Raw genomic sequence first — 227,023 nt, 5'->3', positions numbered from 1 at the left:
TGTCGTGGTGGCGGGTGTCGAGGCAGCAGGAGCTGTTGTGGAGGAAGCTGCACCGGTATCGGCCGGAGCCGGGACGGGTTTCTGATCCGATGCCGCTGCCTCTTGCGTTGCAGCCGGCTTGCCTGCCTCTGGCTGGGCGGTGGCCGCGGTGCCGCCGACCTGCGTCACGCGGCCATCGGTGTAGGGCTTATAGGGATTGTGCGATGCCAGATAATTGGCAACGACGCCTTCCAGATCGGGGCCGAAGTCATAGGCATTCTTGCCATTCTTTGCGAAGACCACGTAACCGTCCCCGCCAGCGCGCATGTAATTGTTGCTGACGACGCCATAGGTCTTGTTAGGGTCTAGCGGCACGAACTCCGTGCCTTCCTGCACCGTGATGGAGACGATGCGGTCGCCGGGCGGCTTTGATTTGTCAAAGGTATATTTGAGACCAGCGACCTGCGGGAAACGGCCGGCGCCGTCGTCGATCTGGCTGAGGCCGTTCTCCAGTGCTGCCTTCACATCGGCACCCGTCAACTGGAAGGTGGCGACCGTATTCTGGAACGGCAGCACGGTCAGCACGTCGCCCATCGTGACGTCGCCGGCGCCGATCGAGGCGCGCAGGCCGCCGCCGTTCTGGATGGCGATGGAGATGCCCTGGTTTTTCGTACGGTCGAGCATGGCATCGGCGACGAGATTGCCCATGGAGCATTCCTGAACGCGGCAAATCTCGCGTGCGCCCTCGATCGGGGCCTGCGAAGCGCCAATGACCTTCTGGCGCAGTTCCTCGATCGGCTTGGCCATTTCCTGGACGCGGGCGGCAATGGTCGGGTCCGGTTTGATCGAAGAATCGAGCAGGATCGGATCGCCCTTGGCTTCCTTGACGACTCCGTTGTCATCGAAGGTAATGACGACGTCGCCGAGATACTTGCTGTAGGAAGCGGCCTGGACGACCGGGACCTTATAGCCCGCCGGGTTGTCGACCATGGTCGGATAGGGGCCGGCCGCTTTCGGATCGGTATTCGACAGCAGCGTGTGCGAATGACCGCCGACGACGACATCGACGCCGGCGATCCTGGCGATCTGGGCAACATCGCGCGGATAGCCGACATGGGTGAGCGCGATGATCTTGTTGACGCCCTGCGCCTTCAGTGCATCCACTTCGGCACTGATGGCAGCCGCATCGTCGGTGATCTTGATATGCGGGCCAGGCGAGGAGAGTTCGGGCGTCTCGGTCGTGACCGCGCCGACGATACCGATTTTCTGGCCGCCGATATCGAGCACGATCGATTTCTTGATGCGGTCGCCGATTTTCGACTGCTCGTCCACGACAAGATTGGCGGTGACGACCGGGAATTGCGCCTTGTCGAGGAAAGCGGCAAGCGGGCCTTCGCCATCATCGAATTCGTGGTTGCCCACGGTCATGGCGTCGAGCTTCATAGCGTTGAGAAATTCGACCTCGGCAGCCCCCTTGTAGGTCGTGTAAAACAGTGAGCCCTGGAAATTGTCGCCGGCATCGAGCAACAGGACATTTTGGCCGGCGAGTGCGGCGCGACGCTGGTCGATTGCGGTCTTCAGCCGTGCTGCCCCGCCGAAGCATTCATTCTTGCTTTCTTCCGCAGTGGAGCAGGTCGCGTCGAACTTGTTGATCGATTCCACGCGCGAATGGAAATCGTTGAAGTGCAGAATGTTGAGCTGGTAATCCGCGAAGGCGGTGCTGGCGCTGAGCGCCAAGGCCGCGGCGGCCAAAAGACCCATACCGAAGGGCTTCGTCATCTCTTTCTCCTGTTGCTCACCATATCCGGCCCGCCCATGTCCCGCGGCGGTACCCCCGTGTCGAATCTTTCCATCGCGGCGGAAAGAGCGCAAGCAAAAGCTGTTGGGTTTATTAGGATTTTGCAAATTTGCCTGAAAGAAGTCGCTGCGTCAGGCGCAGGCCTCAATGGAGGCAGTACCATGGGACTCTCGCACGGCGGCGACGAGATTCCAGCCGATGGTAAGAGTGACGAGCAGGCAGCAAAGTGCTGCGACGCGATGAAGGCGCCGGCGCCGATCGCGGTAAAGCAGGATCGTGCCGATGGCATAGATCAGCAAGGCAGGCAGGGCGATGATGAAGACGCTCATCGGTCCGTCGCAATCGAGCGCCGCGATTCCTTGTGCTTTATAGCTGTTGGCAGGCAAAGCCGCCGCCAGGATGGCGAGCGGCAAGGAGGCGATGAGAACGAGATAGAGCGCCATTCTACGCATGGCTTTCATCCGTCCGCAGAGCCTGTTTCAGCCCCTATCGACGATTGAGCGAAAACTGCTTCCCGGCATCGGAGGTGCAGTTGAGCTGAGAAGGGTTGATCAGGGCGCAGTTGATCTTGGACTGCGTCTTGCGCACCAGCGACGTCATGTTGATTTCGATCAGGCTGGGGGAAACGGTACTATAGGTGCCCGAAGCCAGAACCGTGTTGCTGTCGGTGGTGTGCGTGGTGAAGGTGCCGGCCTGGAAGGTCGAAATGAGGCCGTTCGCATCGCTCCAGTTGCCTTCTACCCCTGTCTGCGGCTGGACGCTGGCGTGCATGGCCGGCGGAGACCTCGATCCGCCGAAATCGACGCAGGCGGACAACGCTGCGGCGGCGGCAAGAAGGGCAATGCTGGTTCTGATCTTCATAAATATCTCCCGCGATTGAAGGCGGACTAATGTCATATTGGTTGCGGGAACCATGGCGTGGCCATCTGGCGAAAGCAAGGCTCCAGAACCCGTCACTTCGATTTATCCAACAAACGTAACAAAAATGCCCGCACGACCTGTGCGGGCATTCGAATTTCTGACTGTTCGGATGATCTGTCGATCAGCGAACCAGGATGTTCCTGAACTGCCAAGGATCCTTGGTGTCGATGTCTTCCGGGAACAGGCCCGGGCGGCCGTCAAGCGGCGTCCAGTCGGTGTAGTGGCCTTCAACCGGGCCGAGATATGGCAACTGCACTTCGAGGCAGCGCTTGTAGTCGATCTCGTCCGCTTCGACGATGCCGGCGGTCGGATTTTCGAGCGCCCAGACCATGCCGGCGAGCACTGCGGAGGTTACCTGCAGGCCGGTTGCGTTCTGGTATGGAGCGATGCGGCGGGTCTCTTCGAGAGACAGACGCGAACCGTACCAATAGGCGTTCTTGTCGTGGCCATAGAGCAGTACGCCGAGTTCGTCGATGCCGTCTTCCAGTTCGTCTTCATCGAGGACGTGGTGAACCGGCTGCGGCGTGCCGCCATTGCCGAACATCTCGTGCAGCGAAAGCACGGCATCGTTGGCCGGATGGTAGGCGTAGTGGCAGGTCGGGCGGAAGGTGACGTCGCCGTCCTTGTCGCGCACGGTAAAATAGTCGGCGATCGAGATCGACTCATTGTGGGTGACCAGGAAGCCGTATTGCGGACCCGGGGTTGGGCACCAGGTACGGACGCGGGTGTTAGCGCCCGGCTGTTCCAGGTAGATGGCGGCTTGGCAGCCCTTCTTGTGCTTCTTGGCGTTCTTCGGCATCCACTCTTCGTGCGTGCCCCAGCCGAGTTCGGCCGGCTGCATGCCTTCAGAGATGAAACCTTCGACCGACCAGGTGTTCCAGAAGACGTTCAGCGGCTTCGGATGCTTGGTGCGCTGCGTGTCGCGCTCGGCAATGTGGACGCCCTTGACGCCGACCTTTTTCATCAGCTTGGCCCAGCCTTCGCGGTCATGCTGATCCGGCTCTTCGAACTTGACGCCGATGTCATTGGCGAGATTGACGAGTGCCTGCTTGACGAACCAGGACACCATGCCCGGGTTTGCACCGCAGGTGGAGACCGCCGTCGCACCGCCGGGATTCTTTGCCTTCTCCTTGCGCATGGTTTCGCGCAGAGCGTAGTTGGTGCGGTCGGCATTCTTCATGTTCTTGTCGAAATAGAAGCCAAGCCAAGGTTCGACGACGGTGTCGATGTAGAGCACGTCGAGCTTGCGGCAAAGCTTGACCAGGTCGAGCGAGCCGGTATCGACCGAGAGGTTGACGCAGAAGCCCTGGCCACCGCCTTCCGTCAGGAGCGGCTTCAGGAGGTCTTTGTAGTTGTCCTTGGTGACATATTCCTGGATATGACGGACGCCGTGCTTCTCGAGGATCGCCAGGTGCTCGGCGTCCATCTGCGGGTCGATGACGACCATCCGGCTCTTGTCGAATTTGAAATGGCGCTCGATCAGGGGCAGGGTGCCGCGGCCGATGGAGCCAAAGCCGATCATCACGATCGGACCGGTAATTTCGGCATATACCGGATAGTTCTGTTCCGTCATTCTTTTCTCCTTCGAAAGGCAGGACGCCGTTCGGTCGCTGAAATTCAATCAGTGTTTGCGCGAAAATGCGAGGTGAACGGCTCTAACCATAAATTCATGTCACAATAAAGAGCCGTCCTGGCTTATCGGGTAAATGTCAATCCGGTGACGCAACTTCCGCAAGCGCTCGCAATTGCCTCACCAACTCTGCTTTCTGATGGGTGAGGCCCTTATAGGCCGTCTGCTGTTCATCCAAAGCATCCAATTGTGCGGCAAAGCTCGATGCCAGTTCCGGGGCCTTGGGATGGCCGGCGATCGCCGCGATCGGGTCGACATAGACGCGGATGGTGAAGAGGATATCGCCGGATACCGGCAGCTTGCGTAGCGTTTGGCGCTCGACGCGGGCAAAGCTGGTTTCGAGCGTGGGAGCCGTGCTGGCCGGCGGTCGCCTGTGCTTCGAAGTCGGGAGGGACAATTCGTTTGTCGTGCTCACCGACCAGTTCATCCGCTCGACGGGCTGCGTCACCTGCAGATTGTCGAAGATGCGGTTGATGAGAACGGCATTGCGGGTGCCCTCGCTGAAACCGGGCACGTCGGCATGAATCGCCTGCATCGGCCGGCCGAATTTTTCCTGGAGCGACCAGGAGGAGGGGAAGGCGACATGGCCGGCGACGAGATGCCAGCCATTCTCCTTGCGCCGCATGATGACGAGATCGTCGGCGACGAGCGAACCGGCTTTCAGAAGCGGCGGTAGGTAGGGATCGGCGAGATCGATCGCGTGACCGGCGGCGGAGACGATATCGCCTTGACGACGATAGATCGCGGGATGCTGTTCGCAGAGATAAGCGCTCAGAAGATCAAGGCATTCCTGCTGCGCATTCTCCGATCCGTCTTCGGAAACGAAAATATCGTCGCGATGATCGCGAAGAAGCTCTCGCTTTTCATCGAGGTAGCGCCTGAGGTCGGCGTCCGGCTCGATCCATCTTGCCGGATCGAGCGGCAAGAGACCAATGGTGAAGGGCTTTGCGGAGCCGTCATAGGGTGTGTAGGTCAACAAGGTCATGGATGGAGCCTACTGAGTCAACGTTCCCTGATGGAAGAGCATCCGCCAGCGCTCGACCGCTTCCAGCCGCCAGATCGAACTGCGGAGCGTCCTGACGTCACGTCCATCCGGATAGTGGAGGGTTGCACGATAGGTCACGAGCGCGAGCGTATCGGAGAGCATTTTTAATTCAAAACCGGTCAGTACCCGTGAAATGCCGTCGGGCTCGCCCTCGGTGAGCCGATCGACGATGTCGCCAAACGTATAGAGCATGCCTGAACTGCCGATCTCGCGAAACTCGGCGGACAACAGTTCCTCCAGCGCCGGTCTCGATGCACGCACCGCCGGATCGAAAAGCCGTTCTTCCAATTGTTTCAGATGTTGACTGAGATCATCCATCGCGGCGACGCCCTCCCGGTTTTCAATCAGGCTTTCAGCGCCTCCAAACCTTCCACGACGGTCGTCAGAGCGATTTCCGTCACTTCATAGGCGGCGACGCCGTGGATGGTGAAGGGATCGGCTGCGACATAGGCTTCCAGTTCATCACGGTCGCCCAGGGCAAAGATGATGCCGCCAGTGCGCGGCACCTTGCGGCCGGACGCGAGGAACCAGCCCTTCGCATAACCTTCCTTCACCCAGGCCATATGCGGCTCCATGTGCTCGTCGGCTTCGTCATTGCCCTTGAGATAGGTCAGGGAGAGGATGAACATTGCGTCAATTCCGTATGAGTTGTGCGCAGATCAGTCCGCGCAGGGAGTTTCCGACATAAAGCTCACCTTTTTCCAGATCGTCCAGCCTTATCCGGCCGACGCGGGCTTTGCGTTGGCAAATGAGTTCGGTGCGCAACACACCGGCAAGCAGGCCGGAAGAGATGGGCGGCGTTCGCAATGGACCGGAACCCTCGTCGAGGAATACAGAGGTAATAGTGCCCTCGCAGACCTCATCCCTTTCATTGAGCAACAGCACTTCGTCGGCCTCCGCCGGCGAATATTCGGCGCGGGCAGCCTCATAGACGGACCGGCGAGTGGTTTTGACGCGCAGCAGCGTGTCGGCGGAATCAAGACGGGTTCCGGCGATGCGGACGCGCCAGGTGGCGTCGGGTGCAAGGGGCGTGAAGGCGGCGGTCGTGACTTCCGTCCGTCCGGCGCGATCGAATGTCAGACGGACCCGCAATGGAGCGTTCGCGCCGGCGACGGCCGCATCCAGTTTCGTTAGCGCATCCTTCGGTGCGGGAAAACCCAATCGGCGGGCGGAACGCTGGAGGCGGGCAAGATGCAGGCGCAGGCGCAGGAAGCCCGTCTGCGGCTCATAACGCAGCGTCTCGATCAGCGAAAAGTCCTCTAGCGCCGGATCCATCGGTCCCCCACGGCGAAGCGTGCCTTCAGCAGGCATTCTTCATATTCCGCCTCCGCCGTCGAATCGAAAACGATGCCGCCGCCGACATTGAAGACGGCGCGGCCGTCGTCGAACAGCGTGATGGTGCGGATCGCCACGGAAAAACGCATAGCGCCGCTCGGCGCAATCATACCGATCGCCCCGCAATAGGCGTCACGCGGGCCGACTTCGAGGTCGTGCAGAATTTCCATCGCCCGAATTTTCGGCGCGCCGGTGATCGAGCCGCAGGGGAAGAGTGCCGCGAAGATATCGCGAATGGTCATATTGGGGCGCAGCTTCGCCTGCACATGGCTGACCATCTGGTGCACGGTAGGATAGGTCTCGATCTCGAAGAGTTTCGGCACGTCGAGCGTGCCGACCTCGGTGATGCGCGAGATATCGTTGCGTAGGAGGTCGACGATCATGCGGTTCTCGGCCTGCGTCTTCTCGTCGGCAAGCATGGCGCTGATGATCTCGGCATCCTCGGCGTCGTTGGCGCCGCGCTTGGCCGTGCCCTTCATCGGATGCGTCTCGATCCAGCCGTCGTCGTCGGTGCGGAAGAAGAGTTCGGGCGAGCGCGACAGGATGACCGGGCCGCCGAGATCGACCAGCGCTCCATACTTCACCGGCTGGAGCTCGATCAGCGACCAGAAGGCGGCGCGGGCGTCGCCGTTCCAACGGGCCGTGATGGGCATGGTGAGGTTTGCCTGATAGCAGTCGCCCTGGCGCAAATGCCAATGCAGCCGGTCGAATCTCTCTTTATATATGGAGGGGTTCCACGCGGCCGTGGCGTCGGTCAGAAACGCCTCGTTTTCAAGGCGTTGCAATGGCTGGGCGAGGGGGTGGCCGTCCGCCGCCGGAGCGTCGAAGACGCCGAATGAGAGCAGCGGCGTCTCGCGGTTCTCCTCAGCGAAAGGGGCAAGCTTTTCCTCGAAGAGGTGACCGGCCTCATAGGCCATATAGCCCGCCAGCCATTTTCCGTCCTCCTTCGCCTTTTGCATCCGGTCAAGGGCATCGAAGAATTCCGCACGTGTTTGAGCCGTGATGATCTCCGCCGGCTCGGCAAAGAGCATCACCTGTCCTGTGCTGTCGTCCCGGAAGAGGACGTAGGGTTGGGTATCGGCCATGTTTCGGCCTGTATAGCTTTCTTGTTGTGTCGATTGTCAGGCGCCTTCGTATTTGGCGCACCTATGTGCCTGGCCCTCACCCTAACCCTCTCCCGCGAGCGGGGTGAGGGGACCAGTTCTCTATCCGCCGTACCGCTCGTGTCCAGACGATCAGCGAGCGATTTGCGCAGGATAGCTCCCTCTCCCCGCATGAGCGGGGAGAGGGCTGGGGTGAGGGGCCAGGCACGAAGGCGCCATAACGACGAACATGCCTGACTTGCTCATCTTCCGAACAAACAGGAAGACTTAGTTTCTATCTAGCGCCTCCAGCTCATCGATAAGCCCTTCGATCATCGACAGTCCCTTACTCCAGAACGACGGATCGGTGGCGTCGAGGCCGAAGGGCTTCAGGAGTTCGGAGTGATGCTTGGTGCCGCCGGCCTTCAGCAGCTCGAAATATTTCTCCTGAAAGCCCTGCTCGGCATTCTGATAGACGGCATAGAGCGAATTCACCAGGCAGTCGCCGAAGGCATAGGCGTAGACATAGAAGGGCGAGTGGATGAAGTGGGGGATATAGGCCCAATAGGTCTCATAGCCCTCGGAAATCTTGATCGCCGGTCCGAGGCTTTCCGATTGGACTGAGAGCCACAGCTCGCCGATATCGTCCGCTGTCAGCTCGCCGTTCTTGCGGGCGGTGTGCACCTTGCGTTCGAATTCGTAGAAGGCGATCTGGCGGACGACCGTGTTGATCATGTCCTCGACCTTCTGGGCGAGCATCGCCTTGCGCTCGCGCTTGTCTGTGATCTTGTCGAGCAAGGCGCGGAAGGTCAGCATTTCGCCGAAGACGGAGGCCGTTTCAGCCAGCGTCAGCGGCGTCTGGCACATCAGCGCGCCCTGGCCGCCGGCAAGCACCTGATGCACACCATGGCCGAGCTCGTGTGCTAGGGTCATGACATCGCGCGGCTTGCCCATATAGTTGACGAGCACATAGGGATGCGCCGACGGAACGGTCGGATGCGCGAAGGCGCCTGGCGCCTTGCCGGGGCGCACAGGTGCGTCGATCCATTCCTCGTCGAAGAATCGCTTGGCGATCGCGGCCATTTCCGGAGCGAAATTGTCATAGGCGGAAAGAACGGTCTGCTTCGCTTCGGTCCAGGGGATCAGCGCATTCGAGGTCTCGGGGAGTGGCGCATTGCGGTCCCAGAAATTCATCTGCTCCATGCCGAGCCACTTGGCCTTCATCGTGTAATAGCGATGTGACAGGCGAGGATAGGCGTCGCGCACGGCGGCAGCCAATGCATCGACCACCTCGCGTTCGACGCGGTTGGCCAGATGCCGGCTGTCGGCGATGTCCTCGAAGCCGCGCCAGCGGTCGGCGATGTCCTTATCCTTGGCAAGCGTATTGGTGATCAGCGTGAAGATGCGCAAATTGGCCTTGAAGGTCTCGGCGAGAGCCATTGCCGCCTTGCGGCGCACCTCGGGGTCTTTCTCCTGCAGCATGTTCAAGGCGACTTCCAGCGGCAGCTTCTCGCCGTCTACCTCGAAGCGCAGCTCCGCCATCGTCTCGTCGAACAGGCGATTGAAAGCGGCGGCGCTGGTCATGGATTTTTCCAGGAATAGCTGCTCCAGCTTGTCGTCGAGCTGGTAGGGCTTGTCCTTGCGCAGGTCGACGATCCAGGGGCGGTAGTGGCCGGCGGCCGGGTCGTTCACCATGCAGGCATCCATCGCGGCATCGTCGATGCGATTAAGCTCCAGCGGAAAGAACAGCAGATGGGCGGAATAGTCGGTCAGCCGCGCCTGCACGTCGCCATAGAGCTTGCCGTTGGCCGGATCGCTGGTGTTGGAGAAATAGGTGAGGCCGCCGAAGGAGCCGAGGCGGCCCATGATATCATCCAGCGCCTCATATTCCTTGAGCGCGGCACCGATGCCTGCCTCGCCGGTCTTGGTGGCAGCGTCGGCAAGCTTGCCTTTCCACTTTTCCTCGAAGGCGATCGCCGCCTTTCCGGCCTTCTCCATGTCACTGACGAAGGCCGTGGAGGTGGCGGAAGGATAGAGGTCGCTGAGCTTCCAGGCGGGCAGGTCGCCGAGCGCGGGATTGGTCGCGGCGGCCGTCGGGCCGGCGGAAAAATTAAGGGATGAATGGAGCGAGGTCGGGCTCATGGGCGGTATTTCCTCTGCTTTTCTTTGCGGAACAGTCCGGTCTCTCCGTGTCTATTCGGCTGAAAAGGCGACGGCAAGGGCGGATTTCCCTGGAGCGCTGTCTATTCATTTGAACGCACAGAGATGGCGCTAGTCTTTTGAATCTAGGGCATCTTATCCGCTTGCAGGTGATCGCGCCTGAAAGCCGGATACTCTGGGATCGACAACGGAATTCATAGACGACGTTACATTCGTCATAATGATTAAAATACGATGCTTTGGCAAAACTTCGTGTTCAAGCCTTTCTGCGAAGGTCCTCATCAGGTTTCGCATGAAGTGAGGCACCAATGACCGTATTTAATAGCGCCAAGGGGGGCGCGCAGATTCTCGTTGTTGAGGATGATCCGATTCAACGGCGTCTGCTGAAAAACGCTATCGAGCGGCACGGACACGTTGCTCATCTGGCGGAGAATGGCCGTTTCGGCCTTGAGATGCTGAAGCGCAACAGCGAGCAGATCAATGTGATCGTGCTCGACCTCATGATGCCGGAGATGAACGGCATCGAGTTTCTGAGTGCGCTGAGCGATATGGGCACCGATCTGCCGGTCATCGTGCAGACGGGGCAGGGCGGTATCGAGACCGTGGTGCAGGCCATGCGGGCCGGCGCTTTCGATTTCGTCGTCAAGCCGGTATCGCCGGAACGGATAGCGGCTTCAATCGCCAATGCGCTGAAGCTCGATCAACGTGAGGCGCGGGCTCGCGCCGGACGCAGATCGCGGACGAGCACGATCAGCTTCGACGACATCGTCTCGGCGAGCCCGGCGATGATGCGGGTGATCGATCTTGCCCAGCGCGCCGCGCAATCGAACATCCCCGTGGTGCTCGAAGGCGAATCCGGCGTCGGCAAGGAGCTGGTGGCGCGTGCTATCCAGGCCGGCAGCGACCGCGCTGGCAAGCCGTTCGTGACGGTCAATTGCGGTGCCATTCCGCACAATCTTGTCGAGAGTATTCTCTTCGGCCACGAGAAGGGCGCCTTCACCGGCGCTGCCGAGCGGCATGTCGGCAAGTTCATGGAGGCCGATGGCGGCACGCTGTTCCTCGATGAAGTCGGCGATCTGCCGCTGGAGGTGCAGGTCAAGCTCCTGCGCGCCGTGCAGCAGGGTGAGATCGAGACGGTCGGCGCACGCGTTGCCCAGAAGGTCAATGTCCGGCTGATTTCGGCGACCAACAAGGATCTGATCGAGGAGGTAAAGGCCGGCCGGTTCCGTGAAGACCTCTACTATCGCCTCAACGTCTTCCCGATCACCATGCCGGCGCTGCGTCGCCGTAAGGAAGACATTCCATACCTCGCACGCGCCTTCGCCGATCGATTTGCGCTCGAACAGAAGCTCGGTCATTCGCTTTCGATCAGTCCTGGTGCCCTGGCATTGCTGACGGCCTATGACTGGCCGGGCAATATCCGCCAGCTCGAAAACGCGGTCTTCCGCGCTGTCGTGCTGTCGGAGGGTTCGGAGCTGGTGGAAGCCGACTTCCCGCAGATTGCGGCACAGTTGCCTGGCTATTTCACCGCCGAGCATCCGACCTTAGTTGTGGATAATTCCGAGGCTTTCAGCAGCGGTATGGACCCCGACGAAAGATTTGAACGCGGCATGCGTGTCATTTCCTCCGATGCGGCTACAACTCCGCCGCTTTCGATCGTCGACACATCATCTGCTCCTCAATCGGATAATGTCATCGCCAGCACGGACCCGTTCGGCGACGTCAGAAAGCTCGCAGATGTTGAGGAAGAGCTTATTCGATTCGCTCTCAAATTCTATCGAGGACAAATGAGTCAAGTGGCAAGGAAGCTCGGAATCGGGCGGTCGACTCTCTATCGCAAGTTGAAAGACTATGGGATAGACCCGGATGACCCGCAGAAACATGCGGCCTGAGCGTATATTAACGTTTAGGCAAGCATATTTTGTTACCTGTCGTAAAGCACTTGTTAGTGCATCGTTCACCATGTATGAAGAGGGCGACCATGTGTGGCATTTTTGCCATCGTGTCACCGCAATTGACAGCCATTTGGAACACGATGCGACATTGTCTGTCGGACGGGGATCGAATTGCCGAATCTGAGTGGAAATACCAAGCCTAATAGCTTGAGCAGGCTTTTTGCGTGCTCGGAGATATTGCGTAAGGTGGCCAAGGTCGTAGCCGTTGGTCTGCTTGCGATGGCCGTTTCCACTCCGGTTTTCGTTGGCTCCCCCTCCCAGGCAGGCGGCGAAACCCGCAGCCTCAAGATCTACTACGTCCATACAGGCGAAAAGGCAGTCATCACCTACAAGCGCAATGGAAAGTTCGATCCGGACGGTCTGGAGAAACTGAACCGCATCCTGCGCGACTGGCGTAAAAACCAGCCGACCAAGATGAACCCGCGCTTGTTTGACCTGATCTGGGAAGTCTACCGCGAAAGCGGTTCGCATGAATTCATCTATGTCGTCTGCGGCTTCCGCTCGCCGGGAACCAACGAGATGCTGCGCACGCGTTCGGCCCATACGGGTGTCGCGAAGAAGAGCCAGCATATGCTCGGCAACGCGATGGATTTCTATATTCCCGATGTCAAGCTCACCAAGCTGCGCGAGATCGGCATGAAGCTGCAGGTTGGCGGCGTCGGCTATTATCCGACGTCCGGTTCGCCCTTCGTGCATATGGACGTCGGCGGCGTGCGCGCCTGGCCGCGCATGGATCGCCAGGATCTCGTCCGTCTCTTCCCCGATGGCAAGACGATGCATATTCCGGCTGATGGTCGGCCGTTGCCGGGCTATCAGGAGGCGGTTGCCGACTACAAGCGCCGCATGTCTTCCGACGATATCCAGATCGCCAGCGCTTCGCATGCGCGTCGCGGCTTCTTCGCCAGACTGTTTGGCGGCGGCGGCGCGGATGAGGAAGAGGACAATGCGGATGAAGGTGCGCCGACGACGGCAGCGCCGGCCACCCTTGTTGCCAGCAAGAAGACCGACCAGGCTCCCGCAACCGCGGATGACGGCGACGACAGCCAACCGGCTACGCAGGTTGCCAGCATAAACGCGCCTGTTCCACAGGTTCGTCCAGCCTTCGGCAACCAGCCGGCGGGCAGCGAAGTGGCTTCGGCTCTGCTGTCGCAGCCGCATAACGCCGCTCAGGATGCGCTTACCGCGGCCATGCCGGATGCAAACGGCCAGCAGGACCAGCAATATGCGGATCTTCGTGACTATCGCGTTCCCGTGCCGGCACTACTTGACCGTCGCTCGCCCGGTGATGCCGAGCTAGCCTCCGCCGAGTCGGACGCGAAGGATCAGACCGCCGACGTGCCGGTTCCGGCCGAGCGTCCGGAAGTGGCTGAAAGCCTGCTCGCCTCCGCCGATGCCGATCCGGATGCGATCGATGATGCGGCCGACGAAGGCACGCTGTCGCCGTCGATCGTGGCGGCTCTCGAACAGCATCGCGTCGATCAAGCGGATGCGAATGCCGGCGTTCCGGTCAATGTGGCTGCTAACAATGCCGCATCCAAGGACGAGATACCGCCGAAGAGTGTTGCGGATGCCACGCCGCCGGACGAGAACAATACCGCTGCCGATAATGACGCCGTCCGGGCTATTGCAGCGGTCTCGCCGCAGAAGCGGCCGGGACAGCCGATGCCGATGCAGGTTGCCGCACTTGCGCCGACTTCCAACAAAATCAAGGTCAACAGCGGCCGCTTCAACGACAGCTTCGAACCGGCGCGGTCGCAGGAGAGTCCGATTGCTGCCGGGATGGCGACCAAGGGTGGCCGGCCGAACAAGCAGGATGCCGCAGTGGCCGATGCAGGTCGCGCGACGGTGACCACCGAGCCGAAGCTGACCGAGAAGATGATCTCGCAGTGGGCGATCACCAATGCCCGCGTCGAGATCGTCAACCGCCCGGTCAAGGCTCCGCGCTTCGTCAGCCCGACGCTGCGCGCTCAGCCGACCGCCGTCTATACCGACGGCTTCAAGGTGCAGACCGCGTCGATCGACCCGGAACGCTTCAGCGGTACGGCCGTGAACTTCCTGCAAGTGAAGAAGTTCAATTCGGTCGAATAGCTGACTGCCGCCATTCCCAAAAGAAAACCGTCGACGCGGTCAGTTCCGCTTCGACGGTTTCAACTATTCATCTCATCTAGGTTCGAACGGAGCTGAACGCTGTTCCGAGTTCAGCCGAAAACGCTTTTTGGCATGCTCCCATGCAGCCAAGTGGCGGGCTTTGTCGAGCCGAAGACTCTCATCAGAGCACCAGGCTTTTATTGTACGATGGTGTCGCCGATGCCCTTGGATAGGGTTCGGGCGGAGAGCGCCCATATTTACGCCAGCCGAAAATCCGACGAAAACTGTCCGCCACGAACCACATCCTGCGGAGCCTTAGAATGGATCGTATCGACGCAATGAGGGTTTTCGTCACGGCGGTCGACGAGGGCAGCCTTGCCGGGGCGGCGCGCAAGCTGAAGCGATCGCCGACTGCGATCAGCAGGGCGCTCAGCTCGCTGGAGGCCCATGTCGGGGTCGAGCTGCTGCATCGGACGACCCGCACGCTCAAGCTGAGCGAGGCCGGTCAACGCTATGTGGCTGCATGCCGGCGGGTGCTCATCGAGCTGGAAGAGGCCGATATGGTAGCCGGAGGCGAGCGGTCGTCGCCGCAAGGCACCCTGACCATTTCGGCGCCGCCAATCCTGGGCGAAGAGGTTCTACGTCCCATTCTGGATGATTTCCTCGAGCTCCATCCGAGCGTCTCCGTTCGATTTCTGATGCTGGATCGGTTCGTCAACCTCGTCGACGAGGGCGTCGATCTTGCGCTTCGCATCGGCAACTTGACGGATTCCTCTCATATCTCGACCCGGATCGGCGGCGACGTCAGGCGCGTCGTGGTCGCATCCCCCCGCTATCTTTCTGGCAATCCCGATATCGTCGAGCCGTCCGATCTCGCCAAACATCAGATCGTGGCGTTCAGCAATTTCGGCCTCGAGTCCTGGAGCTTCACGCCGGCGAAAGGATCGCCAATACCGAGAACAGTGCATTTCACGCCTCGGTACATCGTGAACAGCGTGCGCGCCGCTGCAGCATCGGCCGCAGCGGGTATCGGTTTGACGCGGCTTTATTCTTATCACGTCGCGGAATATGTCCGGGACGGGCGGCTGAAGATCGTGCTTGCCGATGCCGAGCATCCCGCGCTTCCAGTTCACTTGCTCGCGCCACAGGGCCGCATGTCCGTGCCAAAGGTGCGTGCCTTCGTCGATTATGCCGTCCCTCGTCTGCGCGTCGAGCTCAGTCGTATAGCGACGGAGGCAGGCTCCTTGGCCTGATTATGCCGATATGCGGATGATTGTCTGCCAAAGGCCGACAATTCTCCCGAATGATGGATGCATCTAAATCAATAGCACCAACGCCGACGGCGTCGGGCGGCCCCGAAACCTCCGGCCGCTGCACTTGAAAGGATGCACATCATGAGCAGTCAACAAAAAGTTGCCATCATCACCGGAGCATCGCAGGGGATCGGCGAAGCGCTAGTTCGAGCCTATCGTGATCGCAACTATCGTGTCGTTGCGACCTCGCGGTCGATCAAGGCCAGCTCCGACGCAGGCGTACATGCTGTGGCCGGCGATATCGCCGATCCGGAAACCGCGGAACGCGTGGTGCGCGAGGCATTGGAGCACTTCGGCCGCATCGATACGCTGGTCAACAATGCCGGCGTCTTCCTTGCCAAGCCGTTCATCGAGTTCACGCAGCAGGACTTCGACCACAATATGAGCGTGAACGTCGCCGGTTTCTTCCACATCACCCAGCGGGTTGCTGCTGAAATGCTGAAGCAAGGCTCCGGCCACGTCGTCAATATTACGACGAGCCTGGTCAATCAGCCGATTGCCGGCGTACCGGCAGCGCTCGCCTCTTTGACCAAGGGCGGCCTCAACTCGGTCACCCAGGGACTGGCGATAGAATTCGCGAAAACCGGCGTTCGGGTGAATGCCGTATCGCCGGGGATCATCAAGACGCCGATGAATTCGCCGGAAACGCATGAGGCGCTTTCAGGTCTGCATCCCGTCGGCCGGATGGGTGAGATCCGCGACATCGTCGATGCCGTGCTTTATCTCGAGACGGCAAATTTCGTAACGGGTGAAATCCTCCACGTCGACGGCGGCCAGAACGCCGGACGCTGGTAGACCGCAACGCTGAAGCGGAGAGGCGCGATCACCTCTGGTGCCGCCGCCTGGTAGTTCCCGAATCCAAGTCTTGAAAGGAGACTGTCATGCCGATCGTTACCGTACAGGTTACCCGTGAAGGAACGACTCCCGACCGCAACTCGGTCACGGCAGAAGAGAAGGCTGCCATCATCGCCGGCGTCAGCCAGGTGTTGCTCGATGTACTGAACAAGCCTCTGGAATCCACCTACGTCGTGATCGAGGAGGTGGATCTGGACAATTGGGGCTGGGGTGGCCTTCCGACGGTGCAATATCGAAAGCAGCGCGCCGCAGCGGCAAAAACCTGAGCGGCAGGCCTCCGTCGCTGACGGCAACCACTGTTGAGATGGCGGGCGATGCTCTCTGCGTCGTCGCTCACAGAACACTTGCCAGGGTTTGGTCATCATCGTAGCTTTGGGCGCCAAATCTGTTCGCAGCCGCATAATTACGCATTGTCCCAAGCATCTATCGCTGTCGACGTATGGAACCGACGCGCTTATTGCATGCTTTCGCACGCCGACAGACAGATATCCGGTAAATCTAAATCAGGAGTACTGCTGATGAGCAAGATATTGATTGTGCTGACCTCCCATGACCAGCTTGGCAATACAGGAAGAAAGACCGGCTTTTGGCTGGAAGAGTTCGCGGCCCCTTATTACGTCTTCAAAGACGCCGGGGCGCAGATCACGGTCGCATCCCCCAAGGGTGGGCAGCCACCGATCGATCCGAAGAGCGATGAGCCCGAAAATCAAACGCCGGCTATGACACGTTTCAAGTCCGACAAGGCCGCCCAAGCTGTGTTGGCGGACACCGTCAAGCTCGCGACCGTCAACGCTGCCGACTTCGACACGGTCTTTTATCCCGGCGGCCACGGCCCCATGTGGGATCTGGCGGAAGACAGGAAATCCATTTCCCTGATCGAGGATTTTTATAATTCGGGTAAGCCGGTTGCCGCCGTGTGCCACGCACCTGGAGTTCTCCGTCATGTGCAATATCAGGGGCAACCCTTGGTCAAAGGCAAGCGCGTCACAGGGTTTACGAATAGCGAGGAGGAGGCAGTCCATTTGACCTCCGTTGTTCCTTTCCTCGTGGAAGATGAGCTGAAACGCCTTGGCGGCACATACGAGAAGGTTGCTGACTGGCAAAGCTTTGCCATCACGGACGGCCGATTGGTAACTGGCCAAAACCCGGCATCCTCCACGGCTGCCGCCCAGGCGCTGTTGAAGCTGCTTTGACGACGGACTGAACCAACGATGTGACCCGGAAGGGTTCGGCTTTTCACGGAAACGTGCCGAACCCTTTTGTCGTTCAATTGCTGAACTTGGATCGCAAAATCAGTCGCTGGGATCGGGATGCCTGGCGAGTCTCAGATCGACAAGGCCGCGATTTCCGTCTTTGTTGCCGGTTGCGGCGACAGCGTTGAATATCCGCTCGGCATCATCGTACATTTTGAGATTGAGATAGCAGTAGCCACGCAGAACCATCAGATCGATGCGTTCCTGCTGCAGTTGCGCCCGTTGATCGAGATAGATCAGGGTTTCCTGATAGCGTTTGGCCGAGAATGAGGTCAGCGCGCGATCGGCCAGGATGGCGACCTGCAACTCGGCGGCACGCTGGCGGCTGAGAGGAGCCTTGGCCGCAGCAACAGCCGCATTGTTCGCAAGCCCCGCGCGCAGGTAGGCGAGGCTTTGCCCGTAGGCTGCGTCTTCGCGCGCCTTGCCGGGAGGGCCGTTCAAAGCGACTTCGAAGGCTTCGATCGCTTCCATAGGACGGTTGAGGTCCATGAGGCACCAACCGCGGGAGACAGCTTCCGCGGGATTGAGGCGCTGGGCGCTGATCGTCGTGGAGCAACCCCGCGCTTCGCGCGGGCCTCGCCGAACCGTCGCAACTTGTGTCTGAGGCTCGCTATATCCCAAACGTGCAGTGGTGCGCTGCCGCGTGCCGACATTGGCCTCGGCTGGCGCCGGTGAGGTCGTGAGTGGTGGCAAGCTGGTCGGAGCCACCACCGTTTGCGGTATCGCCTGATTTGGCGAAGGCAGCGGTGCAGCGCCGATCTGGGCTTGAGGCGTGACCTCGCCGAGCCTGGCGATACGCTCCGAACGACCCGCCCATAGCCGTTGAATTTCAGCGACGCCCTGCCGGTCATTCAACTGATTGCGGGTGATGACCAGGCCGTAGGCGGAGGGTTCATCGTCAGGTTTCCAGCGCAACGCCGTTTCGAACCAGCGGGCTGCAGTTTGCGGCTGGTTTAGCGAGCGGGCATACCAGCCGAATTCCTGAGCGGTCGGCACGTATTTTTGCTCGATGACTTCGGCTGCCATACGGCCGAGCACGTCTTCGCTGAGACTGACTGGCGGCTGCAGCGCCATCACATTGGCTGTGGCAGCAAGATAGGTTGCCGTCGCATCCTTGGACTCGTTACGCCACCTGTACATGACATCCTCAGCTTCCTGAGCCTTGTGATCGGCGATCAGGATCAGGGCCAACCCCTGCGAGGCGGAAGCGGAATCGTCCTTGCTACGGGCTGCGCGGAACCACTTTTCCGCTTGGTCGTGGTTCTCACGGCGCAGATTATACCAGCCAAGGAGCAAGGCATCAGACGCGAGACCCTGGGTCTCCGCCGCGTGTTCGACTTGAGACAGATACTCCGGTGCGACCGACAGTTTCGGATCATCATTGCCCTCGGCGACGAAGCGCCGTGCAAGGTCTGTGCGGATGCTGTCGAATTCCCGGCCGCCATTGCCGTCGGCTTTCTCCAGGGCAAGAAGATCTTGCATGGGTTGGTAGGACAGCAGCGCCGACGCCTTTTGTACGGTTGCGAGCCTCTCCTGGGGATTGACGCAATTCTTCAGGATGTAGACGTAAGCATCCTCGCCGCGGGCCGTGCGATTGGTCCTGATGAAGGCCTCCGCGACCCGCCACAGAATGTCGATATCACTGCAGGTGAGCAGACTCGGCGTGTTGGCGCCGATGTCGACCACGGTTGCATATTGTTTGAGATCGGATGCGTTGACCAGACGCGCGCGCGCTTCGGCAACATCGAGACGTTCCAGCAGGTCGGCAGGCGGTTGCCATGCGGTTTCCGCCGCCTGGCGATCCGCGATGGCCTTGCGCAGTTCGGCGTAGCGGCCTTCGGAATAGAGCTGCCACATGGCTTCGAGCTGCTTGTCGCTGTTTTGCGGGACGGCCAGCGGATCGGCGGGGGGGACCCAATCCGGATAAAGTGCTTGAAGGCGGGAAATTTCGGCCTGAAGTCTGGCCTTATCGCCACGGCTTGCGAAATAGCGAAGTGCGCTCTCGTCGACTTTCGGCGGCGGTGCGGGCTGCGGCGTGGTCGATTGAGGCGCTGCCTGGGCGACGGCGTCCGATGTGTCCGGCGCCGCCTGGGCAGTGGCTGGAGTGTCTGACGTCGCTTGGACGGCGGCCGGTGTGGTGTCTGATAGAACTGCGGAAGGTGCCGCCGCTTGGATGCGGTCGGCGACGGTTTTCATGTCAACCGGTGGCGAGTTGAAGGCTACATCGACTGGCTTGATGCTTCCTGTCTGGGTGATCTGGTTTTGCGCGGCCAGTCCCAATCCCTCTTCGAGGTTGTCACGGTTTTTCATCGCGATGATAAGCCCTGCCACCGCGACTGCCACCGAAACCGTAAGTAGGGAGGATTTTATAAACACTCCGGATGTTTCTCCTCAACGAAAGCCAGGCCCAACAATTGAAGGGTCGACGGATAGTAGAGTGACGGCGCGAATTGCCGAACCGAAGCGGGCAGCTTCGCCCCGCTTGTTACACACGCCACAACATCGTTAACAATTCTATAACCTGGGTCCGTAAGTGGCTGTTTTGGCTTGCCGGTTTCCAGATCGATCGTGGCCGGCTCATCGCCTTCGACCGTCATACCCGCCTGCAGCCGCGTCAACAGCGCCTTGTCGGAAATTCCCGCCCGCGCGAGGTAAAGCGGGATGCGAATCGCATTGTAACCGAATTCGGCGTCGAAACCTTCAGCCGGTCTAGGCTTGCTACGCAGGCTCACCCAGTCCGCCGGCAATTTTCGTGGTCCCAACTGCGTCGACCGCAGCAGGGCCAGGCCGTCATCCGTCAGCTTTTGCCATTCATCGGAAGGCGCCAGCAGCGCCATGACGGGAATGGCTTCATAGACCCAGTAGGAGGGATTGACGACGGGGCCGTCTTCCCGTTCAGCGGCTCCATAGCCTTTGATACCAGGGAGCAGCAGCGTCTGTCCGCCGGCGTGAATGATGGCATGCGAAAGCAGCGCGTGCGCTATCGTCACCGCCGCCTCCAAATAGTCTTTCTTGTTCCATGCCGATCCCGCCAGCGCCAGGGCGTAAGCGATCAGCATGTCGCCATCGGAAGCATTGTTCGTATCCGTCACATGCGGAGTGACAGCCGGGTCCCATTTCCAGGCGGCGAGACCATCGTCGCGCAGCAGCAGCTCGGTTCGCGTGAAATACCATATCTGTTCGAAATCGGCGGGGCTGTTCGAAAGATAAGCGAGCAACAGACCATAGCCCTGTCCTTCGCTGTGGCTGATATTGTCATTTCCATTGTCGACGATGCGGCCGCTGGTATCGAGGAATTTCGCCTTGTAGGCAGCCCAGGCCTCAGGCGCGATTGCAGCGTGTTGCGCAGCAACTGGCTGGCACATCGTCGTAAGCGCGACGCCACCGGCAATGAGCATGGTGCGCCAGCGCCTCATGCGCGCCTGCCGATCTTCGCGAGAATTCCCGACGTCGCAACGCCGATCAGCAGGAAGAGGATGACGAGCAGGAATGCATAGGACAGAATGTTGGTCGAAAGCCAGTTTGCCGCAATCAGACGGTAGTTGGTGATCGACCAGGGTTGCGTCATGACGAAGTCGAAGCGGCTGACGGGGACCGTGTCGACCTTTCCGGTCTTGCTGGAATAGACGGTGATATGACCGGCAATCTTCGGCCAATCGACCTGGGATGTCATGGCTTCGGTCCCGGCTCGAAGGTCCTTTGCCGAGGGCGCGGTGACGATCGTCCAGGAGGAATCGCCTGTGGCGCTCGCTCCCTGAGCGATCATGAAGCTGTTGACATTCGAGGGCGTGAAGACGTGCTCCGCACCGGGCATGAACTGCAGCGAACTCAGCGAGATATCGAAATTACGGCGCATCCAATCCTGGAATCGCGATATCTGCTGCTGCAGCATGCCGCCGCCAATTCTCGAGCGCCACTCGTCGAATGTGACTGCGGTTTCCGGTTGGCCACCTTGCCCTGATGTGACGGGGCGCCAGGATGCCTGGCTGGTGGTCGCGATGTTCATCTGCGACAGGGTGGTCGTCGGCATCTCCGAAATCGAGCCTATGAAGATCGCGTCGCGGTTTCCGACGCCGCTCGGGGAGGCGATAAGATCCACATCGATGGGATGCCCGCCGACGACTGCCATCTGTCCCAGCAATGTTGCCGTTGCAGATAAGGTGTCGGTATCGGTACGGTCGATGAAGAGGGCCGCCGGCACGAGGCCACGGTTATATGGGTAGCTCGTGCCTGCCAGTGCTGCGAGGTTCGGACGTTGGGCGACCCTGGCGAAGTCCGGCATATGAAATTGGCTCGTATCGAACAGTGCGAAACGAGGCGTTGTGATGGAGGTCGTGCCGGGCATGCACGCCTGGTCTTCGTTGGTCTGCAACATCGCTTCCAGCGTCACGGTGTTGAGACCGGGTTTGAAGTGACGCATCGTCACGCGGATGGGCAGGTGCCTGAAAATGCCGCCACCGGTCGCGGTAATCGGCTTCGTCGTGGCAATGCTGCCATTGACATAGACGTCGATATGGCTCCCCGGCAGAACGTTTCTCGCATAGGCGGCATCAAGAAGGATGGTCGCCTCGCCATAGGCGTTGGCATAGAAGTCCGAGGGGATTGCCACATTGAAGCTGGTATGGAAGCGCCGCCCCGAAAATTCCGTCGTGTTGATACCCAATTGCGAGAATGAAAGGCTCGTATCCGAAAACAGGAATGGCGCGTCGGGCGCCGTCCAGCGCTGGGTTACCAGGATATCGCGACGGACGGTCGGGTCTCTGTCGGTCGGCGAGACGATGGTATCGATTGCACCGGAAACCGCCTGCCAGGATGGCCCGCTGACGAGAAGGATCGTGGAGCCCGTGCGCGGATCCTTGACGAAGGTTGCCAATGCGGCGGTTTGTGCTGCCGCGGGTGCCGAAAACAATGGTTGCAGCTCGGCCGGTGTCCCGACGAGTACCGTCATCTTTCCGGGACCGGGTGGGGGTAACGAGTCCGTACTGAAAGAGAAGGTTTCGTTCGGCATTCCGCTCAATAGCGAAAGGCCTTGAGCCAGCCGCAGCAGCGGTTTTGTGGTGCCCGGTTGCGCCAGAGCCGGCACGACGAGGTTGAATTCGGTCTTGCCGGCACCATCGACACCGATTGCTCGGATCGCATCCGTGCTCGACAGTCTTTGTGCAGCCTGCTCGCCGAAGCTGAGATAGGTCTTTGCCGGATCGATGTCGGACCAAAGTTCGTAGGTCGACTGGATGTTGCAATCGGTGCGATGGCGCTGTGTCGCTTCGAACGTCACCAGATTGGCACCCGGCTGCAGCAGGCCGCGCGGGATGTCGAAGCTTATCGAAGAGGCATTGTCCGGCGAGCCGATCTGCTGCTGGCCAATTGGGCGGTTGTTGAGAAAGATGGTCAGTTGCGAAGCCTCGGGGGCAACGACGACCGCATTCTGATAGGCGAAATTGAACTTGGCAGGGGCGGCGGCCTGTTCGGGCGTGAGGTAGATCGACCAGGATTTCCGATCATATTCACCTTCCAGCCGAAAGTTTGCGAAGGGCACCACATATCGCCGGAAGTCAGCGGCCGCGGGCGTTGCGGCCGCCTGTTTTACGGCTGGAATGGTTTGCGCCGGTACGACGGGCGTGGCCGCTTGCGGCACGACTGCCTGCGGCGTGCTTGTTTGGGGGGCGGCCGGTTGCGGGGTCACTGCTTGCGGAGCGGCCACCTTGGGAGTCGTCACCTGCGGCGTGGTCGTTTGCGGCGCAGTTGCCCGCGGAATCACTGTTTCCGGCACGATCGGCTTTGCACCTTTCGGCCGTTCGCCGGACATGTCGAAGGGCGCCGTCTGGGCGTGGACGATCGTGGCGCCAAGCAGGAAAATCAGCGCTGAAAGGACGCTTTTCATCAATTGCCAGCCTTTGCGCCTTGCTGCTCCGCCTCGCCTTCGGATCGCATGCTTCGGAAAAGATAAAGCAGACCGCGGCTTGTCTGATAAAGCGACAGGCCCAGAAACCAGATCGTCCCGCGAATGATGCCGGGATTGCGACGGCGCGCCACCTGGAACTGCGTCCATTGATCGGAGTTTGCAAACACCAGATCGGCAATCAGGCGATGATCCAGGGCACCTTTCGGAACATATTGGCAGCCGATTGTCGTTATCTCACCGGTTCGCTGAACGTTGCGGACGATGACTGGCAGCGTTTCCATTTCTGCGCCGCTATAGGGCTGAAAACGGAGCACTCCCTCCGTGCCCGCGATGACCGGATCAAGCTCCTTGTTGAAGACGTTCAGCCGTGCGCCGTGAACGGAAACGTCTTCGATCGAGGCGGAATACCATTTGCCGTTGACGCCGAATTCGCTGCGACGATTGACCCTGACGCGGCGCGAGGAGGATCGCTCGCCACGCTCCGAGACAACGCCAAGGGCACAGCCGGACAAGATCAGGTTGATCATATTCCAGCCGCCGACGACCAGCGTCACGTCTGCCTTATAGGGTTCGGCATAGATGCGGTATATTGTTACCGCAACCGCGATGATCTGCACGGCGAAAATCACGAAGAAAGGACGACTGATTTCCGAGAGGCGGCTGGTCGAGATCGATTCATCCTTGGCCGTGACCTTGAAAGTCGGCTTTCGGGGATTGAGCATGACCGAGACGACGGCGGGCAGCAAATGCACCGTCTGAACATATTCATAGAGTTCCGAAATCCACGGCCAGCGGAAGGAACCGTAGAGATAGTTCTGCATCATGAGGTTCACGAGCATATAGGCAAGCGTATAGGCCAGGAATTCGCCACCCGACGCCGTGAAGATTTCGAGATCGAAGAAAAGATAGAAGAGGGGCGCGAACAGGAAAATCGTGCGCGGAAAGGGAAAGAGCCAGAAGAGCGTGGAGGACATGTAGCAAAGACGTTGCGGCAGCGAGAGGCCGCGCTTCAGCAGCGGGAAGCGGAAGCGAAGGATTTGCATCATACCCTGCGCCCAGCGGCTGCGCTGGCCGATGAAGCTCGCAAAGGTCGCGGGCTGCAAACCGGCAATAAGCGGCTTGTCGACATAGATGCTGTTCCAGCCGCTGCCATGAAGGGCCAATGCCGTTTCGCAGTCTTCGGTGATGCTGATCCCGCTGAAGCCGTTTTGGGATTCCAGCGCAGCGCGGCTCAATACAGCCGCCGAACCGCAAAAGAAGGCCGCATTCCACTTGTCCAGGCCACGCTGAATGATGCCGTAGAACATCTCGTTCTCGCTCGGCATGTTGTCGAAAGTCCGCAGATTGCGCTCCAGCGGATCGGGATTGATGAAGAAATGTGGTGTCTGGACGAGAAAGAGCTTCGGATCGTCCTCGAAATAACCGACGGTTTCGAGCAGGAAATCGCGGGCCGGCGCATGGTCGGCATCGAAAACGGCGATCAGGTCGCCTTTCGAATGCTTCAAACCATTGTTGAGATTGCCGGCCTTGGCATGCTCGTTGCGATCACGGGTCAGATATTCGACATCGAGATCTTCGCAAAGCTGTTTGAGTTCGTCGTGGCGCGCCATTGCTGTCTGCGCTTCCAAAAGCTTGGTGGAATTGCGCTTCTGCAAAGTGCCGCCGTCGTCGAGCAGCCAAACCTTGAGCTTGTCGGCCGGATAGTCCATCGCCTTGGCGGACGCGAGTGTGTTGGCGAGAAGCTTCGTGTCTTCGTTATAGGACGGAACGAAAACGTCGACGGATGGATATTGCTGCACCTTCGATGCGCAGCCGACGCGCGGGGGCAAGGGCGTCGCAACAATGAAAAGGCTGAGCATCAGCATGGCGACGTTGTAGGTTTCTGCAAGATAGAGCAGCAGGCCAGGAATGAAGTTTTCCGGCTGATTGATGGGCGGGAGCGTGTTGGTCGTGCGCCAGTAGACGTAGCGCAAGACGATCGATGTACCGAAAGCGAGCGCGATCAGCCGCCATGTTCCTTGCGCCTTAAGGACCTTGATGACAGCCATGAAGGTAACGACCGCGGTGCTCGCGATGAGCTGCGTCTGTAGATTGACCGGCAAGGTGATCAGGACGATTCCGCACAGCGAAACCACCATCCACATCAAAATGCTTCGCGCTGTTTGCATCGACGTCCCTTTAATGGCGCTGAGCCGAGCGCCTGTCGGCGCTTCCAGGTTATTTCATTATCTCCGGCAGGCAGCGGTCGTGGCCGCGTCGCCGATACAGTCTGGCGACGGTACGATCGTACCGCTGGGGGCCGTCATCCTTGGCTGAACCTGCCCCGGTATCGGTGCCGGCACGGTTGTGACACCTGTCTGGGGCACACTGCCTTGCGGATCGGGCAATGGCACGCGAGGACCGACTACCTGAGGTACAGCCACGGTGGCAGCGGCTGGCGGCTGGACCGTGGTCTGGCGCCTGACAATTGCGGGGCGAACGACAACGGGGCGCGGTTCGTAGCCGATGGGCGTCCCTCCATTGCGGTAGCCGCCTGGGTCCGGATAAATCGGATCGCCAGGGTGACCGAGCAAAGTTTCGGCTCCTCGCGGGGCACCGTAGGGGTTCAAGGCCTCACCTTCGAAACCGCCGGCGATCGTGTAGCCGTAGACGGTGCTCAGAAGTTGCCGCTCGTTTGCTTGCGCATCGCAGAGCCGGAGCCTGACCTGGACCATGCTGAAATTGCGCTGTTCCACCGGCACGGAACGACCTGCGCGGATTTGCTGCCAGGCATAAATGCAGGTGTCGCCCGCCCGGCTCTGACCCGAGGCATAACCGAAGGGGCCGTAGATGTTTTGCACGAAGGTTGCGGAGCGAGCGAGCCGAACGCCTGGTATCGTCGCCGCCATCTCACTGGCGATCGCACCGTCACTGATCATTTTATAAGGTGTGCTGCCCAGTCCCGGGTTCGAGCCAGTCACGCCGAGAAACTGTACCTTGAGGAAGTTCTGACCGGCAACGGACGATGAGGTGGAGAGCGAAATCGTCTGCTCCACATCGTCCTTGTGCTGGCGTTCGACCACGCTGACGATGGCAGGGCCGCCGGGCGGCGGGAATGCCAGTGCTTTCTCATTGGGGAGTGTTTCTGCACCAGCCGATTGCCGTACCCCGCCCGTTGTCGTGCAACTGGTCGCCAAACCGGCCAATGTTACGAGCGCTGCTATTTTGACTAAGTGCATCTTTGGGATCGCGGCAATCGTTTATCGTTATATTCATGGGCAAATTACGCGACGCATTTTGAAATCAAGCCCCGGGCATCGATATTTAGCATAAACGCAATTATGGTTAACTAACAATTAACAGCGATAGAAATAGGCAAATCCGGAAACCGGAAACGACGGTTTCCCCCCTTGTTTCCGGCGTTCATCGAACTATTGCCCAAGCTGATCGACTCTAGGTGGTTTTTCGTCCTGCAATCTCACAATTTATCGATTACTCGACATGTCGTTCCGATGACCGGCGCCGTTGGAGTGAGGCGGTCCGGTCGGAGCCAATCGATTATCAAATGGGAAAGTTTGCTCCTCGAGCGGCCGGCGCATTTCCGCCGAGGCGTGCGGTGAGCACGGTAGCGAGAGAACGTGGCTGCGAGGAAAATAGAGGATTCGAAGTTTCGCGGGGAGGTACGAAGCCTGGGCGTTATCGAACTGGCAAGAAGGTGTCAGGCGGCCTTTTGGAGTGACGGCCGCCCGAAGGGGTGACTATTCCATTCCGAGTGCGGCCATGTAGGTCTGAAGGATGGATTCTTCCTCGAGACGCTCATTGGCGTCCTTCTTGCGCAGCCGGATGATCGTCTTCATAGCCTTGGTGTCGTAGCCACGGCCTTTCGCTTCCCCGAACACATCCTTGATATCGTCTGCGATCGTCTGCTTTTCTTCTTCCAGCCGCTCGATGCGCTCGATGAACTGGCGGAGTTCCGCCGCCGCTACGTTGACGTCGCCAGTCGTGGCCACTTCTTCCATGTGTCATATCCTCTCTTGCGGCCTTGAGGCCTGAATTCGATGGGCCGTTGACCTGCCGTGAATGAAGCGCGAGGTCAAGTCGTCTCGATGGAAGTGGCCCTATTCCTTCGGCCTGTTCCGCTCAAAAGCGGCTTTTTGCACAGCGGAAGCCTCCGTTTGGTGCAGATTTTTCCAGTCCTCGTAGGGCATGCCGTAGACCATTTCGCGCGATTCGTCCTTGGTCACCGGCAGGCCCGCTTCTTCGGCCGCCTCGCGATACCAATTGGACAGACAGTTGCGGCAGAAACCGGCGAGGTTCATCAGGTCGATGTTCTGAACGTCGCTGCGTTCGCGCAGATGCGCGACAAGGCGACGGAAGGCGGCTGCCTCCAGCTCGGTCTGCTGTTCCTTGGTGAGCTCGGTCATCTCTATCTCCTCAAGCCTCGTCATACGGGCCGGTGCGCGACGGATAGCGCTTGTATTCGTGCAGCGCCGGGTCGTCGTTCATCGCTGAAAAGATCGGTGCCAGCCGCTCGGCCCATTCGCTGATGCCGGCCTCGTCGCCGATCAGATCCTGACGGACTTCCAGCAGCGCATGCGGAATGCCCTTGACCATGCAATGGCGGTACATGGTGTCGTTTCTCAGCGCCCCGTCATAGGGTTCGTTGTCGCCTACAACGAGATTGGTGTCGGCGCCGAGCTTTGCAAGAAGCGGCAGCACGGCGCGCTCGTCGCTGTCCCAAAGCACGCTTGCATGCCATGGGCGGGGGACGCCCTTCCAGGCCGGGGTGAAGGAGTGCAGCGACAGCACCAGCGGCGCCTTGCCCGTCGCCTCCGCGACCGATGCGATCGTTTCAGCCACAGCGCGGTGATAGGGCCGATGGAAAGCTTCGATGCGGTAATTCCACTCTTCCTCGGTGATCGGATGATTGCCTGGGATGATCGCCCCATCGGAAATCTTCATGATCAGGGTCGGGTCGTCTTCGCCGCGGTTCGGATCGATCAGCAGGCGGGAAAAGCCGCCCAGCACGGAGGGAACGCCGAGCCGCGCCGAAAGCTGGCGGCAAAGACCCTCTATGCCGATGTCATAGGCGATATGCCGCGAAAAGGCAGTTTCCGGCAGGCCGAGCCGCCCATAGCGTTCGGGGAGGTGCCGCATTGCATGATCCCCGAGGATGACCATGCCTTTGTCACGATTGCCGGATACGATCTCAAAAGATGTGAAGTCATTCATGTGGATTGTCGATTACCGCATTTTCTGCCCGTTGTTTGATTGCATGGGCGGGCGGAAGGTGCAAGGCTTGGCCTCTTCATCGGCGAGGTGCGGGCCTTAAGGGCGCCGCTACCATCCCGTGAAGAAAATATAATCGATTAGAGTTGCGTTGACATTCGTTGGATGGCAGCGCAAGAAGACGCAACAACGAATAACCGGGAGCCCATTGGAAGCCGTGTCCAGCCAAGTCGCGCCAAGTTTCGTTACGCGGTCAGGGCCGCTTGCCCGATTCGCATTTTTCATCCTTGCCGCCGCCGCGCCGTTTTTCTTCATGCCAAATGCAGCTCATGCCGATTTTCGCGTCTGCAACGGTACGCAGAATCTGGTGGGTGTGGCGATCGGCTATCGTGCGAAGGAAGGCTGGGTGACCGAGGGATGGTGGCAGGTTCCGGCCACCACTTGCGCCACTTTGATCGAAGGGCCGCTTCAGTCCCGCTATTATTACCTCTACGCAGAAGACGCAGCTCGCGGCGGCCGCTGGACGGGCGATATCGAAATGTGCGTGGCGGAAAATGAATTCAAAATCCCAGGCGTGAAAGATTGCTACGCGCGCGGTTACCAGAAAATGGGATTCAAGGAATACGACACGGGACGTCAGGCGAGTTGGATGGTTCAGCTCTCCGATACCCCGGGCAGCCAAGAAAGCCAGAATTGATGAAACGCAACCGAAAAGTCAAAATCCTAGCGACGCTCGGCCCGGCTTCCTCCGAAGAGGAGATGATCCAGAAGCTGCATGAGGCTGGTGCCGACCTGTTCCGCATCAACATGAGCCATGCCAGCCATGACCTGATGCGGACGCTCATCCAGCGCATCCGCGCAGTCGAGGCCCGCTGTGGTCGTCCGATCGGCATTCTCGCCGACTTGCAGGGTCCCAAGCTGCGTGTCGGTAAGTTTGCCCAGGGCAAGGTCGATCTCAAGCCCGGCCAGACCTTCACGCTCGACAACAGCGATACGCCCGGCGACAATACCCGTGTGTTCCTGCCGCATCCGGAAATCCTGGAGTCGGTCCAACCCGGCCATCGGCTGTTGATCGACGACGGCAAGCTCGCGCTTCGCGCTGAAAAGTGCGACGGCAAGAGCATTGTCACGACCGTCATTTCCGGCACGAAGATTTCCGACCGCAAGGGCGTCAGCCTGCCGGATACGCTGCTTGGCGTCGGCGCGCTGACCGACAAGGATCGTACCGACCTCGACGCCGTGCTCGCCACCAATGAAGTCGACTGGGTGGCGCTCTCCTTCATCCAGCGTCCGGAAGACCTGTCTGAAGTCCGCAAGATTTCGCGTGGCCGCGTCGGTCTGATGTCGAAGATCGAGAAGCCGCAGGCCGTCGAGCGCATCGAGGAAATCATCGAGCTTTCCGACGCGCTGATGGTCGCCCGCGGCGATCTTGGCGTCGAGATGCCGCTCGAAGCCGTTCCCGGCATCCAGAAGCAGTTGATTCGTGCCTGCCGCCGTTCCGGTAAGCCGGTCGTTGTCGCTACGCAGATGCTGGAATCGATGATCTCGGCGCCGGTTCCGACCCGTGCTGAAGTCTCCGACGTCGCGACCGCCGTTTTCGAGGGCGCTGACGCCGTCATGCTGTCGGCTGAGTCCGCTTCGGGCGACTATCCGGTCGAGGCTGTGTCGACAATGGCTTCGATCGCCAGCACAATCGAGCGCGAGCCGCACTATCCGGGCATCATCTACGCCCAGCGCGCGCAGCCGGAATCAACCGGCGCCGACGCCATCTCGCTCGCTGCCCGTCAGATTGCCGAGACGCTGAAGCTCGCCGCTATCGTCTGCTACACCTCGTCTGGCACGACCGGCCTGCGCGCCTCGCGTGAGCGCCCGCAGGTTCCGATCCTGGCGCTGTCGCCGATCATCCAGACGGCACGCCGCCTGTCGGTGGTCTGGGGCATGCACTGTGTCGTCACCCATGACGCCACGGACCTTGACGATATGGTCAACAATGCCTGCCGCATCGTCGCAGAAGAAGGCTTCGGCAAGCCCGGTGACCGCATCATCATCTCGGCCGGCGTGCCGCTCGGCACTCCCGGAGCGACCAACATGCTCCGTATCGCCTATATCGGCTCGGATGGCCAATCCGGCGTGTAATCGCCGGGTTTTAACTGATATCGAAGCCCGCTGCCTGAGAAAGGCGGCGGGCTTTTTGCGTTATCAGGGAGCAACCACGGCCGTTCCAACCCTCGTGTTGAAAAAGATAGCCCGACTACCGCCGTGAAATTGGCGGCGAATAACGCTGCCCAAAACCGCCTTTATCTGAGATAATTACCTGGGTAGGGTTGCGTCCGCGGCTTGTTCAGTCGCGGGAACGGTCTCGAATTGATATCCCATTGAAGCATTTGATCCTGCCCCGTCGGCAGCGATGAGCCTGCTGTCGGCAAGCATTTCGCGAACATTGTCATTGTTCAGCAAACGCGAGCCAGGAGCACTTCACATGGTTACGTGGAAACCCGATCCAAGCTTTTATCCGTCACCGCGCATGGCCATGAAGGCCGCCCCGGAGACGCTTGCCTATGTCGTCGCCTTCGATCCGACACGCGCAGTTCCCGACGAGCTCGCGGTCGTCGATGTCGATCCCAAATCCGCCTCTTACGGTCAGATCGTCACCTCCGTCGCGATGCCCAATGTCGGTGACGAGCTGCATCATTTCGGCTGGAACGCCTGTTCATCTTGCCTTTGCCCGAATGCGCCGCATCCGCATGCGGAGCGCCGCTATCTGGTCGTGCCGGGATTGAGGTCCTCGCGCATCCATATCATCGACACCAAGCCCGATGGTCGGAAGCCATCGATCGTCAAGGTCATCGAACCCGGGGAAGTCGCCGAGCGGGCCGGATATTCCAGGCCTCATACCATTCATTGCGGACCGGAAGGGATCTACGTCGCGGCCCTTGGTAATGCCGAGGGGAAGGGGCCGGGCGGCGTGTTCCTCATGGATCACGAGACGTTCGATGTGCGCGGTCAATGGGAAATGGATCGTGGACCGCAACAGCTTTCCTATGACGTCTGGTGGCACCTTGGTCACGACACGCTCGTGACCAGCGAGTGGGGCACGCCGGATACCTTCGAAAATGGCCTGATCCCGGAAGTCCTGCTCGGCGCGAAATATGGCCGCCGTCTGCATTTCTGGGACCTGCACAAGCGCAAGCATCTGCAGACGATCGATTTCGGCGATAAGTATCAACTCGTGTTCGAACTCAGACCGGCGCATGACCCGACCAAGGCCTATGGTTTTGTCAATTGCGTGCTCAGCCTCGAGGATCTCTCCTCATCGATATGGGTCTGGCACCGTGACGGTGAAAAGTGGGCGGTGACAAAGGTGATCGACATTCCGGCGGAGCCTGCCGATCCGGAGCAGTTGCCGCCGATGCTCAAGGGTTTCAAAGCCGTGCCGCCGCTCGTCACCGACATCGATCTTTCGATGGATGACAGATTTCTCTACGTCGCCTGCTGGGGAACCGGCGACCTGCATCAGTACGATGTGTCCGATCCGTTCAAGCCCAAGCTGACGGGTAAGGTCCGGATCGGTGGCATTATTTCACGCGCTTCGCACCCGGGAGCGAAGAATGGCGCGCTGAATGGCGGTCCGCAAATGGTCGAGATCAGCCGCGACGGTCGCCGCGTCTATTTTACCAACTCGCTTTATGGCGCGATCGATGAGCAGTTCTATCCCGACGGACTTTCCGGCTGGATGGTGAAGCTTGATGCGGGAGAGGAGGGCGGCATTGCCTTCGACGAGAAATTCTTCGTCGAATGGCCGAAGTCGCATCGTCCGCATCAGGTCCGCTTAGAGGGTGGAGACTGTTCGTCGGATTCCTATTGTTATCCGTGAGCGAAGATTAGCCGGGCGAGGTGCCCCATGAACGAACTCTGGCCCTGGGTGCTGCTGGCGGGATTGGGAGCCTTTCATGGTCTCAATCCCGCGATGGGATGGTTGTTTGCCGTGGCGCTCGGCGTTCACCGGCAGAGTTCCGCCGCCGTGGTCAAGGCGGTCCCTGCTATCGCCCTTGGCCACGTCGCGTCCATCGCATTGGTCGCCGGCGCCGTCGTTGCCGTCGGTCTTTTCGTGGATCAGGGCGTTGTGCGCTTGGTCACCGGGGTCGGCCTCGTCGCTTGGGCTTTCTGGCATCATTTCTTCGGACACCGGCACCGCGTTCGCATCGGCATGCGCACCGGGCTTGCAGGCCTTGTGCTCTGGTCATTCCTGATGGCGACGGCTCACGGTGCGGGGCTCATGCTCCTGCCGGCCTTGATGCCGCTCTGTCTAACGGGATCGCCATTGCATGGCATCGGCGGGGACGCGTCCGCGACGATCACGATCACGATCGCGGCGGTCGGCGTCCATACATTTGCGATGTTGGCGGTCACAAGTCTCGTTGCCCTGGCGGTCTATCGCTGGGTCGGGCTCGAAATATTGCGCAGCGCCTGGATCAATGTGGATCTCGTTTGGACGCTGGTTCTGCTTGGCACCGGTACTGTGCTGCTGATCGTGTAGAAAAGGCGATGAAGATCTCGATCGGTCTCTGTGGTGATGAGGTCGAGGAGAGTGCGGCATACTCAATATTTATGACGAGCACAGGGATACCAAAAGCACATGCTTGCCAAGCATAGCGGTGCATGCAAGTTTCCGACAACCATGGGGAGGAAATCATGCACATTGCCACGCTGCTTGCTTTTGCCACCGTCTCCTTCATCGGCATCGCGACGCCGGGGCCGACTGTTCTGTTGGCTCTGACCAACGGTTCGCGTTACGGCGTGCGCCGTGCGCTCGCCGGCATGATTGGTGCCGTGCTGTCGGACTTCGTGCTGATCGGCGCGGTTGCCATCGGGCTTGGCGCGTTGCTGGCGGCCTCGGAATTCTGGTTTTCCTTGCTGAAATGGGCGGGCGCTGCCTATCTCGCTTTTCTCGGGATCATGATGCTGCGTTCCAAGGGAACGATCGACGGCATGCTCAAGGCCAATGCCGGGCAGGGGAAGGGCACGCTGTTGTCCATCGGGATGAAGAGCTTCATGGTCGCGGTGACCAATCCCAAGGGCTATCTGTTCTTCTCGGCCTTTTTGCCGCAGTTCATCGATCCGGCCGCGCCGCAGATGCCGCAGTACGCCGTCCTCGCGCTGCTCTTCGCCTCGCTCGATTTCGCGATCATGTTCGGCTATGCCGCGTTCGGCTCGCAGGCGGTGCGTTTCCTCAAGACGGAAGGCACGAAATGGCTGGAACGCGCCTGCGGCGGCGCACTCCTGGCTTTGGCCGGTTCGCTGGCACTTTATCGTCGCGCGGCGAGTTAAACGTTAGTGATGGCGCAGCGCCGTCTCGAAAACGTCCATATCGACATTACCGCCTGAGGTGACCGCGATGACCGTGTCGCCGTCGATCTCCTTGCCATGGAAGAGGGCCGCCGCCAGCGCTACGGCGCCGCCGGGCTCGACGACGATCTTGAGGCGGGTGAAGGCGAGCGCCATGGCGTCCAGCGCTTCCTCATCGGTTACGACGAGGCCGGGGCTGCAGAGGCGCTTCAGGATTGGAAAGGTGATGTTGCCGGGTTGTGGCGTGATGATGGCGTCGCAGATCGAGCCCTGCAGGGCAGCGTTGCGTTCAATCTTGCCGGAGGCGAGAGAGCGTGTCGTGTCGTCAAAGTTCTTGGGTTCGCAGGGGCGGACCTTGAAGCCGGGGGCGCGGGATTCCAGTGCGAGCGCGATTCCCGAAGTGAGCCCGCCGCCGCCGCAGGGGACGAGCACGGTTGTGGCATTGATGCCCTCTTCTGCTGCCTGTTCAGCGATTTCCAGCCCGGTCGTTCCCTGGCCGGCGATGACAAGCGGCTCGTCGAAAGGCTTGATCAGCGTCAGGCCGCGTTCCCTGGAGAGCCGCGCACCGATCTCGTCACGATCCTCCTTGATGCGGTCATAAAGCACGACTTCGGCACCGAAGGCGCGGGTATTGGCGATCTTCAGCTTCGGCGCATCCGTCGGCATGACGATGACGGCGGGCACGCCGTGCAGTTGCGCGGCGAGTGCCACGCCCTGGGCGTGATTGCCGGAGGAAAAGGCGATGACACCTCTCGCGCGCACGGAGGGCTCCAGCCCCGAAACCGCCGACCAGCCGCCACGAAACTTGAAGGAGCCGGTATGCTGCAGGCATTCCGCTTTCACGAACAGCCGCCGCCCGGCGATCTCATCGAGGAAAGGAGAGGAGAGAAGTGGCGTTCGCCGGGCGCGGCCGTCGAGGCGGTCGCGAGCGGCTTCAATCATTGCAATATCGACCATGGAGGGAACACTCTTCTGCTGCGGAAAGGCTGTTCAATCCATAAAACGCTGCGGTCCTCTTTAAAACAACGACTTTGTCCCGGTGACACTTCAACCAACGTCCGACAAAGAAAGGTGGCCGACATCGTAGATCTGGACACCGGGCCTCAAAACGTCTTTTGGCAGATCGGCAAGCAGACGGAAACGCACCCGCGTCCAACTGGTCGGTTCGAAGGCGGCGACGGAAGCAAGCGCTTCGCCGCGCGCGACTTCGCCAGTCGCGTCATCGCTTTCGCGCTGACGAATCTCGGCAAGCGGCGCATAGGGCCCCGTTTGAAAGATCTCGCGGATGGCGAACCGGGCATTTTGAATATCCGGCGAGATATCGGCGCGCCAGACGATCCAGGTCTTCACCTGCGGCCGGCCAAAACTCTCCGTTACCCCGGCAAAGCCGGGACCGCAGATGAAGTTGCTCAACCCCTCATCCTTGTCCCAAACATAGAAGGGCGAATAGAGATTCTCGCGGCTTCCCGTCCTGGCATCGCCTTTCCGGGCGGAGAGATAGGCCTTGAACTTCAGACCGGGAAAATTGTCGAGCATGGGCCCCTTGTCGCGGATGCGACGGTCGAGGATCGCCATGTCGTAGTCGGCAGGCAGGGTGAAGCTGTATTGCATGGCAATCATGGTCAATCCTCCAGCCAGGTCACGGCGGCGCCGTTCTGTTGAGCCTGGATGCTGATATAGGCGAAAGTGCTGTCCGGCGTTGCGCCATGTCGGTGACGCTCGCCGGGTGCGAAGATTATGCAGTCGCCGGCGCGCAGTTCCTCGGCCGGTTCGTTGTCACGCTGCGCAAGGCCTACACCCGATAGAACATAGAGGATTTGCCCGTGTGGATGGGTGTGCCAGCGTGTCATCGTGCCGGGTTCGAGCGTACAGCGCATGGCTGTGAGCCCGCCGTCCTCGTTGTCCTGAACCAGCATCTCCACCCAGAAGGGCCTGTTAGCGATGCCTTCCGGCGAACGCTGGATGGCGGTGCCGGCGCGATGGATTGGCAACGGCTGTCGAATGCTTGTCCGGTTCATCGTTGTCAGGCCTGTTCGATCATTTGCGCGATCCCGTCCGAGAAGGACCAGTCCTCGCGCGTCGTCGTGACGATATTGATCATGACATCTTCGGGCCGCAGGCCCGGCGCATCCGCAAGCAGGGCGACGAGGCGGCGATAGAAGGCCTTCTTGACTTCCGTCGAGCGCGGCTTGCCGATCGTGATTTGGAAGAAGACGTAGTTGTCCGAGCGTGGGCCGCCGAGATAGGTGCGGTCGAAGATCAGCTCGTTCGGCTCCAACTGATGAATCTCCTGGAAGCGATCGGTGGGCGGCACGTCGAAGGTCTCGACCATGGCGCGGTGGAAATTATCCGAAAGCGCCTGCAAATATTCCGGCGACTTGCCGCGGAGAAGGGAAATACGAGTGAATGGCATGGGGTGCTCCTGTCATCGGGTCTACTTGACGAGCACACCATGCCACGGGATAATAGTTCGGAAAATCAGATAATATTTGACTTATAATCCCGAAAATATGGATAGTTGATCATGCGGAAAGTTATCTTCGACCTCGACGTCCTGCGCAGCTTCGTGACAGGCATGGAGCTTGGCAGCTTCGCCAAGGCGGCAGAACGGCTCGGGCGTTCGACGTCCGCGATCAGCGCGCAGCTCAAGAAACTGGAGGAACAGGCGGGTACGCCGATCTTCCGCAAGGCCGGGCGCGGGCTGGCGCTTACGGAGGCCGGCGAGACCATGCTCGGCTATGCGCGGCGGCTGCTGGATCTCAACGACGAGGCGGCGACTGCGATCCATGGTGCCGATCTGGAAGGCTGGGTTCGGCTCGGCTTGCAGGAGGATTTCGGCGAGACGCTGTTGCCGGAGGTACTAGGCCGCTTTGCCCGCGCGCATCCGAAGGTGCGGATCGAGGCGCGTGTGGTGCGAAATGCAGAGCTCATCGAGCGCGTGACGTCCGGCAAGCTCGACCTGGCGCTTGCCTGGAGCGACGGCTTTCGCACGACCCATACCGATCGGATCGCCGAAGTGCCGATGTGCTGGGTCGGGCCGGCGCATGGTGCCACCCAATGGCATGCCGATGGCGGCGAGCCGCTGCCGCTTGCATCATTGGAGGCGCCCTGCCTGCTGCGGTCGATCGCGACCAAGGTGCTGGACCATGCCGGCATCGGCTGGCGCATTTCCTTCGTCAGCCCCAGTCTTGGTGGGCTCTGGGCTGCGACGGCGGCGGGGTTGGGCGTGACGGTGCGCACGCCGCTGGGTCTGCCGGTTAAGGTGCGGCCCATGGCACCAGGGGAAGCCGGCCTCCCGCCGCTGCCGAAGCTCGACCTCTTGCTGCATCGCGCCGAAGCGGAAGCGAACGCGGCGACGGAACGGCTGGCTTCGATCATGCTGCAAGCCGTGCGGCAAACGGTGGATGCCACGCCGCAGGGGCGGGTGTTTGCCGATGCGCCGAACTACGAACTGGTGACTGCCTGAGTGGCGGTGGCTTCGGCCGGCAATGTAGTCTTCGGGCGGGCGAGGCGGGCTTCCGCTTCCTGAGCGAATGCCTGGAGATCGCGTGACTGGCCGGCGAGATGCTCCATTGCCGCGATGGCCACGTCGGTCGCGACATAGTCCGGCTTGTGGCCGAGATGACGGATGGTAACAAGTTCGGCGCCGGCGATGTCGCGCGCCAAGCCGCGCGAATGCAGCTCTTCCATGACGATATCGTCGCTGTCGCCGGTGATGATGACGGTCGGCGGCGTGATCTCGCGGTAGCGCGGTGCTTCGGCGACGACATAGGCTAAGAGATTGGCAACGTCGGCTGCATTATTGATAAAAGCTCTTGGCCGTAACACCAGCTCCGGTGCGGTTTTCACCACGTAATCGGCAGGGCGCTGATTGGGGTGGAAGACGCTGAGCGTGCTGCTTTCGACACGCTGCAGACCGACCGGCATCACCACCAGATGGGCGAAGAGCCAGCCGAAGACCGGCATGGCGGCAAGCGTATAGTACCAGTCGATTCCGCCCGGCCACGGATGAGTCGCCGGCGCAAGGAAGAGCAGGCCGGTTGTCTTGTCGGGATGACGCATGCCGAAGGCTGCGGCGATGGCGCCGCCGAAGGAATGGCCGACGATGATGGCGCTCTCGATACCGCGTTTCTCCATCAATCTTGCGATCGCGTCGGCCTGACCGGAGGGCAGGGCATTTTCCGGGCCGCCACGTTCGGAATAACCGTGGCCGGGCCGATCGATGAACAGCATTTCCGCCCGGCCGGCGAGCGGGTCGGCAAAGGCTTCGAACTGGTCGCGCAGATTGCCGCTGGCGCCGTGAATGAAGATCAGCGGCGGCAGGTCGGCGGTGACCGGGCACGCCAGATGCAGGGCGTTCATGCGGAATTCGCCGATATCGGTCAGTTCGCCGATATTGGGATAAGTCTGTTCGATCGCGCGCGTCTTATAGGCCGAAAAGCAGGCCGCGGCGGCAGGAATTAGAACAAGGGCACAAAGCAGAATATCGATCATTGCGGTATAAAGTAGATAATGGGAACTATCGGTCTATGCGACTTTCACGATCGCTCATGTGTTGTAGATATGCCCTTTGTTGAGAAATCCTAGACCATTCCGTTTCAGGCGGAGCGACCGTCAGCGAATAGATGCTCTAAAGCTCGTCGCGATCTTTCAGATTCGCTCCCACACTTTAGCTCCTTGTTTGTGCATGTCGTTTTCGCAAAACCGCCGCACACTTTTGCGCGACATGCATTAGGTTCGGCTACCGGCGATCTTTTCGGAGAGGGTATTAAACTGCTCCTGGGCGGCGCGATTCGCCGGATAGATTTCAAGGAAGCGTGCCCAAGCCTTCAGCGTTAGCTCGTCATTGCCGGTTTCGCTCAAGATCGCGGCCATGCCGGCGAGCGCGCCGAAGTGGCGCGGCTCTATCCGCAGCACCTGATTGATGTCTTCCATCGACTTGCGATAGTCACCGATGGCGTAATTCAGCGTCGCGCGGCGGTTCCAGCCCTCGGCGTAGTCCGGCTTCAGCGAGATCACCTGGTCGAGGAAATCCATGGCGGCGGCATTGCGCTTTTCCTGGATGGCCTTATCCGCCCATTGCATCAGGAGATTGATGGTGGCGCTGCCGGAATCGCTCCATTCCATGCGAATCTGATCGGCGATGAGGCTCGCCTGATCGGGATTGCGCTGGCGCTTCAAAGCGATGAAGAGATTATCGATCTGCTGCTTCGAGGAGAGCGTGCCGGAGGCGGCGTTCGGATCTTTTTTCTCGACGATATCAGAATCGTCCGCCATGGCGATATGCGGTGTGGCGGCGGTCAGGGCGAGGAGAATCGGCAGTGCCAGATATGACGAAGCAAAAATGCGCATGGCGGGCATAGTAGCCCGCCAATGTCGAAGATCAAAATAATTTTGATGTGATCATCTCAAGCGACCGCGAACGGTCCGCCCGGCCCGTGGCCAGGCGCCACGCAAAATCAGCCCTGACGAGCCTTGTAGCGCGGGTTCAGCTTGTTGATGATGTAAATGCGGCCCTTACGGCGGACCAGACGGTTGTCACGGTGACGCGCCTTGAGCGACTTGAGCGAATTCTTGATCTTCATTTTTCTGATCCGCGATGTTTGAGGGGGAATGTCACATTCGCCCGGTATCTTTAACAATCAAAAGCGCGCTCACGGCGCGCTCTTTAGGGTGGGCAGCAAATACCCCGTCGCCTTAGCCCTGTCAACCACGTCAGGGGTTTTTTCCCTGCGCTGTTAGCGACGAAGCTGTGTAATATGCCCCATTTTGCGGCCGGGACGCGACTTTGTCTTGCCGTAGAGATGCACCAGCACGTCGTCCTGGCTCAGCCAATCAGGAACCGAAAGGATATCGTCGCCGATCAGATTCTGCATCACGCAGTCGGAATGGCGTGCTGGATTGCCGAGCGGTAGGCCGGCGACGGCGCGGATATGCTGCTCGAATTGCGAGACGACGCAGGCGGCTTCCGTCCAGTGCCCGGAATTGTGAACGCGCGGCGCCATTTCATTGGCAATCAGGCTGCCGTCGGCGAGGACGAAGAACTCGATGCCGATGACGCCGACATAGCCGAGCGCGGCCAATACCTTTTCCGCCGCCACGCGTGCCGCTGCCGCCGTCTCGGCGGAGATGCTGGCGGGGAGGGTGGAGGTGTGGAGAATACCGTTGCGATGGATATTTTCCGCCGGATCGTAGCAGGCGATGGTGCCGTCCAAGCCGCGGGCGGCAATGATGGAGATCTCCCGCTCGAACGCCACGAAGCTTTCGAGAATCAGCGGAACGCCGCCGAGCGCGGCAAAGCCGCCTTCAGCGCTGTCGGCCGACGAGCGATAGACGCGCTGGCCCTTTCCGTCATAGCCGAGGCGCCGGGTCTTGAGTACGCCCTGGCCGCCGAAGTCGGCAAGCGCCGTTTCGAGATCGGTCTGGCTGTCGACGGCGTGAAAACGAGCGGTCGGAATGCCGCAATCGTTGATGAAGCGCTTTTCGGTCAGCCTGTCCTGTGCCATCTCCAGCGCCATTGGCGGCGGGTAGACGGCAATATCCTTGGCGAGCCTTTCGGCGGCGACGACCGGCACGTTTTCAAATTCGTAGGTGACGACGTCGCAGCGCTTCGCTAGTTCGGCGAGAGGGGCCCGATCGTCATAGGCGGCTACGATCTGCTCGTTCGCTACCTGCGCGGCGGGACAATCAGCTTCCGGCTCCAGGATGATCGTGCGGAAGTTCAGGCGAGCCGCCGCCATGGCCAGCATGCGGCCGAGCTGGCCGCCGCCGATAATGCCAATCGTTTTCGCGGTCATAGGTCGTCCATCGGATATTCAGCAACGGCAGCGCTCTGCCGGGCGCGCCATTCGTCCAGCCGTTCAGCGATATCCTCATCACTGAGCGCCAGTACGGCGGCAGCAAGAAGGGCGGCATTGATCGCGCCGGCCTTGCCGATCGCCAATGTGCCGACGGGAATGCCTGCCGGCATCTGCACGATGGAAAGAAGACTGTCCTGGCCGGACAAGGCGCGTGACTGCACCGGTACGCCGAAGACCGGCAGCGGCGTCATCGAGGCGGCCATGCCCGGAAGGTGGGCGGCGCCACCAGCACCGGCGATGATGACCTTAAAGCCTTCGTCGCGTGCGCCCTTGGCGAAGTTCACCAGCCGATCCGGCGTACGATGTGCGGAGATAATGCGCGCGTCGTAAGTGATTTCCAGCGCTTCCAGCGTGTCTGCGGCGTTCTTCATGGTTTCCCAGTCGGACTGGCTGCCCATGATGATGGCGACGGGTGGTCTTTCTGTCATCATCGTCGCGTCTTGCTCCTCAGGCGATAATGTCGGGAATGATCTGGTCTTCCAGCTTGGTGAGCTTGTCCTTGATGACGAGCTTCTTCTTTTTCATGCGCTGGATGCGAAGCGCATCGCAGCCCGTCTGGATCATGGCGTCGATCGCGGCGTCATAGTCTTCATGTTCCTGGCGCAACCGCGCCACGATCAGCCTGATTTCCGCCTGTTCCTGATCGGCCATGCTCATGTCCCCAATGCCCTGCGGACCCGTGTTCGTTCCGCCTCGTGAATCCCGCAAGCTCCTATCACCAAATGATGGTAACGGGAAGTTATCCCTCATCACGAATTTGCCGCTCATAGGCCACGTTTTCGCCTTCGACAAGGGTTCGATATTATGGCACACTGGTAGGGTTGACACCTAGAGCCTTGGCGATGGATGGCCAGGGATCGTAAGAGGAAGGAAGGGTCATATGACTGTTCAAGCTCATCTTGAATCGCTCGAAAAGAAACATGTCGCTCTCGAGGAGGAGCTGCATTCTGCACTGACATCTCCCTCTATCAATGATACTGAAATAGCCGATATCAAGCGCAGGAAGCTGCGCCTCAAAGACGAAATCCAACGTCTGCGATCGTCAGTTCACTGACGCAACGTCTTCCAGAGACGGAAGCCACCGGTCGTGGCAAGGAAGACAGGCGGGCCGAAAGGCCCTGAAACAATTCCCTTGTAAGAGACGGTGACTGCTCCCAGTCGATACGGATGCGCCAACTTCAAAACGTGAGGAGTGGGAGTTGGCGCAACTTTCCTGAGAAAGATCGGGAAATTGCTACAGAGCGCGCCAGAGAGCCGATCTCAGGCCCAGAACTGATCCAGCCACAAATTGAGCTTGTCGAAACCGCGGCTGTTGACCGCGTAGATGCGTTTCGTCCCTTCGGTGGTGACGGAAACGAGATTGCTGTCGAGCAGTGCCTTGAGATGCTGCGACACCGCCGGCCTGCTGATCGGCAAGCCCTGCGCCAGTTCGTTGACCGTTTTGGGTGCGCGGCGCAACTCTTCCAGCAGGTAACGCCGGTTCGGATCCGCGATGGCTGCGAAGGGGTCCATGGTCGACATGGGCCGAAAGCTACGTCAAACGCCCAAGAGCGGCAAGCTAATTGTGCGCCGCAATGATGATTGTGCCGGCGGCTCTAACATTATTGCGGTGAGGAACGGCTCCCGGGCCTCTGCAACGTGAAATAGCGCTCGTGGATGTCGGGTGCTTTCAACGCGCTGCCCCTTGTCAGACCGCCCCAACGGATTTACTCACAAATATAGAACCGGGTGCGCTATTCCCAGCGATCGAACCCATAAATATGGAAACCCGCATGACCGTGCCCGAAGACCGCTGCCGCCTCGTTCTCATCGTTCCCGATATCGCCGATATCGAAGAGCAGGCGAAGGCGGTGGCCGATGCGCTGAGGGGCGGGGATGTGGCGTCGGTCATCATCCCGCAATATGGGCTCGACGACAGCACCTTTCAGAAGCATGCGGAAAAGCTGGTGCCGGTGGTACAGGCGGCAGGCGCAGCCGCATTGATTGCCGGAGACAGCCGTGTCGCAGGCCGCGCCAAGGCCGACGGGTTGCACATTACCGGTAATCTTGCCGAGCTCACCGAGGCGGTCGAGAAATTCGTACCGAAGCTCATCGTCGGCGGCGGCAATGCCACGGACAGGCACAATGCGCTGGAAATCGGCGAGCTGCGTCCCGACTACATCTTCTTCGGCAAGCTCGATGGCGACATCAAGCCGGAGGCGCACCCGAAAAACCTGGCGCTCGGCGAATGGTGGGCATCGATGATCGAGATTCCCTGCATCATCATGGGCGGCACCGATCCGAAATCGGCGCTTGAGGTGGCTTTGACGGGCGCCGAATTCGTGGCGCTGCGCGGGGCCGTTTTTGCAGACCCCTCGGCGGCCCCGTCCATCGTTGCGGAAGTGAATGCGCTTCTGGACGAAAAAGCGCCACGGTTTGAAGATTGATAGCAATCCATGTCGCTCACGCCCCGATTCAGTCACCGGTTTTTCCTTGCTGCGCTCGCCGTTGGGCTGACGGCGTTGCCGCCGATTGTGGTGGCGCAATCGAACAATAGCGACACGTCGCTGCCGGGCATCACAACACAGCCGGACAAGGGCGCTCGGCCGACCGACAGCGGACAATCCGACGATGCCGCGCCGTCGGATGAGGCTGCTGCGCCCGACGATAGCGCGCCGCCGCCGCCCGGCGACAGCGTGATGACGCGGCCATTGGACGCCGCCGCCGGCACTTTCAAGACCGAGAAGATCGGTCCCGGCGCTGAGCCGAAGACGGACGATGCCATCAAGCCCTCCCAAGGTGTTGGCGTCTTTGACCGTATGGGCGCGAAGCTGCCCGACCTGCCGCCGGAAAAGGCCTTCACCGGCAAGGTCGACGAAGCCTATGGCGCCTTCCAGCGGGGGTATTACCTGACCGCGTTTCAGAAAGCCCTGCCGCGTGCGCAGCTCGGCGATCCCGCAGCGCAGACCCTGATTGCCGAATTGATGTCGCAGGGTCTCGGCGTCAAGCGCGACACCAAGGATGCTGCCTTCTGGTACGGCAAGGCAGCCGAGGGCGGCGATTCGACTTCGATGTTCAAATACGCGTTGCTCCTGATGGAAGGACGCGATCTGCCGCGCGACGAGAAGAAGGCGGACGAGTGGATGAAGAAGGCGGCCGATGCCGGCCAGCCGTCCGCCGAATTCAACTGGGCGCAGAGCCTGACGGCAGACAATCCCGGCATCAAAGGGCTGCAGATGGCTCTTCCATATTATGAGAAGGCGGCGCAGCAGGGCATTGCCGATGCGCAATATGCTGTCTCTCAGCTCTATCAAAATCTGCCCGACCTGCCCGAGGAAAAGAAGTCGCAGGCGCGTGAATGGCTGTCGCGCGCGGCCAATGCAGGCTTCGACACCGCACAGCTCGACATGGGCATTTGGCTGATCAACGGTATCGGCGGCAAGCAGGATCTGGAGAACGGTTTCAACTGGATGCGGGTTGCCGCCTATCGCGGCAATGTCGTAGCGCAGAACAAGCTGGCGCATCTCTATATCAACGCGCTCGGCACGAAGCAGGATCCGGTTGCCGCTGCGACCTGGTATGTCATCTCGCGCCGCGCCGGCCTCAAAGATCCGGAGCTCGAGGATTTTTACCAGGGCATCGAGGACTATCAGCAGAAGGCCGCGATCGACGCCGCGAACAAGTTTCGCAGGGTGCAGTAACGCTTAGAGCGCCAGCGTTCATTTGAACGCATGGCGCTCTACGGAATTCCAATTCTGTTAGAACAGAGCGTCGGCGAAAAGATCTTCGTCGTCAGCCTTGGCCGGCGCTGCGGCAGCCTGTGCGGTGCTGGCGTCCATGGCGATGATATCGCGATGGACGTCGCGCTCCTGCGCCATCGTGTAGGTCTTGAAGATGCGGGCGCTGAGCGGCGCGATGATTTCCTCCAAATCGCTGACATCGGCCATATCTCTGCCGGCCATGTCTTCGAGCGTATCGGCGCAATTTGCCAGGATCTCGCCGAGGTCGCGCTGGAAGTCGAGCTTGCCGATCGACAGCATGATCTTGTTGGCCACTTCGCGGCCATGCGCCGAGAGCGTTTCCAGTTCGCCATCCATGATATTGGCGGCGCCACGGATGGCGTCGACGGCCGAAATCAGCCTCTCGTCGAGACTATAGTCAGAGGCTTCCTGGCCGGAGGCGACGTGGCCGGCTGCCGTTTCGAGTGACGCGAGCCCGGAGACGATCGCGTCGGCGGATTCATCGAGTTTTGCCGCGAAGATGCGCAGTTCGGCGGTGACGACGTTGATCGAACGGCCTTCCTCGCCCATGCGGCTGCAGCGCAGATTGGTGTTGAGCGCCATGTAGTGAATATCGGTCTTGACGGCGCGGATGGTCTCGATGCGGTGCAACAGGTTCGAGGCCGTGCCGAGTGTCGACTGGCTGATGCCATCGGCCTGAACGCGGGCGGTTTCGACCTGTTTGACGATCGTGTGGGCGGCGGAGACGCTCTGTTCCAGTGCACGCAGCACATTGGCATCGCTGTTTCCGTCCTCGGGCTTCATGGCGTCGCGCAGTTTCAGGATTTCCTGCGTGTCGTGGCTGAAGCTGGCAATCGTCTTGACGACACTGCCCGACTCCCTCTGGAAATCCGTGACCATGTCGCGCATCTGCGCCGCCGTCAGGTGATGGATGACATTTTCAAGCCGCTGGTAGGCATCGGCATCGAGCTTGTGGCCCTCGTCGCTTGCGAGAAATTCTCCGAGAAAGGCGAAGGCGCTTTGTACATGCTCGATACGCTGGCGGGTGACGTCGCCGATCTGCAGAGCCGAAAGGGTGGTTGCGACCTTGCTTTGCACGCCGCGGGCGATGGCGCCAACCTCGGCGGCGATCACCGCGAGTTCCTTGCGGTGCGCAGCGATGGTGCGGGCATCCTTTTCGAGTGCTGCGACCACTTGCGGAACGTTGCGGTCATAGGCTTTCGCGGTGGTGGTGCCAAAGGTCATGGCGACCTTCAGGTCGCGTTCGAGGGCGCCGAGCTGCTGGGCGAAGGTGTTGACTTCAGTGGTGCCGGAGTGAATGCGCTCCAGAATCTCCTCGGCAAAACCGGCAAATTCGGCAATGCCCGCACCGGTGATCTTCACCGTGACGGCGAAGGTACGCAGGTAACGCATAGTCTCCTGCATATCGGTGACATGCGAGTGCAGCTTGGCGCCGGCCTCGGCGAGAACGGTGAAATTCTCCTGGCGCCTGGCTTCGAGGCCGGGCAGGTCCGACAGACCGCTCATCGTCTGCACTAGATCGGCGGTGGTGTCGCTGGCGCCATCGCTGTCGAGCGCCTTGGTCAACCGGTCGAGAGATGACAGGAGCTGGTTCAGGACCTCCATGACCGACAGGAGAACAGCGCCACCGTCGAGAAAACGTTTCTCTACCTCGGTACGCGCCGCCTCCAGGGTGCGGCTGACATCCATGGCCCGCGGGACTCCCCGGGGGCGATCGATGCGGCGTGCCAGAGCTGTTCCATTTTTCATGTTTGTCCCTTTACTTGGAGAAAGGCTCGTTTGACTCAACTCTTAAATGTGGGATGGAAAATTCCGGTAAATTCTCCGGACTCGTAGACGTTGCACCCCGGGCTTTCCCCAGCAGGGTTAAGATTCACTCACCGGAAAGTCGGTGTTTTGATCTTTTCGATTTAACTGCCTGAATCCCAATCATATTTCTCATCGTAAAGATTGAGCGGTCATTTATATCAGGTGAAAATTCACAGCCCCTGAAATCTCGAATTATACAACCTGTGTTTACTCCCTCTTAAGGCTGACATGAGATTCAATAGTTATCGCTTAAGTATTCGTTTGGTAGCGGGGCCAGATTTGAAATGGATGACAAATATTCTGAATCTATTTCCCTGCCTGATATCTTGAGCATCAGGAACATTTCCGAAATCTATCAAAGTATGACTGTGAAGTTTCGGGACAGCAAAACGCTTGTCCTCGAAGTTGCCGAGGATGCGGAAGCTGATTTGAGCTTCGTGCAATTGGTCGACTCGGCTCGGGCCGAGGCGAAGGCTTCCGGCAAAACACTTCGTCTTTCTTCTCCGGCTACCGGTTCTGTTTTGAAAGTCTTGCAGAGGGGCGGATTCGTCGAAGCCTTTACGGCGGAGGACGCGCAATTCTGGCTCCATAAAGAGGTACATTCATGAGTGCGAAGATTCTGACTGTCGACGATTCCGCCAGCATCCGTCTGACGACCAAGGTGACGCTGACGAATGCCGGTTACGAGGTCACCGAGGCGGAGAACGGTGCCGAGGGCCTGGACAAGGCCAAGGCCGGGCAATTCGATCTCATCGTGACCGACCTCAACATGCCCGTCATGGACGGACTGACCATGATCGAGGAGCTGCGCAAGCTGCCGGCTCACATGGGCGTTCCGATCATCTTCCTGACGACGGAATCCGATGCCGATCTCAAGGCGCGCGCCAAGGCCGCCGGCGCCACCGGCTGGCTGACCAAGCCTTTCGATCCGGAAAATCTCGTCAAGATCACCAAGAAAGTGCTGGGCAGATGAACTCGCTCGATCCAATTGCTGTCTTCCGTACCGAGGCTGCAGAATGCCTGGAGCAAATCGAGGCAGGCCTTTTGGATCTCACGCATCAGCTTGACGACAAGGCTTTGATCGACGCCGTGTTCCGCGGCCTTCATACGCTGAAGGGCTCGGGCTCCATGTTCGGCTTCGATGCGCTCGCAGCCTTCACCCATCATTGCGAAACCGCCTTCGATCGCGTCCGCAAGGGCCAGGCGCCGGCAACGGCCGAGCTCGTCGCTGCCGTTCTCGACGCGCAGGACCATATGCGCGCCCTCGTCGACGATCCCAATCGCAATCACGACGCCACCAGCCAACGTCTTCTGGCGCAGTTGCATGCAGCCGTCGGCGGCGCCGCCGACGCTGCAAAGCCGGTTCAGCCGGTCGCCGCGATTGCGCCTGTCGTTGCCGTCTCGAAGCGAAAGACCTGGCGTATTCGCTTCAGTCTGCCGCAGAACGCGATGATCAACGGCACCAATCCGCTGGGGTTGCTGGACGAGCTGCGCGATCTCGGCGAATGCCGCATCCTCGCCAATACATCGGCCATTCCGCCGCTGAGCGCGCTGGTGCCGACGGAATTGTATCTCTCCTGGGATGTCACTGTTACGACCGAGCAGCCGCGGTCCGCCATCGACGATGTCTTCATCTTCGTGATGGACGACATGCAGCTCGATGTCGAGGAAATCGATGGCAGTGCAGTTGCTGCAACGCCGGATGAGCCCGCCGTTTCGGCTGACTCGCAGGCGGTTGTTGCTCCCGCCGCGCCGGCCGTTGCCGAGATTGTCCCGATCAAACGAGAAGCCGCGGCAACGGCACCACCCGCTTCCGACCAACGGCAAGCGAAGGCTGCCGAAAGCGTTCGTGTTCCGGCCGAGCGCCTCGATGAACTCATGGATCGTGTCGGCGAACTGGTCATCGCGCAATCGCGCCTCAGCCAATTGGCGAGTGCCAGTGCCGATATCGGGCTGAGGTCGGTGTCGGAAGAGATCGAACGCCTGTCCGGCGAACTGCGCGACACGATGATGGTGCTGCGCATGGTGCCGGTCGCGAGCCTCTTCAACCGTTTCCGCCGCCTGGTGCATGATCTGGCGCGCGAGACCGGCAAGGTCATCGAACTCGTCACCGAAGGTGAGACGACGGAGGTCGACAAGACCGTCATCGAGCGGCTTGCCGATCCGCTGGTGCATCTGGTGCGCAATTCCATCGACCATGGTCTTGAACCACCGGAAGAGCGTCTTGCTGCCGGCAAGGCGAAAGCTGGAACCATTACATTGTCGGCCCGGCAATCGGGTGGCGAAGTCATCATCTCGATCAAGGATGACGGCCGCGGCATCAATCGCGAACGTGTCCGGGCCAAGGCGGAATCGTCCGGGCTGATCCAGCCAGGTCAGCAGCTCAGCGATGCCGAGCTTCTGCAGCTCATCTTCGCGCCCGGTTTTTCGACGGCGGCGCAGATCACCAATCTTTCCGGCCGCGGCGTCGGCATGGATGTGGTGAAGCAGACAGTAGAAGCGCTGCGGGGCACCATCGATATCGTCAGCCAGCCGGGACAGGGGTCCGATGTCTCGCTGCGCATTCCGCTGACGCTCGCCATCATCGACGGCCTGCTGGTGCGCGTCGGCGCCGGGCGCTATGTCATTCCGCTGTCGGCGGTCGAGGAATGCCTGGAATTGTCGCTGGAAGAGGATTTGCGTTCGCGCGGCCGTAGCTTCATTTCGCTGCGCGACAGCCTGGTGCCTTTCCTGCGGTTGCGGGACGTATTCCGCACCGGCACCAAGCCGGACGTGCATCAGAAGGTCGTTGTCATCTCGACCGGCACCGAGCGGGTCGGCCTCGTTGTCGACCAGATCATCGGCGACCACCAGACGGTGATCAAATCCATGTCGAAGCTGCACAATGACGTCGCCCACTTCTCCGGGGCGACGATCCTCGGCGACGGCAGCGTCGCCCTCATTCTCGATGTCGTGCATCTGGTCGCAGCAGGCCAGCAACAGGAGGCGCATCTGCGTGCAGCGGGATGAGCGGAAAAGCCATGAAATCCGACAATCTCTGGAATGGCACTCATTGGAATGAAAACGGCGAGGTCGAAGTTCTGACCTTCGATCTTGCCGGTGAAACCTTCGCCCTCGAGGCGGTCATGGTTCAGGAAATCCTGGACATTCTGCCGGAAACCGCCGTTCCCGGCAGCCAGCCCTTCGTGGGCAGCGTCATCAATTTTCGCGGCAAGGTGATCCCCCTTGCCGATCTCCGCCTCGCTTTCGGCATGGAAGCGGCGGAAGCGACTATCGATAGCCGTATCATCGTTATCGAACTTGACCTGCAGGATGAACCCACGCTCGTGGGTCTGCGGACCGACAGGGTGAATGAAGTCACCACACTTGCAAAAGCTTCCAGCGAAGCACCGCCTAGCGTGGGGATGCGTTGGCGTCCCGACTACATCAACTGCCTGGTCAAGCGCGGAGGGGAATTCATCATTCTCCCCAATCTGCAGGCGATTTTTTCTGCCCGGCAAAACAAGGCGCTTTCCGCCTGACCATTGCTGTGGCCGAATTTTCGAGGGAATCAAGACGATGCGTCTAACGATCAAAGCCAAGCTGGTGGGGGCGTTTGCCTTCATCATCCTCATGTTGATAGGCACGGCCGGCTACGGCATCATGAGCCTCAGCGCTTTCAACGACACCATCAGCAATGTGCTCGAAGGCCCCGTGGAGCGACTGGAGTTGACGCAGCAGGTCAACATCTCCCAGCTCCAAGTCATTCGTCAGCAGAAGAACCTTCTTGCGGCCCACAATGACGACGAAGCCAAGGCGGCGCTCGCTGCCGGCGACGTCGCACGCAAGCAGCTTGCTGACACCTTGGCCGCCGTGGACAAGGTCGCGACCGAAGAAAGCCGTGCTCATTGGGATTCCGTCGAAGCCACCGCGGCGAAGTTCATCCAGGCCGACGATCAGATTCGCCAACTGCTGAAGGCAGGCGACAAGGAAGGCGCAAGCACCGTCTCCGTTACCGATGCCCGCAGGGCCGCCAACGAGATCGACAAGGCACTCGACGCTCTGCTCGTCATCGAAAAGCAGAAAATGAAGGAAGCGGATGACGGCGCCGACGTGCAATATGCCGGCACCCGTCTGACGATGCTCGTTGCCGCCGGTGTGGCGCTGCTGATCGCCGCTGTGACCGCTTATTGGATCGCGAACACGATCAGCAAGGGTCTCGCCCGCGCCAACACCGTCGTTCGCGAGGTTTCCGAGGGTGATCTGACGAAGACGGTAGAGATCACCAATCAGGACGAAATCGGCGAATTGCTGGGCAACGTCAATGTCATGATCGAACGTCTGCGTGGCGTCGTTGCCGATGCGCTGGGTGCGGCTGACAATGTCTCCTCGGGCAGCCAGCAGCTTTCGGCAAGCTCGGAGCAGGTGTCGCAGGGCGCGACCGAACAGGCGGCGTCCGCCGAAGAAGCTTCGGCTTCGATGGAGCAGATGGCGGCCAACATCAAGCAGAATGCCGATAATGCCGCGCAGACGGAGAAGATCGCGCGTCAGTCGGCCAAGGATGCGGAAGCAAGCGGCGATGCCGTGACCCGCGCCGTCAGCGCCATGCGTACCATCGCTGAGAAGATCGGCATTGTGCAGGAGATCGCCCGCCAGACTGATTTGCTTGCTCTGAACGCGGCTGTGGAAGCGGCCCGTGCCGGCGAACACGGCAAGGGCTTTGCGGTCGTCGCCTCGGAAGTGCGCAAGCTTGCCGAGCGCAGCCAATCGGCGGCTGCCGAGATCAGCTCGATGTCGAGCGATACCGTCAAGGCGGCCGCCGAGGCCGGCGATATGCTTGGCCGTCTGGTGCCGGACATCCGCAAGACGGCCGAACTCGTCTCCGAGATCAGTGCTGCCTGCCGTGAGCAGGATATTGGTGCGGCCCAGATCAACGAGGCGATCCAGCAGCTCGACAAGGTGACGCAGCAGAATGCCGGCGCTTCGGAAGAAATGTCGGCCACTTCGGAAGAGTTGGCCGCCCAAGCTGAAGAGCTGCAGGCCTCTATCGCCTTCTTCAAGGTCGATACCGCAGGCAGCAAAGTCTCGGCCAGGAAGTTACCCGCCAAGGCGGCGGCAAACAAGGCTGTTGCGCCGCTCGCCAACCGCCGCGTCACGTCGGCTGTTCCGGCGCAGACCGTCGCCGCCCAGCAGGCTCGCGCCAAGGGCTTTGCTCTCGATCTTTCCATGGGCGGCCCGGATGCCGGTGACGAGGATTTTCGCGAAAGCGCCTGAGCGCTTCTTCGATGACTTCTGCCGGGACCTTCGTGGTCCCGGCGTTCTGATATCCCCAACGTGTGTATGCGTTGGCGTCGTGGTTCCTGAGATGTCCGGTGACGGGGAAGTGAATGGATCGCTTTCCCTGGTTCGAAGGCTCTCTTTATCGGTACGACGCTGTCAAACGGTGACGCCGTTCCGCAATACCCATTTTGCCTCTTTGTTTTCGGGGATAGGACAATGCGTTTCTCCATCAAACTGAAATTAGGTCTCGCCTTCGGCACAATGACGCTGCTTTTGATCGGCATCGCGGTCTATGGCAGCATCAGTCTTGGTCACCTCAATGATGCCAGCAACGGAATGACGGCGGGTCCTGTCAAACAGTTGCAAACAGCGCTCGACGCCAACATCGCCGCCGTGGAAGCCATTCGGGCGCAGAAAGATGCGCTGATTGCCAATGGCGATGCGGAAACTGCCTTCTACAAGGAATCCAGCACCTATCTCGATACCATGTCCTCTCAAGCTCAGGATGGGCTTGCTATCGCGACAGTGGAAGGCAAACCCCTCTGGGAGAAGCTGATATCGCTTGGCCAGACCTTCCGCCAGCGTTCCACCGAGCTGCAGGCGCTTGAAGCCAAGGGCGATCACGCCGGCGCCGAGGCGCTTTCGGACGGCGAACTGACCGACCTCAGCAAACAGATGACCGGCGCGATCAACAGTCTCGTCGACATTCAGAAAAAGGTGCTGGCGGCCACGGACGCGGCCGGCGATCAGCTTTATGAAGACACGCTGATGATCCTGGCTGCCGTTTCCGCCGTGGCGTTGATCATCGCATTGAGCGCCGCCTTCTGGATTACGCTCGGGATCAATCGCGGCCTGGGCAAGGTGTCTGACATCGCCAAGGCCGTGGCGACCGGCGACCTCAATCAGAAGGTCGAGGTCAAGACGAATGACGAGATCAAGGATCTGATCGATACCGTCAATGTCATGACCTCGAACCTGCGCGCCACCGCCGCTGTGGCGGATCGCATCGCGATGGGCGATCTCTCCGTTGCCGTGAAGCCGCTCTCCGACAAGGATGTTCTCGGCCTGGCGATGCAGAGCATGGTCGCCAACCTGCGCGTCACATCCGATATCGCCACGAAGATTTCCGACGGCGATCTGACGGTCACGCCGAAGCCACTTTCCGACAAGGATGTTCTTGGCTTGGCGCTGGAGCAGATGGTCGAACGTCTGCGTGGCGTCGTTGCCGATGCGCTGGGTGCGGCTGACAATGTCTCCTCGGGCAGCCAGCAGCTTTCGGCAAGCTCGGAGCAGGTGTCGCAGGGCGCGACCGAGCAGGCGGCTTCGGCTGAAGAAGCTTCGGCTTCGATGGAGCAGATGGCGGCCAACATCAAGCAGAATGCCGATAATGCCGCGCAGACGGAGAAGATCGCGCGTCAGTCGGCCAAGGATGCGGAAGCAAGCGGCGATGCCGTGACCCGCGCCGTCAGCGCCATGCGTACCATCGCTGAGAAGATCGGCATTGTGCAGGAGATCGCCCGCCAGACTGATTTGCTTGCCTTGAACGCGGCTGTGGAAGCGGCCCGTGCCGGCGAACACGGCAAGGGCTTTGCGGTCGTCGCCTCGGAAGTGCGCAAGCTTGCCGAGCGCAGCCAATCGGCGGCTGCCGAGATCAGCTCGATGTCGAGCGATACCGTCAAGGCGGCCGCCGAGGCCGGCGATATGCTTGGCCGTCTGGTGCCGGACATCCGCAAGACGGCCGAACTCGTCTCCGAGATCAGTGCTGCCTGCCGTGAGCAGGATATTGGTGCGGCCCAGATCAACGAGGCGATCCAGCAGCTCGACAAGGTGACGCAGCAGAATGCCGGCGCTTCGGAAGAAATGTCGGCCACTTCGGAAGAGTTGGCCGCCCAAGCTGAAGAGCTGCAGGCCTCCATCGCCTTCTTCAAGGTCGATACATCGTCCAATCGCACAAGCCGGACGGTCGCGGCCAAGGCGACCGGCAGGGTGCCGGCAGCGAACGTTCGTCAGCCGAGAGCGGCGAAGCCCACCACGGTTCAGGCGCAACAGGCACGTCTCAAGGGGTTTGCTCTCGATCTCTCCATGGGCGGCCCGGACGATGACGACCTCGAATTCAAGGAAAGTGCATGACCATGGCTACACCCGCTTTGGAAGCGCAATTCGTCACCTTCAGCCTCGGCGAGGAAGTCTTCGCCGTGCCTGTCGAAGTCGTCCGCGAAATCCTGGATTATGCCGAGGCTTTCAAGATTCCGAACGGGCCGGATTACCTGCTCGGCCTGCGCGATGTGCGCGGGCAGGGCGTTCCGACCATAGATCTCCGTCTGAAGCTTGGCCTCTCCAAGACCGTGCCGACCCCGCATACCCGCGTGCTGGTGCTGGATATTCCGATCGAAGCCAAGGTGCTGACGCTCGGCCTCGTCGCCGACCGCGTCTTCGAAGTCACCCCCTTCCGGCGGGACCAGATCGAAGCGGCGCCGGATATCGGCGTGCGCTGGCGTTCCGACTACATCGCCGGCGTCGTGCGCCGGGAGAATGGCTTCGTCGTCATCGTCGATCTCGCCCGCTTGCTGTCGCGGGAAGACACCGTCGCGCTCGATCCGCATCGCGCCGGTCATGCTGCATAGGAATTCGTCAGGGAGTGGATGGATGGGAATGGCCGCAGTTCAGGAGAGCCAAATCATCGGTGACCGCATCAGCACGCGGAATTTCGAGAAGCTGGCGCGTTTCATCTATGACTATAGCGGCATCAAGATGCCGTCGACGAAACTGACGATGCTGGAGGGGCGGTTGCGGCGGCGCCTGCGCGCGACCAGCATTGCATCATTCGACGAGTATTGCGATTTCCTGTTCAATCATGGCGGCCTTGAACAGGAAACGGTCTATCTCATCGATGCGGTAACGACCAATAAGACTGATTTCTTCCGTGAAGCCAAGCATTTCGAATTCATGCAGACTATGGCTTTGCCGATGCTGATGCGCGCCGGCCATCGCCGCCTGCGCGCATGGAGTGCCGCCTGCTCGACTGGGGCTGAGCCCTATTCGATGGCGATGGTGATGGAGGAATTTTCCGCGAGCGAAGGCGGCATCGATTATGCGATCCTGGCGACGGATCTCAGCACCGACGTGCTGCAATCGGCCAGGAGCGGCATCTACACTGATGATATGGTGTTGCCCGTTCCGGCCGAGTTGAAGCGCAAATACGTCATGGCCGCGAAAGTCCCGGACAGGCGGGAGGTGCGCATCACGCCGCGGCTGCGCTCGAAAATCGGCTTTGGCCGGATGAACCTGATGGACGAGAAATATCAGGTGGGCGATGCCATACACATCATCTTCTGCCGCAACGTCCTCATCTATTTCGACAAGCAGACGCAAGCCGGCGTTCTTTCGCGCCTCTGCGATTGTCTGGTGCCTGGCGGCTACATGTTCATCGGCCACTCGGAATCGATTACCGGCTTTGACTTACCGCTGAAACAGGTTTCCAACACGGTCTTTCAGCGAATCTAGGGCAGGTCAGCATGCCGAAGAAAATCCGCGTTCTGATCGTCGACGACTCCGCCAGCGTACGCCAGACGCTTGCGGCACTTTTATCTGACGATCCCGAGCTCGAGGTCATGGGGGTAGCGACCGATCCCTTCATGGCCGCCCGGAAGATCCAGGAGGAGGTACCCGATGTCATCACGCTGGATGTCGAGATGCCGCGCATGGATGGCATCACGTTCCTGCGCAAGCTGATGTCGCAGCGGCCGATCCCCGTCGTCATGTGCTCGTCGCTGACGGAGGCGGGTTCGGAGACGTTGCTGCAGGCCTTGGAAGCCGGTGCGGTGGATATCATCCAGAAGCCGCGGATCGGCGCGGCCGATTATCTGGCCGAGGAGGCGATGCGCATCCGTGAGGTGGTCAGGAGTGCATCCCATGCCAGGATGCCGAATGTCCGGCGCTTCGAAGCACGCTCAGCTTCCGCTTCGGGACCGGCCAGGAAGCTGACGGCCGACGCCATGCTGCCGCCGCCGACCGGCCGCGCCATGGCGAAGACGACGGAAATGGTCGTCTGCGTCGGCGCTTCGACAGGCGGCACCGAAGCATTGCGCGAGATGCTGGAGGCGCTGCCCGCCAATGCGCCGGGCATGGTCATCGTCCAGCACATGCCGGAAAAGTTTACCGCCGCCTTCGCCAAGCGGCTGAACAGCCTCTGTGAAGTGGAAGTCAAGGAAGCGGTCGATGGCGATCCGGTTCTGCGCGGCCATGTGCTGATCGCCCCCGGCGACAATCATATGCTGCTGGAACGGCAGGGTGCGCGTTACCATGTCGCTGTCAAAAAGGGGCCGCTGGTTTCGCGCCACCGGCCCTCCGTCGATGTCCTCTTCCGCTCGGCGGCGCGGGCGGCCGGATCGAATGCCATGGGTATCATCATGACCGGCATGGGCGACGACGGCGCGCGCGGCATGTTCGAGATGAAGCAGGCCGGCGCCTATACCGTTGCCCAGGACGAGGCGACCTCCGTCGTTTTCGGCATGCAGAAGGAAGCGATCGCCCGTGGCGGCGTCGATCGCGTCGTACCGCTGGAGCAGATCGCCCGTGAGATCCTGATGGCGCAGCAGAAGTTTTAGAGCCTCTTATCCGCTTATACGTGTTGGCATGGTGTGATGGTTTTTGGCCGAGGCGGCCATGTCACGACGCCGGCCTGATGAGAAAACCAGGCCTTCCGCCTCGCTGTACTTGAAATTCCCCCGATTTTGTGGTCTTGAGGCCGCCAATCTTTATCGCGCTGCCGATCCCGCTCCGCCGGGGCCTGTTTTCGGGTCCGGTCAGTGCCTTCTATATTACCCAAGGAAGCCCGATGGCCCGTTCAGCTCTTCTCAATGTCATGGTTCAGGCTGCCCTCAAGGCAGGCAAGTCGCTCAGCCGCGATTTCGGTGAAGTGCAGAACCTGCAGGTTTCGGTGAAGGGGCCGGGCGATTTCGTCAGCCAGGCCGATCTCAAAGCGCAGAAGATCATTCACGACGAGCTGCTGAAAGCGCGGCCGACCTATGGCTTCCTCGGCGAAGAGAGCGAAGAGATCAAGGGCACCGACGGCGCGCATCGCTGGATCGTCGATCCCCTCGACGGCACAACCAACTTCCTGCACGGCATTCCGATGTTCTCCATCTCGATCGCGCTGGAGCGCAATGGCGAGATCGTCGGAGGCGTCGTCTTCAATCCGGCGACGGACGAGCTCTACACTGCCGAGCGCGGCGGTGGCGCCTTCCTCAACGACCGCCGCCTGCGCGTCGCCTCGCGCCGCGTGCTTTCGGATTGCGTCATTGGCTGCGGCGTTCCGCATCTCGGCCGCGGCAACCACGGCAAGTTCCTGGTCGAGCTGCGCCATGTGATGGGTGAAGTCGCCGGCATCCGCCGCCTCGGTTCGGCAGCGCTCGATCTCGCCTATGTCGCCGCCGGCCGCTTCGACGGCTTCTGGGAAATGGGCCTGTCGCCGTGGGATATGGCAGCCGGTATCCTGCTGGTGCGTGAAGCTGGCGGTTTCGTCCTGGATTTCGACGGCGGCACCGATATGCTCGGCACCGGCTCGATCATCTGCGGTAACGAGCATATTCAAAAGGCGCTGGCCGAGGTCGTCAAGCGGCCTATCCCGACGAAATAAGGATCGCTTCCCGGCAATTGCCTGCGGCAAAACAGGCTGTTGCCAACGGATTGTTTTGTGTTTTCCGTCTCTTCAATTCGGCGCAATGTTGCTCTAGTCTCCGGGGCGGAGAATGCGGAGGCGAAGCGTGCGATGGAAAATGTGAATCTGGGGGATCTGGGGTCGACCGACAATGTGTCGGGCAATTACACCTACAAGCTCTCCAGCCCGATGGCCTTCTTTTGGACGATGATCCTTTTCCTGGTCATTGTCGGTTTTATCGTGGCGATCCTGTTTCGCCAGGCTCAAGTCGCCTTCCTGCATAATCCAGGCCTCAACGGATTGATCCTCGGCGTGCTGGCCGTCGGTATTCTGCTGGTCTTCAATCACGTCCTGATGCTCAGGCCGGAAGTTCGCTGGTTCAACCATTTCCGCGCCGTCGGCAATGCTGCCGACAAGGTCGGTCGCAATCCCAGGCTTCTGGCGCCCATGCGGGCGCTGATCGGCAACCGGCGCGGCATGCAATTGTCGACGGCGACACTGCGCTCGATCCTCGATTCCATCGCCACCCGCCTTGACGAGTCGCGCGACACGTCGCGCTATCTTATCGGCCTGCTCGTCTTCCTCGGCCTGCTCGGCACCTTCTGGGGCCTGATCGGTACGATCGGCTCGATCAACGATGTTATCCAGAGCCTTGATGTCGGCTCCGGCGACACCGGTGACATTCTCGGCGCGCTGAAGACCGGCCTTTCCGGCCCGCTGGTCGGCATGGGCACGGCATTTTCTTCCTCGCTGCTCGGCCTTTCCGGCTCGCTGATTCTCGGGTTTCTCGACCTTCAGGCCGGCCGCGCGCAGAACCGCTTCTACACCGAACTGGAAAACTGGCTTTCTTCCGTCACCGATGTCGGCTCGGATATCTCTCCGGTGATCGAAGGTGCCAACGGTGCATCCTCCGAGGATGTGCGTGCGCTTTCGGAATATCTGCGCAAGATCGCGGAAGAAGGTGGCGGCGGCCAGCGTTCGGTGACGGCCATGGCGAACCTCGCCGAGGGCATCCAGGGCCTGGTCAAAAACATGCGCAACGAGCAGCAGATGCTGCGCGACTGGATCGAAGCGCAGCAGGAAGAGGCGAAATCGATGCGCCGCACGCTTGATCGCCTCGCCGATCGCATCAGCCACACCGAGAAGACCGGGAGCAAGTAAGTCATGGCGCTCGCGCGAAACAGTCGCCACAAGAGAACGGTCGATTATTGGCCAGGCTTCGTCGATGCGCTCTCCACGCTGCTGATGGCGATCATGTTCCTGCTGACGGTATTCGTCGTCGGTCAGTTCATCCTGAGCCGTGAGATTTCCGGCCGCGACGAGGTGCTGAATCGCCTCAATAGCCAGATCAACGAATTGACGCAGGCATTGGCGCTCGAAAAGAGCGGCAAGCAGGATCTGGAGGATTCCGTCGCCAATCTGCAAGCGTCGCTTTCGGCGGTAGAGGGCGACCGCTCGCGTCTGCAGGCGCTGCTCGACGCCGGCTCCGGCAACAGTCAGGCGGCGCAACAGCGGGTTGGCACGCTGACGCAGCAGCTTGACGAGCAGAAGCAGGCGAGTGCCCGCGCGCTGAGCCAGGTCGATCTTCTCAACCAGCAGATCGCTGCACTGCGCAGCCAGATCGCCGCCGTCGAGGCCGCGTTGCAGGCATCGGAGCAGAAGGATCAGACGTCGCAGGTGAAGATCGCCGATCTTGGACGGCGGCTGAATGTGGCGCTGGCGCAGCGCGTGCAGGAGCTGAACCGTTATCGTTCCGACTTCTTCGGGCGCTTGCGCGAAATTCTCTCCGACCGCGACAATATCCGTATCGTCGGCGACCGCTTCGTCTTCCAGTCGGAAGTGCTGTTCCCTTCGGGTGCGGCGGATCTCAATCCGGACGGTCAGGCGGAGATGGCCAAGCTTGCTGCCGCATTGATCGACCTTTCCAAGGAAATTCCGCCCGAGATCAACTGGGTGCTGCGTGTCGACGGCCATACCGACAATGTGCCGCTCTCGGGCAGCGGCCGCTATCCTGACAACTGGGCTCTGTCGTCGGCGCGCGCCATCGCCGTCGTCAAGTTCCTGATTGCCCACGGCGTTCCCGCGGATCGGCTTGTGGCCGCCGGCTTCGGAGAGTTCCAGCCGATCGCTCCGGGTGATACGCCGGAAGCCCGCGCCACCAACCGCCGTATCGAGTTGAAGCTGACGGAGAAATAATCGTCAGTTTCGGTCGGCCTGAATGGTATCGAGGCGCGCCTGCAAGAATTCGCGGACGGCGGAACTGTTGCTAAGCCCGATCGCAGTGCGATAGGCCGTAACGGCGCTTTCCGTTTCTCCGGTTTCCGCAAGCAGATGGGCGCGGACGGCCCAATAGGGTTGGTAGCTGAGGATATCGCGCTCAGCCAACTGGTTCAGCTTGTGCAATCCGGCCGCAGCCCCCTGTGCCCGTCCGATAACAGCGGCCTGGCTGACGCGAGCGCCGACGGTGGGTTTCATCAGCACGAGTGCGTCATAGAGCTTTGCGAGCGCCGTCCAGTCAGTGACACCGGAGCGTCGGCGTTCAGAATGAACGGATTGGATGGCCGCCTGGCATTGGAATGGGCCGAAGCGATCGAAGGCCCCTGCCTGCCACAGCAGGCTATCGGCTTCGGCCATCATGATGGCGTTCCACCGCGCAGTGTCCTGATCTGCGAGTGGCACATAGCGGCCATCCGCATCCCGGCGAGCGGTACGGCGGGCTTCGCAGTAAAGCATCAGGGACAACAAGCCTGTCACCTCTGGCTCTTGTGGCATGGTGGCGAGCAGGGCGCGGCCAAGCCAGATGGCTTCGTCTGCCAGGGAGTTGCGCTTGTCATCTTCGCCATCGAGCCCATCCCAGCCGAGGCCATAGGCGGCATAGATCGCCGAAAGGACGCTCGTCAGCCGTTCCGGCAGCGCGGAGCGGTCGGGGACGCTCAAGGGAATATGGGCCTCGCGGATTTTGGTCTTTGCCCGAACCAGCCTCTGGCTCATCGTTTCCGGTGAGACGATGAAGGCTTGCGCCATGGTCCTGGCGTCTATGCCGAGAACCGTTTGCAGCATCAACGGCGTATGGACGGACCGGTCGATCGCCGGATGGGTGCAGGTAAACAGCAGCTTCAGCCGCTCGTCGGGGAAGGTGGGGCCATCCGCATTCATGCGCTCCTCCGCTTCCTCGAAAGCCAGGGCGATCGTATCGCGGGCGGCGGCCTTGACGTTTGCATGCCTGGCGGCGCCAAAAAGATTGCGTCGTGCCGCGACCAACAGCCAGGCCTCAGGATTGTCGGGAATGCCGCGTGCCGGCCAAGTGCGAAGTGCGGCTGCAAGTGCTTCGGACAGCGCATCCTCCGCCGCCGGCACATCGCCAGAGCGCGCTGCGAGGAAAGCGATCAACTTGCCGTAGGATTGGCGCGCCACCCGTTCGGTGGCGCGTCCAACGTCATGGTTCATGGCCATCTCACATTTTCAGGCGCGGCCGTACTTCGACGGATCCCTGCTGAGAGATCGGCACGCGCCCGGCCCATTCCAAAGCGGCGTCGAGATTCGGAACATCGATCAGATAGAAGCCGCCGAGCTGCTCCTTACCTTCCGGGAAGGGACCGTCCTGCACATCGTGGTCTTCGCCGCGGCGGCGCACGACCGTTGCGGTTTCCGGCTGGGTCAATCCGGCACCGCCGGTCATGATGCCGGCCTGGATAAGCGCCTGGGTATAGGCGATCCAGCCATTCTTGTAGGCGGGATCCTCGCGCCGCTTAAAATCCTCGGCCGATTCACGGATGATCAACGCATATTCCATGGGGAAACTCCTGCTGGCTGTGTTGGCGGTAAGCCGGACTGGACGCTGCATCTAAGGAGCAAATGCTAAAATGTGCAACGCCGCCGGCGAAACGGCTTCATGCCCGTTTCAATACCATGAGCCGCGAGCGAGGCCGATTTCGACAGACCGGAGCAGATTTTCCGAAATTTTTTTGATGGGCAAACGAAAACGGCCGGTGCGCCCGAAGGCGACCGGCCGTGGAAGGCTATAGTGCTCGACGCGAAGTCTTAGGCAGTGGTCTGGTCGTCGATAGCGGCAGCGCCGACATGGGACTTGATCGATTCAATGGCGTGGAGGGCCGAAGCCTTCGCCTTGTAGCCTTCGGAGGCAAACATGGTTTCGCCGTTCGAGGCCTTGAACCGGAAGCGGAATTCGCCAGCCTTGTCCTTGTAGACTTCAAATTTATACATGGTTCCCGTCTCCTAGAATCGCGTCAGCGCGAGATAACGCCAAAAATCTAGCGCAACTTTAAAGCTATTTCCACCTGTTGTATTCAGCTTGCTTGATCCCTCGTCATTTGACGGCAAGCATGCGGTCCTCGATGCCGGCGTCGAATTGCAGCCGCGCCAGTTTGGCGTAGATGCCGCCATGATGGATCAGGCTTTGATGCGTGCCTTCTTCGACGATGCGGCCCTGATCGAGCACCAGGATGCGGTCGGCCTTCAGAACCGTTGCCAGGCGATGGGCGATGACGAGGGTGGTGCGCGTTTCCATCAGGCCATCGAGTGCCTTCTGCACCAGCGTTTCGCTCTCTGCGTCGAGTGCCGATGTCGCTTCGTCGAGCAGCAGGATCGGCGCATTCTTCAGGATGGCGCGGGCAATGGCGATGCGCTGGCGCTGGCCGCCGGAAAGGGTAATGCCGCGCTCGCCGACGTTCGTGTCGTAACCTTTGTCCAGCCGCGAGATGAACTCATCCGCCTGAGCGGCGATCGCTGCGGCGCGGACCTCGTCGCGGGAGGCTTCGGGGCGGCCGAAGGCAATGTTGTCATGGATAGAGGCGGCGAAAATGGTCGTGTCCTGCGGCACGATGGCGATGCGGTCACGCAGGGCATCGGGCAAGACGCGACGGGCGTCGATGCCGTCGATGGCGACGCTACCCTGTTGCGGATCATAGAAGCGCAGCAGCAGCGAGAAGACCGTGCTCTTGCCGGCACCGGAAGGGCCGACGATCGCCACGGTCTCGCCCGGCTTGACGGAAAGCGAGAGGCCATGCAGCGCCGATTTGCCCGGCCGCGACGGATAGGAGAAATGTACGTCGGAGAATTCCACGCGGCCCTGCGGCGGCTGGGGCAGGAGCAGCGGATCGGCGGGGACGGCGATCGGCGAGACTTCAGCCAGAAGTTCGCCCAAGCGATCAGCCGCGCCCGCGGCTTGTGACAGCTCGCCCCAGACTTCCGACAGCGAGCCGAGCGACGTGCCGGCGATCACGGAGTAGAGGAGGAACTGGCCAAGCGTTCCCGCCGACATCGTTCCGGCCAGAACATTCTGCGCGCCGACCCAAAGCACGGCAACGATGCTGCCGAAGACCATGGTGATGGCAAAGCCGGTCAGCAGCGAGCGGGATTTGATCGCAGCACGCGCCGCCTGATAGGCATCCTCGACCGCGGCGCCATAGCGCTGCGCTGCCGCCGCCTCGCCGTTAAAGGCCTGGATGGTGCGGCTGGCGGCGATGGTTTCGTTCGCATAGGCGGATGCATTGGCGAGCGTATCCTGTGCGGCGCGCGAGCGCTTGCGCACGGAGCGACCGAAGCTGACGAGTGGCAGCACGATGACCGGAATGGCAATCAGCACGATGCTCGATAGCTTCGGGCTGGTGACGATCATCATGCCCACGGCGCCAAGACAGAGAATGAGATTGCGCAGCGCCACCGAAGCCGTTGCGCCGACAGCAGACTTGATCTGCGTCGTGTCGGCCGTCAGCCGCGAGACGATCTCGCCGGATTGATTGACATCGAAGAAGGAGGGCGACAGCCGCGTCACATGATCGAAGACTTCGCGGCGCATATCAGAGACGATGCGCTCACCAATGGTAATGACAAAATAATAGCGCAGCGCGCTTGCGATCGCGAGGATGACGGCCATAGCCATCATCGCGGCGAAATAGCTGTCGATGAGACCGCGATCGGACTGATCGAAGCCATGGTCGATCATGCGCCGCACGGCAAGCGGCAAAGCGAGGGAGGTGACGGCAGCAACGGTCAGGGCGATCAGCGCGCCCAGCACCATGCCGCGATAGCGCCTGAGATAGGGTGCCAGGCGGCTAAGCGGCCGAATGGATCTGCGTTTTTTCTCGTCTGCCTGGGCCGTCTCTGACAAGTCGTCTCCAATCCCCATATCAGCAAGGGACTTCGCTCTTTCGCCCCTTGTTATCCTTGCTGCCTTCATGTATAGGCACGCCATCTTAATTGGAAGCCGTGGCCTCAATCGGACTGCGGCTTCATTTATTCAATCGGTTCGGTTGCCGCAATGGCTTGCGACAAATGGACCCTGGCATGACAGGAAGATTGTTATGAAGGCCAACATCCATCCCGACTACCACACGATCAAGGTGGTCATGACCGACGGCACCGAATACGAAACCCGCTCGACCTGGGGTTCGGAAGGCGCTGTCATGAACCTCGAAATCGACAGCAAGTCTCACCCGGCCTGGACCGGCGGCAACCAGCAGCTCATGGACCGCGGCGGCCGCGTTTCCAAGTTCAACAAGCGTTTCGGCGGCCTCGGCATCTAATCGCTTCGAGATTTGGTATTTTGAAAGAGCCCGGTTTTGCCGGGCTTTTTTGTTGTCTTGTCAGGCCCATCGCTGCCATTCGTCTTCCGACCAAACAAAATAAAACCGGCTGTGCAGAACACGACCGGTTTATTCGTCAGCCATAGGCTACTGAATTCAGGTATTTCCAAATGCCGTCTGCAGCAGGCTGAGCTGCGCTTTGACGCTGTTCTGGTTGTCCGGAACGATCGGAGCTTCCGTCGGGCGATAGATCTCGCGGTCGAGCAGGGCGACGCGATTCTGAAGGCGCAAGGAGCGCTCGACGAGGTCACGGAAGGCTTCCGGAAGGTCGTTCCAGCCGGGTGCGTTGCGGTCGACGTTGAAGCCGTCGAGACGGACCTTGTTCTTTTCAGCCAGCACCTGATCCCGCGACATTTCACCGTTGTTGACGGCGCGCTGCAGCAGCAGCCACGAGGCCATCTGCATGAGGCGGGTGGTCAGGCGCATGGATTCAGCCGCATAAAGCACGGAGGCCATGCGCGGAAGAACCTTGGAAGCGGCACGGCCCTGACCGTCGAGGTAAGCCGCGGTTTCTTCAACCAGCGCCATGCCTTCGGAATAAAGCATCCTGAACTGCGCCGACGAAGCTGCATGGCCAGCAAAGCTGATGGTATTCAAACCAAGTTCCGACATCGAAATAATCCCTGCTTCACGCAACACTTTTGTTCAGGAAAATCCGCTCAAGTTCAGAAGAACTCTCGGGTCCGCTCTTATGACTTCAAGATGGTGGTTTTAACTGAAATTCGCAAGGCGATTCTTAAGAAAGGGTTAATCTCCACAGTTTCGTCGGGCGCGCTGCGTCGAGGCGAAAAAGAAGAGCCGCAAAAGCGGCTCTCAAGGTAAAACAGGGAGAAAAATCAGACCAATTCGCCAAGTGGAGGAACTGTCTGAGTCCAGAGCAAATCTGGATGGTCATAGTAATATGTCGTAAAGCTTAATATTCCGTTGAACATGTCTCAATCTGTACTTCGATCGCACAAATCTGCGCTGATGCAGGCTTACGAGCGGAACAGGTTTTCGGCGGCCTGACGGCCGGACGCCTTGGTGGCGATCTCGGCTTCCAGCCGGGCGATCTCCGCCTGCATCAGTGCGACGCGCGCCCTGAGCTCGTCGACGGAGAGCAGCGACAAATCGCTGCCGATTTCGTGCGCGGACGGCTTCTTCGGGCGGTCATCATCGAAAATGCTCATCTGTCTCCTCCTTCTTGCCGTCGCCTTGTCACCCCGGCGGCTCATGTGCCGTAGTTTACCGTCATATCTTCCTTTTTCGAAGCCTCGCTGCGCGCCAGCGACATGCTTTCCGGCGTGATCATCTGCGCATTCGCCGAAGGCATCGTGGTGTAGGCGTCGCGATCGCTGGCGGGCTTGGCGGCGCGCATGCGGCTGCGGAAGATCGCGTAGGTCGTGATCAGCACATGGGCGACAGCGGTGACGAAGAACAGCGAGTAAGGGCCGATGGCGGACATGACGGGACCGCCGAGCGTCGGGCCGATGATCGTGCCGATACCGTAGAGCAGCAACAGGCCGCCGGAGACCTTCACGAAATCCTCAGGTGCGGCGAAGTCGTTGGCATGGGCGACGGTGATCGGATAGAGCGTGTTGGCGACGGCGCCATAGATGACCACCATGCCGATCAGGAAAAGAGGACCGGTCGGCTGCAACAGGAAAAGCAGCAGCCCGTCGATGGCTGCAATCGCGGCCATACCAGCCAGCACGTAGCGGCGGTCGATGCGATCGGAAAGACGGCCTGCCGGAAACTGCATCACGGCGCCGGCAAAGATGGTCGAGCTCATCATCAGTGCGATATTACCATCCGAGAGACCGGCATTGGCGCCGAAGACGGCGCCGAGCGTACCGTAGGCACCATTGGCGATGCCGACCAGCAGGATGCCGATGGAGGCGACAGGCGAATTGCGATAGAGCGCCTTCAGATCCAGGCTGACGGCTTTCAGCGGCTGCGGCGAAGCGGCTGTCGAGAGCGTCGTCGGCAGCATGGCGACGCAATAGCAGATGCCGCAGAACATGAAGAGGATCGGCGTGTGAATATCCTCGAAGGGGATCATCATCTGGCCGGCGACGGCGCCGATCAACGTGATGCCGATATAAAGCGAGAAGATGGCGCCGCGGCTTTCATTGGTGGCGCGTTCGTTGAGCCAGCTTTCGATGATCATCGAGGTGCCGGCTGTGCAGAAGCCGGTAACGGCGCGCAGCAACACCCACCAGGTGGCGTCGACGATGATGCCGGTCAGCAGCGCGATGATGGCAATGACGGCGATGAAACCGGAAAAGGCGCGGACATGGCCGATGCGCCGGACCAGTTTCGGCGCCGTCAGGCAGCCGAGCACGAAGCCGGTCGCCCAGGTCGTGCCGAGCAGGCCGAGTGTCGTCGTGGCGTAACCCTCGGCTGTGCCGCGCACCGGCAGAAGCAGGCTGTGCAGGCCATTGCCGGTGAATAGGAAGAGCGTACCGAAAAGCAGGGCAAGAACGGGTAAAATATTTCTCTTCATGTTCCCACTTTCATGCGGTTCCGCTTAAAGAACCGATAAGGCAGGACAAAGCCCTGCCAGTTTTCGCTATTGATTGTGCCCCGGATTGCCGTTATCGGCGTGTAGAAACAGTCTGTTGGCGCGGAAAAATGTCCGTCCTATGACGAATAGAGCATGATCGTGAAAACTGCGCAGTGGTTTTCGAAAAAGCCATGCTCACTCTTGCGCAAACGGGGAAAAATACCGTGACAAAAGTGATCGCGGTGCTGCTGTTGCTGGCCATGGCGGTGCAAATCATCAAGCCGCTGGGCCTTCCCGGCCTCAAACGGCGTGCCGATTTCTGGAAGATCGCCGTGATTGCCTTCGCAATCTGGACGATCGCTTTGGTCATCAACGAGACATTTTAACGCATGAGCTTGAAGGCGGGGCGTCGACGGCTAGTGCATGTCGCGCAAAAGTGTGCGGCGGTTTTGCGAAAACGACATGCACAAACAAGGAGCTAAAGCGTGGGAGCGAATCTGAAAGATCGCGACGAGCTTTAGAATGTGACTTCGCCGCGCATGACGCTGACACAGTCGCCAGAGATGAAGACGTCGGCGACGGAGCCGGCGGATTTCCTGACATCGAGGTTAATCAGGCTGCGCCGGCCCATTTCCACGCCCTGTTCGATGGTGATCTGCACTTCCGCGTCGGCTTTAGGCAGCAACGAGGTGAGATAGGCGCCGAGTGCGGCGGAGGCGCTGCCGGTTGCCGGATCTTCGAGAACACCATCCAGCGGCGCGAACATGCGGGCGCGGATATGCTGGGGTTTTTCGGCCGAGCGCGTATAGAGGAACAGCGAAAAATCGGTCTTCTCGTCCTCATGGCGGGCGGCCGCTTCCGCGAAAACGGCGGCGTTCGGGCGGGCCTTGCCGAGGGTTTCGAGACCATCCACTTCGGCGAAGGCGAAGAGCAGCCCGACGGAGGCGAATGTCGGGCCATGCGTCGTGTGACGGATGGATGCGGGATCGAGCTGAACGCAGCGAGCAACGAGATCGCCGGCGATGGCGCTGCCGACTTGCAACGCGCCGGGCGCCCGTATCTTCGCGCCGCTTACCTCATTGCCATTGCGCAGCAGTTCCACATCCACCAGCCCGGCTTTCTCTTCGAAGAGAAGCCTGTCACCCGGCGTCTTTCCGAATATCTCCGTTTGCCGCCCGAGCACGAAAGCCGTCCCGACATTCGGATGGCCAGCAAAGGGGATTTCCTTGGTTGGCGTGAAGATGCGGACACGCGCCGTATTGTCGGGATTCTCTGGCGGAAGAACGAAGGTCACTTCGGAATAATTGACCTCCGTCGCGATCTTCTGCAACGCCTCGTCGCTCAAACCGCGCGCATCCGGGATAACGGCGAGCGGGTTGCCGGCGAAGCGTTCGGAGGTGAAGACATCGGTGGTGACATAGGCGACGGCGTTCATAGGCTGCTCCCGAGCTACGGCAGAACTGCAGGGATTTAGCCGCTGTTTGACTGAGCACGAAAGCGGGAACTTGTGCCGGTGACAACTTCGCGACCGGCTTTCTTTCCGGGGTTGCCCCTCACCCTAGCTCTCTCCCCGTTTTGACGGGGAGAGGGGACGACCTCGGATTTATGTCTGTACCATTGCCGGGATGGAAGGCTGTGGGCGCGTCTATCCCCTTCTCCCCGCGGGCGGGGAGAAGGTGGCCGATAGGCCGGATGAGGGGCTTTTCGGGCATATGGACAACATTGGTAAAGACAAAAAGCCCCATCGCATCGCGATAGGGGCTTCTCGTCAACGCGTTACGTCAGATCAGGCAGCCTTTTCGCTGTCCTTGGTCCAGCTACCCTTAGCGGCGAGATAGTTCATCTCGGCGCGGTGGGTGAAGGCGCGCTGGCCGGCGGCGACGTTTTCCGGCTTGCCGCCCCAGGCCTTCAGCGAGGCGTCCTGCAGGGCGCGGCCGTAGGAGAAGGTGACGTGCCAAGGCAGGTCGTAGCCGTTGATGGCGGAGAGATGCGCGGTTGCTTCTTCCGGCGACTGGCCGCCGGAGAGGAAGGCGATGCCGGGGACGGCGGAGGGAACGGTTTCCTTCAGAACCCTGACGGTGGCCTCGGCGACCTGTTCGACCGATGCCTTGCGTGCCTTCTTGCCGTCGATGACCATGCTCGGCTTCAGGATCATGCCTTCGAGTTTGATGCGGGCTTCGGCGAGTTCCTGGAAGACGATCTGCAGCGTCCAGCGGGTGATTTCCTCGCTACGGGCGAGATCGTGCGTGCCGGGTTCGCCGTCCATCAGGACTTCCGGCTCGACGATCGGCACGATCTTCGCCTGCTGGCAGAGAGCGGCGTAGCGGGCCAGCGCATGGGCATTGGCCCTGACCGAGCCGTAGGTCGGCAGGGCGTCGGAAACGGCGATCACGCCACGCCATTTGGCGAAGCGGGCACCGGCATCGTAGTATTTCGCCAGGCGGTCACCGAGACCGTCGAGGCCTTCGGTGATGGTTTCGCCCGGGAAGCCGGCCATCGGCTTGGCGCCGGTGTCGACCTTGATGCCGGGAATGCTGTCGGCAGCGCGGATGATGTCGACGAAAGGCGTGCCGTCGGCAGCCTTCTGGAAGAGGGTTTCCTCATAGAGGATGACACCGGAGATATACTTCTTCATCGCCTCGTCAGAGCGGAAGAGCATTTCGCGGTAGTCGCGCCGGCTCTCTTCGGTGGAAGCGAGAGCGATCGTGTCGAGACGTTTCTTGATCGTGGCGGTGGATTCGTCAGCCGCCAGCAGGCCTTTGCCACCGGCCACCATCTTTACGGCAATGTCTTCAAGTCGTTCGCTCATTTTCGTTCTCCAAGGCGTTTTCAGTCAGCGACGGGTCATATAAGTCGGCGATAACAGAAGTGAATATAGAGGGAAATGGGCAGCTAAATTATTGAAACGATTGAAATGATTTCAACCGTTTGAAAGTTTGGACTATCACTTTAGCATCCTGTGGAAAGCTGCGAAAGTCCGGCTCGCAGCTCTCCTTTTTCGTATGAAATACGGCTGTTTATTTTTCGGTATGGAGAACAGCGACGCCCGGCAGGACCTTGCCTTCCATCCATTCGAGGAAGGCGCCGCCCGCCGTCGAGACATAGGTGAAATCGTCGGCAACGCCGGCATGGTTCAGAGCGGAGACGGTATCGCCGCCGCCGGCAACCGAGGTCAGCTTGCCGGCCTTGGTGCATTCGGCGGCATATTTGGCGGCCGCGACCGTAGCAGCGTCGAAGGGCGTGATTTCGAAGGCGCCGAGCGGGCCGTTCCAGACCAGCGTCGTTGCGCGCGCGATCCAGGCGTTGACGGCTTCGACCGATTTCGGGCCGACATCGAGGACCATGGCATCGGCCGGAATGGCGTCGATCGAAACGACTTCATTGTCCGCGCCTGCCTTGAATTCGCGGGCGATGACGCCGTCTTCCGGCAGCACGATGGCGCAGCCCGACGTGGCGGCTTCGATCATGATCTGCTTGGCAGTCTCGGCCAGATCATGCTCGCACAGCGACTTGCCGACATTGGTGCCGCGGGCGGCGAGGAAGGTGTTGGCCATGCCGCCGCCGATCACCAGCGCGTCGACCTTCTTCACCAGGTTCATCAGCAGGTCGATCTTGGTCGAGACCTTGGCGCCGCCGACAATGGCGACGACCGGCCGGGCCGGGTTGCCGAGGCCTTTTTCCAGCGCTTCCAGCTCAGCCTGCATGGTGCGGCCAGCATAGGCGGGGAGGTGATTTGCAAGGCCCTCGGTCGAGGAATGGGCGCGATGAGCGGCGGAAAAGGCGTCGTTGACGTAGATATCGCCGTTGGCAGCCAGCTTTTCCGTAAAAGCAGCGTCGTTTTTCTCTTCTTCCTTATGGAAGCGGGTGTTTTCGAGCAGTAGAATATCGCCAGCGTTCATCTTGGCGATGGCGTCGGCCGCCGGAGCGCCGATGCAATCGGATGCGAAGAGAACGGCGTGATCGAGCACTTTTTCGACTGCGGGGATGATCAGGGAAAGCGACAGATCCGGCGACGGGCCATCCTTCGGGCGGCCGAAATGGGCAAGCAGGATGACCTTGGCGCCCTTTTTGGACAATTCCAGAATGGTCGGTGCCACGCGCTCGATACGGGTTGCATCGGTGACTTTGCCGTCCTTGACCGGCACATTGAGGTCGACGCGCACGAGCACGCGCTTGCCGGTGATGTCGGTGAGATTGTCGAGGGTTTTGAAGGCTGCCATGAGGAGGATCCAATGCTGTTGGTACCGCGAAGTGCGCCGACCATACTACGGATGATGCGAGACGCAAGGCGTTCAGGCGTCGTTTTTGCCGGTATTGGAATCGGTTGAAACCACCTCTTCGGCGTGTTCGCGGCGCCGGCGCAGGAAGCCGCGAATACCATTCAAAATATCGTGGAGATTGATGAAAATCGGCAGGATCGTCGGCGGTTCCAGCGCTTCCAGCGACATGCCGACCGACTGGATATGGTCATTCTCATCGAGATCGCGGACGATGAGGATAATCTCGCCCAGACGGACACGATCGGCGTAATCGGCCTTGCCGCCGAGGCGCTGACGCATAAGCTCGGCGATGGTCAGCCCCTTTTCCGCTTCGCTCAGAAGCCCTGGTCCATAGGCCGCGTCGAGATCGGCGGCAGGGCGCAGCGGCGAGATCGAGAAGGCGCCGAAGAAATCGGCATCATCCGGATCGACCGGCGCGCGGCTGGCGAACAGGCGGTCGAGAAGGCGCGAATAGCTGGGTGAGATGAAGAGATAGACGAGATCGTTCTCGCGCAGGCGCCCGGCATATTGATAGCGCATCGACTTGCCGTCCCGCACGACGAGCGACGGCATGGCCCAGCGCGGAATGCGTTCGCCGCGCAGAACCGGACTATCCTTGACGACGCGATAGGAAAGCAGCTCATGATTGACCGTGCCCGGGAGGTCGACCTCGACTTTGTCGACTGCGCCCATGCGCGGCGGCACGATGAGGCCGAGCCGACGCGCCATCGGTTTGATCGTCCAGCCTTGAACCAGCAGCGACACCAGCACGACGATGAAGGCGACATTGAAATAGGTGTGGCCGCCCTCGAGATTGCCGAGGATCGGCATGATGGCGAGCAGGATGGAGACGGCGCCGCGCAGGCCCACCCAGGCGACGAACCCCGTCTCCCGTTGCGTGTAGTCGAAAGGCAGCAGACAGAGCCAGACGGCGACCGGCCGGGCGATGAAGATCAGGAACAGCGCCAGCGCCACCGCGGGGAGGGCGATTGCCGGAAATTGCGATGGCGTGGCGAGCAGCCCGAGGACGAGGAACATGATGATTTGCGCCAGCCAGGTCAGGCCATCCTGAAAGCGCTTGATGCTGGCCGAAGCCGGCATCTTGCGGTTTCCGGCGTAAATGCCGGCCACGTAGACGGCGAGAAAGCCGCTGCCGCCGACGGCGCCGGTAAAGGAGAAGACGAGAAGGGCGAGCGCCAGCACGAAGATTGGCGTCAGGCCGCGGTCGGTCTCCAGATGGCTGACGATCAGCACGATCATCATGCCGCCGAGCAAGCCGAGGATGACGCCAAGACCCATCTGCTGGAGGAAGGTGGCGAGCATGACGAGATTGAGGCCGTGATAGCCTTCGCCGCTTGCCAGCAGTTCGACCAGCGCCAGCGTCAGGAAGATCGCCATCGGATCATTGGTGCCGGATTCGACTTCCAGCGTCGATCGCACCTTGTCGCGGATGTTGATGCCGCCGATGCGCAGCAGGAAGAAAACGGCGGCCGCATCCGTCGAAGCCACGATCGAGCCGAGAAGCAGGCCCTGCAGCCAGGTAAAGCCAAGGAGCCAGGTGGCAGCGAGGCCGAAGAGTGCCGCCGTGACAAGAACGCCGGTAGACGCCAGAGCCATGGCCGGCGCGGCTGCCAGTTTGAAGGCCTGGATGGGCGTGCCGTATCCGGAATCAAAGAGGATGATGGCCAGCGCAAGCGAGCCGAGAATATACGCAAGATAGTTGTTGCTGAATTCGATGCCGAGTCCGTCCGTGCCGGCCATCAAGCCGATCATCAGAAAAAGCAGCAGCAACGGTGCGCCGAAACGGAAGGCAAGCAGGCTCGAGAAGGCCGCCAACAGAATTAGGACCGTGCTCACCAGCACGACGACGTAAAATGCCTCCACTCCTTTTTCCCCTTTCCCGCGCGCCCTTGGCCGGGTCGAAGCCCGAAACGTTCGCAATTCTCCCCACTCACTATGCCGCCGCACGCTTAAAATTAGTACATGCAAATATTATTCGGAGAAGGCGCTGGATCGATGCCCGCTCCGACGATTGCGACTTCATGATGTGATGCGTTTCACCAGAACAGTGAAACGGTCCGGAACGTCTTGGGAGAATTCCTGTGAAAAATTTATTTGTAAATCTGGACCATAGCAGGGCAGGGAGAGGGAAGATTCAAGATGTTTTTAGATGATGGAATAATTTACATCGATATCGACTGATGGTATGAATTCCATCATGGAAGCAAAGCTAATCCAGAAGACAAGGCGCCAACTCCGTGAGGGAGCATTCTTCGAAATTGTGATCTGGCAAGTGCCAATTCCTCTGCGCGGTAGCCTCCACACGATAAAATACCGTTTAGCGCTGGTCGTCGAAGGTACGTGTGTGTTGCGCTATGATAACGAGGCCGGCAAGGGCGACCACAAGCATGTGGGTGATACTGAGGTGTCATATCACTTCGAGAATGTCGACAAACTGCTCGCCGATTTCATGCAGGACGTGAAAGGATGGTTCGATGACAACGCTTAAAGTCAGAATAGAGACGTTGGAAGAAACATTGAGCCGTGCGGCAGAGGCGTGGAAATCTGTGGAGTCCGGACAGGAGACGGCGGCGGATGAGAGCCTTGCCTTTGCTTCATGGGATCTGATGCACCGCGTCCTCGCGCCCAAACGCCTTGAAATCCTGCGCGTCATGAGTGGGCAAGGGGCGATTAGCATGCGCGAGGTAGCGCGTCGTGTGGACAGAGATTTCAAAGGCGTCCATGCCGATGTTGAGCTTTTGCTGCGCAACGGTGTGATTGACAGAACAGACGATGGCATCGTCTTTCCCTATGATCGGATACATGTCGAGTTCGATATTGAGGCCGCAGCTTGATCGGCCGCATCAAACATCCACACGCTTGAAATAGCTCGGATAGTCGATCACCAGGCCATCCGCATCGACCGGCAGGTCGACGGTGAAAGCTCTGTCTTCGGCGGCGTAGCGATAGAGTTTTTCCGGCGTGATGCAGGTGTAGCGCTGGCCATCGCGCACCGGCACGAAGCTGTCGGACGGGATATAGAGCATGGCTAGCTTTGCCGTTCCAGCTTCGGGCGTCAGCTCAAGCCGGCGGATCGGCAGGCTGTTGGTGAAGGGGGAGCCATAGAGATCGATATCGATGCAGCTGTCGAATTGCGGCAGGGCAACGCCCTCTTCGGTGTGCCAATGTCCTTTGCCGTCGGAAAGCAGGGCGAGGCGCCGGCCATCGGTGGTTTCGATCGAGAAGGAGAGAACGGTCCAGTCGGCTGCGCAATCGATGCGGTAGAAGACGCCATAGGGCGAACCTCCGCGGCCGCCGATGATGGTGCCACAGGCGCGAATGGCTGCGCCGGTGGCCGCGTCGATGGGAGCGATCGTCAGATGCTCCAGCCCGTCTCCTTCCATGGGACGCCAGCGGACTGTCGTCGGAAGGAGAGGGCGGAAGGCCATGATCAGATCAGCTTGGCAAAAGCGACGGCCGTGTCGGACATGCGGCTGGAGAAGCCCCATTCGTTGTCGTACCAGGACAGGACGCGCACGAAGTTGCCTTCCATGACCTTGGTCTGGTCGGTCGCGAAGATCGACGAGTGGCTGTCATGGTTGAAGTCGCGGGAAACCAGCGGCTCGTCGGTGTAGCCGAGGATGCCCTTCAGCTTGCCGTTTGATGCAGCCTTGATGGCTTCGTTGATTTCGCCGACCGTCGTTGCCTTCTTGGACACGAACTTGAAGTCGACAACCGAGACGTTCGGGGTCGGAACGCGGATCGACGTGCCGTCGAGCTTGCCCTTCAGGTGCGGCAGAACGAGACCAACCGCCTTTGCGGCGCCCGTCGAGGTCGGGATCATGGACAGGGCCGCGGCGCGGGCGCGGTACAGGTCCTTGTGCATGGTGTCGAGCGTCGGCTGGTCGCCGGTGTAGGAGTGGATGGTCGTCATGAAGCCGTGGTCGATGCCGACGGCGTCGTCGAGAACCTTGACCACCGGCACCAGGCAGTTCGTGGTGCAGGACGCATTGGAGATGACCAGGTGCTCCTTGGTGAGCTGGTCGTGGTTGACGCCGAAAACGACGGTTAGGTCGGCGCCGTCAGCAGGAGCCGAAACGATGACGCGCTTGGCACCGGCCGTCAGATGAGCGGCGGCCTTGTCGCGGGCCGTGAAGATGCCCGTGCATTCCATGGCGATGTCGACGCCGAGGTCCTTATGCGGCAGGGTTGCCGGATCCTTGATCGCGGTGACCTTGATCGGCTTGCCGCCGCCAACGATGATGGTGTCGCCTTCGACCTTCACTTCGGCAGGGAACTTGCCGTGGATGGAATCGTAACGCAGCAGATGGGCATTGGTCTCGACCGGGCCGAGGTCGTTGATGGCAACGACTTCGATGTCAGTGCGGCCGGATTCGACGATCGCGCGCAGAACGTTACGGCCGATGCGGCCGAAACCGTTGATGGCAACTTTTACAGTCATAGTGTGTTCACTCCCGTTCACTCAGGGTATTTCTATTGAAATGGAGAGCGCCTTTCGACGCCCTCAGGAAAGCTTTGCCTCGGCGGCGGCGACAACCGCTTCCGTGGTGATGCCGAAATGCTTGTAAACGTCCTTGTAGGGCGCGGAAGCGCCAAAGCTCTTCATGCCGATAAAGGTACCTTCCGGACCGATGAATGCGTCCCAGCCTTCGCGAACGGCAGCTTCGACGGCGATCTTGACCGGCGAGTTGCCGAGCACTTCCTGGCGATAGGCGTCCGGCTGCTCGAAGAAGAGTTCCGTGCAGGGAACGGAAACGACGCGGGTGGAAATACCCTTGCCTTCCAGCGCTGTGCGGGCGGCGACGGCGATTTCGACTTCGGAACCCGAAGCGAAGATCGTCACCTTGGCATCGGCCTTGCCGACGAGCGTGTAGGCGCCCTGTTCGCAGAGGTTCTTCTCGCTGTATTCGGTGCGCGCAGCGAGCAGGTTCTGGCGGGTCAGCGCGAGGCCGGACGGACGATTCTGCGTCTTGATCGCGAGCTGCCAGCATTCCGCCGTCTCAGTGGCATCAGCCGGACGGAACAGCAGGAAGTTCGGAATGGCGCGCAGGCCGGCGATCTGTTCGACGGGCTGGTGGGTCGGGCCGTCTTCGCCGACGCCGATCGAGTCATGCGTCAGAACGTGGATGGCACGAATGCCCATCAGCGCGGCGAGACGCAGCGGCGGACGGCAATAGTCCGAGAAGATGAGGAAGCCGCCGGAGTAAGGGATCAGGCCGCCATGCAGCGCGATGCCGTTCATGGCGGAGGCCATGCCGTGCTCGCGAATGCCCCAGTGGACGTAACGGCCGGAGAAATCGGTCGGGGTGATCGACTTCATCTGGCTGGTCTTGGTGTTGTTCGACGGCGTCAGGTCGGCGGAACCGCCGAGTGTTTCCGGCAGGAAGCCGTTGATGACTTCGAGCGCGTCTTCCGATGCCTTGCGGGTTGCGAGCGTCGGCTTGGTTTCGGCGAGCTTCTTCTTGTAGTCGCTGATGGCGGCATCGAAGCCAGCGGGCAGCTCGCCGGTAAAGCGGCGGTTGAATTCGGCCTTCTTGCCGGCCTCCGCGTTCGCGACGCGGCCTTCCCAGGCGATCCGGGTCTCGACAGACCGCTCGCCGGTAGCGCGCCATTCGGTGAGGAGGTCGTCGGGAATGACGAAAGCGTCATAGGGCCAGTTCAGCGCAACGCGGGTGGCTGCGATTTCCTCGGCGCCGAGCGGCGAGCCGTGAACCTTGTGGGTGCCCTGCTTGTTCGGAGCGCCGAAGCCGATGATCGTCTTGCAGGCGATCAGCGTCGGGCGGTCGGACTGGTGAGCGGCCTCGATAGCTGCGCCGATGGCGGCCTGATCATGGCCGTCGACTTCGATCGTGTTCCAGTGAACGGCCTTGAAGCGGGCGACCTGATCGGTCGAATCCGAAAGCGAAACAGCGCCGTCGATGGTGATGGAGTTGTTGTCCCAGAAGAGGATGAGCTTGTTCAGCTTCAGGTGGCCGGCGAGCGCAATCGCTTCATGGCTGATACCTTCCATCAGGCAGCCGTCGCCGCACATGACATAGGTATGGTGATCCATGAGATCGGCGCCGAATTCTTCACGCAGCTTGCGCTCGGCGATCGCCATGCCGACCGAGTTGGCAATGCCCTGGCCAAGCGGACCGGTGGTGGTTTCGATACCGGTGGCATGACCATATTCCGGATGGCCGGCGGTCTTGGAACCTAGCTGACGGAATTGCTTGAGGTCTTCGACCGACATGTCCGGATAGCCGGTCAAGTACAGCAGCGAATAGAGCAGCATGGAGCCATGGCCGGCCGAAAGCACGAAGCGGTCACGGTTCGGCCAGTGCGGATGCTTCGGGTCGAAGCGCAGATATTTGCTAAAGAGAACAGTGGCGACATCCGCCATCCCCATCGGTAGACCGGGGTGACCGGAATTGGCCTTCTCGACAGCATCCATGGCAAGGAAACGGATCGCATTCGCCATCCGGTCGTGTTGTTCGCGAGAGATCATGGTTTTTCCGCAGGGTTCCGGGTTCGGGGGATGGCCACACGCTTGGGAGGCTGGGCCACCGGTTGAAAGGCGGCCGAAACGGAGAAGTCTTTACAAACTCCGTTTTCACTACTGCCTCAGGCGGCTGAGACATAGCAGTTAGGGCGAGCAAGTCAATAAATCCACGGGCCGATCAGGGGGTGGTGCGGCAATTTTTCGACATTTGCCCGTCGGCTTATACAAAAGACGACATGGGCAAGACAAAGCCCGCCTAAGTCATAAAGGAGACCTTCATCCACAGATTAGGCCCCCTGCCGCATGGCGGCCTTTATTGACGTTCAGTTGCTGAGTTGAATATTGTTGCGAAATCAGTCGAGTGGCCGGATATTTTGATTCGGGCCTTGCACGGGGAATCGAGAGGCATGACACCCTCAGGCAAAACGGTGGATGTGGCGCTCGCTCAGTTGCGCCAGGCGCTTTCGACTTTGGAAGGCGCCGTCGACGGGCGGTTTGAACGTGAACGCGCGCAAAGCGATGTCGAAGGCGAAGTTCGCCGGGTGCATGCGGATCGCTCGCGGCTCGCGCAGGAACTCGACCAGGCCGAGTTCCGGGCGAACCGGCTCGAAGAAGTCAATCGCGAAGTCTCGCGCCGGCTTGTGACGGCGATGGAAACCATAAGAGCCGTGCTCGACCGCTGATCCCTTGGGACGCAGCCGTCGCGATCCGCGGCAATGATCGGAAAGTCTGATGGCGCAGGTAACGGTAACGATCGACGGCAAGGCCTATCGCATGGCCTGCGAAGAAGGGCAGGAAGAGCATCTGACGGATCTCGCCACCCGCTTCGACCGCTATGTCATGCATCTGAAGAGCCAGTTCGGCGAGATCGGCGATCTGCGTGTCACCGTCATGGCCGGCATCATGATCATGGACGAGGTGGCGGAATTGACGCGCCGTGTCTCGGCGCTGGAAGCCGAACTCGAAAACCTGCGCAGCAACCGTGACACCGTGCTTGCGGCCAATGCCCGCAGCGAGGAGACGCTCGCGACCGTCATCGACGAAGTGACGATGCGCATTCGCGGCATCACCGAGAAACTGGCGGTTCGTCCGAGTGCCGAGCCGAACTGAGGCTTTCCTTTATTTACAGGGATTGCGTCGTGGCACCCTCTGGTACAAGGCGAGAATTGTCTTTATATAGGATTTGCGGTCTGCGCTTCCCGACAGGAACCACAATCCCTGGGGCCATACTCGATCCAAAGGGAGCTGTCCCTGACCAGGCCCGTGGGCCTGGACACACGGTGCCCACCTACGTTTGTAGGCGCCCAGGATCGTAAACATCCATCGGTCGTCGTGGATCGCTCTTTCTTTCTCGACCTTAAAGAACAGGCAGCGCCGCAGGGTTCTTGTTGCCCCGCTGACGCCGCTCCTCCCCTTAACGTTTCGCTCCGAGATAGGCGCCGCGCTCGAATTCAGAGCGGTTGGCCGCGCTGCGCAGGCGCAGCAGGTCCTTACGGGCGATGAGGCCGACAAGGACGCCGGTCCGCTCATCGACGACGGGAACGCGGCCGGTATCGGCATGGATCATGATATCGGCGACGCGGCCAACCGTGTCTTCGGGATGAGCGACCGGAATGGATGTATCCGAGATCAGATCATAGAGTGTCTGGCCGGCGAGATCGGGTTGGCCCTGCCATCTCAAGGCATCGGCGCGAGAGATCATGCCGACTAGACGCCCGTCGGTCTCGACGACGGGATAAAAGCGATGGGCATCCGGCTGCTCCGTCAACTGCTTTAGTGCCTCTGCCGCCTGCATCGCGGCGGGAAGCGTATCCACCTTCGCAATCATGATGTCGGCAGCGCGGGTCAGTTCGAACGGATCTATGCCGTATTCGCGCGTGATGTGCTGGCCGCGGCGCGCGATCTTTTCCGTCAGGATCGAGCGCTTCAACAGCAACACGGTGACCGCGTAAGCTGCGACCGTGGCGGCAAGCAGCGGCACGAGCGCATGCATGTCGCCGGTCAATTCGATGGCGAAGAAGGTGCCGGTCAGCGGCGCGCGCATCGTGCCGCCCATCATCGCGGCCATGCCGAGCAGCGCCCAAAAGCCGGGATCTCCGGGCAGGACGAGGCCGATAAGCCAACCGAGCGTGCCGCCGAGGATGAGAAGCGGCGCAAGCACGCCGCCCGACGTTCCCGACGACAAGGCGACCAGCCAGATACCGGCCTTGACCAAGAGAATGGCAACTACGGCAATCGCGACGACATGGTCGTTCAGCAGATCGGAGATGATGTCATAGCCGACGCCGAGCGCGCGCGGCTCGATCAGCCCGCCGAGACCGACGACGAGGCCGCCGAGTGCGGGCCACCACATCCAATGGATAGGCAGTTTCTCGAAGGCGTCTTCGATGCGGTAGAGCAGCGTCGTCAAAAGGCCGGATTGCAGGCCGGAGACAATGCCGAGGCCGGCGGCCAGCAGGATGCCCCACCAGCTTAGCTGCATGTCGAAATGGGCCGGAAAGAGCGGGCCGCTGCCAATGAGCAGGGGCCGCCAGGCGATGGAGACACAGGATGCGATTACCACCGGGATGAAGCTGCGCGGCTTCCATTCGAACAGCAGCAGTTCGACAGCCAGCATGACGGCGGCGATGGGCGAGCCGAAGATTGCGGTCATGCCGGCGGCGGCGCCCGCGACCAGCAGCGTCTTGCGCTCGGCAGCGCTCAGATGAAAGAACTGGGCGAACAGCGAGCCGATGGCGCCGCCGGTCATGATGATCGGCCCTTCCGCGCCGAACGGGCCGCCCGTGCCGATCGAGATGGCGGAAGAGAGTGGCTTCAGCACGGCCACTTTCGGCGACATGCGGCTGCCGCCGATCAGGATCGCCTCGATCGCTTCCGGAATGCCGTGGCCGCGGATCTTTTCCGAGCCGTAGCGCGCCATCAGGCCGATGACGAGGCCACCGATGATGGGCGCGGCCACCATCCAGGGGGAGCGGGCGACGGTGCCGAGCGACAGCGGTTCGACGCTGATCTTGAACAGCCAGACGGCGTTGGTGACAAGCGCGATGAGGTTGATCAGCACCCAGGCCGAGAGAGCGCCGCCGGTGCCCACGACCAGCGCCATGGCCGCAAGCACCAGGACGCGCTTGTCCGTCGTGAAATCCCCATTGTCTTTCCGCGAAGCGCCACCCGAGAAATCATGGGCGGGCCGATGATGTACGTTGATATCCTGCATGGAATGCTTTCTGTGCTAAAGCGCGGCGGCAAATTGGCCGAAACTGCAATGGCAATTATATCGTAATGCGATATAAATCAACGGCTGAAAACAGAATGTATTTGTGAGGAAGATGGAAGTGGCGCGGGATTTGGATGAAACGCTATCGCAGGCGGATTACGAGGCTCTGGCGACACTGCGCTACACGCTCCGCAAATTCATGGATTTCAGCACCTCCGCTGCCCATCAGGAGGGACTGCCGCCGCAGCAGCATCAGGCGCTTCTGGCGATTAAGGGCAACCCAGAGAACGAGACGATGACCATCGGCATGTTGGCGGAACGGCTGCTGATCGCACCCCATACGGCGACCGAATTGGTCGGCCGGCTGATCGATGCCGGCTATGTCACCCGCCATCCCGATCCCGCCGACAAGCGCCGGCAAACGCTGCGGCTGACGGAAAAATCCGAAGAGATCCTGCGTCGGCTGACGGCCATCCATCTGCGGGAAATCCGGGACATGGCGCCGGAACTCATCGATATCCTGACGCATCTGCAGGCGGATGTCGGCGGCAAATGAAGAAGCCATTGCCGTGGATGATCGGCAACGGCGCGCTCGCGGTTATTGACCGAGACGGATGCCGCCGTCGCAGATCAGCGTGTGGCCGCTGGTGAAGCCGTTGCTGATCAGGAAGGCGATGGCTTCGGCGATCTCCCGCGGGCGCCCGACACGTCCAACCGGCGTACGTGCGGCGAAGCCGGCAAAGGCTGGCGCCTTCTGTTCTTCGCCGAGGAAATCCCACCACGGCGTGTCAACGACGCCGGGCGAGACGCAGTTCACCCGGATCGGCTTGAGTTCGACGGCAAGAACTGGCGCAAGGGCGGCGATTGCGGCGTTGACGGCTGCAAGCCCTGCTGTTCCCGGTAAGGCCGCCTGGGCTGAGACGGCGGAGACGAAGGTGATGCTGCCTTCCTTTGAGAGATAGGGAAGACAAGCCTGAGCGCAGGCAAAATGCGCCATCGTCTTCTGCTCGAAACCCTTCTTGAGATCGGCAAGGTCGACGGTTGCGAAGGGGCCACCGCCATTGCCGCCGCCGAGTGCCAGGACGAGATGATCGAAAGGCCCGATCGTCTGGAAAATTCCGGCAAGACCAGTGACGTCGGCGGCGTCCATGACGATCGTCGCGACATCGCCCGAGAGGTTTTGCGCTGCCCGAAGCTTTGCCTCGTCGCGACCTGTAATGGTCACCCGATATCCTTTTTCGAGAAGATGGGCGGCGGTCGCAAGGCCGATGCCGGATGAGCCGCCAATGATGACGGCGTGTTGGGATGACATGGTTCGTCTCCTTGTTGGATGATTGATGGCGGAGATGTCGGGGTCGCTCAGGCGAGACCGGTGAGGTCGTAGCTGAGGGCGCGCGGCCGTTTGCGTGCTGTCGCGTCATAGGCCTGGGCGTTGGCGCGGGAGGGGCGCTGCCCGTCGTAATAGAGGCCGGTGCGTCCTTCGAGGTTGGAGGCTGCTGCCAAGTTGAGAATGGCGTTGGCGCCTTGGTCGACTGTGCTCAAGGGTGTCACGCCTGCCTGGCGCACCATGGTCGTGTCCATGTAAGTCGCGGGGTGCAGGCAATTAACGGTGACGCCGGTGCCTGCCAGTTCCTCGGCGAGATCGAACGTGAACATGATCTGCGCCAGCTTGCTCTGGCAATAGGCGCGCACGCCGCTATAGCCACGCGTCAGCATGACATCGGAGAAGTCGATCGGCTGCTGGCCAGCCGAGGAAACGTTGACGATGCGGGCCGAGCTGCTCGCCTTCAACAGCGGCAGCAGGCTGCGCGTCAGCAGGAAGCCGGCAAGATAGTTCACCGCAAAGCGCAACTCGTGCCCGTCACGGCTGACCTGGCGCCCGGCATTGCCGCTGCTGGTGCCGACACCGGCATTGTTGATCAGAATGTCGAGGCGATCATGGTCGCGCTTGATCGCGTCTGCGAGGACACGGACCTCGTCGAGCGATGAAAGATCGGCGGGATAAAAGGCGGCTTTTCCGCCCGCATTATGAATATTGGAAAGCAGGCTCTCGCCGCGCGCCTTATCGCGTCCATGCACCAGCACCATAGCGCCCGATACAGCAAGCCTTTCGGCAACCCGGCGGCCGACGCCGTCTGTCGAGCCGGTGATCAGGATCGTCTTGCCGCTCATGTCCATCGCAATCACCTCCATTTCATCCATGCAGTGATATTTGGCAGTTTGCGAAAGCGGCAAACAGTTCCGGTTTTATCCTAGTATTCATCCTGCTATGATGAGCCATGACCATCAATCAAAACCAGACCGTTCTCGAAGCTAAACGCCGTGAGTTCGGCGCTTTTCTTCGATCTCGCCGGGAGAAGCTGACGCCGGCAAGCGTGGGTCTGCCGGATGGATTTCGCCGGCGGACGCCGGGGTTGCGACGCGAGGAAGTGGCGCTTCTCGCAGGCGTCGGAGCCACCTGGTACACCTGGCTGGAGCAGGGGCGGGATGTGCGTGCTTCGGCGGAAGTGCTGTCGGCGCTTGCCGATGCATTGCGGCTGGACCCTGCGGAACGACGGCATCTCTTCACCTTAAGCGATCGGCCGTCGGCGGAAATTCCTTCGCGCGGGCCGGAAGAGGTGCCGGAATCCCTGCGGCGGATGCTTGCGAGCCTCACCGGCCAACCCGCCTATGTCCTCGGCCGGCGCTGGGATGTGCTTGCCTGGAATTCGGCGGCGGTGGCTCTTTTCGGCGATTACGGCGCGTTGCAAGGCGATGCGCGCAATAGCGTCCATCGGGTATTTACCGATCCTGCGCACCGCGAGCTGTTGGTCGATTGGGAGATCGTGGCGGCAAATTCGCTCGCCATGTTCCGCGCTGACAGCGCGCGCTACGCAGGCGATCCCGACTTCGAACGGCTGATCGCTACGTTGACGCAGACAAGCCCGGAATTTCGCGCCTGGTGGCCGAAACAGGAAGTGCTGCGGCCGCTCGCAGGCTACAAGCGCTTGCGCCATCCGCAGGGCGGGCTGATGACGTTCGAATATACGGCACTTGCCGTCATCGACCGGCCGGATATGAAGCTGGTCGTCTATACGCCGCTGGATGAGGACGGAACCGGCGAGAAGCTGAAGACACTCCTGGGTCGGAACGCAAAAAGCTGATCGCGCGGCGCGCCAGCGCATAAGGCCCCTGTAACCTCAGCCTTCAAGATCGCTTTTCAGCCGGTCAAGGATCGATAATGCGTGGCCGGCATAGGCGCTGATCCACCGGTCGTGAATCTGCTTGATCGGCAGGCTGTTGAGATGATTCCAGCGCTCACGACCCTCCTTCTTGGCAATTACCAAATCAGCCTCTTCCAGCACCTTCAGATGCTGCATCACCGTGCAGCGGTCCATATCCGCAAAAGTCTCGCAGAGCATGCCGGTCGTCCTCGGTGCCTCCTTGAGCATGTCGAGGATTTCGCGCCTACGGCGGTGCGCCAGGGCTTTGAAAATGAGGTCGCTGTCCGATTCGCTTGACATGTTATGTTTTTATAACATAATGACCTTGATCGCAATGGAGATGAGCACAGCGGAGGAAAACCATGACGTTGAATGTTCGTATTTCGGGACGCATCGGCCGCAAGGTGGATGAGGTCTTCGATGCAGTTGTCAATCCGAAGAAGCTTTCGAGCTATTTCACCACCGTCGGCGGCGCCAGCGCGCCGCTCGTGGCAGGAACGACCGTGATCTGGTGGAAAAACGCGCCGGTCGAGGTCAGCGAGGTGAAGCCCGACCGACGGATCGTCTTTCACTGGGAAGGCGGCACCGGCGAAGACGGAGCGCGCTACAGGACCAAGGTGGAGATGACGTTCGAACCGCTGGAGGATGGCGGTACCCTGGTGACGATCGAGGAATCCGGCTGGCGCGAGGACGCAGCCGGGCGGCGCGGCACCTATTTGAATTGCGAGGGCTGGACGCAGATGCTTTGCTGCATGAAGGCTTTCGTCGAGTACGACATCAATCTGCGCGAGGGATTCTTCCTGAGCGAAATGCGCGGCGAGCCTGCGGAGGCGCCGGATCGATGAGGCAACAGGCAGCGCTCATACGCTGCTCACCGTTCACCGTCTCAACCGCGCAAGCTTCCCGGCGGCGCGTTGCCGCCGAGAAGACCAGTGCAAGCGCTTACCCCCGGTGCCAAGCGTGCAAACTCTGCGTCAGCCTGCGCGCCATGGATAGTTGTCGAGGCGACCGCGTCGGTCGCGCTTCCAGCCGAATAAAGCACATAACCGGCCACCAAACCGATGAATATCGCCAAAGATTGGAGCGGGTCGACAAGCTCGAGCTGCGCTCGGGAACGCAACGTGTGCCGGATTTGGAAGATACGATCGTCAAAAAGATGCATCGGCAGGTGTGACTAGCTGGAATTTCCTGATAGAGAGCTGCGTTGATTGCAGGTCACACTGTTCACTTTTCTGTGTGGATAAGCTCAAAATCCGGGTGAATGACAAATTCCTTTAAATAATAACAGATTCATTGCTGGCGGAACGGGTCCTGCGCCAAAATTGCCCAAATTCAGAATGATGGGAGCGCTCGAGAAAAAGAGCCCGTCGTAAGAAGTGCAGGCGGTAACACGAAGATGCAGACTACCGTTACTGCATATCCGAGCAAACGGGACCGGCGAAAGCCAATTCAAACAGGTAGAGCATGTCGACCCCAATCGATCTGGAAAAAGCCGATGAGGAACTGGAAGCGCGCGGTGGCATAAGCGGATTCTTGAACCGCAATCGCACGCTGATCGTCGCTATCCTCACCGTTGCCGTCTTCGGTATCGCCGCCTATGCGATCTTCGATCTGACGAACGAAGTGCGCTATGACGATGTGGTGCATGCGCTGGCGACGACGAAAGTCTCGTCCATCCTGCTTGCCCTGTTCTTTACGGGTCTCAGCTTCTTTTCGCTGATCTTCTATGATCAGAACGCGCTGGAATATATCGGCAAACGGCTGTCGTTCCCGCATGTGGCACTGACCTCCTTCAGCGCCTATGCCGTCGGCAACACCGCCGGCTTCGGTGCGCTCAGCGCCGGCGCCATCCGCTATCGCGCCTATACCCGGCTCGGTCTGGCCCCGGACGACATTACCCGTGTCATCGCTTTCGTGACGCTTGCCTTCGGCCTTGGGCTTGCCGCCGTCGGTGCCATCGCGCTGATGATCATCGCCGATGAGATCGGCCCGCTGATCAACGTCGACGGCCTGTGGCTGCGTCTGATCGCCGGTGCTATTCTCGCAGCGCTGGCCATAGTGATCATCGTGGGCCGCAATGGCCGCGAGGTTCGGATCGGGCCGATCGCCATCCGACTGCCGGATTCGCTGACCTGGTCGCGCCAATTCCTGGTGACCGCGGTCGACATCGCCGCGTCGGCCTCCGTGCTCTACGTCTTGCTGCCGGATTCGGCCATCGGCTGGCCCGGCTTCTTCGCGATCTACGCCATCGCTGTCGGCCTCGGCGTGCTCAGCCACGTTCCGGCCGGTTTCGGCGTTTTCGAGACGATCATCATCGCGTGGCTCGGCAGCTCCGTGAACGCTGACGCCGTTCTCGGTTCTCTGGTTCTCTACCGCGTCATCTACAACGTCATCCCGCTGGCGATCGCGATCCTTGCGGTTTCGGCGGCGGAGCTGCGTCGTTTCGTCGACCACCCGGCCGCTTCCAGCATGCGGCGTATCGGCGGTCGGCTGATGCCGCAGTTGCTGTCGACCTTCGCGCTTCTGCTGGGCATGATGCTGGTGTTTTCGAGCGTGACGCCGACGCCGGACAGGAACCTCGAATTTCTTTCCAGCTTTCTGCCGCTGTCGCTCGTCGAAAGCGCGCACTTTATCTCCAGCCTTCTCGGCCTGGCGATGATCGTTGCTGCCCGCGGCCTCGGCCAGCGTCTCGATGGCGCCTGGTGGGTTTCGATCATCTCGGCGGTCTTTGCGCTGCTGTTCTCGCTGCTGAAGGCCATCGCGGTGGTCGAGGCTGCGCTTCTCGCCTTCCTCGTTTTCGGCCTCGTCGTCAGCCGCCGGTTGTTCACACGCCCGGCTTCGCTGCTCAACCAAGCTTTGACGGGCGGATGGTTGACGGCAATCGCCGTGATCTGCATCGGCGCCGTTGTCATCCTGTTTTTCGTCTATCGCGACGTGGATTACAGCAACCAGCTCTGGTGGCAGTTCGAATTTACCGAAGAGGCGCCGCGCGGGCTTCGTGCCGTGCTCGGCATCTCCATCGTGTCATCTGCGATCGCGATCTTTAGCCTGTTGCGGCCGGCTACCGCGCGCCTGGAGCCGGTTTCCGACCATGCCGTCGAACGAGCCGTTGAAATCGTGCGCAAGCAAGGCGTCGCCGACGCCAATCTCGTGCGCATGAGCGATAAAAGCATCATGTTCTCCGAAAAGGGCGATGCTTTCATCATGTATGGCAAGCAGGGCCGTTCGTGGATCGCGCTGTTCGATCCGATCGGGCCTCGGCACGCGCTGCCGGAGCTTGTCTGGCGCTTCGTCGAAGCTGCCCGTTCGGCCGGCTGTCGTTCGGTGTTCTATCAGATATCGCCGACACTTTTGTCCTATTGCGCCGATGCCGGTTTGCGTGCTTTCAAGCTCGGCGAGCTGGCGGTGGTCAATCTCGCGAATTTCGAGCTGAAGGGCGGCAAATGGGCCAATCTTCGCCAGACGGCGAGCCGTGCCGTGCGTGATGGACTAGAATTTGCCGTTATCGAGCCGCAGCATGTGCCCGATGTCATCGATCAGCTTGCCGAAGTTTCGGAATCATGGCTTGCCGATCACAACGCCAAGGAAAAGGGTTTTTCGCTTGGCGCTTTCGATCCCGACTATGTCGTGTCGCAGCCGGTAGGCGTGTTGAAGAAGGATGGTAAGATCGTTGCTTTCGCAAACATCCTGATGACGGAGACCAAAGAAGAGGGCTCCGTCGATCTGATGCGCTTTTCGCCCGATGCGCCGAAGGGGTCGATGGATTTTTTGTTCGTGCAGATTCTCGAGTATCTGAAGGAGCAGGGCTTCCAGCGCTTTAACCTCGGCATGGCGCCGCTATCGGGCATGTCGAGGCGGGAATCGGCGCCGGTTTGGGACAGGGTCGGCGGAACTGTCTTCGAACACGGCGAACGCTACTACAATTTCAAAGGGCTTCGTGCCTTCAAATCCAAATTTCATCCCGAATGGCAGCCACGTTACCTAGCCGTTTCGGGAGGTGTCAGTCCAATGATCGCGTTGATGGATGCCACATTCCTCATCGGGGGCGGACTTAAGGGGGTCGTGAGGAAATGATCTTGAAATACGCAATGTCATTCGCTTTCGCATTCATGTTGACAACGGGCCTACTGGCATCAGGCGCGGCGAAAGCGGACGAGGACGGCACCAAATACGATCTCGGCATGATCTCCCCGCCGCATATCATGCGTCCGCAGGGTAAGGTGACGAGCGAGGTCGTTCTGATCTCCGACGCCAGCGGCTGGGGCGACAAGGAAAAGGGCGTTGCCGACAAGCTCGTCGCCAATGGTACCCTGGTCATCGGTATCGACTATCCGTCCTTCCTGGCGTCGCTCAACAAGTATGACGTCAGCCAGAATGACGGCTGTATCTACATGGTCTCCGATCTGGAGTCGCTGAGCCAGCAGGTGCAGCGCTCCCTTGCCGACAGCACCTATGAATTGCCTGTCATCGCCGGTGTCGGCGCCGGCGGCGCCATGGCGATGACCATCGCCGCCCAGACCCCCGACGCCACCGTGGCCGGCACGCTTGCTGTCGATCCGACCTTCGGCATCGCGCTGAAGCAGGAGCTTTGCACGCCGGCCGAAAAGAAGACCGATGGCGACATGGTGTCCTTCGGCCTGCAAGACGGCGCGCTGCCAAACCCGATTCTTGCCACCTTCACCTCGAAGGCTCCCAAGGATGGACGCGATCATGTCGAGGAGATCCAGAAGGAGCATCCAGACGTCAAGGTCACTGATTCCGACCAGGATGACGCCTATGCGGCGCTGAGCGACGGGCTGGTGGATCTGATGAAGACGATCGACAGTGAAAAGTCGCCGCTCGGCCTGCCGGTCGATGTCATGAACACCAAGCCGACGGAAGACACGCTGGCGATCGTCTATTCCGGGGATGGCGGCTGGCGCGATATCGATAAAGAGGTCGGCAGCTATCTGCAGGACCAGGGCATCCCCGTCGTTGGTGTCGATTCACTGCACTACTTCTGGTCGGAGCGCGATCCGCAGCAGACGGCCGACGATCTCGCCCGCATGATCCAGTACTACACCAAGCGCTTCAAGGTGAAGCATGTGGTGCTGATCGGCTATTCCTTCGGCGCCGACGTGCTGCCGGCGAGCTACAACCGCCTGAAGCAGGCGGATAAGGACAAGATCGTGCAGATGTCGCTGCTGTCGCTGTCGCGCAAAGTCGACTATGTGATCTCGGTCATGGGCTGGCTCGGCGCCGAGAGCGAAGGCAAAGGCGGCGATCCCCTCGCCGATCTCAAGTCTATCAATCCGAAGACGGTTCAATGCATCTACGGCAAGGATGACGACGAGGACGTCGCCTGCCCTTCGCTAAAGGGCACGGGCGCCGAAGTCATCGCCATGGATGGTGGCCACCATTTCGATGACGACTACGAGGCGCTGGCCAATCATATCATCGACGGTCTGAAGAGCCGGCTCGGCGAATAATATAGCGCTATGCGCGGCGGTCTGCTCCGTCGCGCATCCTGCCGCGATGATGGATATGCCAGAGCTCGGTGAGCCGGCGTTTTCCCACCTGCCATCCAGCATTCATTTGCTTCTTGCCGCCGCTGTCGGTAGTCGGAGCAGAGATATCGTGAGTGAGCCCTGGCTCGCCGACTGATCCCGCCAAACCGAAAGGGACTAACCTTGTCCGCCGCACCGTCTTTCGCCTTTGACAAAAGCTATTCCGGATTCCTGTTCGACATGGATGGCACGATCATCAATTCGATCGCTGCCGCCGAGCGTGTCTGGGGGGATTGGGCGCGCGGCAAGGGGCTGGATGTTGAGGCGTTCATGCCGACCATGCACGGTGCGCGCGGCGTCGATACGATCGGCCGGCTCAACCTGCCGGGCGTCGATCCGGTAGCGGAGTCGATGTTGATCATGGAAGCGGAAATCGCCGACGTGGAAGGCGTGGTGCCTCTGCCGGGTGCCATCGAATTCCTAGCCTCGCTGCCGCCGGAGCGCTGGGCGATCGTCACTTCCTCGCCACATCGGCTTGCCCTGGCGCGCCTTGCCGCCGCCGGCATCCCGGTTCCACGCTTCATCGTCACCGCCGAAGACGTCAAGATCGGCAAGCCCGATCCGCAATGCTACATTCTCGGCGCTGAGCGCCTCGGTCTGCGACCGTCCGATTGCCTGGTTTTCGAAGACGTGATGGCCGGCATCAGGGCGGGCGAATCCGCTGGCGCCGACGTCATGGTGATTACGGCGACGCATTCCCATCCGGTCGATACCAATCATCCGACGCTGCTGAACTATGAGAATGTTCGAGCGCATGTCGATGGAGATGGCGGGATTTCGGTGATGCGCCGGGACGGTTGACGTCCGACTGGCGAGCATGCAATCACCGCATGTCGCGTTCACGCATTGCAATGGGCCGCCAGCTCATTATGTTTTCGTGATATTGTCGAAATCCACGAAAGCCCGATGACCCCCAAAGAGCTGAAAACCCTATATCGCACCGAGCGCCTGGCAGCGCGTGATGCCATTTCTCCCGATGAGCGTATCGAAAAGGGGCTGGCGATGCTCGCGCATGCCGGCGATGCGATCGAGTTTCAACCCGGAGAGATCATATCCGGCTTCCTGCCGATCCGATCCGAAGTGGATATACGGCCGCTGATGGCGCGGCTGCGCGAGCGGGGTGCAAGGCTCTGCGTGCCGGTCATCCTCGACAAACGCACCATCGTTTTTCGCGAACTCGTTGCGGGTGCGCCGCTCGTTTCCAGCGGCTTTGGCACAGCAGGGCCGGGGCCAGAGGCTGCGGTGTTGGACCCGCATATTATGCTGGTGCCGCTTTCGGCTTTCGACAATACCGGCCATCGTATTGGCTACGGCGCGGGCTATTACGACCGCGCCATCGATCGATTGCAGCAAAAAGGGCTGAATCCACGGTTGATCGGCATTGCATTCGATTGCCAAGAAGTGCCATCAGTACCGGCTGAGCCGCATGATGTCCGCCTGGACGCGATTTTGACCGAGAGCGGACTCAATTTCGTCTCCGTAGAGATTGGATAGGAAATGCGGCTGCTATTTTTAGGTGACATGGTCGGCAAGACCGGACGGGTTGCGGTTTGGGATCGCCTGCCGGGCCTCATCTCCGATCTGAAGCTCGACTTCGTCATCGTCAATGGCGAGAACGCCGCCGGCGGCTTCGGCATCACTGAGGACATTTTTCTGGAAACGATCAATGCCGGCGCCGATGTGGTGACGACGGGCAATCACGTCTGGGATCAGAAGGAAGCGGTGGTGTTCTGCGAGCGCCATGATCAGTTCCTGCGCCCCGCCAATTATCCTGCCGGCACACCCGGTCGTGGTTCCGGCATCTATTATGCCCGCAATGGCGCCCGCGTACTCGTTGCCAATATCATGGGCCGCGTCTTCATGCATCCGGAACTGGACGATCCGTTCAAGTCGGCGGAAGCGATCCTCGATGCCTGCCCGCTGAAGGAGCAGGCGGACGCCATCGTGTTCGATTTCCATGCCGAAGCGACCAGCGAAAAGCAGTGTTTCGGCCATTTCGTCGATGGCCGCGCCAGCTTCGTCGTCGGCACGCACACGCATGTGCCGACTGCCGACGCGCAGATCCTGAACGGCGGCACCGCCTACATGTCGGATGCCGGCATGTGCGGCGATTACGATTCGTCGCTTGGCATGGAAAAGGAAGAGCCGCTCAACCGTTTCATTTCGAAGATGCCGAAGGGTCGTTTCGAGGCCGCTTCCGGCCCGGCCACCATCTGCGGCGTCGGTGTCGAGATATCGGATGCGACGGGGCTTGCCGAAAAGATCGCGCCTCTCAGGATTGGACCGCGCCTGGCCGAGACCATTCCGGAATTCTGGCGTTAGCCCAGCCGCTGACCGCCCGGCGGCGATGACGCGATTGTGAGCAATCCGATCGGGATTGCCGCTGGACGTACCTCAGGCCATGCCGCATCCTTCGCCCTCTGTGGAGCTGAAAGGGTGGCATGATGCTGCGATTTCCCGTCTTCGCTGTGATCTTCCTGCTCACTGTGGCAGGTTGCAGTGTCGCAGACGCCCAGGAGAGACCTTCCCGCCCACATGTCAGCCAATGTCAGGCCGTCGCGCAGTCGCTGCCGCAGGCGACATTTGCCAGCTTTACCGGTTCAGCCCCGACGCCGGCCAACGATTCCGTCGGCGGCGATGTAAAAATCACTTTCCTCGGTCATGCCACTCTCTTCATCGAGACTCCCGGCGGCGTGTCGATCGCGACTGATTTCAGCGGCGTCTTCCCACCGCCCCATACGCCTGATGTCGTTACGATGAACAAGGCGCATCCGAGCCATTACACGCTGACGCCGGACCCGGCGATCAAATATGTGCTGCACGGCTGGAGCGATACGCCCGGCGAGCCGGCGAAGATCAATTTGACCGTCGGCGATACGCTGATCCGCAATGTGGTGACCGATATCCGCTCCCTGTCGGGAGGCGTCGAGGCGAACGGCAATTCGATCTTCATCTTCGAAGTGGCGGGCCTTTGCATTGGCCATCTTGGCCACCTGCATTTCGAGCTCAACGACAAGCAATATGCCGAGATCGGCCGGCTCGATGTCGTCATGGTGCCGGTCGATGGCGGCCTTACCATGGGCGCGGATAGCATGAGCCGGGTGGTGAAGCGGCTGCGTTCGTCGCTCATTCTGCCCATGCATCGCTGGGGACCGCCGATACAGCAATTCCTGACGATGTTCGGTCCGGATTTCGACGTAGCCTATGCGCCGACCGCAAGCACCACGATTTCGCTGAAAACGCTGCCGCGAAAGCCGCTGATTTACGTGCTGAAGGGGCTTTGAGCCGATCAGCACGATGCCCGGGCGGCCCTCTCCCTCCGCCCGGGCACACCTTCGAAGGATATCGCTGCCGGGCGCCCTGTCGGGGGCGTCATCGCGGGCTTTTTGCTTGAATGAAAGCCACTTCGCTCTTATAAGGCGGCCCATTCCCAACAAAAGACGTGAACAGGGGTGCCATGGCTGGCCATTCACAGTTTAAAAACATCATGCATCGCAAGGGCCGTCAGGACTCCGTGCGTTCGAAAATGTTCTCCAAGCTGGCGCGTGAAATCACTGTCGCCGCCAAAACGGGTCTGCCTGATCCGAGCATGAACGCAAGTTTGCGCCTGGCGATCCAGAACGCCAAGGCGCAGTCGATGCCGAAGGACAATATCGATCGCGCCATCAAGAAAGCCTCCGGCGCGGACACCGAGAATTACGATGCGGTCCGTTATGAGGGCTACGGCCCGGGCGGCACGGCGATCATCGTCGAGGCTCTGACCGACAATCGCAACCGCACCGCGTCGAACGTCCGTTCGATCTTCACCAAGGCTGGCGGCGCGCTCGGCGAAACTGGTTCCGTCTCCTTCTCCTTCGACCATGTCGGCGAAATCACCTACAAGCCCGAGGTCGGCGATGCCGATAAGGTGATGGAAGCCGCCATCGAAGCCGGCGCCGACGATGTCGAGAGCGACGAAGAAGGCCACACCATCATCTGCGGTTTCGAAGCGATGAACGAAGTCGCCAAGGCGCTCGAAGCGACGCTTGGCGAAGCCGAAACCGTCAAGGCGATCTGGCGTGCCCAGAACAATGTGCCGGTCGACGAAGAAAAGGCACAGTCGCTGATGAAGCTCATCGACAGCCTGGAAGATGATGACGACGTGCAGAACGTCTACTCGAACTTCGAAGTCTCCGACGAGATTCTGGCCAAGCTTTCGGCCTAATTTCTTCTGCCAAAAAAATAGACCCCATTCTCACAAGGCTTTGCCTAACGGAGAATGGGGTCTTTTGTTTTTCAGGCCGCCTTTTTGAACGACGGCAATTGCGCGAATAGTTCCACCGATCTCAGCCGCGCCTCGATGTCGTGGATCGGCATCGAGATGATCACTTCGTCCGCTTCCGTATCCTTGATGAACTGAGAAAGCTTGGCTTCCGCCGTCGCGGGTGAGCCGACGACGGCATAGCGCAGCGTGTGCTCGACGTTCAGCTTTTCCATCGGCGTCCAGAAATCATCCATGTCCTTGCGGGGACGGGGGAAGGGGCCACGGACATTGCGGCGCAGGTTGACGAATTGCTGCTGTGCCGAGGTGAAGTGATATTGCGCTTCTTCATCCGTATCCGCGGCCGAACCCATCACGCCGACCATCACATAGGGCTTGTCGAGCGTTGCCGATGGCGTGAAACGGTCGCGATAGATGGCGACTGCGTCGAGCAGCGCTTCCGGCGCAAAATGCGAGGCGAAGGCATAGGGCAGACCGAGCATGGCGGCGAGATGGGCGCTGTAGAGGCTTGAACCGAGCAGCCAGATGGGCACCTTGGCACCGTTGCCGGGCACGGCAAGGATCGATTGGTTCTCGTCGGCCGGGCTGAATAGGTGCTGCAGCTCGACAATATCGTTGGGAAAGCTCTGAGCGCCGGCATCGAGATTGCGGCGCAGTGCCTGCGCGGTGCGCATATCCGTGCCCGGCGCGCGGCCGAGGCCGAGATCGACGCGGCCCGGGAACAGGGCTTCCAGCGTGCCGAATTGCTCCGCGATTACCAGCGGAGAATGGTTCGGCAGCATGACGCCGCCCGAGCCGATGCGGATACGCGAAGTCGCTGCTCCGACATGGCCGATCACGACCGCGGTCGCGGCGCTGGCGATGCCTGGCATGCCGTGATGCTCGGCCAGCCAGAACCTGGTGTAGCCAAGCGCTTCCGCCTTCTGCGCCATGCGCTTCGAGCTCTCGAAGGATTGGCTGACGGTGCTGCCCTCGGCAACGGGCGAAAGATCGAGAATGGAAAAGGGGACCATGGCAAGAAACCTGCGTGGTGAAAGGGGAGGAGCAATTCTCTCCATGTAGGAGCGCGGACACTCCATTCCAAACCCCGCCCTGCAATTTCGTCATCGTGATTTCAGAACTACAGAAAGGCGATAGCGTCGGGAGTTTGTTTTTGTTTTGTTCACATTTTGCTGGCACATCTGCTGCTCCAAAGATAGGTTAACGCATGCAGAACATGATTCGAATCATCGGCATCGATCCCGGCCTGCGCCGTACCGGCTGGGGCATTATCGACACATTGGGCAATTCCCTGCGTTTCGTTGCCTCGGGAACAGTGACATCGGATGGCGAGATGGATCTCGCGTCGCGCCTATGCCAGCTTCATGACGGGCTTGCCGATATCGTCCACAGCTACAAGCCGGATGAAGCCGCCGTCGAACAGACCTTCGTCAATAAGGACGCGGTGGCGACGCTCAAGCTCGGTCAGGCGCGCGGGATCGCCATGTTGGTGCCGGCGCGCGCCGGACTGCAGGTTGCGGAATATGCGCCGAACGCCGTCAAGAAGGCGGTGATTGGCGTGGGGCATGGCGAGAAGCAGCAGATCCATATGATGCTGAAGATCTTGATGCCGAAAGTAGAGTTCAAGGGAAACGACGCCGCCGACGCGCTGGCCATCGCCATCTGCCATGCCCACAATCGCGGTGCCAGCCGGATGCGTCAGGCGGCACTGGCGGGGTAGTTTGTTTTCGTTACCGCTCCTACTTTCCTTCACTTGACCTCATCTCCCCGAAACCCATCCCTGACGGACATCATTCATGATCGGCAAGTTGAAAGGCACAATCGAAGAGATCGGCGAGGACTATGCGCTCGTGGATGTACATGGTGTCTGCTACGTCGCCTATTGCTCGGCGCGCACGCTGTCGAAGCTTGGCTCCGTGGGGGAAGCCTGCGTTCTCTTCATCGAAACCTATGTCCGCGAGGACCAGATTCGCCTTTTCGGGTTTACGTCGGTGTTGGAGCGGGAGTGGTTCAATCTTCTGCAGACCGTGCAGGGCATTGGCGCGAAGGTGGCGCTGGCGCTGTTGTCGACGCTGACGCCGGCGGAGCTTGCCAACGCGATCGCGCTGCAGGATCGCAGCGCCGTGTCCCGTGCGCCGGGTGTCGGGCCGAAGGTGGCAATGCGCATCGTCACTGAGTTGAAGAACAAGGCGCCGGCTTTTGCGGGCGAGGCGATCAATATCGGCCTCAAGCAGGAATTGGGTGAGGGCGTCGCTTCCGCTCCGGTCGCCGATGCCGTTTCCGCGCTTACCAATCTCGGTTACTCCCGCGATCAGGCCGCGAACGCAGTCGCGGCCGCGATGAAGTCGGCGGGCGAGGGGGCAGATAGTGCCAAGCTGATCAGGCTGGGATTGAAGGAACTGTCCCGGTAATTCCTTTCTTTCCTGAATATTCCTTGCTAAGATAAAAATGTAAGGAGACGAGCCATGACCATTTACGATGCTACGGTAACCTCCAAAGGGCAAACCACGATCCCGGTCGAGATTCGCGAGAAGCTGAAACTCAAACCCGGCGATAAAATCCGCTTCATCATGCATGGCGACAAGATCTACCTACGCGCCAAGAACAAGAAGGCTGCGGATTTGGCTGGCCTTCTGCACGATCCCAACCGGCCGCCCTTGTCACTTGAGGATATCGACGAGGCAATCGGCGAATATCTTGAGGAAAAGGATCAGAGAATAAAAGATGATTGGCATCGACACCAACGTTCTACTTAGATTTATCTTGGCAGACGATCCCGCTCAGCTCGAGGTTGCGAGGCGCTTCATCAATCAGCGTTCAATGGCCGATCCGGCGTTCATTTCCTTGCTCGTTTTCGCGGAGGTTTGCTGGGTGCTCCGGCGAAGATATAAATACGGCAATGAGGTGATTGCCGCGGCCTTTCGTCAATTGCTGGCGGCGGAAGAACTGATCTTCGAAGATGAATACTACATTGATGAACTTATAGCGGACGATGCACCGTTGAATTTCGATCTGTCGGATCATGTTGTGGCCCATATTGCAGCTCGTAATGGCTGCGCCAAAACCGTAACCTTCGATGAAAAAGCCGCGAAACGCATACCCGGAATGGAATTTCTGACATGAGCGAAGCCGCACGCCTGATATCGCCGGAAAAGCGGGGCGAAGACCTGGATGTGACGCTGAGGCCGCAGTCGCTGGACGAGTTCACCGGCCAGGCGGAGGCGCGTGCCAATCTCAAGGTGTTCATCGAGGCGGCGAAGGGGCGAGGAGAGGCGCTGGATCACGTCTTGTTCGTCGGTCCACCCGGTCTCGGCAAGACGACACTGGCGCAGATCATGGCGAAGGAGCTTGGCGTCAATTTCCGCTCGACGTCCGGTCCGGTTATCGCCAAGGCCGGCGATCTTGCGGCACTTCTGACCAATCTCGAAGAGCGCGATGTGCTCTTCATCGATGAAATCCATCGCCTCAACCCGGCCGTGGAAGAAATCCTCTATCCGGCCATGGAGGATTTCCAGCTTGACTTGATTATCGGCGAAGGCCCGGCGGCGCGGTCGGTGAAGATCGACCTCGCCAAATTCACGCTGGTTGCCGCTACCACCCGTCTCGGCCTGTTGACGACGCCGCTGCGTGACCGTTTCGGCATTCCGGTTCGCCTGAGCTTCTATACCGTCGAGGAGTTGGAGCTGATCGTGCGGCGCGGGGCGCGGCTAATGGGGCTCGGCATGACTGAAGAAGGCGCGCGCGAGATTGCCCGGCGCGCCCGCGGCACGCCGCGCATCGCCGGCCGCCTGCTGCGCCGAGTGCGTGATTTTGCCGAAGTGGCGAAGGCCGAGGCTGTGACCCGTGAGATCGCCGATGAGGCATTGACCCGGCTGCTGGTCGACAATGTCGGTTTCGATCAGCTCGACAAGCGCTATCTCAACATGATCGCGGTGAATTTCGGCGGCGGCCCGGTCGGTATCGAAACCATCGCCGCAGGCCTCTCCGAACCGCGTGATGCGATTGAGGATATCATCGAGCCCTATATGATTCAGCAGGGCTTCATTCAACGCACGCCGCGCGGCCGCGTGCTGACGGCGATCGCTTGGCGGCATCTCGGGATGCAGCCGCCGAAGGACCTGGAGGCAGCGCAGTTCAGGCTGTTCCAGGAGGAAGGCGAGTGATTGGCCGACGCGGGTTTCTGAAGCTTTTCGGCAGTAGTATCGTCGGGTTGCTGACACTCGGTGGCTATGCTTTCGGATACGAGCCCGTGGTGCGTTTGAGCACAACCCGTTACCAGTTGACTCCCCCAGCCTGGACGCCGGGGCTGAAGCTAAGGATCGTGGCGCTTGCCGATTTTCATGCGTGCAGGCCGTGGATGACGGCCGATCGCATCGCATCCATCTGCGCCCGCGCCAACGATCTCGGTGGCGATATCATCGTTCTCCTGGGCGATTACACATCGGGAACAGATTTCGTAACTGGCCATGTCGATCATGGCGTATGGGCGGCGGAGCTTGCAGCCCTGAAGGCGCCGCTCGGCGTTCACGCGATCGTCGGCAATCATGACTGGTGGCACGATGCTACTGCGCAGAAGAACGGCCATGGCCCGACATTCAGTCACAAGGCGTTGGTCGATGTCGGAATTCCGGTTTATTCCAATCGATCGGTTCGCTTGGAAAAGGATGGACATGGCTTTTGGCTTGCGGGTGTCGAAGATCAGCTTGCCCTGCGCCGGAGCGTCCGCTGGAAGCGTCAGTTCACGGAAGGGCTCGATGATCTCGACGGCACGCTGGCGCAGGTGAATGACGATGCGCCGGTCATCCTCCTTGCGCACGAGCCCGATATCTTCCCAACCGTACCGTCGCGCGTGTCGCTGACATTGTCCGGCCATACGCATGGCGGGCAGGTCAGGGTTTTCGGCTGGTCGCCCTATCTGCCGTCGCGCTATGGCGACCGATATGTATATGGCCATATCGTCGAGGAGGACCGGCATATCATCGTCTCCGGTGGCCTCGGCTGTTCGGTCGCACCGGTTCGTGTCGGCGTGCCGCCGGAAATCGTTGTGATCGATCTGGGATAGGACGATGTCGAAACGCAAGATCATCAGGTTGAACGCCGGTCACGCGCGATATCAGATGCGTGTTGCCGGCCTCGGTTTTCGTGAGGGGCATGTGCTCGTCCATCGCGCCGTGCATGAACCGTTCTGGACCTTTCCGGGCGGCCGCGCGGAAATCGGCGAGACGTCGGAGGAGACGTTGCGGCGGGAGATGATCGAAGAGCTGGGCGTCGAGGTGGTGGTCGGCCGGCTGCTCTGGATGGTGGAGAATTTCTTTCGCTACGAACGGCGTAACTGGCACGAGCTGGGACTCTATTATCTGATGGATATCCCCCGGAGTTTCCCGTTCCATCCCGAGGAGATCGTTCATCGCCTCAAAGACGGCGACGATCATCTCGAATTCAAATGGGTGCCGGCCACGCGCGAGGCGCTGGTTGCACTGGATATTCCGCCCTATTTCATCGCCGACGAGATCGAAAGCCTGCCACAGACTGCGCGCCATCTGGTTTGGCGGGACGGTGATCTCGACAAAGCGTAGAGAAGGGAGTGCAAAGTATGTCCGGTTTCGATCCGATCCGCGTATTCCGCAAGCTCGCTTACAATAACGCCCTGGCGAATACCCGATTGTATCGGGCCTGTGCGGCCCTTCAGCCCGGTGAGTTCGAGGCCAGGCGGGTGAGTTTCTTTCCGTCGATCAAGTCGACGCTTAACCATATTCTCACGGTCGACTGGTTTTATGTCGATGCGCTGGAAGGCGGCACGCTCGGTCTTAAGGCGTTCGACATCGAGGAGCCGTTCGACACGCTGGATGCATTGTCGGTGGAGCAAGACAAAGTCGACCGGCGGCTCGTAGCTCTGTGTGAACATCTGAATCCCGAGGCGCTGGTGCGGGTGATCGACCTGCATCGCGGCAATCGCATCCAAAGAGAGCGTGCGGAGGATGTGCTGAGTCATCTTTTCCAGCACCAGACCCATCATCGGGGGCAGGTGCATGCCATGCTCGCCGGCAGCAGCGTCGCTCCACCGCAACTGGATGAATTCATCGTTGCCGACGACGCGAGGTTCCGGGGTGAGGAATTGGCGGCGCTTAGCTGGGACGAGACAATGCTGATGCGCTGAACGTCGCAGGGCGTAGCGGCATCGCCAATCTCGCAATCGCCTCTTCCAGCAAAGCCGGCCCACCGCCGCGCCAGCCAAGCGCACGGATTTTCGACATATCCATTACGCTGACGACGCCCTGTGGCGCGGGTGCGGGCAGGGGGTGCGGACAGCCGGTTGCCCGCTGCAACTGCGACAGGATCTCATGCGTGTCGGTGAGAATATCCGAAAGGTTGAAGGCCTCGCCGTTGATGCGGCTGGTCTCGGTCTCCAGCAGAAGGCGGGCGGCGCGGCCGACGTCCCGGCCGTGGACCTCGGTTCCCGCGCGGGAGGAAACCGGCTTTCCCGCAAGATAATCCGCAAAAAGATCATCCCATTTGTTCGGGCGGAGATCGCCATAGACGCCTGTCGCTCTTAGGCTTGCGGTGGCAAAACCGGGAGCGGATAGGGAGAAGAGAGCGTGCTCGGCATCGCGCTTTACTTCGCCATAGAGCGTGTTCGGCGTCGGGATCATGTCCTCCATCAGCGTCTCGCCGGCCAGCCGGTCGCCATAGACGGCGCGCGACGAGAGAAAAATGCAGCGGCGGATGCCGGCACGTTTCGCAGTCTCGAACAGCTTTATGGTGCCATCCCGGTTGAGCCGGCGAAAGCTCTCTGGGTCATCGCCTTCGCCGCCGCGATACTTACCGGGGACATGCGCGAAGGCCGTGTGCACGAAGAAATAGGCATCGTCGAAGACGTTGCTCTGGTCGCCTGAAGGGTCGAGGCGAAGCGGCACGAAGGCGACGGGCTGCGAGAAAAAGCCGGGTTCCGGCGCATTGCGGCCGCCGACGGCAACTCGATATCCGGCGGCCAGCAGTTCCTCGACGATATAGCGACCGACGAGACCTGTTCCGCCCGAGACCAGAACTTTCATGCTGCTGCTTTCGGATTGGCGAATGCGGCTATGTCAGGCACGTCGCGCCCGGCATGGAAATGGTGCCACAAATCGATCAGAGGCTTCAGTTGATCAGCCTTCGGATGGTTCTTCTCCCAAGGCTTCTCATACTGGTAGTGCAGGATCGAAATGCTGTTCCAGTCCCAAAGCGCGGGCATGGTGAACCATACATATTGCAGCATGTTCATGAAGACCGGCAGGCCGTGCCAATCCGAGAAGAATGTCTCAAGAAAGGTCTGGTCGGTGCGTCGCCAGAAAACGTCGGGACGGTCAAGCAGCTTCAGCATGTCCTTGAAGGTCGCAAGCGAAGGCTTGGCGACGAAGACGCCGGAATTCATTCGATGAAAATCCGCAAGGCTTTCATAAACATTGGGTGCGGCGGAAAATTCCGGATAGTCGAAGAGCTTGTCGACATTCTTCAGCACCAGCGCATCCGCATCGATGAAGACGCAGGTGTCGTAATCGATGAGCTGCCAGAGCCTGAGCTTGCAGAAATTATCGAGCGGCGAGTGAAAGGACGGCTTGCGGCCTTTGGTGAAGGGGGCGTTGGCGTGGAGATTGCCGCGCGCGTGGCGCTCGTTGAATTCGTCGGAGAGCGGCAGATGTTCCACGTCCACCAACCGGCAGCCGAGTTCCTCCAGCGGCACAAGATCGCTTTCGTCGACGCCTGCCGTGTGCAGCACGACCATATCCGCTTTGGTGTTGGTGCACGAAATCGAGTGCATCAACGCCTTTGCGCCCATGGCGTAATCGGCATTGGTGACGAGCGTGACAAAGGCTTGCCGCGCCCGAGGGCTGGAGCGTGGCCGCACTCCCTGCAGCATTTCGCTTCCGAACATCATGAGACCGATTTCAATCGCTTACCTTCGGGATCGTGGTTGATGGTCGCCGCGAGATCCTTCGTCCAGGCGGAAACGGCCGGGACGCGGGAGCGATCGACGCGATAGGCATATTTCCTGGCGACATCGACGATTTCGCTCAAAAGACCCGCTTGCAGGGTGATTGGCGCGAGACCGAGATCGAGGAACTTGTCGTTCTTGACGATCAGGTCGTTCTCCGGCGCTTCCTTGCGAGGATTGGGCAGACGAATGATTTCCGCACCGCTCAACTTGGCGATCATCTCCGCGAGATCGCGGACCCGATGCGTCTCCGTCATCTGGTTGAAGATCTCGACGCGGGCGTTGCGCGGCGGCGGGTTCTTCAGCGCCAGCTCAATGCAGCGCACGGAATCCTGGATGTGGATGAAGGCGCGGGTCTGCCCGCCGGTGCCGTGGACGGTCAGCGGATAGCCGATCGCCGCCTGGATGAGGAAGCGGTTCAGCACCGTGCCGTAATCGCCGTCATAGTCGAAACGGTTGATGATCTGCTCATGGCGGCGGGTCTGCTCCGTGTGCGTGCCCCAGACGATGCCCTGATGCAGGTCGGTGATTCTGAGGCCGTCGTTCTTGGCATAGAACTGGAAGAGGAGCTGATCCAGGCACTTGGTCATATGATAGATCGAGCCTGGATTGGCCGGATAGAGAATATCCTGATTAACCGTTCGACCATCGGCGGTCTCGATGCCGACGGGCAGGTAGCCTTCCGGAATGGCGGCGCCGACCGTCGAATAGCCGTAGACGCCCATGGTGCCGAGGTGGACGAGATGGGCGTCGAGGTTGAGCTCCACCAGCGCGTTCAGGAGATTATGCGTGGCGCTGACATTGTTGTTGACCGTGTAGTTCTTGTGGCGGTCGCTCTTCATCGAATAGGGCGCGGCCCGCTGTTCGGCGAAGTGCACGATTGCATCCGGGCGATGCTCGGCCAGCCACTTTTTCAAAAGCTCATAATCCTTGGCGAGATCGATGAGGTTGAAATGGATGCGGCGGCCGGTCTCGGCGTGCCAGATGCGGGTGCGCTCCTGGATCGAATCCATCGGCGTCAGCGACTGGACGCCGAGTTCCGTATCGATCCATCGGCGGGAGAGATTGTCGAGAATATGGATCTCATGACCTGCGTCGGAGAGATGCAGCGAGGTTGGCCAACCAATAAAACCGTCGCCGCCCATAACCGCTATTTTCATGAGATCGTTTCCTTCTGCGTCGACCGCTATCCGGCCTATCCCGGATAGTCAGTATTTATGACAATCGTTCAAAGCTTGCTTGATGGCAGAAGTTCGGCCAAAGAGGGTCCCCAGATTTTTTGGAGATGCGGCGACGATGAACAGCCCCTTTCTGATTGCCGGGGAACTGGAAGCCGGTGGCCACCGGCTGGTGCAGCGAGTCTATTACGAAGATACGGATTTTTCCGGCCTCGTCTATCACGCGCGCTACCTCCACTTCCTCGAACGAGGCCGCACGGACTACCTGCGCTGCCTCGGCGTGGAACAGCGCGAGCTTCTGAATGCCGATGAGGAAGGGCTGGTTTTCGTCGTTCACCGCATGGAGATCGACTTCAAGGGACCGGCGCGAATGGACGATCTGCTGGTGATTCGCACGACGACCGAGAAGGCCGGCGGCGCCAAGATGGTGCTGTCCCAGGAAATCCGCCGCGGCGAGACGCTGCTGATCTCGGCCAAGGTCATTATCGCCGTGATCAACGCCAAGGGAAAACCGCGGCGGTTACCGGAAAAGTTGGCTGCGCAGATGCTGGTGGCGTCCGAGGCTGCGGTTTAACGTCGCGACGCGGGCTGCTAGCGCGGCTGGCAGGCAGCCGCGCACGGCAATATCGCGGTCCGAAAAGTCTCCTTGCTAAAACTTGACTTTTGTGTGAAGGAATTTCCGCGCGCAAGATTTGTTTTGTGCCCGCCGCCGGTTTCGCCCGGTCCGTTCTTTCCAGGAGACAGAATAACCTTCGTCACCGTCCAATCTTTCATGCTCCGACGCTAACATTCTTTTAACCATAATAGTGTCTTACTGCCCTTGTCGGAGTTTGTGCGGCGCACGCCTTCCTTTGACCAAATTTGACGGCAAGAAGGCAGTTGTAAGCTTGGAAAGCTTTGACCAGGGCGTTCAGCGGCGGCTGCCAAACATTTCTTGTGAGATCACTTTTAGCCGCCCGGTCTAGCGCCGGGCGTTTGGATTCGGGGATTTTGGATCAATGGAACAAGTAGCATTGGCAGCGGCCACCACACCGGACATCACTCTCTGGTCGCTTTTCATGCAGGCGGGCTTGGTGGTCAAGCTCGTGATGCTCGGACTGCTCGCGGCATCCGTATGGACCTGGGCGATCGTCATCGACAAGTATCTGAGCTACGCTCGGGCACGCCGGCAGTTCGATCATTTCGAACAGGTCTTCTGGTCGGGCCAGTCGCTCGAGGAACTCTATCGCACCCTTTCGGAGCGTACCAATACAGGACTCAGCGCCATCTTCGTCGCCGCCATGCGCGAATGGAAGAAGTCGTTCGAGCGCGGCGCACGTTCGCCGATCGGCCTGCAGATGCGTATCGATCGCGCCATGGACGTCACGCTGGCGCGTGAATCGGAACATCTGGTCGCTCGCCTCGGCTCGCTTGCGACCATCGGTTCGGCCGGTCCGTTCATCGGTCTGTTCGGCACCGTCGTCGGTATCATGACCTCGTTCCAGGCGATCGCCGGCTCGAAGTCGACGAACCTCGCGGTCGTCGCTCCCGGTATCGCCGAAGCCTTGCTCGCGACCGCGATCGGCCTCGTCGCTGCTATCCCGGCGGTTATTGCCTACAACAAGTTCTCGGCCGATGCCGGCAAGCTGTCGGGGCGCATGGAAGGTTTTGCGGACGAATTCTCCGCCATCCTGTCGCGCCAAATCGATGAGAAGCTGCAGCCGCGTCAGGCAGCGCAGTAAATCGCAGACGGAACCGGAGTAAATCACATGGCAATGTCTGTTGGAGGCAAAGGTGGCGGCGGTGGCCGCCGGGGCGGGCGTCGCGGCGGTGGCCGGGGCGGTCCGATCGCCGATATCAACGTGACGCCGCTGGTCGACGTCATGCTCGTGCTGCTGATCATCTTCATGGTGGCCGCACCGATGATGACGTCTGGCGTGCCGATCGACCTGCCGCAAACGCAGGCTGGCGCCTTGAACGCCCAGACCCAGCCGATCACCATTTCCATCAAGCAGGACGGCCAGGTCTTCCTGCAGGAAACGCAGATCGACGCGGCCGACATCGCCGCCAAGCTGAAGGCGATCGCCACCACTGGCTACAACGAACGCATTTTCGTGCGCGGCGACGGGAAAGCGCCCTATGGCGTCATCGCCGACGTGATGTCGCGCATTCAGGAGGCTGGTTACAAGAATATCGGCCTGGTTACGCAGCAGATAACGGACCACTGACGGATCGACATGAAGCGTAGCATCGCCACATCTGCGGTCATTCACATCTTGGTGCTGATTGGCGCCATGTTGACGCTGAGTGCGCCTGCGCCTCTGGAGACGCCGGAAAGCACGGCGATGGATGTCGATATCGTCACCGCTGATCAAATGCAGCAGGGCGAGAAGAAGGCGCCGGTTACGGATCACGTCTCGCGGAAGCAGACGACTAAGCAGGATCAGGTCGCCAACGCTCAGAATGTTGGCGAAAACAACGTCGATATCAAGAATCCCGTCGTGCCAACTCAACGGCCGGAGAGCGACACAGCGGCATTAGCACCGAAGAAGGTGGATACGCCTGTTCCGCAGAACGATCCGCGGCCGAATGACGTCAAGACGATCGAGCAGCAGGATACGGAAGCCGCGCCGAAGGAAGTGGCAGCCATTCCGCAGCAGAAGCCGGACGTGACGCCCACTCCAACGCCGACGCCGCAGAAAACGGAGCCGACCCCGCAGAAGAGCGAGGTCACGCCTGCACCGACCCCAACACCCACGCCGACTCCGACCCCTACACCGCAAAAGGCTGATCCGAAGCCGGTGACCGAAAACCCGACCGAGCAGGCTGCTCAGCCGCCGGCGGACAAGGTCCCCGTGCCCGACGTAAAGCCGCAGCCAGTGCAGCCGCCGAAGACCGTGGAGACAAAGCCCGATCCGAAGCCGGAGCAGAAACCCGTTGCGAAGCCTCAACAGGTGGCGGACGCCAAGCCGGCGACCAAGCCAACGGACAAGACGACCACTCAGAGCACGAGCAAGAATACCTCGACCGATGACGGCCAGAAGGACAGCGACAAGAAGCGCTCGACTCCCAAGGGCGCCGATAAAGGTCTGGACGATGGTCTCGCTGACCAGATCAACAGCTTACTGAACAATACATCGTCGAAGGGTGGCGGGGCGCGTTCGTCCAAACAGGCTTCCGCCGGCGCCGATACCCAGGTCGCCTCGCGCGGCGGCATGAAATCGCTCGGTGGAGGCAAGCTTAGCCAGAGCCAGCAGGATGGGCTGCGTGATTTGATCGCCAAATACTGGAACTTGATGCCTGGCCTCGAAGGTACCGGGGATGTACGGATCAAGGTGCATTTCAGGCTCGATAAGTCTGGGCAGATTGTCGGTGAACCGGAGGCGACGGCGAGTGGCGGACCGGCTTCGACGCAGTCCGCCATGCAGCTCGCTGCGGTGCGTGCCGTGCAGCGGGCGCAGGTGGATTACCTGAAAATTTTGCCGCCGGACAAGTATGACGACTGGCAGGAAGTCGTCGTCAATTTCAGTGCAGCGGATATGGGGATGTGATGACGAACCACTGTCCTCGTTTCGCCCTGAGCTTGCTTATGGCTCTTGGGATCATGCTAGCAGGTTCCGTGTTAGCCGAGCCTGCGAAAGCCGCTGGCGTGCATCAGCTTGGGCGTGCGGCTGAGGACAGTATTTGCGAGAAAGTCGCGGAGAACTGGAACCTCGTACCGGGGCTGCCCGGCATAAAAAATGTCCACGTTCGGGTTCGCCTCAGGCTCGATCGCACTGGGCAGATCGTGGGCGAGCCGTACCTCACGACAAGAGGCGGCCCCAAACAGACACAGATTGCTGCTGCGGCAAGCGCTCTGCGCGCTGTCCTCAGGGCGGCACCTTTCAAGAACTTGCCGCAGACTCAATTCGACAATGAAACTAGCTCGGTGGAAGTCATCCTGAACTTCACACCAAGCGACATGGCGCTTTAATGCTGAAAGGCTTGGCACATATGATCAGAAAATCCCTCGTTCGTCTCCTGCTGGTGCTGGCAGGCCTGACGGCAGCCCTCGCCACTCCAGCCTATGCTGTGGTCGAACTCAATATCAACAAGGGCAACGTCCAGCCCATGCCGATCGCCATCACCGACCTTTTGTCGAATGATGGTTTGGGCGCTCAGATCTCGGGCGTGATCGCTGCCGACCTGCAGCGGTCCGGCCTGTTCGCGCCGGTCAACAAGCAGGCCTTCATCGAGAAAATCAGCAATCCCGACTCGACGCCGCGCTTCCAGGACTGGACGGCGATCAATGCTCAGGCGCTGGTGACCGGCCGGGTGACGCAGGAGGGCGGCCGCCTTCGCGCCGAGTTCCGCCTGTGGGATACTTTTGGCAGCCAGCAGATGATCGGCCAGCAGTTCTATGCGCAGCCGGACAATTGGCGCCGCGTCGCCCACATCATCGCCGACGCGATCTATGAGAAGATCACGGGCGAGAAGGGCTATTTCGACACCCGTGTCGTGTTCGTCGCCGAAAGCGGCCCGAAGACTGCCCGCAAGACGCAGCTCGGCATCATGGACCAGGACGGCGCCAATGCCCGCATGCTGACGGACGGCAGCGACCTCGTGCTGACGCCGCGCTTCTCGCCGAACCGGCAGGAAGTGACCTACATGTCCTTCGCCAATCAGCAACCGCGCGTTTATCTGCTGCAACTGCAGACGGGCCAGCGTGAGCTGGTCGGCAACTTTCCTGGCATGACCTTTTCGCCGCGCTTCTCGCCGGATGGCCAGCGGGTGATCATGAGCCTGCAGCAGGAAGGTAACGCCAACATCTACACGATGGACCTGCGCTCGCGCACGACGACCCGCCTGACGTCGACGGCTGCCATCGACACGTCGCCATCCTATTCGCCTGACGGCACGCAGATCGCTTTCGAAAGCGACCGCGGCGGCAAGCAGCAGATCTATGTGATGAATGCTGATGGTTCCAACCAGCGCCGTATTTCCTTCGGCGACGGCGCCTATTCGACGCCGGTCTGGTCGCCGCGTGGCGATCTCATTGCCTTCACCAAGCAGTCCGGCCAGACATTCTCCATCGGTGTCATGAAGACGGATGGTTCGGGCGAGCGTCTGCTGACCACAGGCTTCCATAATGAAGGTCCGACCTGGGCCCCGAATGGCCGCGTCATCATGTTCTTCCGCGAAGCGCAGGGCTCCAGCGGGCCGCAGCTCTTTTCGATCGATCTGACGGGTTATAACGAACAGAAGATCCCGACCCCGGGCTTCGCCTCGGACCCGGCCTGGTCGCCGCTCCTCGAGTAGGGCGGGCCAGGCATGATCGTGAACTGACGGTTGGTGCAGCGCAAAGCGCTAAGCCGTTCCGGATAAGATCATGCAAAGAAAACAGTTTGAGCGGGTGGCGGCCTTAAGAATCGCTGATCCGCTCAAGCGTCACTTTGTCGCCGCAAAGTCCTGTGAGTGGACCACTTCGGGACAACTTTAGGACATCATTAACCATATTTGTTGGAATCGGATTAACCGAACCCGGTTACAGTCTGGCAACCTTAATAGAGAGATGTAAGGAGAGACCGGCCATGAGCCGCATCGCAAACCCGGCCGTTGGCCACATGCAAAACCTCGCCCGCAACCCGATCATGATCGCACTTTTCGTCGGCCTTTCGCTTGCCGGCTGCGCATCCAAAAAGGGCTTGCCGAACGATGCCAACGGCCTTGGCCTCAATGGCGCCGGCAATGCCGCTCCGGGCTCGCCGCAGGATTTCACTGTCAATGTTGGCGATCGCATCTTCTTTGATACCGACAGCTCGTCGATCCGCGCCGACGCTTCCCAGACGCTCGATCGTCAGGCTCAGTGGCTCGCCCGCTATCCGAAGTATGCAATCACCGTCGAAGGCCATGCCGACGAACGCGGCACGCGCGAATATAACCTGGCTCTCGGTGCTCGCCGTGCTGCGGCTACCAAGGACTATCTCGCTTCGCGCGGCGTTCCGGCTCAGCGCATGAAGACGATCTCCTACGGCAAGGAACGTCCGGTCGCCACCTGCGACGATATTTCCTGCTGGTCGCAGAACCGCCGCGCCGTCACCGTGCTCAATGGCGCCGGTTCCTGATAGGCGGAAATTCCGTTCGAAATTCACAAAGGCGGTCCTTGCGACCGCCTTTACTTTTTTGACCACACTTTAGCCGAACTCCGTTGCTTTTTGAGATTAATTGTAAAAATCTCCTGTTCGCGCCCTGGGGTGCGAAGAATCAATGGGCAGGATGATCCGTATGAGAAAACTTGTCGTGGCGAGCTTACTTTGTCTCGCCGCCGTCGCCGGTAGTGAGCGTGACGCCTCTGCCTTATCGCTGTTCGGGCTTCATTTAGGCGGTCGCAATGCCACGGAACAGGCTGTTCCGAACAATGCGGCTCCCCAGAGGCAGATCGGGCAGGCACCTGTCATCAACGTCCAAAACAGCGATGCCGAAGTCCGCTTGCAGCAGCTTGAAGACCAGATGCGCCAGTTAAACGGCCGCGTCGAGGAAATGAGCTATCAGTTGCTGCAGATGCAGGAACAGATCCGCAAGACGCAGGAAGACAATGAATTCCGTTTCCAGCAGCTTGAAAAGCGTGGCGGCGGGGGCGCTGGCGGTGCGACCGGCTCTGGAACTGGCACCGGCACTGGCGGCTCGATGAAGAAGAGCGAAGCCGATGTCCCGGCCCAGGGCGCGGGCGGCGGTCAGCAACAGGACGATATCGCCGGCGTCATCAGCGATTCGCAAGGCGGCGATGCGCCGAATACCGCGCAGCAGGGTGGCGGTTCCGGCAAGCCGCCGAGCCAACTCGGTTCGATCCAGTTCGATCAGAGTGGCAAGCAGGTTGGCTCGACGGCGACGCGCGCCAATAACGGTTCGGGCGCTGCGCCGGCTGCGGGCTCTGGAACGCAGACGGCCTCGCTCGGCGGCAGCGAAGGCGATCAGTATAAATCGGCCTATGGCCATGTTCTGTCCGGCGACTACAGCGTCGCCGAACAGGAATTCCGCCAGTATATCGACAGCTACCCGAACAGCGCTCGCGCGGCCGATGCCAACTTCTGGCTTGGTGAAGCACTTTATTCGCAGGGTAAATACAATGATGCGGCCAAGACCTTCCTGAACGCGCATCAGAAATACAGCACCTCGGAAAAGGCGCCGGAAATGCTCCTGAAGCTCGGAATGTCGCTTGCTGCCCTCGACAACAAGGATACGGCCTGCGCTACGCTTCGCGAAGTGACCAAGCGCTATCCGAAGGCTTCGAAGGCCGTTACCACAAAGGTAGCCAGCGAACAAAAGCGTCTTGCCTGCTGATCGAGATGTCCGGTGACGCTGTGACTGGTGCTGCCACAGCCCAAATGCCAGACGCTGCAGCGGCCGATTTTATTCATTCCCTTTTCAAGCCTGCCCATATTCTGGTCGCCATTTCCGGCGGCAGCGATTCCATCGGCCTTCTGGTTGCTCTTGCCGAGCAGTTGAAATCCTTTCCGAGTTCAAACATCGCCCTTTCCGCCGCCACGATCGATCATGATTTGCGGTCGGGATCCGCTGATGAAGCGCGCGATGTAGCCGCTCTCTGCGCATCCCTGGGCGTGCCCCATGTCGTTCGTCGCTGGGAGGGCGAGAAGCCGAAGAGTGGTATCATGGCGGCCGCGCGCGAAGCTCGTTATGGGCTGCTTGCCGATATCGCCGCGGAACTCTCTGCCAATGTTGTCGTTACCGCCCACACGCTTGATGACCAACGCGAAACATTGGCCATGCGCGCAGCACGTTTGAACGAAGGGGAGGGCACTGCCGGCACCGGCATTGCCGACGCCATACTCTTCGATCGGCGCCTCTGGATCGTCAGGCCATTTCTCGCCTGTCGGCGGGCGGATATTCGGGCTTTTCTTACGCAGCGGGGCATCTCCTGGCTGGACGATCCGAGCAATGAGGATGTCCGTTACGAGCGCGTGCGCACGCGCAAACGCCTGGCGCAAGATGCCGCGCCGTCTTTGGCGCAGGACAGCGGTGCGGCACGCGCGGCACTTTCGACGGATGCGGCTGCGTGGCTGGAGAGATACGCAACAGTCCATGCGGGCGTGCTTTGCGTCATCAGCCGCGATGCGCTGGCTGCCGACGAGGTCGTGCTCTCTTATGCGCTCTCCTATCTGGCCGCCGTATTCGGCGGTGGGCCCTACGGGCCGGGACGCGAACGGATGCGCCGCATCCTGGATTTCATCGGCGAGGGGGAGCCGGGACGGCGGACGGCGGGCGGGGTTGTTTTCGACCTGCGCCGGGACGGGCTTTATCTCATGCGCGAAAGCCGCGGTATCCAACCGCTTGTGCTGGCTTCGGGCGCGGATGGCATTTGGGACGGCCGCTTCTGGATCGCCAATCACGGTCCGGCCAGTGTCCGTATCGAAGCAGCAGGGGTAAAAGGTACAGCGGAATTTCCGGAGGGTTTGCCGAAAGGTGCCGTGCAGCGTGCGCGGGCGGTGCTGCCACAAATGGTCGCCGATGATGGCGAGAACGCCGCGTCTGCCGTGATTGTGCCGTATCTTGCGCCTTTCGACCGCTTTTTGACACGATTCGATCTCACATTTGCGGATCGGTTGTCGACCTGCTTTGGTCGAGAACCCTATGTGCGGCCGCCTCTTTGAGAGTTATTGACGGAAAAAGCATGTGGTGACGCGGTTTGCCTTGGCAAGGGCTTGGCGCAACCCTATGTTAGGGAACAAGTAATGCCGCCGCTCAACGGCGGAAGTTTCAGTGCTGGGGAGTTCGATGAACCCTAATTTTCGTAATTTCGCTCTGTGGGCAATCATAGCTTTGTTGCTGATTGCTCTGTTCAGCATGTTTCAGAACGCGCCGGCACAAACAGGCTCCAGGGAAATTCCATATTCGCAATTCCTTCGGGAAGTTGATTCAGGCCGCGTCCGCGACGTCACCGTCACCGGCAATCGCGTGGTCGGCAGCTATGTCGAAAACGGAACGCCCTTCCAGACCTATGCTCCGGTCGTGGATGACAGCCTGCTTGAACGCCTGCAAAGCAAGAACGTCAACATTGTCGGCCGTCCGGAATCGGATGGTTCCTCGAGCTTCCTGAGCTATCTCGGCACGTTGTTGCCGATGCTCCTGATTCTCGGCGTCTGGCTGTTCTTCATGCGGCAGATGCAGGGTGGCTCGCGTGGTGCCATGGGCTTTGGCAAGTCCAAGGCCAAGCTGTTGACCGAGGCGCATGGCCGCGTCACCTTCGATGATGTCGCCGGTGTCGACGAAGCCAAGCAGGACCTCGAAGAAATCGTGGAATTCCTGCGTGATCCGCAGAAGTTCCAGCGTCTTGGCGGTCGTATCCCGCGCGGCGTTCTGCTCGTCGGCCCTCCGGGCACGGGTAAGACGCTTCTGGCGCGCGCCATTGCCGGCGAGGCCAATGTGCCGTTCTTCACCATTTCTGGTTCCGACTTCGTTGAAATGTTCGTCGGTGTCGGCGCAAGCCGCGTCCGCGACATGTTCGAACAGGCGAAGAAGAATGCGCCCTGCATCATCTTCATCGACGAAATCGACGCCGTCGGCCGCCATCGTGGCGCCGGTCTCGGCGGGGGTAACGATGAACGTGAGCAGACGCTGAACCAGTTGCTGGTCGAGATGGACGGCTTCGAGGCCAATGAGGGCATCATCCTCATTGCCGCCACCAACCGTCCCGACGTTCTTGACCCGGCGCTGCTGCGTCCCGGCCGCTTCGACCGTCAGGTTGTCGTGCCGAACCCGGACATCGTCGGCCGCGAGCGTATCCTGAAGGTGCACGCCCGCAACGTGCCCCTCGCTCCGAACGTCGATTTGAAGACGCTTGCCCGCGGTACGCCCGGCTTCTCCGGTGCCGACCTGATGAACCTGGTCAACGAAGCCGCCCTGATGGCCGCGCGCCGCAACAAGCGTCTGGTCACCATGCAGGAATTCGAGGACGCCAAGGACAAGATCATGATGGGCGCCGAGCGCCGCTCTTCGGCAATGACCGAGGCGGAAAAGAAGCTCACGGCCTATCACGAAGCTGGTCATGCGATCACGGCGCTCAATGTCGCCATCGCCGATCCGCTGCACAAGGCGACCATCATTCCGCGCGGTCGTGCGCTCGGCATGGTCATGCAGCTTCCCGAGGGCGACCGCTACTCGATGAGCTACAAGTGGATGGTGTCGCGCCTCTGCATCATGATGGGCGGCCGCGTTGCCGAAGAACTGACCTTCGGCAAGGAGAACATCACCTCCGGTGCGTCCTCGGATATCGAGCAGGCGACCAAGCTTGCCCGCGCCATGGTCACGCAGTGGGGCTTCTCCGATGAACTCGGCCAGGTTGCTTATGGTGAAAACCAGCAGGAGGTCTTCCTCGGTCACTCCGTCTCGCAGTCGAAGAATGTCTCCGAGGCGACCGCGCAGAAGATCGACAACGAAGTGCGCCGCCTGATCGACCAGGCTTACAAACAGGCCATGGACATCATCACCACCAAGCACGACGAATTCGTGGCGTTGGCCGAAGGCCTGCTCGAATACGAAACGCTGACCGGCGAAGAGATCAAGGCGCTGATTCGCGGCGAAAAGCCCGCTCGCGATCTCGGTGACGACACACCCCCGAGCCGTGGCTCGGCTGTGCCGAAGACCGGCGCTAAAAAGGATGGCCCGCTTGGCACCAAGGGTGACGAGCCCGAGGGCGGTTTCGAACCGCAGCCACGCTGACGCACAGGATCGATTGAACATGCAGACGAAGAGGCCAGCTCCCATTTAGCAAGGGACTGGCCTTTTTCTTGGTAGCTACGGGTAACGAACGGAGGCGGAGGCCGGTATCGATGAAGGCCCGAGAATCGAAAATGAGTGGAGGGTGGATCCGTTGTCTGTGGTCCGCGATGTTCTTGTCGGTCAAAGCATCGGCCTCGTCTGCATTCATGTCGTGGAGGGCTGCAGTCCGAAAATCAACATCAGCCGGTCCCGTCGCCGCTGTTGCCCTGCTGACGATCGGGCATCTCTATGCATGAAGCATCCGTGATCCTCAGCTCAACGATTACCTGTCCGATCTGCCGCTTCAAGGCGACCGAAACGATGCCAACCGACGCTTGCCAGCATTTCTATGAATGCAAGGGCTGCGGTGTCATCCTTCGGCCAAAGGTCGGTGATTGCTGTGTGTTCTGCTCATATGGAACCGTTGCTTGCCCATCGATCCAGGCTCAGGGCGGGCGACACCGTTGAGGATGTATGAGAAATGCTCGGAGTTCCACCGCAGCCGTACCAACGGCCATCGCCATTTACGCCGATAGACTAGGGGGCGGTTCCGTTTCAGTGGAGAACTGGCCTTTTTTAGTGCTTATTAACGGTAACGCGTTGTAATACGCTTTCTCGGTAATTTAAGTGCTGAGTTTTGCAATGTATGGCATGAGCCTCAAGCATCGATGTTCGCGCCGCCCATGGAATTCCGGGGAGGAGAACGGGATGCCGCAGTCCCTCAGAGGGACGCTGCAATCACGGGAGTGCATATGAAACGTCGCTATTTCGGAACGGACGGAATCCGCGGTCAATCCAATATCTATCCGATGACGCCGGATCTTGCCATGCGCGTGGGTATCGCCGCCGGCACGATCTTCCATCGGGGTAGTCATCGCCATCGAGTGGTCATCGGTAAAGATACGCGTCTCTCCGGCTACATGCTGGAAAACGCCATGGTGGCCGGCTTCACCGCAGCCGGTGTCGATGCGTTCGTTCTTGGCCCTATCCCGACGCCCGCGGTCGCCATGCTGACACGGTCGCTTCGCGCCGATATTGGCGTCATGATTTCCGCTTCGCACAACCCTTACGAAGACAACGGCATCAAGCTTTTCGGCCCTGATGGCTACAAGCTTTCCGACGACCTCGAAACGAAGATCGAGGATCTGCTGGAAAAGGACATGACGGTGCATCTCGCCAAGTCCGAGAATATCGGCCGCGCCAAGCGCGTCGACGGCGTGCATGACCGCTATATCGAACATGCCAAGCGCACGCTGCCGCGCGACGTTACGCTGCAGGGCCTGCGCATCGCCATCGATTGCGCCAATGGCGCCGCCTACAAGGTCGCGCCCGCCGTGCTGTGGGAACTCGGCGCCGACGTCGTGACCATCGGCAACGAGCCGAACGGCACGAACATCAATCTCAATTGTGGTTCCACCAGCCCGGTCGCACTGCAGAAGAAGGTGGACGAAGTGCGCGCCGATATTGGCATTGCGCTCGATGGCGACGCCGATCGCGTCATCATCGTCGACGAAACCGGAACGATCATCGACGGTGACCAACTGATGGCCGTCATTGCTGAGAGCTGGGCCGAGAACCAGTTGCTGCGCGGCAATGGCATTGTTGCGACCGTCATGTCCAATCTCGGTCTGGAACGCTTCCTGGAAGATAAGGGCATGGCACTGGCCCGCACGGCAGTCGGCGACCGTTACGTCGTCGAGCATATGCGCCAACACAACTACAATGTCGGCGGCGAGCAATCCGGTCATATCGTGCTCTCCGACTACGGCACGACCGGCGATGGCCTCGTGGCGGCGCTGCAGATCCTGGCTGCGGTCAAGCGCACCGGCAAACCGGTCAGCGAAGTCTGCCGACGCTTCGAACCGGTGCCGCAGCTCCTGCGTAATGTCCGCATTTCCGGCGGCAAGCCGTTGGAAGACATCCAGGTGCGCCAGGCGATCGCCGATGCCGAAAGTGAGCTGGCCCGCAATGGCCGCCTGGTTATCCGCCCCTCCGGCACCGAGCCGTTGATCCGCGTCATGGCGGAAGGCGATGACCGCGGTCAGATCGAGCGCATCGTTGGCGGCCTGATCGATGTGATCTCAAACGTTCGCAACGCTGCCTGATTAAGCTATCGGCTATTTGCATATTTGCATGAGTTTATGGCCGCCTCACAGAGGCGGCCGTCGGTCTCGCTTAGCGGTGGTTGCGAGTGTCGCCGGTATCGCCCCCGTCAAGAGGATCACCGGAACATTTCGCCGGGATAAGCACCCCAGAGCATGCTCTGCCTGATATAGCCGCTTGCGGAATGCTTCTGCACGGAGACACTGCACCAAGTGCCGGTGCAGGAGCGCAGCTGCAGCAGGACGCCGGGCTGCAGTTCGGCGATGAGTGTGGCCGTTGTGTCCGGGCTTCGGCGCAGCATTGCGTTTGTTTTCAGCCATGGCCCGACGACCGCCGTGCGCAGTCCGGAAAGAAGCGCGCTATGCATCCATCCGGTGGTGCCGGCGTCATCGCGCACCTGCCGCCAATGGCCGTATTCGTCGATAATCTCCAGCGGCAGGCCGGGTTTCATATAGATCCATTTTGTCGGATAGATCGTTGAGGGTCCTACGCGCATGCGGGCTTTATAAGCCTTCAGCGACACGTAGCGAGGAATCGGCAGCCCCGTTTCCAGCCCCTTGTTCCAACTCGTAGCCGCGACGGGCTGTATCCGCATTGGTCCAGCGTAGGAGGCCGTCGCCAGAAAGATAAGTGCGAGGCATAGACCAGCGTACAGATTGTGAAAGTAAGTCAAAGACTTCCTCCATGTTTTACGCCCCGGCTTTGCTCATGGTAACGGCCCGATTATTGCCAATTGGTTTAGAAGCCGGAAACAGCTTGGCCTTATGAGCCTGACCGCCCCTGCTGTAAAAGCCTATCGGCCAAGACAATCCGCTCTCTCAAATTTAATTTTATGAATTACTAATGTATTGCGCAAAGTATATCGAGCAAGTAAACAGGGTAAATATTCGTAGTTAATTAGGTTTTAACCCTTATCATTCATTATCCTTATCATGTCTTTTGATTGGCGGGCGTTTGTCGTGCCAATGCCAATAAATTTGGAGCCAAAGCCATGATGAGAACTTTGATGGGAGCCGCTGCCGCTCTGTTTTTCGGCACATCCGCTTTTTCAGCCGATCTCTATACGCCGGAGCCGGCTCAGCCGGCGCCGGAAGTGGCCGTCAGCCAGTCGAGCGGCTGGTATCTGCGCGGCGATATCGGTTACACCTTCACCAATCTGCGCGGCGCCAACTACTTCCAGGGCTCCAACTCCAGCCTTGTCGATTTCGATAGCGCCTCGCTCGATGACAATGTGACGCTCGGCGGCGGTGTCGGTTACCAGATCAACAACTACCTGCGCACGGACGTGACCCTGGATTATCTCTTCAAGTCCGATTTCAAGGGTTCGACGAGCGGCGATTGCGGCGCCTGCGGCCCCGGTTTCACTGCCGTGCCTGCGACCTCCCGAGACATAGCGTCGCTGACGGCCTATAGCTTGCTTGCCAACGCCTATGTCGATATCGGCACCTACGGCATCTTCACCCCCTATGTGGGCGGTGGTCTCGGCGGCACTTACGTTAAATGGAGCAACCTGAAGAATACGTCTTGCTCCGACGCCGATTCGAGCTCCTGCGACGACACCGTTACGCATAAAGGCCGCGGTAGCTGGCGCTTCACCTACGCGCTGATGGCTGGTACTTCGATCGATCTCTCGTGCAATCTCAAGGCCGATGTCGGCTATCGCTACCGCCACGTCGAAGGCGGCGATATGTTCGGCTATGCGGAAAACGGCGGTCCCGGCTACGACAAGGGCCTCAACCTGCATGAAGCCCGCATCGGCGCCCGCTATACTTTCGGCGGCTGCCAGACGGCCAGCTACATGCCGCCGGCTGATATCCCGGTCCAGCAGCCGGTCTATAAGTAAGCCTCCCAAGTCCAAGCCCTTGAAAAGCCGTCCGGTTCGTCCGGGCGGCTTTTTTTCTGTCGCCGTTAAGCAATTCAGCCGCGTTTTAAACCTTCATTAACCATAAATTCCCTATGGTTAATGAAATGAGAATGGCTGCGGCTCCGTCCGGTCTCTCCTTTGGGAGAGCCAGAATGGCGGGGACGACAGGGGCAGGTCGGCTTGAAAGCCAAGCGCCGGCCCGAGGTTGGAAGGCGAGGGGTGATGATCCGTTTCGACGCTTTGGCGCTGGCCGCGATAATGGCGGGCGCGGTTGCGGGCACTGCCTTTGCGAGTGATCTGCCGCCGGAAATCAAGATGCCCGAAGTCAGCGTCAAGGATGCCCGGGGCTGGTACGTGCGCGGCGATCTCGGCTATGCCGTCAATGCCAGCCACGACGACACGACCTTCCGCACGTATGATTCCACCAGCGGCGATTACAGCTCCAGCCGCTTTAATTCCGATCGCTTCAGCGGCGATTTTTCGGGCGGTCTCGGCGTCGGCTATCAGTTCAATGATCTGTTGCGTGCCGATGTCACCGGCGACTATTTCAGCGGCGATTTCGATGGCCGGATTTCAAGCGCTTCGCCCTGCGCCGGTGGCGTGACCGGTACGGGCTGCTCCAGCAAAGCGCGCTCCTCTTTCAAAGCCGGCAGCCTGATCGTGAACGGCTATGTCGATCTCGGCACGCTCGCCGGCTTCACGCCCTATGTCGGCGCCGGCCTGGGGGCTACAAGGGTCTCCTGGAGCAACGTCAATGCCATCGGCTCCTGCGTCGACGGCGTCTCTGGCTGCGGTGGTGCTGCTTCGGTCAGTACGCGCTATCCCGGCGAAAGCGACTGGCGCATGACCTATGCCTTGATGGCCGGCGTCGCCTATGAGGTGGCGCCGAATGTGAAGCTGGATCTCGGCTATCGCTTCTCACATATCGCCGGGGGTGACATGTTCGGCTATTCGGCCGCGGATTCGGCGGCCGGCGCCAGCGGCACGATGGGTCGTGACGGAGCTTTGTCGCGACACGAGATCCGTATCGGTTTGCGAATCACCACCTGGTAGGATCGCTCCCTACGGCGTCGTCAGCACGTAGGCGATGCGGCGGAAGAAATCCAAGGTGCGGAAGAGGTGCGCTGGAATGCGGCGCCATGCCGTGGATTTCGCGGCACGATAGTCGCGGCGCCAGCCGATCATCGTGGTCCGCTGCAGCGGACTGAAACCGACAATGTTGGCACGCGTGGTGAAGATGGATGTGTGCATATCCCAACCGCGTTCGACGGCGACATCCCAGGGCAGGGACATGACCGCGAGCGCCTTGACAATCTTTTCCGCGCCGCTGCGTGTTACGAGGTAGCAAGCGGTCGAGCCTTGTGGGCCGAAAAGGCAGCGGCCGATCACATCTCCCGTACGGGTGCGGGTCGCGGCCAGGAAACCGCCCCAGCGATGGTTGACGAGCTTGATGACGTCGGCGCTGGGAGCTGCTTCCTTCGCAGCCATGGCGCGGGCGAGAAAATCACCGTCCAGCGCAATGTCGTCTTCGATGATGACGGCCGATTCGCCGCCATCGGCAAGAAATTGGCGCAACGCCATCAGATGGCTGCGATAGCAACCATATTCGCCGGGCAGGATGACCCTGCCATGCCGGCGCTGGAAGCGATCGTGATCGACGTCGATCCATTGATTCCGCGGCAAAAGAGCGCCGTCGACACCCTCGACGCGCTCGATCTTGATGCCGAATTGATTGCTCTGCCGGTTAATTTCCGCCAATCTGTCCGTCGCCCGATCAATATTGATGAGGTAAACGGGCAGCGGCTGCACGGGCGTGCGGGGACTCTCGGACAATATGGCTTGATACATTAAAGACATTTGTTCTTCATCTGTCGGCGCAGATCCATTCAACGCCATTACATATGGTGGGTGTCTGCAAAGATGCCAGCTTTTGTGTGGCTAACTTAACGTGATTATGCTGCGCGAAGCTTATCCACCGGCGCTATTGCTGCACGAATTCGTGAAGCCTTGTCGACCCGCTTATTTTATCTATTGCGCTGGCGGGCTGCTTCCAATATATCCGGCGGCGGGACACTCCTCCCCAACGAGGAGCTTTCTATCTGAGAGGATAGCATCATGACTAAGCTCGCCAAGCCGGACATCCGTCCGAACAATACCCATTTCTCTTCTGGCCCCTGCTCGAAGCGCCCCGGTTGGACGCTCGATGCGCTTTCCGACGCGCCTTTTGGCCGTTCGCATCGTGCGAAAGTCGGCAAGGCCAAGCTGAAGCAGGCCATCGATCTTACTCGCGAAATTCTGGAAGTGCCGGCGGATTACCGCATCGGCATCGTTCCGGCTTCCGATACCGGCGCCGTCGAAATGGCGCTGTGGTCGCTGCTCGGAGAGCGCGGCGTCGACATGCTCGCCTGGGAAAGCTTCGGGGCCGGCTGGGTCACCGACGTCGTCAAGCAGCTCAAGCTCAAGGACGTCCGCAAGCTTGAAGCCGCCTATGGCGAGCTGCCCGACCTTTCCGCCGTCGATTTCGACCGCGACGTGGTCTTCACCTGGAACGGCACGACCTCCGGTGTCCGCGTTCCGAATGCCGATTTCATCCCGGCCGACCGCAAGGGCCTGACGATCTGCGACGCCACCTCGGCCGCTTTCGCTCAGAACCTTGATTTTGCCAAGCTCGATGTCGTCACCTTCTCCTGGCAGAAGGTTTTGGGCGGCGAGGGCGCACACGGCGTCATCATCCTGTCGCCGCGCGCCGTCGAGCGCCTGACGACCTATCAGCCGGCCTGGCCGCTGCCGAAGATCTTCCGCATGACCAGCGGCGGCAAGCTGATTGAAGGCATCTTCACCGGCGAGACCATCAATACGCCGTCGATGCTCTGCGTCGAGGACTATATCGATGCTCTTCTTTGGGCCAAGGACCTCGGCGGTCTCAAGGCGCTGATCGGCCGTGCCGATGCCAACGCCAAGGTCATCCATGACTTCGTTGCTGCCAACGACTGGATTGCCAATCTCGCAGTCAAGGCTGAGACGGAATCCAACACTTCCGTCTGCCTGAAGATCGTCGACAAGGACATTGCCGCTCTCGATGAGGACGGTCAGGCGAATTTCGCCAAGGGTCTGGTCGCGCTGCTTGAAAAGGAAGGCGTCGCCTATGACGTCGGCCACTACCGCGACGCGCCGTCGGGTCTGCGCATCTGGGCCGGTGCGACGATCGAAGCTGCCGACATGCAGAAGCTGATGCCCTGGCTCTCCTGGGCTTTCGAAACGCAGAAGGCGACGCTCTCCCAGGCTGCTGCCTGAGATCATAGCGTCCACGGGCTCCGCCGAGAGGGCGGAGCCAGCATTCGCAATTCTCGTTATTTTCACGCAGTTCCCAACGGAAAACCGCTTCGCATTTTCCTGGAATTGCTTGTCATCGTTGACCCATTTCCCAGGAGGCCTCCATGGCACCTCGCGTTCTCGTATCCGACGAACTGTCGGAAACCGCCGTCCAGATCTTTCGCGATCGCGGCGTTGAAGTCGATTTCCAGCCGCAGCTCGGCAAGGACAAGGAAAAGCTGCTCGAAATCATCGGCAATTATGATGGTCTCGCCATCCGTTCCGCCACCAAGGTGACCGAGAAGATCATCGAAGCGGCGAAGAACCTCAAGGTCGTCGGCCGCGCCGGTATCGGCGTCGACAATGTCGATATCCCGGCTGCTTCGCGCCGCGGTATCATCGTCATGAACACGCCCTTCGGCAATTCGATCACGACTGCGGAACATGCTATCGCGCTGATGTTTGCCGTTGCTCGCCAGCTTCCGTCTGCCGATGCCTCGACCCAGGCCGGCAAGTGGGAAAAGTCGAAGTTCATGGGTGTCGAAATCACCGGCAAGACGCTCGGCGTCATCGGTGCCGGCAATATCGGCTCCATCGTCATTGCCCGCGCCATCGGTCTGAAGATGCACGTCGTTGCCTATGACCCGTTCCTTTCCAAGGAACGCGCCGAGGAAATGGGCGTCGTCAAGGTCGAGCTCGACGAACTCTTTGCTCGCGCCGATTTCATCACGCTGCATGTGCCGCTGACGGACAAGACGCGCAACATCATTGACGCCGACGCGCTCGCCAAGACGAAGCCAGGCGTGCGCATCATTAACTGCGCGCGCGGCGGTCTGGTGGATGAGGCGGCCCTTGCCGCCGCCATCAAGTCCGGCCATGTCGCCGGCGCCGCCTTCGACGTGTTCGAAGTCGAGCCCGCCAAGGAAAGCCCGCTCTTCGGCCTGCCGAATGTCGTCTGCACACCGCATCTCGGCGCATCGACCACGGAAGCGCAGGAGAATGTCGCTCTGCAGGTCGCCGAGCAGATGTCGGATTACCTCGTCAAGGGCGCGGTTTCCAACGCCATCAACATGCCCTCGATCACCGCTGAGGAAGCGCCGATCCTGAAGCCGTTCATCAAGCTCGCCGATGTTCTCGGCGCCTTCGTCGGCCAGGTCACTGAAGATCCGATCAAGGAAATCGAAATCCTCTACGATGGCGTGACCGCCGGCATGAACACGAAGGCTTTGACGAGTGCGCTGCTGGCCGGCCTGATCCGCAATCAGGTTGCTGACGTCAACATGGTTTCGGCGCCGATCATGATCAAGGAAAAGGGTATCGTGCTCGCCGAAGTCAAGCGCGACAAGACCGGGGTCTATGATGGCTACATCAAGCTGACGGTCACCACCGACAGCATGACGCGCTCCGTCGCCGGCACCGTCTTCTCCGACGGCAAGCCGCGCTTCATCCAGATCAAGGGCATCAACCTTGACGCCGATGTCGGCAACCACATGGTTTATATCGCCAATACCGACGTTCCCGGCATGATCGGCTTCATCGGCACGACGCTCGGCGCGGCCAATGTCAACATCGCCAACTTCCAGCTCGGCCGTGACAAGCAGGGCGGCGATGCCATTGCGCTGCTTTACGTCGATGGCGCGATCAACGATGAGGTTTTGGGCAAGCTGACCGCTCACCAGGCGATCCGCCAGGCAAAGCCGCTGGTGTTCAACGTCGACTAAGTTAAGCTCCTCCCAAGAGCGACAAGAAGGCCCGGCGCAACGCGAGTTGCACCGGGTTTTTCGTGATTGCAAACGGGTTGTGGATAAGTTCACGCAGGAGGCTATCGGCTCCCGCGGAACGCGCCTATCTCTTTGTCATGGGGGCGTCACAACGGAATAGTTTCGACAGCATCAAGGGCAGGGCGGCGACGGCTTGGCTCGCGAAACCGGCTGCGGTCGCGATCGTGCTGTTTGCGCGCGCCATTACCGCCGTGAGAGCGATCTGGTCGGAAAGCGGCGTGCCCGCCGGCCGTTGCGTTTATTTCGCCAATCACTCCAGCCATGGTGATTTCATCCTCATCTGGGCGGTGCTGCCGCCGCGGCTTCGCCGGCGAACCCGCCCGGTCGCCGGCGCCGACTATTGGCTGAAATCGAAGCTGAACAGCTTCATCGGCCGTGACGTCTTCAACGCCGTGCTCATCGAACGGGACCGCGAAGCGCGGACGGAAGACCCGATCGAGCAGATGGCGGCCGCCATCGATGCCGGCTCCTCGCTGATCCTATTTCCCGAGGGCACGCGGAACCTGACCGACGTACCCCTGCAGCCTTTCAAGAGCGGGTTGTTTCATCTGGCGAAGATTCGCCCCGATATCGATCTCGTTCCCGTCTGGATCAACAATCTCAACCGTGTCATGCCCAAGGGCGAGTTCGTGCCCATTCCGCTGATCTGTACAGTGACCTTCGGTGACGCGCTGCGCATTGGCGCAGACGAAGAGAAGGCGGATTTTCTGGCACGGGCGCAATCGGCGCTGCTGGCCCTCTCTCCCAATCAAGCGGGGCCAAAACAAGCGGGGAATGGCGAATGAGTGCGGCGAGCGCCGATCTGATCCATCTCGTCCTCGGTATCTTCGGCGTACTGATCGTCGCATCCGTCATCGGCTATGTGCTGCAGCACCGCCTGTCGCCGGATGGCTCCAACGCGGCGATCGAAAACCTGAATGCCCGCATCAAGGCCTGGTGGGCGATGGTGATCCTGATCGGCATCGCCTTTCTGATCGGTCGTGTCGGCGTTCTCCTGCTTTTCGGCTTTTGCTCCTTTGCAGCGCTGCGCGAATTCATCACGCTGACCAACACCCGGCGCGCCGACCATTGGGCACTGGCAACCGCCTTTTTTGTTGTCCTGCCAGTGCAATATTATCTGCTCTGGGCCAGGCAATACGGCATCTTTTCCATCTTCATCCCGGTCTATGCCTTTCTGTTCATGCCGATCATCGCGGTCTTGCGCGGCGATACGGAACGCTTCCTGATGCGCATCGCCGAGGTGCAATGGGCGCTGATGATCTGTGTCTTCTGCGCCTCGCATGTGCCGGCATTGTTGACCCTGCAGATACCCGGCTATGAGGGTCGCAACGTCCTCTTGATCGCCTTCCTCGTCATCGTCGTGCAGCTCAGCGATGTCCTGCAATATGTCTGGGGCAAGCTGTTCGGCCGCCACAAGATCGCGCCGAGACTATCGCCATCCAAAACGGTCGAAGGCTTTCTCGGCGGCGTCGCCAGCGCGACGCTGATCGGGGCGGCGCTTTGGTGGATCACGCCGTTTACGCCGTTTGAGGCCGGCCTGCTTGCCTTCGTGATCACCCTCATGGGCTTTTTCGGCGGGCTGGTGATGTCGGCGATCAAGAGGGATCGTGGCGTCAAGGACTGGGGACATCTGATCGAAGGTCATGGCGGGCTGATCGACCGGCTGGATTCAGTCGTCTTCTCCGCGCCGATCTTCTTTCATCTCGTCCGCTTTTGGTGGTCGCTGTCATGACGGCGCGGGTGAAGGCGCTTGCCGGCAGCAGCATCGTGCATGTGCTTTTCGCCTTTCTCGCCATGGGCGGATGGGCCGTCTTTGCCAACCGCCTGCATCCGATGCCGCAGCCGGTGATCGCAGGTCTCGTCCAGGGCATTCTTTCCGGCTGCCTGACGCTGTTTCTGAAGTCGGTGGTGGAAGCCCTGTCGAGACGGTTCAGCGGCTTCACGGTTCTCTGGGCGCCGCCATTGATCGCCTGTCTCGGCTCTACCGGCATATTGGTGACGATCCATGCGCTCAGCGGCACGCCGGAAATATTGAAGACGATCGCGGTGCCGCTGCTGGTTTCGACCAGCTATGCGGCGATCTACAATTATTCGATTTCCAGCGGGAGGCGTTAGGTTCATGGGCGAGGGAACGGGCGACAGGCGGCCCTTGGCGAGCCGCAACACACGCTGGGCGCAGGCGCTGGCGCGGCGTATGACGAGGCTCTCGGTGACGCCGAACCAGATATCGCAGGCGAGCATGGTCATGGCGGCGCTGGCTGGCGGGGCCTTCTGGCTGTCGGGGCAGGGCGGCGGCGGGTCGCGCGCCATATGGCTGATCCTTGCGGCCCTCTTCTGCCAACTTCGCCTGCTCTGCAATCTGCTGGACGGCATGGTCGCGGTCGAGGGCGGCAAGGGCGAGGCGGATGGGCCGTTCTGGAATGAATTCCCCGATCGCGTCGCCGATATCCTGATCTTTGCCGGCGTCGGCTATGGTATCGCCGCACCGGGCCTCGGCTGGGCCGCCGCTGCCTTTGCCGTTCTCACCGCCTATGTCCGCGAGCTCGGCCGCGCCACTGGCAATCCCAGCGATTTCGGAGGCCCGATGGCCAAACAGCATCGTATGGCGACGATCACCGCGGCTGCCCTGCTGTCTGTTATGGAAGTGCTGTGGAGCGGCAGCTCCTGGGTGCTGACCATCGCGCTCTGGGTCGTCGCCGTCGGGGCCGCGGTGACGGCGCTTCGGCGCGGTTTCAATCTTATCCGGCAGCTAAAAGCCAGAGGTTGATTGGCGATCTCATCCGATGGCGAGCGGCTGTCGCAATGTCGGTGATTCGCCGCCCCTTGCGCCGGGCAGCAATCCTTTCTATATCCCTGATCCATCAAGGCTAGGCGGCCAAATTGCCGTATGCCCGCAGACGATAAAAATCCGCCGCTTTTGCATGGCAACCGGTGGACAGAAGACAGCACCGAAGATCGACTGAGATTGGCGGCAAGACCGTGAACACACTGGATTTTGACAAGAGGCCGGAAGATACGCGCGTCGTCGTCGCCATGTCTGGCGGCGTCGATAGTTCTGTTGTCGCCGGCATTCTGAAGCGCCAGGGCTATGATGTGCTCGGCATCACGCTGCAGCTCTACGATCACGGCGCTGCCGTGCACCGCGCCGGCTCCTGCTGCGCCGGCCAGGATATCGATGATGCCCGCCGCGTCTGCGAGACGCTTGGCATTCCGCATTACGTGCTCGATTACGAAAAGCGTTTCCGCGAGACAGTGATCAATCCCTTCGCTGAAAGCTATGTTGCCGGCGAGACGCCGATCCCCTGCGTTGCCTGCAACCAGACCGTCAAGTTCGCCGATCTCCTGGCAACCGCCAAGGAACTCGGCGCCGATGCGCTGGCGACCGGCCATTATATCCGCTCGCGCCCGAACTCGTCCGCCGACCATCCGGGCCGCCGTGCGCTCTATCGCCCGGCCGATGCCGATCGCGACCAGAGCTATTTCCTCTTTGCCACCACGCAGGAGCAGATCGACTATCTGCGCTTTCCGCTCGGCGGCATGCCGAAGGCGGAAACGCGTGCGCTTGCCGAGGAAATGGGCCTCGTCGTCGCCAAGAAGGCCGACAGCCAGGACATTTGTTTCGTGCCGCAGGGCAAATATTCCGACGTGATCGCCAAGCTGAAGCCGAATGCGGCACTTGCCGGCGAGATCGTCCATCTCGATGGCCGCGTGCTCGGCCAACACGAGGGTATCCTGCATTATACGATCGGTCAGCGCCGCGGCATCGGCATCGCGACCGGCGAGCCTCTTTATGTCGTCTATCTCGACGCCCGCTCGCGCCGCGTCATCGTCGGCCCGAAAGAAGCGCTGGAGACGCACCGTGTCTATCTCCGTGACGTCAACTGGCTCGGCGACGAGCCGCTGAGTCAGGCGGCTTCCGGCGAAGGGTTTGCCTGCTACGCCAAGGTCCGCTCGACCCGCGCCCCGGCACCCGCCGTGCTGCATGCCGATGCGACCGGCATTTATGTCGACCTGACGATCGGCGAAGCCGGCGTTGCCCCGGGCCAGGCCTGCGCGCTCTATTCCGCCCCCGGTGACGACGCCCGCGTCTATGGCGGTGGCTTCATCGAACGCTCCGAGCGCGAACCGACGGCGGAAGCCTCGTTGAAAGCATTGCTGGCCAGCCCCGTCGCCGCCTGAAGGCGGCAGCGCGCCGGGGTAGGGGAAAGCATTGATTTTTCCAAATCATCCGCTTGACACAAAGCCGAACCGCACCTTATAAGCCGCTCAACCGACGAGCCAACGCTCCTCGAGCGGCGGTTTCGTTTGGCCCTTGCACTTAGTCTAACCGACTATGTGCTGTAGTGGCGGAGTAGCTCAGTAGGTCAGAGCAGAGGAATCATAATCCTTGTGTCGGGGGTTCAAATCCCTCCTCCGCTACCATCAGTCCCCCCAAGCAAATCAGCAGGCTTGCCGATCAGTGTTGAAAGATAGCTGATAGGTTCGGCTTCCATGCCAATTCAGTTCGCGGACACCGCCTTCAAACGCCCAAAATCGCATCGATCTGGGCAATCAGGGCGGCATAGGTTTCGATATGTCGGTGGTATTCCGCCTTGATCTCCTCGGTTATCTCGGCAAGAGGGCCATTGCCCTCCTGGCGAAAATGACGGATGTCCTTTTCTTCCATCGACTGAAGTTGTTCCTGATGCTCGGCAATTTTCTGCTCGTAGCTCTTCCGACGTTCATGCAAATCCATCGCACCCTCCATTCGGCAAGCAATCATTTGCTAAGATAGCTCTTTCGGCCGTCATCGGTAAGGCAGTAATGGCCGCCGCGTGGCCCGACGCAATACGATCCACCTCGGCAGGAGCAATCTGTTGAAGTCGTTGGTTCCATGTCCGCGGGCGCTGATCCGAGAAGGGATGCGCCGCCCATGTAAGACTCGCACGATTTCTTGCTCGCGCTGACAGATCCGTCATTGCAGATGAAAGTTGATCCCTGGCAGTGATCGATGCCGCCTTTGCGGCCGCTGCAGGGTGTATTGGCCGCCTCGCAATAAGCCGGCACCAAGATCAAAGTCGCTCCGCAGATTGCAATCCATGCTCGCATCAAGTCCCCTCTGTGCGAGAACTATTCGATCGCTGCAATGAGACGCGAAGGTCGAATGAGCCGCGCGCAAGAGGCCGCTTCGCCTGAAATTATGACGATTTTATCCGGAATTGCGTGAAAATCGAGTGCGAGTATTCGCCGATAAGTCGCGACGTCGGCGGCGCCAACGTCTCAGAAGTCAATGAAGAAGCTGCAGCACCATAAGCGCTACCGTGGTTATACCAGCGCATACCGTCATGGCAGTCAGAATCGAAGTCGACATCATCTCGCTCCTCAAACCGAATTTTCGGAACTGATTACAGAAGCGGGAGCGGGATGTCGCGTGACAGATAGCGTGACGTAGCGTGAGTTCACCTCGGCGACCGGAAGCCGGACGACTTCGCAGCCTTTATTTATTCAGCCTCCGCTCGAAACTAAGCTGGAATGACATCTCAAAAAAGCCCCCGCCTACTTGAGTTTCAGCGGGGGGAGGAAATATGACAGAACTCTTATATTAGAATATGCGAATTCTATATCAAAGGCGAAAGCGGATTCAAAAACCTCTGTTCGGCCAGTTTGGGTAACTTTTTGTTTCTGCGGTGGCCCAAAAGACTTGTTGCGATCGCAACAGCGTAAGCGAGCCACACTTACTGAGATATTTGATAGCGAAGAAATCAGGCCGACTCAGCTTTCACCATTATCAATGCGTCGTCTCAAATCCTCGGCGAAATATTTGTAGTTCTCCAGCATGTCCTCATAGTGAGTGAGGACTATGGCCGTGATGTCCTCCCAAGGGCCGTCACCGAATTTGGCTTGATGCTGAATTTCCCCGGCCTGAATGCGAGAGATGCGCTGCGAGAACTCCTCGATTTGCCCGACGCAGTCTGCCAAACGTTCGACAAGCGATGTACCCATCTTCTCCTCCGTCCTGCGCGTAATGACTGTGCAGAAGTCAACAATGATAGGCGCGGAAAGACAAGCTATCCGAGAGGGCATACGCCTGTCAGCTCGCTTTTGGGCAAGGACGATGCGGCGTGCGCGGCGCTATTGGCGCTGGCGGCAGGCAATGGGCTTCATGTTTGCCGGTTAATTTCATGCTGCAATGCCGCAATAGTGCCGTCCGCGAACGCAATGTCGCCTTGATGCTGTGAGAGGCCCTGCCGCGACGGTTGCCGATGCTCGGCCGCTTTTACCAGGAATTACGAGACCAGCGATGCATTGGGATCTAATAACAATCGCAGCAATTTTTGCTCTGTTTGCCGCCGTGCGAGAGGGCCGGCTTATCCTTGCCAAGGCAAGAGATTCGAATTGGAATAGCTTCAGGCTCCGCTAGCCGCAAAACACTTCACGATAACGCCGTGAGTCCAGGCGACAGAAAAAGTGCGCAACGAGTTCATTCTTGCGTCCTTTTTGTGAAGATTATGACTCCTTGCCGCGTTGGTGCGGCAAGGGGGATGCATCATGGATTACTACGTGACACTCGCAGTATGCGTTACCGCCGGGTCGTTCGTCTTTGCGGTTATGAATATTCGCTAGGATCGGCACGGCTGGTGTAAGGGAACGCCGTACAGGCGCGAGTCCAATGAACGCGCACCTGTATCGGTCGAGTGGTGTCCGAGCCTACAGCCTCGGGCAGGTCAAAGGCGTGAAGAGCTCAATGCATCATAGGCATTGATCAAACGGTCGACATCCAGCCCATGCTCTTGCGGCCCGAAGCTGAGGTGGCTGACGGTAAAGTCCGCGTAGATCGCGGTGGGCCGATCGAGGAAGGTCGGCAGGTCGACCGTCAGGGCGTATTCGTCATCGCCTTTCGGAAGAGCCATATGCAGCAGGTCTTTGCCGAGCCAGGATATGAAGTTGATCGATTGGCGCTCCGTCCATTCGATGACCTTATTCGGTAAAGGCAGGTACTTGTCGTCCTTTTCCAGGAAGTAGTCGTGAAGCTGGGTTGCGCGCTCGGCGCTCTGCCACAGGCTCCCGCCGAACCCGCCAGGGGGGCGCTCGAAATGGCCGAGGTCATCGGGCAATGCGCCGCCTTGTTGTTGCCAATAGGCGCACACGCCGTTGTTCACGACATTTGCGGAGACGACGAAGTAATTCGGATTGGCTCTTCTGAACTCGATGAATTCATTGAGTTTTTCGATGTCCAGATAGACGATGTCGTCGTCGCACTTCAGGAATACCGCGCTGGAAAACCGCTCCAGCCGTTTCGCGTAGTAGTCATAAGCCTGCCAATAGGGCAGTTTTTCATTGGGATTGCCGACATAACGCCGCACGGGGGCGTTTACATCGCAAAGTTCCAAATCGGCGCCCCATCCCCCGCGGACCATGACCGATGCGCCGGAACCCAAGTTCAGCTCGGGCCATTTGCCGATCGTCACGCCGTTCACCTGAAGTACGGGAGCGCCGGCCGAGTCGATGCTGAGGACGACCTGGTTCGGCAGGCTTGGTGAGAGAACGCCGGGAGTCGATTTGCTCCAAATCGTCGTGGCTTCAGCCCTGCTTGCGAAATTATTGAGGTCGCTGCGGTTGATGCTGCGAAGAACCGAGTGGGTATTGACCCAGCCACCGACGACAATTTCGTAACAGGTTTCGTCCTCACCATTCGGAAGAATGGCGATATGAAGATCGTGGTCTATTTTCGCATTGGTGCGGAAAGAGGAACGCGACGTGACCGCTCCCTTTACCTGATAGGGCGCTTCGGACCCCATGTATCGCGCCGGGCCGAATTCGCGCGTAACCCAGTCGCTATCTTCAGAGGAACGCGTGAAATCCCATATGTGCCATTCATCAATGATGCCGTCATTGATTGCCTTGCGGATGTACTTGGTCAAAATCTCCATTCGCTTTTGCCGCCCGGCGAATGTCACAAGTATTACAGGATTCATAGTGTCCTCTTCGCTCGCAGCCGTTGCCGCAATCCAACTTTAAAGTGATGCCGGCTCAGTCAACAAACGGCTGTCGCTCGCAAGCGGTGCGTAATCGTTCCATTGGGCCAGTTTCTGGAGATAGCGGCGCCGGTAGTCTTGATCGTCCTCGAATTCGATATTCTCCAGAACGATCTCGGCGCCAACCTCGTAGTACACATCAAGATTGCGCAGGTCGGGCGCGGGCGTTTCTCCGCGCTCGATCTCGCCCTGCATCTGCCAGAACAGATGCTCGAGACGCCGCGCAAGGCCTGGAATATCGCGCAACGCGCTGGTCTCGCGCTGGCGCTGCAAGGAATCCCGGATCGCCGTGAGGCTCTCGCGGTCATGCGCGAACGCGATAGCGCGGCTGACATAATCATCCGGTCCGCTGCAGATCAGCTCGGGAACGCCGGCAGCCGCAACGATGCTGCTGCAGAAGCGCGAGGCGAAGCTTTTTCCGGGCATGGTCAAGACCGGCAGCCCGACGGTGATGGCGTCAGCCGCGGTGGAATGCGCCCCATAGGGGAAGGTGTCCAGGAAGAGATCGGCCAGCGCCATTCGCGCGAGATGGTTTGGATTGGCGGCCTTGGACGCGAAAATAAGACGCTCGGGCGCCACGCCGTTTTGCTCGGCCATCTGGCGCAGGCGCTGGTTGACGTCCGGTGCCTCAGCCAGCAGCCACAGCACGCTGTCGGGTGTCGCGGAAAGGATCTGCATCCAGCGGGCAAAGCAGTTGGCGGTGATCTTCTGCATGCCGTTGAGGCAGGCGTAGACGAAGGCGTCCTCCGGCAGGCCGGCTTCCGCGCGGGTCGGCCGCGCGGCGATCAGCCGTTTGCGGTCGATGGGCTGGTTGCAGGCAATCCGCAGCACCTTTTCCGTATAGTAGATTTCGTTCTCCGGCGGGATGATGTGCTCGTCCGCGATGATGTATTGATGGAACGGGCTGGCAGTCGTGCCGGGATAGCCGCAGAAATTGACGATGACCGGCGCCGGGCGGTAGGCGAAGATCTTCGCGCGTGCATGTTTGGTGTATCCGTTGACGTCGACGAGAATGTCGATCTCGTCAGCGCGGATTTGCTTTGCCGCGTCGATATCGCTGAGCGTAGAGATTTCCCGCCAGCAATCCACCGCGTTCTTGATCCGCGTTTGTGTTGCGTCGTTGGATCGGGGCTCGCCGCAATAATAGGCGAAGACCTCGACGCTGCTCTTGTCATGCAGCTCCAGAACTTCCCTAAGCGCAAAGCCGACCGCGTGATCGCGCAGATCTGATGAGACATAGCCGACGCGCAAGCGCTCTCCAGTCCCCGATTTCTGCTTTGGGGCCTGGCGTGGGAAATCACGGAGATCGGGCCGCCCGATCAGAGATTTGTGATAGCGATAGGCCTTGGCGAGCTGAAATAGGGGATCGTCGGTGTAGCAGCCGAGAATCAAGGGCGACATCGCGTCCAACAGGTTCCGGGCCGAAACGTGTTCGGACGTGACCAAAGTCGGCCACTTACATTGGTGCTGCCGCAACGACGTCCAATGCTGTCCTGCCTCGGTCTTGGTGGGCTGCAGCTCGATCGCCTGCCATAAAGCCGCTTCCGCCTCTTCGAGCGAACCGACGCTTTCGAGAACGCGGCCGATGTGCTGGAGGGCCATCAGGCGATAGCCAATCTTTTCAGCCGTGATCTCGGCGGTCGCTTTTGCGAAATCTCGCCATTGCTCGACAGCCCGGCCGTGCAGGCCGCTGTCTTCCAGCAGACGGCCAAGGTTGATGTGCGCCGGCCCGAATTGCGGAGACAGCTTCAGACAGGCTCGCAGCGCGTGGATCGCACCCGCAGTATCACCACTTTGGTTGGCGGCAACCGCATAGTTGAAATAAGCAAGATGCAGCAGGGGATTGGTGTCGTTGAAGGCGATCCACGTCTTGTAAAGCTCAACTGCCTGCGCGTGCTTTCCGATGCCGTTCAAAACTTCGGCGAGTTGGAACAGTTCGCCAAGCGGCAATTGCTGGTTCCGCGCCCTCTCCGACGCGCTGACGAGCGGCGAGACCTGGGGCGAGACAGAGGCAATATTGACGGTCATGGACATCCTGCGACAAGACGGCCTTGCGGCCGAGGGTGTGAACTGACGAGCGAAAGCGTCATCCCTTCTAGCGCAGCTAGCTTGCGTCGGACTGGTTGTTTTCAGTGGGAGCTGTGGCAGGGAGCGGGACGTCCTCCGCCCATGACACACGGCGAAGTGGGCCCTCCGTAGCCTGCCGAGAGGCATGACGAGCAAATCGCAACGATTCCGATTCACATCTCACGAAGAAAGCGCCGCGCAATCTCTCGCGCGACGCTGAGGTCTATTGCGGCGCGTATGAAACCGCGCCGCAATCCGTTGGATCTTAGTTGTAGGCCGCGTAGGCCGAGATGACCGCTGAGACCTGTCCTTGATCCAGTGCCTGCACCTGTGTGGTGGTGAAAGCGTAAAGCTGGGCGCTGGAGAGCGACGCGATGTCATCCGTGGACAGTCCAGCCAGACCCGCCGTGCTGATCGCCGCGATCTCGTCAGTCGAGAAGGTTGCGATGTCAGCGGTGGAGAGGGCGCCGACTTCGGAGGCCGTCATCGCGCCGATCTGCGTGCTCGTGAGAGCGGCGACCTGATCGGTGGAGAGGGCGGCAACCTGTGCGGAGCTCAGGGCCGAGACTTGGCCGGTCTTCAGCACACCGATCTGATCGGTGGAGAGGGCGGCAACGTCGTCGGTGGAGAGCGCGCCGATCTGCGAGCTTGTCAGCGCGCCGACCTGGTCGGTGGTCAGGACCTTGGCCTGGTCGGTGGAGAGAGCGCCGATCTGGGTGGTGCTCAGCTTAGCGATCTGGCTGGTCTTCAGAGCAGCAACCTGATCGGTGGAGAGAGCAGCAACCTTATCGGAGGTCAGTCCGGACAGAGCCGAAGTGCTGATCGCCGCGATCTCGTCGGTCGAGAAGGTTGCGATATCAGCGGTGGACAGAGCACCAACTTCCGTTGCCGTCAGAGCGCCGATCTGCGTCGAAGTCAGAGCGGCAGCCTGGTCGGTGGAGAGGGCTGCAACCTGTGCGGAGCTCAGGGCTGAGACTTGACCGGTCTTCAGTACACCGATCTGAGCGGTAGTGAGGGCGGCAACATCGTCAGTCGAGAGTGCACCGATCTGCGAGCTTGTCAAAGCACTGACCTGGTCGGTGGTCAGAACCTTGGCCTGGTCGGTCGAGAGAGCGCCGATCTGAGTGGTGCTGAGCTTCGCGACCTGACTGGTGGTCAGAGCGGCCACCTGATCGGTCGAGAGGGCAGCAACCTTGTCGGAGGTCAGGCCCGACAGAGCCGCGGTGCTGATCGCTGCGATCTCGTCAGTCGAGAAGGTCGCGATGTCAGCGGTGGACAGAGCACCAACTTCGGTTGCCGTCAGGGCACCGATCTGGGTCGAGGACAGAGCAGCAGCCTGGTCGGTGGAGAGGGCTGCGATCTGGGCCGACTTCAGGGCGGCGACCTGAGCTGTCTTCAGAACACCGATCTGAGCGGTGGTGAGAGCGGCAACGTCGTCAGTGGAGAGGGCTGAGATCTGGGTCGAGGACAGAGCGGCAACCTGATCAGTGGTCAGAACCTTGGCTTGGTCGGTCGAGAGTGCGCCGATCTGGGTGGTGCTGAGCTTCGCGATCTGGCTGGTCTTGAGAGCGGCCACCTGATCGGTCGAGAGCGCTGCAACCTTGTCAGAGGTCAGTCCGGACAGAGCCGCGGTGCTGATCGCTGCGATCTCATCGGTGGAGAAGGTCGCAAGGTCAGCGGTGGAGAGTGCGCCAACTTCCGTTGCCGACAGGGCACCGATTTGCGTGCTCGTGAGAGCGGCAGCCTGGTCAGTGGAGAGGGCTGCAATCTGTGCGGAGCTCAGGGCTGCGACCTGGCCGGTCTTCAGCACACCGATCTGATCGGTGGAGAGGACGGCAACGTCGTCGGTGGAGAGTGCACCGATCTGCGAGCTTGTCAAAGCACTGACCTGGTTGGTGGTCAGAACCTTGGCCTGGTCGGTGGAAAGTGCGCCGATCTGGCTGGTGCTGAGCTTCGCGACCTGGCTGGTGGTCAGAGCGGCCACCTGATCAGTCGAGAGGGCAGCAACCTTGTCAGAGGTCAGGCCCGACAGAGCCGCGGTGCTGATCGCCGCGATCTCGTCAGTCGAGAAGGTGGCGATATCAGCGGTGGAGAGGGCGCCAACTTCCGTAGCCGTCAGAGCGCCGATCTGGGTCGAGGTCAGAGCAGCAGCCTGGTCAGTGGAAAGGGCTGCGATCTGGGCCGACTTCAGGGCGGCGACCTGAGCCGTCTTCAGGACACCGATTTGAGCGGTGGTCAGAGCGGCAACATCGTCAGTGGAGAGTGCTGCGATCTGCGAGCTTGTCAAAGCACTGACCTGGTTGGTGGTCAGAACCTTGGCCTGGTCGGTGGAAAGTGCGCCGATCTGGCTGGTGCTGAGCTTCGCGACCTGGCTGGTGGTCAGAGCGGCCACCTGATCAGTCGAGAGGGCAGCAACCTTGTCAGAGGTCAGGCCCGACAGAGCCGCGGTGCTGATCGCCGCGATCTCGTCAGTCGAGAAGGTGGCGATATCAGCGGTGGAGAGGGCGCCAACTTCCGTAGCCGTCAGAGCGCCGATCTGGGTCGAGGTCAGAGCAGCAGCCTGGTCAGTGGAAAGGGCTGCGATCTGGGCCGACTTCAGGGCGGCGACCTGAGCCGTCTTCAGGACACCGATTTGAGCGGTGGTCAGAGCGGCAACATCGTCAGTGGAGAGTGCTGCGATCTGGGTTCCGGACAGAGCGGCCACCTGGTCGGTGGTCAGAACCTTGGCCTGATCGGTCGAGAGTGCGCCGACCTGAGCGGTGCTGAGCTTGGCGATTTGGCTGGTCTTCAGAGCGGCCACCTGATCGGTCGAGAGCGCTGCAACCTTGTCAGAGGTCAGACCCGACAGAGCTGCAGTGCTGATCGCTGCAATCTCGTCAGTCGAGAAGGTGGCGATGTCAGCGGTGGACAGAGCACCAACTTCGGTTGCCGTCAGAGCGCCGATCTGGGTCGAGGACAGTGCAGCAGCCTGGTCGGTAGAGAGGGCTGCGATCTGGCTGGACTTCAGAGCCGCGACCTGAGCCGTCTTCAGCACACCGATCTGATCGGTGGTGAGGGCAGCAACATCGTCAGTAGAAAGAGCGGCAATCTGGGTCGAGGTCAGGGCGGCCACCTGATCAGTGGTCAGAACCTTGGCTTGGTCGGTCGAGAGTGCGCCGATCTGAGCGGTGCTCAGCTTGGCAATCTGGCTGGTCTTCAGAGCCGCAACCTGATCGGTGGAGAGCGCTGCTACCTTATCGGAGGTCAGACCAGACAGAGCCGCGGTGCTGATGGCTGCGATCTCGTCGGTCGAGAAGGTTGCGATGTCAGCGGTGGAGAGAGCGCCAACTTCGGTTGCCGACAGGGCACCAATTTGCGTGCTCGTCAGAGCAGCGGCCTGATCGGTGGAGAGGGCTGCGATCTGGGCCGACTTCAGGGCGGCGACCTGAGCTGTCTTCAGAACACCGATCTGAGCGGTGGTGAGAGCGGCAACGTCGTCAGTGGAGAGGGCTGAGATCTGGGTCGAGGACAGAGCGGCAACCTGATCAGTGGTCAGAACCTTGGCTTGGTCGGTCGAGAGTGCGCCGATCTGGGTGGTGCTGAGCTTCGCGATCTGGCTGGTCTTGAGAGCGGCCACCTGATCGGTCGAGAGGGCAGCAACCTTGTCAGAGGTCAGTCCGGACAGAGCCGCGGTGCTGATCGCTGCGATCTCATCGGTGGAGAAGGTCGCAAGGTCAGCGGTGGAGAGTGCGCCAACTTCCGTTGCCGACAGGGCACCGATTTGCGTGCTCGTGAGAGCGGCAGCCTGGTCAGTGGAGAGGGCTGCAATCTGTGCGGAGCTCAGGGCTGCGACCTGGCCGGTCTTCAGCACACCGATCTGATCGGTGGAGAGGACGGCAACGTCGTCGGTGGAGAGTGCTGCGATCTGGGTTCCGGACAGAGCGGCCACCTGGTCGGTGGTCAGAACCTTGGCCTGATCGGTCGAGAGTGCGCCGACCTGAGCGGTGCTGAGCTTGGCGATTTGGCTGGTCTTCAGAGCGGCCACCTGATCGGTCGAGAGCGCTGCAACCTTGTCAGAGGTCAGACCCGACAGAGCTGCAGTGCTGATCGCTGCAATCTCGTCAGTCGAGAAGGTGGCGATGTCAGCGGTGGACAGAGCACCAACTTCGGTTGCCGTCAGGGCGCCGATCTGGGTCGAGGACAGTGCAGCAGCCTGGTCGGTAGAGAGGGCTGCGATCTGGCTGGACTTCAGAGCCGCGACCTGAGCCGTCTTCAGCACACCGATCTGATCGGTGGTGAGGGCAGCAACATCGTCAGTAGAAAGAGCGGCAATCTGGGTCGAGGTCAGGGCGGCCACCTGATCAGTGGTCAGAACCTTGGCTTGGTCGGTCGAGAGTGCGCCGATCTGAGCGGTGCTCAGCTTGGCAATCTGGCTGGTCTTCAGAGCCGCAACCTGATCGGTCGAGAGGGCAGCAACCTTGTCAGAGGTCAGGCCGGACAAAGCCGCAGTGCTGATCGCAGCGATCTCGTCGGTCGAGAAGGTGGCGATATCAGCCGTGGAGAGAGCGCCGACTTCGGAAGCCGTCAGGGCACCAATCTGCGTCGAGGACAGTGCAGCCGCCTGGTCAGTGGAGAGAGCTGCGATCTGGCTGGACTTCAGAGCTGCGACCTGCGCCGTCTTCAATACACCGATTTGAGCGGTGGTGAGGGCAGCAACGTCGTCAGTAGAAAGAGCGGCGATCTGGGTTCCGGACAGAGCGGCCACCTGGTCGGTGGTCAGAACCTTGGCCTGGTCGGTCGAGAGAGCGCCGATCTGAGCGGTGCTGAGCTTGGCGATCTGGCTGGTCTTCAGAGCAGCCACCTGATCGGTGGAGAGGGCAGCTACCTTGTCAGAGGTCAGGCCCGACAGAGCCGCGGTGCTGATCGCTGCAATTTCGTCAGTCGAGAAGGTTGCGATGTCAGCGGTGGACAGTGCGCCGACTTCCGTTGCCGTCAGGGCGCCAATCTGCGTCGAGGACAGTGCAGCAGCCTGGTCGGTGGAGAGAGCTGCGATCTGGGCCGACTTCATGGCTGCGACCTGCGCGGTCTTCAGAACACCGATCTGAGCGGTGGTCAGAGCGGCAACGTCGTCTGTAGAAAGAGCTGCGATCTGGGTCGATGTCAGAGCGGCCACTTGATCGGTGGTCAGAACCTTGGCCTGATCGGTCGAGAGTGCGCCGATCTGGGCAGTGCTCAACTTAGCGATCTGGCTGGTCTTCAGAGCCGCAACCTGATCAGTAGAGAGCGCTGCGACCTTATCAGAGGTCAGGCCGGACAAAGCCGCGGTGCTGATCGCTGCGATTTCGTCGGTCGAGAAGGTTGCGATGTCGGCCGTGGAGAGAGCGCCAACTTCTGTTGCCGTCAGGGCGCCAATCTGCGTCGAGGACAGTGCAGCGGCCTGGTCGGTGGAGAGAGCTGCGATCTGGGCCGACTTCATGGCTGCGACCTGCGCGGTCTTCAGAACACCGATCTGGTCGGTGGAGAGGGCGGCAACATCGTCAGTGGAGAGGACTGCAACCTGCTTCGAGGTCAGAGCGGCCACCTGGCTGGTGGAGAGAGCCTTGGCCTGATCGGTGGAGAGGCCGGCAACGTCGGCTGTGGTGAGCGCGGCGACCTGTTCGGTCGAGAGGCCCCCGAGCTGGGTCGTGGAGAGAACAGCCAGTTGGTCCAGGTTCAAACCAAGAATGGCGCTCGTCGATACGGCGCCAATCTGCGTGGAGGTGAAGGTGGAGATGTCCTGCGTTTCAAAAGCGGAGAGTTGCGTTGAGCTCAGCGCCTTGATCTGCGTGGTGCTCAGTGCTGCCACGTCGTCGGTGGTGAGCTGCTTAATCGTTGTGGTGGAAAGAGCTTTGATCTGAGTGATGCTCAGAGAAGAAATAACTGAAGTCATGGACGCGCCCCTAGTGTTAGCTGAATGCGAATATCACCCCTCTGCCGTCGGCCGCGCGAGAAGACCAGCAAAGTCCCTTTACGGCGTCGTTGGACGCGCGTTTGCTGGCAGCGTTACCCGCTTAATCGGACACCAATACCGGCGTCGACAATTCGGGCGTCCTGTCGGAAGAGAATGAAGTTACACGGAACATGGCTCGGACGAGCCGGCGCGTTGGAAGGGCATCATGCTTCCAGAGCCATGCACGGCCCTGATCCCTACGCCATTGGACGCTGACGTCTTGCCTGCTACCCCCGTTCGCCCAGATGCGTCTTTTACTCATGGGCGAATCGCGTTTTTCAGCAGACTTCTCGCGACCCAAGACCGCTTTTATTCGTTTGCTTTTAATTTTGAATTAACGACCGTCAAACTCCAGTTTTTCTTAGCAAAAGATCCGGCCTAATACTCCGCGCCATGAAAATGTGTTTGCCCGGCGTCATGCGCTTATCAGGGCATGCGCCTCGCGGCAGGCGGCGACGAAAGCCATGCGGGTTTCGTTCGCGGTGGTATATCCTTCAAAGCAATCGATGCAGGCGCGCAACGCGGCCTCATAGGCGTTTCCGTGGCGTATCGGCCAATCCACGGTCAGGCAGTCCGTAGCCTCGGCCGCTGTCCGGATGATGCGGATATTTTTCGGCAGGCGTACGACGACAGGCTTTCTCCAGGCGGTTTGAAACATCGCGCTCCTCGTTTTGGCATTTCAAAACGGGATAGCGGCGGTTTCGTTCCAAGCATTGTTGCGGACAGAGGCACAAAGCCACGGCGCGAGAGGAGAATCAGGTGATGCGGCGGTTTATTCGGCCATTGTGGTTTCGATCGGTACGCCTGCTTCCTTGGCGGCGGCGACGAAACTGTTGCGCGCTTCCAGCGGTTGCCTGATCCCGCTTTCAACATCCGTGCATATCTGCAAGGCCATCATGAACGCCTTGCCTTCGGCAACGGGCCATGCATTCAAGAGCATGTCCAATGCCTCTTTCGTGGTGCCAACGGTATAGATTTTCCCTGTTCGCGTGCAGATGACCATCACCGGGAAATTCCAATGTCTATTACTCATCATTCCAGCTCCGACCCACGCGCTCACGTTAACGCCAGGGTGGGCGAAGGTACAAGTAAAATTGCAGCGGATGTCCAGCGCGCGTTACCTTGCGCGGAGGCACGAGATCGTAAAAGACTTGAGTCTTCGTCAGAGAGGAGGGGCAGGTGGGCAGCTTCGCGGAAATTCTGGAACGGGCGGAAAAGCGCAAAGGCGGGGCGGAAGCGCTGAAAGCGCTGATGCCGAAAGCGCCCGATCATGATGCCTTGCGCGCCATGCCAGACGACAGGTTGCTGTCGGAAATGACGCGCTATGTCTTCTATGCCGGCTTCGTGCGCAATGTCATCGATTCCAAATGGCCGGGTTTCGAAGCGGCTTTCTCCGGTTTCGATCCGGTGTTCCTTAATTTCGCGCCCGACGATTACTGGCATGATCTGACCTCGGACACGCGCGTCGTGCGCAACGGCGCCAAGATCATGTCCGTGCGGGCCAATGCGCATTTCATTCGCCAACTTGCCGAGGAACATGGCAGCGCCGGGCGCTTCTTCGCCGATTGGCCGGTGGAGGATCATATCGGCCTGCTCGCCGTTCTCGACAAGCGCGCCAACCGCCTCGGCGGCATGAGCGGCCAATATTTCCTGCGCGCCATCGGACGCGACAGTTTCGTCATGAGCCATGACGTGCTCGTTTGCCTGCGCCTTTCTGGCCTGCTGATCTCGGAGACGAAGCCGACCAAGAAAGATTTCAAGCTGATCCAGGATCGGTTCAATGCCTGGGCCGCGGAAACGGGCCTGCCGCAAACCTATCTCTCGCGCATCTGCGCCTTCTCTGTGGGCATGCCGGGAGGGGAAGACGAGCCCTGATTGATTTGGCTGGTCGAATGATATTGGATCGTCTCTGAGAATAGGGAGAGACTTTCATGTCGACTGATAACAGGCCTTTGGCCATCAGCGCGCCCGAGCCGCGCTCGCTTGAACTCATCTTCAGCAAGGATGCGCTGTCGCTCCTCCATTCGAAATACCGGATCGTCGAGGCGGATCCGGAGAATATTGCCGGGCTTGGCGACGATGTGCTCGGCGAGGCGCGCTATATCATCGGCCAGCCGCCGCTTTCAAAGGACACGCTCGACCGCATGCCGCGCCTGCGCTGCATCCTGAATGTCGAAAGCAATCTCATCAACAACATGCCCTATGATGTCCTGTTCCAGCGCGGCATTCATGTCGTGACGACCGGACAGGTCTTTGCCGAGCCGGTGGCTGAAATCGGGCTCGGGTTTGCGCTCAGCCTGGCACGCGGCATCGTCGATGCGGATCTCGATTTTCGCGAGGGCAGGGAGCTTTGGGGCGGTGATGGCAATGCCAAGGCCCGGCTGATCTCCGGCAGCGATATCGGTATCGTCGGCTTCGGTGATCTCGGCAAGGCGCTGAGCAGGGTGCTGTCGGGCTTTCGCGCGACGGTCAGGGTGTTCGACCCTTGGATGCCGCCTTCGATCCTCAGGGAACATGGCGTCCAGCCGGCCGGCCTCGACGAGGTGCTGTCGGGCAGCGATTTCCTGTTCGTGGTGGCCTCCGTCACCAGCGAGAACAAGGGTTTTCTCGGCGCCGAGGCTTTTGCGCGCATGCGCAAGGGGGCGGCCTTCATCCTGCTCAGCCGTGCCGATGTGGTGGATTTCGACGCATTGATGGCCGAGGTCGCCTCCGGCCATATCGTTGCGGCGAGCGATGTCTATCCGGAGGAACCGCTTGGCAAGGACCATCCGGTGCGCGGCCTCAAAGGCTTCATCCGCTCGGCGCATCGCGCCGGTGCCCTTGACAGCGCCTTCAAGAAAATGGGCGACATGGTGTTGGAAGATATGGACCTGATGGATCGCGGCCTGCCGCCAATGCGCTGCAAGCGGGCGGAGCGCGAAACGGTGTCGCGGATGCGCTCGAAGCCGGTGACTAGAAACTGAAGCTGTAACTTCGCCATGCAGACCCGCAATGGGTGCATTTCCGCGCCGACTCATCTATGTCTCCGCCATCGAAGAGATGATGAGGAAATCGATGGCGAACCGGGAAATCGACGTGGCGTCTGTGGCAACCAGGAGCCGAATGACAGCATTTTTGGGCATTGTCGCCGTTATCGCCGTTGCAATGATCATCTTCAGCTCATGGTACACGATCGACCAGGGCGAGCGCGGTGTGATCCTTCGCACCGGGGCCATGGTCGGCACCGCGGAACCGGGCCTGCATTTCAAACTGCCGTGGATTGAAACCGTCGTCAAAATTCCCGTCACCCAGCAGGTAACCTATTGGACCTGCCAGAGCGGCACGAGCTGCCAGACCGGCGAGCATCAACAGATGCAGGCCTATTCACAGGACCAGCAGCCCGCCGATATGCGCGTGACTATTTCCTGGCATGTGCCGGCGGATGCGGTCGAGAAAGTCTATTCCGAATTCGGTTCGCTCGGTAACCTGGAATCGCGGTTGATTTCGCGCCGCGCGCCGCAGGATGTGAAGACTGTGTTCGGCAAATTCACCGCCGCCTCCGTCATTCAGAACCGGGCGCAGTTCAATACCGATGTTCAGGCGGCGATCGAGGCTGGCATTCAGGGGCCGGTGCAGATCGACAGCGTCCAGGTCGAAAATATCGATTTCTCCGATGCCTATGAGAACAGCATAGAGCAGCGCATGCTGGCCGAAGTCGAGGTGCAGAAGCTGCGGCAGAACGCCGAGCGGGAAAAGGTGCAGGCGCAAATCACTGTGACACAGGCCCAAGCGGCTGCCGATGCACGCCGCGCCGATGCGCAGGCTCAGGCCGACGCCGTGCGGCTGCAGGCGGAAGCCGATGCACAGGCGATCCAGCTCCGTGGAGATGCGGAGGCAAAAGCGATCAAGGCGCGCGGCGACGCGTTGCGTGACAATCCCAACCTGATCTTCCTCACTCAGGCGGAAAAATGGAACGGGCAATTGCCGACCACCATGCTGCCGAATGCCTCGGTGCCTATGCTCAATCTCGACGCGCGGCAGAATTCCGTCGTGCCGGTGGCTGGACAGCAGTAGGGTCAGCTTTGACGATCGGCTCAGCGATGAGCTGACCAAGGTACGAAGCGGCGTTCAATCAGCCGGACGCCGATTTCGAACAGGAAGGCAATCAGCGCGATGACGATGATGCCGCTGATGACGATGTCGGTCACCAGAAACTGCGCCGCCGACTGGATCATGAAGCCGAGGCCCTGTGTGGCTGCGACCAGTTCGGCCGCGACGAGCGTGGACCAGCCGGCGCCGAGCGCGATGCGGATGCCGGTGAGGATCGACGGGATGGCGCCCGGCAGGACGACATGGCGCAACACCTGCGCTCTGCCGGCGCCGAAGGAGCGGGCCGCATTGATATAGTCGACAGGCGCGGCTTTCACGCCGGCGGCAGTCGATAGAATGATGGGCGGCAGCATGGCGAGCGCGATGACGGTGATCTTCGAGGCTTCGCCGATACCGACCCAGATGATGATCAGCGGCAGATAGGCGAGCGGCGGAAGCGGTCGCAAGAATTCGACGATCGGGTCAAGGATGCCTTTGCCGATGCGGCTGGTGGCAATCGCCAGCCCGGCGGGAATGCCGATCACCAGCGAAACGGCGAGGCCGCCAAAAATCCTGAACAGGCTGGCGAATGCGTGTTCGGCCAGCGTCGAATCGACAAAGCCGGCAGTGTTCAGCGTGTAAATCGCCTTCGCGACGGTCCAGGGCGAGGGGAGAAAGACCGGCGAGACGATGCCATAGGCCGCTGCGACCGCCCAGATCACCAATAGCGCCAGGACAGTTGCAAGCGAAATCCACAGCGTCGAGCTGGACGAGCTGGTTTTGCCAGTAGTCCCTGCGTCGGATTGGGTGTCAATGGCTGCGATTTTTTCGATATCGGCGGTCACGCGGCCTCCTCCTCAGTCTCGTCGTGGATCAGGCCGGTCAACTCATCGTGCAGCCTTTTGAATTCAGCCGAAGCTTTGATCTCGGCAAGCGGCTCGCCGGCAAGGTAACGCTTGCCGAAGGAAAGCGGGATATCGGCGGTGATGCGTCCGGGATTCGGCGCCAGGGTGATGACGCGGGTGGCAAGGATCAGGGCTTCGTCGATGCTGTGTGTGATCAACAGCGCGCCTGTGCCGCTCTCCGACCAGACCTTCAGCAGGAATTGCTGCATGCGCGTGCGGGTCAGGGCATCCAGTGCGCCGAGCGGTTCGTCCATCAGCAGAAAACGCGGATCGGAGGCTAGCGCGCGGGCGATGCCGACACGCTGGCGCATGCCGCCAGATAGTTCCCAAATGTTGCGGTCACCGGCGCCGTCGAGACCGACTTTGGCGAGCAAAGCATCGGCGCGGCGGCGGCGCTCCTCTTTCGGCACGCCGTGCAGGCGTAAAGGAAAGGCGATGTTGTCGCGAGCATTCAGCCAGGGATAAAGCGCATCATCCTGAAAGACGACAGCCCGGTCGGCGGCCGGCCCTTCGATCTCCTTGCCGTCGACGAGGATGCGCCCTTCGGAAGGCGTCAGAAAGCCAGCGGCTAGATTGAGCAAGCTGGTCTTGCCTGAACCGGAACGGCCGATGACTGTGACGAATTCGTCGGAGGCAATATGCAGTGTCAGATTATCGAGCACGCGATGGCTATTCTGCCCCCGACGGCCGCCCGGAAAGTTCAGCGAAATGGATTGCAGGGACAGGATGCTCATGCGCGGGTACTCCAGTGAATGGGCGCAGGCCGGAAAACTCCGGTCTGCGCCGAACGCGTGAATCAGAGGCCGGCCTTCGCCGCATCGGTGACGAATTTGGCGTTGACGTAGGGTGCATAGTCTTTCAGCACGGCGGGGACCTTGCCTTGTTCCAGCAGGAAGGCAGATGTCTGGGCGATCGCGGTCGTCGTGCCGCCGCCGAGAAATTCGGCGCTCGCCTGCTCCTTGAGCGTCGGGAAATAATAGCCTTTCAGCAGTTCCGGCACCTCTTCCGGCTTTGCACCGGTGAGCTTGGCGATCGCGGCGGCTTGCGGCGACGACGCGCTCCAGCTCGCCGGATCGGCGCGGTAGGAAGCATAGGCCTTGCCGGTGACCTGAACGAAACCGGTCACGGCGTCGGGATGAGCGTCTGCGAATTTTTTGCTCACGATCCAGGCGTCGAAGGTCGGGCCACCCCATTTTGCCACATCTCCTGATGTCGCGAGGACCTTGCCGTTCTTCTTGATTTGCGACAGCACCGGATCCCAGACATAGGCGCCATCAAGATCGCCGCGCTCCCAGGCGGCGGCGATTTCAGGCGGGCGCAGGTTGAGGATTTGCATCGATTTCGGATCGATGTTCCAATGCTTCAGCGCGGTCAGCAGGCTGTAATGCGAGGTGGAGACGAAAGGTGTCGCGATCTTCTTGCCTTTCAAATCCTCCGGCTTGTCTATGCCCTTGACTGCGAGCGCTTCCGCGTCGCTGATGTTGCCGACGACGAAGATGGTCTCGATCGGCAGTTCGCGGCTGGCGGCGGCGGCAAGTGGCGAGGAGCCGACATAGCCGATATCGATCGAGCCCGAGGCGATGGCGGCAACGACATCGGCGCCGCTGTCGAATTTATGCCAACTGATCTTGGCGCCGGTTGCCTTGTCATATTCACCGTCGGCCTGCGGTACGCGCGACGGCTCGACGATCGGCTGATAGCCAATATTGAGCGTTACATCTGCGGCACTTGCATAAGAACCGAAAGTCGCGGCAAAAACAGCGACGGCTGTGGTGGTCAAGAAATTGCGTCTGTTGATGGTCATGTTTCCCCCGGCGTGGTGTTGCGAAATGATCTTTAACCGCTGACGATGCAGCCGGTCCGTATTAATCATTGTAAAATTGATAGAAAATATAGAGATATAAAATTCCGGATTTGCGGCATCCCCCGCAACGCACTTCCAAATATTGTGAAACTCCGGGTCTTTTGCGATCAGTCAAGGAACAGGCAGGACGATGACGTCGAGAGTTGAGGACAAGGCCATGAAGCCGATGCGGATCTATGCCTTCGATATGAACTGCGTCGGGCACATCAATCACGGCCTCTGGACGCATCCGCGCGATACTGCGTTGAACTATACCGACCTCGACTACTGGGTGGATTTCGCGCGCACGGCCGAACGCGGCAAGCTCGACGGCGTTTTCCTGGCAGATGTCGTCGGTGTCTACGATCTCTATAAGGGCAGCCCCGAGACCTCGATCCGGACGGCGGCGCAGATACCGGTCAACGACCCGATCATCCCATTGTCGGCCATGGCCTATGTGACCAAACATCTTGGCTTCGGCGTTACCGTCAACACGACATACGAGCCGCCTTTTCTCTTTGCACGGCGCATGTCGACGCTGGATCATCTGACCAAGGGCCGCATCGGCTGGAATATCGTGACCGGCTATCTTGATAGTGCTGCCCGCAGCATGGGCATGGAGCGCCAGCCGGATCACGATGCTCGGTATGATGCCGCCGAAGAGTACCTGGAGGTCGTCTATAAGCTCTGGGAGGGAAGCTGGGACGATGATGCCGTCAAGCGCGACAAGGTGGGTAGGCTCTTCGCCGATCCGTCCAAGGTGCGGGCCGTCCGGCACGAGGGTAGCCATTATCGGATGGATGGCATTCACCTGAGCGAACCGTCGCCGCAGCGCACGCCGTTGCTGTTTCAGGCTGGCGCTTCGGCGCGCGGGCAGGATTTTGCCGCGCGCCATGCCGAATGCGTCTTCATCGCGAGCCCGACGCTGCAGGGCGCAAGGCCACTGACGGAGGCGCTTCGGCAACGGGCCGTTCACTTCGGCCGACAAGCCGATGATCTCAGCATCCTCAATCTCATCACCGTCGTCGTCGGGCGGACGGAGAAGGAAGCCGAGGACAAGTTGGAGGACTATCGCCGGCATGCCAGCGTCGAGGCGTCGCTCGCGCATTATTCCAGCTCGATCGGCATCGATCTTTCCAAGTTCGGCCTGGACGAGCCGATCGAGCAGAAGACCACCAATGCCAATCAATCGGCGCTTGCCGTTGTCAGCGGCAAGCCGGCGATGACGCCACGGCAGATCATCGACCAGATGGTGCTCGGCAGCCGTCAGAAGCCGATGGTCGGCTCGCCTGAGCAGATTGCCGATTGCTTGCAGGTCTGGGTGGAAGAGGGCGGCGTTGACGGCTTCAATCTGGCACGGACGGTCGCGCCGGAAAGCCTGCGCGATTTCGTCGATCTCGTCATTCCCGTGTTGCAGGAACGCGGGCTGTTCAAGACGGATTATGCCGAGGGGACGTTACGCCAGAAATTGTTTGGCCGCGGCGATGGGCGGCTGCCGTCAAGTCATCCGGCAGCCGCATTCCGTCATCACGAATAAGCGCTCGTCCTAACGATGATCGAGCTTGGCGACGAGGCGGTCGCCGAGCCATTGCATGCCGCAGACCAAGACGATCAGCACGATGACGACCGCGATCATCACGCCGGTCTCAAAGCGCTGGTAGCCATAACGGATCGCCAGATCGCCGAGGCCGCCACCGCCGATGGTGCCGGCCATGGCCGAGGCGCCGATCAGGGTCACCAGCGTCACGGTGAAGCCCGCGACGATGCCGGGCAGGGCTTCCGGTACGAGCACTTCGCGGATGATGGTCCAGCGGTTGCCGCCCATGGCGCGCACGGCGTCGATCAGGCCACGATCGACCTCGCGCAACGAGACTTCGGCGATGCGGGCGTAATAGGGAATTGCTGCGATGGTGAGCGGCACGATCGCCGCAGTCGTGCCGAGTGCGGTGCCGACGATCAGCCGTGTCAGCGGGATCAAGGCGATCAACAGGATGATGAAAGGCACGGCGCGGAAGCCGTTGACCAGCGCTGCGAGGATGCTGTTGACGGTGAGTTGTTCGGCAATGCCGTCGCGGCTGGTGACGACCAGGGCGAGGCCGAGCGGCAGGCCGATGACGAGCGAGATCAGGCCGGATGCTCCGGTCATCCAGACAGTTTCCCAGAATGAGCGCCAGAGCAGGCCGAGGATGATGTCAGTTGTCATAACCTAAAACCTCCGCCCGGGCGGACCGGGCCGTCAGAAAATCAGTCACCCGTGCCGGCAGTGCTGCATCGCGTGTCGGCACGGCGATGAAGAAGCGGGCGACGGGCTCGTTCTGAATATGATCAATGCCGCCATGCACGAGCCGGAAGGAATGCGGCAGCGCCGCCGAAAGCTCGGCGAAAAGCGCGCCTTGCGCGGCCGGGCCGGCGAGATCGACGCTCAGTATCGCCTCGACACCCGACGTCTGCGACAGGCGCTCCGCAATATGCTCAGGAAGTTGCGGGCGGATGATGCTGAGCAGGCTTGCGGTGATCTCGGTCTGCGGATTGGCGAAGATTTGCCAGACCGGGCCTTCTTCGACGATCTTACCGGCATCGACAACGGCGACGCGATCGGCGATCGAGCGCACCACTTCCATCTCATGGGTGATCAGCAGGATGGTCAGGCCGAGCTTGCGGTTGATATCCTTCAGCAGCGTCAGGATCGATCGTGTCGTCTCGGGATCGAGCGCGGAGGTGGCTTCGTCTGAGAGGAGAAGAGCGGGGCGGGCGGCCAGCGCTCGGGCGATGCCGACACGCTGCTTCTGTCCGCCCGAGAGAGCCGAAGGATAGGCCTTCGCCTTGTCGGCAAGACCGACGAGTTCGAGCAGCTCGCGGGCCCGCGCCAGCCGCTCCGCCTTGGCAACACCTTCGATCTTCAGCGGCAGGGCGACATTGCCTTCGACCGTTTTTGCCGAAAGCAGATTGAAATGCTGGAAGATCATGCCGATGCGGCGGCGCAGCGGCTGCAACTCGTTTTCCGACAGGCCGGCTATATCACGCCCTTCGATATGGATTTCGCCGCTATCGGCGCGCTCCAGCCCGTTCAAGCAACGGATCAACGTTGACTTGCCGGCGCCGCTGCGACCGATAATGCCGACGATCTCGCCGCGGCGGGCCGCAAGCGAGATGCCGTCGAGCGCGGGGTTCGTACCGAAACGGCGCCGGACATTGACGAGGCGGACGATCTCATCGCTCTCTGATCTACCGGGCGGAGTATGTCCTTTAATGGCTATGGCTGGGATGAAGGGATTCATGGTGGTTCTCTTTGCAAAAAGCGGCCCTTGAATGTGCCGCACTTCTGGCATCCCCCTCTGTCACTTCGTGACATCTTCCCCACAAGGGGGGAGATCGTTTGGAGAATGTCGCATCCTGTCGGAAAACACCGAAGGCGACCCGAGCAGGAATGCCCCGGCCGCCCAGGCGCTCAGCGCTGCCCCCGCCGCTGAATTGGTGTTAGTAGGCGCTGAGACCCGTGCCCTTGTAGACCTTGTCGAACTCGGCCTTGACCGTATCGTTCTGGTAGGAGGCGACCAGGGTCTTCACCCAGGACTCATTCTCGCTGCCCTGCTTGACGGCGATGAAGTTGCGGTAGGGATTGCCGTCGATCGGCTCCTGGGCAATGCGGTCCTTCGGCGAAAGCCCGCTTTTCAGCGCCCAGTCGGTGTTGACGACGGCGGCGTCGAGATCGTCGATCGAGCGGCCGACGATTCCGGCATCGAGTTCCTTGATCTCGACGTTCTTCGGGTTTTCGACGATGTCGGCGGTGGTGGCGAGAATGCCGGTGCCGTCCTTGAGCTTGATGACGCCTTGGTTCTGCAGCACCCGTAGCGCGCGGCCCTCGTTGGACGGGTCGTTCGGCACACCGATGACCGCGCCCTTCGGCAGATCCGCAACGGTCTTGTATTTCTTGGTGTAGAGGCCGATCGGCCAGACGCCGGTATAGCCGACGCGGACGATATGATAGCCGTGCTGCTTGATCTGGTTGTCGAGATAAGGTTGATGCTGGAAGGCGTTGGCGTCGACTTCGCCGCGCTCCAACGCTTCATTCGGCTGGGTGTAGTCGTTGAAGGCCACGGTCTCGATCTTCAGGCCCTTCTTGGCGGCTTCCGCGGTGACGACGCGCCAGACGTCTTCATCTTCGCCGCTCATGATGCCGACCTTGATCGTCTTGTCGGCGGCAAAGGAAGGGGCGGCTGCCGTCAAGCCGAAGACGGCGACAGCGGAGGCGATGAGAGCTGCAAGGCCAGTCCGGCGCGAGAAGCGCTGCGCAGTTAGACCTTCAGAAGACTTTTTCGTCATGGGAAATCCTGTTCCATGTGATTGAGACGCCATTGTCTCGTTGACCACATGGATCATCTCAGACGGTTGTGGGTCACGCGAAGCAGGATCATTTGTTGTGCGCAGCACTTCTGAAAAACTCTTTTTAGCGTACGGCGGATCGTGAACTAATTTTCTATAGAGATAGTAGATTTTTGTGCAATGCGGATTTCGAATGCATCGAAATTGCGCAAATCAGCGATGGATCGGGTCTTTCCAGAGCACTTCTTCCGGCTTTTCCACCGGTTCGATATCGAGATTGACGACGACAGGCTCCTGCCCGGAGCGGACGAGGACGCATTCCAGCGTCTCGTCGCGGCTGGCGTTGATCTCCTGATGCGGCACGAAGGGTGGCACAAAGATGAAATCGCCGGGGCCGGCTTCGGCGACGAATTCTAGGTTCTCGCCCCAGCGCATCCGCGCCTTGCCCTTGACGACATAGATGATGCTTTCAAGATCGCCGTGATGATGTGCGCCGGTCTTGGCGTTGGCGTGGATCGTCACCGTTCCGGCCCAGATCTTCTCGGCGCCCGCGCGGGCATGATTGATGGCGGTGGCCCGGTTCATGCCCGGCGTCTGCGCTGTGTTCGGATCGAGCGCATTGCCGGGGATGATTTTGACGCCATGCTCGCGCCAATCGATCGGCTCGTGGTGCTCGCCATGATCGTGTTCATGATCGTTGCTCATGGCTGTCCTTTCGTTGCCGAGGAAGGGATTCGCGTCTCTTCCAGGGATTGGTGTCTAGTCAGACTACGGCGAAACCATTCAAAAATATAGGGAATCGCAGAAAGTTTCGAAAGAGGCTTTTCAAGCCGGGATTAATCTATAGACTCGATCAAGTTAAGTGACCGGTGGGAACATTTCGTGTTATCCCGCGTTGCGCCGGTCAGAAATGGTTTGCCGCGCCGCTTGTCCGATCAAATGCGTTCGGGGTGCGCCAAATTCAGAAGCAGCGCGTAGGCCTCTCTGCGAGAGACCGGATAGTTTTTCAAATTATGCGCCGGACTTCCACTTGAAAGGAGACAGACATGAGCAATGCCTTGCCGCCCCTTCATGAGGGTCATGCCCCCATTACTTTGCAGCAGCTCTTCAGGGAAGCGCTCTATGCTTTCGAGGAATGGGACACAGAAGTCACTGAACCGATCGTGATGTTCGAAGGGAAGATTATTCCCGTTAGCGTCGTTTTCGAAGCCATGCGTGAATGCACCGACATCGTGCCCAACAACATCGTCTCGGCCGTTACGGAACGGTTGACCAAGCCCTGGGAAGGCGAAGGTCCTCTCGACACGATGACCTTTTCGACCGCCGCCCGGGTCATGGGCGTTCTCGTCCGCAAGCGTCTCTTGGTCGTCAACAACGGTGTCGATGTCGCCGCCGTCGTTGCGGAGAGCCAGACCGCGGAACAGTCAGACCGATAAGAAACAGCGCATGATTTATCAGGGAACCCGCCGGACTATACCGGCGGGTTTTTTGTGAGATCAGCGACGGCTGACGTCGAATTCCGGATCGACGGGGATCTGCATCGCCGTCACCAAATGGTTCGTCTGTCCGGCAAGGCCGATGACGGCCAGCAATTCGCCATGCTGTGCATCCGTCATGCCTTTTGCCCTGGCGGCGGCGGTGTGGGAGTGGACGCAGTAGGTGCAGCCGTTGGCGGTGGACACGGCGATATAGATCATCTCGCGCACCAGCGGATCGAGCGTGCCGTCAGCCATCATCACCGCCTTCAGCCCTTCCCAGGTGCGCTTCAAAAGTGCCGGATCATTGGCGAGGCCGCGCCAGAAATTATTGACGAAATCGGATTTTCTGACGGCGCGAATGTCATCGAAAACGGCCTTCACCGCCGGGATCGCCTCGATCTCCGCATCATCGAGCAATTTGACTGTCGTCATCTCAAGTCTCCTTCCAACAATCCGAATTGGTGCGAAAGCTATAGCGCATTTTCGCGCGGTCTTCGCTGAAGGATCGCGTGACCAGGGCGCCTCTTTTCATTTGCAAAAATCATCCATATGTGAAAATACTATTCACATAAGAAAAGTGAGGCGCGGGACGCAGGGGATTCGGCGGGCGAAAATCTGCCGAAGCGGGGATGCGCCGCCTGCCGGATCGATGCTAGGAAGCGGAAATAGTCATGGTGGTGGAGAAGGAATTGCCGTTGGCCGGCCTGGTGGTCGTGGATATGAGCCAGTTCCTGTCCGGACCCTATTGCACCCTCAGACTGATGGATCTCGGCGCCCGGGTCATCAAGATCGAGCGGCCGGAAAGCGGCGATCTCTCGCGAGGGCTTTATCTCAGCGATACCGAGAGCGGCGATTCGACCATTTTCCACGCAATCAATCGTTCGAAGGAAAGCCTAGCGATCGATTTGAAGAGTGAGCGCGACATGCAGGCGCTGCGCAAGCTGATCTCCAAGGCTGATGTCCTGGTGCAGAATTTCCGGCCGGGGGTGATCGAGCGGCTTGGGTTGGATTATCCGGCGGCGCAGGAGATCAATCCGCGCCTCGTCTATTGCTCGATCAGCGGCTACGGTGATGAAGGTCCCTGGGTGTCGCGTCCGGGGCAGGATTTGTTGGCGCAATCGCGCTCCGGCGTCATGTGGCTAAACGGCGACGAGGGGCAGGGGCCTCTGCCGTTCGGCCTGGCGATCGGCGACATGCTGGCGGGTGCGGCGGCGGCTCAAGGCATTCTGGCAGCGCTGGTGCGCCGCGGCGTCACCGGCAAAGGCGGGCTGGTGGAAACGAGCCTGCTGGAGGCGCTGGTCGATCTGCAGGTAGAGGTGCTGACTGTTCACATGAATAGCGGCAACAAGCTGCCCCAACGCTCTGGATTCCGCAGCGCCCATGCCTATCTCTCCGCGCCCTATGGCGTTTATCCCGCTGCCGACGGCTATCTCGCCATTGCCATGACACCGATTTCGAAGCTCGCCGATCTGCTTGGCATGGATGAACTCGCGCCCTACCGCGACGATCCGAAAAGCTGGTTCACGGCGCGCGATGACATCAAGGCGCTGATCTCGGCGCGGATTGCCACTGGTACCGTGGATGACTGGCTGGCAATCCTGGAGCCGGCTGATATCTGGTGTGCCAAGGTGCTGAACTGGCCGGAGCTGTTGCAGAGTGAGGGATTTGGCGTGCTTGATATGCTGCAGACCGTCGGTCGCGAGGACGGCATTTCCGTGCGCACCACGCGCTCGCCGGTTCGTATCGACGGGCAGCGGCCAAAATTCGAACGTGCAGCCCCGCATGTCGGCGAGCATAATGCGGCGATCTGGGAAGAGTTCGACCTCGGGTGAGTGTCCGAGAGATCGCCCGACAGAATTAAAAGGAGTTTTCCCATGACGCGCATTACCAACCTCCGTGTATTCGACCTGCGCTTTCCGACCTCGCAGAGCCTTGACGGCTCGGACGCGATGAACCCAGATCCGGATTATTCCGCTGCCTACGTCATTCTGGATACCGACAAGCCGGGCCTCGAAGGCCATGGCCTGACCTTTACCATCGGTCGCGGCAACGACATCTGCTGCATGGCGATCGAGGCGATGCGGCATCTGGTCGTGGGCACCGAGCTTGCCACCGTGCTGGAAAATCCCGGCAAATATTGGCGGCATCTGACGAGCGACAGCCAGCTTCGCTGGATCGGCCCGGAGAAGGGCGCGATGCATCTCGCCACCGGCGCCGTCGTCAACGCTGTCTGGGACCTGCTCGCCAAGGAAGCCGGCAAACCGGTCTGGCGGCTGGTGGCCGAGATGGATGCGGAGCGCATCGCCGATATCGTCGACTATCGCTACCTGACCGACGTTTTGACCCGCGACGAAGCCGTCGCCATCTTGAAGAAGGCGGAAGTCGGCAAGGCGGAACGTATCGCCACCCTCGAGCGCGAAGGCTATGCCTGCTACACGACGTCTGCGGGCTGGCTCGGCTATGACGATGTCAAGCTGCGCCGTCTATGCCAGGAGGCAATCGATGCCGGTTTCAACCATGTGAAAATGAAGGTCGGCCGCGATCTGGAAGACGATATCCGCCGTCTTACCATCGCCCGCGAGGTGATTGGTCCCGATCGCTATCTGATGATCGATGCCAACCAGGTCTGGGAAGTCGGCCAGGCGATCGATTGGGTCCAAAAGCTTGCCTTTGCGAAACCCTTCTTCATCGAGGAGCCGACTAGCCCAGACGACGTCGCCGGCCATCGCAAGATCCGCCAGGCGATCGGCCCCGTAAAGGTGGCGACCGGGGAGATGTGCCAGAATCGTATCATGTTCAAGCAGTTCATCGCCGAAGGCGCGATCGACATCGTGCAGATCGATTCCTGCCGCATGGGCGGGCTGAACGAAGTCTTGTCCGTGCTGCTCGTGGCCGCGAAATATGGTCTGCCCGTCTGGCCACATGCCGGCGGTGTCGGGCTCTGCGAATATGTGCAGCATCTATCGATGATCGACTATATCGCCGTTTCCGGCACCAAGGACGGCCGCGTGATCGAATATGTCGACCACCTGCACGAACATTTCGTCGACCCCTGCGTAATCCGCGACGCCGCCTATATGCCGCCAAACCTGCCAGGCTTCTCGATCGAGATGAAGCCGGAGTCGATTGCGCAATATACGTTCAAGGGCTGATCCTTCGTCTCTTAAGAAGGAGATACAAAGGTCCGCGCGTATGATGATCGCGAAAGGCCTGTTGTAACAACACCTTCTCCCCGCTGGGGACCGTTGCATAATTCGACGCTTGGACGAATGGTTCGCACTTCGATTCCATATTGTTCTGCAAAAGAATCGGAGACGTTCCAGGAACATTTGCGAACTGAAGAATTTTGCAACGGTCCCCGCTGGGGAGAAGGTGTTTTATCTCAACCACGCCTGAATGACTGGCACGTCGGCATCGTCAAGCTCGTGACCAGCGGGAACAGTCTCAAGCTCGACCTTTGCGCCGTCGTTCCGCAGGCGCGCAGCAAGGGGCTGGGCGTATGGGCCGTACATGTCTTTCTCACCTGCGATAACAAGCACATCGGCGTCCGACATGTCCGCCGGCGGCGGATCGGTGAGCGCGGCCATGGAGCGCAGAAGCACGGCGCGGCGAATGAGATGTGGGTGGAGCGACAGCATGGCGTTCAGCAGATTGGCGCCGTTCGAATAGCCGATATAGACGATGCGGTTCGGATCGAGCCCGTAGGCATGAATCGCGCCGTCAATAAAGGCGGCGAAGGCTTCGGCTTCGCTTGCGATATCGGCCTGATCGAAGATCATGGGGCCATTGCGGCGAAACCAGCGCGGCGCACCTTCCTCGAGCGCACGGCCGCGCACCGTCAGTAATGTGGCATCTGCATCGATCTTGTGGGCGATCGGCAGCATCGTCGTTTCGTTGGCGCCGGAGCCGTGCAGCAAAATGAAAATATTGCCATTCGGCTGCTCGGGCGTGAAGAAGCGATGGATGAAGGGCAGATCGCGATAGATGACGCGGGGGTCGCCGGGCATGGAGAATTGCGGCAGCACGACGTTCAGCTCGGCCAAAAGCGCCGGACTGTCACCAGGGGCGAAGAGGCGCGTGCCGAGCGTTGCCTCGTCCTCGTCGATCAACATGCCAGGCGCATCCGTTGCGAGTTCGAACAGGATGCGGCCGGGCTCGCGGACGTAGAGCGAGCGGAAATATTTGCGATCATGCATCGCCGTCGGCAAGGAGTTGATAGCCTGTAGCGCGGTGCGAACAGACTGCAATTCGGCATCATCAGTGGCGCGAAAGGCGACGTGATCGACCGTGCCCGTGCCCGGGGCGCTGGCCCAGAAGCCGCGTGCATCGCGGATGTCGAGGATATCGCCAGGCTCCGAGACGAGCCGGCTGATCGCTCCGCTGATTGCCAACGGCCGGTAGTCGAAGTGATCGACCAGGATTGCTTGCGTCTCCTCCGGCGTCTCGCTGAAAAGCGTAGCGCCCCGAATGCGGCGGATGGCGTGCTCCTGCGGGATGGAATCGCTCGTCCAGGGAGCCGTCGCCTGCAGGGCAGTGGTTCCGACCAATTTGACGATGACGCCATCCGGATCCTTCAACCGCAGAACCGGTTCGCCGAATTCCTCGGAAGGGCCTTCCGGTTTCAACCCTGCGCTCAGGGCGCGTGTCAGCCAGAAGCCGATGCTTGTGGGATCGATCGCGAGCGAGATTTCGCCGACTTGACCGACGCCCGCACGACCGGGAGAGCCGTCTTCCCAAACAAGAAAGGTTACGAGCGAACCGGGCGTGCCCTTGGCGTCGCCATAGAGGAGGTGCAACTGCGTTGCGTCTTCGAAGCCGCCGGTGCGTTTGACCAGCCGCAGGCCGAGAAAACCGGCGTAGAAATCGACATTCGCCTGCACCTTGCGAGTGATGAGCGTGATGTGGTGAATGCCGGCGACCATGTTGATGCTCCAGGATGGGTTGCGCACTTGGTCGCTATGTAGGGCGGAAGCCTCCGCTAGTTCAATGCGCTGCCCGTGGAGGCAGTGTTCACAGAAAGCGCAACGTCAGCCGCTGAAACAAGCCATCGATGGAACAAACTTTGCCTATTCTTGTGCCTTCGTCGTCTTTCGTTTGGCCTTTGCCTTCGGTTCCGGTGGCGGCTGCAGCGCCTCCTTCTCGAGACGCAGTTCGCGCAGGCGTGCCGTTTTGCGTTCGCGGTTCATCTGTTCGCTGGCGAGAATTTCCTTGACGGTAGAGTCGAGCTGGTTGGACTTGACTAGCGATGCCTCTTTCTTGGATCCGAACAGATTGTCTTTGTTGGGCGCCATCTTGGCCTCCATGGTTTGTGTCGGCGTTGGCGTTTCCTATGGATTTGAGCGGGTAGTCATCCGCTTCCACTGGAGGGAAGTACCATCCTGCATCGGGTGGTATCCATATTGCTAGCGTTAATTCTGGCGCTCACAGGAAATACGGCGGAACTGCATCACCGGAACCGGGATAAAAAGAGAAGCGCCGGTTATTTCTATATGGGATGGCGCAAAAAACTCGGAAACAGCTCCAAAAGGGCTATCCGAATTCGATCCTCACCGAACGATAATTTTATGTCACACGAGCCGATTTATGCGAAATATCTAGCCATTTTCGATATTTCTCATGTTTCTCCTTGTGGCACATCTAGCCATCCACTATAAGCTGTGCATCGATATTGGTGAATGAACTTTGCATCGCCGCACTCTGCGCGACATTGACGAACTTCCCTCCTCAAAATCGGTCTACTGCACCGGGCGGTTGTCTGGATGCGATCTCTATATGAGTGATTGAAAGGTCATTGTTATGAGCACAGGTACTGTAAAGTGGTTCAATGCTACCAAGGGTTTTGGTTTCATTCAGCCTGATGATGGCGCAACGGATGTCTTCGTGCATATTTCCGCGGTTGAACGCGCTGGAATGAGCACGCTGCGTGACGGCCAGAAGATCTCCTACGAGCTCGTCAAGGACAAGCGTTCGGGCAAGATGTCGGCTGACCAGCTTGAATCCCTGTAAGGATTTGCTTCCGGTCTTTGACCACGGATGTACTGGCATCGATCGTTGAGGCGATGGAGGAAGAGGTCGGGTTAGCCCGGCCTTTTTTGCATCTTGCTCGAGGAGCTCAGTGCTCCCCGAGTGCATCCTCTGCCGACTTCTTGCGGTGGCCGCTGATCTCCGTGCCGGCGGTACGCGAAAAGCTGGCGTTCCAGATCACCGCGAGCAGCGCAATGGCCGTGACGACGATGAAGGCGACGGAGAAGTCGATCATCTCGGCCTTCGCATGGTCGCGGAACTGCATCGAGCCGTGCAGGGCAAGAGCGGCGACGCAGATGCCGAGCGAGAGCATCAACTGCTGGAAGGTCGAATAAAAGCTGGTCGCGATGCTCATCCGGTCACGTTCGATCTCGTCATAAGCGATCGTGTTGTAGGCCGTGAACTGGAACGACATGAAGAAGCCGCAGAAGAACAGGATCACGAAGATGACCGGCAACGGCCAATTCGGCTGGAAGATGGCGCACATTCCGTAGCCGAGCGTGCCGATCAGACCGAAGACGATGAGGGCTGTGCGGAAGCCGAGCGTCCGAAGGATGCGCACCTGCAGGGGCTTCATGGCCATGGAGCCGAGCGCGGTCGCAATGGCGATCTGGCCGGCCGTAGCGGCCGACAGGCCGAAGCCGAGCTGCAGCATCAGCGGGATGAGGAAGGGATGGGCGCCCTGGCTGATGCGTGTCAGCGAGCCGGCGATGACCGAGGTGCGGAAAGTCGGCACCTTCATCAGCGAGAAATCCATGATCGGCGAGGGATGCTTGCGGGCATGGCGCAGATAGGCGATGCCGAACAGCAGGCCGGTGGAAATCAGGAAGACGGCCAGATAGCCTTCACCCTCGCGGCTCGACATTTCGAAACCGAAGAGCAGCGAGCCGAGCGAGATGCCTGACAGGATGAAGCCCGAAAGGTCGAAGCGGCCATTGCGCGGCCCTTTCACCTCTTCGATGAACATCGACACCAGGATAAAGCCGATAATGCCGATCGGCACGTTGATGTAGAAGATCCAGCGCCAGTCGAGATAGGTCACGAACATGCCGCCGACCGGCGGGCCGAGAATGGGGCCGACAAGCGCCGGGATCAGCAGCCAGGACATGGCGTTGACCATGTCTTTGCGGGCGACGCTGCGCATCAGCACCAAGCGGCCAACCGGCAGCATCATCGCGCCGCCGAGACCCTGCAGCAGCCGCGCGATCACGAGGAAGAACAGGTTCGGCGACTGCGCGCACAGAAGCGAGCCGACGACGAAAACCGCGATGGCGTATCGGAAGACGGTGCGCGATCCGAAGCGGTCTGCGATGGCGCCGCTGGCGGGAATGAAGATCGCGAGGCTGAGCAGATAGGATGTCAGCGAGATACTCATCGCCGGCGCGCTGACGCCGAAATCTCTCGCCATGGTCGGTAGCGCGGTGGCGAGCACGGTCGCGTCTAGCTGCTCCATGAACATGGCGCTTGCTACGATAAGCGCGATTACACGAAAATTAGGTGCGGCCCGCCGGGTTGGGGCGGCCTGGAAAATCTGGTCCGACATTGTCGGGGATCGCTCTCGATGGTGCGGTGGGGTCCAAAGACAGAACCGCAAGTCTGGTGACGGCGCAAAGGCCGATTGGAACGAGGGCTGGTATACGCCCGCTCAGGCGGGATGACTATATCCGAATTTGCAAATCTTATTGATCGAAATGGAAAAAACGACGCAGGCGGGCAGGAATGTCACAGCCGATGAATGCCAGATGAACGTACGCCAAGTGCAGCGGTGGTAGCGTCGATCACGGTCGATTTTCCCGCGTAAGATGCTGTGTTTCAATTGTTGATTTCACGTCATGAATAAGCTGACATAACGGCACTTAAGTCACGCCGCATGCTGTTGCATAAAGGTTTCCGAAGCCAAACCGGAGACCGCCATAGCGTCTGGCGATTCCATGGCACTCGCCGCGCGAACGCCAGCGATTTTCGACGCCGGCCACTCCGGACTGTCTGGCTTCCGACACCTAACCAAATCCTCATGGAGAAGATCATGTTTGCAATCACTGCCGTCACCGGCAAGGTCGGTGGCACGACCGCACGCGCGCTCATGAACGCCGGGCATAAGGTCCGGGCCGTCGTTCGCGACCGGGCGAAAGGTGCGGAATGGGAAAGGCTCGGCGCGCAAGTTGCCCTCGCCACGTTCGATGATGCCGATGCGCTCGCGCGGGCTTTTGACGGCACCGAAGGCGTCTTCGTCATGGCCTCGCCGAATTTCGCACCCGATCCGGGTTTTCCGAGCGCCCGCAGGGATGCCGCAGCGCAGGCGGCCGCCATAAAGCGCGCGCAGCCGGGTAAGGTGGTGATGCTGTCGTCGATCGGCGGCCAGCGTACCTCCGGCCTCGGGCTCATCACCCAGGTGCACATGCTGGAAGAGGCGCTGGCGCCGTTGGCCATGTCGGTCGCCATGCTGCGGCCGGCGTGGTTCATGGAGAATTCGTCGTGGGATATGGCACCGGCGCGCGAGACCGGCGACATGCCGAGCTATCTGGCGCCGCTCGACAAGCCCTATGCGATGATCGCCACCTCCGATATCGGCGCCATTGCGGCCCGGACGATGGCCGAGCGCTGGACCGGCCGCCGGGTGATCGAGATCGAAGGGCCGAAACGCTATACCCAGATCGAAATCGCGACGCTGATCGGCCAGGCAATCGGTCGTCCAGTCATCGCCAAGCCTATCCCACGCACTGAATGGGAGGAGCGTTTCAAGGCTCAGGGGGCTGCCTGGCCGGAGCCGCGCATCGAGATGATCGAAAGCTTCAACTCCGGCTGGATCGACTTCGAACCGGCTGGCGTCAATGAACACGTCATTGCCGCCACGCCTTATGAGACTGTGCTGGCCGAACTTGCCAAGATCGGTTGACGCTCAATAGCCTTCGGCAAGACCGGAGCCGGCGCGGCTGTCCATCGCGCCGTTGTAGCGGGCACCGCCTCCCTCGGCGATTTGGCCGAGGCTCTTGCCGCCGACGAGAATGCCGGCGGCCTGACCCCAGACCGGCCAACTGCCGCCGATTTGGACATTGTAGCCCATGCCAGTCAGCAGTTTGATCGTATCGGGAGACAGCGTGTAGGGCTCGGTGTAGATCTTATCCGGCAGCCATTGATGATGGACACGCGGCGCATCGATCGCCTGCTGAATATCCATGCCGAAATCGATGACGTTCACGATCGCTTCGAGCGTGATGGTGATGATGCGCGCGCCGCCGGGGCTGCCGATCACCATGAAGGGTTTGCCGTCCTTGGCGACGATCGTCGGGCTCATCGAGGAAAGCGGCGTCTTCTTCGGCTGGATGGCGTTGGCCTCGCCCTGCACCAGACCGTAGAGATTGGGTACCCCCGGCTTGGAGGTGAAGTCGTCCATCTCGTTGTTGAGCAGGATGCCGGTGCCGGGCGCGACCACGCCGGCGCCGAAGGAGCCATTCAGCGTGTAGGTAACGGCAACCGCATTGCCGTCATTGTCGATGATCGAGTAATGCGTGGTCTCCGTGCTCTCGCCGAGGCCCTTCGGCATCAGATCCTTGGAGACGCCGGCGCGATAGGGATCGATGCTGTCGCGGATCTTCTTCGCGTAGTTCTTGTCCAGCAGTTTGCTGACGGGATTGTCGACGAAATCGGGATCGCCGAGCGCGGAATTGCGGTCGACATAGGCGTGGCGCATGGCCTCGACCATGAGATGCACGGTGTCGGCCGAGCCGTAACCGGTATAGGAAAGCGGGTAGCCTTCCAGCACATTGAGAATCTCGCAGATGATCACGCCGCCGGAAGAGGGTGGCGGCGAGGAGATGATCTCATAGCCGCGGTAATTGCATTTCACCGGGTCGAGTTCGCGGACCTTATATTGCTCGAAATCCTCCTTCGCCAGAATGCCGCCCTTGTCGTGGCTGGCCTTGACGATCGCGTCGGCGGTCGGCCCCTTGTAGAAGCCGTCCGGGCCTTGTTCCGAAATGCTGGCGAGGGCCGCGGCAAGGTCGGGCTGGATCAGCCGATCGCCGCTGGAGAAGGGGGCGCCGTTCGGCTTCGTGAAGATCGCCGCTGTCGCCGGATCGCGTGACAGCCATTTCTTGCCTTCGTTCAGCTCGGCGGCGTCCGCCTGGTTCAGCGTGAAGCCTTCCTTGGCGTAGCGGATCGCCGGCGCCATCAGTTCCTGGCGGGTTTTGGTGCCGTATTTCTCGCGGGCAGTCTCGAAGCCCATGACGGAGCCCGGCACACCGACGGCGAGATAGCCATCCGTGCTTGCGCCTTTGACGACATTGCCTTTGTCGTCGAGATACATGGTCTTGGTCGAGGCAAGCGGTGCGCGCTCGCGAAAATCGAGGAAGGCGGTCTTGCCGTCCTTCGTTCGGATGGTCATGAAGCCGCCGCCGCCGATATTGCCGGCGGTCGGATAGACCACAGCCAGGGCGTAACCGACCGCAACCGCGGCATCCACGGCATTGCCGCCGCTCTTTAGCACGTCGACGCCGACATCCGTCGCCAGATGCTGGGCAGTCACCACCATTCCATGCTCGGCTTCAACCGGCTGCGGCGCTGCGGCTTGAACGATGGTGATGGAAAAGAGCCCGAAGGCAAAGATAGTCGCTAACGATATCGCCCGCTGGCGGAATTCGCGCATGATGGTCCCTCCCTAAGTCAAGTTTCAGGTAAGGCAGCCCAGCGTTGTGTCTAGGGCTGAAGAATAATTTCTGCGGCCAAATTTCGTCGGCGACCGCGCCAGCCATATGCCCGGAATCTGGATCGGATAGAAGACGACCCGGCCTCTCCAAGATTGACGAGATACTCATCCCGTCGATTGGGGATTAATTCCAGGGTATTAGCGGAAATCGCGCAATCGATCTTTCGTATTAGCATCCGTTAAAATGTCGGGGATAAATGCCTGCCCGCACTCGCAATATTTCTTTCATCAGAGCAGTCTACTTTAGGTAATGGACTTGTTGAGGCGGGAGTATCGCATGGGGGTATTGATGGCCGTCACGAAGCTTGAGCAGTGGAAGAACGAGCGCAACAGCAAACCCAAGGCGTTCGTCATTGCTCAAAAGACGCATGTCGTCGAAATCGAGTGCATGCATTGCCATCACCACTTCTTTCGGTGGTCGTCGACAGCGCCGGCCTATTGGCGCTGCGAGGATTGTTCCGTCAATCAGTGAGGCGTTCCGGTCCTGACGATCAAACGATCAGGATCGCCCTGAAATCATTGACATTGGTGCCAGTCGGGCCGGGGACGAAGAGGTCGCCGATTGCGTTGAATGCCGACCAGGCGTCGTTGTTTCTCAGCATCTCAGCGGGCATAAGCCCGGCCTTGCGCAGCCGCGCCACGGTGCTTGCGTCGGCAAAGGCACCGGCATTGTCTTCGCTGCCGTCGATGCCGTCGGTGTCGGCGGCCATGGCGTGAATGCCGGCGTGACCGTCGATATCGATCGCCAGCGACAGCAGGAATTCGGAGTTTCGGCCGCCCTTGCCCTTGCCCGTCAGCGTCACCGTCGTCTCCCCACCCGACAGCAACACGATCGGCTTGGCGAAGGGCCGATTGCGATGGAGGATCTCGCGGGCGAGGGCGGCATGCATGTGCGCTGCCTCGCGGGCTTCACCTTCGATCGCATCGGACAGGATCGCCGCCTCGATGCCGGCTTCGCGCGCCATTTCGGCCGCGGCCTCCAGTGAAACGCCGGCCGACGCGATGACATGCACCTCATTGCCGGCAAGGCGTGGATCCCCCGGCCGCGGCGCATCGGCTTCCGGCCTTTCGATATGCGCGAGGACGGCGGCGGGAAGCTCGATACGGTAGAGACGGATGAGGTCGAGCGCTTCGGCGCGGGTGCCAGCGCCGGGCACGGTCGGTCCAGAGGCGACAAGAGCCGGATCGTCGCCCGGAATGTCGGAAACGACCAGCGAGACGACCTTTGCCGGATAGGCCGCTGCGGCGAGGCGACCGCCCTTGATGGTCGACAGATGTTTGCGAATGACGTTCATCGCCGAAATCGGCGCGCCGGAGGCGAGCAGCGCCTTATTGACGGCGATCTCGTCGGCAAGGGTGAGGGCACCGGCGGGGGAGGGCAGCAGCGCCGATCCACCGCCGGAGATCAGCGCGATCACCAGGTCATCCTCGGTCAATCCTTCGACCAGCTTCAATAGCCGCCCGGAGGCGACGAGGCCTGCCTCATCCGGGACGGGATGAGCGGCTTCAATGATTTCGATGTACTGGCAGGGGGCGGCGAAGCCGTAGCGCGTTACCACCAGCCCTTCCAGTGGACCGTCCCAGCATTGCTCGAGGGCGGCCGCCATCTGTGCCGATCCCTTGCCGGCGCCGATGACGACCGTCCGTCCTTTCGGCTTTGCCGGCAGATGGGCGCGGATGCCGGTCATGGGATCGGCGGCGCGGACGGCCGCATCGAAGAGGGAGGTGAGGAAGGCGCGGGGATCGGAAACGGTCATTTGGAAATCTACCTGTCTGCGATGAGCTTATAAGCATTTGGTGGCGCAACTGGCGCGAACACGCAAGGGCAGGTCACGCCCGATTGTGTCGGGTAAGCGCAATCCCTATGTTTTAGGGAGCAGTTTCAACGATTTTATCCGAGGGATTTTCGAGATGGCCGAATTGAAGGTGAAGACGAGACAGACGGGCGCGACAGCGACGGTCGGCCGCACTGGCCTGCCGCATGTGACGTCGGTGACCGGTGGCGAGATCGATATCGTCACCTCGCCGTCACTGCCTGGCTTCAATCCGCTCGATCTGCTTTATTCCTCGCTGTCCGCCTGTCTCGTGCTCAGCGCCCGCATGGCCGCGAGCAGTCTCGGCGTGCTCGACAAGCTGACGGAAGTGACTGCCGTCGTGACCGGCGAGAAGGCGACGGAAGGGCTGTCACGCGTCGAAAAATTCAACATCGCCTTCACCATCAAGGGCGATTTCGGCGACGAAATCCGCAGCGCCATCGCGCATGCTGCCGAGGAGGAAATTTGCACGGTCAGCAACACGATCCGGGGGAATCCGAAGTTCGAGATGGTGATTTCGGGGTGAGATCGGATTAAGCAGCGAAAGCTCCTCATCCGCCCTGTCGGGCACCTTCTCCCAGTTCTGACGGGGAGAAGGGGATTGCAGCGCCATCACCGTCCCTCTCTCCGCATGGCGTTGGGCGAGGGTTTTGGCGACGTCGCTCCCTCTCCCCGTCAAAACGGGGAGAGGGTTGGGGTGAGGGGCTTTCTCCGCTACTCTGGCGGCAGCTCGAATCCTTCCAGATAAGGCCCAAGCTCGGGATCGATATCCACCTTGACCACATTGTTGTAGACCGCCGTCGCAATCATGATGCCGGCGAAAGCGACGAGATTGGCGAGCGTCGGTTCGTCGTAGCGTGCCTTCAACCGGTCCCACAATTCTTCCGGCACGGTGTTGGAATCCCTGACGATCGCCTTGCCGAAATCGATCAACAATGCCTCGTCTTCCGCGGGTACGAGCGTTTCCGGCGTCAGGCCGGCATTGATCAGCGCCCGGCGGAAGAAGCCGACCGGGATGATCGAGCGGCTTTGCAGCGAAATGGCATGACAGAAAAGCCAGACCGCGCGGTCGTCGAGCGCCGGGCGCAGTTCTTCGCGCAACGTGAACCATTCGGCGTAGATGCGGTGCGCCACCGGCGAGTGCAGCAGCGTCCGCTTCATATTGGTCATGCGGCCGCGCAGTTGCACTTCGCGGTCGTGTTCGGCGCGGACGGCTTCGGAAGCGGTGTCGTAATCGATCGGCGTGATATGGCTCATCGGCTGTTGTCTCTCATTGCGCCGCTTCGGACGTCGGGGTGAAGAAGCGGTTTGCCGGACGCGGCAGGCCGAGATGGTCGCGCAGTGTCGTGCCCTCGTATTCGCGGCGGAAGATGCCGCGGCGCTGCAGTTCCGGAACGACGCGCGTGGTCACGTCCAGCAAGCCCTGCGGCAGGAAGGGGAAGACGACGTTGAAGCCGTCGGAGCCTTCCTCGCGCAGCCATTGTTCCATCTCATCGGCGATCGTCTGCGGCGTGCCGACGAAGGCGAGACCGGCATAGCCGCCAAGCCGTTGGGCAAGCTGGCGGACGGTCAGCTTCTCCTCCACCGCCAATGCGATGACGCGCTCCCTGCCGCTCTTGCTGGCATTGGTTTCCGGGATCTCCGGCAGCGGACTGTCAGGGTCGAAGCCTGAGGCGTCATGGCCCAAGGCGATCGACAGGGAGGCAATGGCGCTTTCGTAATGGACGAGGCTATCGAGCTTGGCGCGTTTGGCCTTTGCCTCCTCGACGGTATCGCCGACGACGATGAAGGCGGCGGGAAGTATCTTCAGGTGATCCGGGTTGCGGCCGATGTGCTTCATCCGGCCCTTGATGTCGGCGAAAATCGCCTTGCCGTCGGCGAGATTGCGTGGGGCGGCGAAAACCGCCTCGGCGGTTTCGGCGGCAAGCTGGCGTCCGGCATCCGATTGTCCGGCCTGGACGATCACCGGCCAGCCCTGCGGCGGGCGGGCAATGTTGAGCGGCCCGCGAACGCTCAGTTCCTCGCCCTTGTGGGCAAGCACATGCATCTTTTCCGGATCGAAGAAGAGGCCGCTTTCGGCATTGCGGAGGAAAGCGTCGTCGGCGAAGCTGTCCCAGAGGCCGGTCACGACATCGTAGAATTCACGGGCGCGGTGATAGCGCTCACCGTGCTCCATATGCTCTTCAAGGCCGAAATTCAGCGCTGCGTCCGGATTGGATGTCGTGACGATATTCCAGCCGGCGCGACCGCCGCTGATATGGTCGAGGGAGGCGAAACGGCGGGCGATGTGATAGGGCTGATCGAAGGTGGTGGAGGCCGTGGCGACGAGACCGATCTTTTCGGTGACGGCGGCAAGCGCCGAGAGCAGTGTGAAGGGCTCGAAGGACGTGACGGTATGGCTGCGCTTCAGCGCCTCGACGGGCATGTTCAGCACGGCAAGATGATCGGCCATGAAGAAGGCATCGAATTTTGCCTGTTCCAGCGCTTGCGCAAAACTCTTGATATGTTTGAAATTGAAATTCGCGTCCGGATAGGCGCCGGGATAGCGCCATGCGCCGGTATGAAGGCTGACGGGGCGCATGAAGGCCCCAAGCTTCAGTTGCTTCTGTTCAGTCATGGGTCCATCCCTCTCGAACATCACGGGTTCATGGCGGCATGTGCGGGCAAGCCAGCGAGAATGTCTCCCTCGACGTAGGAGCCTAATCGGCGCATTCAAAGAGCCGATTTCATTTATTTGATCGGTTCGATGGAATATTTATCCAGCGCCGCTTTCCACCTCGGTCTGCCGGGCAAAAACCTTGACGAGCCAGTCGATGAAGACGCGCACCCGTGGTGAGAGTTGGCGGTTGCGGGGATAGAGCATGGAGACGGGTGTCTTCGTCAGTGGAAAGTCCTTGAGGACGTGAACCAGCTCGCCGGATTTCAGGGCATATTCGGCGTGATAGCGCGGCACCTGGATCAGGCCGAGGCCGAGCTTGGCCGCTGAAAAATAACTCTCTGCAGCATTGACGGAGACCGTCGCGGGCAAGGCGATATTGCGCACTGCGCCGTCGACGATGAATTCTAGCGGCAGCAATACGCCGGTCGCCGAGGAGCGGAAGCCGACCATGCGGTGACCGTCGAGGGCGTCCGGATGCAGCGGCATGCCGAAGCGTTCGATATAGGCAGGTGCCGCCAGCGTGATCTCCTCCAGCATGGCGACGCGGCGAGCGATCATGTCGCTGTCCTGTGGTGTGCCGACACGCAGCACACAATCGATGCCTTCGCGAATGAGGTCAACAAGGCGGTCGCCCTCTGTCATGTAAAGCTCGATTTCCGGATAGGTCTCCAGGAAAGACGACAGGTTCGGGAGTACGAAATGCCGGGCCAATGTTCCATGGACGTCGACGCGCAGGAGACCCTTCGGCTTGGCGCCGGCAAAGGCACCCTCGGCGTCCTCTATGTCTGATAGAATGCGCAGGCAACGCTGATAGTAGGCCTCGCCATCCAACGTCGGGCTGACATGCCGCGTCGTTCGCTGCAGCAGGCGAACGCCGAGGCGCGCCTCCAATTGTTTGACGGCATCCGTCACCGTGGAGCGCGGCAGACCGGTATCTTCAGCAGCCAGCGTGAAGCTGCGCCGTTCCACGACGCGGGAAAATACCCGCATGGCATCGAATCTGTCCATTTTTCTTTGTTCGGAAATTTCGGCTAGTGATGCCGATTAATGGCTGATTATCCGCCGTTTGAAAAGAGGCATCTTCCTCTCATCGAAACGCGCTACAGCGCAATTACAGCGAAGGATGAAGACAATGGCCAATAACTCCAACAGGGTAGCTATCGTTACCGGTGCATCTCGCGGTATCGGCGCGGCGGTTGCGGAGCGTCTTGCAAAGGACGGTTTCACGGTCGTCATCAATTACTCCGGCAGCGAAGCCGCCGCCGAGGAGCTTGCCCGCAAGATCGAAGGAAAGGGTGGCAAGGCGCTGACCGCCAAGGCTGATGTTTCCGATGCCGAAGCCGTGCGTCGCATGTTCGATGCTGCCGAAGCCGCTTTTGGGGGCGTCGACGTGCTGGTCAACAATGCCGGCATCATGCAGCTCGCCAAGATCGCCGATGCCGACGACGCCCATTTCGATCGGCACATCGCCATCAATCTGAAGGGGACGTTCAATGCGCTGCGCGAAGCCGGCAAGCGCCTGCGCGACGGCGGCCGGATCATCAACTTCTCGACCAGCGTCGTCGGGCTCAAGCTCGAGACTTATGGCGTTTACGCTGCAACCAAGGCCGCCGTCGAAACGCTGACCGGCATCATGGCCAAGGAAATGCGCGGCCGTTCGATCACGGTCAATGCCGTGGCGCCCGGCCCGACGGCGACCGACCTCTTCCTCAACGGCAAGAGCGACGAGCTGATCGATCGCATGGCCAAGATGAACCCGCTGGAGCGGCTGGGTACGCCGGAAGACATCGCCGCTGCCGTCTCATTCCTCGCCGGCCCGGACGGCGGCTGGATCAACGGTCAGACGCTGCGCGCCAATGGCGGCATGATCTGAACCCTCCCAGGTGGCGGCGGGATGAGTCCCGTCGCTACCAGCGCGTCAAATCGCCGCTTCCGTCCCGCAGGAGCGGCGATCATTTGTTTTGGGTGGACTATTTTGCGTTGTGCAACACTTCAAGCCTGCCTATTTGGTATTAAAGCGAATCCTTTCTGGGGCGGGAGATATCCATGAACGATAAGGACATTGGCGAAATCGCCTCCTGGCTCATGCAGAGCGGCCTCAAAGGCATGGGAGAAGCCGACATCCTGGCAGGCTTCTGCGAGGCATGCCGAGAGCGCGGGCTGAACGTCGACCGCGCCATGGCGCTGATGGATACGCTGCATCCGGTCTATGAGGGGCGAGCCTTCCGCTGGGACGGCAACCAGGTGATTGAACGCGAGTTCGAATATGGGCCGTCGCATCAAGGGATCGCCGCCGAGAACTGGCTGCGTTCCTCCTTCTATCATTTGCTGGAAACAGGCGGAGACGAGGTGCGTCGCCGCATCGGCTTCGGCGACCCGATCGATTTCTTCGGGCTCGACACGTTGAAGACTGATGGCCACACCGATTACCTCGCCATGGTGCACCGGTTCGAGGAAGGCGGCACCATCGGCGAGATGGATTGTTTCTATTCTCATTTTGCCACCACCGCCGGAGTGGGTTTCCCTGACGAGGACCTGCGCGTGCTGCGTAAGCTGACACCGGCCCTGGCATTGGCGATCAAATGCACTGCTATGGGACGCATCGCGCGCACCATTGCCGAGGTCTATCTGGGCGAGGATGCCGCCCGGCATGTTCTCGAAGGCAAGATCACACGCGGTAAGGCCGAGCGGATCTCGGCGGCACTGTGGTTCTCCGATCTCGCCAACTATACCCGCATTTCGGACACAGCCGAGCCCGATGAAATCATTCCGATGCTGAATGCTTATGCGGACGCTGTGATTTCCTCGATCCACGAGGCAGGGGGCAACGTGTTGAAGCTGATCGGCGACGGCACGCTGGCGATCTTCAAGGCGCGCGATGCGGGGGATGCTTGCGCTGCGGCGCTGATGGCGGAATCGTTGCTGCGCCAGCGGCTGCGCGATCTCAATTCCCAGCGGCAGATCGAGGGCAGGCCGGTGACGGACGTCTATCTCGGCCTGCATATCGGCGATGTCTTTTACGGCAATATCGGCAGCATGGACCGGCTGGATTTCACCGTCATCGGCCCGGCCGTCAACGAGGTTAGCCGCATTGCGTCCATGTGCCGTTCGGCCGATCGCAACATCCTGATGTCGTCGAATTTCGTCTCCGCTCTGGCGTCCAGCCAGAGCAACGATCTCGTCTCCGTCGGCCGCTACGCGCTGCGCGGCGTCAACCGGCCGCAGGAGCTGTTCACGCTGCTGTCTTCGGCGGCTTGATCACCTCAACGGCGACCTCCGGCGAACATCGGGCCGCCTTTGTGCGGCGGGAAACCGTAGCCGTTGATCATCACCAGATCGATATCGCTGGCGCGGGCGGCGATGCCCTCGGCCAAGAGCGCCTCGCCCTCATCGGCCATCGCCTTCAGCAGCCGGGTGACGATCTCGTCTGCGGTAAAGCTCTTCGGCGCAATGCCTTTTTCGGCGCGGGCGGCTTCGATCAGCGCTGTGACTTCGGGATCTACCGTGCGCTGGCCATCCGGATAGCTGTACCAGCCCCGCCCGGCCTTCTGACCGAAGCGGCCGGCTTCGCAGAGGCGATCGGCGATGACGACATAGCGGGCGGCAGGATCGCGTGTTGGCGCCTGGCGTTTGCGCCGCGCCCAGGCGATTTCGAGGCCGGCCATGTCGTAGACGGCGAAGAGACCCATCGGGAAGCCATAGGCTTCCAGCGCCGCATCGATTTCATGCGGCAGCGCGCCGTCCTCGACCATGAATTCGGCTTCGCGGCGATAGGCAGAAAAGATGCGATTGCCGATGAAGCCCTCGGTGACGCCACAGACGACCGGTAGTTTTCCGAGGCGCTTGGCGAAGGCGAGGGCGCTTGCCAGCACATCAGGCGCGGTCTTGTGGCAATTCACGACTTCCAGCAGCCGCATGATGTTGGCGGGCGAAAAGAAATGCAGGCCGACGACCCGCTCAGGATGCGCGGTTGCGGCGGCGATGATATTTGGATCGAGGTAGCTGGTGTTGGTCGCAAGGATGGTGTCGGCGCGTACGATGCCATCAAGGCGCTGGAACAGCTCGGTCTTGACGGTCAGATCATCGAAGACGGCTTCGATGATGAGATCGGCTTGCGCGAACTCCTGCGCATCGGCGGCGACCGCCAACCGGCTCAGGCGATCGTCGCGGCCTGCTGTATCGAGGCGGCCGGATTGTACAGCTTTGTCGAGGATGCCGGTAATCCGCTCTCGGCCTTTGTCGGCGGCTTCCCGGGTTTGCTCGATGCCGACGACGCGGTAGCCGGCGTTCAAGGCCGCCACTGCAATGCCGGAGCCCATGAGGCCGGTGCCGACGAGGCCGACGGTTTCGATCTTGCGCGGCGCAACTTTTTCCAGGCCTTCGACCTTGCCGGCGGCGCGTTCCGCGAAAAAGACGTGGCGCAGGGCTGCAGCCTCTTCGCTATCCCGAAGGGCGACGAAGGTGCGGCGTTCTTCGGCGAGTCCCTCGTCCAGCAATGTCGTCGCGGCAAGGCGAACAAGGCGGACGGCTTCGGCGGGCGCGTGCTGACCACGCGCCTTGCGAAGAGCTTCCGCGACCGCTTTGTCGATGGCCTCCTCAGAGTCTGACGGGACAGGCAATTTGCCGGTGCGTCGCAAGGGAAGATCGGCTGCGCTCTTGGCGGCGGCAATGGCCGCAGCGATCAGCGAGTTTTCGACCAGGCTATCGATGATACTGAGTTTGTTTGCTTCGCTGGCCGAGACAACGCGTCCATTGGAGATCAGTTCGATGGCAGCGGCGGTGCCGATCAGGCGGGGGAGGCGTTGCGTACCGCCGGCACCGGGAACGATGCCGAGCTTGACTTCTGGCAGGCCGATTTTCGCGGAGGGCACGGCATCGCGCTTGTGGCAGGCGAGTGCCACTTCCAGGCCGCCGCCGAGCGTGGCGCCGTTCATAGCGGCAACAACGGGTTTGGAGAAATCTTCGATGCGGGCAATGACTTGCGGCAGCAGCGGCTCAACGGGCGGTTTGCCGAATTCCTTAATATCGGCGCCGCCGATGAAAGTGTTGCCTGCCCCCGTCAATATGACAGCAACGACCGCGTTGTCCTTCTCGGCGCGATCGAGCGCCGTCATGAGGCCGGCGCGGACATCGGCGGAGAGTGCATTGACGGGCGGATTGTCGATGGTGACGACGAGAACGTCATCGGTCAGCGTCGCCGAAACAGTATCCGAAAAGCGCGATGCCGACATGGCGAGCCCATCCTATTCCGGAATAACGGCGGTCGCCTGGATCTCGATCTTGGCGCGGTCCTCCACGAGGGCGACGACCTGCACGGCGGCCATGGCTGGAAAATGCCGGCCGATGATCTCGCGATAGACCTGGCCGATGCCCTTGAGATTGGCGAGATATTCGCTCTTATCGGTGAAATACCAGGTCATCGAGGTGATGTGCTGCGGCTTGGCGCCGCCCTCGGCGAGAATGGCGACGACATTCTTCAGCGTCTGGCGCACCTGCTCGACGAAATCGTCACTTTCGAATTCGCACGCGGCGTTCCAGCCGACTTGGCCGCCGACGAACACCATGCGACCGGTTGCCGCCATGCCATTGGCATAGCCGATCGGCTTGGCCCAGCCTTCAGGTTGCAGGATGGTGTGCATCGGTCATCTCCAGATGAGAGGTCAGCGCAGCGCGGATATCGTCCGGCCACGCAAGCGATTGATGGGTGTCGAGGGAGGTGGAAACGACACGATGGCGGGCGGTCCATAGGACTTGACCATTCGCCGAAACCTGATGTTCCAGATCGAGCGAGGAACGACCGATGCCGCGCACCGCCACCACGAAATCAAGCTCATCGCCCTGAAAGCCAGGGCGCACGAAGGTCAAGTCGAGCCGTACGGTCGGCACGCCGATGCGGCGGTCGTTGACCAGCGCCTTCCAGGGAAAACCCAACGAGCCGAAAAAATCCTCCAGCACCCCGACGAGGATGTTCAGATACGACGGGAAATAGGCGATCCCCGAGGGATCGCAGTCTCCGAAGCGCAGGGGTCTGGTGGTTTTGAATGCCAAGGCCGGCCTCAGTTCGAAAAAGCGGCGATGCCGGTGATGGCACGGCCGAGGATGAGGGCGTGGATGTCGTGCGTGCCTTCGTAGGTGTTGACGACTTCGAGGTTGACGAGATGGCGGGCGATGCCGAACTCGTCGGAAATGCCGTTGCCACCGAGCATGTCGCGGGCGGCGCGGGCGATCTCGAGTGCCTTGCCGCAGCTATTGCGCTTGAGGATCGAGGTTAGCTCCACCGGCGGATGGCCGTCTTCCTTCAAGCGGCCGAGCCTCAGGCAACCCTGCAGGCCGAGGGTGATCTCGGTCACCATGTCGGCAAGCTTCTTCTGGATGAGCTGGTTGGCAGCGAGCGGCCGGCCGAACTGTTTGCGGTCGAGCACATATTGCCGCGCCTTGGCGTAGCAATCCTCGGCCGCGCCGAGAGCGCCCCAGGCAATGCCGAAGCGGGCCGAGTTCAGGCAGGTGAAGGGGCCTTTGAGGCCGGAAACGTTCGGCAGCAGGTTTTCTTCCGGCACGAAGACATTGTCCATGACGACTTCGCCGGTGATGGAGGCGCGCAGGCCTACCTTGCCGTGGATGGCGGGGGCTGACAGGCCTTTCCAGCCCTTTTCCAGGATGAAACCTCTGATAACGCCGTCTTCGGTCTTGGCCCAGACGACGAAGACGTCGGCGATCGGTGCATTGGAAATCCAGGTCTTGGCACCGGTCAGGCTATAGCCGCCATCGACCTTCTTGGCGCGGGTTACCATCGAGCCGGGATCGGAGCCGTGGTTAGGTTCCGTGAGGCCGAAGCAGCCGATCCATTCGCCGGTGGCAAGCTTCGGCAGATATTTCTGCTTCTGCTCTTCTGAACCGAAGGCATTGATCGGCACCATGACGAGCGAGGATTGCACGCTCATCATCGAGCGGTAGCCGCTGTCGACGCGCTCGACCTCACGGGCGATCAGGCCATAGGCGACATAGCCAAGGCCGGCGCCGCCGTACTCCGGCGCGATCGTCGGACCGAGCAGGCCGAGTTCGCCCATTTCACGGAAGATCGACGGGTCGGTCTTCTCATGGCGGAAGGCTTCGAGGACGCGGGGCGCCAGTTTCTCCTGCGCGTAGGAATGTGCGGTATCAAGCACCATGCGTTCATCGTCGCTCAACTGCTCCGTCAGCCGGAACGGGTCGGCCCAGTCGAAAATCTCGCGGCTCATGCTCTCAATCTCCATCAATTTGTCTTCAGAAGTTCGCGCGCAACGATCAGTTTCTGAACCTCCGTCGCACCTTCGTAAATACGAAGTGCGCGTATCTCCCGATAGAGTTTTTCCGTTATTTCTCCCGCTTTGACGCCTCGTCCGCCGAAAAGCTGGACGGCGCGGTCGATGACGGCCTGCGCGGTTTCCGTGGCCGTCATCTTGGCCATGGCCGCCTCGCGCGTCGTCGGCAGATGCTGCACGTCGCGACGCCAGGCCGCTCGATAGGTGAGGAGGGCTGCCGCGTCGATGCCGGTCGCCATATCGCCGAGGGCTGCCTGCGTCAACTGAAGGTCGCCGAGCGTCGCGCCGAACATCGGCCGCGTGCGGACATGCGCCAGCGACTCATCCAGCGCCCGCCGCGCAAAGCCAAGGCTGGCGGCGGCGACCGAGGCGCGGAAGATATCGAGTGTGCGCATGGCGATCTTGAAGCCTTCGCCCGGTGCGCCGAGCCGGCGCGACGCGGGGATGCGGCAGTTTTCGAAACGGATCGTCGCCAGCGGATGCGGCGTGATCACTTCGATCCGTTCGGCGATCGAGAAGCCGGGATCATCAGCGAAGACGACGAAGGCGGAAATGCCGCGCGTGCCCGGCGCCTCGCCTGTGCGGGCGAAAACGGTGTAGATATCGGCGATGCCGCCATTGGAAATCCAGGTCTTTTCGCCATCGAGAACATAGTGATCGCCATCGGCGCGGGCCGCGCAACTCATCGCGGCGACATCCGAGCCGGCATCCTTTTCCGACAGCGCAAAGGCCGCGAGCCAGTCGCCGGCGCGAACTTTCGGCAGCACGGCGTCGCGCAGTTCGGGCGAGCCGGATAATCCGATCGCGCCGGTGCCGAGGCCCTGCATGGCGAAAGCGAAATCGGCAAGGCCATCGTGCCAGGCGAGCGTTTCGCGCGCGAGACAAACGAGGCGGGAATCGATCAACGGGTCGCTGTCCGAGGTGCCTGTGGCGGCAGCGAGGAGGTCGGCGTCGCCGAGCGCCTTGACCAGCTTGCGGCAGGTGCCGTCGACATCGCCATGGTCGATATCGGCCATGGCGGAGGATTTGGCGAAAGCGTCGACTTCAGCCACGAATTCCCGGTGGCGTTCATCGAAGAACGGCCAATCCAGATGATCTCGGCTCGGCCCGGAGAGGCTTGATGCAGCGGACATAGCCTCAATTCCCCTGGAATTCAGGCTTGCGCTTGGCGGCGAAGGCTTCGAAGGCACGGCGGAAATCCTGGGTGGCCATGCAGACCGCTTGGGCCTGCGCCTCGGATTCGATCATCTCGTCGATGCCCATCGCCCATTCCTGGTTCAGCATGGTCTTGGTCATGCCATGCGCGAACCATGGCCCATTCGCTAGCGAACTGGCGAGCCTGATGGCTTCCGGCTCCAGATCAGCGCTGACATGCAAGCTGTTGTAGAAACCCCAGGCATGGCCTTCGGCCGATGTCATCGAGCGACCCGTGAACAGCAGTTCAGCGGCACGGCCCTGGCCGATGATGCGGGGAAGGATGCCGCATGCGCCCATGTCGGCGCCGGCAAGGCCGACGCGCGTGAAGAGAAAGGCGGTCTTGGCTTCGAACGTCGCCAGGCGCAGGTCGGAGGCCATGGCGAGGATGGCGCCGGCACCGGCGCAGATACCGTCGACGGCGGAAATGATCGGCTGCGGGCACTTGCGCATGGCTTTGACCAGATCGCCGGTCATGCGCGTGAAGGCGAGAAGCTCGGGCATTGCCATGCGGGTCAGCGGTTCGATGATCTCGAAGACATCGCCGCCGGACGAGAAATTACCGCCAGCTCCGGTCAGCACTATAGCGCGGACGTCAGAGGCGTAGGCGAGGTCGCGGAAGAGATTGCGCAGTTCGGCATAGCTGTCGAACGTCAGCGGGTTCTTGCGCTCCGGGCGGTTCAGCCGGATCGTGGCGACGCGGCCGTCATCGCTGACCTCCCAGAGGAAATGCTGCGGCTTGTAATCTTTGAAGGGCTTCAGATGGCCCCGCATCGTCATATCCCGATCGCTCATCCCGCTAAAACCTCCCCACCGGCAACCGCAATTGCCTGACCATTGATCGATGCCGCCGCCGGCGATGCCAACCAAAGAACGGTGTCGGCAACCTCCTCGGGCTTGACGAGCCGTCCCTGCGGATTGGATTTCGTGAACTCCGCAAGCGCCTGTTCCGCCGTGCGCCCTGTTTTGGCGACGATGGTGGCGATCGAGCGTTCGATGATCGGCGTATCGGTGAAACCGGGGCACACGGCGTTGACCGTGATACCAGTCTTTGCCAGCTCCAGCGCCAACGAGCGCGTCAGGCCGACGACGCCATGCTTGGCGGCAACATAGGCGGACACGTAGCCGTAGCCGGTCAGGCCCGCCGTCGAGGCGATGTTGATGATGCGCGCGCCGGCTCCGTGCGCTTTAAGGTCGGGTAGGGCAGCTTGCGTCACCAGGAAAACGCTGGTGAGATCGACCGTCAGGACGCGATTCCACATGTCCAGGCTGGTCTTCTCGAAAGGCGCAGTTGGTGCCTCGCCGGCATTGTTGACGAGAATATCGACAGGGCCGAATTTTTCGCGGGCAGCGTTCACGCCGCCGGCAATCGCTTCGACGCTGGTGACGTCGAAACCGTCAACGACGAGAGCATTCGCGCCAATGTCGGCAGCGACGGCCTCGAGCGGTTCTCTTTTTCGCCCGGCAAGCGTCACGCGTGCACCCTCGGCAGCGAGCGCCCGCGCGATCGCGGCGCCGATGCCGCTACCGGCGCCGGTGACGAGGGCGTGGCGGCCCACAAATTTGCCTGATGTCGTCATCGGTTGCTCACTTCGCCGGCGTGGCCGCTGCCGCGCGGGCAAGATTGTTTTCATATTGCATCTTGCCGGAGAGATATTGCTTCGGCCAGGGGATCGAGGTCAGGCCGATCTTGGCGGCTTCGTGCAGCGACCAGGCGGGATCGGCCAGATGCGGACGGGCGACAGCGCAGAGATCGGCACGACCAGCGGCGATGATCGAATTGGCATGATCGGCCTCCGAGATCGCGCCGACGGCGATCGTTGGAATGCCGATCTCATTGCGGATCTTGTCCGAGAATGGTGTCTGGAACAGGCGGCCATAGACCGGCTTTTCCTCCTTCGACACCTGACCGGACGAACAATCGATCAGATCGGCGCCGGCTTTCTTGAACAGGGCCGCGAAAATCGCCGCATCCTCCGGCGTGTTGCCGCCATCGGTCCAGTCATGGCAGGAAAGACGCACGGACATGGGCTTGTCCTCCGGCCAGATTGTGCGCATGGCCCGGAAGATTTCCAGCGGGTAGCGGGCGCGGTTTTCATGGCTGCCACCGTACTCGTCGTCGCGCACATTGGTGAGCGGCGACAGGAAGCTCGACAGGAGATAGCCGTGGGCGCAGTGCAGTTCCAGCCAATCGGCGCCCGTGGTGATCGCCAGTTCCGTCGCACGGACGAAATCGGCCTTGACGCGGTCCATATCGGCGCGGTCCATGGCCTTGGGTATCTGACTATTCCTGAGATAGGGAACGGCGGATGCCGAGATCAGCGGCCATTCGCCTTCGGCTACTGGCTGATCGATGCCCTCCCAGGCAACTTTGGTTGCCCCTTTGCGGCCGGCATGGCCGAGCTGGATGCCGACCTTGGCGGCGCTGTTTGAATGGACGAATTCGACAAGCCGCCGCCACTGTGCCGCCTGTTCTTCGTTCCAGAGGCCGAGGCAGCCGGGGGTAATGCGGGCATCGGGCGTGACGCAGGTCATTTCCGCAAAGACGAGACCAGCACCACCGAGCGCGCGTGAGCCGAGATGGATGATGTGAAAATCGTTCATCACGCCGTTTTCTGCCGAATACATCGCCATGGGCGAGACTACGATGCGGTTGATGAGCGTCACGTCGCGTAGCTGATAGGGCGTGAACATCGGCGGCAGGCAGCGCTCGTTGCCGACCGCAAGGCCGGATTTCTTGGCGAACCAGCGTTCATAACCTTCCAGCCAGTCCTTATCGCGCAGCCGCAGGTTCTCGTGGCTGATGCGCTGCGAGCGGGTGAGCATCGAATACATGAACTGCTCGGGTTCTAGCGTGTCGGCATAGCGCCTCCCGACCACTTCGAACCATTCCATGGCATTGCGCGCCGCGTTCTGGATGCGGGCGACGTCGACGCGGCGGATCTCTTCATAGGTTTCGAGAATCGCCGGAATCTTTTCCTTGCTGTGCCCGTGGATCTGGAATTGCCGGGTCAGCTCGATCGCGTCGTCAATGGCGAGTTTCGTGCCGGAGCCGATGGCGAAATGCGCGGTGTGGGCGGCGTCGCCCATCAGCACGACATGCGAATTGCCGTTGAAATGACTCCACTTGCCGCAGATCAGCCGGTTGAAGTTCAGCCAGGCCGAGCCGCGGATATGGCGGGCATTGGTCATCAGCGAGGCGCCGTCGAGCACTTCCGAGAACAAGTTTTCGCAGAAGGCGATCGAGCCGTCCTGATCCATTTTGTTGAGACCGTGGGCAAGATAGGCTTCCTCGGTGGTTTCGACGATGAAGGTCGAGGTCTTGTCGTCGAACTTGTAGATATGCGCCTGGAACCAGCCGTACTCGCTCTTGCGGAAATCGAAGGTAAATGCGTCGTAGAGCTTGTTGGTGCCGAGCCAGATGTAGCGATTCGGCCGGGTGATCATGTCCGGCTGGAAGACGTCGGGATAGTGGTTACGAATCTTCGAGTTAAGACCATCCGAACCGATAATCAGATCGGCGTCCGGAAAGTCGAGATCGGACGTTACGTCGGTCTCGAAGATCAGCTCGACGCCAAGCGCTTCGCAGCGCTTCTGCAGGATATTCAGCAGCTTCTTGCGGCCGATGCCGACAAAGCCGTGGCCGGAGGTGCGCTGGCGCGTGCCCTTGAACCAGACCTCGATATCATCCCAATGATTGAAGGCATCTTCGATCTCGGCGGCGCTTTCCGGATCCCATTCGCGCATCGATACCATGGTGGCATCGGAGAAGACGACACCCCAGCCGAAGGTGTCATAGGGGCGGTTGCGCTCAACGACCTTGATGGAAAGCTCGGGATGCAACTTCTTCATCAGAAGCCCGAAATAGAGGCCCGCGGGTCCGCCGCCGATACAGACGATTTGCATCGCTTATCCCTCCTGTGACGCCGAAGCCCGGGTCACGAAAATTATTTAAGTTTAAAATATCTTGTCGCCACCATTCGTCAAGAGTTGTGTTGCGGGATTTTGAGCCCGAAATGCGATTCCGATGGCGCAATCAGATCAAAATATCCTGTGAAATCAATGGGTATTAAATTATTTTAGGCTTAAAATTTCTTGCTTGAACATTTGCGCCTTCGGTGCAATCATTTTCCGCGATGCTGCACACGCTACCGGGAGATCGGCGTTGGGTGTCGAATTGGGTCGAGAGGAATGCGGGAGCGAACCATGCTTGGACCGACGGGTCATGCCGATACATTCACGCGGGACAACCTGCCGCTAGCAGGGGAATGGCCGGAGCTGCTGCTGGACGGTTTCGACTATCCCGAATGGCTGAATGCCGGTGTCGAACTCAGCGACCGCATGGTCGAGCGCGGTTTCGGCGATCATGTCGCGCTGATCGGCAACGGCCGCCGGCGTACCTACAAGGAGCTGGCGGACTGGACCAATCGCATCGCCCATGCGCTTGTCGAGAATTTCGGTATCAAGCCCGGCAATCGCGTTCTCATCCGCTCGGGCAACAATCCGGCGATGATTGCCTGCTGGTTGGCTGTGACCAAGGTCGGCGCCGTCGCGGTCAACACCATGCCGATGCTGCGATCAGGCGAGTTGTCGAAGATCATCGACAAGGCGGAAATCACTTTTGCGCTCTGCGACACGAGGCTGCTGGAAGATCTCGTTGCGGCGGCGAAGGAAAGCCGGTTTCTGAAGCAGGTCGTCGGCTTCGACGGCACCGCCAATCACGACGCAGAGCTTGATCGCATCGCGCTCAACAAGCCGGTGCGTTTCGAGGCGGCAAAGACGGGGCGGGATGATGTGGCGCTGCTCGGCTTCACCTCGGGGTCGACGGGCGTTCCCAAGGCCACCATGCATTTCCATCGGGATATCCTCATCATCGCCGATGCCTATGCCAAGGAAGTCCTGCAGGTAACGCCCGAGGATGTTTTCATCGGCTCACCGCCGATCGCCTTTACCTTCGGGCTTGGTGGTCTCGTCGTATTCCCGCTGCGGTTCGGAGCGTCGACGGCGCTACTCGAAAACGCCTCGCCGAAGAATATGATCGAGATCATTCAGGAATATGGCGCGACGATCAGTTTCACCGCGCCGACTGCCTATCGCGCCATGCTGGCGGCGATGGAGGAAGGGGCGGATCTTTCTTCCCTCCGCATTGCGGTTTCGGCCGGCGAGACGCTGCCGGGGCCCATCTTCGAAGAGTGGACGCGAAAGACTGGCAAGCCGATCCTCGACGGTATCGGCTCGACCGAGTTGCTGCATATCTTCATTTCCAACCGGCTTGACGATGCCAAGCCCAATTGCACCGGCAAGCCGCTTGCCGGCTACGAGGCGCGCGTCGTCGACGACGACATGAACGAAGTCCCGCGCGGCACGATCGGCAAGCTGGTGGTTCGCGGCCCGATCGGTTGCCGCTACCTCGCCGACCACCGTCAGGGCGATTATGTCAGGGATGGCTGGAACGTGACGGGGGACAGCTTCATCCAGGATGAAGACGGCTATCTCCACTTCGCCGCACGCTCCGACGATATTATTCTTTCGGCCGGCTACAATATTGCCGGGCCGGAAGTGGAGGCGGCACTTCTATCGCATGGTGACGTGTTGGAATGCGCTGTCGTCGGCAAGCCCGATGAAGATCGCGGCCATATTGTTCAGGCGCATGTGGTGTTGATGCCCGGCATCGCCGGCTCGGATTTGCTGGTGAAGACGCTGCAGGATCACGTCAAGGCAATGATCGCGCCCTATAAATATCCCCGCTCGATCGTCTTCGTGGACGCTTTGCCGAAGACGGAATCGGGCAAGATCCAGCGTTTTCGGCTCAAATAGCTGGCTTAAGCCGCATCCTCCTGCTCGGTTTCGCGACCGAGCCAGGTCGGGTCGATCTCCGGCAGCGGGATGGCGTCCAGCAGCATGCGGGTATAGCCGGAGGCCGGTGCTGCAAAGACACGTTCGCAATCGCCTTCCTCTACGACGCGGCCGCGGCGCATCACATAGACGCGGTCGCAAACGGCGCGAATGACGGAGAGATCGTGGCTGATGAAAGCCATGGACAGGCCGAGATCGCGGGAAAGCTCCTTCAGCAAATTCAGCACTTGCGCCTGCGTCGAGACATCGAGGCCGGAGACGATTTCGTCGGCAAGCACGAAATCCGGCTCCAGCAGGGCGGCGCGGGCGATGCCGATGCGCTGGCGCTGGCCGCCGGAAAGCTCATGCGGATTGCGGTCGAGACAGGCATGCGGCAGCGTCACGCGGTCGAGGATGGCAGCGACCCGGCGTTCGGCGGCCTGCCGGTCAGTCACCAGCCCGTGCAGCAACAGCGGCTCGACCAGAATGCGGCGGATCGTATGGCGCGGATTGAGCGAGGCCATGGGGTCCTGGAAGATCATCTGCATGCGCCGGCGCAGCGGCCGCATCTCGGTGTCCGGCATGTGAGTAATGTCCTTGCCGTCGAAATGGATCGTGCCGGCGGAGAGGTCGACCAGCCGCAGCAGCGCCCGTCCAAGCGTCGTCTTGCCGGAGCCGCTTTCGCCAACGATGCCAACAGTCTCGCCGCGGCGGATGTCGACATCGACGCTGTGCAGCACCCTGTTGCCGCCGTCGGCGGGGCCAAAAAGATGACGCTTGGCGCCGTAGGTGACGTCGAGGCCTTTGGCGGAGAGGAGTATGTCGGACGCACTCATCTTCCGCCCTCCCGAATGCCGATTTCATGGCGCAATTGTTCGAAAACCGCTTGCGGCACCGGCGTCAGCCCGGCATCGGGCCGGTCATAGCGCGGACCGGCGGCGATGAGGGATTTCGTATAGATGTGTTGGGGATTGCCGAGCACGTCAGCAGTGCGGCCTTCCTCGATAACCTTGCCGGCATAAAGCAGGGTGACGGTGTCGCAGATCTGCGCGACGACGCCAAGATCGTGGGTGACGAAGATGACGGCGGTGCCGTGCGCTTCCTGCAGGCCGCGGATTAGCCGCAGGATCTGCTTCTGTACCGTGACATCGAGCGCTGTCGTCGGCTCGTCGGCAACGACCAGTTTTGGCTCCAGCGCGAAGGCGGCGGCGATCAATATGCGCTGGCGCATGCCGCCGGAGAGTTCGTGCGGATAGGCGCGCAATACCCGTTCAGGATCGCGGATATGTACTTCCGTCAGCAATTTCAGGGCCCGCAGCCTGGCATCGCGCGAAGACAGGCCGCGCTTCAGCCGCAAACCGTCGGTCAATTGCGCCTCGATGCGACGGCCGGGATTGAGGGCGGTCTGCGGGTCCTGCGGGATCAGCGAGATCTCGTTGCCCATGATGTCGCGAAGCTGCTTCGCGGGCAGTTTCAGCAAGTCGTGGCTTTCGAATAGAATTGAGCCGCTGGTAACGCGTACGGTACGTGGCAAAATACCGAGCAAGGCCTTGGCGATAGTGGATTTGCCGGCGCCGCTTTCGCCGACGAGGCCGCGGACTTCGCCGCGTTGCAATATCAGGGAGACATCGCGCAGGATAGGCGCGCCGTCATCGCGGTCGGAGACGGCGTTCAAGCCGGTGATGGAGAGAAGCGGTTCGGTCATCGGCGCATCACCGGGTCGAGGGCGCGGCGCAGGCCGTCGCCGAGTTGGTTGAAGGCAAGCACCGTGGCGAAGAGTGCGATGAGCGGCACGAGGAGCACCCACCAGCCGTCATAGATGATCTGCCTACCTTGGGCGATCATGCCGCCCCAGGTCGGCGTGTCCGAGGAGACCGACAGGCCGACAAAGGAAAGGATGGCCTCGACGATGACGGCGATACCCATCTCCAGGCTGACGAGGGCGATCAGCACAGGCGCGACATTTGGCAGGATTTCGCTGAACAGGATTTTTGCACGCGAGAAGCCGATCGTGCGGGCGGCGGTGACATAATCCATTTGTGCCTGCGCCTGGGTTTCGGAGCGTACGACGCGGCAGAAGCGCGTCCAGTCGATGATGACGATGGCGGCGATGACCGAATGCACGCCGGAGCCGAAAACGGCCACCAGCAGGATCGATAGCAGCACCGGCGGAAAGGCCATCCAGATATCGACGAGTCTGGAGATCACCTTGTCGATCCAGCCGCCATACCAGCCGGCGAAAAGGCCGAGCAGCGTGCCGATCAAGGCCGCCAAGCCTGCCGCGACGAAGGCGACGATGAGGGCGACGCGCGAGCCGAAGATGGCGCGAGACAGTACGTCGCGGCCGAGATCGTCCGTGCCAAGGAGAAAGCCCGGATCGGAACCGTTAAGCCAGACGGGCGGCAAAGTACCCGACATCAGGTCCTGCTCCAGCGGGTCTTTCGGTGCGATATAGGGTGCGAAGATCGCAAGGATGATCAGGATGAGGATGAAGCCGCCGCCGAAGATCACCTTGGGTTCCGATAGCAGCGCGCGCAGGCGCTTAGCGTTGCGTGGTGGTTTGAGGGAGGCGGTCGCAGCGATATCAGCCATGGGCGAGCCTCGGATTGAAGGCGGCCACCAGCAGATCGACGGCCAGATTGATGAGAATAAAGAGGGCGCCGAAAACCAGCACAAGACCCTGGATCAGGGGCAGGTCGCGATTGATGACGGCGTCGATCGCCATATTGCCGATGCCGGGATAGGCGAAGATGCGCTCGACGATGACGGTGCCGCCGATCAGGAAGGTGAACTGCACGCCGGTGAGCGCGATCGTCGGGCCGACAGCATTGCGGAGCGCTTCCTGCAGCACCAGGCGCAGGTTCGACATGCCTTTGAGTTTGGCGAGCAGAATATAGTCCTGCACCATGGCTTCCGAGAGCGTCGTCTTCAGCACACGGGCGATGATGGCGGCGAGCGGCAGGCCAAGCGCCAGCACCGGCATGACCATGTGGGAGACGATATCCGCGAAGATCGAGAAACGGAAGGTGACCAGGCTTTCTATGAGATAGAAGGGCGTCGTGAATTGCGCGTCGATGCTCGGATCGATGCGGCCGGAAAGCGGGAAGAGCGGAAAAAGAACGCCGAGGACCAGCACGAGAGCAAGCGCCCAGACGAAATCCGGCACGGCGAGAAAGAGGCCGTTGAGGCTATCGATAATGGGCTCCAGCGGCGTGCGCCGGACAAGCGTGCCGACAATGGCGACCGTGCCGCCGAGAAGAACTGCCAGCGCCAGGGCTGCAAAGGCTAGCTCCAGCGTCGCCGGCAGGCGTTCGCCGAGCAAGGAGAGAACGTCACGCTTCAACGAGATCGAGGTTCCGAAATCACCCGTCAAAACCGATTTCAGCCAGATGCCGAACTGCATCGGCAGGCTGGAGTCGAGGCCGTAATGGGCACGCAGCGCGGCGATATCGGTCGGAGTAGCGCCCGGCGATATCATCATCGCAATCGGATCGCCCGGCACGACGCGCAGCAGCACGAAGACGATCAACGCCACGCCGAACAGCGTGATGGCGGCCATGATCAGGCGATTGAGAATGGAAACTGCTAGCATTCGTTATGAGTTCCGATCGCATTCGCTGGTGGCGATGGAGAGCCCCGAGCCCCTCATCCGCCCTGTCGGGCACCTTCTCCCCATTTTGACGGGGAGAAGGGGAAAGACGCATCCACAGCCTTCCATCCGACTGCCTTCCCGGGCGAGGGTACAAAGGTCGTTCCCTCGCCCCGCTTGCGGGGAGAGGGCTAGGGTGAGGGGCAAAGCCGCAAGAGCGAAACTCTGCCCATCAAGCCTTCGACACCAGTGTCGGCTGCAGGGCGCCAGAAACATTCGGCGTCACCTTCAGGCTCGACTTATAGACGATCGGCTGGACATATTGCAGCAGGGGGATCACGTAGCCCTGCTCGGCGATATACTTGATCGCAGCCTTCCAGCCGGCAATTCGCTTCGCCTCGTCCTTTTCGACCCAGAGCGGCCCCAGCATGTCGTCAACATCCTTGGTCTTCCAGGCTGAGTGCGGCGAGGGGCCGAACATGGCGAAGCCGGTTGAGGTCGTCGGGTCGCCGATGGCGTTGCCCCAGTTGTAGAAGGCGGCCGGGCCGAGCTTGTGGGCGGCGCGCAGCTCGTAATGCTTGGCGATTTCGTAGACCTCGATATCAGCTTCGATGCCGACCTTGCGCCACATGCCGACGATCGCCTGGATCATCTCGTAATCCTTTGGCTTGAAGCCGCGGGTAGTCTTGATGCCGAACTTCACCGGCTTTTCCGGCGAATAGCCGCTGGCCGCCAAGAGCTTCTTGGCCTGCTCCGGATCGTAGGGGATCTTGATCGAGGCGTCGTAGGCCTCGTATTCCGGCGCTTCCAGCGTTGACAGAGGCTTGCCGTAACCGCGTAGAAGGCGCTTGATGATCGCTTCCTTGTCGATCGCCATATTAGCGGCGAGGCGGACATTCTTGTCCAGCATCGGATCGACATTGCTGATGAAGATCATGCCGATATCGGAGATCGGTGTGGCGACGCCGGCAAGTCCCGATTTCTTCTTCAGGCGGTCGAAATCCTCGTAGGGGATTTCGAGCGTCACGTCGGAGGAGCCGGATTCGATCTCGGCGACGCGGCTGGTCGTATCCGGTACGAATTTGAAGATGACGGTATCGAAGGCCGGCTTGCCGCCGAAATAGTTGGGGTTCGCCTTCAGCCGCAGATAGGAATTGCCCTCATAGGCGTCGACCATGTAGGGGCCGGTGCCGACGGGCTTCTTTTCGAAGCCTTCCGCGCCGACCTTGCTGTAGTAATCCTTGGGCAGGACATAGCCGGTCAGGAAAGCCATCCATTTGAAATAGGTCGGCTCGAAGCGAACGACATCGCCGGTGATGCGGTTGCCTTCCACCTTATAATTGTTGGCCGTCGACCAGATGAACTGGATCGGATTGCCGGTCTCTTGTTTGGCGGCGCGCTCCAGCGACCAGACGACGTCGTCCGGAGTGAACTTGGAGCCGTCATGCCAGGTGACGCCCTCGCGGACATCCATCCAGACCTTGGTCTTGTCGTCGTTCCAGCCCCAGGCGGTGAGCAAGCCCGGCTGGAATTTCAGATCCGGGCCTTGGCCGATATATTGGTCGAAGACGGAGCGATAGATCGCCTGGATCGTCGGATTGACCGCCGAGGGGCCGGTGGTAGGGTCAAAAGAGGGCAAATTGACATTGAAGGCAATCGTCAGCGTGCCGGCCTCGGCGGCTTCCACGCTCGTCCTGCCTGCGAGAATTCCCGTAATGAAAGCGGCCGCGCCGAGGCTCAATGCCTCGCGCCGAGTAAGTGTCGTCATGATCACTCCGTTCCCCTGTTAAGCGGCAGAGAAGCGTGACGCCCACCTGCCACTGGCGATTTATTTTCGGAATGTTTTAATCTTAAAATAAGCCTCCAAAACCGGCAAGCGCTTTCTCTGGGCATTTCGCAGATTCCGGCGTGCTTTTTTGATCGCGATTTCGGCGATGAAGCTCATAATTTATGCAATTGCATATATGTACGTTCGTCATTTATGACTCAGAATAGTATTTTTTGAACCCTCAACTCTATGTCTGCCTCGCGCGATTCGCCGGATTGCGAGGTTTCCCATTTGTTCGTTGACAGCCGGATGGGGTTCAAAATATGATTTTGCAAATGATTTAAAACAAGCCCGATAAGGCAAAGGGGTAGCTTCGATGGCCGAACGGTCGTTTGCGCGCGAAGTCGAGGATCTGAAGCTTGGAGAAGGCGATATCTTCCGTGGCGAAGGTATTCTCGCGATCACCAAGGCGCTGCTGCAATCCGGTGTTTCCTATGTCGGCGGCTACCAGGGATCGCCGATTTCCCATCTCATGGACGTGTTGGCCGATGCCAAGGATGTGATGGAGGACCTGGGCGTTCATTTCGAGACTTCGGCTTCGGAAGCTGCCGCTGCCGCCATGCTTTCGGCCTCGGTCATGTATCCGGTGCGCGGCGCCGTCACATGGAAGTCGACGGCGGGCACCAATGTTGCCTCCGACGCGCTCTCCAACCTCTCATCCGGTGGCGTCACCGGCGGCGCGCTGATCATCATCGGCGAAGACTATGGCGAAGGCTCCTCGATCATGCAGGAGCGCAGCCACGCCTATGCGATGAAGTCGCAGATGTGGCTGCTCAATCCGCGCCCGAACCTGCCCTCGATCGTGCAGGCGGTCGAAGAGGGCTTTGAACTGTCGGAAGCCTCAAATACGCCGGTCATGCTGCAGGTGGGCATTCGTAGCTGCCATGTTCACGGCCAGTTCGATGCCAAGGACAACAAGCGGCCGAAATATACGCTTAGGCAGGCGCTGGAAAATCCGGTGCGCGACGTCAACCGCATCGTGCTGCCGCCGGCCTCCTTCCTGCATGAGAAGGAGAAGCTGGAGAAGCGCTGGCCGGCCGCTGTCGACTTCATCAAGAAGCGTCAGCTCAACGAATATTTCGGTCCGTCCGAAGGCGACGTCGGCATCATCCTGCTGGGCGGCATGTATAACGGCGTCATGCGCGCGCTGCAGCAGCTCGGCCTTGCCGATGTCTACGGTAACTCGGCTATTCCGCTTTATGTCCTCAACGTCGCCTATCCGCTGATCGACGATCAGATGGCCGAATTCTGCGCGAGCAAAAAGGCCGTGCTGATGGTCGAGGAGGGGGCGCCGGAATATATCGAACAGTCGCTCAACACCATCCTGCGCCGCCGTGACATCCAGACCAAGGTTTCCGGCAAGGATGTCCTGCCGATGGGTGGCGAATATACCCCGCCGGTGCTGGTGAAGGGCATCAAGAACTTCGTCGAAACGCATCAGCGCGTGTTGCTCGGCAACCAGCCGCCTTTGCCGGACCCGACGCCTGTTCTCAACGACCCGAAGGTTAAGGCGCTGGCCGAAGTCGTGCCGCCACGCCCGCCGGGGTTCTGTGTCGGCTGTCCCGAAAGGCCGATTTTCGCGGCGATGAAGCTGGTTGAGAATGAACTCGGCCAGCATCACATCTCCGGCGATATCGGCTGTCACCTGTTTTCGATCCTGCCGCCGTTCAACATTGGTAGCACGACGATGGGCTATGGCCTCGGTCCGGCGGCCGCCTCCGCCTTCAATGTCGCCGCCGACAAGCGGGCTATTTCCGTGATGGGCGATGGCGGGTTCTGGCATAACGGCCTGGCGACCTCGGTCGGCAATGCCGTCTTCAACAAGCAGGACGGCGTCATTCTCGTCGTCGACAACTATTATTCGGCGGCAACCGGCGGCCAGGACATCCCGTCTTCGCGGGCGCTGAACCCGCGCCGCAAGACCAACAATTCCATCGTCAACGCCGTCAAGGGCATCGGCGCCACCTGGGTTCGCCAGATCGACCGGACCTATGATGTCGGCAAGATGCGCGACACGCTGCGCGAGGCGCTGACTTCGAAGGAGCCCGGCCCGAAGATCATCGTCGCCTCGTCGGAATGCATGCTGAACAAGCAGCGGCGCGTGAAGCCGCAATTCGCGCAGGCGGTGAAGGCCGGCGCGCGCATGGTCAAGGAACGCTTTGGTGTCGATGAGGATGTCTGTACGGGCGATCATGCCTGCATCCGTCTTTCCGGCTGCCCGTCGCTGTCGGTCAAGCATACCGACGATCCGCTGAAGGATGATCCGGTGGCGGCGGTCGACAATAATTGCGTCGGCTGCGGCAATTGCGGCGAAGTGGCGGAGGCTGCCGTCCTCTGTCCTTCCTTCTATCGCGCCGATATCATCCACAATCCCTCTGGCTGGGATCGCTTCCTCGCCCGCATGCGCGCGGCCGTCATCGGCTGGCTGCAGGCCCGCCGCCGGGCCGGCCGCATCGTCTTTGCGGACTGAGGGATCGATATGAACGAGCATGTCAGCATGACCAATAATATTGGCGCCCAACGTCTGTCGACCGACAAACCGCTATCGCTGGCAGTCCTCGCCATGGGCGGGCAGGGTGGCGGTGTCTTGGCCGACTGGATCGTCGGGCTTGCCGAAGCGGAAGGCTGGATGGCGCAGACCACCTCTGTCCCCGGCGTGGCGCAGCGCACGGGCGCCACGATCTACTATATCGAGATGCTGCCGGTCCGTGACGGCCATGCGCCGATCTTTTCGCTGATGCCGACGCCGGGCGATGTCGATGTCGTCCTGGCTGCCGAGCTGATGGAAGCCGGCCGCTCCGTGCTGCGCGGCCTGGTCACGCCCGACAAGACCGTGCTGATCGCCTCGACGCATCGCTCCTTCGCTGTCGGCGAAAAGGAGAAGCCGGGCGATGGAATCGGCAATCCGGAAGTGGTGGTCGATGCCACGGATTTTGCCGCCAAACGCACCATCGCCTTCGATATGGAAACACTGGCGGTCAAGAACGGCAGCGTGATTTCCGCTTCGATGTTCGGTGCGCTCGCGGCCTCGGGGGCGCTGCCCTTCGCCAAGCAGGCCTTTGAAGCCATGATCCGTGCCGGCGGCAGGGGCATCGAACCCAGCCTGAAGGCTTTCAATGCAGCCTTCGATCGCGCCAAGGACAAGCCGCGCGATCCCGTTTCCGCGACGCCATCGAAACATTTCGATGCCCTGCCGGAAACGGCTGGTCATCCGGCGCTCGATGGTCTCGTATATCGCATCCGCACCGAGTTTCCGGAAGAGGCGTTGCCGCTGCTGTTTGCCGGCGTCAAGAAACTCACCGACTATCAGGACCCGGCCTATGCCGATGAATATCTGACCCGCGTTGCAGCGCTCTATGCCCTGGATCAGAAGGCCGGCGGCGCGGCCAAGGATTTCGCCTTCACCGTGCAGGCAGCGAAATATACCGCGGTCGCCATGGCCTATGACGATGTCATCCGCGTCGCCGATCTGAAGGTGCGCGCGTCGCGCTTCGATCGCGTACGCAAGGAAGTTGGCGCCAAGGACGACCAGATCGTCTATGTGACCGAATATATGCATCCACGCATGGAAGAGGTTTGCGGCACCTTGCCGAAAGGCCTCGGCCTCTGGATCGAGGGCCGGCCCAAGCTCTTCAATCGCCTGGATCGTCTCGTCAACAAAGGCCGCCGTGTGCAGACCGGAACGCTCTTCTGGTTCCTCGGGCTTTACATCGTCTCAGCGCTGCGCCGAACCCGCCGCGGTACGCTGCGCCATATGCGCGAAACCGAGCATCGCGAAACCTGGCTTGCAGCCGCGACCGACTTGTTTGAGGTAAACTACGATCTCGCCGTCGAAGTCCTCAACAACCGCCGTCTGGTCAAAGGCTATTCCGACACCCATGCGCGCGGCCTTTCCAAGTTCGATCGCGTGATGTCGGCGCTATCGATGCTGCGTGATCGCGACGACGGGGCAGCGTGGATGAAGAGGTTGAGGCAGGCGGCGTTGCTGGATGAGAAGGGGATTGCGCTCGATGGGGCGCTGAAGACGGTGGCGACGCTGTGATGATTGACGACCATGCCCAGAATGAGAAGATTCGGGCAAAGATACGACAAGCGCTTGAGGACGGCCGTCCAGATGTCTCGGCTGAGGATGTCTTCGAGGAGTTACGCACCTATCACGCAGAAAAACTCAAGCTGGGTGATGATGTCCAATCTCCGTCGTAGTGAGAAGTTCGCTTTTTCTACTTCAAGAGTGCGCTCTGGCCGAGGAGCTGCGGCGAGCGCGGAGTCTTATCTCGCCCTTGGCGGGCGAGAAAGCAATTTCACTGGTTTAGGAATTGCGGCACAGGAGGCGCGCCATGTGCGGAAGTTTGGCGCAATTTCTAAGCCATTGAAATTGCCAGAGCAGGGGTCCGTGCCTTGCTCAACTTAGTTCAGGGGTTCTGTGCGTCCCTGCCTACCCCCGCCCTTGCAAATTCTAATACTTAGCCTTGCGGCTAAATATAAGAATTTGCTTTCCCGCCTGCCAAGGGCGGGATAAGCGTCCTCAAATCTCATGCTTGCGGATATTGTGCAGCACCTTGTGTAGCGTCGAGATGAACGCCCGGTACTCCGTTTCTTCCACGCCATCGAACATCTGCAGAAACAGATCGTACATGGTTGGCCAGACCTTTTCGAAGGCGGCGCGGCCTTCTTCGGTGATGGAGACGTCGCGGATGCGCATGTCCTCGGTGCGGGGCTGGCGGCGGATGAAGCCTTGCTGCTCCAACGAATCCAGCGTGCGGCTCATCGTCGATTGTTCGGTGACGGCAAAGACGGAGAGTTCGTTGATGGTGACCGAGGAGGACACGCTGAGGACGGCGAGAGCCCGCATCTTCGCAGTCGTCATGTCGTATTCGCGCAGCTCTTCCGACATGTTGATGTTCCAGCGGGCCATCAGCCGGTTCATCAGGTAGGGGGCAAAGTGGTTGAGCCCTATCTCGCCCATGGTCGGACGTTTTTCCGTGCCCTCCTTGCGACGCCGCAAAACGGTACCTGAAAACCGTTCCTCCATAAGATGATATCTCCCCGTGGATTCCTGTTATTTTAATGATGATGCAAGCAGGAAACCCGAACCTCCTCCGAGACCCGGCCCAGGATGTGCCGAAGCCCCAATGTGGTACAGGCCTGCTACATGGGTGCGGTGGTTAACAGAGGACTTGAAGGGGCGCCAGAGGAAAAACTGGTCTATGCCGCAGTAGCCGCCATAGGGGTCGCCGCCGACGAGATTCATGTTCATGGCTTCGAGATCGGCGGGCGAATAGGCGCGTCGGGCGAGCTTTATGCCGGAGAAGTTCTCGATATGGCTTTCGAGCACCGCCTCGATGCGGTCGGCATAGCGTTCGCGCACCTCGTCCGTCCAGCGGCCGTCAGCCGGTATCGCAATATCGCCCGCCGCATCGCCCTTGATATGCCGCGGCGCCTCGGGAAGCTGCAGCCAGAGGATCGATTTGCCCGCTGGCGCTCGGCTGGGGTCGAAGGAGGTGGGCTGGCCGACGCAGATGGTCGGTTCGGCCGGCAGCAGCCCCCGTTCGCATTCATTGGCGGCGCGCGAAACGCCGTCGAGGCCTGGCGTCAAATGAAGAAGCGCGACCTTGGCAAGTTCTGCATCCGCCTTCCAGCGTGGCGGCTCGGACAGCGCGTAGTGGATCTGCATATTGCCCTTGCCATAACGATAACGGGCAACGCTCGTCTTGACGTCCGGGGGTGGCGGCGTCGGCCAGTCTTTCAGCAGCCGGTCGTAGAGTTGGTTCGGCGTTACAGAGCAGATGATGCCGGCATTGGCGTTCAGGGTTTCGCCACCCGCAAGCTTGACGCTGCCGGCGCGCCCGCCGGGGCCGGGACCGATGCTTTCGACATCGGTGCCGGTGCGGATCTCGCCGCCATTGTCCGTGATCAGCCGTTCGAAGGCGGTGAGCAGCGCACCGGTGCCGCCTTTGACGACGGGAGTGCCGGCAAGCTCCAGGGCAAAGCCGATGACCTTTAGCATCTCGGCCGAGTAGGCGCTCTCTGGCCCGAGGCCGCAATGCAGCACCCACGGCGCCCAAAGCGCATGAATATCTTCAGAACGATAGGTGGTTTCGAGATAGCCGCGAGCCGGCGTCAAGGCGTTGCCGAACCAGGCGGCGAGCTTGCGTAGGCCGCGGCCCCAACCTTGCTTGGCGACGGCCTTCAAGGTCGAGCCCGACCACAGTGCGCCGCCGAGCAGCGAAAACAGGAAGGGGGCGTCGGCGGCCAGCGCATCCATCTCGCGCAGGAATGTCTGACCGTCGCCGAGCGACAGTTCGTCGAAGGTGGCGATGTTGCGACGCCGATCTTTCGAGAAGATGACGTGCGAACCATCCGGTCTTAACACGCCGGTGGGCAGGTCGGCATGGGCGAATTCGAGGCCGCGGGCCTCCAAATCCTTGCCGATGGCACCATAGGCCGGCGACGTCAGGAACAGCACCATCGTCGTTGCCATGACATCATGGATGAAGCCTGGTTCGGTGATCTCCTCGCTGCGCAGGCAGCCGCCTATGCGGTCGTTGCGCTCGAGGACGAGCACCTTGCGGCCCTTCTTGCCAAGCATGGCAGCCGCGACCAGCGCGTTGATGCCACTGCCGACGATAATGTAATCGGGGGAGGTCATCGGATATCCCCCACCTTCTTCCCAGCGGGGAGAAGGTCGCGCGCAACGCGGGTTGAGGGGGCGTTGCCGGAAGAATTGCCTTTCGCTCGTCGCTCAAGGCGCGGGGAACTATCGCTTCTCGTCCCCCTCATCCGCCCTATCGGGCACCTTCTCCCCTGCGGGGAAAAGGTAGTGAGCCGCCATATCATGCCACCAGCGCCAGCGCGCGCACTGGAGAGCCCGTGCCCTTGACGAACTTCAGTGGCGCGGCGATCAGCACGGCGCCCTTGGCTGGAAGCTGATCGAGGTTGGAGAGGCTGGCGAGGCCGTAGCGGTTGTTCTTGTGCATCAGATTGTGGGCCGGGAAGGGCGGGTTCATGCCGCCGGCGGAACCGGCGTCGGTGCCGATTGTCTCCGAACCCCAACCGATAATGCCCTTCGTCAGCAGATATTCGATCGCCTCGGCGGTCGGACCCGGCGAATGCGGGCCGTTTTCGTCGGCATTGAGGAAGGCTTCGGTCGAGCCGTTGCGCTTGTACCAGTCGGTGCGCAGAAGCACCCAGGTGCCGGGTTCGATCACGCCGTGTTCGGCTTCCCATTCCTTGATGCTGTCGATCGTCAGCAGATAGTCCGGATTGGCGGCAGCTTCCTTCGAGCGGTCGATGACATTCACCGGAGCGACGAAATTCTGCGGCGGAATGGTATCGGTCGTATTGTTTGGGTTGTCCTTGCCGGTGATCCAGTGACAGGGCGCGTCGAAATGCGTGCCGGTGTGCTCGCCGAGTTCGAGCCAGTTCCAGGCCCAGAACGGACCGTCCTCATTATATTGTGAAATCGTGTGCACCTTGACCGAGGGCGTGTTCTTGCCGAACTGGGGCGGCAGATAGAGCACCGGCGTTTCGGGCCCAAGCGGCGCGGTCAGATCGACGACCTTGATGGAGCCCGAAACGAGGGCCGTGGCTAAGCTGGCAAGAGTGTTGGTGGTCATAGTGCGTTCCCCTTTGTGTGGCCTGGCCTTGTTTGAAAACCCCAGAGGGGTCCTCGTTAAGGGCCAAGCCCGAAAGCCATTATCGCCGGGTGTGCGGACGCGATTCCTGAAATCGCAAAGCCGTCCAGCGGCGACCGGATGAGGCGAGCCTATGTTACAATATATGATATTGCAAGCATTCTGCCGGTGCCAAAAGGACCAAAAATGGCGTCGGTTGCGTGTGTTTTGCAACCCAGGCAGCTACCTGAAAATAAAGGCCATTTATACGTTATTTTCCCACGCGGACGACATTCGGTTGTGGTCGTCGGTGCGCGATTTTCCATGATAGGTACTTGAAGCTTAAAGCTCAAAATGTATGCATATGATGATAATAATCACGATATGAGAGGGTGATCGATGAGCTATGATGCGATCATTGTGGGTGCGGGTCATAATGGCCTGGCGGCGGCGGTGCATCTGGCGGCGAAGGGCTGGAAGGTGGCCGTCATCGAGGGCAATGCCGAGCCGGGCGGAGCGGTGAAAACCCGCGAAGTAACGCTGCCGGGTTTTCGGCACGACCTCTGCGCCATGAACCTCTCGATGTTCGCCGGCTCCGCCTTTTTTGCGCAGTACAAGAATGAGTTGACCGCCGCGGGTCTCGGCTTCGTGCCGGCAGCCGATTGTTTTGCCAGCGTCTTCCGCGATGGCACCTATCTCGGCGTCAGCACCGATCTCGAAAAGACCACGGGCGCGATCGCCGATATTTCGCCAGAGGATGCGGCTGCCTGGCGGGCCATGCTGTCGGAATTCGGTTCAGATGCGCCGCATATTTTCGGCCTGCTCGGTGCGCCGATGCCGTCAGCGGCGGCGGCACGGGTCCTTTGGAAGGCATGGCGAGAAAAAGGGGCCGGCTGGCTTTATGAGACCGCACGAATGTTGTTTGCCTCGCCGCGCGATTTTCTCGATGCGCGGTTCCAGAATGCCAAACTCAAGACGATGATGGCTGCCTGGGGATTACATCTCGATTTCGCACCGGATATCGCCGGCGGCGCACTGTTTCCTTATCTTGAATCTATGGCCAACCAGGCCTTTGGCATGGTGATCGGCAAGGGAGGTGCCGATACGATCATCAAGGCGATGGTCGGCACGCTCAAAGCCAAAGGCGGCGAGCTGATGCTTGGCACACGCGTCGACAAGATCGTCACCACCGGCGGCAAGGCGACCGGTGTTGTGCTCGCAGACGGGCGCCGCTACGAGGCCAAGCGCGCTGTCATCGCCAATATTCATCCGCAGATATTGTTCGGAAAGCTTCTCGATCAGGATGCCTCACGTCGAGAGTTCGACCGCAGGCTTACCCGTTTTCGCGCCGGCCCTGGCACGATGATGATCCATCTGGCGCTCTCCGGCCTGCCGGATTGGACTGGTGGCCAGGAGCTCAAGACATTCGCCTATGTCCACATTGCACCGGATATGGAGATGATGTCGCGTGTCTATGCCGAGGCGATGGGTGGGCTTTTGCCGGCCGAGCCGGCATTGGTGGTGGGTCAGCCAACGGCGTTCGATCCGTCACGGGCACCAGATGGACAGCATGTGCTCTGGATACAGGTGCGTGTCCTGCCGGCCGAGTTCAGTCGCGACGCAGCAGGCGAGATCAATGGGCAGAATTGGGATGAGGTGAAGGATGCCTATGCCGAGCGCGTGCTTGACGTCATCGAGCGTTATGCGCCCGGCCTGCGCGGCAAGATTTTGGGCCGGTCGGTGTTTTCACCCGTCGATCTCGAGCGTGAAAATCCCAATCTGATCGGCGGCGACAATCTTTCCGGTAGCCACCATCTCGATCAGAATTTTCTGTTTCGCCCGCTCGCCGGTTATTCGCGCTACAAGACGCCGATCGGCTCGCTCTATATGTGCGGCGCGTCGACCTGGCCGGGTGCGGGCACGGGGGCTGGCTCAGGCTTCATGCTAGGGAAAATGCTGGCGAAGTAACGGTCTTCGAGCTTGGTGCGTAAACCTTTGACATTTGAAATATTGCTCCGTAGACCGTTCATATATGAAATTGCAACGCGATGATTTGAGCTGACATCATGGCAGAGTCCGAAAGTGGAACCGTCGATCTGGAAATCATCGTCCAGGGCACGCAGGAAGGCAAGAAACAGGAACTGCGGCTTTGGCTGCGCATGCTGTCGACCACAAAGCTGATATCGCAGGAAATCCGCCGCCGGCTTCGCAACGAATTCGGCGCGACACTGCCGCAATTCGACCTGATGGCGCAGCTTTATCGCGAGCGAGACGGTCTGCGGCTGGGCGAACTTTCCAAACGCACGATGGTCACCAACGGCAACGTGACGGGATTGGTCGAACGGCTGGAAACGGACGGCCTGGTGCTGCGCGAGACGCCTGACGGCGACCGGCGCGTAACTGTCGCCAAGCTGACGAAGAAGGGCGAGGAGCTGTTCACGGTCATGGCCGCCGCTCATGAGGGGTGGCTGCGAGACATGATGGCCGACGTCGATCCCGCCATCATCGTTGAACTCTGGAAGGATATTGGCGGGGTGAAATCGTCCGTGAACAATCACCTGTCGGGCGCCGCCTTCGACTGATGGCTGCGTTTGGAGCGGTACAGCTTTTCACGGAATCTCAGCACCGCTCTATCTGTTTGTTCTCTGGGACTTCCGGACGGAAAACTGCTGCGGGCTTTCCTGGACTTGCTTAGTGCGCCTTCTCGCTCTTGAACCTCTTTTCGAGCACGCTCACGAGCCGCACCATCGGCCAGAGCAGGATGATATAGATCAGCGCGGCCATGATCAGCGGCGAAGGGTTGGCATAAAAGCCCTGCGCGTTCTGTCCTTCTTTCAGAAGCTCCGGCAGAGCCACGGTCGAGGCGAGCGACGTATCCTTGAACATCGAGACGCAGTTGCTGGTGGTCGGCGGAATGACGATGCGGATCGCCTGCGGCAGCACGACCTTATAGAGCGTCACCAAGAATGGAATGCCGAGGGCAGCAGCCGCCTCGAACTGGCCGCGAGGCACGCTTTCGATGCCCGAGCGGAAGACTTCCGCCGAATAGGCAGCTAGAACGATTGAGAAGCCCAGGATCGCGGACCACCAGGCCGAGAAGCTGATACCGATAAAGGGTAGGGCGTAATAGATCAGGATCAGCACGACCAGCATCGGCATGGCGCGCATGATGTCGATATAGGCGACCATTAGCAGCCGGAACGGCTTCGGCGCATAGAGCCGGATCAGGCTGACGACGAGGCCGCCCAAAACGCCGATGACGATGCTGACCACGCCAAGCGCCAGCGTCATCCAGAGACCGCGCAGCAATTGGGGGAAGGCCGAAATCATGACGTCGGAATTGAAGAAAGTATCGACGAGCGACATTGGCACTCCCATGAGGCGGAACAGAATGAAGGTTAGCACAATTACGCCGGCCGAAGGGGCCGGCGTAGAGATCGAGAGAATTGATCTTTTGATCACGCCTTGGGGATAGGCATTTCGGTGACAGTGGAGGAGCCTGCGGGTGCTTTGCTGCCGAACCACTTTTCGTGGATCTTTTCCAACGTGCCGTCTTTCTTCATTGCCGTGATGGCGTCGTTGATCTTGGCGACGAGCGGCGAGTCCTTGGTCATCATCAGGCCATACTGTTCGCCGGTCTTGATGCGGTCCTTGATCGCAAAGCCCTTGGTCTTGACGAAGAGATATTGCATGCCGGGAATGTCGCTGACGACTGCATCGATGCGGCCGGCGCCGAGATCGAGGAACATATCCTGCTGCGAGTTGTAGCCTTTGACGTCGGCGAAGCCGTTAGCAGCCTTGTTGTCGTTGACCCACTTCTCGCCGGTCGAGCCGGAAAGGACGCCGATGGTCTTGCCCTTGAGATCGGCGAGACCCTTGATTGCGCTGCCGCCCTTGGTGGCGATGCCCATATCGGAGTCGTAGTAGGGCTGCGTGAAGGACTGCGATTTCAGACGTTCCGGCGTGATGGTGATCGAGGAGATCGCCACATCGATGCGCTTGGAGCTGGTGGCGGCAAACAGGGCCTGGAAGCCGTAGTCGGCGATATTGGTCGTCATGCCGGCGCGCTTGGCGGCTTCGTTGACGATATCGACCTCGAAGCCTTCGAAGGTACCGCTGTCGGTCTTGTATTCGAAGGGCGGGTTGTTCGGGTAGGAGCCGACATTCAGCACATCGGCGGCATAGGCAAAGTGGCTTCCGCCGGCCATGCCGACGACGGTCGCCAGGACCAGTAGATTACGACGGGTAAAATTCATTTGGTTGTCTCCCTCTGGTTATGACCGCCGGCGCCATCTGCCCGCGGGTATTGCCGGTCCGCCAATGTGGGGGACCGTCATTTCATCGCGTCGACCATACGATCGAGTGCAATTCGCATCTGCCCGGTATCGCGGAATGTGCACATCCGCAGGAATGCGCGTGACGATTCCCCGAAATGATAGCCGGGTGCCAGGCCAACGCGTGCTGTTTCCAGAATACGCTCGCAGACTGCGGTCGCATCGGCTTCGCCCTCTAGCGCGAAGAAAGCATACATGCCGCCGCGCGGTTTTTCCGGCAGGATGATCCCAGGTATCTGCGGCAGCTTCTCATAGGCGAGATCGAGGCCGGCTTTGATTCTGGCCCGGATTTCGGCAACCAGCGGCTCACCTTCGCGTATCGCCGCGGCAGCACCCGCCTGGGTCATCGCCGATGTGCCGCTGTTTACGTATTGCGTCATGGCGCCGAGTTGGTCGGCAATATCAGAAGGGTGCGTCAGCCAGCCGACGCGCCAGCCGGTCATCGCCCAGGCCTTGGAGAAACTGTTGACGGCAATCACCCGATCGCCATCTTCGGCTACCTGGAGGATCGAGGGTGCAATTTCTCCGTCGAAATAGAGGCGGGCATAGACTTCGTCTGAAATGATCCAGATGCCGGTGCGGCGGCTGAAATCGAGCAGCGCCTGCATCTCCTCGCGTGTAGCGGTCCACCCGGTCGGATTGGCAGGGGTCGACAGGAAGATGGCGCGGGTGCGGGCATCGCAGCGAGCGAAGAGCTTGTCGAGATCGAGCCGCCAATCGGTATCGAAATCGAGCGACACGGGGCGCGGCTCGCCGCCGATCAGATGGATGGCGTTGTGGATGTTGGGCCATTGCGGCGCGACATAGACGACATTGGTGCCGACATCGACCAGCAATTCCAGCGCCATGTAGAGCGCCTGCATGCCTCCGGGGGCGACGGTGGTGCGCTCGATGGGGATCGGGCGACCGTGCCATTGGGTCTGATAGTCGGAAAGAGCTTCGTTCAGCGTCGGTAGGCCGCGCATGTTCGGCACATAGAAGGTCTGGCCATCGTCGAGCGCCTTCTTGGCGGCGTCGCGAATGAAGGCCGGTGTTACCAGGTCGCCTTCGCCGAACCATAGCGGAATGACGCCGCCAAGCTCGCGAGCACGCTTGGCAAGCACAGCGATATTGTCGGTGCGCAGGTCACGGATCTGGGCGCGAATGCCCTCGAAGGCGTTTCGGCTGCGTGTCGTCTCTGACAAGCTCTGTGATGGAAGAGACAAGGAACTTTTCCTGAAATCCTGATGTCAAAGGGTCGTTCCGCCGCGAATGACAGTGCTCGGATTGCCCTTCATTATGGGATGGTTATCCAAAATGAGACGTATTTCAAGGAAAAAGTTTTAAGCTTAAAAAATCGACGAAAATGTCGAAAACAGCGCGTGATAGGCTGTTTTCGACAGGAATTTCACGCGGGTGGATATGTCTGAGGCATTCACAGAATGCCTCTCTCGACCGCGCGGCGCAGCGGTTTGCCGGACTTGTCGCTCAAGGCCATGATGCGGCGTTCGAGGAAGCGATCCACGGACAGTGCCCCAGCACCTGCTGTCACCAGAACGAACATGCCGCCGGCGATCGCCAAGTCCTTTTCGAAATGCAGGATTTCGTTGTGGTTGGCGAAATCGTTGTGGAACATCAACGCCGTCGACAGGCAGAAGAGCCCGAGCGACAAGGCGCCGAGGCGGGTCAACAGACCGAGGGCTATCGAAAGACCCGCCGCAAGCTGCAACGCAATCACAGCAACCACCAGCAACTCGGAAACACCAAGCTTCGCCATGGCGATGACAGCGGCGTCGAAATTGAGCGCCAGCGCCACGCCCTCATGCAGGAATATCCAGGCGAGCAAGAGCCGACCGGCCAGAAGTGTTATGTCCATTGGATGCACGACATTTGCATTTTCCAAATAGTCCATCTCATCACCTCCAAATGTGCCTGCGAGGCATCGTTCCGCTTCGCAGGCACTGCTTTCTCGGATTAGTTGACAGTCTTGGTGTCGATCGCCTTTTGCAGGTCCTCCAATTCCTCGCAGCCGCTGGGGCAAAGTTGCTTTAGCGTCGCCAGTTGTTCCTTTGCTTTGTCCATGTTGCCGGTCTCGACATAGAGTTCGCCGAGATATTCGCGTGCGCCCTTATGATCGGGCTGCAGTTCCAGGGCCTTGGTGTAGTAGGTCAGCGAGGTCTGGAAATCGCCGGTCTTTCGGAGCGTGAAGCCCAGAAGATTATAGACATCGGCCTGCTGATGATCCTCCGCCAGGCCGCGGAGTTCGGCCAATGCTCCGGTGTAGTCCTTCGCGTTGATCTTGGCGCGAACGGAGGTCAGGTCTGGCGCATCCGTGGTTTCCATGTTGTCGACGGCAAAAGCCGGGAGCGCGACGGCTGCGGGAAGGATGATGGCGGCGCAAAGGCTGGCGGCGCCAAAGATTGCGTATTTGATCATGATAGGTCTCCTTGAGCTTTCAGGCCTGTGTTGTCGGGGTGAAACCATAGGCATTGCCGTCCTTCACGAAGGTGCCGGAGCCCGGGAAGGGGAAGTGCGAGCCGCAGATTTTGATGTTGTCGGCGATGATGCGATCGACCAGCTTGCGGCGCGTGACCACGGCCGCCGGCCCGTCCTGATCGTAGCTCCCCTCCCAATCCGGATGAGGAGCGAGCAGCGCCGGCACGTACATGATGTCGGCGGAGACGAGTAGCTGTTCCTTGCCCGAAGCGACAAGGAAGGTGGAATGGCCGGGCGTATGGCCGGGTGCGGCGACGAGGTGAACGCCGGGAGCTACTTCCGCGCCATCGCCGACCAGTTTCCAGTTATTCCATTTTGGAAAGACGGCGCCGATGCGTTTTCCAGCGTCCTTGCGGCCCGCGGCGAGCTTGTCGACCCGGTCGGGCGCCGTCCACCAATTGAATTCGTCGGCGTTTGTGATGAGCTCGGCATGGGCAAAAACCGGTTCATTCGTGCCTTTTTCCATCAGGCCCCAGACATGATCGGGATGGAAATGCGAGATGATCACCGTGTCGATGTTCTTGTAGTCGATGCCGGCGGCGGCCATGTTGGCGGGCAGATGGGTGGCATTGGCCTGCCATTGGCCGACGCCTGAGCCCGCATCCATCATGATCAGCCGGTCGCCGATCTTCAGGACGACGACGGTGAGCGGAATGGGCATGAATTCGGTGGTTTGGCCGGCGGCGGCCAGCGCCTGCTTGGTATCCTCGACGGAGGCGTTCTTGATGAAGGCGGGATCATGCGGCTTGCGCCAGATGCCGTCATAAATGGCGGTGACTTCGACATCCCCGACCTTATAGCGATAGAAACCGACTTCCGGTTCAAGCGGTGTTGCGGCCTTGGCCAGCGACGGGAGGAATTCCAGCTTCGCCGACAGGCCGAAAGCGGCTGCTGCCGCGGCCGAGCTGAGAACAGTGCGGCGCGTCATGTTGAACATTGTCTTGTCTCCTCTTTGAGTGGCATCGCCACGCGAAGCGGAGGACAGGGATCAATCAATGCCTCCGCTGTCGAAGGAGATCGCCGCTGTCGGCGGATTATTCTCGGTTCGTCGCATCTTTCTGATAAGTTTTTGATATACCTAGCCTAATTCTGCTGGCGCGGTTGTGTGAGCGGGTGCACAGTAGGGCATGTGAGGGACGTGCTGCTGTGCGGCATTGCCGCCAACGAAAAATATTTGCGGGCGGTGAGAATAAAATGCCGTCTGAAACGATCTGGAGAATGAAGAGCAATATTTGCATCTGGGCCTAAGCTGACCGAAACCGACGCTGGAGCAATGCAGGGATCATGACGACGGATATCCATTTCGCCTTCTTCGCATTCGACGACCGGCCTCCGCCGGTTTTCGTTTCTGCGTTGAGCCGCCCCATGACCCGGATGCGGGCTGCTATCGCTTCTATCTGCCAATCCTTAGTGTCATTCGCAAAGCCACGCTCGGCTGTCGCGATCGATGCCGTTGGTCCGATGCTGCAATCGATGCATCACGAAAATGTCGGAAGTCTTTCGCCGGCATCGCGCGATCTGATGTTGCGGTTTCAGAATACGGTCGTCCCGCACCTGGATGCCGCCTATAATTTCGCGCGGTTTCTGAGCCGTGATGCCGATGCGGCGCAGGATATCGTGCAGGAAGCGTTCCTGCGTGCCTATCGCAATTTCGAGGGCTATCGGGGCGGTGAACCCCGCGCTTGGATGTTTGCCATCGTCCGGAACTGCTACTACGTCTGGCTGAGCGAGGGCCGGCGAAAGGCTCGTTTCGAGACGCCAATGACGGCGGACGATGCGAAGGACGAAGACTGGCCATACGGCGGCGCGCATGACGTTGCCTCCGAAGAGGACTCGCCCGAGGCAGCCTTGATCCGCAAGTCGGAGTCGCAGCGGGTCCGGCAGGTCATCAACTCTCTTGTGGACCTGTCGCGGGAAGTGCTGGTGCTTCGGGAGCTGGAAAATCTGTCCTACCGCCAGATCGCCGATATCACCGATGTGCCGATCGGAACCGTGATGTCGCGGCTTGCCAGGGCGAGGCGTGAATTCTGTGAGGCATGGCAATCGGGCGAGAAAGGCGGGGCCGCATGATGAGCGAGAAAACCCCGGAAAGCTGCCCGGAATGGGAAACGATCCTTCATTGTTACGTGGATGACGAACTCGATGCGGTTCACACGATACAATTCGAACAGCATCTTGCGACATGCCCGCAATGCACCGCCGCCTTGGAAGGGCTCAAAGACATGAAGCGGGTCGTCGGCCGGGACGGTGTCAAATGGAAAGCGCCCGATGAGGTTCGTGCACGTATCATGACGGCCATTTCTCTTGAGGAAGCCCGGCGCCAAGCGCAGGCTCCGGGGACACGGCGCCGCGAAAATGCATGGTGGCGCGGCCTGCAATTGTTTGGACAATGGAGCTTCATGCCGTCGATGGCTGCCCTAGCCGCCACCCTCATGCTTGTGCTTGGCAATCCGCAGGTGAACGCGCCTATCCAGAACGAACTGCTCGCGAGTCATGTGCGCTCGATGCTCGCCAACCATTTGGTCGATGTGCAGACATCCGATCAGCATACGGTCAAGCCATGGTTCAACGGCAAGATCGATTTCTCGCCGCCGGTGGTCGATCTTGCAGCCGACGGTTTTCCGCTGATCGGCGGCCGGGTGGACTACATCAACGGCCGGGTCGTTGCCGCGCTCGTCTATCGCCGCCATGGCCACGTCATCAATCTCTTCGTCTGGCCGGGGGCAAAGGTCGAGCGGAGCGAGACGATGCATGATGGCTATAATCTCGTCGAATGGTCCGGCGGTGGGCTGGTCTTCTGGGCGGTTTCGGATGTCAGCCCGCCCGACCTTGCCGCTTTCCGCGATAATTTTTCACGCGCGGCAGGTCTTTAGGCGCGGTGGTCCTATTGTTTCGGTGTGCCTTGCCGACGCGCTTGGGCAACTCCGGCGGCGAGGCCTGCGCCTAAAAACATGGTGTCGCTCGCCAGCAAGAAGAAACTGATGCCGGCTGTCGACCAGGCGCCGATATCGTCCGGCGATGGCCGGAAGATGCCGACTATGCGGCCGGCAGCGAGCGCGGTTGTCGCAATGGTTTCGATGGCTGCGTCGAGCTTGGCTTTGCCGGCTGGCCCCATGGCGTCGATCGAGACGGAGAGGTCGCCGGGGCCGATGAAGATGACGTCGACGCCGTCGACCGCGGCGATCTCCGCGATATTGGCAAGCCCTTCCGCCGTCTCGACCTGGATGGCAAGCACGAGTTCGGCATTGGCTTTGGCCAGATAATCCGGAATGCGATAGCCGTAGGCTGCTGCCCGTCCAGGGCCGACGCCCCGCTCGCCGATCGGCGGATACCGCGTCGCCAGCACGGCAGCTCTTGCCTGCGCCGCCGTAGACACGCGCGGCACTAGTACGCCGGCCGCGCCCGCATCCAGCGCCGAGGCGATGGACTCCGGTGCATGGCCCGGAACGCGGACCATGGCGGGAACACGGTGGACGTCGGCGGCGCGGATCAGATTCTCGATGCGTTCGCGGCCGATCTGCGAATGTTCCCAATCGATGCAGAGGAAATCGACGCCGGATGACGCCGTAACCTCGATGGCGACGGGATGCGGAATAGCGGCGAAGGTGCCGATGAGCAGGCTTTTCTCGAGGCAGCTCTTGCGGAAATGGCCCATGGGTTTCTTCGCTCTCTCAACGATCTCTGCGAAGAGGGATAACCTCAAACCAGATATCTGCGAAGCGCCTATTTATGCCGCGCGATGACCTCGGTCAGCACTTTTTCGAAGCGGGCGATTTCTTCGACCTTGTTGTAGTGCACCAGAGATACGCGGATCGCGCCGGTTTCCATGGAGAGGCCGAGGCGCTTCATCAAGCGCGGGGCGAACATGTGGCCGTCGCGCAGCCCGATGCCGGCTTCACCCATCTCAGCGGCGAATTGCTGCGGCGTGATGCCCGGAATGTTGAAGCAGATAGTCGGCACGCGCTGTTCGAGGCGGGCGTCGTCGGAAATGCCGTAGATGACGGCGCCGTGGCGCTTCAAAACGGCGATCATCTCGCGCGACAGCATCAGCTCATATTCACGGATTGCGCCCATGGCGGCGGCAAGCGCCTCGCGGCGGCTGTGTTGACCGGCCGGCAGAAAGCGAAGGCCGAGGGCTTCGAGATATTTGACGGCGGCATTCATGCCGGCGACGTTTTCATAGGTGAAGGTGCCGACCTCGATCTTGTAGGGAGGCACGTCCGGGATGAAGTCTTCCTTGAAAGTCGGCAGCTTGACCAGTGCGTCGAAGCGGCCCCAGAGGAAGCCCATGTGCGGCGAGAAATTCTTATAGCCAGAGCAGACGAGATAGTCGCAATTCCAGGCTTGCACATCCATCAGGCCGTGCGGGCCGTAGTGGACGCAATCGAGGAAGACTTCGGCGCCGGCCGCATGCGCCAGCTTCCCAACGGTCGCGACATCGACGATCGTGCCGATGGAGTGGGCGGTCACGGTGCAGGCGACGAGGCGGGTCTTGTCGTTCAGCAGCGGCTTCAGGTCCTCGGTATGCAGCGTGCCGTCTTCGCGCATGCGCCACCAGACGATCTTGGCGCCGTCTGCCTGCAGCGCCAGCCAGGTGGCGATGTTGGCGTCGTGGTCCATATCGGTAATGACGATCTCGTTGCGCTCGCCGAGCAGTTTAGCGATGCCGAGGCTTACCAGACGGATGAAGGATGTGGCGTTTTGGCCGAAGGAGATTTCTTCGGGACGATAAGCGTTGACCAGCATGGCGACGCTCTCGCGCGCTTCGGCCAGATTGCGGTCGACGCCCTGGCTGTGCTGATATTTCGCCATGCGCTGGACGTTGTAGTCGATCAGATGATTGGCGACCGCGTCGACCACCGCCTGCGGCACCTGCGAACCGCCGGCATTGTCGAGAAACACGAAATCGCCGGCCTTCTGAATAGCCGGAAACATGGCGCGGACTTCATCGACCGGAAAGCTGTTATGGCCTGAAAATTTCGACGGGGAAGGAGAAGCGCTCATGAGGATCTCGCTGCAGGGAAAGGGTTTCAAAATCATGTTATGATCATTTGATCACAAAATATTTGAGGGTTCAACTAAATTCCTGACCCGGTGTCGAACCGGCTTCATCTCCGCAGGGCTGAGGCGGGACCTTTGGCGCGGGGTTCGTCTTCCGTTGCGGGGCAATAGTCGCGCAGGATCTCATGCGTGCGGCGGATGTCGGCGACGACGCCATCGCGGGCGCGGGCGAAATCGCCGGCCTTCAGCGCTTCTATGATCGGGAAATGCGAGCCGGCAGGATCGATCTCGCCGCTGCGCATCAGCGGTTCGACGGAGGCCGACAACATGCGCATATAGGGACCGAAACGCAGCCACAGCGTTTCGATCAGTTGCAACAGCACTTCCGAGCCGGAGGCGCGATAGATGGTGAAATGGAACTGCTGGTTCCTCGCCATGAGTTCATAGACATTGCTGCTGCGGCCAATGGCGTGCTGTTCGGCGGCGATGCGTTCCAACGTTGCGATGTCGGTGGCGGTCAGCCTGGGAATGCCAAGCTCGGCGGCCAATCCTTCGACAGCAATGCGGGCGCGGCAGAGATCGTCGAGGCGGGCAAGCGTCACGATCGGTATACGTGCAGAGCCGTTCGCCGCCACCTCCAGCGCATTTTCCGCCGCAAGCCTGCGCAAGGCTTCGCGCACGGGCATGTTGCTGGTGCCGAATGTTTCGGCGAGCGAGGCGATGGTCAATGTCTGGCCCGGATCGAAATTGCCGGCCATCAGCGCGTTGCGCAACTGCTGATAAACGCCCTCCTGGATGGTCGTTCTCGAAGACACCGGTTCCAAGGCTATGCGCACGCTCGTTTCCTTCTTGCTCGGGCGACTCCAGTCGCCTCTGTCATGGTAGAACGAAGGTGGGCTGCATGGAAAGTGTTTCGACGCGACGACCGGACCGTCAGACTTCCTCCGTCTCCCAAGCCGCCTGGTCTGCGCCCGCCTGACGGGTACGAGCCCGACGCAGATGCGGTGACATCTTCACCGATCGATCACCAACACATCGAGCTTGCGCAATTGCTCGGGATCGGCCATCGCGTCGATGCCGACAATCCGGCCATCGTCGGCGACGGTAAAACGGAGGGCGATGCGCAATTGTCCACCGAAGACGACGATGGCGCCGACGGTGCCGTTGATGACTGCTGGCAGAGCGCCCTGAGCACGGCCGCGGAAGGTTTCGGCCACCGCCGTCCGGCCCCGGATTTCCGGCAGCGAGCCCATGCGCGTTGCCACGGCATCGGCACGGAAGACGACGTCTGGATCGAGAGCGGCAAGAAGTGCATTCATATCACCGCCGCGCGACGCCGTCAGAAATGCATCGACCACATGCCGTTGACGGGTCAGATCGACTTCCGCTGCGACCGGCGCTCCCTGCACCCGGCGGCGGGCGCGGCTGGCGAGCTGACGCGTGGCAATCGTCGTGCGTCCAACGATCGGAGCGATGTCATCGAAGGGCATGTCGAACATGTCATGCAGCACAAAGGCCAGCCGCTCGGCCGGGGTCAGCTTTTCCAGCACCACCAACAGCGCCAGGCCGACCGAATCGGCGAGCAGCGCGTCCTGTTCCGGGTCGGTACCTGTGCCGGCTTCATGGCTGACGACCGGTTCGGGGACATGGATGGTCAGCGGCTCCTCGCGCCGGGATTTACGGGAGCGCAACCAATCGAGACAGATGCGGGCGGTGACCGTCGTCAGCCAACCGCTCAGGTTTTCGACCTCAGAGATGTCAGCACGGCTGAGCCGCAGCCAAGCCTCCTGTACCGCATCCTCGGCCTCCGCGCGTGAGCCGAGCATGCGGTAGGCGACCGCGCGCAAATGCGGCCGATTGGCCTCGAATTTTTCTGCCTGCCACTTCTTTTCGTCCATCGGTCACATTCCTTATGCGTGCTCCGTCATGCCTATGACGAACGAAACCCAGCCGATGTGACAAAGGATCGGCATCGGGCCGTGTCGTCAAGATCGGCCCCCTGTTGGGCTCACCTGAAAACAGCTCAAGGAGAGAATGATGCAAGCCCGCATGAAGAACCCCGCCGTCATCCTGCCGGAAACCCTGCAAGCCCTCTTGGCAGTCAGCGCCTCGATTAGGGATCGTGGCGTGTCCGAAAACACCATGGATCTCGCACATCTGCGCGTCAGCCAGATCAATGGCTGTAGCGTCTGCACCGATATGGGCTTCCGCAAGCTGCAGAAGGAGGGCGAAAAGATCGAGCGGATCGTCGGCGTCTCGGCCTGGCGCGAAATGCCCTATTTCACCGATGCCGAACGCGCAGCGCTTGCGCTCGGCGAAGCAATGACCCGCCTTGCCGACCGGCCGGACGCGGTCAGCGATGAAATCTGGAATGAGGCGGTCAAATACTATGACGAAAAGGCGCTGTCCGCTTTGATCATCTCGGTTGCCGTGGACAATGTCTGGAATCGGCTGAACGCGACGGTCCGGCATCCGGCGGGAGCCTCCTGGAGCTGATGGTGTGGGATCACGGCAGCATCACCTTCTCCCCGCCGGGGAGAAGGGAACTAAGCGGCTCCGAGCCGCGATGTCGCCAGCAATTTTGCCAGCCAGTCGACGAAAACGCGCACCTTGTTGCTGAGATGCCGGTTCGGCGGATAGACGATGTGCAGTGGCAGGGGCGGGCGGGTCCAGCCGGGGAGGACGGAGACGAGATCGCCCTTGGCAAGCGCATCACGGACCATGAACATCGGCGTCTGGGCGACGCCAAGGCCGGTCAAGGCAGCGTTGACGTAGCTGCGGCTGTCGTTGACCGAGAGGATATAGCGCGGGTTGATTTCCAGCGATTCATTGCCGCGGTGGAATTCGAACGGGATCGTCCGCCCGGTCTGGGCGCGAAAATAGCTGATGGCATAGTGGCTACTTTCCAGCTCTTCCGGCCGTTCGGGCATGCCGAATTTTTCGATATAGCGAGGAGCGGCGCAGGTAACGAGATGCACTTCTCCCACGCGCCGGGCAATCAGGGACTGATCGCTCGGCATGCCGGCGCGCAGGGCGCAATCGACATTCTCCGCCAGATAATCCACCAGCCGGTCGCCGACTCCGAGGTCGACACGGATGTCCGGATAACGTTGGTGAAAATCGCAAATTGCCGGCATGACGATGGTGTCGGCAAAGGCGCCGGCCATCTCGACGCGCAGGCGCCCGCTTGGCAGGCTTTGCGAGTTGCTGATGCTGCCGTCCAGTTCCTCGATTTCGGAGAGGATCTGAATGGCACGCTCATAGTAGAGCGCGCCGTCTGTCGTTACCATGACACGACGGGTCGTGCGGTTCAGAAGCTTGGTGTGCAAGTGCGCCTCAAGCGACTGAATGAGCGTCGTCACCGTCGCCTTTGGCATGGAGAGGGTGGTGGCGGCGCGGGTGAAATTGCCCGTCTCCACCACGCGTGCGAATGCCCGCATTGCTGATAGCTGGTCCATTTTGAGACGCCTTTCGACCACAGCGGAGAAAACGGTCGATTGTTTGTTCTGGTGAATAGTCTGATCGAATATAGGCTACTTATTCTCAGAACGGAATAACAATATGTTGTAGATGTGAATGTTGCAACGCGGCATGGGGCGCTTGGGGCCGCGCAATCCGGAACATGATTCTGAAGCGTGTGAAACGGCTTTTGGAAGAGATCATGTTCAATCGAATAGATAAGGATGTGGGCCCATGAGTGCGCCGTGGAAAGATGTGATGCTGGAAAACGTGCCCACGGGGCCGGTTGCAGCACGGGTCTACAACGGTGAAGGTCTGAAGAAGGCGGCACCCATCGTGCTTTATCTGCATGGTGGCGCCTTTATCGATACCGAGCATGCTATTGACCGGCCGGTGGCCGCAAGTCTTGCGGAAGCCGGTGCGATCGTGGTTGCTGCCGATTACACCAGCGGCAATCAGAATGCCTTTCCGCAGGTTCTGGAAAGCGCCTACGGGATTCTCGCCTATCTCGGCAACAAGCGGAATATGCTTGCGTTGGGCGGGGCGAAAAAATCGCTGCTCTTTGTCGCCGGTGAGGAATCGGGTGGCAACGTTGCAGCGGGCGTGGCTCTAAAAGCGCGCGATCAGATGCCAGGTTCGCTGGACGGACAGGTGCTGATTTCGCCTCTGCTTGATCCTTTCATGGGATCGAAATCTTTCCTCCAGGCGGAGGAAAGCGGCATGCGCGAGCGTTGGACGGAGGGTTGGAACCGTTACCTGGGTTTCCTGGGCGGTGTCTGTCACCCCTATGCAGCGCCTCGATACTGTTCGCGGCTTTCGGGCCTCGCGCCGGCATTGGTGCTCACGGCCGAGGACGACCCGCTCCGCGACGAGGGCATGGAATACGGCAGCCGCCTGAAAGGGGCCGGCGTCCGTGTTCGCCAGCAAGTCCTTCCCGCCGGGACAGGCTGGCCCACCATCTACGGCGGGCAGTCTAAGGATAAGCCGTCATGGCAGCAGGATGTCTGCTGTTGTTTCCGGAACTTTGTCGAGGATGTGCAGGCTTGATCGACCAAGTCTGATGATGTCGAGACGCTAGGAATTTTCGATCCCGTGCCCCAAGCCGGGATCAACAGGAGAGACTAACATGAAGTCCAACGGTAAGCGCTGGGCCCTATGGGGCGCCGGCATGAGTGTTGCTGCGGCCGTTGCAGGCGCAGCCTTCTATCTGGATATGCCCCGCGGCGCTCAAGCGACCGAGACGGCGGCCCCGGCTGCGAAGCCGGCGATCCCCGTCACCGTCGCTGCCGTCGAGGCGCATGACATCACGACCTGGCAGGAGTTTTCCGGCCGGCTCGAAGCTATCGACCGTGTGGAAGTCCGTCCGCGTGTGGCCGGCGCCATCGAGTCGGTGCACTTCCGCGAAGGCGCATTGGTCAAGCAGGGCGACCTGCTCGTGACGATCGATCAGGCACCTTATGAGGCGGCCGTCGCCCAGGCGCAGGCGGAAGTTGCAGCGGCCAAGGCCAAGCTGGATCTCGCCAAGGTCGAGGTCGACCGCGGCCAGAAGCTCTCCGACAACAAGACGATCTCGCAGAGCGACATGGACACGCGCGCCAGCAATTACGCCGGGGCCGAAGCCAATCTGAAGGCGGCACAAGCCGCCCTGCAGACGGCACAGTTGAACCTCGACTATACGCAGGTTCGAGCTCCGATCGCCGGTCGCGTCGGCAAGATCGAGGTGACTGTCGGCAACCTCGTGGCCGCCGGTTCCGCTTCGCCGGCCCTGACGACGCTGGTTTCGGTCGATCCGATCTACGCCAGCTTCAACGCCAGCGAACAGACGGTAACTCAGGCGCTTTCACAGCTCCCGGTCACTGACGGAGCGGCTCCGCCGGTCGAGCAGATCCCCGTGCAGATTGGCACCTCTAACGACAATGGCACGCCGATCACCGGCAAGCTGCAGCTCATCGACAACGAGGTGGATGCAGCCAGCGGCACGATCGCGGTGCGCGCGGTCTTCGACAATCCCGGCGGCCGTCTGATCCCGGGTCAGTTCGTGCGTGTTCGCATGGGTCAGCCGAAAGCTGAAAACAGGATCGTCATCAACGACCGCGCAGTCGGCACCGATCAGGACAAGAAGTTCGTCTTCGTCGTTGATGGTGACAACAAGGTCAATTACCGGCAGGTCCAACTCGGGTCGCTGGTCGACGGGCAGCGAGTGATCGAGAACGGCCTGAAAGTCGGCGAAAAGATCGTTGTCAACGGGCTGCAGCGCATCCGTCCCGGTGCAGTCGTGGCACCGCAGATGGCTGAGAAGGTCGCGACCGCTCAATAAGACTTCGCCTTCTGCCCGTGGGCAGAAGGCCGATATCCGAAATCGCATGATCCGCCGGCGGCTTCCAAATCGCCGGACAGGGTTTTTGCACCCGTTTTCACCCCGGAGGGGGCTTTGATATGAACATCTCCAGATTCTTTGTTGACCGCCCGGTCTTTGCCGGTGTTCTTTCGGTCCTCATCGTGGTCGCCGGCCTGATCGGCCTCAGAGCGCTGCCGATCTCCGAATATCCAGAGGTCGTGCCGCCGTCAATTGTCGTGCGCGCCACCTATCCCGGCGCCAACCCGACCGTCATCGCCGAAACGGTGGCGACGCCGCTCGAAGAGCAGATCAACGGCGTCGAGGGCATGCTCTATATGTCCAGCCAGGCAACGTCCGACGGCGTTCTCAACGTGACGGTCACCTTCAAGCTCGGCACAGATCCGGATAAGGCGCAGCAGCTCGTGCAAAACCGCGTTTCGCAGGCCGAGCCGCGCCTGCCCACGGAGGTCCGTGCCCTCGGCATCACGACCGTCAAGAGCTCGCCCGACTTCATCATGGTCGTCAACCTCGTCTCGGACGGGGCCGACCACGACATCACCTATCTGCGAAACTATGCGACCCTGAACGTCAAGGATCGGCTCGCCCGCATCGAAGGTGTCGGGCAGGTGCAGGTCTTCGGCGCCGGCGACTATTCCATGCGCGTGTGGATCGATCCGCAGAAGGCGGCCGAGCATAATCTTGCCGCCAGCGACATCAGCAATGCGATCGGCTCCCAGAACGTCCAGGCTGCGGCCGGCATCATCGGTGCCTCACCCAGCCGGCCGGGCGTGGATCTGCAGCTCAACGTCAATGCGCAGGGCCGCCTGCGCACACCCGAGGAGTTCGGCAACATCATCGTCAAGACGGGCGCCAACGGCGAGATCACCCGCCTTCGCGACGTCGCCCGCGTCGAGCTCGGTGCGGAAGATTATACGCTGCGTTCGCTGCTCGACGGCAAGCCGGCCGTCGCCGTCGCGGTTCTCCAGGCACCCGGTTCGAACGCGATCGAGATCGCTAACAACGTGCGCTCGACCATGAACGAGCTGCAGCAGGCCATGCCGGCGGGTGTCAAGTACGAGATCGTCTACGACACGACGAAATTCGTCCGCGCCTCGATCGAGAAGGTGATCGACACGCTGCTCGAAGCCATCGCGCTCGTCGTCCTCGTCGTCATCCTGTTCCTGCAGACATGGCGCGCCTCGATCATCCCGCTGATCGCCGTTCCCGTGTCGATCATCGGTACCTTTGCGGTGATGTATGTCTTCGGCTTCTCGATCAACGCGCTCAGTCTGTTCGGCCTGGTGCTGGCGATCGGTATCGTCGTGGACGACGCGATCGTGGTGGTCGAGAACGTCGAACGCAATATCGAGAGTGGGCTCAGTCCGCGAGACGCCACCTACAAGGCCATGAAGGAAGTCTCCGGTCCGATCGTTGCGATCGCGCTGGTCCTCGTCGCGGTCTTCGTGCCGCTCGCCTTCATCTCCGGCCTGTCCGGCCAGTTCTACCGCCAGTTCGCACTGACGATCGCCATCTCGACCGTCATCTCTGCCTTCAACTCGCTCACCCTGTCTCCGGCACTGGCATCCCTGCTTCTGAAGGGCCATCACGCGCCGAAGGATTGGTTGACGCGGTTCATGGACGCGATCTTCGGCTGGTTCTTCCGTGGCTTCAACCGGGCGTTCGGGGCCGGTTCGAAGTACTACGGCAAGGGCGTCGGCGGCCTGGTGTCGCGCAAGAGCATCGTCATGGTGCTCTATCTCGCGCTGGTGGGGGCGACCTACAGCCTGTTCACCACAGTTCCCGGCGGTTTCGTGCCGTCGCAGGACAAGCAGTATCTGATCGGCTTTGCACAGCTACCGGATGCTGCGAGCCTTGACCGCACGGAGGACGTGATCAAGCGCATGACCGATATTGCGCTCGCCCAGCCGGGCGTGGCCAATGCGATCGCCTTCCCGGGCCTGTCGATCAACGGCTTCACTAATTCCTCGAATGCCGGCATTGTTTTCGTGACGCTGAAGGACTTCGACGAGCGCAAGACGCCGGACCTTTCGGGCGGGGCGATCGCCATGGCGCTGAACCAGAAGTTCGGCGCCATCCAGGATGCCTTCATCGCCATGTTCCCGCCGCCGCCGGTCAACGGCCTCGGCACGACAGGTGGCTTCAAGCTGCAGATCGAGGATCGCGCCGGCCTCGGTAACCAGGCGCTCGACCAGGCGGCCAAGGCAGTGATCGCCAAGGCCTACCAGACGCCGGAACTCACCGGCATCTTCTCGAGCTTCCAGATCAACGTGCCGCAGCTCTTTGCCGATCTCGACCGTGCCAAGGCCGAACAACTCGGGGTCTCCGTCACGGACGTCTTCCAGACGCTGCAGATCTACCTCGGTTCGCTCTACGTGAACGACTTCAACGCCTTCGGCCGCACCTACAGCGTCCGCGTGCAGGCCGATGCCAAGTTCCGCGCTCAACCGGAAGATATTGGCCAGTTGAAGGTTCGTGCGGCATCGGGCCAGATGATCCCGCTTTCAGCCCTGCTGAAGGTGGACGCCACCACCGGTCCGGAACGCACGAACCGCTATAACGGCTTCCTTGCGGCCGATATCAATGGCGGTCCGGCGCCTGGCTACTCGTCGGGCCAGGCACAGGCGGCGATCGAGAAGATTCTGCATGAGACGTTGCCGCCCGGCATAGACTTCGAATGGACGGACTTGACCTACCAGCAGATTCTGGCCGGCAATTCCAGCGTCGTTGTTTTCCCGCTGGCGCTGCTGCTGGTCTTCCTCGTGCTGGCCGCCCAATACGAGAGCCTGACCTTGCCGCTCGCCATCATCATGATCGTACCGATGGGCGTATTGGCGGCGCTGACCGGCGTCTGGCTCACGGGTGGAGACAACAACATCTTCACTCAGATCGGCCTGGTGGTGCTCGTCGGCCTGTCGGCGAAGAACGCGATCCTGATCGTGGAATTCGCCCGCGAGCTGGAATTCGAAGGCCGTACACCGGTTCAGGCCGCCGTCGAAGCCAGCCGTCTGCGTTTGCGCCCGATCCTGATGACATCCATGGCCTTCATCATGGGTGTCGTGCCCTTGGTCACTTCGACCGGCGCCGGTGCCGAGATGCGCGCCGCCATGGGTGTCGCTGTGTTCTCGGGCATGATCGGCGTAACGTTCTTCGGCATCTTCATGACGCCGGTGTTCTACGTGCTGATCCGCAGGCTGACGGGCAACCGTCCGCTGAAGCAGCATCATCACAACGACAACAACACCCATTCGGCAGAGGTTCTCCCGATCGCCGCCGAATAAAAACGCCGTGTCGGGTGTTACCCCCAGTGCCCGATACTTCAGGGGCGGGACCGCAAGGTCTCGCCCTTCTTTTTATCTCACCTTGGCCTTGATATTTTCCATTTCGGCCAATCTGTTTTTCGAAGATTTTACCTCGTGCCTGCCAATTTCGTTTGCATGCTGACGCCATGGGTCTATCTAACGGTTAGGCAAATGATTGACGTACATCGGGCCGGAGGAACGCCCGTTAGTCGTCATTCGTGAAGGAGGATTCCATGCACATCGCCATCATCGGAGCAGCCGGCATGATCGGCCGAAAACTGACGGAACGGTTGATCGCCGATGGCGGTCTCGGCGGCCGGGAGATCAGCAGGCTGACATTGGTCGATGTCATCGAGCCTCCTCTGCCTCAGGGTTTTACAGGCAAGGTGAAGGCTCGCGCCCGGGATCTGTCTGCGCCGGGAGCGGCGGAGAAGATCGTGGCTCGCCGGCCAGATGTGATTTTCCATCTCGCGGCGATCGTCTCCGGCGAGGCCGAACTCGACTTCGACAAGGGGTATCGCATCAATCTCGATGGCACGCGGCAACTCTTCGAGGCGATCCGTGCCGCCCATGCCGAGGATGGCTATCGTCCACGTATCGTCTTTACCTCTTCCTGCGCAGTTTTCGGCTCGCCCTTTCCGACGCCTATCCCCGACGATTTCCATCTGACGCCTCTCACCAGCTACGGCACGCAGAAGGCGATGAGCGAACTGCTGCTGGCCGATTATACGCGGCGCGGTATTTTCGACGGCATCGGCATTCGCCTGCCGACCATCTGCATTCGTCCCGGCAAGCCGAATCGAGCGGCTTCCGGGTTCTTCTCCAGCATATTGCGGGAGCCGCTGATCGGCATGGAAGCCGTGCTACCGGTGCCGGAGGACCTGCGGCATTGGCATGCTTCGCCTCGTTCGGCGGTCGGATTTCTCGTTCATGGCGCGACGATCGATCTTGCGCCAGTTGGTGCGGATCGAAATCTCTCCATGCCGGGCGTCAGCGCCACGGTTGGCGAGCAGATCGAGGCTCTCCGTCGCATTGCCGGCGAGAAGACGGTAAAGTTGATCCGCCGCGAACCGGACGAACTGGTGATGCGTATCGTTTCCGGCTGGGCCCAGGGCTTTACGGCGACGCGGGCGAGGGAATTGGGTTTTGTGGCCGAGAGCTCTTTCGACGAGATCATTCAGGTCCATATTGAAGACGAATTGGAAGGACGCATTGTATGACCGATCGGAAGATTGCTTTTCTCGGAACCGGACTGATGGGAGCCCCCATGGCGAGGCGGTTGCTTGGGGCCGGCTTTGCCGTCACCGTCTGGAACCGCGATCGGAGCAAAGCTGACGCATTGGTGGCGGATGGAGCGACCGTCGCCGCGACGGCGGCAGAGGCGGCCAAGGGTGCCACCATATTGTTCACCATGCTGACCAATGCCGGTGCGGTTAGTGAGGTTCTGTTCGGAAGCGGTGTCGCTGAAGCGTTGGAGCCCGGCGCCGTCGTGGTCGACAATAGCTCCATTTCGCCGCCATTCGCTCGTGAGAATGCGGCAAAGCTTGCCGAGCGCGGCGTTCATCATATCGATGCCCCCGTCTCCGGCGGCGTGGTCGGCGCAGCAGCCGGGACGCTGGCGATCATGGCGGGCGGCGATGCGGAAGTCATCGATAGCGTCCGCGACATCATGGCCCCGCTCGGCCGCGTCACGCATGTGGGACCGAGCGGCGCCGGCCAGCTTGCCAAGCTCGGCAACCAGCAGATCGTTGCGGTCACCATCGGCGCGATTGCGGAAGCCATGCTGCTTGTCGAAGCCGGCGGCGGTTCGCGCGAGGCGTTTCGCGCCGCCATTCGTGGCGGCTTTGCCGAAAGCCGGATTCTGGAGCTGCACGGCCAGCGCATGATCGAGCGCAATTTCGTACCTGGCGGGACGTCGCGCAACCAATTGAAAGATCTCGACGCGGTTCTTGCCGCTGCCAAAAGCCTGTCGCTTCATCTGCCGCTGACCGAAGCGGTCCGGGCAGAGTTTGCCGAATTCGTGGAGCAGGGTGGCGGCGAAAGCGACCACAGCGGCTTGCTGGCGCATCTGGAAGAAAAGAATGCCCGAGGAAAGACCTGAGGAAGACATGACCGACAACGGCATACCCAAGCGTCGTCTGCGTTCGCAGGACTGGTTCGACAATCCCGATCATATCGACATGACCGCGCTCTATCTTGAGCGCTTCATGAATTACGGTATCACGCCGGAAGAGCTGCGCTCCGGCAAGCCGATCATCGGCATCGCCCAGAGCGGCAGCGACTTGACGCCTTGCAACCGCCATCACCTCGATCTCGCCAAGCGCGTCCGCGACGGCATTCGCGATGCCGGCGGCATTCCGATCGAATTCCCGACCCATCCGATCTTTGAGAATTGCAAACGCCCGACGGCGGCACTCGACCGCAATCTCGCTTATCTCGGCCTTGTCGAGGTTCTCTACGGCTATCCTCTCGACGGCGTCGTGTTGACGACGGGCTGTGACAAGACCACGCCGTCGGCGCTGATGGCGGCCTCCACGGTCAATATCCCGGCGATCGTCCTTTCCGGTGGTCCCATGCTCGATGGCTGGCACGATGGCGAGCTGGCCGGTTCCGGTACGGTGATCTGGCGCTCGCGCCGCAAGCTGGCGGCTGGCGAAATCGACGAAGAGGGCTTTATGGAGGCGTCGCTCGCCTCGGCGCCTTCGATCGGCCATTGCAACACCATGGGCACGGCCTCGACCATGAACGCCATGGCGGAGGCGCTCGGCATGTCGCTCACCGGCTGTGCCGCCATTCCCGGCGCCTATCGCGAACGCGGGCAGATGGCCTATCGCACCGGGCGGCGCGCCGTCGAACTGGTGCTGGAAGATATCAAGCCATCGGATGTCCTGACCCGTGCAGCATTCTTGAATGCCATCAAGGTCAATTCGGCGATCGGCGGCTCCACCAATGCGCAACCACATCTGGCGGCCATGGCCAAGCATGCCGGGGTCGAGCTGCATCCGGATGATTGGCAGGTTCATGGTTTCGACATTCCGCTGCTCGCCAATGTACAGCCGGCGGGAGCCTATCTCGGCGAGCGCTTCCATCGCGCCGGCGGCGTGCCGGCCGTCATGTGGGAGCTGTTGCAGGCCAGCAAGCTCGATGGCGACTGTCCGACGGTTACCGGCAAGACGATGGCGGAGAACCTGAAGGACAGGGAGGCGACAGACCGCGAGGTTATCCGTCCTTTCGCCGAGCCGCTGAAGGAGCGGGCCGGCTTCCTGGTGTTGAAGGGCAATCTCTTTGATTTCGCCATCATGAAGATGAGTGTCGTTTCGGAGGATTTCCGCCGCCGCTATCTGCAGGAGCCGGGCCGCGAGGGCGTGTTCGAAGGCCGGGCGGTGGTGTTCGACGGATCGGAGGACTATCACAGGCGCATCAACGATGCCGATCTCGGTATCGATGAGAACACGATCCTCGTCATTCGCGGGGCAGGGCCGATCGGTTGGCCGGGCTCTGCCGAAGTCGTCAACATGCAGCCGCCGGATGCCTTACTGAAGCGTGGCATCAGCAGCCTGCCCACGATCGGTGACGGCCGCCAATCGGGTACCGCCGACAGCCCGTCGATCCTGAACGCCTCGCCGGAAAGCGCGGCTGGCGGTGGCCTTGCATGGCTGCGGACCGGCGACACCATCCGCATCGATTTCAATCAAGGCCGCTGCGACATGCTGGTGGACGAGACGGAAATCGAGCGACGCAAGGGTGACGGCATTCCGGCAGTTCCGCCGGAAGCGACGCCTTGGCAGCGCATCTACCGCCGCTCGGTCACGCAGCTTTCCGATGGCGCAGTACTCGAAGGCGCTGCCGATTTCCGCAACCTCGCGGCCAATCCGCCGCGCCATAATCATTAACCACAAATTGATCGCACCGGGAGTTGCGGGCGAAAGCCCGCACCTATTGAGGGGTTATTAAATATCGTTAAAGGGAGTGATGCGAAGATATCGTTGAAATTATGCAAACTTTCCATGTGTCCGAAGGGGGTTCGAACTCGGTGGAAGAGACGGTATCAGGGCGATCCGAACAGGAGTTCCAAGATCTCTTGAGGAGGCTGGAATTGGCGCTGGAGACGTCCCAAATCGGCGTCTGGGAGCACAATCTGAATGAAGAGGAATTGCTCTGGGATACGCAGATGCACAAGCTCTACCAGACCGGCCGTACCGACCGCAAAGTGTCGTCTGCGATCTGGCTGAGCGCTCTTCATCCTGACGATGTCGAGCGGGCAATCGCCGAGTTCGAGACAGCGATTACGGAAAAGGGTTTCTATAACTCGCAATTTCGCATCATCCTGCCCGAAGGGAAGATACGCTATCTGCGCTCGCGGGCCCATTTTTACGAGGGACCTGATGGCGCGCCGTCCTTCATCGGTGCGGAGTGGGACGTCACGGCTGATGTCCTGATGAACCGCGAGCTGAGCAACCAGAAAGCAGTCGCGGAAGCTCGCGCAATCGCGCTGGAGCAGAGCCGTGCTGACATCGAACATGCCGCCGACCACGACTATCTGACCGGCCTGCCCAACCGCCGCTACTTCGATCGCCGATTGGCGGAACTGTGCGCCGATGCTACCGTCAAGACGCTGGCCGTCCTCCATATCGATCTCGACTGTTTCAAGCAGATCAACGACAAATGGGGGCATGCGGCTGGCGATCTGACGCTGCAGAATGCGGCGGTGCGGATTTCCGGGGCGATAGCGGCTGATGATATGGTCGCCCGCATTGGCGGCGACGAGTTCGTCGTGATGCTGGTCAATCTCGATAGTGCCGATGAACTCAGAACCATTGCCGATGATATTCTCTGGCGGCTGCAGCGTGATGTTCGCTTTCATCATGAAATGCTGCAGGTGGGAGCTTCGATCGGTGCAGCGTGGAGCGCTGTCGGCAGCGCCGGCAATCTGCTGGCGGAATCCGATATCGCTCTCTATCAAGCCAAGAAATTCGGCCGCAACCGCGTCGAGTTCTTCACGCCGAAACTGCAATCCGATCTGCAGGCAGAACGGCAATTGGCAGAGGAATTGCGGCTGGCGCTGACGCGGCATGAAATCGTGCCTTTCTACCAAATCCAGGTGGATGCGCGTAGCCGACGGATCGTGGGACTGGAAGCTCTGGCCCGATGGTGGCATCCGGAGAAGGGGCTGCTGGCGCCGGCAGCATTCCTCAAGGTGGCTGAGGAATACGGGCTGACGGCAGAGATCGATGCGGCCATCTTGAACCGCGCACTGTTCGACCGTGCCGCCTGGGCTCTGCAGGGCCTGACGCCGCCGCGTATCGCCGTCAACATCTCGGGAAGACGTCTGGCCGATCCGCACCTGATCGAACGGCTGCAGGCTCAGAATATCCCAAGCCATGCCATTGCCTTCGAATTAGTCGAGACGATCTTCCTCGACGATCCCGACGACAAAATGCTCGCCAATATCGACACAATCAAAAAGATGGGTATCGAGATCGAGATCGACGATTTCGGCTCTGGCCATGCCTCACTGATCGGCCTTGTGAAGCTGAAGCCGAAGCGGCTGAAGATCGACCGGCAGTTGGTGACGGCAATTACCGTCTCGGACGAGCAGCGCCGCATGGTGGGTGCGATCGTGGAAATAGCAAGAGCGCTCAACGTCGAGGTCATCGCCGAGGGCGTCGAAACCGAGGACCATGCGCGGCTCCTCGCGCGTGCCGGTTGTGACGGACTTCAGGGCTATGCGTTCGGTTATCCCTCGCCGGGGAATGAGATCGCCGTACTGCTGGCATCGGCTCAGAAGCCAGATCCGAAGCGGGCTTCCGACAATTCCCACGGCAATGCCGGACCTACTGGATTTGCAGAGCGGCAATCAGCCCATAGCTGATGACGCCAAGCGTCAGCAGCGATAGCGTAGCTGCGGTGATTACCCGGCCGCCGGCATGCGCAACGGAGCGAATGTTCACCGACAGGCCGAGTGCTGCCATCGCAATCACCGTCAGGATGTTGGAGATCACAGCCATCGGCGTGACCAGCGCGTCCGGGATCAGGCCGAAAGAGCGCAGGGCCATCAGCCCCAGAAAGCCGCAGATGAACCAGGGAACCAGCGAGTGGCGATGGCCCGTGCGGCTATCCATCCCTGCCGTTTCGGTCTTGGTGAGGATACCGAGCAGGAAGATGACAGGCCCAAGCATCAGCACGCGGACCAGCTTGACCAGAGTGCCGGTCTGTACCGCAAGGAGGCTGATCGGCGCAGTGGCGGCAAGTACCTGTGGCACGGCATAGACGGTCAGGCCGGCCAGCACGCCATATTGCGGCACGCTCATGCCGGCGTGGAAATAGAGCAGCGGCAGCAGGAAGACGGCGGCGATGCCGAGCACGGCGGTGAAGGCAAGAGCGGCGGCAATTTCTTCCGAACCGGCCTCAATGACCGGGGCAACGGCGACAATAGCCGAGTTGCCGCAGATGGAGTTGCCGCAGGCGATCAGTGTCGCCAGTTTCGGCGGCAGGCCGAGCAGCCGGCCGATCGTGTAGGTGGCCGCGATCGACAGCACGACAACGATGGCGATGCCGGCGATCAACCAGACACCGGCGCCACCGATGGCCGAGAGGCTGATCGAGGCGCCGAGCAGGACAATGGCGATTTCCAACAGGATCTTGGCACTGAAATCGATGCCGGGGCGCAGGGCGGGCTTCAGCGGCTTTACGGTGCAGACGACGATACCGAGCGCAATGGCGAGCACCAGGCTCTCGATCCACCGACCGCCGAGAATACCGATCTCAATGTGCTCGCCCGCATAGGCGAGAAGGGCTACGACGCCCGTCAGGGCAAGGCCGGGGAGGATAATATTGGCGCGGTGGAAAAGGGACATGCGGAACCGCCGTTCGGCTATTTAGAATTTGCTATGAAGAGAAAGTCTCACCTCCTGTTGTCGACATCCATCGAATATTATCCTATGTTTCGTTCGATTAATTAGAATGATTTCCCATGACCTTCGAGCAACTCGCCATTTTTGTCGCCGTCGCCGAGCGGGAACATCTGACCCACGCTGCACAGGCCATCCATTTGACGCCCTCGGCCGTCAGCGCGGCCATCAAGAACCTCGAAGGGTATTACGGCGTCGAGTTGTTTCACCGTGTCGGCCGGCGGATCGAGCTGACGGAAACCGGCCGGACCTTTCTCGGCGAGGCGAAGGCGACGCTGGCTCGGGTGCGATCGGCGGAGCTCATGCTTTCCGAACTCGGTGGCCTGCAGCGTGGCCGGCTCAGCCTGCGTGCCAGCCAGACCATCGCCAGCTACTGGCTGCCACCCGTGCTGATGCGCTTTCACCGTGACTATCCCGGCATCGAGCTCGATTTGACGATCGGCAATACACGCACGGTCACCGAGGCAGTCATCGAAGGCACGGCCGAATTGGGCTTCGTCGAAGGGGAGGTGGATACGCCGGCCCTGTCGATGAAAGTCGTTGCACCGGACGCGCTTGTCATCGTCGTGCCGCCAGATCATCCCTGGGCCGACGGCCGGAGCCTGTCGGTTGACGATCTTGCCACCGGTACATCGTGGGTGATGCGCGAAGAAGGTTCGGGTACGCGGTCCGAATTCGAAAATGCCATCATCAAGCTCGGCACCTCACCGCATGATCTCAGCGTGGCACTGGTGCTGCCGTCGAATGAGGCCGTGCTGTCGGCGGTCTGTTATGGGCAGAGCGCCACGGCGATTTCCAGTGCGGCGGCCATGGCTTATCTGCAACGGGGATTGCTGGTGCGGGCCGCCTTCGACCTGCCGGTCCGCAGCTTCCGTCTGCTGCGCCACAAAGAGCGCCATGCCAGCAAGGCGGCGCTGACCCTGGAAGCCATGTGCAGGAGTTAAGTAACAATAGGAATAGGGGAGCGCGCTGTTCCGGAATGGCGAAAGCTGAACCGCTCTGGTTAGAGCTGTTCCATCCGGCGCTGATTGGCGACGACGAGATCGATCTCGTTGCGGTCGAGCATGGCGCGGATATCTGGGGGCGGCAGGTCGTCGGTGACCATCATATCGTACATGGCGGGATCATCGATGACGATCGGGGCGCTGCGGCCGAATTTGGCGCTATCAGCGACGATGATGCGGTTTTCGGAGCGGCGTGCGGCTTCGCGGGAATATTCCGCCTCCTCCAGATCGTGCAGCATGAAGCCGGACACGGCGTTAACGGCGCCGACGGACAATATGGCATGGCGAACGTTGAAGCGGCGGAGGAAGTTGGTCGCTTCCGTGCCGAAGGCGCCGCCGTCATGGCTGCGCAGCTCGCCGCCGGCGAAGAAAACGCGATTGCCGTTGCGGGTCGCGAGCGCATGGGCGACCGAGACGGCGTTCGTGACAATGAACAGGTTCTGATGTTTCTGGAGCGCCACAGCGATGAAGGCCGTCGTGGAGCCTATGTCGAGGAAGAGCGTATCGCCGTTCTGGATCATTGCCGCGACGCGGGCCGCGATCATGCGTTTGGCCTCGGCATTCTCGTTCATCCGGAAATGCAGCGGCTGCTCGATGATCGAGTCCTTGATATGAACGCCGCCGTGCACCTTGGTGACGAGGCCATTGGCCTCCAGGCTGCGGATATTGCGGCGGATGGTCTCCTCCGAAACCGCCAGCCGCTCGGCGAGAAACTGAATACGGCTTGCGCCGCCCGCGAGCCGAAGCTCCTCCAGGATCTCGCGTTCCCGATGGTTCGAATGCAGCGGCACCTGCGAGATGTCCGACATGGTATCGATCCTAGCTAAGGCATGATCCCAAAACGTGCGAAGCGGCTTGCGGATAAGACCATGCCTGATCAAACATCTGGAGCGGGATAACGACTCAAACGCAAGTCATCTCGTTCCAATCACCTCGAGATTGAATTTTTAAGTCAAATCTCACTTACGGTGAAGCTTTCTGTTGAAAATATCCATAGCCTAATAGGGATTAGACCTTATTCCCCGCAAAATCCAACAAAAAACCAAATGAGCGTTTCATTTTGTGGCTAGTTCTTGACAGTTCTCCTTTTGTGAGGAACCTTTTACATCCAAAAGACGCGCGATTTTAGCGCTGGAGGAGGGATGATCGTAACGCCCGAAGACAAGATACAGGCTCTTGGCATTTGGCGCGGATCGATCGATATCGCTCCGCTCGTGGGCGGCATCACCAATCGCAACTACCTGGTCACCGATAGCGGCCGGCGTTTCGTGGTCAGGCTCGGGACGGATATCCCGGTTCACCACATCAGACGTGCCAACGAACTGGCCGCGAGCAAGGCTGCGCATGCGGCGGGATTGTCGCCCGCTGTCGTTCATTCCGAGCCAGGCGTTCTCGTGCTGGACTATATCGACGGAAAGCCGCTGGTCGCGGAGGATATTCGCGACCCTTTGATGCTAGCGCGCATCGTACCGCTTGTCCGTTCCTGTCACCAGAATGTTGCGAAACACTTTCGCGGCGCAGGGGCCATCTTCTGGGTTTTTCATGTGGTATGCGACTATGCCGCCCTTCTCGAAGAGGGCGGTAGCCGTCATGGAGCATTGCTGCCTTCCTTCCTCGATATCGCCGAGCGACTGGAACAGGCCGCGCGACCCTTCGACATCGTTTTCGGCCATAACGATCTTCTGCCCGGCAATTTCCTCGACGATGGAACAAGGCTTTGGCTGATCGATTGGGATTATGCCGGCTTCAACACGCCGCTCTTCGATCTCGGTGGTCTTGCTTCCAACAACGAATTCTCCGAAAGCCAGGAAACGGCGATGCTGGAAGCCTATTTCGAGGCGCCGGTGAGCGACGAGCTACGTCGGCGCTATCAGGCAATGAAATGCGCTTCGCTGTTGCGCGAGACGATGTGGAGCATGGTTTCCGAAATCCATTCCCGTATCGACTTCGATTATTCAGCCTATACGAGCGAAAATCTGGCGCGATTTGAACGTGCCTATCAATCATTCCGGAATTCTTGAGGTGATGCGATGAAAGAACTGCCCCAAACAGCGAAGGCGGTCGTCATCGGCGGGGGTATCGTCGGCTGTTCGACAGCCTATCACCTTGCCAAGCTCGGGCTATCAGACACGGTCCTGCTGGAGCGAAAGAAGCTGACCTCGGGCACGACGTTCCATGCCGCAGGCCTTGTCGGGCAATTGCGTACCAGCGCCAATATCACCCAGATGCTCGGCTATTCCGTCGATCTCTATAAGAGGTTGGAGGCGGAGACGGGGCTTGCCACCGGCTGGAAGATGAACGGCGGCCTGCGCCTTGCCTGCAATGAGGAACGCTGGACGGAAGTCAAGCGACAGGCGACGACGGCGCAATCCTTCGGGCTGCAAATGCATCTGCTGACGCCGAAGGAGGCCTTCGATCTCTGGCCTCTAATGGATATAGACGATCTGATCGGTGCCGCCTATCTGCCGACCGATGGGCAGGCCAATCCCTCCGATATCACCCAGGCGCTGGCGAAGGGCGCGCGCATGGCCGGTGTTTCGATTTTCGAGGACACCGAAGTTCTCGATCTGGAGATCGATAAGGGCAGGATTCGCGCTGTCATCACCGACAAGGGCCGCATCGAATGCGAGCGTGTTGTGGTCTGTGCCGGGCAGTGGACGCGCAGCTTTGCCGCGCGCTTCGGCGTCAACGTGCCGCTCGTCTCCGTCGAGCATCAGTATCTCATCACCGAATCCTTCGGCGTCCCCTCCAACCTGCCGACGCTGCGCGATCCCGACAGGTTGACCTATTACAAGGAAGAGGTCGGCGGATTGGTGATGGGCGGCTATGAGCCGAATCCGATCCCCTGGGCGATCGACGGCATTCCCAAGGAGTTTCATTACACGCTGCTCGATAGCAATTTCGGTCATTTCGAGCAGATCATGGAGCAGGCTCTGATGCGCGTGCCGGCGCTGCAGACGGCGGGCATCAAGCAGCTTCTGAACGGGCCAGAGAGCTTTACGCCCGATGGCAATTTCATCCTCGGCGAAGCGCCGGAGCTTCGAAACTTCTTCGTCGGTGCTGGCTTCAACGCCTTCGGCATAGCGTCAGCGGGCGGGGCGGGCATGGCGCTTGCCGAATGGGTTGCAAAGGGCGAACCGCCCTATGATTTGTGGCCCGTCGACATCAGGCGTTTCGGCCGCCCGCATTTCGATACGGACTGGGTGCGCACCCGCACGCTGGAAGCCTATGGCAAGCATTACACCATGGCCTGGCCGTTCGAGGAGCATTCGAGCGGCCGCCCCTGCCGCAAGTCGCCGCTCTATGATCGGCTGAAGGCGCAGGGCGCTTGTTTCGGCGAAAAGCTCGGCTGGGAGCGTCCGAACTGGTTCGCCGACCTTTTTGCCGGCGAGGAGCCGAAGGATATCTACAGCTACGGCCGCCAGAACTGGTTTGCTGCGGTCGGTCGTGAGCATAGGGCGGTGCGCGAGGCGGCGGTGATCTTCGATCAGACGTCTTTTGCGAAATTCGTGCTGAAGGGGCGAGATGCCGAAGCGGCGATCTCCTGGATCGCGTCCAACGACGTCGCCAAGCCGGTTGGCGCGCTGACCTACACGCAGATGCTGAACGACAAAGGCGGCATCGAATGCGATGTCACCGTGGCGCGCGTCGCCGAGAACGAATTTTACATCACGACAGGCACGGGCTTTGCCACGCATGATTTCGACTGGATCGCCAGGAATATCCCGGCCGAGATGCATGCCGAACTGGTGGATATCACTTCTGCCTATTCAGTGCTGTCGTTGATGGGGCCGAATTCGCGCAGAGTGCTGGAATCCGTCACCTCGAACGATGTTTCGAACGCCGCATTTCCGTTCCTGCGAGTGAAGACCATCGGCATTGCCGGCTGCCCGGTTCGAGCGCTGCGCATGACCTATGTCGGCGAACTCGGCTACGAGCTGCATGTGCCGGTGGAATATGCGGCCACGGTCTACGATGCGCTGATGGCGGCCGGGCGTCATCACGGATTGATCAATGCCGGCTATCGCGCGATCGAAAGCTGCCGGCTGGAAAAGGGCTTTCGTGCCTGGGGTTCCGACATCGGTCCCGACCATACGCCGGTCGAGGCAGGGCTCGCCTGGGCGGTGAAGATGAAGAAGAACATCGCCTTCCGCGGCCGGGAGGCCATCGAGCGGCAGTTGGCTTCGGGGGTGAAGAAGTTGTTCGCCTGCTTCGTGCCCGACGATCCCGAAACCGTGTTGCTCGGTCGCGAGACCATCTATCGCGACGGCCAACGCGTCGGCTGGCTGTCGAGCGGCGGCTATGGCTACACGATCGGCAAGCCGATCGGTTACGGCTATGTCCGCAATGCGGATGGGGTCAGCGAGGATTTCGTGCTTGGCGGCCGATACGAACTCGACGTTGCCCAACGCCGCGTGCCCTGCCAGGTGTCGTTGAAGCCGCTCTATGACCCGCAAATGGCGCGGGTTAAGGGGTGATTACGGAAAGATTGAGTGCCATCTCTTGATGTCGATGGCTGGTGGCTTTATGACCGTTACAGAAGTCGCGACAAGGGCCGAAGTGCGGTGAAAAGCTTTTTCGATGCGGTCAGGCTACTGCTCGCCGATTTGGCCTCCAGCCTATTTTTCGTCGTTCTGCTTTCCCTCACGCATAATGCGACCCTTTCGGCTTGCTCGGCGATAGCGTTTGGCCTTGTCCAAATCGGAATACAATACCTTCGACGGAAGCCAATCGAT

210 protein-coding genes, 1 tRNA gene, 1 other RNA gene and 2 pseudogenes (2 of these 214 cut by a window edge) are annotated in these 227,023 nt (G+C 60.4%); 108 read left to right on the top strand and 106 right to left on the bottom strand.

All coding sequences use genetic code 11. From position 1 onward, the window contains the following. The 10 genes from GGD50_RS07685 to GGD50_RS07640 all read right to left on the bottom strand — a co-directional run. Positions 1-1,758 carry the 5' portion of a 5'-nucleotidase C-terminal domain-containing protein gene (locus GGD50_RS07685; protein WP_107109186.1) on the bottom strand. Its footprint begins 561 nt before the window's first position, so the window shows 1,758 of its 2,319 coding nt (coding positions 1-1,758); the start codon lies at positions 1,756-1,758; the stop codon falls past the left edge of the window. A 150-nt stretch (positions 1,759-1,908) separates the two neighbouring features. Next, positions 1,909-2,229 (bottom strand): hypothetical protein, encoded by a 321-nt coding sequence (locus GGD50_RS07680; RefSeq protein WP_107109468.1) that lies wholly within the window; start codon positions 2,227-2,229, stop codon positions 1,909-1,911. Between the two features lie 34 nt (positions 2,230-2,263). Further along, on the bottom strand, positions 2,264-2,638 hold the full coding sequence (gene omp10 / locus GGD50_RS07675; protein ID WP_107109185.1) for an outer membrane lipoprotein Omp10: 375 nt from the start codon (positions 2,636-2,638) through the stop codon (positions 2,264-2,266). 181 nt (positions 2,639-2,819) lie between these two features. Further along, positions 2,820-4,271 (bottom strand): homospermidine synthase, encoded by a 1,452-nt coding sequence (locus GGD50_RS07670; protein WP_107109184.1) that lies wholly within the window; start codon positions 4,269-4,271, stop codon positions 2,820-2,822. 136 nt (positions 4,272-4,407) lie between these two features. Beyond that, the gene (locus tag GGD50_RS07665) at positions 4,408-5,313 is read right to left on the bottom strand and encodes a heme-dependent oxidative N-demethylase family protein (RefSeq protein ID WP_107109183.1); all 906 of its coding nucleotides are present in this window, start codon (positions 5,311-5,313) and stop codon (positions 4,408-4,410) included. 9 nt (positions 5,314-5,322) lie between these two features. Then, positions 5,323-5,691 carry a nuclear transport factor 2 family protein gene (locus tag GGD50_RS07660; protein WP_107109182.1) on the bottom strand — a complete coding sequence of 123 codons (369 nt, stop codon included), beginning with the start codon at positions 5,689-5,691 and terminating at the stop codon, positions 5,323-5,325. 26 nt (positions 5,692-5,717) lie between these two features. Continuing rightward, positions 5,718-6,002, bottom strand: a complete 285-nt coding sequence (locus GGD50_RS07655; protein ID WP_107109181.1) for a YciI family protein — start codon at positions 6,000-6,002, stop codon at positions 5,718-5,720. Positions 6,003-6,006: 4 nt separating this feature from the next. Beyond that, on the bottom strand, positions 6,007-6,648 hold the full coding sequence (locus GGD50_RS07650) for an aminotransferase class IV family protein (protein WP_107109180.1): 642 nt from the start codon (positions 6,646-6,648) through the stop codon (positions 6,007-6,009). Continuing rightward, complete coding sequence (locus GGD50_RS07645) at positions 6,633-7,793, bottom strand: aminodeoxychorismate synthase component I (protein ID WP_107109179.1); 1,161 nt, start codon at positions 7,791-7,793, stop codon at positions 6,633-6,635. The genes GGD50_RS07650 and GGD50_RS07645 overlap by 16 nt, the downstream gene beginning before the upstream one ends. Before the next feature lie 285 nt (positions 7,794-8,078). After that, positions 8,079-9,932, bottom strand: coding sequence for a M3 family oligoendopeptidase (locus GGD50_RS07640; protein ID WP_107109178.1), 1,854 nt, complete (start codon positions 9,930-9,932; stop codon positions 8,079-8,081). Between the two features lie 326 nt (positions 9,933-10,258). Here GGD50_RS07640 and GGD50_RS07635 point away from each other — a divergent pair. The 7 genes and pseudogenes from GGD50_RS07635 to GGD50_RS07610 form a co-directional block, all read left to right on the top strand. After that, positions 10,259-11,509: pseudogene (locus GGD50_RS07635) on the top strand (sigma-54-dependent transcriptional regulator); the annotation flags it as partial. A gap of 123 nt (positions 11,510-11,632) precedes the next feature. Beyond that, positions 11,633-11,842: pseudogene (locus GGD50_RS33475) on the top strand (helix-turn-helix domain-containing protein); the annotation flags it as partial. Between the two features lie 174 nt (positions 11,843-12,016). Next, on the top strand, positions 12,017-13,993 hold the full coding sequence (locus GGD50_RS07630; protein ID WP_107109176.1) for a peptidoglycan L,D-endopeptidase MepK: 1,977 nt from the start codon (positions 12,017-12,019) through the stop codon (positions 13,991-13,993). Positions 13,994-14,313: 320 nt separating this feature from the next. Next, positions 14,314-15,246, top strand: a complete 933-nt coding sequence (locus tag GGD50_RS07625; protein WP_107109175.1) for a LysR family transcriptional regulator — start codon at positions 14,314-14,316, stop codon at positions 15,244-15,246. A 141-nt stretch (positions 15,247-15,387) separates the two neighbouring features. Beyond that, positions 15,388-16,101, top strand: coding sequence for an SDR family NAD(P)-dependent oxidoreductase (locus tag GGD50_RS07620; RefSeq protein WP_107109467.1), 714 nt, complete (start codon positions 15,388-15,390; stop codon positions 16,099-16,101). A gap of 86 nt (positions 16,102-16,187) precedes the next feature. Then, positions 16,188-16,427 carry a tautomerase family protein gene (locus tag GGD50_RS07615; protein WP_107109174.1) on the top strand — a complete coding sequence of 80 codons (240 nt, stop codon included), beginning with the start codon at positions 16,188-16,190 and terminating at the stop codon, positions 16,425-16,427. Positions 16,428-16,679: 252 nt separating this feature from the next. Beyond that, the gene (locus GGD50_RS07610; protein ID WP_107109173.1) at positions 16,680-17,354 is read left to right on the top strand and encodes a type 1 glutamine amidotransferase domain-containing protein; all 675 of its coding nucleotides are present in this window, start codon (positions 16,680-16,682) and stop codon (positions 17,352-17,354) included. Positions 17,355-17,453: 99 nt separating this feature from the next. Here GGD50_RS07610 and GGD50_RS07605 read toward each other — a convergent pair whose 3' ends face one another. From GGD50_RS07605 to GGD50_RS07570, 8 genes are all read right to left on the bottom strand, one after another. Continuing rightward, on the bottom strand, positions 17,454-19,784 hold the full coding sequence (locus GGD50_RS07605; RefSeq protein ID WP_107109466.1) for a cellulose synthase: 2,331 nt from the start codon (positions 19,782-19,784) through the stop codon (positions 17,454-17,456). After that, on the bottom strand, positions 19,781-20,830 hold the full coding sequence (locus GGD50_RS07600) for a family 8 glycosyl hydrolase (RefSeq protein WP_107109172.1): 1,050 nt from the start codon (positions 20,828-20,830) through the stop codon (positions 19,781-19,783). The genes GGD50_RS07605 and GGD50_RS07600 overlap by 4 nt, the downstream gene beginning before the upstream one ends. Then, positions 20,827-23,295 carry a cellulose biosynthesis cyclic di-GMP-binding regulatory protein BcsB gene (locus GGD50_RS07595; RefSeq protein WP_181316093.1) on the bottom strand — a complete coding sequence of 823 codons (2,469 nt, stop codon included), beginning with the start codon at positions 23,293-23,295 and terminating at the stop codon, positions 20,827-20,829. The genes GGD50_RS07600 and GGD50_RS07595 overlap by 4 nt, the downstream gene beginning before the upstream one ends. Further along, positions 23,295-25,484 carry a UDP-forming cellulose synthase catalytic subunit gene (gene bcsA, locus GGD50_RS07590; RefSeq protein WP_107109171.1) on the bottom strand — a complete coding sequence of 730 codons (2,190 nt, stop codon included), beginning with the start codon at positions 25,482-25,484 and terminating at the stop codon, positions 23,295-23,297. The genes GGD50_RS07595 and bcsA overlap by 1 nt, the downstream gene beginning before the upstream one ends. A 57-nt stretch (positions 25,485-25,541) precedes the next feature. After that, complete coding sequence (gene bcsN / locus GGD50_RS07585) at positions 25,542-26,534, bottom strand: cellulose biosynthesis protein BcsN (protein WP_107109170.1); 993 nt, start codon at positions 26,532-26,534, stop codon at positions 25,542-25,544. 519 nt (positions 26,535-27,053) lie between these two features. Then, on the bottom strand, positions 27,054-27,314 hold the full coding sequence (locus GGD50_RS07580; RefSeq protein ID WP_064683289.1) for a DUF2312 domain-containing protein: 261 nt from the start codon (positions 27,312-27,314) through the stop codon (positions 27,054-27,056). A gap of 99 nt (positions 27,315-27,413) precedes the next feature. After that, on the bottom strand, positions 27,414-27,719 hold the full coding sequence (locus GGD50_RS07575; protein ID WP_107109169.1) for a DUF1244 domain-containing protein: 306 nt from the start codon (positions 27,717-27,719) through the stop codon (positions 27,414-27,416). A gap of 10 nt (positions 27,720-27,729) precedes the next feature. Next, on the bottom strand, positions 27,730-28,527 hold the full coding sequence (locus GGD50_RS07570) for an N-formylglutamate amidohydrolase (RefSeq protein WP_107109168.1): 798 nt from the start codon (positions 28,525-28,527) through the stop codon (positions 27,730-27,732). A 205-nt stretch (positions 28,528-28,732) separates the two neighbouring features. Here GGD50_RS07570 and GGD50_RS07565 point away from each other — a divergent pair, with 205 nt between their 5' ends. The 5 genes from GGD50_RS07565 to GGD50_RS07545 all read left to right on the top strand — a co-directional run bounded on the left by GGD50_RS07565 (position 28,733) and on the right by GGD50_RS07545 (position 33,852). Further along, positions 28,733-29,221 (top strand): DUF1036 domain-containing protein, encoded by a 489-nt coding sequence (locus GGD50_RS07565; protein WP_028752900.1) that lies wholly within the window; start codon positions 28,733-28,735, stop codon positions 29,219-29,221. Then, entirely contained in the window at positions 29,221-30,660 is a 1,440-nt protein-coding gene (gene pyk / locus GGD50_RS07560; RefSeq protein ID WP_107109167.1) for a pyruvate kinase, read from the top strand. The genes GGD50_RS07565 and pyk overlap by 1 nt, the downstream gene beginning before the upstream one ends. Before the next feature lie 343 nt (positions 30,661-31,003). Beyond that, entirely contained in the window at positions 31,004-32,398 is a 1,395-nt protein-coding gene (locus GGD50_RS07555) for a selenium-binding family protein (RefSeq protein ID WP_107109166.1), read from the top strand. Between the two features lie 27 nt (positions 32,399-32,425). After that, positions 32,426-33,061, top strand: coding sequence for a hypothetical protein (locus GGD50_RS07550; protein WP_107109165.1), 636 nt, complete (start codon positions 32,426-32,428; stop codon positions 33,059-33,061). 155 nt (positions 33,062-33,216) lie between these two features. Next, positions 33,217-33,852 carry a LysE family translocator gene (locus GGD50_RS07545; RefSeq protein WP_107109464.1) on the top strand — a complete coding sequence of 212 codons (636 nt, stop codon included), beginning with the start codon at positions 33,217-33,219 and terminating at the stop codon, positions 33,850-33,852. 3 nt (positions 33,853-33,855) lie between these two features. On the opposite strand, the gene GGD50_RS07540 is transcribed toward GGD50_RS07545, so the two are convergent. The 4 genes from GGD50_RS07540 to GGD50_RS07525 form a co-directional block, all read right to left on the bottom strand. Continuing rightward, positions 33,856-34,827, bottom strand: a complete 972-nt coding sequence (locus GGD50_RS07540; protein ID WP_107109164.1) for a threonine ammonia-lyase — start codon at positions 34,825-34,827, stop codon at positions 33,856-33,858. A 90-nt stretch (positions 34,828-34,917) separates the two neighbouring features. Further along, positions 34,918-35,490, bottom strand: coding sequence for a DUF4865 family protein (locus tag GGD50_RS07535; protein ID WP_107109163.1), 573 nt, complete (start codon positions 35,488-35,490; stop codon positions 34,918-34,920). 2 nt (positions 35,491-35,492) lie between these two features. Beyond that, the gene (locus GGD50_RS07530) at positions 35,493-35,888 is read right to left on the bottom strand and encodes a cupin domain-containing protein (protein WP_107109162.1); all 396 of its coding nucleotides are present in this window, start codon (positions 35,886-35,888) and stop codon (positions 35,493-35,495) included. A 5-nt stretch (positions 35,889-35,893) separates the two neighbouring features. Then, a complete protein-coding gene (locus GGD50_RS07525) occupies positions 35,894-36,283 on the bottom strand; it encodes a tautomerase family protein (RefSeq protein WP_107109161.1) in 390 nt (129 codons plus the stop codon). Between the two features lie 111 nt (positions 36,284-36,394). Between GGD50_RS07525 and GGD50_RS07520 the strand changes: the two genes are divergently transcribed. Beyond that, positions 36,395-37,336, top strand: a complete 942-nt coding sequence (locus GGD50_RS07520; RefSeq protein ID WP_107109160.1) for a LysR substrate-binding domain-containing protein — start codon at positions 36,395-36,397, stop codon at positions 37,334-37,336. On the opposite strand, the gene GGD50_RS07515 is transcribed toward GGD50_RS07520, so the two are convergent. The 6 genes from GGD50_RS07515 to GGD50_RS07490 form a co-directional block, all read right to left on the bottom strand. Continuing rightward, on the bottom strand, positions 37,315-38,364 hold the full coding sequence (locus tag GGD50_RS07515) for an alpha/beta fold hydrolase (RefSeq protein WP_107109159.1): 1,050 nt from the start codon (positions 38,362-38,364) through the stop codon (positions 37,315-37,317). The genes GGD50_RS07520 and GGD50_RS07515 overlap by 22 nt on opposite strands. A 237-nt stretch (positions 38,365-38,601) precedes the next feature. Next, a complete protein-coding gene (locus GGD50_RS07510; RefSeq protein ID WP_107109157.1) occupies positions 38,602-39,231 on the bottom strand; it encodes a tetratricopeptide repeat protein in 630 nt (209 codons plus the stop codon). Between the two features lie 98 nt (positions 39,232-39,329). Next, complete coding sequence (ykgO, locus tag GGD50_RS07505) at positions 39,330-39,455, bottom strand: type B 50S ribosomal protein L36 (protein ID WP_003582204.1); 126 nt, start codon at positions 39,453-39,455, stop codon at positions 39,330-39,332. A gap of 153 nt (positions 39,456-39,608) precedes the next feature. Then, entirely contained in the window at positions 39,609-40,667 is a 1,059-nt protein-coding gene (locus tag GGD50_RS07500; RefSeq protein ID WP_107109156.1) for a 5-(carboxyamino)imidazole ribonucleotide synthase, read from the bottom strand. Then, positions 40,664-41,158: a 5-(carboxyamino)imidazole ribonucleotide mutase gene (purE, locus tag GGD50_RS07495; RefSeq protein WP_181316104.1), complete on the bottom strand. Its 495-nt coding sequence runs from the start codon at positions 41,156-41,158 to the stop codon at positions 40,664-40,666. Before purE ends, GGD50_RS07500 begins: the two co-directional genes overlap by 4 nt. 19 nt (positions 41,159-41,177) lie before the next feature. Next, positions 41,178-41,381 carry a YdcH family protein gene (locus GGD50_RS07490; RefSeq protein ID WP_028752913.1) on the bottom strand — a complete coding sequence of 68 codons (204 nt, stop codon included), beginning with the start codon at positions 41,379-41,381 and terminating at the stop codon, positions 41,178-41,180. Between the two features lie 229 nt (positions 41,382-41,610). Between GGD50_RS07490 and GGD50_RS07485 the strand changes: the two genes are divergently transcribed. Then, on the top strand, positions 41,611-41,784 hold the full coding sequence (locus tag GGD50_RS07485) for a YdcH family protein (RefSeq protein WP_081670329.1): 174 nt from the start codon (positions 41,611-41,613) through the stop codon (positions 41,782-41,784). 206 nt (positions 41,785-41,990) lie between these two features. Here the strand turns inward: GGD50_RS07485 and GGD50_RS07480 are convergent, their stop codons facing one another. Then, the gene (locus tag GGD50_RS07480) at positions 41,991-42,251 is read right to left on the bottom strand and encodes an ArsR/SmtB family transcription factor (protein ID WP_107109154.1); all 261 of its coding nucleotides are present in this window, start codon (positions 42,249-42,251) and stop codon (positions 41,991-41,993) included. 251 nt (positions 42,252-42,502) lie between these two features. Here GGD50_RS07480 and GGD50_RS07475 point away from each other — a divergent pair, with 251 nt between their 5' ends. Then, positions 42,503-43,156 carry a thiamine phosphate synthase gene (locus GGD50_RS07475; protein WP_107109153.1) on the top strand — a complete coding sequence of 218 codons (654 nt, stop codon included), beginning with the start codon at positions 42,503-42,505 and terminating at the stop codon, positions 43,154-43,156. Between the two features lie 9 nt (positions 43,157-43,165). Beyond that, a complete protein-coding gene (locus tag GGD50_RS07470; RefSeq protein ID WP_107109152.1) occupies positions 43,166-44,410 on the top strand; it encodes a tetratricopeptide repeat protein in 1,245 nt (414 codons plus the stop codon). A gap of 57 nt (positions 44,411-44,467) precedes the next feature. Here the strand turns inward: GGD50_RS07470 and GGD50_RS07465 are convergent, their stop codons facing one another. Beyond that, positions 44,468-46,159, bottom strand: a complete 1,692-nt coding sequence (locus tag GGD50_RS07465) for a chemotaxis protein (RefSeq protein WP_107109151.1) — start codon at positions 46,157-46,159, stop codon at positions 44,468-44,470. Positions 46,160-46,563: 404 nt separating this feature from the next. Here GGD50_RS07465 and GGD50_RS07460 point away from each other — a divergent pair, with 404 nt between their 5' ends. From GGD50_RS07460 to GGD50_RS07405, 12 genes are all read left to right on the top strand, one after another. Beyond that, a complete protein-coding gene (locus GGD50_RS07460; RefSeq protein ID WP_107109150.1) occupies positions 46,564-46,887 on the top strand; it encodes an STAS domain-containing protein in 324 nt (107 codons plus the stop codon). Next, complete coding sequence (locus GGD50_RS07455; protein ID WP_107109149.1) at positions 46,884-47,252, top strand: response regulator; 369 nt, start codon at positions 46,884-46,886, stop codon at positions 47,250-47,252. The genes GGD50_RS07460 and GGD50_RS07455 overlap by 4 nt, the downstream gene beginning before the upstream one ends. Beyond that, positions 47,249-49,288: a chemotaxis protein CheA gene (locus GGD50_RS07450; protein WP_107109148.1), complete on the top strand. Its 2,040-nt coding sequence runs from the start codon at positions 47,249-47,251 to the stop codon at positions 49,286-49,288. Before GGD50_RS07455 ends, GGD50_RS07450 begins: the two co-directional genes overlap by 4 nt. An 11-nt stretch (positions 49,289-49,299) precedes the next feature. After that, entirely contained in the window at positions 49,300-49,800 is a 501-nt protein-coding gene (locus tag GGD50_RS07445; protein WP_107109147.1) for a chemotaxis protein CheW, read from the top strand. Between the two features lie 37 nt (positions 49,801-49,837). Next, complete coding sequence (locus GGD50_RS07440; RefSeq protein WP_107109146.1) at positions 49,838-51,532, top strand: methyl-accepting chemotaxis protein; 1,695 nt, start codon at positions 49,838-49,840, stop codon at positions 51,530-51,532. Positions 51,533-51,754: 222 nt separating this feature from the next. After that, complete coding sequence (locus GGD50_RS07435) at positions 51,755-53,668, top strand: methyl-accepting chemotaxis protein (RefSeq protein ID WP_107109145.1); 1,914 nt, start codon at positions 51,755-51,757, stop codon at positions 53,666-53,668. Next, positions 53,665-54,162 carry a chemotaxis protein CheW gene (locus tag GGD50_RS07430; protein WP_181316092.1) on the top strand — a complete coding sequence of 166 codons (498 nt, stop codon included), beginning with the start codon at positions 53,665-53,667 and terminating at the stop codon, positions 54,160-54,162. Before GGD50_RS07435 ends, GGD50_RS07430 begins: the two co-directional genes overlap by 4 nt. 22 nt (positions 54,163-54,184) lie before the next feature. Further along, the gene (locus tag GGD50_RS07425) at positions 54,185-55,042 is read left to right on the top strand and encodes a CheR family methyltransferase (protein WP_107109144.1); all 858 of its coding nucleotides are present in this window, start codon (positions 54,185-54,187) and stop codon (positions 55,040-55,042) included. Between the two features lie 11 nt (positions 55,043-55,053). Continuing rightward, positions 55,054-56,145: a protein-glutamate methylesterase/protein-glutamine glutaminase gene (locus GGD50_RS07420; RefSeq protein WP_107109143.1), complete on the top strand. Its 1,092-nt coding sequence runs from the start codon at positions 55,054-55,056 to the stop codon at positions 56,143-56,145. 230 nt (positions 56,146-56,375) lie between these two features. Beyond that, positions 56,376-57,176, top strand: a complete 801-nt coding sequence (locus tag GGD50_RS07415) for an inositol monophosphatase family protein (protein ID WP_107109142.1) — start codon at positions 56,376-56,378, stop codon at positions 57,174-57,176. A gap of 132 nt (positions 57,177-57,308) precedes the next feature. Then, positions 57,309-58,358, top strand: coding sequence for a flagellar motor protein MotA (locus tag GGD50_RS07410; RefSeq protein WP_107109141.1), 1,050 nt, complete (start codon positions 57,309-57,311; stop codon positions 58,356-58,358). 3 nt (positions 58,359-58,361) lie between these two features. After that, positions 58,362-59,393, top strand: coding sequence for a peptidoglycan -binding protein (locus GGD50_RS07405; RefSeq protein WP_107109140.1), 1,032 nt, complete (start codon positions 58,362-58,364; stop codon positions 59,391-59,393). Between the two features lie 3 nt (positions 59,394-59,396). On the opposite strand, the gene GGD50_RS07400 is transcribed toward GGD50_RS07405, so the two are convergent. From GGD50_RS07400 to GGD50_RS07385, 4 genes are all read right to left on the bottom strand, one after another. Beyond that, positions 59,397-60,644, bottom strand: a complete 1,248-nt coding sequence (locus tag GGD50_RS07400; protein WP_107109462.1) for an RNA polymerase sigma factor — start codon at positions 60,642-60,644, stop codon at positions 59,397-59,399. Between the two features lie 7 nt (positions 60,645-60,651). Beyond that, the gene (locus GGD50_RS07395; RefSeq protein WP_107109139.1) at positions 60,652-60,990 is read right to left on the bottom strand and encodes a YciI family protein; all 339 of its coding nucleotides are present in this window, start codon (positions 60,988-60,990) and stop codon (positions 60,652-60,654) included. A 248-nt stretch (positions 60,991-61,238) separates the two neighbouring features. Next, positions 61,239-61,421: a YegP family protein gene (locus tag GGD50_RS07390; protein WP_107109138.1), complete on the bottom strand. Its 183-nt coding sequence runs from the start codon at positions 61,419-61,421 to the stop codon at positions 61,239-61,241. Between the two features lie 103 nt (positions 61,422-61,524). Further along, the gene (locus GGD50_RS07385) at positions 61,525-63,327 is read right to left on the bottom strand and encodes an ABC transporter transmembrane domain-containing protein (RefSeq protein WP_107109137.1); all 1,803 of its coding nucleotides are present in this window, start codon (positions 63,325-63,327) and stop codon (positions 61,525-61,527) included. A gap of 193 nt (positions 63,328-63,520) precedes the next feature. On the opposite strand from GGD50_RS07385, the gene rpmE reads away from it, so the two are divergent. Further along, a complete protein-coding gene (rpmE, locus tag GGD50_RS07380) occupies positions 63,521-63,742 on the top strand; it encodes a 50S ribosomal protein L31 (RefSeq protein ID WP_104824196.1) in 222 nt (73 codons plus the stop codon). Between the two features lie 156 nt (positions 63,743-63,898). On the opposite strand, the gene rcdA is transcribed toward rpmE, so the two are convergent. The 3 genes from rcdA to GGD50_RS07365 all read right to left on the bottom strand — a co-directional run bounded on the left by rcdA (position 63,899) and on the right by GGD50_RS07365 (position 66,287). Then, entirely contained in the window at positions 63,899-64,414 is a 516-nt protein-coding gene (rcdA, locus tag GGD50_RS07375) for a protease adaptor protein RcdA (RefSeq protein ID WP_107109136.1), read from the bottom strand. A 365-nt stretch (positions 64,415-64,779) separates the two neighbouring features. Beyond that, positions 64,780-64,971, bottom strand: coding sequence for a DUF1192 domain-containing protein (locus GGD50_RS07370; protein ID WP_107109135.1), 192 nt, complete (start codon positions 64,969-64,971; stop codon positions 64,780-64,782). A gap of 41 nt (positions 64,972-65,012) precedes the next feature. After that, positions 65,013-66,287, bottom strand: coding sequence for an MFS transporter (locus tag GGD50_RS07365; protein ID WP_107109134.1), 1,275 nt, complete (start codon positions 66,285-66,287; stop codon positions 65,013-65,015). Positions 66,288-66,511: 224 nt separating this feature from the next. On the opposite strand from GGD50_RS07365, the gene GGD50_RS07360 reads away from it, so the two are divergent. Further along, positions 66,512-66,673 (top strand): hypothetical protein, encoded by a 162-nt coding sequence (locus GGD50_RS07360; protein WP_183937679.1) that lies wholly within the window; start codon positions 66,512-66,514, stop codon positions 66,671-66,673. A gap of 131 nt (positions 66,674-66,804) precedes the next feature. Here the strand turns inward: GGD50_RS07360 and GGD50_RS07355 are convergent, their stop codons facing one another. The 4 genes from GGD50_RS07355 to GGD50_RS07340 form a co-directional block, all read right to left on the bottom strand. Beyond that, positions 66,805-67,722: a PhzF family phenazine biosynthesis protein gene (locus GGD50_RS07355; RefSeq protein ID WP_107109132.1), complete on the bottom strand. Its 918-nt coding sequence runs from the start codon at positions 67,720-67,722 to the stop codon at positions 66,805-66,807. A gap of 351 nt (positions 67,723-68,073) precedes the next feature. Further along, positions 68,074-69,096, bottom strand: coding sequence for a class I fructose-bisphosphate aldolase (locus GGD50_RS07350; protein WP_107109130.1), 1,023 nt, complete (start codon positions 69,094-69,096; stop codon positions 68,074-68,076). A 208-nt stretch (positions 69,097-69,304) separates the two neighbouring features. After that, entirely contained in the window at positions 69,305-70,507 is a 1,203-nt protein-coding gene (locus tag GGD50_RS07345; protein WP_107109129.1) for a phosphoglycerate kinase, read from the bottom strand. 72 nt (positions 70,508-70,579) lie between these two features. Further along, positions 70,580-72,430 carry a potassium/proton antiporter gene (locus tag GGD50_RS07340; protein WP_107109128.1) on the bottom strand — a complete coding sequence of 617 codons (1,851 nt, stop codon included), beginning with the start codon at positions 72,428-72,430 and terminating at the stop codon, positions 70,580-70,582. A gap of 334 nt (positions 72,431-72,764) precedes the next feature. Here GGD50_RS07340 and GGD50_RS07335 point away from each other — a divergent pair, with 334 nt between their 5' ends. Together GGD50_RS07335 and GGD50_RS07330 are read left to right on the top strand one after the other, a co-directional pair. Then, positions 72,765-73,055 (top strand): toxin-antitoxin system TumE family protein, encoded by a 291-nt coding sequence (locus GGD50_RS07335; RefSeq protein ID WP_107109461.1) that lies wholly within the window; start codon positions 72,765-72,767, stop codon positions 73,053-73,055. After that, entirely contained in the window at positions 73,042-73,401 is a 360-nt protein-coding gene (locus GGD50_RS07330) for an HVO_A0114 family putative DNA-binding protein (protein ID WP_107109127.1), read from the top strand. Before GGD50_RS07335 ends, GGD50_RS07330 begins: the two co-directional genes overlap by 14 nt. A gap of 9 nt (positions 73,402-73,410) precedes the next feature. Here the strand turns inward: GGD50_RS07330 and GGD50_RS07325 are convergent, their stop codons facing one another. The 3 genes from GGD50_RS07325 to tkt form a co-directional block, all read right to left on the bottom strand. Continuing rightward, positions 73,411-73,995 carry a putative glycolipid-binding domain-containing protein gene (locus GGD50_RS07325; protein ID WP_107109126.1) on the bottom strand — a complete coding sequence of 195 codons (585 nt, stop codon included), beginning with the start codon at positions 73,993-73,995 and terminating at the stop codon, positions 73,411-73,413. A 2-nt stretch (positions 73,996-73,997) separates the two neighbouring features. Beyond that, the gene (gene gap / locus GGD50_RS07320; RefSeq protein WP_107109125.1) at positions 73,998-75,008 is read right to left on the bottom strand and encodes a type I glyceraldehyde-3-phosphate dehydrogenase; all 1,011 of its coding nucleotides are present in this window, start codon (positions 75,006-75,008) and stop codon (positions 73,998-74,000) included. A 63-nt stretch (positions 75,009-75,071) separates the two neighbouring features. Next, on the bottom strand, positions 75,072-77,054 hold the full coding sequence (gene tkt / locus GGD50_RS07315) for a transketolase (RefSeq protein ID WP_107109124.1): 1,983 nt from the start codon (positions 77,052-77,054) through the stop codon (positions 75,072-75,074). Between the two features lie 401 nt (positions 77,055-77,455). Between tkt and GGD50_RS07310 the strand changes: the two genes are divergently transcribed. The 3 genes from GGD50_RS07310 (at position 77,456) to ssrS (ending at position 78,391) form a co-directional block, all read left to right on the top strand. Further along, on the top strand, positions 77,456-77,731 hold the full coding sequence (locus GGD50_RS07310) for a DUF4164 domain-containing protein (protein ID WP_107109123.1): 276 nt from the start codon (positions 77,456-77,458) through the stop codon (positions 77,729-77,731). A 49-nt stretch (positions 77,732-77,780) separates the two neighbouring features. Beyond that, positions 77,781-78,158: a cell division protein ZapA gene (locus GGD50_RS07305; protein WP_107109122.1), complete on the top strand. Its 378-nt coding sequence runs from the start codon at positions 77,781-77,783 to the stop codon at positions 78,156-78,158. Between the two features lie 74 nt (positions 78,159-78,232). Further along, a non-coding RNA gene (ssrS, locus tag GGD50_RS07300) (6S RNA) lies at positions 78,233-78,391 on the top strand. A 71-nt stretch (positions 78,392-78,462) separates the two neighbouring features. Here the strand turns inward: ssrS and GGD50_RS07295 are convergent. Continuing rightward, positions 78,463-80,262: a chloride channel protein gene (locus GGD50_RS07295; protein ID WP_107109121.1), complete on the bottom strand. Its 1,800-nt coding sequence runs from the start codon at positions 80,260-80,262 to the stop codon at positions 78,463-78,465. A 118-nt stretch (positions 80,263-80,380) separates the two neighbouring features. Here GGD50_RS07295 and GGD50_RS07290 point away from each other — a divergent pair, with 118 nt between their 5' ends. After that, positions 80,381-80,818, top strand: coding sequence for a MarR family winged helix-turn-helix transcriptional regulator (locus GGD50_RS07290; RefSeq protein ID WP_245407506.1), 438 nt, complete (start codon positions 80,381-80,383; stop codon positions 80,816-80,818). Positions 80,819-80,860: 42 nt separating this feature from the next. Here GGD50_RS07290 and GGD50_RS07285 read toward each other — a convergent pair whose 3' ends face one another. Both GGD50_RS07285 and GGD50_RS07280 read right to left on the bottom strand, forming a co-directional pair. Then, on the bottom strand, positions 80,861-81,574 hold the full coding sequence (locus tag GGD50_RS07285; RefSeq protein ID WP_107109119.1) for an SDR family oxidoreductase: 714 nt from the start codon (positions 81,572-81,574) through the stop codon (positions 80,861-80,863). A gap of 47 nt (positions 81,575-81,621) precedes the next feature. Beyond that, positions 81,622-82,440: an SDR family NAD(P)-dependent oxidoreductase gene (locus GGD50_RS07280; RefSeq protein ID WP_107109460.1), complete on the bottom strand. Its 819-nt coding sequence runs from the start codon at positions 82,438-82,440 to the stop codon at positions 81,622-81,624. A gap of 101 nt (positions 82,441-82,541) precedes the next feature. Between GGD50_RS07280 and GGD50_RS07275 the strand changes: the two genes are divergently transcribed. Next, positions 82,542-83,405, top strand: a complete 864-nt coding sequence (locus tag GGD50_RS07275) for a helix-turn-helix transcriptional regulator (protein ID WP_107109118.1) — start codon at positions 82,542-82,544, stop codon at positions 83,403-83,405. A 36-nt stretch (positions 83,406-83,441) separates the two neighbouring features. Here the strand turns inward: GGD50_RS07275 and GGD50_RS07270 are convergent, their stop codons facing one another. Further along, positions 83,442-83,765 carry an ArsR/SmtB family transcription factor gene (locus tag GGD50_RS07270; RefSeq protein WP_107109117.1) on the bottom strand — a complete coding sequence of 108 codons (324 nt, stop codon included), beginning with the start codon at positions 83,763-83,765 and terminating at the stop codon, positions 83,442-83,444. Between the two features lie 62 nt (positions 83,766-83,827). On the opposite strand from GGD50_RS07270, the gene GGD50_RS07265 reads away from it, so the two are divergent. The 8 genes from GGD50_RS07265 to GGD50_RS07230 all read left to right on the top strand — a co-directional run bounded on the left by GGD50_RS07265 (position 83,828) and on the right by GGD50_RS07230 (position 93,215). Further along, a complete protein-coding gene (locus GGD50_RS07265; RefSeq protein WP_107109116.1) occupies positions 83,828-84,310 on the top strand; it encodes an SRPBCC domain-containing protein in 483 nt (160 codons plus the stop codon). Positions 84,311-84,929: 619 nt separating this feature from the next. Then, positions 84,930-87,539, top strand: a complete 2,610-nt coding sequence (mprF, locus tag GGD50_RS07260; protein WP_107109114.1) for a bifunctional lysylphosphatidylglycerol flippase/synthetase MprF — start codon at positions 84,930-84,932, stop codon at positions 87,537-87,539. Beyond that, on the top strand, positions 87,536-88,933 hold the full coding sequence (locus GGD50_RS07255; RefSeq protein ID WP_107109113.1) for a virulence factor: 1,398 nt from the start codon (positions 87,536-87,538) through the stop codon (positions 88,931-88,933). Before mprF ends, GGD50_RS07255 begins: the two co-directional genes overlap by 4 nt. Before the next feature lie 201 nt (positions 88,934-89,134). After that, the gene (locus GGD50_RS07250) at positions 89,135-89,812 is read left to right on the top strand and encodes an HAD-IA family hydrolase (RefSeq protein WP_245407505.1); all 678 of its coding nucleotides are present in this window, start codon (positions 89,135-89,137) and stop codon (positions 89,810-89,812) included. A gap of 105 nt (positions 89,813-89,917) precedes the next feature. Further along, positions 89,918-90,505: a 5-formyltetrahydrofolate cyclo-ligase gene (locus GGD50_RS07245; RefSeq protein WP_107109112.1), complete on the top strand. Its 588-nt coding sequence runs from the start codon at positions 89,918-89,920 to the stop codon at positions 90,503-90,505. Positions 90,506-90,508: 3 nt separating this feature from the next. Further along, positions 90,509-91,333, top strand: a complete 825-nt coding sequence (locus GGD50_RS07240) for a TIGR00282 family metallophosphoesterase (RefSeq protein WP_107109111.1) — start codon at positions 90,509-90,511, stop codon at positions 91,331-91,333. Positions 91,334-91,452: 119 nt separating this feature from the next. Next, positions 91,453-92,295, top strand: coding sequence for an MBL fold metallo-hydrolase (locus GGD50_RS07235; RefSeq protein ID WP_107109110.1), 843 nt, complete (start codon positions 91,453-91,455; stop codon positions 92,293-92,295). A 173-nt stretch (positions 92,296-92,468) separates the two neighbouring features. After that, complete coding sequence (locus GGD50_RS07230) at positions 92,469-93,215, top strand: YebC/PmpR family DNA-binding transcriptional regulator (RefSeq protein WP_107109109.1); 747 nt, start codon at positions 92,469-92,471, stop codon at positions 93,213-93,215. A gap of 71 nt (positions 93,216-93,286) precedes the next feature. Here GGD50_RS07230 and GGD50_RS07225 read toward each other — a convergent pair whose 3' ends face one another. After that, positions 93,287-94,285, bottom strand: coding sequence for an LLM class flavin-dependent oxidoreductase (locus GGD50_RS07225; protein WP_107109108.1), 999 nt, complete (start codon positions 94,283-94,285; stop codon positions 93,287-93,289). A 194-nt stretch (positions 94,286-94,479) separates the two neighbouring features. Between GGD50_RS07225 and ruvC the strand changes: the two genes are divergently transcribed. The 8 genes from ruvC to GGD50_RS07185 all read left to right on the top strand — a co-directional run bounded on the left by ruvC (position 94,480) and on the right by GGD50_RS07185 (position 99,429). Continuing rightward, positions 94,480-94,992, top strand: coding sequence for a crossover junction endodeoxyribonuclease RuvC (gene ruvC / locus GGD50_RS07220; protein ID WP_107109107.1), 513 nt, complete (start codon positions 94,480-94,482; stop codon positions 94,990-94,992). A gap of 76 nt (positions 94,993-95,068) precedes the next feature. Then, positions 95,069-95,683: a Holliday junction branch migration protein RuvA gene (gene ruvA, locus GGD50_RS07215; protein ID WP_107109106.1), complete on the top strand. Its 615-nt coding sequence runs from the start codon at positions 95,069-95,071 to the stop codon at positions 95,681-95,683. Positions 95,684-95,737: 54 nt separating this feature from the next. Next, positions 95,738-96,028 (top strand): AbrB/MazE/SpoVT family DNA-binding domain-containing protein, encoded by a 291-nt coding sequence (locus tag GGD50_RS07210; RefSeq protein WP_107109105.1) that lies wholly within the window; start codon positions 95,738-95,740, stop codon positions 96,026-96,028. Then, positions 95,997-96,395 carry a type II toxin-antitoxin system VapC family toxin gene (locus GGD50_RS07205; RefSeq protein WP_107109104.1) on the top strand — a complete coding sequence of 133 codons (399 nt, stop codon included), beginning with the start codon at positions 95,997-95,999 and terminating at the stop codon, positions 96,393-96,395. The genes GGD50_RS07210 and GGD50_RS07205 overlap by 32 nt, the downstream gene beginning before the upstream one ends. Continuing rightward, positions 96,392-97,435, top strand: coding sequence for a Holliday junction branch migration DNA helicase RuvB (ruvB, locus tag GGD50_RS07200; protein ID WP_107109103.1), 1,044 nt, complete (start codon positions 96,392-96,394; stop codon positions 97,433-97,435). Before GGD50_RS07205 ends, ruvB begins: the two co-directional genes overlap by 4 nt. Next, on the top strand, positions 97,432-98,334 hold the full coding sequence (locus GGD50_RS07195) for a metallophosphoesterase (RefSeq protein WP_107109102.1): 903 nt from the start codon (positions 97,432-97,434) through the stop codon (positions 98,332-98,334). Before ruvB ends, GGD50_RS07195 begins: the two co-directional genes overlap by 4 nt. 4 nt (positions 98,335-98,338) lie before the next feature. Then, positions 98,339-98,848 carry an NUDIX hydrolase gene (locus tag GGD50_RS07190; RefSeq protein ID WP_107109101.1) on the top strand — a complete coding sequence of 170 codons (510 nt, stop codon included), beginning with the start codon at positions 98,339-98,341 and terminating at the stop codon, positions 98,846-98,848. Between the two features lie 17 nt (positions 98,849-98,865). Continuing rightward, on the top strand, positions 98,866-99,429 hold the full coding sequence (locus GGD50_RS07185; RefSeq protein WP_107109100.1) for a DinB family protein: 564 nt from the start codon (positions 98,866-98,868) through the stop codon (positions 99,427-99,429). On the opposite strand, the gene GGD50_RS07180 is transcribed toward GGD50_RS07185, so the two are convergent. The 3 genes from GGD50_RS07180 to GGD50_RS07170 are packed head-to-tail and all read right to left on the bottom strand — an operon-like array spanning position 99,398 to position 102,404. After that, on the bottom strand, positions 99,398-100,324 hold the full coding sequence (locus GGD50_RS07180) for an NAD-dependent epimerase/dehydratase family protein (RefSeq protein WP_107109099.1): 927 nt from the start codon (positions 100,322-100,324) through the stop codon (positions 99,398-99,400). The two genes, GGD50_RS07185 and GGD50_RS07180, sit on opposite strands and share 32 nt — an antisense overlap. After that, positions 100,321-101,169, bottom strand: coding sequence for a glycosyltransferase (locus tag GGD50_RS07175; RefSeq protein WP_107109458.1), 849 nt, complete (start codon positions 101,167-101,169; stop codon positions 100,321-100,323). The genes GGD50_RS07180 and GGD50_RS07175 overlap by 4 nt, the downstream gene beginning before the upstream one ends. Positions 101,170-101,183: 14 nt before the next feature. Beyond that, a complete protein-coding gene (locus GGD50_RS07170) occupies positions 101,184-102,404 on the bottom strand; it encodes an NAD-dependent epimerase/dehydratase family protein (RefSeq protein WP_107109098.1) in 1,221 nt (406 codons plus the stop codon). Positions 102,405-102,540: 136 nt separating this feature from the next. Here GGD50_RS07170 and ybgC point away from each other — a divergent pair, with 136 nt between their 5' ends. From ybgC to glmM, 12 genes are all read left to right on the top strand, one after another. Then, positions 102,541-102,996, top strand: coding sequence for a tol-pal system-associated acyl-CoA thioesterase (gene ybgC, locus GGD50_RS07165; RefSeq protein WP_107109097.1), 456 nt, complete (start codon positions 102,541-102,543; stop codon positions 102,994-102,996). A gap of 424 nt (positions 102,997-103,420) precedes the next feature. Next, positions 103,421-104,143: a protein TolQ gene (gene tolQ / locus GGD50_RS07160; RefSeq protein ID WP_107109096.1), complete on the top strand. Its 723-nt coding sequence runs from the start codon at positions 103,421-103,423 to the stop codon at positions 104,141-104,143. Between the two features lie 27 nt (positions 104,144-104,170). Further along, positions 104,171-104,629 (top strand): protein TolR, encoded by a 459-nt coding sequence (gene tolR, locus GGD50_RS07155; RefSeq protein ID WP_107109095.1) that lies wholly within the window; start codon positions 104,171-104,173, stop codon positions 104,627-104,629. A 9-nt stretch (positions 104,630-104,638) separates the two neighbouring features. Then, positions 104,639-105,952 (top strand): hypothetical protein, encoded by a 1,314-nt coding sequence (locus GGD50_RS07150; protein WP_107109094.1) that lies wholly within the window; start codon positions 104,639-104,641, stop codon positions 105,950-105,952. A 38-nt stretch (positions 105,953-105,990) separates the two neighbouring features. Beyond that, positions 105,991-106,374: a hypothetical protein gene (locus GGD50_RS07145; protein WP_183937677.1), complete on the top strand. Its 384-nt coding sequence runs from the start codon at positions 105,991-105,993 to the stop codon at positions 106,372-106,374. A gap of 20 nt (positions 106,375-106,394) precedes the next feature. Further along, positions 106,395-107,699, top strand: a complete 1,305-nt coding sequence (gene tolB, locus GGD50_RS07140) for a Tol-Pal system beta propeller repeat protein TolB (protein ID WP_107109457.1) — start codon at positions 106,395-106,397, stop codon at positions 107,697-107,699. A gap of 272 nt (positions 107,700-107,971) precedes the next feature. Beyond that, positions 107,972-108,505 carry a peptidoglycan-associated lipoprotein Pal gene (pal, locus tag GGD50_RS07135; RefSeq protein ID WP_107109092.1) on the top strand — a complete coding sequence of 178 codons (534 nt, stop codon included), beginning with the start codon at positions 107,972-107,974 and terminating at the stop codon, positions 108,503-108,505. A 160-nt stretch (positions 108,506-108,665) separates the two neighbouring features. Beyond that, the gene (ybgF, locus tag GGD50_RS07130) at positions 108,666-109,721 is read left to right on the top strand and encodes a tol-pal system protein YbgF (protein WP_107109091.1); all 1,056 of its coding nucleotides are present in this window, start codon (positions 108,666-108,668) and stop codon (positions 109,719-109,721) included. Between the two features lie 44 nt (positions 109,722-109,765). Beyond that, entirely contained in the window at positions 109,766-111,049 is a 1,284-nt protein-coding gene (gene tilS, locus GGD50_RS07125) for a tRNA lysidine(34) synthetase TilS (protein WP_245407504.1), read from the top strand. Positions 111,050-111,173: 124 nt separating this feature from the next. After that, entirely contained in the window at positions 111,174-113,117 is a 1,944-nt protein-coding gene (ftsH, locus tag GGD50_RS07120) for an ATP-dependent zinc metalloprotease FtsH (RefSeq protein ID WP_107109089.1), read from the top strand. A 303-nt stretch (positions 113,118-113,420) separates the two neighbouring features. Beyond that, positions 113,421-113,624, top strand: a complete 204-nt coding sequence (locus tag GGD50_RS32700) for a GDCCVxC domain-containing (seleno)protein (RefSeq protein ID WP_331371117.1) — start codon at positions 113,421-113,423, stop codon at positions 113,622-113,624. A gap of 284 nt (positions 113,625-113,908) precedes the next feature. After that, entirely contained in the window at positions 113,909-115,261 is a 1,353-nt protein-coding gene (gene glmM / locus GGD50_RS07115; RefSeq protein WP_107109087.1) for a phosphoglucosamine mutase, read from the top strand. A gap of 116 nt (positions 115,262-115,377) precedes the next feature. Here the strand turns inward: glmM and GGD50_RS07110 are convergent, their stop codons facing one another. Beyond that, positions 115,378-115,755 carry an SH3 domain-containing protein gene (locus tag GGD50_RS07110; RefSeq protein ID WP_246451096.1) on the bottom strand — a complete coding sequence of 126 codons (378 nt, stop codon included), beginning with the start codon at positions 115,753-115,755 and terminating at the stop codon, positions 115,378-115,380. Between the two features lie 495 nt (positions 115,756-116,250). Here GGD50_RS07110 and GGD50_RS07105 point away from each other — a divergent pair, with 495 nt between their 5' ends. Both GGD50_RS07105 and GGD50_RS07100 read left to right on the top strand, forming a co-directional pair. Further along, on the top strand, positions 116,251-117,102 hold the full coding sequence (locus tag GGD50_RS07105) for an outer membrane protein (RefSeq protein WP_107109085.1): 852 nt from the start codon (positions 116,251-116,253) through the stop codon (positions 117,100-117,102). A 243-nt stretch (positions 117,103-117,345) separates the two neighbouring features. Next, on the top strand, positions 117,346-118,176 hold the full coding sequence (locus GGD50_RS07100) for an outer membrane protein (protein WP_107109084.1): 831 nt from the start codon (positions 117,346-117,348) through the stop codon (positions 118,174-118,176). Positions 118,177-118,185: 9 nt separating this feature from the next. Here the strand turns inward: GGD50_RS07100 and GGD50_RS07095 are convergent, their stop codons facing one another. Continuing rightward, complete coding sequence (locus GGD50_RS07095) at positions 118,186-118,980, bottom strand: glycosyltransferase family 25 protein (RefSeq protein WP_246451095.1); 795 nt, start codon at positions 118,978-118,980, stop codon at positions 118,186-118,188. Positions 118,981-119,238: 258 nt separating this feature from the next. Here GGD50_RS07095 and GGD50_RS07090 point away from each other — a divergent pair, with 258 nt between their 5' ends. The 8 genes from GGD50_RS07090 to GGD50_RS07055 all read left to right on the top strand — a co-directional run bounded on the left by GGD50_RS07090 (position 119,239) and on the right by GGD50_RS07055 (position 126,638). Then, positions 119,239-120,417 (top strand): phosphoserine transaminase, encoded by a 1,179-nt coding sequence (locus GGD50_RS07090; protein WP_107109082.1) that lies wholly within the window; start codon positions 119,239-119,241, stop codon positions 120,415-120,417. A 143-nt stretch (positions 120,418-120,560) separates the two neighbouring features. Then, entirely contained in the window at positions 120,561-122,156 is a 1,596-nt protein-coding gene (gene serA / locus GGD50_RS07085; RefSeq protein ID WP_107109081.1) for a phosphoglycerate dehydrogenase, read from the top strand. Between the two features lie 137 nt (positions 122,157-122,293). After that, on the top strand, positions 122,294-123,001 hold the full coding sequence (locus GGD50_RS07080) for a lysophospholipid acyltransferase family protein (RefSeq protein ID WP_107109080.1): 708 nt from the start codon (positions 122,294-122,296) through the stop codon (positions 122,999-123,001). After that, positions 122,998-123,948: a phosphatidate cytidylyltransferase gene (locus GGD50_RS07075; protein ID WP_107109079.1), complete on the top strand. Its 951-nt coding sequence runs from the start codon at positions 122,998-123,000 to the stop codon at positions 123,946-123,948. The genes GGD50_RS07080 and GGD50_RS07075 overlap by 4 nt, the downstream gene beginning before the upstream one ends. After that, positions 123,945-124,331, top strand: coding sequence for a hypothetical protein (locus GGD50_RS07070; RefSeq protein ID WP_107109456.1), 387 nt, complete (start codon positions 123,945-123,947; stop codon positions 124,329-124,331). Before GGD50_RS07075 ends, GGD50_RS07070 begins: the two co-directional genes overlap by 4 nt. Before the next feature lie 4 nt (positions 124,332-124,335). Continuing rightward, a complete protein-coding gene (locus GGD50_RS07065) occupies positions 124,336-124,983 on the top strand; it encodes a CDP-alcohol phosphatidyltransferase family protein (protein ID WP_107109078.1) in 648 nt (215 codons plus the stop codon). A gap of 212 nt (positions 124,984-125,195) precedes the next feature. Continuing rightward, entirely contained in the window at positions 125,196-126,395 is a 1,200-nt protein-coding gene (gene mnmA, locus GGD50_RS07060; protein ID WP_107109077.1) for a tRNA 2-thiouridine(34) synthase MnmA, read from the top strand. 166 nt (positions 126,396-126,561) lie between these two features. Continuing rightward, positions 126,562-126,638, top strand: a tRNA-Met gene (locus tag GGD50_RS07055). Between the two features lie 97 nt (positions 126,639-126,735). Here GGD50_RS07055 and GGD50_RS07050 read toward each other — a convergent pair. The 7 genes from GGD50_RS07050 to GGD50_RS07020 form a co-directional block, all read right to left on the bottom strand. Further along, positions 126,736-126,951 carry a hypothetical protein gene (locus GGD50_RS07050; protein ID WP_107109076.1) on the bottom strand — a complete coding sequence of 72 codons (216 nt, stop codon included), beginning with the start codon at positions 126,949-126,951 and terminating at the stop codon, positions 126,736-126,738. A 1,016-nt stretch (positions 126,952-127,967) separates the two neighbouring features. Beyond that, positions 127,968-128,198: a hypothetical protein gene (locus GGD50_RS07045; protein WP_107109074.1), complete on the bottom strand. Its 231-nt coding sequence runs from the start codon at positions 128,196-128,198 to the stop codon at positions 127,968-127,970. A gap of 722 nt (positions 128,199-128,920) precedes the next feature. Next, on the bottom strand, positions 128,921-130,126 hold the full coding sequence (locus GGD50_RS07040; protein WP_414125461.1) for a DUF6250 domain-containing protein: 1,206 nt from the start codon (positions 130,124-130,126) through the stop codon (positions 128,921-128,923). Between the two features lie 84 nt (positions 130,127-130,210). Further along, a complete protein-coding gene (locus GGD50_RS07035) occupies positions 130,211-132,259 on the bottom strand; it encodes an O-linked N-acetylglucosamine transferase, SPINDLY family protein (RefSeq protein WP_107109072.1) in 2,049 nt (682 codons plus the stop codon). Between the two features lie 304 nt (positions 132,260-132,563). Continuing rightward, positions 132,564-138,206, bottom strand: a complete 5,643-nt coding sequence (locus GGD50_RS07030) for a hypothetical protein (RefSeq protein WP_246451093.1) — start codon at positions 138,204-138,206, stop codon at positions 132,564-132,566. 475 nt (positions 138,207-138,681) lie between these two features. Continuing rightward, positions 138,682-138,924 (bottom strand): DUF982 domain-containing protein, encoded by a 243-nt coding sequence (locus GGD50_RS07025; protein WP_107109069.1) that lies wholly within the window; start codon positions 138,922-138,924, stop codon positions 138,682-138,684. A gap of 114 nt (positions 138,925-139,038) precedes the next feature. After that, positions 139,039-139,299 (bottom strand): DUF982 domain-containing protein, encoded by a 261-nt coding sequence (locus tag GGD50_RS07020; protein ID WP_107109455.1) that lies wholly within the window; start codon positions 139,297-139,299, stop codon positions 139,039-139,041. Between the two features lie 146 nt (positions 139,300-139,445). On the opposite strand from GGD50_RS07020, the gene GGD50_RS07015 reads away from it, so the two are divergent. The 3 genes from GGD50_RS07015 to GGD50_RS07005 all read left to right on the top strand — a co-directional run bounded on the left by GGD50_RS07015 (position 139,446) and on the right by GGD50_RS07005 (position 142,319). After that, complete coding sequence (locus GGD50_RS07015) at positions 139,446-140,141, top strand: DNA-3-methyladenine glycosylase I (protein ID WP_107109068.1); 696 nt, start codon at positions 139,446-139,448, stop codon at positions 140,139-140,141. 56 nt (positions 140,142-140,197) lie between these two features. After that, entirely contained in the window at positions 140,198-141,229 is a 1,032-nt protein-coding gene (locus GGD50_RS07010; RefSeq protein WP_107109067.1) for a hydroxyacid dehydrogenase, read from the top strand. Between the two features lie 91 nt (positions 141,230-141,320). Further along, the gene (locus GGD50_RS07005) at positions 141,321-142,319 is read left to right on the top strand and encodes a prohibitin family protein (protein WP_107109454.1); all 999 of its coding nucleotides are present in this window, start codon (positions 141,321-141,323) and stop codon (positions 142,317-142,319) included. 20 nt (positions 142,320-142,339) lie between these two features. Here GGD50_RS07005 and GGD50_RS07000 read toward each other — a convergent pair whose 3' ends face one another. The 3 genes from GGD50_RS07000 to tauA form a co-directional block, all read right to left on the bottom strand. Continuing rightward, entirely contained in the window at positions 142,340-143,179 is an 840-nt protein-coding gene (locus GGD50_RS07000) for an ABC transporter permease subunit (RefSeq protein WP_107109066.1), read from the bottom strand. Beyond that, positions 143,176-143,973, bottom strand: a complete 798-nt coding sequence (locus GGD50_RS06995) for a taurine ABC transporter ATP-binding protein (protein ID WP_107109065.1) — start codon at positions 143,971-143,973, stop codon at positions 143,176-143,178. Before GGD50_RS06995 ends, GGD50_RS07000 begins: the two co-directional genes overlap by 4 nt. Before the next feature lie 62 nt (positions 143,974-144,035). After that, a complete protein-coding gene (gene tauA, locus GGD50_RS06990; protein WP_107109064.1) occupies positions 144,036-145,043 on the bottom strand; it encodes a taurine ABC transporter substrate-binding protein in 1,008 nt (335 codons plus the stop codon). 217 nt (positions 145,044-145,260) lie between these two features. On the opposite strand from tauA, the gene GGD50_RS06985 reads away from it, so the two are divergent. Next, positions 145,261-146,619, top strand: coding sequence for an LLM class flavin-dependent oxidoreductase (locus GGD50_RS06985; protein ID WP_107109453.1), 1,359 nt, complete (start codon positions 145,261-145,263; stop codon positions 146,617-146,619). A 9-nt stretch (positions 146,620-146,628) separates the two neighbouring features. Here GGD50_RS06985 and GGD50_RS06980 read toward each other — a convergent pair whose 3' ends face one another. The 4 genes from GGD50_RS06980 to GGD50_RS06965 all read right to left on the bottom strand — a co-directional run bounded on the left by GGD50_RS06980 (position 146,629) and on the right by GGD50_RS06965 (position 150,110). Beyond that, complete coding sequence (locus GGD50_RS06980; protein WP_107109063.1) at positions 146,629-147,285, bottom strand: methionine ABC transporter permease; 657 nt, start codon at positions 147,283-147,285, stop codon at positions 146,629-146,631. Further along, positions 147,275-148,360 (bottom strand): methionine ABC transporter ATP-binding protein, encoded by a 1,086-nt coding sequence (locus tag GGD50_RS06975; protein ID WP_107109062.1) that lies wholly within the window; start codon positions 148,358-148,360, stop codon positions 147,275-147,277. The genes GGD50_RS06980 and GGD50_RS06975 overlap by 11 nt, the downstream gene beginning before the upstream one ends. A gap of 199 nt (positions 148,361-148,559) precedes the next feature. Further along, complete coding sequence (locus tag GGD50_RS06970) at positions 148,560-149,405, bottom strand: MetQ/NlpA family lipoprotein (RefSeq protein WP_107109061.1); 846 nt, start codon at positions 149,403-149,405, stop codon at positions 148,560-148,562. Between the two features lie 213 nt (positions 149,406-149,618). Beyond that, positions 149,619-150,110: a cupin domain-containing protein gene (locus GGD50_RS06965; protein ID WP_107109060.1), complete on the bottom strand. Its 492-nt coding sequence runs from the start codon at positions 150,108-150,110 to the stop codon at positions 149,619-149,621. 341 nt (positions 150,111-150,451) lie between these two features. Between GGD50_RS06965 and GGD50_RS06960 the strand changes: the two genes are divergently transcribed. Then, a complete protein-coding gene (locus tag GGD50_RS06960) occupies positions 150,452-150,841 on the top strand; it encodes a BRA0787 family protein (protein WP_107109059.1) in 390 nt (129 codons plus the stop codon). Positions 150,842-150,901: 60 nt separating this feature from the next. On the opposite strand, the gene GGD50_RS06955 is transcribed toward GGD50_RS06960, so the two are convergent. Next, entirely contained in the window at positions 150,902-151,315 is a 414-nt protein-coding gene (locus GGD50_RS06955) for a carboxymuconolactone decarboxylase family protein (protein WP_107109058.1), read from the bottom strand. Positions 151,316-151,554: 239 nt separating this feature from the next. On the opposite strand from GGD50_RS06955, the gene GGD50_RS06950 reads away from it, so the two are divergent. Both GGD50_RS06950 and GGD50_RS06945 read left to right on the top strand, forming a co-directional pair. After that, positions 151,555-152,715, top strand: coding sequence for a CaiB/BaiF CoA transferase family protein (locus GGD50_RS06950; RefSeq protein ID WP_107109057.1), 1,161 nt, complete (start codon positions 151,555-151,557; stop codon positions 152,713-152,715). A gap of 42 nt (positions 152,716-152,757) precedes the next feature. After that, positions 152,758-154,035, top strand: a complete 1,278-nt coding sequence (locus tag GGD50_RS06945; RefSeq protein WP_107109056.1) for an L-fuconate dehydratase — start codon at positions 152,758-152,760, stop codon at positions 154,033-154,035. A gap of 225 nt (positions 154,036-154,260) precedes the next feature. On the opposite strand, the gene GGD50_RS06940 is transcribed toward GGD50_RS06945, so the two are convergent. After that, complete coding sequence (locus GGD50_RS06940) at positions 154,261-155,805, bottom strand: VOC family protein (RefSeq protein WP_107109055.1); 1,545 nt, start codon at positions 155,803-155,805, stop codon at positions 154,261-154,263. A 144-nt stretch (positions 155,806-155,949) separates the two neighbouring features. After that, on the bottom strand, positions 155,950-156,174 hold the full coding sequence (locus GGD50_RS06935; protein ID WP_107109452.1) for a hypothetical protein: 225 nt from the start codon (positions 156,172-156,174) through the stop codon (positions 155,950-155,952). Between the two features lie 505 nt (positions 156,175-156,679). Between GGD50_RS06935 and GGD50_RS06930 the strand changes: the two genes are divergently transcribed. Beyond that, positions 156,680-156,889, top strand: coding sequence for a cold-shock protein (locus tag GGD50_RS06930; protein WP_104824108.1), 210 nt, complete (start codon positions 156,680-156,682; stop codon positions 156,887-156,889). Between the two features lie 106 nt (positions 156,890-156,995). Here GGD50_RS06930 and GGD50_RS06925 read toward each other — a convergent pair whose 3' ends face one another. Continuing rightward, on the bottom strand, positions 156,996-158,450 hold the full coding sequence (locus tag GGD50_RS06925) for an MFS transporter (protein ID WP_107109054.1): 1,455 nt from the start codon (positions 158,448-158,450) through the stop codon (positions 156,996-156,998). A 483-nt stretch (positions 158,451-158,933) separates the two neighbouring features. Here GGD50_RS06925 and GGD50_RS06920 point away from each other — a divergent pair, with 483 nt between their 5' ends. Beyond that, a complete protein-coding gene (locus GGD50_RS06920) occupies positions 158,934-159,803 on the top strand; it encodes an NmrA family NAD(P)-binding protein (protein WP_107109451.1) in 870 nt (289 codons plus the stop codon). A 3-nt stretch (positions 159,804-159,806) separates the two neighbouring features. Here the strand turns inward: GGD50_RS06920 and ggt are convergent, their stop codons facing one another. After that, a complete protein-coding gene (ggt, locus tag GGD50_RS06915) occupies positions 159,807-161,552 on the bottom strand; it encodes a gamma-glutamyltransferase (protein WP_107109053.1) in 1,746 nt (581 codons plus the stop codon). Positions 161,553-161,889: 337 nt separating this feature from the next. Between ggt and GGD50_RS06910 the strand changes: the two genes are divergently transcribed. Then, complete coding sequence (locus GGD50_RS06910) at positions 161,890-162,084, top strand: hypothetical protein (RefSeq protein ID WP_245407501.1); 195 nt, start codon at positions 161,890-161,892, stop codon at positions 162,082-162,084. 19 nt (positions 162,085-162,103) lie between these two features. On the opposite strand, the gene GGD50_RS06905 is transcribed toward GGD50_RS06910, so the two are convergent. Continuing rightward, positions 162,104-163,369 (bottom strand): glycerate kinase type-2 family protein, encoded by a 1,266-nt coding sequence (locus GGD50_RS06905; RefSeq protein WP_107109051.1) that lies wholly within the window; start codon positions 163,367-163,369, stop codon positions 162,104-162,106. A gap of 154 nt (positions 163,370-163,523) precedes the next feature. Between GGD50_RS06905 and GGD50_RS06900 the strand changes: the two genes are divergently transcribed. Then, on the top strand, positions 163,524-163,952 hold the full coding sequence (locus GGD50_RS06900) for an OsmC family protein (protein WP_107109050.1): 429 nt from the start codon (positions 163,524-163,526) through the stop codon (positions 163,950-163,952). Positions 163,953-164,140: 188 nt separating this feature from the next. On the opposite strand, the gene GGD50_RS06895 is transcribed toward GGD50_RS06900, so the two are convergent. The 3 genes from GGD50_RS06895 to GGD50_RS06885 form a co-directional block, all read right to left on the bottom strand. Next, positions 164,141-164,683 carry a carboxymuconolactone decarboxylase family protein gene (locus tag GGD50_RS06895; RefSeq protein WP_107109049.1) on the bottom strand — a complete coding sequence of 181 codons (543 nt, stop codon included), beginning with the start codon at positions 164,681-164,683 and terminating at the stop codon, positions 164,141-164,143. Between the two features lie 13 nt (positions 164,684-164,696). After that, positions 164,697-166,043: an LLM class flavin-dependent oxidoreductase gene (locus GGD50_RS06890; protein ID WP_107109048.1), complete on the bottom strand. Its 1,347-nt coding sequence runs from the start codon at positions 166,041-166,043 to the stop codon at positions 164,697-164,699. Between the two features lie 138 nt (positions 166,044-166,181). Beyond that, the gene (locus tag GGD50_RS06885; RefSeq protein ID WP_107109047.1) at positions 166,182-167,093 is read right to left on the bottom strand and encodes a LysR family transcriptional regulator; all 912 of its coding nucleotides are present in this window, start codon (positions 167,091-167,093) and stop codon (positions 166,182-166,184) included. Between the two features lie 124 nt (positions 167,094-167,217). Between GGD50_RS06885 and GGD50_RS06880 the strand changes: the two genes are divergently transcribed. Beyond that, positions 167,218-167,958 carry an SDR family oxidoreductase gene (locus tag GGD50_RS06880; RefSeq protein WP_107109046.1) on the top strand — a complete coding sequence of 247 codons (741 nt, stop codon included), beginning with the start codon at positions 167,218-167,220 and terminating at the stop codon, positions 167,956-167,958. 173 nt (positions 167,959-168,131) lie between these two features. Continuing rightward, complete coding sequence (locus GGD50_RS06875; RefSeq protein ID WP_107109045.1) at positions 168,132-169,343, top strand: adenylate/guanylate cyclase domain-containing protein; 1,212 nt, start codon at positions 168,132-168,134, stop codon at positions 169,341-169,343. 5 nt (positions 169,344-169,348) lie between these two features. Here GGD50_RS06875 and GGD50_RS06870 read toward each other — a convergent pair whose 3' ends face one another. Genes GGD50_RS06870 through GGD50_RS06835 form a run of 8 tightly spaced genes read right to left on the bottom strand, consistent with a single transcriptional unit; the run spans position 169,349 to position 178,486 of the window. Next, entirely contained in the window at positions 169,349-171,316 is a 1,968-nt protein-coding gene (locus GGD50_RS06870) for a 3-hydroxyacyl-CoA dehydrogenase NAD-binding domain-containing protein (protein WP_107109044.1), read from the bottom strand. Positions 171,317-171,328: 12 nt separating this feature from the next. After that, complete coding sequence (locus tag GGD50_RS06865; RefSeq protein ID WP_104824096.1) at positions 171,329-171,724, bottom strand: RidA family protein; 396 nt, start codon at positions 171,722-171,724, stop codon at positions 171,329-171,331. Beyond that, positions 171,702-172,133, bottom strand: a complete 432-nt coding sequence (locus tag GGD50_RS06860) for an acyl-CoA thioesterase (protein ID WP_107109043.1) — start codon at positions 172,131-172,133, stop codon at positions 171,702-171,704. The genes GGD50_RS06865 and GGD50_RS06860 overlap by 23 nt, the downstream gene beginning before the upstream one ends. Before the next feature lie 8 nt (positions 172,134-172,141). After that, entirely contained in the window at positions 172,142-173,323 is a 1,182-nt protein-coding gene (locus GGD50_RS06855) for an acyl-CoA dehydrogenase (RefSeq protein ID WP_107109450.1), read from the bottom strand. 14 nt (positions 173,324-173,337) lie between these two features. Continuing rightward, on the bottom strand, positions 173,338-174,519 hold the full coding sequence (locus GGD50_RS06850; protein WP_107109042.1) for an acyl-CoA dehydrogenase family protein: 1,182 nt from the start codon (positions 174,517-174,519) through the stop codon (positions 173,338-173,340). Positions 174,520-174,523: 4 nt separating this feature from the next. Continuing rightward, positions 174,524-175,375, bottom strand: a complete 852-nt coding sequence (locus tag GGD50_RS06845) for an enoyl-CoA hydratase family protein (RefSeq protein ID WP_107109041.1) — start codon at positions 175,373-175,375, stop codon at positions 174,524-174,526. Continuing rightward, positions 175,372-176,160, bottom strand: a complete 789-nt coding sequence (locus GGD50_RS06840; RefSeq protein WP_107109040.1) for an SDR family NAD(P)-dependent oxidoreductase — start codon at positions 176,158-176,160, stop codon at positions 175,372-175,374. The genes GGD50_RS06845 and GGD50_RS06840 overlap by 4 nt, the downstream gene beginning before the upstream one ends. Positions 176,161-176,167: 7 nt before the next feature. Next, positions 176,168-178,486 carry a bifunctional salicylyl-CoA 5-hydroxylase/oxidoreductase gene (locus GGD50_RS06835; RefSeq protein ID WP_107109039.1) on the bottom strand — a complete coding sequence of 773 codons (2,319 nt, stop codon included), beginning with the start codon at positions 178,484-178,486 and terminating at the stop codon, positions 176,168-176,170. Between the two features lie 300 nt (positions 178,487-178,786). On the opposite strand from GGD50_RS06835, the gene GGD50_RS06830 reads away from it, so the two are divergent. Then, positions 178,787-180,397, top strand: coding sequence for an AMP-binding protein (locus tag GGD50_RS06830; protein WP_107109038.1), 1,611 nt, complete (start codon positions 178,787-178,789; stop codon positions 180,395-180,397). A gap of 5 nt (positions 180,398-180,402) precedes the next feature. Here the strand turns inward: GGD50_RS06830 and GGD50_RS06825 are convergent, their stop codons facing one another. The 5 genes from GGD50_RS06825 to GGD50_RS06805 all read right to left on the bottom strand — a co-directional run bounded on the left by GGD50_RS06825 (position 180,403) and on the right by GGD50_RS06805 (position 185,772). Continuing rightward, a complete protein-coding gene (locus tag GGD50_RS06825; protein ID WP_107109037.1) occupies positions 180,403-181,251 on the bottom strand; it encodes an ATP-binding cassette domain-containing protein in 849 nt (282 codons plus the stop codon). Beyond that, the gene (locus GGD50_RS06820; protein WP_107109036.1) at positions 181,248-182,120 is read right to left on the bottom strand and encodes an ABC transporter ATP-binding protein; all 873 of its coding nucleotides are present in this window, start codon (positions 182,118-182,120) and stop codon (positions 181,248-181,250) included. Before GGD50_RS06820 ends, GGD50_RS06825 begins: the two co-directional genes overlap by 4 nt. Next, the gene (locus GGD50_RS06815; protein WP_107109035.1) at positions 182,117-183,007 is read right to left on the bottom strand and encodes an ABC transporter permease; all 891 of its coding nucleotides are present in this window, start codon (positions 183,005-183,007) and stop codon (positions 182,117-182,119) included. The genes GGD50_RS06820 and GGD50_RS06815 overlap by 4 nt, the downstream gene beginning before the upstream one ends. Beyond that, entirely contained in the window at positions 183,000-184,007 is a 1,008-nt protein-coding gene (locus tag GGD50_RS06810) for an ABC transporter permease (protein WP_107109034.1), read from the bottom strand. The genes GGD50_RS06815 and GGD50_RS06810 overlap by 8 nt, the downstream gene beginning before the upstream one ends. Before the next feature lie 229 nt (positions 184,008-184,236). After that, complete coding sequence (locus GGD50_RS06805) at positions 184,237-185,772, bottom strand: ABC transporter substrate-binding protein (protein ID WP_107109033.1); 1,536 nt, start codon at positions 185,770-185,772, stop codon at positions 184,237-184,239. A 376-nt stretch (positions 185,773-186,148) separates the two neighbouring features. Between GGD50_RS06805 and GGD50_RS06800 the strand changes: the two genes are divergently transcribed. From GGD50_RS06800 to GGD50_RS06790, 3 genes are read left to right on the top strand one after another with little or no spacing between them, the layout of a single operon-like run. Further along, positions 186,149-188,302 carry a thiamine pyrophosphate-dependent enzyme gene (locus GGD50_RS06800; protein WP_107109032.1) on the top strand — a complete coding sequence of 718 codons (2,154 nt, stop codon included), beginning with the start codon at positions 186,149-186,151 and terminating at the stop codon, positions 188,300-188,302. 9 nt (positions 188,303-188,311) lie between these two features. Next, positions 188,312-189,874 carry an indolepyruvate oxidoreductase subunit beta family protein gene (locus GGD50_RS06795; RefSeq protein ID WP_107109031.1) on the top strand — a complete coding sequence of 521 codons (1,563 nt, stop codon included), beginning with the start codon at positions 188,312-188,314 and terminating at the stop codon, positions 189,872-189,874. Beyond that, positions 189,874-190,035 carry a hypothetical protein gene (locus GGD50_RS06790; protein WP_181316091.1) on the top strand — a complete coding sequence of 54 codons (162 nt, stop codon included), beginning with the start codon at positions 189,874-189,876 and terminating at the stop codon, positions 190,033-190,035. The genes GGD50_RS06795 and GGD50_RS06790 overlap by 1 nt, the downstream gene beginning before the upstream one ends. A 322-nt stretch (positions 190,036-190,357) precedes the next feature. Here the strand turns inward: GGD50_RS06790 and GGD50_RS06785 are convergent, their stop codons facing one another. The 3 genes from GGD50_RS06785 to GGD50_RS06775 all read right to left on the bottom strand — a co-directional run bounded on the left by GGD50_RS06785 (position 190,358) and on the right by GGD50_RS06775 (position 193,448). Further along, on the bottom strand, positions 190,358-190,864 hold the full coding sequence (locus tag GGD50_RS06785) for a MarR family winged helix-turn-helix transcriptional regulator (protein WP_028754698.1): 507 nt from the start codon (positions 190,862-190,864) through the stop codon (positions 190,358-190,360). Between the two features lie 27 nt (positions 190,865-190,891). Beyond that, on the bottom strand, positions 190,892-192,481 hold the full coding sequence (locus GGD50_RS06780; protein ID WP_107109030.1) for a phytoene desaturase family protein: 1,590 nt from the start codon (positions 192,479-192,481) through the stop codon (positions 190,892-190,894). Between the two features lie 184 nt (positions 192,482-192,665). Beyond that, a complete protein-coding gene (locus tag GGD50_RS06775; RefSeq protein WP_107109029.1) occupies positions 192,666-193,448 on the bottom strand; it encodes a cyclase family protein in 783 nt (260 codons plus the stop codon). A gap of 396 nt (positions 193,449-193,844) precedes the next feature. On the opposite strand from GGD50_RS06775, the gene GGD50_RS06770 reads away from it, so the two are divergent. Continuing rightward, positions 193,845-195,413 carry a phytoene desaturase family protein gene (locus tag GGD50_RS06770; RefSeq protein WP_107109028.1) on the top strand — a complete coding sequence of 523 codons (1,569 nt, stop codon included), beginning with the start codon at positions 193,845-193,847 and terminating at the stop codon, positions 195,411-195,413. Between the two features lie 98 nt (positions 195,414-195,511). Next, positions 195,512-196,027 (top strand): MarR family winged helix-turn-helix transcriptional regulator, encoded by a 516-nt coding sequence (locus GGD50_RS06765; protein WP_107109027.1) that lies wholly within the window; start codon positions 195,512-195,514, stop codon positions 196,025-196,027. A gap of 109 nt (positions 196,028-196,136) precedes the next feature. Here GGD50_RS06765 and GGD50_RS06760 read toward each other — a convergent pair whose 3' ends face one another. The 6 genes from GGD50_RS06760 to GGD50_RS06735 all read right to left on the bottom strand — a co-directional run bounded on the left by GGD50_RS06760 (position 196,137) and on the right by GGD50_RS06735 (position 201,191). Beyond that, entirely contained in the window at positions 196,137-196,811 is a 675-nt protein-coding gene (locus GGD50_RS06760; RefSeq protein ID WP_107109026.1) for an amino acid ABC transporter permease, read from the bottom strand. Positions 196,812-196,903: 92 nt separating this feature from the next. Further along, positions 196,904-197,701 (bottom strand): ABC transporter substrate-binding protein, encoded by a 798-nt coding sequence (locus GGD50_RS06755; protein WP_107109025.1) that lies wholly within the window; start codon positions 197,699-197,701, stop codon positions 196,904-196,906. A gap of 77 nt (positions 197,702-197,778) precedes the next feature. Then, on the bottom strand, positions 197,779-198,984 hold the full coding sequence (locus GGD50_RS06750; RefSeq protein ID WP_107109024.1) for a pyridoxal phosphate-dependent aminotransferase: 1,206 nt from the start codon (positions 198,982-198,984) through the stop codon (positions 197,779-197,781). 209 nt (positions 198,985-199,193) lie between these two features. Next, positions 199,194-199,670 carry a DoxX family protein gene (locus tag GGD50_RS06745; protein WP_107109023.1) on the bottom strand — a complete coding sequence of 159 codons (477 nt, stop codon included), beginning with the start codon at positions 199,668-199,670 and terminating at the stop codon, positions 199,194-199,196. A gap of 62 nt (positions 199,671-199,732) precedes the next feature. Continuing rightward, entirely contained in the window at positions 199,733-200,194 is a 462-nt protein-coding gene (locus GGD50_RS06740) for a tetratricopeptide repeat protein (protein WP_107109022.1), read from the bottom strand. A gap of 19 nt (positions 200,195-200,213) precedes the next feature. Then, positions 200,214-201,191, bottom strand: coding sequence for an MBL fold metallo-hydrolase (locus tag GGD50_RS06735; RefSeq protein WP_107109021.1), 978 nt, complete (start codon positions 201,189-201,191; stop codon positions 200,214-200,216). Positions 201,192-201,628: 437 nt separating this feature from the next. On the opposite strand from GGD50_RS06735, the gene GGD50_RS06730 reads away from it, so the two are divergent. Together GGD50_RS06730 and GGD50_RS06725 are read left to right on the top strand one after the other, a co-directional pair. Continuing rightward, on the top strand, positions 201,629-202,324 hold the full coding sequence (locus tag GGD50_RS06730; protein WP_425503977.1) for a sigma-70 family RNA polymerase sigma factor: 696 nt from the start codon (positions 201,629-201,631) through the stop codon (positions 202,322-202,324). Further along, positions 202,324-203,127, top strand: coding sequence for an anti-sigma factor family protein (locus GGD50_RS06725; protein WP_107109448.1), 804 nt, complete (start codon positions 202,324-202,326; stop codon positions 203,125-203,127). The genes GGD50_RS06730 and GGD50_RS06725 overlap by 1 nt, the downstream gene beginning before the upstream one ends. Before the next feature lie 11 nt (positions 203,128-203,138). On the opposite strand, the gene GGD50_RS06720 is transcribed toward GGD50_RS06725, so the two are convergent. The 4 genes from GGD50_RS06720 to GGD50_RS06705 form a co-directional block, all read right to left on the bottom strand. Beyond that, positions 203,139-203,909: an HpcH/HpaI aldolase family protein gene (locus GGD50_RS06720; protein WP_107109020.1), complete on the bottom strand. Its 771-nt coding sequence runs from the start codon at positions 203,907-203,909 to the stop codon at positions 203,139-203,141. 68 nt (positions 203,910-203,977) lie between these two features. Next, positions 203,978-205,258 carry a cysteine desulfurase-like protein gene (locus tag GGD50_RS06715; protein WP_107109447.1) on the bottom strand — a complete coding sequence of 427 codons (1,281 nt, stop codon included), beginning with the start codon at positions 205,256-205,258 and terminating at the stop codon, positions 203,978-203,980. A gap of 104 nt (positions 205,259-205,362) precedes the next feature. Continuing rightward, positions 205,363-206,091: a GntR family transcriptional regulator gene (locus GGD50_RS06710; RefSeq protein WP_107109019.1), complete on the bottom strand. Its 729-nt coding sequence runs from the start codon at positions 206,089-206,091 to the stop codon at positions 205,363-205,365. 177 nt (positions 206,092-206,268) lie between these two features. Then, on the bottom strand, positions 206,269-207,153 hold the full coding sequence (locus GGD50_RS06705; protein ID WP_107109018.1) for a sigma-70 family RNA polymerase sigma factor: 885 nt from the start codon (positions 207,151-207,153) through the stop codon (positions 206,269-206,271). Positions 207,154-207,292: 139 nt separating this feature from the next. Here GGD50_RS06705 and GGD50_RS06700 point away from each other — a divergent pair, with 139 nt between their 5' ends. After that, positions 207,293-207,751 carry a carboxymuconolactone decarboxylase family protein gene (locus tag GGD50_RS06700; protein ID WP_107109017.1) on the top strand — a complete coding sequence of 153 codons (459 nt, stop codon included), beginning with the start codon at positions 207,293-207,295 and terminating at the stop codon, positions 207,749-207,751. 50 nt (positions 207,752-207,801) lie between these two features. On the opposite strand, the gene GGD50_RS06695 is transcribed toward GGD50_RS06700, so the two are convergent. Beyond that, complete coding sequence (locus tag GGD50_RS06695; protein ID WP_107109016.1) at positions 207,802-208,713, bottom strand: LysR family transcriptional regulator; 912 nt, start codon at positions 208,711-208,713, stop codon at positions 207,802-207,804. A gap of 235 nt (positions 208,714-208,948) precedes the next feature. Between GGD50_RS06695 and GGD50_RS06690 the strand changes: the two genes are divergently transcribed. The 7 genes from GGD50_RS06690 (at position 208,949) to GGD50_RS06660 (ending at position 220,244) form a co-directional block, all read left to right on the top strand. Continuing rightward, positions 208,949-209,761 (top strand): alpha/beta hydrolase fold domain-containing protein, encoded by an 813-nt coding sequence (locus GGD50_RS06690; RefSeq protein ID WP_107109015.1) that lies wholly within the window; start codon positions 208,949-208,951, stop codon positions 209,759-209,761. 79 nt (positions 209,762-209,840) lie between these two features. Continuing rightward, positions 209,841-211,031 (top strand): efflux RND transporter periplasmic adaptor subunit, encoded by a 1,191-nt coding sequence (locus GGD50_RS06685; RefSeq protein ID WP_107109014.1) that lies wholly within the window; start codon positions 209,841-209,843, stop codon positions 211,029-211,031. A gap of 119 nt (positions 211,032-211,150) precedes the next feature. After that, positions 211,151-214,351 carry an efflux RND transporter permease subunit gene (locus GGD50_RS06680; protein WP_107109013.1) on the top strand — a complete coding sequence of 1,067 codons (3,201 nt, stop codon included), beginning with the start codon at positions 211,151-211,153 and terminating at the stop codon, positions 214,349-214,351. A 254-nt stretch (positions 214,352-214,605) separates the two neighbouring features. After that, positions 214,606-215,592: a D-erythronate dehydrogenase gene (denD, locus tag GGD50_RS06675; RefSeq protein ID WP_107109012.1), complete on the top strand. Its 987-nt coding sequence runs from the start codon at positions 214,606-214,608 to the stop codon at positions 215,590-215,592. Then, entirely contained in the window at positions 215,589-216,473 is an 885-nt protein-coding gene (locus GGD50_RS06670) for an NAD(P)-dependent oxidoreductase (protein WP_107109011.1), read from the top strand. The genes denD and GGD50_RS06670 overlap by 4 nt, the downstream gene beginning before the upstream one ends. Before the next feature lie 7 nt (positions 216,474-216,480). Continuing rightward, positions 216,481-218,265 carry an IlvD/Edd family dehydratase gene (locus tag GGD50_RS06665; RefSeq protein ID WP_107109446.1) on the top strand — a complete coding sequence of 595 codons (1,785 nt, stop codon included), beginning with the start codon at positions 216,481-216,483 and terminating at the stop codon, positions 218,263-218,265. Between the two features lie 101 nt (positions 218,266-218,366). Then, positions 218,367-220,244: a sensor domain-containing protein gene (locus GGD50_RS06660; RefSeq protein ID WP_181316090.1), complete on the top strand. Its 1,878-nt coding sequence runs from the start codon at positions 218,367-218,369 to the stop codon at positions 220,242-220,244. Here GGD50_RS06660 and GGD50_RS06655 read toward each other — a convergent pair. Beyond that, positions 220,207-221,229 carry a YeiH family protein gene (locus GGD50_RS06655; RefSeq protein WP_107109010.1) on the bottom strand — a complete coding sequence of 341 codons (1,023 nt, stop codon included), beginning with the start codon at positions 221,227-221,229 and terminating at the stop codon, positions 220,207-220,209. The genes GGD50_RS06660 and GGD50_RS06655 overlap by 38 nt on opposite strands. Positions 221,230-221,345: 116 nt before the next feature. Here GGD50_RS06655 and GGD50_RS06650 point away from each other — a divergent pair, with 116 nt between their 5' ends. Continuing rightward, positions 221,346-222,227 carry a LysR substrate-binding domain-containing protein gene (locus GGD50_RS06650; protein ID WP_107109009.1) on the top strand — a complete coding sequence of 294 codons (882 nt, stop codon included), beginning with the start codon at positions 221,346-221,348 and terminating at the stop codon, positions 222,225-222,227. Positions 222,228-222,286: 59 nt separating this feature from the next. On the opposite strand, the gene GGD50_RS06645 is transcribed toward GGD50_RS06650, so the two are convergent. After that, the gene (locus tag GGD50_RS06645) at positions 222,287-223,096 is read right to left on the bottom strand and encodes a DeoR/GlpR family DNA-binding transcription regulator (RefSeq protein WP_107109008.1); all 810 of its coding nucleotides are present in this window, start codon (positions 223,094-223,096) and stop codon (positions 222,287-222,289) included. Positions 223,097-223,429: 333 nt separating this feature from the next. Here GGD50_RS06645 and GGD50_RS06640 point away from each other — a divergent pair, with 333 nt between their 5' ends. The 3 genes in view from GGD50_RS06640 to GGD50_RS06630 are tightly spaced (at most 15 nt apart) and all read left to right on the top strand, a layout consistent with a single transcriptional unit that may run on beyond the window. Continuing rightward, a complete protein-coding gene (locus GGD50_RS06640; RefSeq protein WP_107109007.1) occupies positions 223,430-224,308 on the top strand; it encodes a choline kinase family protein in 879 nt (292 codons plus the stop codon). 9 nt (positions 224,309-224,317) lie between these two features. Next, a complete protein-coding gene (locus tag GGD50_RS06635; RefSeq protein WP_107109006.1) occupies positions 224,318-226,765 on the top strand; it encodes a GcvT family protein in 2,448 nt (815 codons plus the stop codon). 15 nt (positions 226,766-226,780) lie between these two features. Continuing rightward, a protein-coding gene (locus GGD50_RS06630) for an inner membrane-spanning protein YciB (protein WP_245407499.1) crosses the window boundary here: on the top strand, positions 226,781-227,023 show its beginning. The gene runs 471 nt beyond the window's last position; the window shows 243 of its 714 coding nt (coding positions 1-243); its start codon is at positions 226,781-226,783; the stop codon falls past the right edge of the window.

This window comes from Martinezella paranaensis (assembly GCF_014200235.1).
Taxonomy (GTDB): Bacteria; Pseudomonadota; Alphaproteobacteria; order Rhizobiales; family Rhizobiaceae; genus Rhizobium; species Rhizobium paranaense.
This window is presented reverse-complemented; position numbering and strand designations above follow the sequence as displayed.

Excerpts from the sequence above, each read along its gene's own strand:
- GGD50_RS07580 (WP_064683289.1), bottom strand. The coding sequence starts at position 27,314 with ATGGAAGAAGTGGCCACGACTGGCGACGTCAACGTAGCGGCGGCGGAA.
- GGD50_RS06670 (WP_107109011.1), top strand. The coding sequence starts at position 215,589 with ATGACCGATCGGAAGATTGCTTTTCTCGGAACCGGACTGATGGGAGCC.
- GGD50_RS07335 (WP_107109461.1), top strand. The coding sequence starts at position 72,765 with ATGGAAGCAAAGCTAATCCAGAAGACAAGGCGCCAACTCCGTGAGGGA.
- GGD50_RS07620 (WP_107109467.1), top strand. The coding sequence starts at position 15,388 with ATGAGCAGTCAACAAAAAGTTGCCATCATCACCGGAGCATCGCAGGGG.
- GGD50_RS06800 (WP_107109032.1), top strand. The coding sequence starts at position 186,149 with ATGGCCGAACGGTCGTTTGCGCGCGAAGTCGAGGATCTGAAGCTTGGA.
- GGD50_RS07680 (WP_107109468.1), bottom strand. The coding sequence starts at position 2,229 with ATGCGTAGAATGGCGCTCTATCTCGTTCTCATCGCCTCCTTGCCGCTC.
- GGD50_RS06935 (WP_107109452.1), bottom strand. The coding sequence starts at position 156,174 with ATGGCGCCCAACAAAGACAATCTGTTCGGATCCAAGAAAGAGGCATCG.
- tolR (WP_107109095.1), top strand. The coding sequence starts at position 104,171 with ATGGCAATGTCTGTTGGAGGCAAAGGTGGCGGCGGTGGCCGCCGGGGC.
- GGD50_RS07110 (WP_246451096.1), bottom strand. The coding sequence starts at position 115,755 with ATGCGCGTAGGACCCTCAACGATCTATCCGACAAAATGGATCTATATG.
- GGD50_RS06985 (WP_107109453.1), top strand. The coding sequence starts at position 145,261 with ATGAAGCCGATGCGGATCTATGCCTTCGATATGAACTGCGTCGGGCAC.
- GGD50_RS07235 (WP_107109110.1), top strand. The coding sequence starts at position 91,453 with ATGATGCTGCGATTTCCCGTCTTCGCTGTGATCTTCCTGCTCACTGTG.
- GGD50_RS06905 (WP_107109051.1), bottom strand. The coding sequence starts at position 163,369 with ATGACCGTTTCCGATCCCCGCGCCTTCCTCACCTCCCTCTTCGATGCG.
- rpmE (WP_104824196.1), top strand. The coding sequence starts at position 63,521 with ATGAAGGCCAACATCCATCCCGACTACCACACGATCAAGGTGGTCATG.
- GGD50_RS07265 (WP_107109116.1), top strand. The coding sequence starts at position 83,828 with ATGACGTTGAATGTTCGTATTTCGGGACGCATCGGCCGCAAGGTGGAT.
- bcsN (WP_107109170.1), bottom strand. The coding sequence starts at position 26,534 with ATGCACTTAGTCAAAATAGCAGCGCTCGTAACATTGGCCGGTTTGGCG.
- GGD50_RS07500 (WP_107109156.1), bottom strand. The coding sequence starts at position 40,667 with ATGACCGCGAAAACGATTGGCATTATCGGCGGCGGCCAGCTCGGCCGC.
- GGD50_RS07570 (WP_107109168.1), bottom strand. The coding sequence starts at position 28,527 with ATGAATGACTTCACATCTTTTGAGATCGTATCCGGCAATCGTGACAAA.
- GGD50_RS07185 (WP_107109100.1), top strand. The coding sequence starts at position 98,866 with ATGTCCGGTTTCGATCCGATCCGCGTATTCCGCAAGCTCGCTTACAAT.
- GGD50_RS06855 (WP_107109450.1), bottom strand. The coding sequence starts at position 173,323 with ATGAGCCGCGAGATTTTCGACTGGGCCGACCCGTTCCGGCTGACGGAG.
- GGD50_RS07100 (WP_107109084.1), top strand. The coding sequence starts at position 117,346 with ATGATCCGTTTCGACGCTTTGGCGCTGGCCGCGATAATGGCGGGCGCG.
- GGD50_RS07405 (WP_107109140.1), top strand. The coding sequence starts at position 58,362 with ATGGCGCTCGCGCGAAACAGTCGCCACAAGAGAACGGTCGATTATTGG.
- ftsH (WP_107109089.1), top strand. The coding sequence starts at position 111,174 with ATGAACCCTAATTTTCGTAATTTCGCTCTGTGGGCAATCATAGCTTTG.
- GGD50_RS06785 (WP_028754698.1), bottom strand. The coding sequence starts at position 190,864 with ATGGAGGAACGGTTTTCAGGTACCGTTTTGCGGCGTCGCAAGGAGGGC.
- ykgO (WP_003582204.1), bottom strand. The coding sequence starts at position 39,455 with ATGAAGATCAAGAATTCGCTCAAGTCGCTCAAGGCGCGTCACCGTGAC.
- GGD50_RS07330 (WP_107109127.1), top strand. The coding sequence starts at position 73,042 with ATGACAACGCTTAAAGTCAGAATAGAGACGTTGGAAGAAACATTGAGC.
- GGD50_RS07410 (WP_107109141.1), top strand. The coding sequence starts at position 57,309 with ATGGAAAATGTGAATCTGGGGGATCTGGGGTCGACCGACAATGTGTCG.
- GGD50_RS07065 (WP_107109078.1), top strand. The coding sequence starts at position 124,336 with ATGGGCGAGGGAACGGGCGACAGGCGGCCCTTGGCGAGCCGCAACACA.
- GGD50_RS07295 (WP_107109121.1), bottom strand. The coding sequence starts at position 80,262 with ATGCAGGATATCAACGTACATCATCGGCCCGCCCATGATTTCTCGGGT.
- GGD50_RS07450 (WP_107109148.1), top strand. The coding sequence starts at position 47,249 with ATGAACTCGCTCGATCCAATTGCTGTCTTCCGTACCGAGGCTGCAGAA.
- pal (WP_107109092.1), top strand. The coding sequence starts at position 107,972 with ATGAGCCGCATCGCAAACCCGGCCGTTGGCCACATGCAAAACCTCGCC.
- GGD50_RS07305 (WP_107109122.1), top strand. The coding sequence starts at position 77,781 with ATGGCGCAGGTAACGGTAACGATCGACGGCAAGGCCTATCGCATGGCC.
- GGD50_RS07210 (WP_107109105.1), top strand. The coding sequence starts at position 95,738 with ATGACCATTTACGATGCTACGGTAACCTCCAAAGGGCAAACCACGATC.
- GGD50_RS06760 (WP_107109026.1), bottom strand. The coding sequence starts at position 196,811 with ATGTCGCTCGTCGATACTTTCTTCAATTCCGACGTCATGATTTCGGCC.
- GGD50_RS06795 (WP_107109031.1), top strand. The coding sequence starts at position 188,312 with ATGAACGAGCATGTCAGCATGACCAATAATATTGGCGCCCAACGTCTG.
- GGD50_RS06920 (WP_107109451.1), top strand. The coding sequence starts at position 158,934 with ATGTTTGCAATCACTGCCGTCACCGGCAAGGTCGGTGGCACGACCGCA.
- GGD50_RS07180 (WP_107109099.1), bottom strand. The coding sequence starts at position 100,324 with ATGAAAGTTCTGGTCTCGGGCGGAACAGGTCTCGTCGGTCGCTATATC.
- GGD50_RS07540 (WP_107109164.1), bottom strand. The coding sequence starts at position 34,827 with ATGGTCGATATTGCAATGATTGAAGCCGCTCGCGACCGCCTCGACGGC.
- GGD50_RS07205 (WP_107109104.1), top strand. The coding sequence starts at position 95,997 with ATGATTGGCATCGACACCAACGTTCTACTTAGATTTATCTTGGCAGAC.
- ybgC (WP_107109097.1), top strand. The coding sequence starts at position 102,541 with ATGAACAGCCCCTTTCTGATTGCCGGGGAACTGGAAGCCGGTGGCCAC.
- GGD50_RS07045 (WP_107109074.1), bottom strand. The coding sequence starts at position 128,198 with ATGGGTACATCGCTTGTCGAACGTTTGGCAGACTGCGTCGGGCAAATC.
- mprF (WP_107109114.1), top strand. The coding sequence starts at position 84,930 with ATGTCGACCCCAATCGATCTGGAAAAAGCCGATGAGGAACTGGAAGCG.
- GGD50_RS06765 (WP_107109027.1), top strand. The coding sequence starts at position 195,512 with ATGGCAGAGTCCGAAAGTGGAACCGTCGATCTGGAAATCATCGTCCAG.
- GGD50_RS07030 (WP_246451093.1), bottom strand. The coding sequence starts at position 138,206 with ATGACTTCAGTTATTTCTTCTCTGAGCATCACTCAGATCAAAGCTCTT.
- ybgF (WP_107109091.1), top strand. The coding sequence starts at position 108,666 with ATGAGAAAACTTGTCGTGGCGAGCTTACTTTGTCTCGCCGCCGTCGCC.
- GGD50_RS07525 (WP_107109161.1), bottom strand. The coding sequence starts at position 36,283 with ATGCCATTCACTCGTATTTCCCTTCTCCGCGGCAAGTCGCCGGAATAT.
- GGD50_RS06890 (WP_107109048.1), bottom strand. The coding sequence starts at position 166,043 with ATGACTGAACAGAAGCAACTGAAGCTTGGGGCCTTCATGCGCCCCGTC.
- GGD50_RS06930 (WP_104824108.1), top strand. The coding sequence starts at position 156,680 with ATGAGCACAGGTACTGTAAAGTGGTTCAATGCTACCAAGGGTTTTGGT.
- tolQ (WP_107109096.1), top strand. The coding sequence starts at position 103,421 with ATGGAACAAGTAGCATTGGCAGCGGCCACCACACCGGACATCACTCTC.
- tkt (WP_107109124.1), bottom strand. The coding sequence starts at position 77,054 with ATGATCTCTCGCGAACAACACGACCGGATGGCGAATGCGATCCGTTTC.
- GGD50_RS07190 (WP_107109101.1), top strand. The coding sequence starts at position 98,339 with ATGTCGAAACGCAAGATCATCAGGTTGAACGCCGGTCACGCGCGATAT.
- GGD50_RS06955 (WP_107109058.1), bottom strand. The coding sequence starts at position 151,315 with ATGACGACAGTCAAATTGCTCGATGATGCGGAGATCGAGGCGATCCCG.
- GGD50_RS06880 (WP_107109046.1), top strand. The coding sequence starts at position 167,218 with ATGGCCAATAACTCCAACAGGGTAGCTATCGTTACCGGTGCATCTCGC.
- GGD50_RS07545 (WP_107109464.1), top strand. The coding sequence starts at position 33,217 with ATGCACATTGCCACGCTGCTTGCTTTTGCCACCGTCTCCTTCATCGGC.
- GGD50_RS06715 (WP_107109447.1), bottom strand. The coding sequence starts at position 205,258 with ATGAGCGCTTCTCCTTCCCCGTCGAAATTTTCAGGCCATAACAGCTTT.
- GGD50_RS07150 (WP_107109094.1), top strand. The coding sequence starts at position 104,639 with ATGAAGCGTAGCATCGCCACATCTGCGGTCATTCACATCTTGGTGCTG.
- GGD50_RS06635 (WP_107109006.1), top strand. The coding sequence starts at position 224,318 with ATGAAAGAACTGCCCCAAACAGCGAAGGCGGTCGTCATCGGCGGGGGT.
- GGD50_RS07105 (WP_107109085.1), top strand. The coding sequence starts at position 116,251 with ATGATGAGAACTTTGATGGGAGCCGCTGCCGCTCTGTTTTTCGGCACA.
- GGD50_RS07480 (WP_107109154.1), bottom strand. The coding sequence starts at position 42,251 with ATGTCGACCATGGACCCCTTCGCAGCCATCGCGGATCCGAACCGGCGT.
- GGD50_RS06980 (WP_107109063.1), bottom strand. The coding sequence starts at position 147,285 with ATGACAACTGACATCATCCTCGGCCTGCTCTGGCGCTCATTCTGGGAA.
- GGD50_RS06720 (WP_107109020.1), bottom strand. The coding sequence starts at position 203,909 with ATGGGCCATTTCCGCAAGAGCTGCCTCGAGAAAAGCCTGCTCATCGGC.
- GGD50_RS07175 (WP_107109458.1), bottom strand. The coding sequence starts at position 101,169 with ATGCTGCAGGGAGTGCGGCCACGCTCCAGCCCTCGGGCGCGGCAAGCC.
- GGD50_RS06830 (WP_107109038.1), top strand. The coding sequence starts at position 178,787 with ATGCTTGGACCGACGGGTCATGCCGATACATTCACGCGGGACAACCTG.
- serA (WP_107109081.1), top strand. The coding sequence starts at position 120,561 with ATGGCACCTCGCGTTCTCGTATCCGACGAACTGTCGGAAACCGCCGTC.
- GGD50_RS06815 (WP_107109035.1), bottom strand. The coding sequence starts at position 183,007 with ATGGCTGATATCGCTGCGACCGCCTCCCTCAAACCACCACGCAACGCT.
- GGD50_RS07255 (WP_107109113.1), top strand. The coding sequence starts at position 87,536 with ATGATCTTGAAATACGCAATGTCATTCGCTTTCGCATTCATGTTGACA.
- GGD50_RS07520 (WP_107109160.1), top strand. The coding sequence starts at position 36,395 with ATGCGGAAAGTTATCTTCGACCTCGACGTCCTGCGCAGCTTCGTGACA.
- GGD50_RS07400 (WP_107109462.1), bottom strand. The coding sequence starts at position 60,644 with ATGAACCATGACGTTGGACGCGCCACCGAACGGGTGGCGCGCCAATCC.
- GGD50_RS06940 (WP_107109055.1), bottom strand. The coding sequence starts at position 155,805 with ATGGTCGCCGGCATTCACCACATCACGCTCATCACTCGCAAGGTGCAG.
- GGD50_RS06745 (WP_107109023.1), bottom strand. The coding sequence starts at position 199,670 with ATGGACTATTTGGAAAATGCAAATGTCGTGCATCCAATGGACATAACA.
- GGD50_RS07650 (WP_107109180.1), bottom strand. The coding sequence starts at position 6,648 with ATGGATCCGGCGCTAGAGGACTTTTCGCTGATCGAGACGCTGCGTTAT.
- GGD50_RS06950 (WP_107109057.1), top strand. The coding sequence starts at position 151,555 with ATGGTGGTGGAGAAGGAATTGCCGTTGGCCGGCCTGGTGGTCGTGGAT.
- gap (WP_107109125.1), bottom strand. The coding sequence starts at position 75,008 with ATGACTGTAAAAGTTGCCATCAACGGTTTCGGCCGCATCGGCCGTAAC.
- GGD50_RS07490 (WP_028752913.1), bottom strand. The coding sequence starts at position 41,381 with ATGGCCGATCAGGAACAGGCGGAAATCAGGCTGATCGTGGCGCGGTTG.
- GGD50_RS06960 (WP_107109059.1), top strand. The coding sequence starts at position 150,452 with ATGAGCAATGCCTTGCCGCCCCTTCATGAGGGTCATGCCCCCATTACT.
- GGD50_RS07350 (WP_107109130.1), bottom strand. The coding sequence starts at position 69,096 with ATGAGCGAACGACTTGAAGACATTGCCGTAAAGATGGTGGCCGGTGGC.
- GGD50_RS07020 (WP_107109455.1), bottom strand. The coding sequence starts at position 139,299 with ATGAGTAATAGACATTGGAATTTCCCGGTGATGGTCATCTGCACGCGA.
- GGD50_RS07230 (WP_107109109.1), top strand. The coding sequence starts at position 92,469 with ATGGCTGGCCATTCACAGTTTAAAAACATCATGCATCGCAAGGGCCGT.
- GGD50_RS06690 (WP_107109015.1), top strand. The coding sequence starts at position 208,949 with ATGAGTGCGCCGTGGAAAGATGTGATGCTGGAAAACGTGCCCACGGGG.
- tolB (WP_107109457.1), top strand. The coding sequence starts at position 106,395 with ATGATCAGAAAATCCCTCGTTCGTCTCCTGCTGGTGCTGGCAGGCCTG.
- GGD50_RS07005 (WP_107109454.1), top strand. The coding sequence starts at position 141,321 with ATGGCGAACCGGGAAATCGACGTGGCGTCTGTGGCAACCAGGAGCCGA.
- tilS (WP_245407504.1), top strand. The coding sequence starts at position 109,766 with ATGCCAGACGCTGCAGCGGCCGATTTTATTCATTCCCTTTTCAAGCCT.
- GGD50_RS07470 (WP_107109152.1), top strand. The coding sequence starts at position 43,166 with ATGTCGCTCACGCCCCGATTCAGTCACCGGTTTTTCCTTGCTGCGCTC.
- GGD50_RS07040 (WP_414125461.1), bottom strand. The coding sequence starts at position 130,126 with ATGGAGATTTTGACCAAGTACATCCGCAAGGCAATCAATGACGGCATC.
- GGD50_RS06810 (WP_107109034.1), bottom strand. The coding sequence starts at position 184,007 with ATGCTAGCAGTTTCCATTCTCAATCGCCTGATCATGGCCGCCATCACG.
- GGD50_RS06975 (WP_107109062.1), bottom strand. The coding sequence starts at position 148,360 with ATGAATCCCTTCATCCCAGCCATAGCCATTAAAGGACATACTCCGCCC.
- GGD50_RS07435 (WP_107109145.1), top strand. The coding sequence starts at position 51,755 with ATGCGTTTCTCCATCAAACTGAAATTAGGTCTCGCCTTCGGCACAATG.
- GGD50_RS06640 (WP_107109007.1), top strand. The coding sequence starts at position 223,430 with ATGATCGTAACGCCCGAAGACAAGATACAGGCTCTTGGCATTTGGCGC.
- GGD50_RS06925 (WP_107109054.1), bottom strand. The coding sequence starts at position 158,450 with ATGTCGGACCAGATTTTCCAGGCCGCCCCAACCCGGCGGGCCGCACCT.
- GGD50_RS07280 (WP_107109460.1), bottom strand. The coding sequence starts at position 82,440 with ATGGACATGAGCGGCAAGACGATCCTGATCACCGGCTCGACAGACGGC.
- GGD50_RS07345 (WP_107109129.1), bottom strand. The coding sequence starts at position 70,507 with ATGGCAGCCTTCAAAACCCTCGACAATCTCACCGACATCACCGGCAAG.
- GGD50_RS07475 (WP_107109153.1), top strand. The coding sequence starts at position 42,503 with ATGACCGTGCCCGAAGACCGCTGCCGCCTCGTTCTCATCGTTCCCGAT.
- bcsA (WP_107109171.1), bottom strand. The coding sequence starts at position 25,484 with ATGCAAACAGCGCGAAGCATTTTGATGTGGATGGTGGTTTCGCTGTGC.
- GGD50_RS07390 (WP_107109138.1), bottom strand. The coding sequence starts at position 61,421 with ATGTATAAATTTGAAGTCTACAAGGACAAGGCTGGCGAATTCCGCTTC.
- GGD50_RS07310 (WP_107109123.1), top strand. The coding sequence starts at position 77,456 with ATGACACCCTCAGGCAAAACGGTGGATGTGGCGCTCGCTCAGTTGCGC.
- GGD50_RS06835 (WP_107109039.1), bottom strand. The coding sequence starts at position 178,486 with ATGCAAATCGTCTGTATCGGCGGCGGACCCGCGGGCCTCTATTTCGGG.
- GGD50_RS06945 (WP_107109056.1), top strand. The coding sequence starts at position 152,758 with ATGACGCGCATTACCAACCTCCGTGTATTCGACCTGCGCTTTCCGACC.
- GGD50_RS07485 (WP_081670329.1), top strand. The coding sequence starts at position 41,611 with ATGACTGTTCAAGCTCATCTTGAATCGCTCGAAAAGAAACATGTCGCT.
- GGD50_RS07440 (WP_107109146.1), top strand. The coding sequence starts at position 49,838 with ATGCGTCTAACGATCAAAGCCAAGCTGGTGGGGGCGTTTGCCTTCATC.
- GGD50_RS06730 (WP_425503977.1), top strand. The coding sequence starts at position 201,629 with ATGCGGGCTGCTATCGCTTCTATCTGCCAATCCTTAGTGTCATTCGCA.
- GGD50_RS07090 (WP_107109082.1), top strand. The coding sequence starts at position 119,239 with ATGACTAAGCTCGCCAAGCCGGACATCCGTCCGAACAATACCCATTTC.
- GGD50_RS06740 (WP_107109022.1), bottom strand. The coding sequence starts at position 200,194 with ATGATCAAATACGCAATCTTTGGCGCCGCCAGCCTTTGCGCCGCCATC.
- GGD50_RS07070 (WP_107109456.1), top strand. The coding sequence starts at position 123,945 with ATGACGGCGCGGGTGAAGGCGCTTGCCGGCAGCAGCATCGTGCATGTG.
- GGD50_RS06735 (WP_107109021.1), bottom strand. The coding sequence starts at position 201,191 with ATGTTCAACATGACGCGCCGCACTGTTCTCAGCTCGGCCGCGGCAGCA.
- GGD50_RS07535 (WP_107109163.1), bottom strand. The coding sequence starts at position 35,490 with ATGATTGCCATGCAATACAGCTTCACCCTGCCTGCCGACTACGACATG.
- GGD50_RS06705 (WP_107109018.1), bottom strand. The coding sequence starts at position 207,153 with ATGGACGAAAAGAAGTGGCAGGCAGAAAAATTCGAGGCCAATCGGCCG.
- GGD50_RS07510 (WP_107109157.1), bottom strand. The coding sequence starts at position 39,231 with ATGCCCGCCATGCGCATTTTTGCTTCGTCATATCTGGCACTGCCGATT.
- GGD50_RS07455 (WP_107109149.1), top strand. The coding sequence starts at position 46,884 with ATGAGTGCGAAGATTCTGACTGTCGACGATTCCGCCAGCATCCGTCTG.
- GGD50_RS06665 (WP_107109446.1), top strand. The coding sequence starts at position 216,481 with ATGACCGACAACGGCATACCCAAGCGTCGTCTGCGTTCGCAGGACTGG.
- GGD50_RS07595 (WP_181316093.1), bottom strand. The coding sequence starts at position 23,295 with ATGAAAAGCGTCCTTTCAGCGCTGATTTTCCTGCTTGGCGCCACGATC.
- ggt (WP_107109053.1), bottom strand. The coding sequence starts at position 161,552 with ATGCGCGAATTCCGCCAGCGGGCGATATCGTTAGCGACTATCTTTGCC.
- GGD50_RS07275 (WP_107109118.1), top strand. The coding sequence starts at position 82,542 with ATGACCATCAATCAAAACCAGACCGTTCTCGAAGCTAAACGCCGTGAG.
- GGD50_RS07285 (WP_107109119.1), bottom strand. The coding sequence starts at position 81,574 with ATGTCATCCCAACACGCCGTCATCATTGGCGGCTCATCCGGCATCGGC.
- GGD50_RS06805 (WP_107109033.1), bottom strand. The coding sequence starts at position 185,772 with ATGACGACACTTACTCGGCGCGAGGCATTGAGCCTCGGCGCGGCCGCT.
- GGD50_RS07025 (WP_107109069.1), bottom strand. The coding sequence starts at position 138,924 with ATGTTTCAAACCGCCTGGAGAAAGCCTGTCGTCGTACGCCTGCCGAAA.
- GGD50_RS07145 (WP_183937677.1), top strand. The coding sequence starts at position 105,991 with ATGGCTCTTGGGATCATGCTAGCAGGTTCCGTGTTAGCCGAGCCTGCG.
- GGD50_RS07445 (WP_107109147.1), top strand. The coding sequence starts at position 49,300 with ATGAAATCCGACAATCTCTGGAATGGCACTCATTGGAATGAAAACGGC.
- GGD50_RS07425 (WP_107109144.1), top strand. The coding sequence starts at position 54,185 with ATGGGAATGGCCGCAGTTCAGGAGAGCCAAATCATCGGTGACCGCATC.
- GGD50_RS06910 (WP_245407501.1), top strand. The coding sequence starts at position 161,890 with ATGGGGGTATTGATGGCCGTCACGAAGCTTGAGCAGTGGAAGAACGAG.
- glmM (WP_107109087.1), top strand. The coding sequence starts at position 113,909 with ATGAAACGTCGCTATTTCGGAACGGACGGAATCCGCGGTCAATCCAAT.
- GGD50_RS06875 (WP_107109045.1), top strand. The coding sequence starts at position 168,132 with ATGAACGATAAGGACATTGGCGAAATCGCCTCCTGGCTCATGCAGAGC.
- GGD50_RS06775 (WP_107109029.1), bottom strand. The coding sequence starts at position 193,448 with ATGACCACCAACACTCTTGCCAGCTTAGCCACGGCCCTCGTTTCGGGC.
- GGD50_RS06825 (WP_107109037.1), bottom strand. The coding sequence starts at position 181,251 with ATGAGTGCGTCCGACATACTCCTCTCCGCCAAAGGCCTCGACGTCACC.
- ruvC (WP_107109107.1), top strand. The coding sequence starts at position 94,480 with ATGCAGAACATGATTCGAATCATCGGCATCGATCCCGGCCTGCGCCGT.
- GGD50_RS06850 (WP_107109042.1), bottom strand. The coding sequence starts at position 174,519 with ATGTCCGCTGCATCAAGCCTCTCCGGGCCGAGCCGAGATCATCTGGAT.
- rcdA (WP_107109136.1), bottom strand. The coding sequence starts at position 64,414 with ATGTCGGAACTTGGTTTGAATACCATCAGCTTTGCTGGCCATGCAGCT.
- denD (WP_107109012.1), top strand. The coding sequence starts at position 214,606 with ATGCACATCGCCATCATCGGAGCAGCCGGCATGATCGGCCGAAAACTG.
- GGD50_RS07555 (WP_107109166.1), top strand. The coding sequence starts at position 31,004 with ATGGTTACGTGGAAACCCGATCCAAGCTTTTATCCGTCACCGCGCATG.
- GGD50_RS06685 (WP_107109014.1), top strand. The coding sequence starts at position 209,841 with ATGAAGTCCAACGGTAAGCGCTGGGCCCTATGGGGCGCCGGCATGAGT.
- GGD50_RS07170 (WP_107109098.1), bottom strand. The coding sequence starts at position 102,404 with ATGAAAATAGCGGTTATGGGCGGCGACGGTTTTATTGGTTGGCCAACC.
- GGD50_RS07530 (WP_107109162.1), bottom strand. The coding sequence starts at position 35,888 with ATGAACCGGACAAGCATTCGACAGCCGTTGCCAATCCATCGCGCCGGC.
- GGD50_RS07035 (WP_107109072.1), bottom strand. The coding sequence starts at position 132,259 with ATGACCGTCAATATTGCCTCTGTCTCGCCCCAGGTCTCGCCGCTCGTC.
- GGD50_RS07420 (WP_107109143.1), top strand. The coding sequence starts at position 55,054 with ATGCCGAAGAAAATCCGCGTTCTGATCGTCGACGACTCCGCCAGCGTA.
- GGD50_RS07080 (WP_107109080.1), top strand. The coding sequence starts at position 122,294 with ATGGGGGCGTCACAACGGAATAGTTTCGACAGCATCAAGGGCAGGGCG.
- GGD50_RS07655 (WP_107109181.1), bottom strand. The coding sequence starts at position 6,002 with ATGTTCATCCTCTCCCTGACCTATCTCAAGGGCAATGACGAAGCCGAC.
- purE (WP_181316104.1), bottom strand. The coding sequence starts at position 41,158 with ATGACAGAAAGACCACCCGTCGCCATCATCATGGGCAGCCAGTCCGAC.
- GGD50_RS07575 (WP_107109169.1), bottom strand. The coding sequence starts at position 27,719 with ATGACCGAGCTCACCAAGGAACAGCAGACCGAGCTGGAGGCAGCCGCC.
- GGD50_RS06700 (WP_107109017.1), top strand. The coding sequence starts at position 207,293 with ATGCAAGCCCGCATGAAGAACCCCGCCGTCATCCTGCCGGAAACCCTG.
- GGD50_RS07245 (WP_107109112.1), top strand. The coding sequence starts at position 89,918 with ATGACCCCCAAAGAGCTGAAAACCCTATATCGCACCGAGCGCCTGGCA.
- ruvA (WP_107109106.1), top strand. The coding sequence starts at position 95,069 with ATGATCGGCAAGTTGAAAGGCACAATCGAAGAGATCGGCGAGGACTAT.
- GGD50_RS06840 (WP_107109040.1), bottom strand. The coding sequence starts at position 176,160 with ATGACGACATCAGGCAAATTTGTGGGCCGCCACGCCCTCGTCACCGGC.
- omp10 (WP_107109185.1), bottom strand. The coding sequence starts at position 2,638 with ATGAAGATCAGAACCAGCATTGCCCTTCTTGCCGCCGCCGCAGCGTTG.
- GGD50_RS06770 (WP_107109028.1), top strand. The coding sequence starts at position 193,845 with ATGAGCTATGATGCGATCATTGTGGGTGCGGGTCATAATGGCCTGGCG.
- GGD50_RS07050 (WP_107109076.1), bottom strand. The coding sequence starts at position 126,951 with ATGGATTTGCATGAACGTCGGAAGAGCTACGAGCAGAAAATTGCCGAG.
- GGD50_RS07670 (WP_107109184.1), bottom strand. The coding sequence starts at position 4,271 with ATGACGGAACAGAACTATCCGGTATATGCCGAAATTACCGGTCCGATC.
- GGD50_RS07395 (WP_107109139.1), bottom strand. The coding sequence starts at position 60,990 with ATGGAATATGCGTTGATCATCCGTGAATCGGCCGAGGATTTTAAGCGG.
- GGD50_RS06660 (WP_181316090.1), top strand. The coding sequence starts at position 218,367 with ATGCAAACTTTCCATGTGTCCGAAGGGGGTTCGAACTCGGTGGAAGAG.
- GGD50_RS06965 (WP_107109060.1), bottom strand. The coding sequence starts at position 150,110 with ATGAGCAACGATCATGAACACGATCATGGCGAGCACCACGAGCCGATC.
- GGD50_RS06650 (WP_107109009.1), top strand. The coding sequence starts at position 221,346 with ATGACCTTCGAGCAACTCGCCATTTTTGTCGCCGTCGCCGAGCGGGAA.
- GGD50_RS06780 (WP_107109030.1), bottom strand. The coding sequence starts at position 192,481 with ATGACCTCCCCCGATTACATTATCGTCGGCAGTGGCATCAACGCGCTG.
- GGD50_RS07615 (WP_107109174.1), top strand. The coding sequence starts at position 16,188 with ATGCCGATCGTTACCGTACAGGTTACCCGTGAAGGAACGACTCCCGAC.
- GGD50_RS07325 (WP_107109126.1), bottom strand. The coding sequence starts at position 73,995 with ATGGCCTTCCGCCCTCTCCTTCCGACGACAGTCCGCTGGCGTCCCATG.
- GGD50_RS07550 (WP_107109165.1), top strand. The coding sequence starts at position 32,426 with ATGAACGAACTCTGGCCCTGGGTGCTGCTGGCGGGATTGGGAGCCTTT.
- GGD50_RS07625 (WP_107109175.1), top strand. The coding sequence starts at position 14,314 with ATGGATCGTATCGACGCAATGAGGGTTTTCGTCACGGCGGTCGACGAG.
- tauA (WP_107109064.1), bottom strand. The coding sequence starts at position 145,043 with ATGACCATCAACAGACGCAATTTCTTGACCACCACAGCCGTCGCTGTT.
- GGD50_RS07010 (WP_107109067.1), top strand. The coding sequence starts at position 140,198 with ATGTCGACTGATAACAGGCCTTTGGCCATCAGCGCGCCCGAGCCGCGC.
- GGD50_RS07515 (WP_107109159.1), bottom strand. The coding sequence starts at position 38,364 with ATGATCGATATTCTGCTTTGTGCCCTTGTTCTAATTCCTGCCGCCGCG.
- GGD50_RS07370 (WP_107109135.1), bottom strand. The coding sequence starts at position 64,971 with ATGAGCATTTTCGATGATGACCGCCCGAAGAAGCCGTCCGCGCACGAA.
- GGD50_RS06895 (WP_107109049.1), bottom strand. The coding sequence starts at position 164,683 with ATGAGCCATATCACGCCGATCGATTACGACACCGCTTCCGAAGCCGTC.
- GGD50_RS06655 (WP_107109010.1), bottom strand. The coding sequence starts at position 221,229 with ATGTCCCTTTTCCACCGCGCCAATATTATCCTCCCCGGCCTTGCCCTG.
- GGD50_RS06680 (WP_107109013.1), top strand. The coding sequence starts at position 211,151 with ATGAACATCTCCAGATTCTTTGTTGACCGCCCGGTCTTTGCCGGTGTT.
- GGD50_RS07355 (WP_107109132.1), bottom strand. The coding sequence starts at position 67,722 with ATGAACGCCGTCGCCTATGTCACCACCGATGTCTTCACCTCCGAACGC.
- GGD50_RS06790 (WP_181316091.1), top strand. The coding sequence starts at position 189,874 with ATGATTGACGACCATGCCCAGAATGAGAAGATTCGGGCAAAGATACGA.
- GGD50_RS06695 (WP_107109016.1), bottom strand. The coding sequence starts at position 208,713 with ATGGACCAGCTATCAGCAATGCGGGCATTCGCACGCGTGGTGGAGACG.
- GGD50_RS06755 (WP_107109025.1), bottom strand. The coding sequence starts at position 197,701 with ATGAATTTTACCCGTCGTAATCTACTGGTCCTGGCGACCGTCGTCGGC.
- GGD50_RS07415 (WP_107109142.1), top strand. The coding sequence starts at position 56,376 with ATGGCCCGTTCAGCTCTTCTCAATGTCATGGTTCAGGCTGCCCTCAAG.
- GGD50_RS07600 (WP_107109172.1), bottom strand. The coding sequence starts at position 20,830 with ATGAGGCGCTGGCGCACCATGCTCATTGCCGGTGGCGTCGCGCTTACG.
- GGD50_RS07365 (WP_107109134.1), bottom strand. The coding sequence starts at position 66,287 with ATGAAGAGAAATATTTTACCCGTTCTTGCCCTGCTTTTCGGTACGCTC.
- GGD50_RS06900 (WP_107109050.1), top strand. The coding sequence starts at position 163,524 with ATGGCCGAATTGAAGGTGAAGACGAGACAGACGGGCGCGACAGCGACG.
- GGD50_RS07430 (WP_181316092.1), top strand. The coding sequence starts at position 53,665 with ATGACCATGGCTACACCCGCTTTGGAAGCGCAATTCGTCACCTTCAGC.
- GGD50_RS06725 (WP_107109448.1), top strand. The coding sequence starts at position 202,324 with ATGAGCGAGAAAACCCCGGAAAGCTGCCCGGAATGGGAAACGATCCTT.
- GGD50_RS07095 (WP_246451095.1), bottom strand. The coding sequence starts at position 118,980 with ATGTCTTTAATGTATCAAGCCATATTGTCCGAGAGTCCCCGCACGCCC.
- GGD50_RS07075 (WP_107109079.1), top strand. The coding sequence starts at position 122,998 with ATGAGTGCGGCGAGCGCCGATCTGATCCATCTCGTCCTCGGTATCTTC.
- GGD50_RS07640 (WP_107109178.1), bottom strand. The coding sequence starts at position 9,932 with ATGAGCCCGACCTCGCTCCATTCATCCCTTAATTTTTCCGCCGGCCCG.
- GGD50_RS07660 (WP_107109182.1), bottom strand. The coding sequence starts at position 5,691 with ATGGATGATCTCAGTCAACATCTGAAACAATTGGAAGAACGGCTTTTC.
- GGD50_RS07270 (WP_107109117.1), bottom strand. The coding sequence starts at position 83,765 with ATGTCAAGCGAATCGGACAGCGACCTCATTTTCAAAGCCCTGGCGCAC.
- GGD50_RS07610 (WP_107109173.1), top strand. The coding sequence starts at position 16,680 with ATGAGCAAGATATTGATTGTGCTGACCTCCCATGACCAGCTTGGCAAT.
- GGD50_RS07645 (WP_107109179.1), bottom strand. The coding sequence starts at position 7,793 with ATGGCCGATACCCAACCCTACGTCCTCTTCCGGGACGACAGCACAGGA.
- GGD50_RS07225 (WP_107109108.1), bottom strand. The coding sequence starts at position 94,285 with ATGGTCCCCTTTTCCATTCTCGATCTTTCGCCCGTTGCCGAGGGCAGC.
- pyk (WP_107109167.1), top strand. The coding sequence starts at position 29,221 with ATGAAACGCAACCGAAAAGTCAAAATCCTAGCGACGCTCGGCCCGGCT.
- GGD50_RS07460 (WP_107109150.1), top strand. The coding sequence starts at position 46,564 with ATGGATGACAAATATTCTGAATCTATTTCCCTGCCTGATATCTTGAGC.
- GGD50_RS07665 (WP_107109183.1), bottom strand. The coding sequence starts at position 5,313 with ATGACCTTGTTGACCTACACACCCTATGACGGCTCCGCAAAGCCCTTC.
- GGD50_RS06870 (WP_107109044.1), bottom strand. The coding sequence starts at position 171,316 with ATGTCGGCATCGCGCTTTTCGGATACTGTTTCGGCGACGCTGACCGAT.
- GGD50_RS06845 (WP_107109041.1), bottom strand. The coding sequence starts at position 175,375 with ATGAGCGATCGGGATATGACGATGCGGGGCCATCTGAAGCCCTTCAAA.
- GGD50_RS06820 (WP_107109036.1), bottom strand. The coding sequence starts at position 182,120 with ATGACCGAACCGCTTCTCTCCATCACCGGCTTGAACGCCGTCTCCGAC.
- ruvB (WP_107109103.1), top strand. The coding sequence starts at position 96,392 with ATGAGCGAAGCCGCACGCCTGATATCGCCGGAAAAGCGGGGCGAAGAC.
- GGD50_RS06865 (WP_104824096.1), bottom strand. The coding sequence starts at position 171,724 with ATGCACACCATCCTGCAACCTGAAGGCTGGGCCAAGCCGATCGGCTAT.
- GGD50_RS06885 (WP_107109047.1), bottom strand. The coding sequence starts at position 167,093 with ATGGACAGATTCGATGCCATGCGGGTATTTTCCCGCGTCGTGGAACGG.
- GGD50_RS07465 (WP_107109151.1), bottom strand. The coding sequence starts at position 46,159 with ATGGATGTCAGCCGCACCCTGGAGGCGGCGCGTACCGAGGTAGAGAAA.
- GGD50_RS06995 (WP_107109065.1), bottom strand. The coding sequence starts at position 143,973 with ATGAGCATCCTGTCCCTGCAATCCATTTCGCTGAACTTTCCGGGCGGC.
- GGD50_RS06970 (WP_107109061.1), bottom strand. The coding sequence starts at position 149,405 with ATGACGAAAAAGTCTTCTGAAGGTCTAACTGCGCAGCGCTTCTCGCGC.
- GGD50_RS07240 (WP_107109111.1), top strand. The coding sequence starts at position 90,509 with ATGCGGCTGCTATTTTTAGGTGACATGGTCGGCAAGACCGGACGGGTT.
- GGD50_RS06645 (WP_107109008.1), bottom strand. The coding sequence starts at position 223,096 with ATGTCGGACATCTCGCAGGTGCCGCTGCATTCGAACCATCGGGAACGC.